At 45.9% G+C, this 230,686-nt stretch carries 218 protein-coding genes and 1 other annotated feature (1 of these 219 only partly in view); of the genes, 35 read left to right on the top strand and 183 right to left on the bottom strand.

Annotated features, from left to right (window positions below; all coding sequences use genetic code 11):
• Positions 1 to 50 precede the first annotated feature (50 nt).
• The gene (locus NSQ58_RS24130; RefSeq protein WP_023988263.1) at positions 51 to 371 is read right to left on the bottom strand and encodes a hypothetical protein; all 321 of its coding nucleotides are present in this window, start codon (positions 369 to 371) and stop codon (positions 51 to 53) included.
• 389 nt (positions 372 to 760) lie between these two features.
• On the opposite strand from NSQ58_RS24130, the gene NSQ58_RS24125 reads away from it, so the two are divergent.
• Positions 761 to 1,000: a hypothetical protein gene (locus NSQ58_RS24125; protein WP_013370782.1), complete on the top strand. Its 240-nt coding sequence runs from the start codon at positions 761 to 763 to the stop codon at positions 998 to 1,000.
• Between the two features lie 128 nt (positions 1,001 to 1,128).
• Here NSQ58_RS24125 and NSQ58_RS24120 read toward each other — a convergent pair whose 3' ends face one another.
• The gene (locus tag NSQ58_RS24120; protein WP_023988262.1) at positions 1,129 to 1,278 is read right to left on the bottom strand and encodes a hypothetical protein; all 150 of its coding nucleotides are present in this window, start codon (positions 1,276 to 1,278) and stop codon (positions 1,129 to 1,131) included.
• A 216-nt stretch (positions 1,279 to 1,494) separates the two neighbouring features.
• Between NSQ58_RS24120 and NSQ58_RS24115 the strand changes: the two genes are divergently transcribed.
• Positions 1,495 to 2,514, top strand: coding sequence for a hypothetical protein (locus NSQ58_RS24115; protein WP_028542692.1), 1,020 nt, complete (start codon positions 1,495 to 1,497; stop codon positions 2,512 to 2,514).
• 118 nt (positions 2,515 to 2,632) lie between these two features.
• Here NSQ58_RS24115 and NSQ58_RS24110 read toward each other — a convergent pair whose 3' ends face one another.
• From NSQ58_RS24110 to NSQ58_RS24100, 3 genes are all read right to left on the bottom strand, one after another.
• Positions 2,633 to 2,971, bottom strand: a complete 339-nt coding sequence (locus NSQ58_RS24110) for a L,D-transpeptidase (protein WP_023988260.1) — start codon at positions 2,969 to 2,971, stop codon at positions 2,633 to 2,635.
• Positions 2,972 to 3,053: 82 nt separating this feature from the next.
• The gene (rsgA, locus tag NSQ58_RS24105; protein WP_028542693.1) at positions 3,054 to 4,151 is read right to left on the bottom strand and encodes a ribosome small subunit-dependent GTPase A; all 1,098 of its coding nucleotides are present in this window, start codon (positions 4,149 to 4,151) and stop codon (positions 3,054 to 3,056) included.
• A gap of 484 nt (positions 4,152 to 4,635) precedes the next feature.
• Entirely contained in the window at positions 4,636 to 5,232 is a 597-nt protein-coding gene (locus NSQ58_RS24100) for a DUF2087 domain-containing protein (protein ID WP_023988258.1), read from the bottom strand.
• Positions 5,233 to 5,527: 295 nt separating this feature from the next.
• Between NSQ58_RS24100 and NSQ58_RS24095 the strand changes: the two genes are divergently transcribed.
• The 3 genes from NSQ58_RS24095 (at position 5,528) to NSQ58_RS24085 (ending at position 7,593) form a co-directional block, all read left to right on the top strand.
• Positions 5,528 to 6,499 (top strand): YpdA family putative bacillithiol disulfide reductase, encoded by a 972-nt coding sequence (locus NSQ58_RS24095; RefSeq protein WP_023988257.1) that lies wholly within the window; start codon positions 5,528 to 5,530, stop codon positions 6,497 to 6,499.
• Positions 6,500 to 6,521: 22 nt separating this feature from the next.
• Positions 6,522 to 6,965: a DUF441 domain-containing protein gene (locus NSQ58_RS24090; protein WP_013309978.1), complete on the top strand. Its 444-nt coding sequence runs from the start codon at positions 6,522 to 6,524 to the stop codon at positions 6,963 to 6,965.
• A 115-nt stretch (positions 6,966 to 7,080) separates the two neighbouring features.
• Positions 7,081 to 7,593, top strand: coding sequence for a hypothetical protein (locus tag NSQ58_RS24085; protein ID WP_023988256.1), 513 nt, complete (start codon positions 7,081 to 7,083; stop codon positions 7,591 to 7,593).
• A gap of 133 nt (positions 7,594 to 7,726) precedes the next feature.
• Here NSQ58_RS24085 and NSQ58_RS24080 read toward each other — a convergent pair whose 3' ends face one another.
• Both NSQ58_RS24080 and NSQ58_RS24075 read right to left on the bottom strand, forming a co-directional pair.
• Positions 7,727 to 8,029 (bottom strand): HesB/YadR/YfhF family protein, encoded by a 303-nt coding sequence (locus tag NSQ58_RS24080; RefSeq protein ID WP_068940673.1) that lies wholly within the window; start codon positions 8,027 to 8,029, stop codon positions 7,727 to 7,729.
• 348 nt (positions 8,030 to 8,377) lie between these two features.
• Positions 8,378 to 8,563: a hypothetical protein gene (locus NSQ58_RS24075; protein ID WP_226887697.1), complete on the bottom strand. Its 186-nt coding sequence runs from the start codon at positions 8,561 to 8,563 to the stop codon at positions 8,378 to 8,380.
• 50 nt (positions 8,564 to 8,613) lie between these two features.
• Here NSQ58_RS24075 and NSQ58_RS24070 point away from each other — a divergent pair, with 50 nt between their 5' ends.
• Together NSQ58_RS24070 and NSQ58_RS24065 are read left to right on the top strand one after the other, a co-directional pair.
• Positions 8,614 to 10,371 (top strand): ABC transporter ATP-binding protein, encoded by a 1,758-nt coding sequence (locus NSQ58_RS24070; RefSeq protein ID WP_023988255.1) that lies wholly within the window; start codon positions 8,614 to 8,616, stop codon positions 10,369 to 10,371.
• Positions 10,371 to 12,452 carry an ABC transporter ATP-binding protein gene (locus tag NSQ58_RS24065; protein WP_028542695.1) on the top strand — a complete coding sequence of 694 codons (2,082 nt, stop codon included), beginning with the start codon at positions 10,371 to 10,373 and terminating at the stop codon, positions 12,450 to 12,452. Before NSQ58_RS24070 ends, NSQ58_RS24065 begins: the two co-directional genes overlap by 1 nt.
• Before the next feature lie 125 nt (positions 12,453 to 12,577).
• Here NSQ58_RS24065 and NSQ58_RS24060 read toward each other — a convergent pair whose 3' ends face one another.
• The 3 genes from NSQ58_RS24060 to NSQ58_RS24050 all read right to left on the bottom strand — a co-directional run bounded on the left by NSQ58_RS24060 (position 12,578) and on the right by NSQ58_RS24050 (position 16,261).
• The gene (locus tag NSQ58_RS24060; RefSeq protein ID WP_053325275.1) at positions 12,578 to 13,546 is read right to left on the bottom strand and encodes an S-layer homology domain-containing protein; all 969 of its coding nucleotides are present in this window, start codon (positions 13,544 to 13,546) and stop codon (positions 12,578 to 12,580) included.
• 263 nt (positions 13,547 to 13,809) lie between these two features.
• Positions 13,810 to 15,537 carry an arginine--tRNA ligase gene (argS, locus tag NSQ58_RS24055; protein WP_076294872.1) on the bottom strand — a complete coding sequence of 576 codons (1,728 nt, stop codon included), beginning with the start codon at positions 15,535 to 15,537 and terminating at the stop codon, positions 13,810 to 13,812.
• Between the two features lie 58 nt (positions 15,538 to 15,595).
• Positions 15,596 to 15,854: a binding site (T-box leader), on the bottom strand.
• A 77-nt stretch (positions 15,855 to 15,931) separates the two neighbouring features.
• Positions 15,932 to 16,261, bottom strand: a complete 330-nt coding sequence (locus tag NSQ58_RS24050; RefSeq protein ID WP_023988251.1) for a four-helix bundle copper-binding protein — start codon at positions 16,259 to 16,261, stop codon at positions 15,932 to 15,934.
• Between the two features lie 264 nt (positions 16,262 to 16,525).
• On the opposite strand from NSQ58_RS24050, the gene NSQ58_RS24045 reads away from it, so the two are divergent.
• On the top strand, positions 16,526 to 17,041 hold the full coding sequence (locus tag NSQ58_RS24045) for a MogA/MoaB family molybdenum cofactor biosynthesis protein (protein WP_023988250.1): 516 nt from the start codon (positions 16,526 to 16,528) through the stop codon (positions 17,039 to 17,041).
• Between the two features lie 65 nt (positions 17,042 to 17,106).
• Here NSQ58_RS24045 and NSQ58_RS24040 read toward each other — a convergent pair whose 3' ends face one another.
• The 103 genes from NSQ58_RS24040 to NSQ58_RS23530 form a co-directional block, all read right to left on the bottom strand.
• Positions 17,107 to 18,570, bottom strand: coding sequence for a nicotinate phosphoribosyltransferase (locus NSQ58_RS24040; protein WP_028542698.1), 1,464 nt, complete (start codon positions 18,568 to 18,570; stop codon positions 17,107 to 17,109).
• Positions 18,571 to 18,690: 120 nt separating this feature from the next.
• Entirely contained in the window at positions 18,691 to 19,257 is a 567-nt protein-coding gene (locus NSQ58_RS24035; protein WP_028542699.1) for a cysteine hydrolase family protein, read from the bottom strand.
• Positions 19,258 to 19,324: 67 nt separating this feature from the next.
• The gene (locus NSQ58_RS24030) at positions 19,325 to 20,113 is read right to left on the bottom strand and encodes an NUDIX domain-containing protein (RefSeq protein WP_023988247.1); all 789 of its coding nucleotides are present in this window, start codon (positions 20,111 to 20,113) and stop codon (positions 19,325 to 19,327) included.
• A 65-nt stretch (positions 20,114 to 20,178) separates the two neighbouring features.
• Positions 20,179 to 20,601, bottom strand: coding sequence for a PaaI family thioesterase (locus NSQ58_RS24025; protein ID WP_023988246.1), 423 nt, complete (start codon positions 20,599 to 20,601; stop codon positions 20,179 to 20,181).
• A gap of 122 nt (positions 20,602 to 20,723) precedes the next feature.
• On the bottom strand, positions 20,724 to 21,176 hold the full coding sequence (locus NSQ58_RS24020) for a RicAFT regulatory complex protein RicA family protein (RefSeq protein ID WP_023988245.1): 453 nt from the start codon (positions 21,174 to 21,176) through the stop codon (positions 20,724 to 20,726).
• A gap of 82 nt (positions 21,177 to 21,258) precedes the next feature.
• Positions 21,259 to 22,812: a tRNA (N6-isopentenyl adenosine(37)-C2)-methylthiotransferase MiaB gene (gene miaB, locus NSQ58_RS24015; RefSeq protein WP_341058320.1), complete on the bottom strand. Its 1,554-nt coding sequence runs from the start codon at positions 22,810 to 22,812 to the stop codon at positions 21,259 to 21,261.
• 298 nt (positions 22,813 to 23,110) lie between these two features.
• The gene (pduL, locus tag NSQ58_RS24010; protein WP_023988243.1) at positions 23,111 to 23,683 is read right to left on the bottom strand and encodes a phosphate propanoyltransferase; all 573 of its coding nucleotides are present in this window, start codon (positions 23,681 to 23,683) and stop codon (positions 23,111 to 23,113) included.
• Positions 23,684 to 23,825: 142 nt separating this feature from the next.
• Positions 23,826 to 24,914 carry a low temperature requirement protein A gene (locus tag NSQ58_RS24005; protein ID WP_028542700.1) on the bottom strand — a complete coding sequence of 363 codons (1,089 nt, stop codon included), beginning with the start codon at positions 24,912 to 24,914 and terminating at the stop codon, positions 23,826 to 23,828.
• Between the two features lie 188 nt (positions 24,915 to 25,102).
• A complete protein-coding gene (locus NSQ58_RS24000) occupies positions 25,103 to 26,170 on the bottom strand; it encodes a dipeptidase (RefSeq protein WP_028542701.1) in 1,068 nt (355 codons plus the stop codon).
• A gap of 122 nt (positions 26,171 to 26,292) precedes the next feature.
• Complete coding sequence (locus NSQ58_RS23995) at positions 26,293 to 26,553, bottom strand: stage V sporulation protein S (RefSeq protein WP_007430104.1); 261 nt, start codon at positions 26,551 to 26,553, stop codon at positions 26,293 to 26,295.
• 129 nt (positions 26,554 to 26,682) lie between these two features.
• Positions 26,683 to 27,477: a TIGR00282 family metallophosphoesterase gene (locus NSQ58_RS23990; protein WP_013309959.1), complete on the bottom strand. Its 795-nt coding sequence runs from the start codon at positions 27,475 to 27,477 to the stop codon at positions 26,683 to 26,685.
• Positions 27,478 to 27,553: 76 nt separating this feature from the next.
• Complete coding sequence (gene rny / locus NSQ58_RS23985; protein ID WP_013309958.1) at positions 27,554 to 29,098, bottom strand: ribonuclease Y; 1,545 nt, start codon at positions 29,096 to 29,098, stop codon at positions 27,554 to 27,556.
• A gap of 373 nt (positions 29,099 to 29,471) precedes the next feature.
• Positions 29,472 to 30,221: a regulatory protein RecX gene (locus NSQ58_RS23980; protein WP_028542702.1), complete on the bottom strand. Its 750-nt coding sequence runs from the start codon at positions 30,219 to 30,221 to the stop codon at positions 29,472 to 29,474.
• 196 nt (positions 30,222 to 30,417) lie between these two features.
• Positions 30,418 to 31,479: a recombinase RecA gene (recA, locus tag NSQ58_RS23975; protein WP_023988239.1), complete on the bottom strand. Its 1,062-nt coding sequence runs from the start codon at positions 31,477 to 31,479 to the stop codon at positions 30,418 to 30,420.
• A 241-nt stretch (positions 31,480 to 31,720) separates the two neighbouring features.
• Positions 31,721 to 32,989 (bottom strand): competence/damage-inducible protein A, encoded by a 1,269-nt coding sequence (locus NSQ58_RS23970; protein WP_028542703.1) that lies wholly within the window; start codon positions 32,987 to 32,989, stop codon positions 31,721 to 31,723.
• 95 nt (positions 32,990 to 33,084) lie between these two features.
• Positions 33,085 to 33,672: a CDP-diacylglycerol--glycerol-3-phosphate 3-phosphatidyltransferase gene (gene pgsA, locus NSQ58_RS23965; protein ID WP_013309954.1), complete on the bottom strand. Its 588-nt coding sequence runs from the start codon at positions 33,670 to 33,672 to the stop codon at positions 33,085 to 33,087.
• A 210-nt stretch (positions 33,673 to 33,882) separates the two neighbouring features.
• Complete coding sequence (locus NSQ58_RS23960) at positions 33,883 to 34,374, bottom strand: YajQ family cyclic di-GMP-binding protein (RefSeq protein WP_013309953.1); 492 nt, start codon at positions 34,372 to 34,374, stop codon at positions 33,883 to 33,885.
• Between the two features lie 144 nt (positions 34,375 to 34,518).
• A complete protein-coding gene (locus NSQ58_RS23955) occupies positions 34,519 to 34,683 on the bottom strand; it encodes a hypothetical protein (protein ID WP_023988236.1) in 165 nt (54 codons plus the stop codon).
• An 84-nt stretch (positions 34,684 to 34,767) separates the two neighbouring features.
• Positions 34,768 to 35,856 (bottom strand): helix-turn-helix domain-containing protein, encoded by a 1,089-nt coding sequence (locus tag NSQ58_RS23950; protein WP_075154080.1) that lies wholly within the window; start codon positions 35,854 to 35,856, stop codon positions 34,768 to 34,770.
• A gap of 30 nt (positions 35,857 to 35,886) precedes the next feature.
• Complete coding sequence (locus NSQ58_RS23945) at positions 35,887 to 36,660, bottom strand: DUF3388 domain-containing protein (RefSeq protein WP_013370747.1); 774 nt, start codon at positions 36,658 to 36,660, stop codon at positions 35,887 to 35,889.
• A gap of 227 nt (positions 36,661 to 36,887) precedes the next feature.
• A complete protein-coding gene (locus NSQ58_RS23940; protein ID WP_013309950.1) occupies positions 36,888 to 37,142 on the bottom strand; it encodes a DUF3243 domain-containing protein in 255 nt (84 codons plus the stop codon).
• A 102-nt stretch (positions 37,143 to 37,244) separates the two neighbouring features.
• Positions 37,245 to 38,012: an elongation factor P 5-aminopentanone reductase gene (gene ymfI / locus NSQ58_RS23935; protein WP_023988234.1), complete on the bottom strand. Its 768-nt coding sequence runs from the start codon at positions 38,010 to 38,012 to the stop codon at positions 37,245 to 37,247.
• 20 nt (positions 38,013 to 38,032) lie between these two features.
• Positions 38,033 to 39,313: an EF-P 5-aminopentanol modification-associated protein YfmH gene (yfmH, locus tag NSQ58_RS23930; protein ID WP_023988233.1), complete on the bottom strand. Its 1,281-nt coding sequence runs from the start codon at positions 39,311 to 39,313 to the stop codon at positions 38,033 to 38,035.
• A gap of 2 nt (positions 39,314 to 39,315) precedes the next feature.
• Positions 39,316 to 40,596: an EF-P 5-aminopentanol modification-associated protein YfmF gene (gene yfmF, locus NSQ58_RS23925; protein ID WP_023988232.1), complete on the bottom strand. Its 1,281-nt coding sequence runs from the start codon at positions 40,594 to 40,596 to the stop codon at positions 39,316 to 39,318.
• Between the two features lie 160 nt (positions 40,597 to 40,756).
• Positions 40,757 to 41,608, bottom strand: a complete 852-nt coding sequence (gene sleB / locus NSQ58_RS23920) for a spore cortex-lytic enzyme (RefSeq protein ID WP_076294874.1) — start codon at positions 41,606 to 41,608, stop codon at positions 40,757 to 40,759.
• Between the two features lie 226 nt (positions 41,609 to 41,834).
• Entirely contained in the window at positions 41,835 to 44,501 is a 2,667-nt protein-coding gene (locus tag NSQ58_RS23915; RefSeq protein WP_076264236.1) for an FtsK/SpoIIIE family DNA translocase, read from the bottom strand.
• 103 nt (positions 44,502 to 44,604) lie between these two features.
• A complete protein-coding gene (locus NSQ58_RS23910) occupies positions 44,605 to 44,817 on the bottom strand; it encodes a YlzJ-like family protein (RefSeq protein ID WP_023988229.1) in 213 nt (70 codons plus the stop codon).
• Positions 44,814 to 45,662: a ClpP family protease gene (locus NSQ58_RS23905; RefSeq protein WP_023988228.1), complete on the bottom strand. Its 849-nt coding sequence runs from the start codon at positions 45,660 to 45,662 to the stop codon at positions 44,814 to 44,816. The genes NSQ58_RS23910 and NSQ58_RS23905 overlap by 4 nt, the downstream gene beginning before the upstream one ends.
• A 229-nt stretch (positions 45,663 to 45,891) precedes the next feature.
• A complete protein-coding gene (locus tag NSQ58_RS23900) occupies positions 45,892 to 47,571 on the bottom strand; it encodes a ribonuclease J (protein ID WP_013309942.1) in 1,680 nt (559 codons plus the stop codon).
• A 350-nt stretch (positions 47,572 to 47,921) separates the two neighbouring features.
• The gene (gene dapA, locus NSQ58_RS23895; RefSeq protein ID WP_028542708.1) at positions 47,922 to 48,803 is read right to left on the bottom strand and encodes a 4-hydroxy-tetrahydrodipicolinate synthase; all 882 of its coding nucleotides are present in this window, start codon (positions 48,801 to 48,803) and stop codon (positions 47,922 to 47,924) included.
• Between the two features lie 39 nt (positions 48,804 to 48,842).
• Complete coding sequence (dapG, locus tag NSQ58_RS23890; protein WP_013309940.1) at positions 48,843 to 50,060, bottom strand: aspartate kinase; 1,218 nt, start codon at positions 50,058 to 50,060, stop codon at positions 48,843 to 48,845.
• Positions 50,061 to 50,083: 23 nt separating this feature from the next.
• Positions 50,084 to 51,121 carry an aspartate-semialdehyde dehydrogenase gene (locus NSQ58_RS23885; protein WP_013309939.1) on the bottom strand — a complete coding sequence of 346 codons (1,038 nt, stop codon included), beginning with the start codon at positions 51,119 to 51,121 and terminating at the stop codon, positions 50,084 to 50,086.
• Between the two features lie 134 nt (positions 51,122 to 51,255).
• Positions 51,256 to 51,849 carry a dipicolinate synthase subunit B gene (locus NSQ58_RS23880; protein WP_023988226.1) on the bottom strand — a complete coding sequence of 198 codons (594 nt, stop codon included), beginning with the start codon at positions 51,847 to 51,849 and terminating at the stop codon, positions 51,256 to 51,258.
• Positions 51,846 to 52,745, bottom strand: a complete 900-nt coding sequence (dpsA, locus tag NSQ58_RS23875; protein ID WP_028542709.1) for a dipicolinate synthase subunit DpsA — start codon at positions 52,743 to 52,745, stop codon at positions 51,846 to 51,848. The genes NSQ58_RS23880 and dpsA overlap by 4 nt, the downstream gene beginning before the upstream one ends.
• A gap of 184 nt (positions 52,746 to 52,929) precedes the next feature.
• Positions 52,930 to 53,376 carry a dUTP diphosphatase gene (gene dut, locus NSQ58_RS23870; protein ID WP_023988224.1) on the bottom strand — a complete coding sequence of 149 codons (447 nt, stop codon included), beginning with the start codon at positions 53,374 to 53,376 and terminating at the stop codon, positions 52,930 to 52,932.
• Positions 53,354 to 54,619 (bottom strand): M16 family metallopeptidase, encoded by a 1,266-nt coding sequence (locus NSQ58_RS23865; protein WP_341058318.1) that lies wholly within the window; start codon positions 54,617 to 54,619, stop codon positions 53,354 to 53,356. The genes dut and NSQ58_RS23865 overlap by 23 nt, the downstream gene beginning before the upstream one ends.
• Before the next feature lie 66 nt (positions 54,620 to 54,685).
• The gene (locus NSQ58_RS23860) at positions 54,686 to 55,690 is read right to left on the bottom strand and encodes a polysaccharide deacetylase family protein (protein ID WP_179085422.1); all 1,005 of its coding nucleotides are present in this window, start codon (positions 55,688 to 55,690) and stop codon (positions 54,686 to 54,688) included.
• Between the two features lie 230 nt (positions 55,691 to 55,920).
• Positions 55,921 to 58,023, bottom strand: a complete 2,103-nt coding sequence (pnp, locus tag NSQ58_RS23855) for a polyribonucleotide nucleotidyltransferase (protein WP_023988221.1) — start codon at positions 58,021 to 58,023, stop codon at positions 55,921 to 55,923.
• Between the two features lie 214 nt (positions 58,024 to 58,237).
• A complete protein-coding gene (gene rpsO, locus NSQ58_RS23850; protein ID WP_007430074.1) occupies positions 58,238 to 58,507 on the bottom strand; it encodes a 30S ribosomal protein S15 in 270 nt (89 codons plus the stop codon).
• A 132-nt stretch (positions 58,508 to 58,639) separates the two neighbouring features.
• Complete coding sequence (locus NSQ58_RS23845) at positions 58,640 to 59,578, bottom strand: bifunctional riboflavin kinase/FAD synthetase (protein WP_023988220.1); 939 nt, start codon at positions 59,576 to 59,578, stop codon at positions 58,640 to 58,642.
• Between the two features lie 58 nt (positions 59,579 to 59,636).
• The gene (gene truB, locus NSQ58_RS23840) at positions 59,637 to 60,572 is read right to left on the bottom strand and encodes a tRNA pseudouridine(55) synthase TruB (RefSeq protein WP_341058317.1); all 936 of its coding nucleotides are present in this window, start codon (positions 60,570 to 60,572) and stop codon (positions 59,637 to 59,639) included.
• Positions 60,569 to 61,546: a DHH family phosphoesterase gene (locus NSQ58_RS23835; RefSeq protein ID WP_209941789.1), complete on the bottom strand. Its 978-nt coding sequence runs from the start codon at positions 61,544 to 61,546 to the stop codon at positions 60,569 to 60,571. Before NSQ58_RS23835 ends, truB begins: the two co-directional genes overlap by 4 nt.
• Positions 61,547 to 61,597: 51 nt before the next feature.
• The gene (rbfA, locus tag NSQ58_RS23830; RefSeq protein ID WP_010346342.1) at positions 61,598 to 61,948 is read right to left on the bottom strand and encodes a 30S ribosome-binding factor RbfA; all 351 of its coding nucleotides are present in this window, start codon (positions 61,946 to 61,948) and stop codon (positions 61,598 to 61,600) included.
• 20 nt (positions 61,949 to 61,968) lie between these two features.
• On the bottom strand, positions 61,969 to 64,524 hold the full coding sequence (gene infB, locus NSQ58_RS23825) for a translation initiation factor IF-2 (RefSeq protein ID WP_028542714.1): 2,556 nt from the start codon (positions 64,522 to 64,524) through the stop codon (positions 61,969 to 61,971).
• Complete coding sequence (locus NSQ58_RS23820; protein WP_013309928.1) at positions 64,517 to 64,840, bottom strand: L7Ae/L30e/S12e/Gadd45 family ribosomal protein; 324 nt, start codon at positions 64,838 to 64,840, stop codon at positions 64,517 to 64,519. Before NSQ58_RS23820 ends, infB begins: the two co-directional genes overlap by 8 nt.
• Positions 64,833 to 65,141 (bottom strand): RNase P modulator RnpM, encoded by a 309-nt coding sequence (gene rnpM, locus NSQ58_RS23815; RefSeq protein ID WP_007430067.1) that lies wholly within the window; start codon positions 65,139 to 65,141, stop codon positions 64,833 to 64,835. Before rnpM ends, NSQ58_RS23820 begins: the two co-directional genes overlap by 8 nt.
• Positions 65,142 to 65,164: 23 nt before the next feature.
• Entirely contained in the window at positions 65,165 to 66,262 is a 1,098-nt protein-coding gene (gene nusA / locus NSQ58_RS23810; protein ID WP_013309927.1) for a transcription termination factor NusA, read from the bottom strand.
• Between the two features lie 101 nt (positions 66,263 to 66,363).
• Positions 66,364 to 66,825, bottom strand: coding sequence for a ribosome maturation factor RimP (gene rimP / locus NSQ58_RS23805; RefSeq protein WP_013309926.1), 462 nt, complete (start codon positions 66,823 to 66,825; stop codon positions 66,364 to 66,366).
• 312 nt (positions 66,826 to 67,137) lie between these two features.
• Entirely contained in the window at positions 67,138 to 71,451 is a 4,314-nt protein-coding gene (locus NSQ58_RS23800) for a PolC-type DNA polymerase III (RefSeq protein WP_341058316.1), read from the bottom strand.
• Between the two features lie 202 nt (positions 71,452 to 71,653).
• Positions 71,654 to 73,102: a proline--tRNA ligase gene (gene proS / locus NSQ58_RS23795; protein WP_013309924.1), complete on the bottom strand. Its 1,449-nt coding sequence runs from the start codon at positions 73,100 to 73,102 to the stop codon at positions 71,654 to 71,656.
• Between the two features lie 51 nt (positions 73,103 to 73,153).
• Complete coding sequence (rseP, locus tag NSQ58_RS23790; RefSeq protein WP_264453880.1) at positions 73,154 to 74,425, bottom strand: RIP metalloprotease RseP; 1,272 nt, start codon at positions 74,423 to 74,425, stop codon at positions 73,154 to 73,156.
• Between the two features lie 107 nt (positions 74,426 to 74,532).
• Complete coding sequence (locus tag NSQ58_RS23785) at positions 74,533 to 75,672, bottom strand: 1-deoxy-D-xylulose-5-phosphate reductoisomerase (protein WP_023988212.1); 1,140 nt, start codon at positions 75,670 to 75,672, stop codon at positions 74,533 to 74,535.
• 145 nt (positions 75,673 to 75,817) lie between these two features.
• Positions 75,818 to 76,609, bottom strand: coding sequence for a phosphatidate cytidylyltransferase (locus NSQ58_RS23780; RefSeq protein ID WP_023988211.1), 792 nt, complete (start codon positions 76,607 to 76,609; stop codon positions 75,818 to 75,820).
• 17 nt (positions 76,610 to 76,626) lie between these two features.
• Positions 76,627 to 77,394: an isoprenyl transferase gene (locus NSQ58_RS23775; protein WP_023988210.1), complete on the bottom strand. Its 768-nt coding sequence runs from the start codon at positions 77,392 to 77,394 to the stop codon at positions 76,627 to 76,629.
• A gap of 84 nt (positions 77,395 to 77,478) precedes the next feature.
• Positions 77,479 to 78,033, bottom strand: a complete 555-nt coding sequence (frr, locus tag NSQ58_RS23770; RefSeq protein WP_023988209.1) for a ribosome recycling factor — start codon at positions 78,031 to 78,033, stop codon at positions 77,479 to 77,481.
• Positions 78,033 to 78,761 (bottom strand): UMP kinase, encoded by a 729-nt coding sequence (gene pyrH, locus NSQ58_RS23765; RefSeq protein ID WP_013309918.1) that lies wholly within the window; start codon positions 78,759 to 78,761, stop codon positions 78,033 to 78,035. Before pyrH ends, frr begins: the two co-directional genes overlap by 1 nt.
• Positions 78,762 to 78,882: 121 nt before the next feature.
• Complete coding sequence (tsf, locus tag NSQ58_RS23760) at positions 78,883 to 79,533, bottom strand: translation elongation factor Ts (protein WP_013309917.1); 651 nt, start codon at positions 79,531 to 79,533, stop codon at positions 78,883 to 78,885.
• A 131-nt stretch (positions 79,534 to 79,664) separates the two neighbouring features.
• Complete coding sequence (rpsB, locus tag NSQ58_RS23755) at positions 79,665 to 80,363, bottom strand: 30S ribosomal protein S2 (protein ID WP_013309916.1); 699 nt, start codon at positions 80,361 to 80,363, stop codon at positions 79,665 to 79,667.
• Positions 80,364 to 80,616: 253 nt separating this feature from the next.
• Positions 80,617 to 81,264, bottom strand: a complete 648-nt coding sequence (locus NSQ58_RS23750) for an endolytic transglycosylase MltG (RefSeq protein WP_053325264.1) — start codon at positions 81,262 to 81,264, stop codon at positions 80,617 to 80,619.
• The gene (locus tag NSQ58_RS23745) at positions 81,261 to 81,893 is read right to left on the bottom strand and encodes a hypothetical protein (protein WP_053325263.1); all 633 of its coding nucleotides are present in this window, start codon (positions 81,891 to 81,893) and stop codon (positions 81,261 to 81,263) included. The genes NSQ58_RS23750 and NSQ58_RS23745 overlap by 4 nt, the downstream gene beginning before the upstream one ends.
• A gap of 41 nt (positions 81,894 to 81,934) precedes the next feature.
• Positions 81,935 to 82,255, bottom strand: a complete 321-nt coding sequence (locus NSQ58_RS23740) for a hypothetical protein (protein WP_023988206.1) — start codon at positions 82,253 to 82,255, stop codon at positions 81,935 to 81,937.
• An 81-nt stretch (positions 82,256 to 82,336) separates the two neighbouring features.
• Positions 82,337 to 83,746 (bottom strand): DUF342 domain-containing protein, encoded by a 1,410-nt coding sequence (locus NSQ58_RS23735; RefSeq protein WP_023988205.1) that lies wholly within the window; start codon positions 83,744 to 83,746, stop codon positions 82,337 to 82,339.
• A gap of 44 nt (positions 83,747 to 83,790) precedes the next feature.
• Complete coding sequence (locus NSQ58_RS23730) at positions 83,791 to 84,579, bottom strand: FliA/WhiG family RNA polymerase sigma factor (protein ID WP_013309911.1); 789 nt, start codon at positions 84,577 to 84,579, stop codon at positions 83,791 to 83,793.
• Between the two features lie 14 nt (positions 84,580 to 84,593).
• Positions 84,594 to 85,007, bottom strand: coding sequence for a hypothetical protein (locus tag NSQ58_RS23725; RefSeq protein ID WP_013309910.1), 414 nt, complete (start codon positions 85,005 to 85,007; stop codon positions 84,594 to 84,596).
• 2 nt (positions 85,008 to 85,009) lie between these two features.
• Entirely contained in the window at positions 85,010 to 85,507 is a 498-nt protein-coding gene (locus NSQ58_RS23720) for a chemotaxis protein CheD (protein WP_010346358.1), read from the bottom strand.
• The gene (locus NSQ58_RS23715; RefSeq protein ID WP_023988204.1) at positions 85,500 to 86,126 is read right to left on the bottom strand and encodes a chemotaxis protein CheC; all 627 of its coding nucleotides are present in this window, start codon (positions 86,124 to 86,126) and stop codon (positions 85,500 to 85,502) included. The genes NSQ58_RS23720 and NSQ58_RS23715 overlap by 8 nt, the downstream gene beginning before the upstream one ends.
• 3 nt (positions 86,127 to 86,129) lie before the next feature.
• The gene (locus NSQ58_RS23710) at positions 86,130 to 86,591 is read right to left on the bottom strand and encodes a chemotaxis protein CheW (protein WP_007430046.1); all 462 of its coding nucleotides are present in this window, start codon (positions 86,589 to 86,591) and stop codon (positions 86,130 to 86,132) included.
• A gap of 62 nt (positions 86,592 to 86,653) precedes the next feature.
• The gene (locus NSQ58_RS23705; protein WP_023988203.1) at positions 86,654 to 88,750 is read right to left on the bottom strand and encodes a chemotaxis protein CheA; all 2,097 of its coding nucleotides are present in this window, start codon (positions 88,748 to 88,750) and stop codon (positions 86,654 to 86,656) included.
• A gap of 33 nt (positions 88,751 to 88,783) precedes the next feature.
• The gene (locus NSQ58_RS23700; protein ID WP_341058571.1) at positions 88,784 to 90,328 is read right to left on the bottom strand and encodes a chemotaxis protein CheB; all 1,545 of its coding nucleotides are present in this window, start codon (positions 90,326 to 90,328) and stop codon (positions 88,784 to 88,786) included.
• A gap of 30 nt (positions 90,329 to 90,358) precedes the next feature.
• Positions 90,359 to 91,246, bottom strand: a complete 888-nt coding sequence (locus NSQ58_RS23695) for a MinD/ParA family protein (RefSeq protein WP_209941760.1) — start codon at positions 91,244 to 91,246, stop codon at positions 90,359 to 90,361.
• Positions 91,243 to 92,685 (bottom strand): flagellar biosynthesis protein FlhF, encoded by a 1,443-nt coding sequence (gene flhF / locus NSQ58_RS23690; RefSeq protein ID WP_341058315.1) that lies wholly within the window; start codon positions 92,683 to 92,685, stop codon positions 91,243 to 91,245. Before flhF ends, NSQ58_RS23695 begins: the two co-directional genes overlap by 4 nt.
• Positions 92,682 to 94,715 (bottom strand): flagellar biosynthesis protein FlhA, encoded by a 2,034-nt coding sequence (gene flhA / locus NSQ58_RS23685; RefSeq protein WP_016820963.1) that lies wholly within the window; start codon positions 94,713 to 94,715, stop codon positions 92,682 to 92,684. Before flhA ends, flhF begins: the two co-directional genes overlap by 4 nt.
• A 23-nt stretch (positions 94,716 to 94,738) precedes the next feature.
• Entirely contained in the window at positions 94,739 to 95,851 is a 1,113-nt protein-coding gene (gene flhB, locus NSQ58_RS23680; RefSeq protein WP_023988199.1) for a flagellar biosynthesis protein FlhB, read from the bottom strand.
• On the bottom strand, positions 95,851 to 96,636 hold the full coding sequence (gene fliR / locus NSQ58_RS23675; protein ID WP_023988198.1) for a flagellar biosynthetic protein FliR: 786 nt from the start codon (positions 96,634 to 96,636) through the stop codon (positions 95,851 to 95,853). The genes flhB and fliR overlap by 1 nt, the downstream gene beginning before the upstream one ends.
• Before the next feature lie 10 nt (positions 96,637 to 96,646).
• The gene (gene fliQ / locus NSQ58_RS23670) at positions 96,647 to 96,916 is read right to left on the bottom strand and encodes a flagellar biosynthesis protein FliQ (protein WP_007430038.1); all 270 of its coding nucleotides are present in this window, start codon (positions 96,914 to 96,916) and stop codon (positions 96,647 to 96,649) included.
• A gap of 37 nt (positions 96,917 to 96,953) precedes the next feature.
• A complete protein-coding gene (gene fliP, locus NSQ58_RS23665) occupies positions 96,954 to 97,709 on the bottom strand; it encodes a flagellar type III secretion system pore protein FliP (protein ID WP_013309901.1) in 756 nt (251 codons plus the stop codon).
• Positions 97,706 to 98,239 carry a flagellar biosynthetic protein FliO gene (locus NSQ58_RS23660; RefSeq protein ID WP_023988197.1) on the bottom strand — a complete coding sequence of 178 codons (534 nt, stop codon included), beginning with the start codon at positions 98,237 to 98,239 and terminating at the stop codon, positions 97,706 to 97,708. The genes fliP and NSQ58_RS23660 overlap by 4 nt, the downstream gene beginning before the upstream one ends.
• 12 nt (positions 98,240 to 98,251) lie before the next feature.
• A complete protein-coding gene (locus tag NSQ58_RS23655; RefSeq protein ID WP_010346372.1) occupies positions 98,252 to 98,617 on the bottom strand; it encodes a response regulator in 366 nt (121 codons plus the stop codon).
• Between the two features lie 29 nt (positions 98,618 to 98,646).
• Entirely contained in the window at positions 98,647 to 99,957 is a 1,311-nt protein-coding gene (gene fliY, locus NSQ58_RS23650) for a flagellar motor switch phosphatase FliY (protein ID WP_053325261.1), read from the bottom strand.
• Positions 99,947 to 100,945, bottom strand: a complete 999-nt coding sequence (fliM, locus tag NSQ58_RS23645) for a flagellar motor switch protein FliM (protein WP_023988195.1) — start codon at positions 100,943 to 100,945, stop codon at positions 99,947 to 99,949. The genes fliY and fliM overlap by 11 nt, the downstream gene beginning before the upstream one ends.
• A gap of 43 nt (positions 100,946 to 100,988) precedes the next feature.
• A complete protein-coding gene (locus NSQ58_RS23640; protein WP_023988194.1) occupies positions 100,989 to 101,462 on the bottom strand; it encodes a flagellar basal body-associated FliL family protein in 474 nt (157 codons plus the stop codon).
• Positions 101,459 to 101,683 (bottom strand): flagellar FlbD family protein, encoded by a 225-nt coding sequence (locus NSQ58_RS23635; protein ID WP_013309896.1) that lies wholly within the window; start codon positions 101,681 to 101,683, stop codon positions 101,459 to 101,461. The genes NSQ58_RS23640 and NSQ58_RS23635 overlap by 4 nt, the downstream gene beginning before the upstream one ends.
• A gap of 60 nt (positions 101,684 to 101,743) precedes the next feature.
• Positions 101,744 to 102,553, bottom strand: coding sequence for a flagellar basal-body rod protein FlgF (gene flgF, locus NSQ58_RS23630; protein WP_023988193.1), 810 nt, complete (start codon positions 102,551 to 102,553; stop codon positions 101,744 to 101,746).
• Positions 102,554 to 102,657: 104 nt separating this feature from the next.
• A complete protein-coding gene (locus tag NSQ58_RS23625) occupies positions 102,658 to 103,038 on the bottom strand; it encodes a TIGR02530 family flagellar biosynthesis protein (RefSeq protein ID WP_023988192.1) in 381 nt (126 codons plus the stop codon).
• Positions 103,035 to 103,568 carry a flagellar hook capping FlgD N-terminal domain-containing protein gene (locus NSQ58_RS23620; RefSeq protein ID WP_023988191.1) on the bottom strand — a complete coding sequence of 178 codons (534 nt, stop codon included), beginning with the start codon at positions 103,566 to 103,568 and terminating at the stop codon, positions 103,035 to 103,037. The genes NSQ58_RS23625 and NSQ58_RS23620 overlap by 4 nt, the downstream gene beginning before the upstream one ends.
• A 19-nt stretch (positions 103,569 to 103,587) precedes the next feature.
• The gene (locus NSQ58_RS23615) at positions 103,588 to 105,045 is read right to left on the bottom strand and encodes a flagellar hook-length control protein FliK (protein ID WP_028542723.1); all 1,458 of its coding nucleotides are present in this window, start codon (positions 105,043 to 105,045) and stop codon (positions 103,588 to 103,590) included.
• A gap of 26 nt (positions 105,046 to 105,071) precedes the next feature.
• Positions 105,072 to 106,055: a magnesium transporter MgtE N-terminal domain-containing protein gene (locus NSQ58_RS23610; protein ID WP_028542724.1), complete on the bottom strand. Its 984-nt coding sequence runs from the start codon at positions 106,053 to 106,055 to the stop codon at positions 105,072 to 105,074.
• A gap of 47 nt (positions 106,056 to 106,102) precedes the next feature.
• Complete coding sequence (fliJ, locus tag NSQ58_RS23605) at positions 106,103 to 106,546, bottom strand: flagellar export protein FliJ (protein ID WP_013309890.1); 444 nt, start codon at positions 106,544 to 106,546, stop codon at positions 106,103 to 106,105.
• A 10-nt stretch (positions 106,547 to 106,556) separates the two neighbouring features.
• The gene (fliI, locus tag NSQ58_RS23600) at positions 106,557 to 107,876 is read right to left on the bottom strand and encodes a flagellar protein export ATPase FliI (protein WP_028542725.1); all 1,320 of its coding nucleotides are present in this window, start codon (positions 107,874 to 107,876) and stop codon (positions 106,557 to 106,559) included.
• Positions 107,863 to 108,699 (bottom strand): FliH/SctL family protein, encoded by an 837-nt coding sequence (locus tag NSQ58_RS23595; RefSeq protein WP_025723732.1) that lies wholly within the window; start codon positions 108,697 to 108,699, stop codon positions 107,863 to 107,865. Before NSQ58_RS23595 ends, fliI begins: the two co-directional genes overlap by 14 nt.
• Positions 108,692 to 109,708 (bottom strand): flagellar motor switch protein FliG, encoded by a 1,017-nt coding sequence (fliG, locus tag NSQ58_RS23590; protein ID WP_013370674.1) that lies wholly within the window; start codon positions 109,706 to 109,708, stop codon positions 108,692 to 108,694. The genes NSQ58_RS23595 and fliG overlap by 8 nt, the downstream gene beginning before the upstream one ends.
• A gap of 11 nt (positions 109,709 to 109,719) precedes the next feature.
• Complete coding sequence (fliF, locus tag NSQ58_RS23585; RefSeq protein WP_023988187.1) at positions 109,720 to 111,303, bottom strand: flagellar basal-body MS-ring/collar protein FliF; 1,584 nt, start codon at positions 111,301 to 111,303, stop codon at positions 109,720 to 109,722.
• 35 nt (positions 111,304 to 111,338) lie between these two features.
• Positions 111,339 to 111,653, bottom strand: coding sequence for a flagellar hook-basal body complex protein FliE (fliE, locus tag NSQ58_RS23580; RefSeq protein ID WP_007430020.1), 315 nt, complete (start codon positions 111,651 to 111,653; stop codon positions 111,339 to 111,341).
• Between the two features lie 39 nt (positions 111,654 to 111,692).
• On the bottom strand, positions 111,693 to 112,145 hold the full coding sequence (gene flgC / locus NSQ58_RS23575) for a flagellar basal body rod protein FlgC (RefSeq protein WP_028542726.1): 453 nt from the start codon (positions 112,143 to 112,145) through the stop codon (positions 111,693 to 111,695).
• A gap of 6 nt (positions 112,146 to 112,151) precedes the next feature.
• A complete protein-coding gene (gene flgB / locus NSQ58_RS23570; protein ID WP_013309883.1) occupies positions 112,152 to 112,559 on the bottom strand; it encodes a flagellar basal body rod protein FlgB in 408 nt (135 codons plus the stop codon).
• 408 nt (positions 112,560 to 112,967) lie between these two features.
• Complete coding sequence (hslU, locus tag NSQ58_RS23565) at positions 112,968 to 114,368, bottom strand: ATP-dependent protease ATPase subunit HslU (protein WP_023988186.1); 1,401 nt, start codon at positions 114,366 to 114,368, stop codon at positions 112,968 to 112,970.
• Positions 114,369 to 114,404: 36 nt separating this feature from the next.
• The gene (hslV, locus tag NSQ58_RS23560) at positions 114,405 to 114,947 is read right to left on the bottom strand and encodes an ATP-dependent protease subunit HslV (RefSeq protein WP_013309881.1); all 543 of its coding nucleotides are present in this window, start codon (positions 114,945 to 114,947) and stop codon (positions 114,405 to 114,407) included.
• Between the two features lie 26 nt (positions 114,948 to 114,973).
• On the bottom strand, positions 114,974 to 116,314 hold the full coding sequence (gene trmFO, locus NSQ58_RS23555; RefSeq protein WP_023988185.1) for an FADH(2)-oxidizing methylenetetrahydrofolate--tRNA-(uracil(54)-C(5))-methyltransferase TrmFO: 1,341 nt from the start codon (positions 116,312 to 116,314) through the stop codon (positions 114,974 to 114,976).
• A 27-nt stretch (positions 116,315 to 116,341) separates the two neighbouring features.
• The gene (gene topA, locus NSQ58_RS23550) at positions 116,342 to 118,444 is read right to left on the bottom strand and encodes a type I DNA topoisomerase (protein WP_023988184.1); all 2,103 of its coding nucleotides are present in this window, start codon (positions 118,442 to 118,444) and stop codon (positions 116,342 to 116,344) included.
• A gap of 286 nt (positions 118,445 to 118,730) precedes the next feature.
• A complete protein-coding gene (gene dprA / locus NSQ58_RS23545; RefSeq protein WP_023988183.1) occupies positions 118,731 to 119,849 on the bottom strand; it encodes a DNA-processing protein DprA in 1,119 nt (372 codons plus the stop codon).
• 227 nt (positions 119,850 to 120,076) lie between these two features.
• On the bottom strand, positions 120,077 to 121,006 hold the full coding sequence (sucD, locus tag NSQ58_RS23540; protein WP_341058312.1) for a succinate--CoA ligase subunit alpha: 930 nt from the start codon (positions 121,004 to 121,006) through the stop codon (positions 120,077 to 120,079).
• A 49-nt stretch (positions 121,007 to 121,055) separates the two neighbouring features.
• On the bottom strand, positions 121,056 to 122,216 hold the full coding sequence (sucC, locus tag NSQ58_RS23535) for an ADP-forming succinate--CoA ligase subunit beta (protein ID WP_053325253.1): 1,161 nt from the start codon (positions 122,214 to 122,216) through the stop codon (positions 121,056 to 121,058).
• A gap of 323 nt (positions 122,217 to 122,539) precedes the next feature.
• Positions 122,540 to 123,010, bottom strand: a complete 471-nt coding sequence (locus tag NSQ58_RS23530; RefSeq protein ID WP_023988180.1) for a MarR family winged helix-turn-helix transcriptional regulator — start codon at positions 123,008 to 123,010, stop codon at positions 122,540 to 122,542.
• A gap of 147 nt (positions 123,011 to 123,157) precedes the next feature.
• On the opposite strand from NSQ58_RS23530, the gene NSQ58_RS23525 reads away from it, so the two are divergent.
• Positions 123,158 to 123,586, top strand: coding sequence for an organic hydroperoxide resistance protein (locus NSQ58_RS23525; protein WP_025723282.1), 429 nt, complete (start codon positions 123,158 to 123,160; stop codon positions 123,584 to 123,586).
• A 372-nt stretch (positions 123,587 to 123,958) separates the two neighbouring features.
• On the opposite strand, the gene NSQ58_RS23520 is transcribed toward NSQ58_RS23525, so the two are convergent.
• From NSQ58_RS23520 to NSQ58_RS23385, 28 genes are all read right to left on the bottom strand, one after another.
• Positions 123,959 to 125,578 (bottom strand): YifB family Mg chelatase-like AAA ATPase, encoded by a 1,620-nt coding sequence (locus NSQ58_RS23520; RefSeq protein ID WP_076294880.1) that lies wholly within the window; start codon positions 125,576 to 125,578, stop codon positions 123,959 to 123,961.
• A 163-nt stretch (positions 125,579 to 125,741) separates the two neighbouring features.
• Complete coding sequence (locus NSQ58_RS23515) at positions 125,742 to 126,293, bottom strand: nitroreductase family protein (protein ID WP_025723284.1); 552 nt, start codon at positions 126,291 to 126,293, stop codon at positions 125,742 to 125,744.
• Between the two features lie 155 nt (positions 126,294 to 126,448).
• Positions 126,449 to 126,832, bottom strand: coding sequence for a YraN family protein (locus NSQ58_RS23510; protein ID WP_076264262.1), 384 nt, complete (start codon positions 126,830 to 126,832; stop codon positions 126,449 to 126,451).
• Positions 126,832 to 127,131, bottom strand: a complete 300-nt coding sequence (locus tag NSQ58_RS23505; RefSeq protein ID WP_023988176.1) for an EscU/YscU/HrcU family type III secretion system export apparatus switch protein — start codon at positions 127,129 to 127,131, stop codon at positions 126,832 to 126,834. Before NSQ58_RS23505 ends, NSQ58_RS23510 begins: the two co-directional genes overlap by 1 nt.
• The gene (locus NSQ58_RS23500; protein ID WP_028542734.1) at positions 127,128 to 129,233 is read right to left on the bottom strand and encodes a DNA ligase; all 2,106 of its coding nucleotides are present in this window, start codon (positions 129,231 to 129,233) and stop codon (positions 127,128 to 127,130) included. Before NSQ58_RS23500 ends, NSQ58_RS23505 begins: the two co-directional genes overlap by 4 nt.
• Positions 129,234 to 129,323: 90 nt before the next feature.
• Positions 129,324 to 129,971 carry a ribonuclease HII gene (locus NSQ58_RS23495; protein ID WP_076156892.1) on the bottom strand — a complete coding sequence of 216 codons (648 nt, stop codon included), beginning with the start codon at positions 129,969 to 129,971 and terminating at the stop codon, positions 129,324 to 129,326.
• Between the two features lie 210 nt (positions 129,972 to 130,181).
• Complete coding sequence (ylqF, locus tag NSQ58_RS23490) at positions 130,182 to 131,042, bottom strand: ribosome biogenesis GTPase YlqF (protein ID WP_023988173.1); 861 nt, start codon at positions 131,040 to 131,042, stop codon at positions 130,182 to 130,184.
• A gap of 86 nt (positions 131,043 to 131,128) precedes the next feature.
• A complete protein-coding gene (gene lepB, locus NSQ58_RS23485; RefSeq protein ID WP_013309866.1) occupies positions 131,129 to 131,755 on the bottom strand; it encodes a signal peptidase I in 627 nt (208 codons plus the stop codon).
• A gap of 101 nt (positions 131,756 to 131,856) precedes the next feature.
• Complete coding sequence (gene rplS, locus NSQ58_RS23480; protein ID WP_010346403.1) at positions 131,857 to 132,201, bottom strand: 50S ribosomal protein L19; 345 nt, start codon at positions 132,199 to 132,201, stop codon at positions 131,857 to 131,859.
• A 224-nt stretch (positions 132,202 to 132,425) separates the two neighbouring features.
• Positions 132,426 to 133,244 carry a tRNA (guanosine(37)-N1)-methyltransferase TrmD gene (trmD, locus tag NSQ58_RS23475; RefSeq protein ID WP_023988171.1) on the bottom strand — a complete coding sequence of 273 codons (819 nt, stop codon included), beginning with the start codon at positions 133,242 to 133,244 and terminating at the stop codon, positions 132,426 to 132,428.
• Complete coding sequence (rimM, locus tag NSQ58_RS23470) at positions 133,244 to 133,759, bottom strand: ribosome maturation factor RimM (RefSeq protein WP_013309864.1); 516 nt, start codon at positions 133,757 to 133,759, stop codon at positions 133,244 to 133,246. The genes trmD and rimM overlap by 1 nt, the downstream gene beginning before the upstream one ends.
• Before the next feature lie 97 nt (positions 133,760 to 133,856).
• Complete coding sequence (locus tag NSQ58_RS23465) at positions 133,857 to 134,087, bottom strand: KH domain-containing protein (protein ID WP_013309863.1); 231 nt, start codon at positions 134,085 to 134,087, stop codon at positions 133,857 to 133,859.
• 23 nt (positions 134,088 to 134,110) lie between these two features.
• Entirely contained in the window at positions 134,111 to 134,383 is a 273-nt protein-coding gene (rpsP, locus tag NSQ58_RS23460) for a 30S ribosomal protein S16 (protein WP_013309862.1), read from the bottom strand.
• A 67-nt stretch (positions 134,384 to 134,450) separates the two neighbouring features.
• Positions 134,451 to 135,827: a signal recognition particle protein gene (gene ffh, locus NSQ58_RS23455; RefSeq protein ID WP_023988170.1), complete on the bottom strand. Its 1,377-nt coding sequence runs from the start codon at positions 135,825 to 135,827 to the stop codon at positions 134,451 to 134,453.
• Between the two features lie 52 nt (positions 135,828 to 135,879).
• On the bottom strand, positions 135,880 to 136,248 hold the full coding sequence (locus NSQ58_RS23450; protein WP_220031129.1) for a putative DNA-binding protein: 369 nt from the start codon (positions 136,246 to 136,248) through the stop codon (positions 135,880 to 135,882).
• Between the two features lie 166 nt (positions 136,249 to 136,414).
• Positions 136,415 to 137,065 (bottom strand): PAQR family membrane homeostasis protein TrhA, encoded by a 651-nt coding sequence (gene trhA / locus NSQ58_RS23445; RefSeq protein WP_023988168.1) that lies wholly within the window; start codon positions 137,063 to 137,065, stop codon positions 136,415 to 136,417.
• Between the two features lie 162 nt (positions 137,066 to 137,227).
• Complete coding sequence (gene ftsY / locus NSQ58_RS23440; RefSeq protein ID WP_028542736.1) at positions 137,228 to 138,244, bottom strand: signal recognition particle-docking protein FtsY; 1,017 nt, start codon at positions 138,242 to 138,244, stop codon at positions 137,228 to 137,230.
• 38 nt (positions 138,245 to 138,282) lie between these two features.
• The gene (smc, locus tag NSQ58_RS23435) at positions 138,283 to 141,852 is read right to left on the bottom strand and encodes a chromosome segregation protein SMC (protein ID WP_028542737.1); all 3,570 of its coding nucleotides are present in this window, start codon (positions 141,850 to 141,852) and stop codon (positions 138,283 to 138,285) included.
• A 256-nt stretch (positions 141,853 to 142,108) separates the two neighbouring features.
• Entirely contained in the window at positions 142,109 to 142,807 is a 699-nt protein-coding gene (gene rnc / locus NSQ58_RS23430; protein WP_013309856.1) for a ribonuclease III, read from the bottom strand.
• A gap of 12 nt (positions 142,808 to 142,819) precedes the next feature.
• Entirely contained in the window at positions 142,820 to 144,058 is a 1,239-nt protein-coding gene (fabF, locus tag NSQ58_RS23425) for a beta-ketoacyl-ACP synthase II (protein WP_023988165.1), read from the bottom strand.
• Between the two features lie 228 nt (positions 144,059 to 144,286).
• Positions 144,287 to 144,520, bottom strand: a complete 234-nt coding sequence (locus NSQ58_RS23420) for an acyl carrier protein (protein WP_007429985.1) — start codon at positions 144,518 to 144,520, stop codon at positions 144,287 to 144,289.
• 108 nt (positions 144,521 to 144,628) lie between these two features.
• Complete coding sequence (gene fabG / locus NSQ58_RS23415; RefSeq protein ID WP_023988164.1) at positions 144,629 to 145,378, bottom strand: 3-oxoacyl-[acyl-carrier-protein] reductase; 750 nt, start codon at positions 145,376 to 145,378, stop codon at positions 144,629 to 144,631.
• Positions 145,379 to 145,428: 50 nt separating this feature from the next.
• Positions 145,429 to 146,373 carry an ACP S-malonyltransferase gene (fabD, locus tag NSQ58_RS23410; RefSeq protein WP_341058308.1) on the bottom strand — a complete coding sequence of 315 codons (945 nt, stop codon included), beginning with the start codon at positions 146,371 to 146,373 and terminating at the stop codon, positions 145,429 to 145,431.
• A gap of 81 nt (positions 146,374 to 146,454) precedes the next feature.
• On the bottom strand, positions 146,455 to 147,444 hold the full coding sequence (locus NSQ58_RS23405; protein ID WP_023988162.1) for a beta-ketoacyl-ACP synthase III: 990 nt from the start codon (positions 147,442 to 147,444) through the stop codon (positions 146,455 to 146,457).
• A gap of 8 nt (positions 147,445 to 147,452) precedes the next feature.
• The gene (plsX, locus tag NSQ58_RS23400; protein ID WP_023988161.1) at positions 147,453 to 148,445 is read right to left on the bottom strand and encodes a phosphate acyltransferase PlsX; all 993 of its coding nucleotides are present in this window, start codon (positions 148,443 to 148,445) and stop codon (positions 147,453 to 147,455) included.
• A complete protein-coding gene (gene fapR / locus NSQ58_RS23395; RefSeq protein ID WP_007429980.1) occupies positions 148,429 to 149,025 on the bottom strand; it encodes a transcription factor FapR in 597 nt (198 codons plus the stop codon). The genes plsX and fapR overlap by 17 nt, the downstream gene beginning before the upstream one ends.
• A gap of 282 nt (positions 149,026 to 149,307) precedes the next feature.
• A complete protein-coding gene (gene rpmF, locus NSQ58_RS23390) occupies positions 149,308 to 149,481 on the bottom strand; it encodes a 50S ribosomal protein L32 (RefSeq protein WP_007429979.1) in 174 nt (57 codons plus the stop codon).
• Between the two features lie 187 nt (positions 149,482 to 149,668).
• A complete protein-coding gene (locus NSQ58_RS23385) occupies positions 149,669 to 150,187 on the bottom strand; it encodes a YceD family protein (protein WP_023988160.1) in 519 nt (172 codons plus the stop codon).
• Positions 150,188 to 150,542: 355 nt separating this feature from the next.
• On the opposite strand from NSQ58_RS23385, the gene NSQ58_RS23380 reads away from it, so the two are divergent.
• The gene (locus NSQ58_RS23380) at positions 150,543 to 151,778 is read left to right on the top strand and encodes a nucleotidyltransferase (protein WP_341058306.1); all 1,236 of its coding nucleotides are present in this window, start codon (positions 150,543 to 150,545) and stop codon (positions 151,776 to 151,778) included.
• Here NSQ58_RS23380 and NSQ58_RS23375 read toward each other — a convergent pair.
• Positions 151,768 to 152,799, bottom strand: coding sequence for a YlbL family protein (locus NSQ58_RS23375; RefSeq protein WP_069080952.1), 1,032 nt, complete (start codon positions 152,797 to 152,799; stop codon positions 151,768 to 151,770). The two genes, NSQ58_RS23380 and NSQ58_RS23375, sit on opposite strands and share 11 nt — an antisense overlap.
• Before the next feature lie 197 nt (positions 152,800 to 152,996).
• Between NSQ58_RS23375 and NSQ58_RS23370 the strand changes: the two genes are divergently transcribed.
• Entirely contained in the window at positions 152,997 to 154,280 is a 1,284-nt protein-coding gene (locus NSQ58_RS23370; RefSeq protein ID WP_069080953.1) for a nucleoside recognition protein, read from the top strand.
• Here NSQ58_RS23370 and coaD read toward each other — a convergent pair.
• The 8 genes from coaD to NSQ58_RS23330 form a co-directional block, all read right to left on the bottom strand.
• Entirely contained in the window at positions 154,243 to 154,764 is a 522-nt protein-coding gene (gene coaD, locus NSQ58_RS23365; RefSeq protein WP_069080954.1) for a pantetheine-phosphate adenylyltransferase, read from the bottom strand. The genes NSQ58_RS23370 and coaD overlap by 38 nt on opposite strands.
• Positions 154,757 to 155,398, bottom strand: a complete 642-nt coding sequence (gene rsmD, locus NSQ58_RS23360; RefSeq protein ID WP_028542741.1) for a 16S rRNA (guanine(966)-N(2))-methyltransferase RsmD — start codon at positions 155,396 to 155,398, stop codon at positions 154,757 to 154,759. The genes coaD and rsmD overlap by 8 nt, the downstream gene beginning before the upstream one ends.
• 314 nt (positions 155,399 to 155,712) lie before the next feature.
• On the bottom strand, positions 155,713 to 155,835 hold the full coding sequence (locus NSQ58_RS23355; protein ID WP_023988155.1) for a cyclic lactone autoinducer peptide: 123 nt from the start codon (positions 155,833 to 155,835) through the stop codon (positions 155,713 to 155,715).
• 5 nt (positions 155,836 to 155,840) lie between these two features.
• On the bottom strand, positions 155,841 to 156,356 hold the full coding sequence (locus tag NSQ58_RS23350) for an accessory gene regulator ArgB-like protein (RefSeq protein WP_023988154.1): 516 nt from the start codon (positions 156,354 to 156,356) through the stop codon (positions 155,841 to 155,843).
• Positions 156,349 to 156,981, bottom strand: coding sequence for a hypothetical protein (locus NSQ58_RS23345; RefSeq protein ID WP_023988153.1), 633 nt, complete (start codon positions 156,979 to 156,981; stop codon positions 156,349 to 156,351). The genes NSQ58_RS23350 and NSQ58_RS23345 overlap by 8 nt, the downstream gene beginning before the upstream one ends.
• 171 nt (positions 156,982 to 157,152) lie before the next feature.
• On the bottom strand, positions 157,153 to 158,271 hold the full coding sequence (locus tag NSQ58_RS23340) for an acyltransferase family protein (RefSeq protein WP_069080955.1): 1,119 nt from the start codon (positions 158,269 to 158,271) through the stop codon (positions 157,153 to 157,155).
• Positions 158,272 to 158,583: 312 nt separating this feature from the next.
• Positions 158,584 to 160,401: an APC family permease gene (locus tag NSQ58_RS23335; protein WP_023988151.1), complete on the bottom strand. Its 1,818-nt coding sequence runs from the start codon at positions 160,399 to 160,401 to the stop codon at positions 158,584 to 158,586.
• Between the two features lie 193 nt (positions 160,402 to 160,594).
• A complete protein-coding gene (locus NSQ58_RS23330; RefSeq protein ID WP_023988150.1) occupies positions 160,595 to 161,431 on the bottom strand; it encodes an AraC family transcriptional regulator in 837 nt (278 codons plus the stop codon).
• A gap of 138 nt (positions 161,432 to 161,569) precedes the next feature.
• On the opposite strand from NSQ58_RS23330, the gene NSQ58_RS23325 reads away from it, so the two are divergent.
• From NSQ58_RS23325 to NSQ58_RS23315, 3 genes are all read left to right on the top strand, one after another.
• Positions 161,570 to 163,597, top strand: coding sequence for a beta-galactosidase (locus tag NSQ58_RS23325; protein ID WP_069080073.1), 2,028 nt, complete (start codon positions 161,570 to 161,572; stop codon positions 163,595 to 163,597).
• 69 nt (positions 163,598 to 163,666) lie between these two features.
• A complete protein-coding gene (locus NSQ58_RS23320) occupies positions 163,667 to 164,893 on the top strand; it encodes an MFS transporter (protein WP_028542745.1) in 1,227 nt (408 codons plus the stop codon).
• A 210-nt stretch (positions 164,894 to 165,103) separates the two neighbouring features.
• Positions 165,104 to 165,739 (top strand): hypothetical protein, encoded by a 636-nt coding sequence (locus NSQ58_RS23315; protein ID WP_069080038.1) that lies wholly within the window; start codon positions 165,104 to 165,106, stop codon positions 165,737 to 165,739.
• Between the two features lie 73 nt (positions 165,740 to 165,812).
• Here the strand turns inward: NSQ58_RS23315 and NSQ58_RS23310 are convergent, their stop codons facing one another.
• A complete protein-coding gene (locus NSQ58_RS23310; RefSeq protein WP_023988146.1) occupies positions 165,813 to 166,643 on the bottom strand; it encodes a DegV family protein in 831 nt (276 codons plus the stop codon).
• 21 nt (positions 166,644 to 166,664) lie between these two features.
• Entirely contained in the window at positions 166,665 to 167,102 is a 438-nt protein-coding gene (locus NSQ58_RS23305) for a MarR family winged helix-turn-helix transcriptional regulator (RefSeq protein ID WP_023988145.1), read from the bottom strand.
• A gap of 191 nt (positions 167,103 to 167,293) precedes the next feature.
• Here NSQ58_RS23305 and NSQ58_RS23300 point away from each other — a divergent pair, with 191 nt between their 5' ends.
• Positions 167,294 to 167,761, top strand: a complete 468-nt coding sequence (locus NSQ58_RS23300) for a GNAT family N-acetyltransferase (protein ID WP_023988144.1) — start codon at positions 167,294 to 167,296, stop codon at positions 167,759 to 167,761.
• A 187-nt stretch (positions 167,762 to 167,948) separates the two neighbouring features.
• Here the strand turns inward: NSQ58_RS23300 and NSQ58_RS23295 are convergent, their stop codons facing one another.
• The 3 genes from NSQ58_RS23295 to NSQ58_RS23285 form a co-directional block, all read right to left on the bottom strand.
• Entirely contained in the window at positions 167,949 to 168,530 is a 582-nt protein-coding gene (locus NSQ58_RS23295; RefSeq protein ID WP_028542747.1) for an NAD(P)H-dependent oxidoreductase, read from the bottom strand.
• Between the two features lie 76 nt (positions 168,531 to 168,606).
• Positions 168,607 to 169,029, bottom strand: coding sequence for a MarR family winged helix-turn-helix transcriptional regulator (locus NSQ58_RS23290; protein ID WP_069080039.1), 423 nt, complete (start codon positions 169,027 to 169,029; stop codon positions 168,607 to 168,609).
• 340 nt (positions 169,030 to 169,369) lie between these two features.
• Entirely contained in the window at positions 169,370 to 170,491 is a 1,122-nt protein-coding gene (locus tag NSQ58_RS23285) for an NADH:flavin oxidoreductase (protein WP_028542748.1), read from the bottom strand.
• A gap of 245 nt (positions 170,492 to 170,736) precedes the next feature.
• Between NSQ58_RS23285 and NSQ58_RS23280 the strand changes: the two genes are divergently transcribed.
• Positions 170,737 to 171,333 carry a TetR family transcriptional regulator gene (locus tag NSQ58_RS23280; RefSeq protein WP_023988140.1) on the top strand — a complete coding sequence of 199 codons (597 nt, stop codon included), beginning with the start codon at positions 170,737 to 170,739 and terminating at the stop codon, positions 171,331 to 171,333.
• Positions 171,334 to 171,428: 95 nt separating this feature from the next.
• On the opposite strand, the gene NSQ58_RS23275 is transcribed toward NSQ58_RS23280, so the two are convergent.
• Positions 171,429 to 172,580 (bottom strand): iron-containing alcohol dehydrogenase, encoded by a 1,152-nt coding sequence (locus NSQ58_RS23275; protein WP_025718549.1) that lies wholly within the window; start codon positions 172,578 to 172,580, stop codon positions 171,429 to 171,431.
• Between the two features lie 251 nt (positions 172,581 to 172,831).
• Between NSQ58_RS23275 and NSQ58_RS23270 the strand changes: the two genes are divergently transcribed.
• The 7 genes from NSQ58_RS23270 (at position 172,832) to NSQ58_RS23240 (ending at position 181,612) form a co-directional block, all read left to right on the top strand.
• Complete coding sequence (locus NSQ58_RS23270) at positions 172,832 to 173,866, top strand: C40 family peptidase (RefSeq protein ID WP_341058300.1); 1,035 nt, start codon at positions 172,832 to 172,834, stop codon at positions 173,864 to 173,866.
• A 239-nt stretch (positions 173,867 to 174,105) separates the two neighbouring features.
• Positions 174,106 to 174,636, top strand: coding sequence for a GNAT family N-acetyltransferase (locus NSQ58_RS23265; protein WP_076156913.1), 531 nt, complete (start codon positions 174,106 to 174,108; stop codon positions 174,634 to 174,636).
• Between the two features lie 160 nt (positions 174,637 to 174,796).
• Positions 174,797 to 175,168, top strand: a complete 372-nt coding sequence (locus NSQ58_RS23260; RefSeq protein WP_023988136.1) for an iron chaperone — start codon at positions 174,797 to 174,799, stop codon at positions 175,166 to 175,168.
• Positions 175,169 to 175,340: 172 nt separating this feature from the next.
• Positions 175,341 to 176,018: a tetratricopeptide repeat protein gene (locus NSQ58_RS23255; RefSeq protein ID WP_254349470.1), complete on the top strand. Its 678-nt coding sequence runs from the start codon at positions 175,341 to 175,343 to the stop codon at positions 176,016 to 176,018.
• Between the two features lie 226 nt (positions 176,019 to 176,244).
• A complete protein-coding gene (locus tag NSQ58_RS23250) occupies positions 176,245 to 177,657 on the top strand; it encodes an efflux RND transporter periplasmic adaptor subunit (RefSeq protein WP_445671681.1) in 1,413 nt (470 codons plus the stop codon).
• Positions 177,654 to 180,734, top strand: a complete 3,081-nt coding sequence (locus NSQ58_RS23245; RefSeq protein WP_160789435.1) for an efflux RND transporter permease subunit — start codon at positions 177,654 to 177,656, stop codon at positions 180,732 to 180,734. The genes NSQ58_RS23250 and NSQ58_RS23245 overlap by 4 nt, the downstream gene beginning before the upstream one ends.
• Entirely contained in the window at positions 180,731 to 181,612 is an 882-nt protein-coding gene (locus NSQ58_RS23240; RefSeq protein WP_023988132.1) for a TetR/AcrR family transcriptional regulator, read from the top strand. The genes NSQ58_RS23245 and NSQ58_RS23240 overlap by 4 nt, the downstream gene beginning before the upstream one ends.
• Before the next feature lie 103 nt (positions 181,613 to 181,715).
• Here NSQ58_RS23240 and NSQ58_RS23235 read toward each other — a convergent pair whose 3' ends face one another.
• From NSQ58_RS23235 to NSQ58_RS23190, 10 genes are all read right to left on the bottom strand, one after another.
• Positions 181,716 to 182,354: a GDSL-type esterase/lipase family protein gene (locus NSQ58_RS23235; RefSeq protein WP_023988131.1), complete on the bottom strand. Its 639-nt coding sequence runs from the start codon at positions 182,352 to 182,354 to the stop codon at positions 181,716 to 181,718.
• 71 nt (positions 182,355 to 182,425) lie between these two features.
• Entirely contained in the window at positions 182,426 to 182,848 is a 423-nt protein-coding gene (locus NSQ58_RS23230; RefSeq protein WP_023988130.1) for a GNAT family N-acetyltransferase, read from the bottom strand.
• Between the two features lie 42 nt (positions 182,849 to 182,890).
• Positions 182,891 to 183,445 carry a nucleotidyltransferase family protein gene (locus NSQ58_RS23225; RefSeq protein ID WP_023988129.1) on the bottom strand — a complete coding sequence of 185 codons (555 nt, stop codon included), beginning with the start codon at positions 183,443 to 183,445 and terminating at the stop codon, positions 182,891 to 182,893.
• 19 nt (positions 183,446 to 183,464) lie between these two features.
• Positions 183,465 to 184,718 carry an MDR family MFS transporter gene (locus NSQ58_RS23220; protein WP_341058295.1) on the bottom strand — a complete coding sequence of 418 codons (1,254 nt, stop codon included), beginning with the start codon at positions 184,716 to 184,718 and terminating at the stop codon, positions 183,465 to 183,467.
• A 54-nt stretch (positions 184,719 to 184,772) separates the two neighbouring features.
• Positions 184,773 to 186,488: an ATP-binding protein gene (locus tag NSQ58_RS23215; protein WP_053325213.1), complete on the bottom strand. Its 1,716-nt coding sequence runs from the start codon at positions 186,486 to 186,488 to the stop codon at positions 184,773 to 184,775.
• Between the two features lie 49 nt (positions 186,489 to 186,537).
• Positions 186,538 to 187,602, bottom strand: a complete 1,065-nt coding sequence (locus NSQ58_RS23210) for a cobalamin B12-binding domain-containing protein (protein WP_316243564.1) — start codon at positions 187,600 to 187,602, stop codon at positions 186,538 to 186,540.
• A 192-nt stretch (positions 187,603 to 187,794) separates the two neighbouring features.
• Positions 187,795 to 188,256 carry a MarR family winged helix-turn-helix transcriptional regulator gene (locus tag NSQ58_RS23205; RefSeq protein WP_341058293.1) on the bottom strand — a complete coding sequence of 154 codons (462 nt, stop codon included), beginning with the start codon at positions 188,254 to 188,256 and terminating at the stop codon, positions 187,795 to 187,797.
• 199 nt (positions 188,257 to 188,455) lie between these two features.
• On the bottom strand, positions 188,456 to 188,905 hold the full coding sequence (locus tag NSQ58_RS23200) for a VanZ family protein (protein WP_341058292.1): 450 nt from the start codon (positions 188,903 to 188,905) through the stop codon (positions 188,456 to 188,458).
• Positions 188,905 to 189,573 carry a ribose-5-phosphate isomerase RpiA gene (gene rpiA, locus NSQ58_RS23195; protein ID WP_025718577.1) on the bottom strand — a complete coding sequence of 223 codons (669 nt, stop codon included), beginning with the start codon at positions 189,571 to 189,573 and terminating at the stop codon, positions 188,905 to 188,907. Before rpiA ends, NSQ58_RS23200 begins: the two co-directional genes overlap by 1 nt.
• A 59-nt stretch (positions 189,574 to 189,632) precedes the next feature.
• The gene (locus NSQ58_RS23190; protein ID WP_028542760.1) at positions 189,633 to 190,103 is read right to left on the bottom strand and encodes a GNAT family N-acetyltransferase; all 471 of its coding nucleotides are present in this window, start codon (positions 190,101 to 190,103) and stop codon (positions 189,633 to 189,635) included.
• A 467-nt stretch (positions 190,104 to 190,570) separates the two neighbouring features.
• On the opposite strand from NSQ58_RS23190, the gene NSQ58_RS23185 reads away from it, so the two are divergent.
• The 3 genes from NSQ58_RS23185 to NSQ58_RS23175 all read left to right on the top strand — a co-directional run bounded on the left by NSQ58_RS23185 (position 190,571) and on the right by NSQ58_RS23175 (position 197,297).
• On the top strand, positions 190,571 to 192,340 hold the full coding sequence (locus NSQ58_RS23185) for a methyl-accepting chemotaxis protein (protein ID WP_023988122.1): 1,770 nt from the start codon (positions 190,571 to 190,573) through the stop codon (positions 192,338 to 192,340).
• A gap of 144 nt (positions 192,341 to 192,484) precedes the next feature.
• Positions 192,485 to 196,180, top strand: coding sequence for a non-ribosomal peptide synthetase family protein (locus NSQ58_RS23180; RefSeq protein ID WP_071558901.1), 3,696 nt, complete (start codon positions 192,485 to 192,487; stop codon positions 196,178 to 196,180).
• 118 nt (positions 196,181 to 196,298) lie between these two features.
• Entirely contained in the window at positions 196,299 to 197,297 is a 999-nt protein-coding gene (locus NSQ58_RS23175; RefSeq protein ID WP_068940615.1) for a polysaccharide deacetylase family protein, read from the top strand.
• Positions 197,298 to 197,387: 90 nt separating this feature from the next.
• Here the strand turns inward: NSQ58_RS23175 and NSQ58_RS23170 are convergent, their stop codons facing one another.
• Both NSQ58_RS23170 and NSQ58_RS23165 read right to left on the bottom strand, forming a co-directional pair.
• The gene (locus NSQ58_RS23170) at positions 197,388 to 198,008 is read right to left on the bottom strand and encodes a TraX family protein (RefSeq protein WP_316243560.1); all 621 of its coding nucleotides are present in this window, start codon (positions 198,006 to 198,008) and stop codon (positions 197,388 to 197,390) included.
• A gap of 22 nt (positions 198,009 to 198,030) precedes the next feature.
• Positions 198,031 to 198,741: a CBS domain-containing protein gene (locus tag NSQ58_RS23165; protein WP_028542764.1), complete on the bottom strand. Its 711-nt coding sequence runs from the start codon at positions 198,739 to 198,741 to the stop codon at positions 198,031 to 198,033.
• 185 nt (positions 198,742 to 198,926) lie between these two features.
• Between NSQ58_RS23165 and fsa the strand changes: the two genes are divergently transcribed.
• From fsa to NSQ58_RS23150, 3 genes are all read left to right on the top strand, one after another.
• A complete protein-coding gene (gene fsa / locus NSQ58_RS23160; protein ID WP_013309811.1) occupies positions 198,927 to 199,574 on the top strand; it encodes a fructose-6-phosphate aldolase in 648 nt (215 codons plus the stop codon).
• A gap of 202 nt (positions 199,575 to 199,776) precedes the next feature.
• On the top strand, positions 199,777 to 200,232 hold the full coding sequence (locus NSQ58_RS23155; protein WP_023988117.1) for a MarR family winged helix-turn-helix transcriptional regulator: 456 nt from the start codon (positions 199,777 to 199,779) through the stop codon (positions 200,230 to 200,232).
• 1 nt (position 200,233) lies between these two features.
• The gene (locus NSQ58_RS23150) at positions 200,234 to 201,433 is read left to right on the top strand and encodes an MFS transporter (protein WP_341058290.1); all 1,200 of its coding nucleotides are present in this window, start codon (positions 200,234 to 200,236) and stop codon (positions 201,431 to 201,433) included.
• A gap of 91 nt (positions 201,434 to 201,524) precedes the next feature.
• Here the strand turns inward: NSQ58_RS23150 and NSQ58_RS23145 are convergent, their stop codons facing one another.
• A complete protein-coding gene (locus NSQ58_RS23145) occupies positions 201,525 to 202,835 on the bottom strand; it encodes an MFS transporter (RefSeq protein WP_341058289.1) in 1,311 nt (436 codons plus the stop codon).
• A 90-nt stretch (positions 202,836 to 202,925) separates the two neighbouring features.
• On the bottom strand, positions 202,926 to 204,644 hold the full coding sequence (locus NSQ58_RS23140; RefSeq protein ID WP_341058288.1) for a methyl-accepting chemotaxis protein: 1,719 nt from the start codon (positions 204,642 to 204,644) through the stop codon (positions 202,926 to 202,928).
• A gap of 270 nt (positions 204,645 to 204,914) precedes the next feature.
• Between NSQ58_RS23140 and NSQ58_RS23135 the strand changes: the two genes are divergently transcribed.
• A complete protein-coding gene (locus NSQ58_RS23135) occupies positions 204,915 to 205,868 on the top strand; it encodes a serine hydrolase domain-containing protein (RefSeq protein ID WP_341058287.1) in 954 nt (317 codons plus the stop codon).
• A 143-nt stretch (positions 205,869 to 206,011) separates the two neighbouring features.
• On the opposite strand, the gene yicI is transcribed toward NSQ58_RS23135, so the two are convergent.
• Positions 206,012 to 208,336 carry an alpha-xylosidase gene (gene yicI / locus NSQ58_RS23130; RefSeq protein ID WP_341058282.1) on the bottom strand — a complete coding sequence of 775 codons (2,325 nt, stop codon included), beginning with the start codon at positions 208,334 to 208,336 and terminating at the stop codon, positions 206,012 to 206,014.
• Positions 208,337 to 208,517: 181 nt separating this feature from the next.
• Between yicI and NSQ58_RS23125 the strand changes: the two genes are divergently transcribed.
• A complete protein-coding gene (locus tag NSQ58_RS23125; RefSeq protein WP_028542770.1) occupies positions 208,518 to 209,438 on the top strand; it encodes an AraC family transcriptional regulator in 921 nt (306 codons plus the stop codon).
• Positions 209,439 to 209,453: 15 nt separating this feature from the next.
• Here NSQ58_RS23125 and brnQ read toward each other — a convergent pair whose 3' ends face one another.
• Positions 209,454 to 210,812, bottom strand: coding sequence for a branched-chain amino acid transport system II carrier protein (gene brnQ, locus NSQ58_RS23120; protein WP_341058280.1), 1,359 nt, complete (start codon positions 210,810 to 210,812; stop codon positions 209,454 to 209,456).
• Positions 210,813 to 211,683: 871 nt separating this feature from the next.
• Between brnQ and NSQ58_RS23115 the strand changes: the two genes are divergently transcribed.
• Positions 211,684 to 212,958 carry an oligosaccharide MFS transporter gene (locus NSQ58_RS23115; RefSeq protein ID WP_034095014.1) on the top strand — a complete coding sequence of 425 codons (1,275 nt, stop codon included), beginning with the start codon at positions 211,684 to 211,686 and terminating at the stop codon, positions 212,956 to 212,958.
• A gap of 96 nt (positions 212,959 to 213,054) precedes the next feature.
• Here the strand turns inward: NSQ58_RS23115 and NSQ58_RS23110 are convergent, their stop codons facing one another.
• Together NSQ58_RS23110 and NSQ58_RS23105 are read right to left on the bottom strand one after the other, a co-directional pair.
• Entirely contained in the window at positions 213,055 to 214,758 is a 1,704-nt protein-coding gene (locus NSQ58_RS23110) for a methyl-accepting chemotaxis protein (protein ID WP_075154055.1), read from the bottom strand.
• A gap of 33 nt (positions 214,759 to 214,791) precedes the next feature.
• On the bottom strand, positions 214,792 to 216,066 hold the full coding sequence (locus NSQ58_RS23105) for an ABC transporter substrate-binding protein (protein WP_341058570.1): 1,275 nt from the start codon (positions 216,064 to 216,066) through the stop codon (positions 214,792 to 214,794).
• A 242-nt stretch (positions 216,067 to 216,308) separates the two neighbouring features.
• On the opposite strand from NSQ58_RS23105, the gene NSQ58_RS23100 reads away from it, so the two are divergent.
• Positions 216,309 to 217,157, top strand: a complete 849-nt coding sequence (locus NSQ58_RS23100) for a copper amine oxidase N-terminal domain-containing protein (protein WP_341058279.1) — start codon at positions 216,309 to 216,311, stop codon at positions 217,155 to 217,157.
• A 289-nt stretch (positions 217,158 to 217,446) separates the two neighbouring features.
• On the opposite strand, the gene NSQ58_RS23095 is transcribed toward NSQ58_RS23100, so the two are convergent.
• The 3 genes from NSQ58_RS23095 to NSQ58_RS23085 form a co-directional block, all read right to left on the bottom strand.
• Positions 217,447 to 219,288 (bottom strand): adenine deaminase, encoded by a 1,842-nt coding sequence (locus NSQ58_RS23095; RefSeq protein WP_341058277.1) that lies wholly within the window; start codon positions 219,286 to 219,288, stop codon positions 217,447 to 217,449.
• Positions 219,289 to 219,441: 153 nt separating this feature from the next.
• Positions 219,442 to 221,820, bottom strand: a complete 2,379-nt coding sequence (helD, locus tag NSQ58_RS23090; protein WP_264453908.1) for an RNA polymerase recycling motor HelD — start codon at positions 221,818 to 221,820, stop codon at positions 219,442 to 219,444.
• Positions 221,821 to 222,176: 356 nt separating this feature from the next.
• Positions 222,177 to 223,208, bottom strand: coding sequence for an FUSC family protein (locus NSQ58_RS23085; RefSeq protein ID WP_175405266.1), 1,032 nt, complete (start codon positions 223,206 to 223,208; stop codon positions 222,177 to 222,179).
• A gap of 187 nt (positions 223,209 to 223,395) precedes the next feature.
• Between NSQ58_RS23085 and NSQ58_RS23080 the strand changes: the two genes are divergently transcribed.
• Together NSQ58_RS23080 and NSQ58_RS23075 are read left to right on the top strand one after the other, a co-directional pair.
• Positions 223,396 to 224,718 carry an MFS transporter gene (locus tag NSQ58_RS23080; protein WP_023988101.1) on the top strand — a complete coding sequence of 441 codons (1,323 nt, stop codon included), beginning with the start codon at positions 223,396 to 223,398 and terminating at the stop codon, positions 224,716 to 224,718.
• Positions 224,719 to 224,811: 93 nt separating this feature from the next.
• Positions 224,812 to 225,981: a glycosyltransferase family 4 protein gene (locus tag NSQ58_RS23075; RefSeq protein ID WP_341058276.1), complete on the top strand. Its 1,170-nt coding sequence runs from the start codon at positions 224,812 to 224,814 to the stop codon at positions 225,979 to 225,981.
• A 60-nt stretch (positions 225,982 to 226,041) separates the two neighbouring features.
• On the opposite strand, the gene NSQ58_RS23070 is transcribed toward NSQ58_RS23075, so the two are convergent.
• From NSQ58_RS23070 to NSQ58_RS23045, 6 genes are all read right to left on the bottom strand, one after another.
• Positions 226,042 to 226,671, bottom strand: a complete 630-nt coding sequence (locus NSQ58_RS23070; RefSeq protein WP_341058274.1) for a DUF2238 domain-containing protein — start codon at positions 226,669 to 226,671, stop codon at positions 226,042 to 226,044.
• 25 nt (positions 226,672 to 226,696) lie between these two features.
• Entirely contained in the window at positions 226,697 to 226,900 is a 204-nt protein-coding gene (locus tag NSQ58_RS23065; protein WP_013309792.1) for a YwbE family protein, read from the bottom strand.
• Positions 226,901 to 226,965: 65 nt separating this feature from the next.
• Positions 226,966 to 227,706: a DUF1361 domain-containing protein gene (locus NSQ58_RS23060; RefSeq protein WP_069080066.1), complete on the bottom strand. Its 741-nt coding sequence runs from the start codon at positions 227,704 to 227,706 to the stop codon at positions 226,966 to 226,968.
• A gap of 186 nt (positions 227,707 to 227,892) precedes the next feature.
• Positions 227,893 to 229,644 (bottom strand): hypothetical protein, encoded by a 1,752-nt coding sequence (locus NSQ58_RS23055; protein WP_341058272.1) that lies wholly within the window; start codon positions 229,642 to 229,644, stop codon positions 227,893 to 227,895.
• Between the two features lie 34 nt (positions 229,645 to 229,678).
• On the bottom strand, positions 229,679 to 230,641 hold the full coding sequence (locus tag NSQ58_RS23050; RefSeq protein ID WP_445671680.1) for a sugar phosphate isomerase/epimerase family protein: 963 nt from the start codon (positions 230,639 to 230,641) through the stop codon (positions 229,679 to 229,681).
• On the bottom strand, positions 230,638 to 230,686 hold the 3' portion of the coding sequence (locus tag NSQ58_RS23045; RefSeq protein ID WP_341058270.1) for a carbohydrate ABC transporter permease. The gene runs 824 nt beyond the window's last position; the window shows 49 of its 873 coding nt (coding positions 825–873); the start codon falls outside the window, past its right edge; the stop codon is at positions 230,638 to 230,640. Before NSQ58_RS23045 ends, NSQ58_RS23050 begins: the two co-directional genes overlap by 4 nt.

The raw sequence follows: 230,686 nt of genomic DNA, 5'->3' as shown, positions 1-230,686 counted from the left end.
TCGCTTACTATTTCATTTTACCAAGGTTTCATATAATTTCATGTGTGTATTTACCCATTTTTTTCACTTTGAAACAGAGAACGCCTTCCATACACAGGCGCTTCGTCCTGAGTTGTCGAAAAAGCGCGCTGAATACGCACAGTACAGCCTTCCCGTAAGCCTGATCCTGTGAGTAGCTGGTTATCCCCCACCCTGAACCAAAGCCCTTCCGGGAACTTTGCTTCCATAATATATTGCATGCCTTCCGCCGGAGGCTCGCCGAAAATGCGCACACCCAGCATCAGCTTTAAATGTTCCACCGAGTATTCATCAGCTACCTCGATGTCAAACCACTCTGTTTCCTGTCGTCCTGAAAGCACGGTCAGGATCATCTGTCATCCCTCCCGATCCTTAATATATAGCAAAGTTCACGCAAAAAGCCTATTTCAACGGAAATATGGCTATCGTAACTGTAGCATCCGACTATTAGACTGTCAATTTGTTACAAAATACCCACTCTAAAAATTAAACAGCGACTTTAGTCATATTCTCTCACATTAGTAGAGTCATTGGTATCAATAATATGTATTTAATCGTTTCTAATACGGCTATATACGTCATTTTGTCGATTAGTTAGAACTAAATTCGATTGTTCCCTAGATTGTTGTGAACACTTTGTAAATTTTTCAGACCTTTATGTTTTTATAAGGTGTTTTTAAGGTAATTTTAAGAAACGGGCACTACAATAAAGCCATGAAATAACTCAGGCGAGGTGATTTTTGTGAGAACATTAATTACATTTCAAAACAAACGTATTCCCGTATACTTCAATCAAGAAAATAAGCAACCGGTACAAAAAACTTTAAAACTTCTAAGTAACACTTTGGAGAATAAAATCTCCAGCGGCAAGCGTGCCCTTCAAAAATGTCTTAACTCTTTGATCAGTATAGAGATTGTCGGTTGTGAAGCCATCCTGCATAGCGTTAGTGAAAATGATTCATTGGCATTGTCCCTCTATTAAGAGGGACTTTTTTTTGTCCACATTAGACACAAAAAAGAGAGGGGCATTTCAGCACCCTCTCCATATCAGCAGCTTTGAAACATGATACATGTGACTTACCGCAGCTTATTCATTTGATCAGACTCTATTTAAAGTATTCTGCGATAACCTTTTTTACCGCCTCGTTCCTTATTCTGCGCCTTCTCAATCCGTATTCTAAACAGTTCTAGTAAATTAGCGCGTGTATGCTCTTCCCGGCAGTTGTCCAGCTTTTTTAAGATAAAACGGTCAATGGACATATGACTCAGGCTCCTTTACAGCAAGCTGCCCCTGCTTTTCAAGGGGATGATCAGGCTATCCATTTTTAACCATTCTGTACGTTGTTTAAACAGGTACGTTCCTTAAGGGATAAAGCAGGCGGGATTACATACCCTTTAATTAGGGTAAATACATAAAGTTTCGAAAATTTTATCACGTTAAGCCTGGAAGCTATGGACAAGGAGCGAGCAGAAACCATGAGTAAACACATGATTACCAAAATAGGCTGGAACCTTTTATGTGCATTCTTAATCCTAACGATGATGGCTGCATGCAGCAGGGAAAAAGCTTCAACCCGGAGTATGGCCCAACATGAAGCTGAAGCACGTGCCTACACCGTAACGGGCAATCCCAACCAAGGCGCATCATCGCTTGATGAACGAGCTGCCAATCATACACCTGTTCATCAGCAAGGCAGCAGCTATGTCGAAATATCAGGTGGCGTTAGCATTGATAAAAATACCGTGAAAGTTACAGGACATTCCAACCTCCCGGCCGGAGCACGGATCAAAGGGAATCTTGCGGTCAAAAACTCCCTGTTAACTGGGTACACGGATGAGACCACTATTCAAAAGGACGGAAGTTTTATACTCCGAGTGCAACGCCCTGGAATACAGGGCAGTATGGATCTGACTGTTCTGTTCCGTCCGGATGACCAAGACAATGAGATACGAAATCTGTATGGCAGCGGTGGCAACAAATTGGAAGGTCCTTATGTATATCAATACGAAGAAAACAAACAGCTTTTGCATGAAGTTCGGATTGGGGCTGAATTTGATCCTGAACAAGAACGCAATACCCCTTTAGTTAAGCCCGTCTGGAACAAACCTAAGGACTACGGTAGCCCTCAAGTGTGGATTAAGCCTGATGTGAAGCAAGAAGGTAACTATTATCATGTATATGCGCGCAGCAATTTGCTGGAAGGGTCAGACGTCAAACTCACGATTGATTTTCCGGGACGATGGCAGTTTGGCTACGATGATCAAACCAAAGTTATGCCTGACGGCTCCTTCAGCATGAGGGTCAAAAAGCCGAGCCTTGCCAACCGTTACACCATAGTCATAAGTTTCGAACCAAACGAAGATATGTGGACCAACGCCAAACAGGCGTATGGTACACAAGGAGAACGTCTTTCGGGACCGTTAGTCAAATCCGCAGACGACAAAGAGGGCTCCAAACAAATTGAAGCCCGTATCCCTATCCAACCCAAATCGTAACTAAACACAGCATCTAACTTAAAGTTACGGCCGTTCGCCATGAAATACGCTTCACAGATACAGCCTATGACGCGGTATCCACGTCTGAGTAGATACAGAATCTAGTGTCGTCTAGCCGCTACGGCTGTATCGTGACTGGCGTGCCTATACTTACCTTTTCCTGAAGCTCAAGCACATCCTTATTCTGCATTCGAATGCAGCCATGTGACACCATCTTGCCAATGGACCATGGCTCATTGGTGCCGTGAATGCCATAATGCGGCTTGGACAGCCCCATCCAGAACGCTCCGAAAGGGCCGCCGGGATTGGGCTGTTTGTTAATAATCGTAAATTGCCCATGCGGTGTCTGTGTAGCCAGCTTGCCAATACCGACTGGATAACTAAGAACAATCTGATCTCCATCTTTCAAATATAAACGACGATCCGATAAATCCACCACAATGCTGTAGTTCGGCATATATTCACCCCTTTATACCATATGCCGACTACAACATAGATTTTCTTATATTTTTACATTTGATGCTTCACTGCAGTTCGGCTTACCACTCCACATCACGTCGCCAGCCGCTTCGCTGATCCCTACGACCCGGGGTTGTGCTTGAACGGCTATCTTTCCTGCGCCGGTCTGCCTCCTTACGCGCCTGATATTCCAGTTCCCGCTGCATTTTGCGATAATTGTTCACTCTGGATTCCGACAATTCCCCTCTCTCTATAGCTTCCTCCACTGCACATCCAGCTTCGCCCTTATGCTTGCAATCTGCAAAACGGCATTGCTGCGCCGTTTCCATAATATCCGAAAAGGTATGAGCGACCCCCATGGAATCATCCCACAGATTTAACTCGCGCATACCAGGTGTATCCAGCAAAACGGCTTGCTTTGCGATGGGAAAAAGCTGTCGGTGAGTGGTGGTGTGCCTGCCTCGACTGTCTTCCTCCCTCACATCCTGTGTCAGTTGAACTTCAGATCCGGAGAGCCAGTTTACTATCGTGGATTTTCCACTACCGGAAGAGCCTGTCAAAGCAACTGTACAGCCAGGTTGAAGAAACGCCTCCAGTTGCTCTCTGCCTTCGTTCTGCAAAGCAGAAATAACGATAACAGGTACACCAGGGGCAACTCCCTCCGCTTCAGCAACCCGTTGTTCGACATCTTCACAAAGATCACTCTTACTCAAAACGACAACCGGGTTTACCCCGCTGTTCCAAGCCATAATTAAATACCGTTCCAGTCTGCGCATATTAAAATCATGATTCAGCGCATTAACAAGGAACAACGTATCCACATTGGTAGCGATTAGCTGCTCCTTCGTCTCAAAGCCCGCGGCCTGTCTAGATATTCGACTTTTCCGTGGCAAGACGGCATGGATGACTGCATCCGACACTTCATCTGGCGTAGTGATTGCTAGCCAGTCCCCTACAGCAGGCATTTCCGCCGGATCGACAATAGCATGTCGTAGCTTACCTGAAGCCGCTCCCCAGCGTTCTCCATCCATTGTGATAAGCTTCACCTTTTGTCCATAATCGGCAATCAAGCGGGCAGGACGTACCTGTGTATTTCCTACGCGTTCCTCAAAACTTTGCTTCCATTGGTCCCAAAAACCGTTCCAGTAATCAGACCAACCGTATTCATGTATACTCATTGTTTTCCTCCTGAAATCATTATTATTTTTTTGATCGTAGTGTTATTCGATCGATCGGTATACATTTTTCTCCCCGCATGCAAACAACGCAAAAAATCCGCAGGGGTTTCCCTGCGGAGGGTATACGATTCAGGCCGATGTGATCCGTTCGTTCACTTAAGCAAGCAGTCTTCACAGACCACTCCCCAGAACCAGCAACTGGATAACAAGATGCCTAACCATAAAAAATCCGCAGGGAATCACTCCCTGCGGATTTCGTTGGTTCTACTGCCAACCAACTGCTAAGCCAAGACTATAGATCTATACAGTCTTTAACCGTGCATCGTCCGTGCGGGAGACAAGTCATTCTGCTGCTGAACCCATCCATTCATGTTCGTACGCATATAACATCGCCTCCTCCTAAAATTTCCTTTATCATACAAGTCCATCAATTGTCTGTCAAGGCTGCCCACGAAACTTTTTTGAAATCTTTGTCAAGTTTCGTTTAGTGTACTTGATCCCAGCGCGTCCACATCTCACGCGGGTTCAATTCGTACATTTCCCGTTCCCTGTACATAAACTGATGCATAATCAGCTCACGCCGAATCGTTGCAAAATCCTCATGGTATTGCTTGATCCACTCGTTTAATTCACGTTCAGGATACATGCGGCCTGGCTCCAGCTTTTCTGCCAGCATCTGAAGGACGATTAATTTTTTCTTATACTGCGCAGGGATTTGGCGCAACTTGCCGTCCTTGGAAAAAAAATTGCGTAAGACCGACGCCTCCAGCGTTTCATTCAACTCTGACATCTCTTCCTCCCCCTCTCCTTTTTCGAAAATAAATCGCACCGTCGCCTCGGCATGCTGCCGGATCAGCTCTGGATTCAGTGTAAAATACACCATGTTTTTATCACGTCGTTCCTTAATCAGCCCAGCCTCACGGAGTTTGGAAGCATGATGTGTAACAGTCGGCTGGGACAAATTCAGCTTTTTCGCCAAAGCTTGACCATGCATCTCCCCACGGGACAAAAGAAGTAATATTCGCATACGCGTTGGATCAGCGAGTGCTTTATGATAATTGACCATTTTATCCAGTTGCATCGTTATTGCACCTCTTTTCACTAGTACATACTTGCTATGCAAGCGAATTCAATCACATAAAATAGATATATATCTAATTATATGTTTACTAAAAGTAGCTGTCAATCTTCACCTTCCATCATCACTTTCTGAAAACGGCTGGATATTGTGTTCGCATTGCGGTAGGATTATTATTTGAAAACTTCTCACATACTGAGCTATTTGCTTCAATCCTGAGATCCGTTTTTAATCGTCAAAATAATGTTAACCCTACAAAACAGGCGTAATAAACCAATACAACTGGAGGTTCATCCAAATGTACGACGTAATCATTATCGGTGGCGGACCCTGCGGACTATCCGCTGCAATCGAATGCAGCCGCAGAGGTTTGCAAACTGTCATTATTGAAAAAAGCAACATCGTTCACTCCATTTTTCTGTATCCGACCAACATGCAGTTTTTTAGCACCGCCGAACTACTGGAAATCGGTGATGTTCCATTCAGCACCCCTAATGATAAACCTTTTCGTCATGAAGCACTGGCGTACTATCGTAAGGTAGCCACTCATTATAACTTGAACATTCAGCATTATGAGGAGGCCCAGTCCATTCATCGCCAGGATGACGGTACATTTACCGTACATACCCTGAGCAAAGGGGAAATAACCAAAACGTATTCGTCACGCTATGTCGTTGTGGCTACAGGATATTTTGATCATCCGAACTATTTGGGCATTCCTGGGGAACAATTGGATAAAGTCACGCACTATTTCAGCGAAGCCCATCCCTATACAGGAACCCGGGTCGCAGTCATCGGTGGCAGTAACTCTGCGGTAGATGCTGCAATGGAATTGGTGCGGGTCGGAGCTACGATTGATATGGTATATCGTCGAAGCGAGTTGTCCCAATACATCAAGCCGTGGGTTCGTCCACTGTTTGACAGTATGGTACAAAAAGGGAAGATCACGCTGCACTTAGGCGCACGCATTACCGAAATTCATCCAGACCATGTCGTAGTCACTCCGCTGGACACTGAAGCATTCCGGCTCGAAAATGATTTTGTACTGGCACTGACTGGATTTCACCCGGAACGAAAACTACTGGAGTCTGTTGGCGTCCACATGGCTGAGGATCTGGACAAACCAGAATTTAATCCTGCCACGATGGAAACGAACATCCCAGGTATATATGTCGCTGGGGTCATCGCTTCAGGCAGCAATGCCAATGAAGTGTTTATTGAAACAGGCCGCTGGCACGGGCGACAAATCGCCGAACATATCCAAAGCTAAATAAACGAAGGAGAACATCTGTATGGATTACAGCTCACTTATCTTACTGGTATTGGCTGGTCTTGGGATTGTTAGTGGCAACTCTACCGTGACTATTGCCATGGTTGTATTACTGCTGCTGCGGGTAACCAGCTTTCATTCTGCTTTCCCCTGGCTTGAAAGGTATGGCCTGACAATCGGAATTATTATTTTGACGATTGGGGTCATGACCCCGCTAGCCAGCGGTAAAATCAGTATCAATCAGGTGATGGAGTCTTTCCTGCACTGGAAATCACTGCTCGCGATTGGTATCGGAATTTTGGTAGCCTATCTTGGCGGCCGCGGAGTAACTTTGATGTCTGGACAGCCCATTATTGTGACAGGTTTACTGATCGGGACCGTCATTGGCGTTGCCTTCTTTAAAGGAGTTCCTGTTGGACCTCTGATTGCTGCCGGATTGCTTTCCTTGTTAATCGGCCGCAGCTAAATTCGTACAACAAATATAGGAATAAATGATAGCAATCTGCATGTCGGGCTGAATTCAGTCCCGCTTTGTGGTATACTCATATCGCATAATTTGGTAAATGCAGGAGGCTTGACCGATGTCTCGACAATTTGTAACGGAAGCTGTAATGGTGGCTATATACGGCCAACTACTTACATCTCCCGCCCCTGTGGAATATATAGTGCCATACACATCACTGCTAGAGCTATACGAATTCCAGGATAGCACAGAGCCGCTCATGGATAATCCTATGGACGATCAACATGTGAAGCGGAAGGTAAGCGAGTTGATCAGTTATTTTGAGGAACCGTTGAATCAGAAGAAAATTCGGCGTGCCCTTCAGATGCCTTGGGCCAAGAGCTTGCCTATTCTATTCGATGCCAATACATCACTCATTATCATTAATGCTGTTGATACTGCGCATTACGGAGAATATTTTGATCCAATTGAGACTGAACTGGTGTTGACAGCTCAACGTGAATCATTACCTATTCTGACAGATCAATTGGACTGGATCCACCGCATTATCGAAGCTTCCGTACCTGTACATGTGTACGACATTGATGATTTTGATTTTGCACTCGATGGCCCGATACTTAACAACCCTTAACATACGACATACCCGCCTTAACCACAAAAAAGCGGCGGAGCATCATGTACAGGTTCATCTCCTGTAACACGATACTCCACCGCTTTTCTTGTCCAAGAACAACTATTTGCACGCTATGATTGACAGTAGAGCGCTAAGCTTGTCCATCCTCAACATAGGTGTAAATAATGTCATCATGTTCCTCCAAATACTTAACTTCCAGATGATGGCCCTTCAGATACCAGTAATCCTGGTCCTCCATATAAAACGTAATGCCAGCCGCTTCATGCTGTAATACGGGGTGCTGCGGAGGCTCTACGGCAATTCCCAGAGAAAAGCCTGGATGCAACCCGCCGCCAGAGCTATAGCGAACAAAAAAACGGATCGCATCTCCACGATTCAAACTAAGCTCCTTAATGTACCACTGTGCCGCAGGTTCAGTTACCTGTATGCTCATACGTTATGCTCATCTCCTTGTACAATGACGTCTGCCAACTATATCATAGCATCTTTTAGAATGACCACCAACCGTCCCAACCTAGCGAGATTCTTGGACAAGTCATATACATTTTTTTGAAAAAGGTTTGACAATTCGCAAAAAAGGGTGTTAAGATTCAACCATACGAGATCCATTTTGAAATTTATTACCAATTTGAACGATTACTCATGTTAGAATGAACCCATTTTGAGGAAGAAAGGAGTGTTACCGGTGCTAAAATTTCCTATTGCATTTTACCCACATCTACAAACACAACAACTTCATACCGGAGCATCTCCCCTGTCGCATCCTTCAGAATTGGGCCATTCACGTTGTATGGTTTAATACGAGTGGCTGCCTGCGTTTGAGCAGTTTTTCAGTGGTGAGTGTGCTGAAAATACCTGCGCGCCATATGATATTGAGATTTAGGGCATATCGTCTGCGGACGGTATGCCTTTTTTGCGCCTGTTGCCGGATCATATTTGTGGTAGCAAGTCGCTGTTGTTTCTTCAAAATGGTACACAACTCTCGAAAGAACTTGTCATGAAAGGATGGGATTCCTCTTGTTTTCGGTACTTAAAAATTTAAGCTGGTTTTTTAAAAGAGAACGAAGCCGATACTCCATTGGATTGTTTTTGCTGATAGCCGTTGGTGTGCTAGAGCTTGCTCCACCTCGGCTACTAGGTAGTGCCATTGATGAGATTGTGCGCGGTTCGATTTCCTGGTCCTCACTTTGGCGTTATATTTTGTACATCATAGGCATTCTAGCCGTCATCTACTACATTACGTACATATGGATGCACAAGCTGTTTGGTGGTGCCAATCTGGTGGAGCGCTTACTGCGCACACGCTTTATGAATCATCTACTGCGGATGACCCCTCCATTTTTTGAACGTAATCGTACTGGTGATCTGATGGCTCGTGCTACGAACGACCTTCGCTCCGTAGCAAGTACAGCGGGCTTCGGCATGCTGACACTGACAGACTCTACGGTCTATCTGAGCGTTGTATTAGTTGCCATGGGTACCCTAATCAGTTGGAAGTTGACACTGGCAGCTATCCTGCCCCTACCTTTTATTGCACTGGCTATGAGCATTTACGGTAAAGCCGTTCACGAGCGTTACACACTGGCACAAGATGCATTTGGTGATATGAACGATCAGGTGTTGGAATCCGTAGCAGGCATCCGAGTCATTCGCGCCTATGTGCAAGAGCGAATGGACGAAAAGCGTTTCGCTGATATTACCGACGATGTATTTCGTAAAAATCTGGCTGTCGCTCGGATGGATGCTCTCTTTGAACCAACGATTCGTTTATGTGTAGGACTTAGCTATGTCATTGGACTCGGTTATGGTATTTATCTGGTATTTCATAACGATATCACGCTAGGCGAATTGGTCTCCTTTAATATGTATCTAGGAATGATGATTTGGCCGATGTTTGCCATTGGAGAGCTGATTAACATTATGCAGCGCGGTAGCGCTTCCCTGGACCGGGTCAATGAAACTCTCGATGTCCAGCCAGACGTTCAGGATGCAGCTCAACCTGTTCCAGTGGACCGCCTCGAATCCATCAGGATGAAAGACGTTACCTTCCGTTACCCTACTTCTACTATTGACAATCTGTCACATGTGAGTCTGGAGCTCAAACGCGGAGAAACGCTAGGCGTCGTCGGTAGAACCGGCAGCGGGAAATCCACTCTCCTCAAACAGCTTCTGCATGAATATCCGACGGGTAGCGGTGATATTTTAATCTCCGGCATACGTCTGGAGGACATTGCAGTAGAACAACTACACAGCTGGATCGGCTACGTGCCGCAAGAGCAAATTTTGTTTTCCAAATCGGTGCGCGAGAACATTCAGTTCGGGAAACCTCGTGCAGATGATGACGACATTATGGAAGCTATCCGTACAGCTGCCTTCGACCAGGATTTAGGTACCTTGTCTGATGGGCTGGATACACTGGTCGGAGAAAAAGGTATCGCCCTGTCCGGCGGCCAGAAGCAGCGTGTTTCGCTGGCACGCGCCTTTATCGGTGATCCGGATATTCTATTGCTCGACGATGCACTATCTGCAGTAGATGCCCGGACGGAAGCAAGGATTATTGACAATATCCGACGTAAGCGCTCGGGTAAAACAACCTTGATCTCCACCCACCGCCTCTCTGCTGTAGAACATGCAGACCGGATCGTCGTGCTGGAGCAAGGACGCATTATTGAGGAAGGGACCCACAGCGAGCTGCTTCAGGCTGACGGATGGTACCGACAACAGTATGAACGGCAACAAGTGGAATCTGATCTGACCTCAGGGGAGGTATCCTAATGAAACCTAATATCGGCAAAAGGCTATTCCAGTACGCGCTGACGAGCAAAGCAGGCTTTATTGCCGCTCTCATCGCTTTGGCTATCGGAGTAGCCGCCGAGCTCGCTGGTCCCTTCATCGCCAAAACGATGATTGACGACCATATGCTCGCTATTGAAAAACCATTTTATGAAACAACTAGTGTGGACGGAACTGTAAGCTATGCTGGAACCCACTTTAAGCGTGAAGATCGCTTTGAGTCCGGGGAGACCAAAGGTCGCGAAGCGAGGATTTTACAAGTTGGGAAATCTTTCGTATTTATCGATGGCTCGGTTAAAGTGGCTGACGGTAACCGCTCCTTTACGAACGGAACGCTGACTGTGACACGCGGCTCCGACACCTTTCGCTATGAAGCTAAGGCTCTGACAGCTGATGAACTGTATAGCTTTTACAAACCGGAAATGCCCGGTATCTTTCAGCTGATTGGCTGGTATTGCTTCTTCCTGATTATTTCCATTTTTGCTGAATTCGGCAAAACATACTGGCTGCAATCCTCGGCGAACAAGGTCATTCAAAAGCTTCGGCTTGATCTCTACGCGCACATCCAGCGGTTGCCAGTTTACTTTTTTGATAACTTGCCCGCAGGCAAAGTCGTATCCCGTGTTACGAATGACACTGAGGCAGTCAAAGATTTGTTTGTGGCTGTGCTCTCAAATTTCACTTCAGGGATTGTAACGATGGCAGGAGTATATGTTGCACTCTTTTTGCTAGACTTCAGACTGGGTCTTATCTCTCTGTTTATTGTACCGTTATTGATCTTGTGGATTATATTGTATCGCAAGGTCGCCACCCGCTATAATACAATCATTCGGTCCAGACTCAGTGAAATTAATGCGATTATCAATGAATCGATTCAAGGGATGTCCATTATTCGCGTGTTCCGGCACCAGAAACAAACGCAGCAAGAGTTTGAAGAACTGAATGATGACTATATGAAGCATCAGAATAAAATGCTGAATTTGAACGCCTTCACTTCGCACAATTTAGTCAACGTGTTAAGAAATCTCGCCTTTGCCGTCGTGTTGTGGTATTTCGGATCTGAGGCGCTCGGAACTACAGGTAGTGCTGTTTCACTAGGCGTATTGTATGCCTTCGTCGATGTGCTGGGTCGACTGTTCCAACCTATGACGGGTATGGTCAACCAACTCGCCGTACTGGATACTTCCATCGTATCCTCAGGACGCGTATTTGAGTTGATGGACGAAACTGGAGAGCCGGTGACGGACGGCACGATGCCGCGCTACAAAGGCCAGGTAGAGTTTAACGACGTTTCCTTTGCCTACAAAAAGGATGATGTACTTAAACATATTTCCTTTACTGCACAGCCCGGGCAAACAGTTGCCCTTGTCGGACATACCGGATCAGGCAAAAGTTCGATTATTAACCTGCTATTCCGGTTCTATGATCCGCAAAAAGGAACGATCACCATTGACGGAACATCTGTCAAAGACATCCCTAAGCAATGGCTTCGCCATCATATGGGTATTGTTCTTCAAGATCCATATTTGTTTACAGGTACGGTAGCCTCTAATGTCAGTCTCGAAGACAGCCGAATCACGAGAGAACAGGTGAATAAAGCGCTGCATGACGTTGGAGCCGACAAATTGCTGGCCCATTTGCCGCAAGGATTCGATGAGCCTGTTATTGAAAAAGGTAGCACTTTATCAGCCGGGCAACGCCAGCTTATTTCCTTCGCTCGTGCACTAGCCTTTGATCCCGCAATTTTAATTCTGGATGAAGCTACTGCCAATATTGACACCGAAACGGAAGCGCTCATCCAATCCGCTCTTGAGGTACTCAAGAAGGGACGTACGACCTTTATCATTGCTCACCGTTTGTCCACCATTCGCAGTGCGGACCAAATTTTGGTGCTTCATCGGGGTGAAATTGTTGAACGGGGCAGCCATGACGAACTTATGGCTCAAGGCGGTCGTTACTTCCAAATGTATCAGCTCCAGTCGGGAACAGTTGCAACAGATTCGGCTTCATCCTCTGCACATGCTGCGCAAGATGACCTACTTGCAAGCAAAGTCAGCATTTAAAGCTTGAATAGCCCTATTGCTTAGGGCTAACGATTAACATTTGGTATGAAAAAAACCAGCAAGTCTCCCCTACAAATTGGAGGCTCGCTGGTTTTATTTATATCTATAACATAGGGCTCGTAATTTTATTTAGCTACAGACGTGCCTGTTCCTGTGGGCGGAAGCACTGTTCCATCTACTGCTTTAAGCGTAACCTTATACTTGCTGTCTACCAATGTGCTTGTGTGGGTATCCGTAATGACCTGAATATTCATTTCCCCTGGCTTTGGACTAGTCAGCTTGTAGTAAATTACTGCATTCGTATCATCTACGTAGTCGATGTGATCCACTTCAATGCCGTAACCTGGATTAGGTGCCTGCAGACGGGTGATTGTCACTTTGTTCTGCTCGTCATTTGCCTTTTCTATACTCATACTAATGTTATTTTGTTGAACCGGATCTACAGGCTCAGCCGGATTTTCAGGAGTAGCTTCAACCGTTTTATGACTTTGTACAAATTCGGATGCGTTATAGACCATTTCTGCTGCCTCCATCCGCGTTACTTTACGATCCGGGTTAAAGTTGCTCTGTTCGTCCAATTTTGCAATTTTGGTCAATAGCAGGAATTGAACGGCTGCATTTGATTCCTGGTCTAGTTTTTTGCCATCCGCTACATTAATTAACATACGGACAGTTGGATATTCACCCGTTGCACTCACTGCTTTATACAGAATATTCGCAAATTGTTCTCTTGTCATACGGGTGCTTGGATCAATATCTGGTGACAAAGGGATTTGGTGTTGGGCTGCAATCCGATAGGACTGGGCATACCATGCAGAAGCCGGAATGTTTGCAAAGGAACCCGTTGTGAAATCAGGCATTACCTGAAGATCCATTGCACGAACAACCAAGTGTACTCCTTGTGCATACGTGAGCGTTTGATCCGGTGCAAATTTATCCTTGGTTATTCCTTGAATAATTCCTTTGTCCTGAAGTGAGTTTACGATCTTCTCCTGTTCAGCTCCCTTTATATCACGAAAAGCAGAGGCCGACGTAGCTACTGCCAATGAGCAGATGACAAGCAGGGCAGCTGTCACGCTTTTGTTCTTTTTCATGAGATACACCTCCATGTTTACTTTGCTTCTACACTTACCGACGCAATAAAAGCATCAAATGTTTCAAATATGCACAAATTGGTTGCAAAACAGTGGAATACCTGCGTTTAGTGTACCCGTCTAACTCTTTTCTGCTCACAATCTTTATACATACCCAAAAGTGCCTGTAACCGATTTATTTTTTACAGTATTCCTTTGGAAGAGCCAGGTCTGGGTAGCAGTCATCCCGCCAGCAAAAACTCGCTCCCCTTTGTTCGCTTTGCTTACATCCGATTCGGTGCTTTCAGACCAAGAAGTTGCAGCGCGCATGCCAGAATATCGGCAGTTTGTTCCGCCAACTGAATACGCCACTGTCCACCATCGACAATCCTTTCCTTGGCGTAAAAACGGTTAAACGCCTGGGCCGTATCCAATGCAAATCTCGCAATTACCGAAGGCTCCAGTTGGCGAACCGCACGTATCAGTTGTCCGTGATAGCGATCCAACTGCTTAAGCAGCGCCCAACCTGTGTCACCCAACATTCCATCCGATACGTCATTCAAATCACGAGAATGGCTATCTTGGACAAGGGCGTTGTCGCTAGAATTGGTATTATCAACATCGACGCGAGCGTGAGCTTTCTCCAGAAGGCTGCGTATGCGCGCATGAGTATACTGCACATAAGGCCCGGTCTCGCCTTCAAAGGTCAGCGCCTCCTCCAACGAAAAATCCACTTCATTCAGCCGGTTGTTTTTTAAATCACCAAAAATAATCGCCCCGATACCAACGTCCTCAGCTACTGCCTGTTGTTCCTGCAAATCGGGGTTCTTCTGAGTAATGATGGCTTGAGCACGCGCTATAGCTTCATCCAGCACCTCCTCCAGTTTGACAACTTTTCCGCGTCTTGTGGACATTTTCTTACCCGCAAACCGCATTAATCCAAACGGCACATGCTCACATTGCTCCGCCCAAGCCTCCCCTGCATGCTTCAGCACCGCAAACACCTGCTGGAAATGCAACTTCTGTTCTCCACCAACGACGTACAGCAACCGATCAGCCTTCATCACTTCATGACGATAAATCGCTGTTGCCAGATCACGTGTCGGATAAATGGTGGTCCCATCCTTTTTTAGAATAAGACACGGAGGTAGTTCTTCATCTTCCAGACGAACCACGAGCGCGCCATCACTTTCCTCCAGCAATCCTTTTGCTCTTAATTGAGCAACAACTGCCTGCATCTTATCATTGTAAAAACTTTCTCCCAGCACACGGTCAAATGTAATGTTCAGACGCTGGTACATACGATCAAATTCACCCAGACTAACTTCAACAAAAAACTCCCATAGTTGTTGAGCCTCAGCATCCCCATGCTCCAAACGTCGGAACCACTCGCGGCCTTCATCCTCCAAAGTCGGATTATGCTCGGCCTCCTGATGAAAACGAACATATAGCTTCAGCGATTCACCAATCGGATCATGTTGTAGCTGCTCCTCATTTCCCCATCTTTTATAGGCCGCAATTTGCTTGCCAAACTGTGTTCCCCAATCCCCAAGATGATTCACACTAATTGGAACATATCCGGTTTCACCAAGAATACGATACAAGGCAGCACCGATAACAGTAGAGCGAAGATGACCGATACCAAACGGTTTGGCAATATTGGGCGAGGACATATCAATAACTACCCGCTGTCCGTGCCCGATATTGGGCCTGAGGAAATCGGCCTTGCTCAATTCAGCAAGCATAAGTGGAATATGAACAGATCGATCCAATGTTATATTTACATAGGCACCCGATGCTGAAGCAGTTAAACCTTCTTCATGATTCACTAGCTCCGCCAATTCTAGTGCAATGTGCTGTGGAGACTTTCGAAACTTTTTGGCCAGCACAAAACAGGGAAACGCCACATCTCCCCATTCAGGCTGCGGAGGCACCTCAAATAAAAATAAAATTTCTTTCTCCTCCAAGCCCGTATGGGCCAATATCGCTTGAGCAGCAATCCTCATCAACATGATCTCTCTCCTCTTTTTATAGAATCTAACAAAAAAAGCCCCCGCCTCTTGAAATAATTCAAGAGACGAGAACTTTAATATCCCCGCGGTACCACTCTTCGTAAATCGGTTGTGTAGTTACAGCTAACTTACACAAATCGCGATTTCACTCCAATGACTAATAACGGTGTCTGCCGGGCTGATCTACTAGAAGTTCTGCTCGTTGGATCAACCGTCTCCCGGGTGCGCTTCACATCGGACCTCATACCGGCTTACACCTCTTCCGGCTCGCTGTAATGATACGGCTCCGCTGCTACTCTCCCGTTCCATGACGTTAATTCCAATCATTATACAAACCTATTCAGTAGAAAGCAACCTATTATTTCCTCTTCAGGCACTAGTTCCATATATGTAATTACACTGCCACCAACTGGCGGCACGCCTGAACGCAACGACGGCAGGCTTCTGCACAATGCTTGCAGTGATCATGGGAATGCTTGCTGCATTCAGCAGCACATACCTCACAGGCCTTGGCGCACAGCTCACAGATTTGCTCGGCAAAATCCGTTCCACGCTGCAGCATTTGAGCAGCAAATCCGCATATTTCTGCACATTCCCTACTCACTCGAATACATTCACGCAGCATAGCTAAATCATATTCCTTCAAACTCGCTACGTAACATACATTGCAAGCGTTCATACATTCCAGGCAAGCATCCACGCATTGTTGGTATGAATGATTCATATTACATTACCTCCCAGTTGTTGACCCTGCTGTGTACTATTACCCGCTGACCCTTAAGATTAATCATTTGATGTGCGCGCTTTCAATAAAATAAAAACAAAGTAATCCCGACTTATGTAAGGAAGTGTACTATATTCCAGTGTGCAAGTGCAAGGATATTAATCACATGGATTTTTAGCCCCTGTTTCTGACTTGCATACACTCAGTCATTGCTCTATTGTAAAAAGTGTATGTCTAACCACCGATCAAGGAGTGAGCATTTCAATGAATATGTCTTCTGTAGAGGAGCATCGACAGGAATCCCCGCAACAGGTTAATTGCATGGTCGTGACTGTCTCGGACACCCGCACCGTGGAAACAGATACTGGGGGAAGACTGCTCATGGATCTACTAGAAACCAATGGATATAAGGTTGTTCGATATGTCATCGTCAAAGATGACTACGAAGGTATTCAGCAGTTAGTATCCGAAGCAGCGGCACAGGATGAAATCGAGGCTGTACTTTTGACAGGCGGTACCGGTATTTCTCCACGTGATACTACATATGAAGCCGTCTCCTCTCTACTGGATAAGGAACTACCTGGCTTTGGAGAAATCTTCCGTTATTTAAGCTTTGCTGAGGACATTGGTTCAGCAGCTATCTTAAGCCGGGCTGTAGCTGGCACTGTGGGCCAGACAGCTGTATTTTCTATGCCTGGCTCACGTGGAGCCGTTCGTTTGGCAATGGAACGCATTATTGTCCCTGAGCTACGACATGTGATGAGAGAAATTTATAAATAAGCTCCTATTTCCTACATGCCGCGACACAAAAAGGCACCCATATATTCATGAGGTGCCTCTTCCAACTATTCTTTTTCTTCAACTTCGGGCTGCATATAGCTATCGATCAGCTTTTGCTTCAGCTCCCATACCTTCTCGCTCAGATTTACACGATAAATTTCAGGGTTCAGCTTCCGCAAATATTCTGGCCAAAACAGTTTCAACTGTGAAGTATGGTAGGCACGAATTTCATCCAGCTCAGGAAGCTCATATACCTTCTGTCCATTTATAAAAATAGGCTCAAGCATTGGTACGGCTTCATAATTTTCTACATACTTCTTCATATACGGATGCAAAGGGTTAAACAGCTTCAGGCGCTTACCATTACGCGGACGCTCTTCATCCGGGAAAGAAATATAATCGGCCACAGCTCTCCCTTTTTTCTTATCCACAATGCGATATACATCCTTCTTGCCTGGTGTGGATACTTTTTCTGGGTTACCCGAGATCTTAATCGTCGGCAACATTTCGCCATCCACTTCACGCTCAACCAGCTTGTACACCCCGCCAAGCGAAGGTTGATCTGAAGCCGTAATAAGCTGTGTTCCTACACCCCATACATCAATACGTGCCCCTTGGGCTTTCAGGTTAAAAATCGTATTTTCGTCCAAATCATTGGAAGCTACGATTTGTACGTAATCTAAGCCTTCAGCATCGAGCATTTCCCGCGCCTGAATGGATAGATAAGCCAAGTCACCGCTATCCAGACGGATTGCATTCATACGCTTGCCCTGACTCTCCAGCATTTTTGCTGTCCGAATCGCATGAGGAACACCACTTTCCAGCGTGTCAAAGGTGTCTACCAACAGTGTAACCTGGTCTGGTAAAACCTTCGCATACACGTCAAACGCCTCCTGCTCCGTCATAAAGGTCTGCACCCATGAATGGGCATGTGTTCCCTTCGTCGGGATTCCAAAGTGCTCGCCTGCCAGCATATTAGAAGTCGCGTCAAAACCTGCCACATAAGCTGCTCGTGCTCCCCAAATCGCCGCATCTGCTTCCTGCGCACGCCGTGTTCCAAATTCGAGCAGTGTATCGTCACTTGCCACCTGCTTGATGCGCGATGCCTTTGTCGCAATGAGTGTCTGATAGTTCATAAAATTCAGTAATGCCGTCTCGACAAGCTGCGTTTCCATAATCGTTCCTTCGACACGTACCAGAGGCTCGTTTGGAAAAACAAGTGCCCCTTCTTTCATCGAATGGACTGTTCCACCAAACTTAAACTGGCGCAGCGCCTCCATGAACATGGGATCGTAATTCTCCTCCTGTTCAGACAGGTAGCGAATGTCCTCTTCTGTAAACCGCAAATTTGCAATATAATTCACAATGCGTTCCAGACCAGCGAACACGGCGTATCCATTACCAAAAGGGAGTTTACGGAAATACGCCTCGAACACAGCTTTACGCTGATGACTTCCGTTCACCCAATGGGCGTACATCATATTAATCTGATATTTATCTGTATGTAATGCGAGGCTCGTTGACTGCATCGTAATCATCCTCTCTGACTGTCCCCAGGTTTGTGGCAGCGTACCGCCTCATCTGCCCAGATTCAGCAATATCCGGCTCCATTTTGTTATCGGACATTGGTGCACAATCGTTAAGTTATTTTACTTCTTCTGACGTAAAACCGTATCCTCAGCCGACCGTACCGAAGCTCCAAGACTTCCCTCAAAATGACCCAAAGCCCAATCATGTCCAGCTTGATTAAAGCTCGCCACAGCGTCCTTGTATACAGTAATAGCAAAACCTTTGTTATAAGCATCTACAGCCGTATGCAGCACACATATATCTGTACACACACCAATTAGATGAACTTCCAGAACACCACGTTCACGCAGCCTGAGCTCCAGATCTGTGCCCGCAAAAGCACTGTACCGTGTTTTATCCAACCAGTAGATAAGATCACTTTGTTGCTCATAAAGGCTACGTAGCTTGCCATACAAATGTCGTCCGTTGGTTCCACGTATATTATGTGGAGGAAACAGCTTGCTCTCCGGATGATAAAGGTCGTTCTCCTCATGCAAATCCACAGCCATGACAACAAAGTCCCCTTGATCCACATATGCCTGCGTAATTGCTGCGATCCGTTCATCCAACTCAATCGCAGGTTGTCCTACAGGCAAACTACCGTCCACAAAATCTTTCGTGTAATCAATAACAATTAGTGCCTGCATCGTACGGTCAGCTCCTTATCCTCAAAGTGATATTGTACGTTCTATGCGTAACCTATTACATTAGGCGTTACGTGTAGATAGATAAACGCGGTACTCTGTCACTAAAACGGTACAACTGTGCCGGTCTTTGTGAATACTGGTTGGAACTGAGCGGTTTGCCATTCTCATCACGCACCTCTTCCAGTATTCCCTGCCTGCTACGAGTCGATGTTATTTTGCGAATAAAGTTTGGCTCTTCGAAATCCGGTACGACACTCTGAATCACCTGATATAATTCACCCAGTGTAAAATGTAGCGGTAAAAACTGCTTGGCTATCGTCGTCTGAAGCATCTGCAACTGAATTTTGCGATAAGCATCTACAATGATATCCCGGTGATCGAATGCCAGCTCCAATTCCTCCAACGCTTCGCGGATCGTGAATAGCCCAACCTCGGAAGCATCATCGGCCGCCTGACGCTGTTCCAACATCCATTCTTCTACTAGCGCAAAAAACGCATGCGATATGATCCACCCGCGCGGATCACGTCCCGGTCCACTATATACACCCAAATACTCCAGATGCCCGCCGTCCACACCCGTTTCCTCTAACAGCTCCCGCTTGGCAGCTCCATACATGGATTCATCTTCCTGACAAAACCCTCCAGGCAACGCCCAGCGTCCTGCAAAAGGCCAACTGCGGCGCTTGATGAGCATCACTTTCAGCTCACGAATCGGCAATGTCTTTGTTACCGTCTTGCGCTCCCGCTTCGTTAAGGTAAACATAACGATATCCGCCGGAGCTCCATCCGGGGTACGGTATTTCTTAATGTTGTACGACGCCTTTTGCGCCTCTTCGTTTATACGATTGCTATCCATTGGCATCACCATATTATATCGTTTTGATAAATTCATTATGACATAATAAAAATTTTTGTCAAGTGTCAGGCCTTACCTGAATCACTTGCTTGTGTACGTAATACTCGGAAGGTTGCTGTAGATGTAGAACCGAGTGTGCCTTCACTATCTCTTACTTCCGCCTCAGTGGTTATCGTGCGACCTCCTTGATGAAGAATTCGCGCCCTAACCTCCAGTCGTCCTTGCCTCATGGGTGACAAGAAATGAACATTCAGGTTCGTCGTTACACATGGATCCATATTTCGTGAAGCCATACTGACCATCCCCATCGCCTGATCCATCAATGAAGTAAGTACACCCCCATGGACAATACCCATCACATTGGTATGCTCTTGTTTGGCCTCCAAAGCGATCTGTACCTCGTTTGCATCAGCTGCAATCAGTTCACACCCTAAATACTCCCAAAAAGTATTATTCTCTCCCTCTAGCATCTTACCCAACTTATCCATTACCTTGCTTCCATCCCTTCTATGTTGTCCCATTTCTCTTGAAGTCCTATAACCATATACGTTGGCAAAATGCTTTCGAAAAAAAGGCGTGGAAGCTACGCCTCCACACCATAGATTTCATTCTAATCACTGCAATTCGACGAGGAAGTGCTTTTTCCCTCTTCTACGTTTACCTTCTCAGCAACGGTATCACGGATCGCCATAATCACCATTTGCAGTAGCTCATTAATTTCCACCTGACTCTGCTGAAACTCCGTTACAATTGGAATACCGTCAAGCTCTTCCTGTAGCTCCTGAAGTTCGGCCTCTATTTTGGCAATCATTTTTTGATTCTTCAAGGATTCAAATGCTACAATTTCCTTTTGCTTCTTTTTCATCGTTGCAATCAGTTGCTGGATGCGCCCATGATCCTGAATCTTTTCTTCTGCTTTTCGGAATACCTGTACTTCCTCACTGCTACCCAAAATACCTGCCAATTCTTTGGCTTTTGCCAATATCATTTCGCGATTGACCAAATGATCATGCTGGCGCGCCGCCGATTGAAGTTCTGTTTGTTGCAACCGCTCCTCTGTCATTGTCCATCGCTCCTTTTCTCACTTAGACGGCCTTGCACACAGCCCTTTACTCAGACCGCATGCAACCCGCTAGAATATTCTTTTATCCGTTAACTGCTACAGCCGTTTCAACCAGATCACCTTTGATGTAAAAGGTCATAGGTTCCGTAATTTTCACTTGAACAAAGGAACCAATCAGATCCTTAGAGCCCTCAAAATGTACAAGCTTATTGGAACGGGTCCGACCGGCAAGCACTTTGCTGTCATTTTTGCTCTCGCCTTCCACCAGCACTTCAACCACTTCGCCACGCAATCGACTATTAAAGCGAAGGCTGTTTTGGTTCACAGCAATGTTCAGACGCCGGAGACGCTCTTTTTTAACCGACATAGGCACATTATCTTCCATCGAAGCAGCTGGCGTACCTTCACGTGGTGAATAAATAAATGTGTAGGCAAAGTCATAGCCGACCTCGCGCACCAAAGATAGAGTATCTTCAAACTGCTCGTCTGTTTCGCCCGGGAAACCTACGATGATATCTGTTGTCAGAGAAACATGCGGAACAGCTGTTTTAATCTTCGCAGCCAGTTCCAGAACACGCTCACGGGTATATTTTCGGTTCATTTTCTTCAATATATCCGTATTACCGGATTGAACAGGCAGATGGATATGCTCCACCAAATTGCCACCCTTACCAAGCACTTCAACCAAATGGTCATCAAAATCACGTGGATGTGATGTCGTAAAACGTACACGCGGGATATTAATTTTGCGCATATCATCCATCAGATCCCCGAATCTGTAATTCAAATCTTTCAAATCCTTGCCATAAGCGTTAACATTTTGCCCCAGTAAGGTGATTTCTTTAAAGCCTTGACGTGCCAAATCCCGTACTTCAGCGATAACATCCTCTGGACGGCGGCTTCTTTCCTTACCACGTGTAAAGGGAACAATGCAATAGGTGCAAAATTTATCACAACCGTACATAATGTTCACCCAAGCCCGCATACCCTCGCGCTTCTTCGGCAGGTTTTCGATAATGTCGCCTTCCTTAGACCACACTTCGACCACCATTTCTTTGCTAAAGAGTGCTTCCTTGACGAGCTGAGGCAGACGATGAATATTGTGGGTACCAAAAATCATATCGACAAAACCGTGTTTTTGCATAATCCGGTTAACGACATTCTCTTCTTGTGACATGCAGCCACACACGCCGAGCAGCAGTCCTGGCTTTTCTGTTTTGAGATGCTTGAGGTGACCCAGCTCGCCAAACACTTTATCCTCCGCATTTTCACGGATAGCACAAGTGTTCAGTAAAATGATGTCTGCTTCATTCCGATCCTCGGTTGCCTGGTAGCCCATTTGCTCCAGCAAGCCTTTTATGGTTTCGGAATCATGCTCGTTCATTTGGCAACCGAATGTGTATACGATATAATGCTTTCCCTCACCGATATGCTTTAGCTCATCCGGGACTGCGTTATCATATAATACCTGTACATCCTCTTTACCGCGTTGCTTTTCTTTTCTATGGTTCGGCTCCGCCATAATGTTGATTTCACGTCCGCGAATACGGATCTTTTTGCTATGCTCATCTTCAGAAATAATCTTCGCATCCGAGAAATCAAAATATTTGGAGTAATCTTTTGTTTTCTTTTCCATTCCTTAGTCACTCCTTACACCATCTATTTCACGAGCTAATTTGTGATTTTACTGTATCTTTAGGCTTGGTAAATTTATTTTAGTTCTAAAAAACCTTTAAAAAAGGCATTACACTAAATTATAGCATGATTTATAGGCCATCGCCATAGATCAGCCGCAGATACCATTGAGTGCAATGTGAACTCATGTTCTTTTTGTACATTAGTGAAGTATTTGTGAATTATATAGTATGTAAAAAGCCCGATTCTTTTGCAAGAATCGGACTCTTTAAGCCTTCCGGCATTTAAATACGTGTATATTAGTCTACGATTTCAGCGTTGTCACCGTTTTTCACACCGGCTCCGTTCGCTTCATCTGTATCAATGTGCATATCCAAAGCAAAAGAATCGGACACACGTGCAAGAACATTTTCAAATACAAGGCCACGTTCGCCGCCGACACGTACTTTCAGCAACTGCTTGTCCTTAATGTCCCATTTAGCTGCATCAGATGTATGGAAATGAATATGGCGGGCTGCTACAATCACGCCTTCTTGCAGTTCCACTTCACCAGCGGGTCCTTTTACCGTGATTCCTGGTGTACCATCAATGCTACCAGATTCGCGTACAGGTGCTTTTACACCAATAGCAAAGGAATCAGTGCGAGAGATTTCCAATTGGGATGCGGGACGAGCAGGTCCCAAAATGCGAACCTTATCAAATTGACCCTTAGAACCAATTACAGCTACCGTTTCATTTGCGGCAAATTGTCCTGTTTGGGACAAAGGTTTAAATTCAGTTAATTGATAGCCTGCTCCGAACAAAATTTCAATATGCTCTTGAGTCAGGTGAATATGACGGGCTGAAACGCCGACAGGTACGATTTTACTCATCGTGTGGTCACTCCTTTTTCTCTATACAATACTTTACACATCCATGCTATTATACTCCTATTTTGCCAAGAAAGAAAAGGAGAGCGTATAAAGTTCCCTTTTTCGCCCTAATCAGCGTTAAATATCGTCCATAGAAATCGGATCAAACCGTCGTTTTAGCGAACAAGAGAAAGAAAAGCATGATTTCAGCTACGATGAGATGAGGGGGAACGACAACAAATATATTAAGAATAAACAGGACACAGAGTATTCCAGTTAAGAAAAAAATGACTCTGAGACGAGGTTTCAGATGACTTAATCTGTACTGATGAAATACCAGCAAAACCGACAAAAAGTAAATAAAAACAGAAGCAAAGGTAAAGCAAAGCACAAAGATATAGTCTACTTGTCCCAAAAACAAGAGCTGAATCGAAGCAGCTAGCATGCTAAGGGAAAGATAAATAAACAAATGACCATAAATAATAGTCTGTCCTGCTGATTGTTTTGATTTATCTACGCGCTTCTCCATATTCTCAAAATATTGCCACCAGATTGCGATGACTAATACAAAAGCCAAAGCAGCAAATACAATAGAAGAAACCGTAAAATGATCGGATTGTAAAACAGAAAGCATACTTATCACAGATTCGCCAAGCAAAATTAAGGTGAACTGTGCAAAGCGTTCTAAAAGATGCTCCGTATGGATAGGTGTGATCACCAACTTTTTACGGCCAATCAAAGGAACGAGGATATCAATAGCTATACCTGTATATAAAATCAAATATCGAACCCAAGAATCAAAGAAGAGGGAGAAACTAGAAATGACTATTCCAATCCAAAAATAAATTCCGAAAAAACGAGCTGTTTCCTGTTTATGAGCCGTTTCTTTGGGTGCCGAAAGTAAATATTGAACGACAGTCAAACCTCTTAACCCAATATAGCCAACAAAAAAAGATACATAATACGCATCAAAATCTATATTCAGGCTGGCGGTCATGATCAACACGAAAAACAATTGCAGGATCATAAAAATTCGATGTGTTATACTGTCTTGCCCAAAACGATTGTTGTAGACCGTTTGCCCCACCCAAGCCCACCATATTGGGATAAAAATCATAATAAACTTTTCCATATGTTCCCATGAGATACTACCATGCTCAACATGTAGCAAAACATGAGTGGCCTTGGAGACAGCAGCTACGAACAACAAGTCATAAAAGAGCTCAAGCCAGGTAACCTTTTTTATCAACATTATGTAATGGAGCCCCCTCTGATATGGCGGTGCAGCATGGTGACCCGTCAGTCTCGCTCCAACGTCTGCCGTATTTCTGCAAATGTTATTTTAGCACCATGCAATTCTAAGATGCTCCAATTATTTCGTAATCCTTCTCGCTTTGTCAAGAGTGTTCGCAGCTAAAAATTCCCTCTATAAATAGCTATTTAAGAAGAAATTTTGGAAGGCAGATTCGTTTGCAAGTATTCCAGCGCATGTCCTCCCAGCCATCCCTTGACCAGCTCCTCAGGGTAATGCTTCAGCAGCAGTTCTGCAAAAATCGGATATTTCCCCGAATGCTCCAGCCCTTGCACATGGTGCTCGATACCGTCAAAATCAGAGCCAAACATCAAATGCCTTTCGCCGCCTAATGAACAAATATGCTCAATGTGTGGTAGCAGATCCTCAGCAGTTACCATGCCCTGCTCTTTGAGAAACATTGTGACGAAGGTCAAACCAATCCGTCCGTTACGAGCGATCAGTGCACAAATCTGTTCATCCCGTAGATTTCGAGGATGAGCACACTTCGCAAAGGCATTCGAATGCGAAGCAATGGGCGGTAGAGTGGCCTCCTCTAGCACCTCCCAGAAGCCCTGTACCGACAAATGCGATACATCTAGCAGCAGTCCCAGGTCATTACAGCGATTGACCAAATCGCGCCCCTTGCTACTCAGCCCGCCACCTCTATGTTCCATAATGCCGTCAGCTGCCCAGTTCGCATAATTCCATGTCAGTCCAATCAATCGTATTCCCATGGCATAGCACAATTCTGCATAAAACGGGTTCCCTTCCAGCGCATCTACCCCCTCCAGTGAGAGCAAAGCCCAAGGTGCCCATGTATGATCCGTCCCATTACCATCCACATACGTTATCTTTTCCATGCGCTTCTCTTTTCCTGCCTGCTTTACTTGCTCCTCCTGATGCACTGCGGACGTATTTTTACACATTACCAAGTCTTCCTTCCACAGCAATGGTCTCAACCCACCTGAGATAGAGGTAACATGCTGCCTGAACAGCTCAATTTGACGAATCACATGCTCAAATCTTGGCGTGCCCAATACCTGAGAAATATATATAGCAAATGTTTGCAACCGCACGTTACCTTCTAGCAAACGTTCTTTTGTGACATCAAGCGATGGATGACTGAAATCGATCTGCGCATCGAGCTGCATTTTACATAACACATCACAATGAAAGTCAACAACTGGCCAATTCACTTTTAGCTTATCATTCATGCATCTTACCTCCATTTAGAGATTGAAGCATCACAAATTTATTTTAAAAATCATAGTAACAGACTCACAAAGCAAAAAAGCCCGTTTACAAATCGTAAACAGGCTCAGGCAACTTACATTTATTATCTTGGCTCTACAATCAATTTGATCGCAGTCCGATCTTCTCCATCAATAACAATGTCTGTAAAAGCAGGAATACAAATCAAATCCACTCCGCTTGGTGCGACAAATCCCCGGGCAATGGCTACCGCTTTAATGGCTTGGTTTAGTGCACCCGCTCCAATCGCCTGTAATTCTGCATTTCCGCGTTCACGCAGTACTCCTGCGAGTGCGCCTGCAACTGAATTGGGATTGGATTTTGCTGATACTTTTAATACATCCATAGTAAGTACCTCCCCTGGGAATGATGATGGTTTGATTCCACTATTAGATGTTATTCGAGGGTCAGCAAAAAATTCCTGCTTTTTGGTGACAGTTTTCCTTATTCTTTCCTTAAGTAGCTCACAAAAAGGTTAATCCATCCGCCATTCATCTTCTTTGAGTCTGATTTTCTGAATTTTGCGGGCTTTTCCATCGTTATCATTCAGCTCTACGCTGATGGCATGAAAATGCCATTTGCCCATGTCCACTTGAAAACGTACTGGAAGCTGGGTCTGGAATTTCTGTAACACAGCCTCTTTCTGCATCCCAAGCACTCCCTCATAAGGACCTACCATTCCCGCATCTGTCTGATACGCAGTTCCTTGTGGCAAAATCGTATCGTCATTGCTCTGTACATGTGTGTGCGTACCTACCACGATTGAAGCACGTCCATCCAAATGCCAACCCATAGCGATTTTTTCCGAGGTTGCTTCGGCGTGGAAATCAACTAGGATATGTTTATGTTTTTTGCGCAGCTCATCGACAATTTCATCTGCTGCACGGAATGGATCGTCAATAGCTGGCAAAAAAGTTCTACCTTGCAGATTAACAATAGCCAGCTCCTTACCTCCACCTTTTACAACGGTATAACCCCGTCCTGGTGTTCCTGGTGGAAAGTTAGCCGGGCGGATGATCCGCGGCTCATCATCTATAAAATCAAATATTTCCTTATTGTCCCAAGTATGATTTCCCATCGTAATCCCATGAACGCCCCAATCAAAAAACTCTCTGGCGATGGCTGGGGTAATTCCTCTTCCCGAAGCCGCATTTTCTCCGTTCACAATAATAACATGCGGGTTGTATTTTGATTTTAGCGAAGGGAGATTCTCCCTCAGTGCCTTTCTGCCTACACTGCCGACGATGTCTCCAATAAATAATACGTTGATAGAAAGCCCTCCCTAGTCTGCCTTACATAATGAAAAGTGGCCCTACAAGCAGCGGCCACTTTTCATTGAAATGCTTTTATTTTGCGTATTCTACCGCACGGGTCTCGCGTATGACGGTAACCTTGATATGTCCCGGATAGTCCAGTTCATTCTCAATCGTTTTCGTAATATCGCGGGCCAGTCGGAATGCTTCCGCATCATCAATTTTCTCTGGCTGTACCATGACACGAACTTCGCGTCCGGCTTGAATCGCGTATGATTTTTCAACGCCTTCAAAAGATTCGGAGATGCGTTCCAGCTTCTCAAGACGACGGATGTACGTCTCTAGCGTTTCACGCCGCGCTCCCGGTCTTGCTGCTGACAGGGCATCTGCCGCCCCAACCAGCATGGCGATCACTGAAGTCGCTTCGCAGTCGCCGTGATGTGAGGCAATGCTGTTGATGACGACCGGGTGTTCCTTGTACTTCTTCGCCAGCTCCACGCCAATTTCAACGTGCGATCCTTCCACTTCATGATCCAGCGCCTTCCCGATGTCATGCAGCAATCCTGCCCGTCTTGCCAGTACAACGTCTTCGCCCAGTTCCCCGGCCATCAGACCTGTCAAGTATGCAACTTCCATCGAGTGCTTCAATACGTTCTGTCCGTAACTTGTACGGAACTTGAGACGTCCCAAGATCTTGATCAAATCTGGATGCAAGCTATGCACGCCCACCTCAAAGGTGGCCTGTTCACCATACTCACGGATTCGTTCGTCCACCTCTTTACGGGATTTTTCCACCATCTCTTCAATACGAGCCGGATGTATCCGTCCGTCCGCTACGAGCTTTTCAAGCGCAGTACGCGCAATCTCTCTACGAATCGGATCAAATCCAGACAAAATAACAGCTTCCGGCGTATCATCAATAATGAGGTCAATTCCTGTAAGGGTTTCAAGTGCACGGATATTACGGCCTTCGCGCCCGATGATCCGGCCTTTCATTTCTTCGTTCGGCAATGTGACAACAGAAACCGTCGTTTCTGCTACATGATCTGCCGCACAGCGTTGGATGGCCAGTGTGATGATTTCACGAGACTTTTTGTCCGCTTCTTCTTTGGCCTGCTGTTCAATTTCTTTAATCATCTGAGCTGTTTCATGACGAACTTCCTGCTCTACGTTGGTCAGAATAATACTTCTTGCATCCTCCATCGTCAGATTGGAAATACGTTCCAACTCAGTTACCTGACTCTTGTAAATCAAATCAATTTGCTGCTGGGTTTCATCGATTCGTTTCTCTTTGTTGGCCACTTGTTCTTCTTTGCGTTCCAGCGATTCCAATTTTTTATCCAGCGATTCTTCTTTTTGCAGCAATCTTCGTTCCTGTCGTTGAATTTCATTGCGACGTTCACGAGTTTCTTTTTCAGCTTCGGCACGGATGCGGTGGATTTCATCTTTCGCTTCCAATACCGTTTCCTTCTTCAGCGCTTCTGCCTCTTTTTTCGCGTTCTCCACGATTTGCGCGGCAGCTTCTTCCGCACTGGAGATCTTAGCTTCTGCAATAGATTTGCGAATAAAATAACCAATCCCGAACCCAAAGAATAACGCGGCTACAGCAACGAGAACGAACCAGATCGCAGTCATCATACTGTTCACCTCCCCGTTGGTTCCTCCAAGGCATTCCTTGGGACTTTTTGCAATTGTCACATTTACTTTGATCGTCAAACTAAGACAACGACACAAGGTCGTTTCATTTCATATGCACATGCTTTCACATGTACAATTCCGCCTGGCATAGCGGCATCACTTGTTATTTGGCGATGAGAACTCACCGTGGATTCCGCTTTTTTGGAAGGAAAAAGGGCGTTCCACAAGTATCGTTTCATATATATTTTATTATTTGACAAATGGCATTGTCAAGGGAATGCAAACATTAGTAGACTACCATGCAGCTTTCCATGTAATAACTAGCTCATCCTATCCGTTCATACTAGCCAAAGGTTCAGCAGCCGTTTGGCAACTATTCCTCCCACTGCAACAATTCCTCGTCATCTGAAGCAGCGTCATGCTCGGTCGCAGTGAGATGATTGACTACACGGCGTGTCATATCCCCCGAATATCCGCGTCTCATGAGAAAAGGGTATGTTTTCCTTTTTTTCTCCATTATATCACCACGTACCTGATTCCATTTCTTACGTCCGACCGTCAAAGCGCTCTCCCACTCCTCATTATCGGTGATCTCACCTAACGCTTCGCCAATAGAGGCTTTAGAGATGCCCTTCTGACGAAGTTCTTGCCTAACCCACATCTTCCCCTTACGTTGGCTTGTTATGCGCTGCCTTGCCCATTGACGGGCGTATAAATCATCATCTACGAGTTGTTCCCTATGGAGTCGGACCATTACTTCGTCAATAACAGACTGATCCAGTTCTTTTTGCGCTAAACGCTGGGCAATTTCCTGACGTGTGCGAGGCTTTCGCCCCAAATAGCGAAGCGCAAGTACATAAGCCTGTTGCTTTTCATCTGCCAGAACGATATCTTCCAGTTCTTTTTTATCAAATGACGTTCCTTTGAACATATTGTACTTGATCATTACATCTTCTAATACAGACAGTGAATAAGGACCAAAATGTATGATATACCTTCCATGTTTGCGTCCCTGTCCCTGCTCTACCCTAGTAATCATCAATTCCTCATGATCCGGAAAAAGAGAAATCCCTTGTTGCTTATTTGCTTCCGAAGTGTATTCATCTTCATCGTCCAACTGCAATATATTTCCCTCACTTTGAAATTCACGAAAGCAGCCTTTGAACACCTGCTACGCAAAAGTTAGATTCCACTGACAAAGCAGACTCTAGTTGATGCAAAAATGCCCTGCACAACTGTGCAGGGCATCAGAATCATGCTATTCAAACGGACGGTGCCATAACCCTGGCCCCAGTTCACAAACCAGGATTCACCGAGCTTTATTCAAGCTCCAACAATTCCTGTTCTTCCTTCGCTTGCTGTGCCAACTCTTCTTCTGTAGGCGGAGCAACCGTCGTAATCAGATTGCTGGCCACCCGAATTTTTTGTTCGATCGTACTAGCAATATTCGGATTTTCCTTCAAAAATTGCTTAGCATTCTCACGTCCCTGACCAAGGCGCTCACCTTCGTAGGAATACCAGGCTCCGCTCTTGTCGACAATGTCATGCTCCGTACCGATATCGATCAGGCTACCTTCTTTGGAAATGCCCTCACCGTACATAATATCTACCTCAGCCTGACGGAAAGGAGGGGCAACTTTGTTCTTCACGACTTTAATACGTGTGCGGTTACCCACAATGTCGTTACCCATTTTCAAACTTTCAATACGACGAACATCCAAACGTACCGTAGAGTAAAACTTCAAGGCACGTCCACCTGGTGTTGTTTCAGGGTTACCGAACATAACACCTACTTTTTCACGTAGCTGGTTAATAAAAATAGCAATGGTTTTCGACTTATTAATGGCTCCAGAAAGCTTACGCAATGCCTGAGACATCAAACGTGCTTGAAGACCAACGTGGGAATCTCCCATTTCGCCTTCAATCTCTGCCTTGGGCACAAGTGCCGCTACGGAGTCAACAACTACAATGTCTACTGCTCCACTACGTACAAGAGCTTCGGCAATCTCAAGCGCCTGCTCTCCTGTATCTGGTTGCGATAGTAACAACTCATCAATATTGACACCCAGCTTGCTTGCATACGACGGATCAAGCGCATGCTCGGCGTCGATAAAGGCGGCTTGTCCGCCTGTTTTTTGCACCTCTGCGATAGCGTGAAGAGCTACTGTCGTTTTACCGGATGATTCCGGTCCGTATATTTCAATAACCCGGCCTCTTGGAAAGCCGCCCGTTCCTAACGCAATATCCAAAGCAATCGAACCACTGGGGATCGTTTCCACTTGCATGTGGGTAGACTCACCCAACTTCATAATGGAACCTTTACCAAATTGCTTTTCTATTTGACGGAGCGCCATATCCAGCGCAGCACGACGATCTGACAATAAACTCACATCCTTCATTGTTTGTACTTTAATAATACCTTGTTTTGACACGCTTGCCAAGCATTTTTTCGAACATACATTCGTTTTTTTGTTCACACAGCTCTCTTCTACAATTACACCTGTCTCTTAAAACAAAAAAAGAACCGCTGGCAAAAGGCTTTGCAACGGTTCTTCCGATAAGATGATTATATCATGAATATCTATCTAAAACAACTCTACGACCCACACTGTACATAGATGTTTAAGAGAGTTTCTCGTTCTCTACCAGCCTGCGCCACAATCTGTACAGGATTGCTTTGACTGATCGCAGTCGGATTGTTTCACGGTTACCACTCAGTCTCAGTTCATGTACTTCCGTTTCCTTGTCGCGTTCAGCAATGCCAATATACACCAAACCGACTGGCTTCCGTTCGGAATACCCAGGCCCGGCAACACCAGTAACTGAAAGTCCAAAATCGCTGTCCATGATCATTCTCGCCTGCTCTGCAAGCACAAGGGCTACTTCCTTACTCACTGCACCTGGCGCTTGATCCCCTTCCAAATAATCATAAGGCACGTTGAGTAATTTCATCTTCATTTCATTGGAATAGCACACGATGCCACCTTGAAACATAACAGCACTGCCAGGTATAGAAGTGATGTGTTCCATCAGCATTCCACCTGTACAGCTTTCTGCCGCACTCACAGTGAGCCCGCGTTTGGCCATTAGATCTACGATAACCTTCTCCAGCGTAACATCTTCACTTGCATACATATATTCCGAAAGACGCTGCTGAATTTCTACTTCCGTAGCCGTCAGCTTAATTAGTGCTTCACTTTCGCTGGCCGCCTTGGTGGATATACGGATCGTGACTTCCCCTTCCTTGGCATAAGGAGCAATCGTGGGGTCTGTCTGGGATTGGATCAGATCTAACAAATGGGTTTCAAGAGCTGACTCACCGATCCCTGCAAATTTTAGCATTTTTGAATAAATTGGCATTTCCTCACCGCTCAATGCCTGCTGAAGCAACCAAGGTTTCGCTTGGTTTGCAAACATGGGTTTGAGTTCCTTAGGCGGTCCAGGCAAAACTACATAAAATTTACCGTCCTGTGCAATTGCGTCGCCCACAGCTAGCCCTGTCTCATTTTCAAGCGGAGTAGCGCCTTCAATAGAAAGCGCCTGCCGGCGGTTATTCTCGGTCATTTCTACCCCACGGTTACGGAAAAACTGATCTAGCTTGTCCATTGCAAGACGATCTATGTGCAATTTTCGCCCCAATACAGACGCTATCGCATCTTTCGTCAAATCATCCTGAGTCGGTCCCAGACCACCGGAAAACAAAATAATATCCGCACGCTTCTGAGCAATTCTTATCGCTTCCTGAAGCCGATCTATGTTATCGCCAACTACAGTCTGAAAATATACATCGATTCCGATTGTAGCCAACTCTTGTGACAAATATTGAGCATTTGTATTCACTATTTGTCCGAGCAATAACTCTGTACCTACTGCAATTATTTCAGCTTTCATCAATTCTTCCTCCTGTACTGCGAATATTATGGGAATTATGTAAAGAAACAGCAATAAGTTTAGTCCCTATTGCTGTTTCCATAAAATTTATCCTGTTAAACTTTGGAGGAGCTCAGCAAGTGGATATTTTTCACAAAATAATCAATACCCGAATAAATGGTGATCAACACCGCTGCCCATATCGCTATTAAATCAAACGGGATACCAAGAAAAACAAACGGGAAATTATTAATGAGCAACGCTACAATAGCAACGATCTGGATGATCGTCTTCAATTTGCCCCAATTACTTGCAGCAACCACAGAACCATCCAGTAAGGCAATCTGACGCAGACCCGTAACCGCAAACTCACGGCTAACAATCACAACGACAATCCACGAATCGATTTTTCCCATTTCTACCAAGGAAACCAAAATGGCGGTTACCAAAAGCTTATCAGCAAGGGGGTCCAACAGCTTGCCCAAATTGGTGACCATATTATTTTTACGTGCCAAATATCCGTCAAGACCATCCGTGCTGGCTGCTACAAGGAAAATGATAGCCGCAATCAGCTGATTATACGGCAGCTTGAAAGCTCCGATCTCAATCGGCGGCGGATAAAAATCAAAGTCCACCAGCAAAGCCAGCATCATCACCGGAATAAGGCAAATCCGCGTTATTGTAATTCTGTTGGGTAAATTCACAACACACTCTCCCCTGATTATCGTACTTGATTACAAATGGCAGTTTTCGGATTAAATTCAATCCTATGTAAATCGCTATCGACGAGCGCTATACACCTGAATTGTCTGCATTTTCGTTACAAGTATAATATGGCACAAAACGCATGTCAAAATAACCTGCCGCACATCAAGCAACGTTTTTTCCTACAAAATGTATGAGGGAAAACGGCTTTATTTCATGTTTGTAAATTGAAGCTCCAATGGCAAATCAGCTTTACGCAGCAATTGAATGATCGCCTGTAAATCATCCCTGTTTTTTCCGGTCACTCGGATTTGATCACCTTGAATCTGACTTTTAACTTTTAGCTTGGAGTCCCGAATAAGAATGTTAATTTTCTTGGCATTATCCTGATCAATTCCCTGCTTAAGCGAAAGACGCTGACGCACTGAACCTAAAGAGGCGGGTTCCAATTTGCCATACTCCACATTTTTAAGGGACAGACCTCGTTTGGCCATTTTAGATTGCAAAATATCAATCACCGCATTCAGCTTGTATTCGTCTTCCGATGCAATCGTAAGAGCTTCTTTCTCAAGCTTAAGGCTACTTTTGCTATCCTTGAAATCAAATCGAGTTTCAATTTCACGCTCCGTCTGATGAACCGCATTTGTTAACTCCTGCATATCCATTTTGGAGACGATATCAAATGAATTTTCTGAAGCCATCGTTTCACTTTCCTTTCCACAACAAAGTTCAATATCTAATTATAGGCTAGTCATTTACAAAAATCCAATAATCCGTTGACTAAAAAGGCGTTCTTGCCAGTTTTCCTGACAAAAACGCCTTTATTTCATTTACGGTCAAAATATCTAATTATGGCTTCGTGTTGGAGTTCGGAACATATCCAAAAGTCCAAGCACAATGTGAGCAAGACCAAAGCCCAGTATGCCATAGCCCCATGCATTCGGTGTCAGATAATAGCCCAGTAAACTGACAATTATACCGAGCCCAGTCACAATCCAGCTGACGGTCATAACGTATACACCTCACTTTGCGGAAAATGAAATGACTGCCTTTCCAGGAATTACAGTCATTAGTATTTCCTCGCACCAAGGCGTTTATTCACCATCAGTAGTTGTAGAATCTGTACTACTTTGTGCTGAATCCGTACTGCTACCTGTCGTAGAATCTGCAGGTGAACCCGTCACCCCTGCACTCGTTCCGGTCGAAGAAGCTTCTCCTTGCTGGATCAGTACACGAGTAGTCGATTTATTATCTGTTATCGGTTGACCTGCTACGGAAATATCTGTGGCAGAAGACCGTCCTGATTTGATATATAAACCTTCTGGACCAATATCGAATGACATGGCATCTCCACTTTTAGTCATACCATAACTCAGCTTTTCTCCACGGGAATTTTCTCCCTTGTACACTTCAAGCCAGCTTTCGCCCGTCGCTTTAATATCAACCTTGACCGCAGCTCCCGTTGAACTGGAAACTTTAAAAATCGTCGTCTTGCCTTGCTTGCCGTCCTGTGCCACAGTTACACCTTGTTGTGGCGTAGTCGTATCCGGCTGCTGTCCAGTATCTGGAGTAGTAGCACCCGTACTCCCCGTACCACCTGGCTGAGTTTGGCCGGTTTGCCCCGCATCAGGAGTCTGCCCACCAGCACCATTTGGAGCCGTCGTTTGACCATTGTTCGGCTGTGTCGTAGTGGTATCAGGAGTAGACGTGCTTGGTGTGGTGCTTGGTGTTGTACTTGGTGTTGTACTTGGTGTTGTAATCGGCGTTGTGTTTTCTGCTGTTTTTGGAGTTGAATGGTTGTTGCTCACCCAATAAGCATAAATAACCCCAACAATGAGAACTAGAAAAAGCCACATTAACGCTGTAGGCAACCATTTAAGATTACCAATCGTGGCGGGACGGCTGGAGCGTTTCTGTGTAACAGGCTCCATGACTGCTTCCGGCTCAGGTTCAGGCACATTGCTTTGATGCCCTTCCAGAATCTCATCGGGGTTCAACCCGACCGTTTCAGCGTATGTTTTAATAAAAGCTCTGACATAAAAGCTTCCCGGCAGCACTTTGTAATCGCCCGTCTCAATGGCTTCCAGATAACGTTTGCGTATCTTCGTCATTTCCTGAACATCGTCAAGGCTCAATCCTTTTTGCAGCCGGGCCTCCTTTAATTGCTGACCCAGTTCTGACATGTCATCATCTCCTTGTGTAATTACGCTTATTTAAAGATCTTCTGTATAACTGGCTGTAAAGGTATCATAAATAATTTCCTCAGCCGGATTATTGCGAAGCTCAATAATGATATTGAAATCGTCAAAGCTGTATCCTGATTCACGTACAAATACATCAGGATGCTCAATCACTTTAGTACTTGGCATACTCATGATTTCCTGAAGCAGATGATAATGTCTTTCATTTGACCGAATTGTACTCACAATACCATCAATAATAAACACATTGTTCGGGTTCATTTCTTCTTCAGAGAGCTGACTGCGCACCGTCTGTCGTAGTAACGTTGAAGACACAAAAGTCCAACGCTTCATTGCGCATACACTACTGGCAATAATGGATTCCGTTTTGCCCACACGCGGCATCCCGCGAAGACCGATCACCTGATTGCCGTCCCTCTTTAATACTTCACCCAAAAAATCGACCAGCAACCCAAGCTCATCGCGTGTAAAGCGAAATGTTTTACGATCATCCGAATCCCGATCGATGTAACGGCCGTGTCTTACTGCCAATATATCAACCAGTCTCGGAGCACGTAAGGCCGTGACTGTAATGTTGCTCGCTTTTTTTAACGTGTCTCCGAGAATGCGTATCTTCTCGTCATCGTCCGTTTCAAGCAACATCCCCCGTCTTTCGCCTTCAACACCGTTGATCGTCAGTATATTAACCCCCAGAATACCAAGCATGGAAGCAATGTCTCCCAGCAGTCCGGGTCGATTTTTATGTATCTTGTACTCCATGTACCACTGTTTCGTTTCTTCCGTCACGTTAGCACCTCATTCACATTCAAACCGTCAACAACTCCAAATCAAAGCATTATTGTATCATAAAATAACATCTTTCGACAAAACCAATTATTGAAATTTGATAGGCTGCATTGTGTTGTAAGCCTCAATCACGTTTATGATATATAAATTACAATGGAATTACAAGAACAGCTCTGTAACCATTACAGAAAAGCCCCCAAAAGGGAGCTTTTCATGTTGGTTCCTACTTATGCGTTGCTCTTGGCCAATTTAACCATTAGCCGGGCGATGGTGTGACGCTCGTCCTCATCGGCAACTCCCCACAGTTCTTTCAGTGCGCGGTTGGAATGGTTGGCTGGATCGACCTTCTCATCCAGAAAATCACCAATTTCATAAGCAAGCTCAGAAATGGTATCTTGGCTGATTCCCAGCTTCTCCGCTTGCTCTACACGCTGACCAAGGAACTTTTTCCAAACATCAAAATTCTGAACAACTGTTGACATACTTAAATCCTCCTTAGATGATTCAGATTTAAAATCAACAGTTGTAATATGCTCTTCTCAGACGCTTACTATACTGGTGGATTCCTCCAAGCGCTATTTCCCTTAAGTCACCCATCCTCCGTTAGGACTTATGACCTGGCCATTAATATAACCTGACTCAGGAAGCGCAAGAAAATAAACTAGGGACGATATTTCATCAGGTCGAGCCAATCGTCCAGCAGGAATTTCTTCTTCCAAACTGGTAATTTCGCCTTCATCCAAATGATCCAGCATCGACGTATCCACTGCACCTGGAGCTACAGCATTCACTGTCACCCCGGAAGGTGCTACCTCTTGAGCCAGCGCTTTAGTGAAAGCGTTAATGCCTCCCTTGGTGGTGGAATACAACACCTCGCACGAAGCACCACATATCCCCCACACGGATGAAACATTCACAATGCGGCCATAGCGTTGGGAAATCATATGTGGCATAAAAACCTGCGTGCACAAAAAGGTTCCCTTAACATTGACAGCCATCACTTCGTCCCATTCCTCTTCCGAAACATCTGTTAACAGCCCATAATGAGATAGTCCGGCATTGTTCACAAGAATATCCGGCTTCATCCCGTGATTATCCAGCTTTTCACGCATGCGTTCGATCTGCTCCTTGCTCCGCAGATCCGCTGACACGGTCATTACCTTGCCTGAATAAGCCATGCAACGACGGGCAACTTCATTTGCTTTTTCATGGGACTTCATGTAGTGAATGACCACATTCATCCCTACAGCTGCAAAACGCTCAGCAATAGCCGCACCAATTCCGCCACTTGCTCCTGTAATCAGCACGGTTGTATCGCCAATCGCTTTTAGTTCTCCGCCCTCGGTGGTCATCGTTTCCCTCTCCCTGGACATTACGGACTCACCACTAGTGATATTGCGAGTTGATCCCACTGGATATGGTCTTTCAGACGGCGATTTACATCCTCAAGCGTGATACTTTCATAAATCGGAAGCAGTTGGAAAAAATCGCTGCCCCGGAAGCGATGTCTTGTAAATTCATGCGCAATATTTTCTGGTGAATTGAGTGTACGCAGATAACCACCGATTTTCTTTTTGCGTGCCCGTTCAAAATGTTCTGCTGCAAAGCCCTGCTTCTGGATGGACTCCACCTCTTCACGTATTCTCGCCAACAGCCGATCCGGGTCTTTGGTATCCCCACCGATTGCAGAGAATGCATATTGCTGCGTGCTATTGTACTCATGACCAAAACTGTCCGAAATCAGATCCTCATCGTAGAGCTTTTGATACAGTTGTGTACTGGAGCCAAACAGGAGATCTAGCATCAGCTTGGTTTCCAGATCATGACGGAGCAATTCTTCACCCGTTAGGCCTACTTCAGCCTCCTTAAATCCAAACAGTAGCTTTGGCAGAGAAACGGCCAGCTTTACCTCACGACGTGGTTCTGCAACTGTAGTGGGTTCATCGTCGAAAATCCGCTCGATCTCTCCCTGCGGCTTATAGTCCTTTTTAGCCTGATTGTTACGTACCAGTTCTATTACTTCAGCTGGATCCACTCCGCCCACTACAAAAAGAATCATATTGCTTGGATGGTAGAAAGCTTCATAGCAACTGTACAGCGTTTCCTTTGTAATCGTACTGATGGATTGAACAGTACCTGCGATATCAATATGCACCGGATGGACCTTGTACAACGCCTCGATCAGACCAAAGTAACTCCGCCAATCGGGATTATCTTCATACATATTGATTTCCTGGCCGATAATGCCTTTTTCCTTCTCTACATTTTCATCTGTAAAGTAAGGATGCTGCACAAAATTGACCAGCGTGGTCAAATTTTCTTGAATACGCTCGGTTGCCGAAAACAGATATACTGTTTGATCAAAGCTCGTAAATGCGTTCGCCGATGCCCCATTAGAGGAAAAGGTAGCAAAAATATCGCCTTCAGGCTCTTCAAACATTTTATGCTCCAAAAAATGGGCTATGCCATCCGGCACCTTTACGGGCTGTTGACCTTCTACGCGGAAATGATTATCAACCGAGCCGTATTTAGTCGCAAATGTAGCGTACGTTTTCTGAAAACCCGGTTTGGGCAACACATAAACGTGTAAACCGTTATCCATTACTTCATAGTACAACGTTTCCTGCAAATGCTCATATGGTATATGCTCCACCGCTATTCCCCCTTCTGGTCTCTCAAGAAATAAATAGTGTCCAGTCGGAACGTCCGGGCGGCATCCTGAACATCCTGCACCTTGACTGCCTCCACCTGACTCAGCAGCTCATCTACCGTCCGCTCTTTACCAGAAAGCTGTCTGTTAAAATCATAGGCGATCATTTCAAAAGCGGAATCCTGCATCTCCTTTAGCAAGTTGCGAATCATCGCCTGCGTTTGGGTCATTTCCAGCTCGGTAATCGCTCCATTTTGCGTATCTTCCAGTTGCTTGCGGATAATAGTAACCGCTTTTTCATAATTAGGAATTTCGATACCAGATTGAATCGTACCAATCCCTTTATGCCCGTCATACCGCGATGAAGCGTAATACGCCAAACTTTCCTTTTCCCTTACATTAACGAACAGCTTTGAATGCGGATACCCACCCAAAATGCCATTGTACATCAGAGCGGAAGCATAGCGATCGTCTCCATACGTAATAGGGGTGCGCAACCCCATGTTGAGCTTGCCCTGGTTCACATCAAGACGCTCTACAACGGTTTGAACCTCACGCTCTACCGATTTGGGCTGTTCTGGAACATACCCTGCTTCCGCTGAACGGTTCAATTGAAAATAGCGATCAACAAACTTCTCAACTTCTTCCAGCGTCGTATCTCCCACAACGTATAAATCCATGCTGGCATGATTCAGCCATTCTCCATAAGCCTGATACAAACTCTGTGCATCTATGCTGTCCAGATCGGATCGTTGACCAAGAGGGTGCAGACGATAAGGCTCATCTTTGCACATTTCCTCCATACAGCGCTCACCAGCATAACGTATTTTATCGTTAACTATAGATTCCAGCTTTTTACGCACATTTTCTCGTTCCTGCTGGACGTATCCCGTTTGAAATGCACCATTTTCCAATGCAGGCTTCGTCAGCACTTCTCCGAGAAAAGCAAACGAACGATCCAGCAAACTATCCGGACTGTTTACAAAGCTGTCATTAATCGTATCCATGCGAAATTGCACGATCTGATAATCTCCACGTTTGTATACATCGAATCCGAAACCCGCGCCATACAATTGTTCTAACTGTTCTCTGAATTGTGTAGTCTGCGGATACGATTCTGTACCCCGTCGCAGAACGAAAGGTACCAGCCCCACTCGGGTTACGGTTTCCTCACGTAGCGGAGTACCTACATACAACGATATGGCAAACGTCTTAAAGCGCTTGGTCGGCAGTACATGAATCCTCAGTTGTCTGCGTGTGCCACGCTCGAAACCTGTTTTGTTCAAGTCCAAAACTCCTTTGTGACGTCAATTTGCGTCTAGCCTTTGATTAGCATTAGCTGCTGTAAATCATCCTCCTGTAAAGAGGTAAAGTGTACCAATCTTTATTCTAACCATGCAAAAGCCAAGAAGCAACCGGAGACAAGCTCCCGGCTGCTTCGGCGTTTTACATGCAGAAAATATGCTCCCCAATGGTTTTCACCTGCGGACGGGACCAAATCCATTTGGAGGTGGCTGTTTTTGGGTTAAAATAATAAAGACATCCTCCGCTTGGATCCCAGCCGTTCAGTGCTTGGCGTACCGCCTTTTGTGCAGTCTCATTGGGTGTGAGCCAGATTTGGCCGTCTGCTACAGCTGTGAAAGCTCCTGGCTGAAAGATCACTCCAGATGGTGAGTTGGGAAAGCTGGGTGACTTAACCCTGTTCAAAATAACAGCCGCGACGGCAACTTGTCCTTCAAATGGCTCGCCGCGGGATTCACCGTAGACCGCGTTGGCCATAATTTTAAGATCATTTTCAGATAGTCCCATGGTGTTGGCCGATCCCATCGTTTCATCATTTTGATCCGCTTTATCGTTATTGTCCGCTGTCTGTCCCTGAGCGGAACCTTGATTGTTACGATGCATAGGAGTTTCCGTTGGCTTCCAGTTAGGAGTAGCATTCACCAGCTTTAATTTCGTCTTTGCTCCGACCAATCCATCGGGACGGATGCCAAATTCCTTTTGAAAACCCTTGACAGCTTTTAGTGTACTGCTGCCAAAATGGCTGTCCACTTTCCCGCCAAAAAAGCCCAGCAACTTCAAACGTGATTGCAACTCATATACATCCTGACCGTAAGATCCAAAATCAACCGCTCCCGAGCTGAATGTCGGCTGGGAAGGTTGCGCTGCTTGTACTTTCTGCTGTGTGCTCAGCGGCTCTGCTTGCTGCTGTGCAGAGTCATTTTTAAAAAGTCCTGTGTACGTAATAGCCGAGGCTGCGAGGATACCCGTGCAAATCCAGACCATTGTCTTTTTCATATGCTGCGCTCTACCTTTCTTTTGTGGGATTAACAGGATGGCTACGTTTATTATGACAAGCTCCGCTTAAAGCTATTCACCCTTTTAATCTTCTTTCAGCAGGTAGTCGCCACACCTCAAAAAAACATCACAAAAAAACGCTGTTTGTTCACTTGGAGTTGCCATAATAGAACAACCACCATGCGAACAAACAGCGTTTTAATGTAGTGCTGGATAGAGATAATGCTTAGGAACTAACTTTATTTTGCTGATATTGCTCCATTGAGATAAGGACCTCACGGGGCTTGCTGCCCTCGTAAGGGCCGATGACTCCGCGAGCTTCCATGGAGTCAATCAGTCGAGCAGCACGTGTATAACCGATCCGCATACGGCGCTGAAGGAGCGAAACGGAAGCTTGTTTAGCCTCTAAAATGATGTTGACAGCCTGATCGTACAGCTCATCCAGCATTTCATCTGCATCAGCCGATACCTCTTCCACCTCCGGCACTAGCGTTTCATCATACTGCGCTTCACCCTGTTCACGTACATAGTTAACAATATTTTCGACTTCTTGATCGCTCATGAACGCTCCCTGAACGCGGACTGGTTTGGAAGCACCCATCGGCATGAATAGCATATCACCACGTCCGAGTAGCTTCTCGGCTCCGCCCATATCCAATATGGTACGGGAGTCTACCTGCGAGGAAACGCCGAAGGCAATACGTGAAGGAATATTGGCTTTAATCACCCCGGTAATTACGTCAACCGAAGGTCTCTGGGTTGCAATGATAAGGTGGATGCCTGCTGCACGCGCCATTTGGGCAAGTCGTGCAATCGCATCCTCCACATCTCCCGCAGCTACCATCATTAAATCTGCCAACTCGTCCACAATAACGACGATGTAAGGCAGAAATGCATCCGGGTTATCTTTCATCAGATTATTATAGCCCTCAATATTACGGGTTCCTGATTTGGAAAATAACTCATATCTTTTTTCCATTTCAACTACAATTTTCTTCAATGCAAGTGAGGCACGCTTTGGATCAGTCACGACCGGAGCCAACAAATGCGGGATTCCGTTGTACACGTTCAACTCCACCATTTTAGGATCGACCATCAAAAATTTGACCTCATCCGGCTTTGCTTTGTACAAAATACTCGTGATGATCCCATTGATACACACTGATTTACCCGAACCTGTTGCCCCAGCTACAAGCAGATGGGGCATCTTGGCCAAATTACCAACAATCGTCTGTCCTGCAATATCACGTCCGAATGCAATGGATAAATTGGAAGTTGACTCCTGGAAAACGGTTGTCTCCATTACCTCACGCATCGTGACAATGGAAACTTCATTATTCGGAACCTCAATTCCGATAGCAGATTTGCCAGGAATCGGAGCCTCCATACGGATATCTTTGGCAGCAAGCGCAAGCGCAATGTCATCCGTCAGACTCACAATGCGGCTGACCTTTACTCCAATGTCCGGCTGAATTTCATAACGCGTTACGGCAGGGCCACGGACAACCTCCAGCACCTTCGCCCGCACACCAAAGCTTTCCAGCGTTGCTTCCAGCTTGCGTGCCGTTTGCATGTAATCCTTTTGTCCCATACCTTTGCCTACGTTTTGTGGTTTAGCAAGCAAACGAAACGATGGGAGCTTGTACGGTTTAGGCGGCGGCGGAGCCGGAATAGCTGTATGGGTACCTTCAGCCTCTTCGCCTGCAACCCCAGTTGCAATCGTCTGAGCTTGTCCCTGAGCACCTTCTAATGTCCCCTGGATCGTTGTCGAATCATTCGCATTGGCATCCACAAAGTCATCATCCAGGGATTCATCAATAATGGAAGTTGTCTGCTCTGCCCCTGTAAGGGACTCTCCAAATTCAGCTTCCGGTCTTCTTTCCTCATGCTTTACTTGTTCGAAGAAATCCCTAATAATGGGCGACCTCTTTACCGGAATTGCAGCTTCCTGCTCAGCGTGTTCGACTACGTCAGACAGCTCTTCACTCTGGTTATCGTTTATCCACTGGGCCTGCGCGTCCTCAGCTTCATATGGAAGATCATGATCATCCTCATCCGTATCGACGGAATGCTTCTCCTTGTCCGCTTTATCTGAATTTTTGAGACCAAACAACTGAAAGAAAATCGGTTGTTTGCGTGCAGGAGGCTGCATTTCGTCAAAGTCATCATCCATGTCTTCCTCATAGGCAGGAATCGGCTCAGACTTGATTTTTCTATTTCCACTACCTTTGCTAGATGCCGAAAGCGGAGTAGCTTTACCAGTCCATTTTTTACGCACGCTTCCCCCGACTGTCAGCAGCTTGGTCTTTACAATCCGTACCAAATCCACATAGGACAGTTGGGTCATCAGCATGAAACAAATGACGAACATAACAATCATGATCAGTTTAGCTCCTGTGAGACCAAACAGCCACAACAGAACAGTAAGCTGCAATGCGCCTACGTACCCCCCGCTGATATCCTTGTTCAGCATTGAGGTATGGCCCTGCTGGTCAGGCGACAGCAACTGCTCACGCATATCTATATGTATCTGGGTCATCACTCCGCCCGGCTGAAGCGCGTTGATCGGCCCCAAACGCTGCTCCATAGATGAAATAGAACTCATAAGTGTAAAGGCAAATACCAACAGGAGCAAACCCGTTTTACGCGAGTTCCACTGGTTCGGCCACTTGCGGTGAATCATCACCATCAGACCATAATAAATGCCAATGAGAGGGATAACAAAATAGAATTTCCCCAGTACGAGCCCAAACATCTTGGATAGCGACCGACCAACTGCCGCTTCACCCGACAACGCAATGACCGCTAATGTAATCAGCACAATGCCGTAAATTTCAAATTTTAGAACTCCGCCAAATGCGGCTTTCTTTTTTCTTTTTCTTCTTCTGGACATACAAGGTCACCCCCCAGAAGAATATTATACCACGTCACCCGGTATCCGCACATATGTTCTTTTTCAGCAGTAAATGACCTATTTCTATACTATTCGACACCTTCTACGACCACTCGATAACTTGACCTGGTCCATAACGCGGATTCAGGTAGGCTTCCAGCGGACAGTCCAACAACCGTACAATGATCCCCCGACGACTTTCAAGCGGCTGTACCTGCATAAGTAGACCGTCTACCCGAACCTCTGCAAGCTCCTCAGCCTCTTTCCACATCCCTTGCCATACCATTTCCATTGGCATCACAGTATATAGTGTCATTGAGGTAGCTCCCTGCTTTGCTCCCCTGACAGTGTCTCTGTAGGAGTTCCTGTGGGACTGGGAGAAAAAGGAGCATACGGAGCCTGCTGTTGAATCCCAGCGATCCCGTTTTGCTGACGCCGCGTTTCAATAATGGTGTTCAGCTGTTTTAAAGCCTCTCCGATGCCTCCAACCGCGTCCATCAATCCATACTTCACTGCATCCGCTCCCCCAACCGCTGTACCAATATCGCGGTTTAACTCACCGGTTTTAAACATCAGTTCCTTAAACTGCTCTTCTGTAATACGAGAATGAGAAACGACGAAGCGTACAACACGTTCCTGCATTTTTTCCATGTATTCAAAAGTTTGTGGTACTCCAATGACCAGACCGTTCATCCGAATGGGATGAATGGTCATCGTCGCACTCTCCGCAATGTAGGAATAAGTGGAAGACACAGCAATCGGCACACCGATGCTATGCCCCCCACCTATGACAATAGTCACCGTTGGTTTACTCATCGATGCGATCATTTCAGCAATAGCCAGTCCTGCCTCTACATCACCACCAACTGTATTCAGCAAAATCATTAATCCTTCGATACGAGGATTTTGTTCTGCCGCTACCAACTGGGGAATAATGTGCTCATATTTTGTCGTTTTGTTTTGAGGCGGTAAAATGAGATGCCCTTCAATCTGACCGATAATCGTCATGCAAAAAATATTGGACTCGCCTCCAGGCATGGAAGTTTGACCCAGCTGCTGCAAAGCCTCCATAGCAGGTAAAGCGGGTCTTTGCCCAATTTCTGGTTGATCTGGCGCTTCCGTTTCCTCGTTGCCAGATGTTAGATTGCTGTATTGTTCCATATGGGTGATCTTCCTTTCGCTTTACGCATCTATATGACCCGTATTCACCCTATAGTATGGGATGGAAATGGAATATTTTATACCCGACCCCATGCTTTTCCTTGTCCCGCAAAATCAAAAAAGCCTCTCCTCCCGCGGAAACCGTCCAATATTTCCTGCGGGAAGAGAGGCGACTGTGTGCCTGTGACTTAAGTTTTTAATTCAGGTTTTTGAACAAATTTCAATTGAATCACACTTCCATTATAATTGGCAGGATCATCGGTCTGCGACGAGTTTGCTCATACAAGAAGCGACCTAGTGCATCCTTGACATTTGTCTTGAGGGAAGCCCATTCATTTACATTTTCACTCATGAGCTTATGCAGTGTACTTGAGACAATACGATTTGCTTCATCCAGTAGACCTTCCGATTCACGGACATATACGAAACCGCGGGAAATGATATCTGGGCCTGATTTAATCGTTCCGTCTTGCTTGCTCAGCGTGACAACCACCACCAAAATACCGTCCTGTGACAGCAATTTGCGGTCGCGCAATACGATATTTCCTACATCCCCTACGCCTAGTCCATCGATCAGTACGTTGCCTGCTGTAACTTTACCAGCTCTGCGTGCTCCGCCATTCTGAATTTCAATGACTTCACCGATATCCGTGATGAAGATATTTTCAGGCTCTATACCTACGCCTTCAGCAAGAAGAGCGTGACGACGTTGCATTCTAAACTCACCATGAATTGGCAAGAAGAACTTTGGTTTCATCAGATTCAGCATCAGCTTGAGTTCTTCCTGGCTTCCGTGTCCAGAAACGTGGATACCTGGATTAGCTGCGCTGTAATATACATTGGCACCCAGACGGAACAGTTCATCAATTGTGCGTCCAACGTATTTTTCATTACCCGGTACCGGAGTAGCTGCGATGATGACTGAATCCCCTGGAAGAATGTCAACCTTTCGATGTGTGGAACGAGCCATTCTTGTCAAAGCGGACATCGGTTCACCCTGACTGCCTGTGCAGAGAATAACTACACGATCCGCTGACATTTTGCCAACTTCTTCAGGCTCAATCAGCATTCCATCTGGAATTTCCAAATAGCCCAAGTCCGAAGCAATACCTACGACATTAACCATGCTTCGACCAATAACTGTTACTTTACGTCCCGTAGCTTCAGCAGCATTAATTACCTGCTGAATACGATGTACGTTAGAAGCAAAAGTGGCTACGACCACACGCTGTCTCGACTTGCGGAAAATGTCTTCCAGGACAATACCAACGCTCTTTTCCGAAGGTGTAAAGCCCGGTTTCTCGGCATTTGTACTGTCTGACAAAAGAGCCAGTACACCACGTGTGCCAATTTCAGCCATACGCTGCAAATCTGCATATTGTCCGTTCACCGGAGTATGGTCAAATTTGAAGTCACCTGTATGAACAACAGCGCCTTCAGGAGTATCAATACATACACCTACAGAATCCGGAATACTATGGTTGGTTCTGAAGAAAGTTGCTTTTAGTGTGGAACCCAGCTTGATTTCGGAATCAGCATTGATCAAAATACGTTTGGTTTCACCAAGCAGATTCGCTTCCTTCAGCTTGTTTTCCACCAATCCCAGCGTCAATTTGGTACCATATACTGGTACATTCAAATGTTTCAACACGTAAGGCAAACCGCCGATATGGTCCTCGTGACCATGAGTCAGCACAATGCCTCTTACTTTGTCGCGGTTCTCTGTAAGGTAGGAAATATCAGGAATAACGATATCAATGCCCAGCATGTCCTCTTCCGGGAATTTCAGACCGGAATCCACCACGACAATGTCATTGCCGTATTGAACGACATACATATTTTTCCCGATTTCACCGACGCCGCCCAAAGCGAAAATCATCAATTTATCGTTGTTTGTTTTTTTAGACAAATGAATCTAAACCTCCTATGGTAGTTGGACGTCGTACCTTGATTTGTTTATTTAATTTTCAAAAAAATACCGCACCCAGTCACTTGACCCCATTATACATGATTAAAATAAGAAAAAACAAGTCATCCTGTTCGTTACGCTAGGTTTCCCATTGCCGTCTGAAACCATTAGTATCTGTCATTTTATCTACATACATGGTTGAAAGCACAGCAAAAAGGACGTCCTATAAGAACGCCCTTCACGCTGGAGAACCTTGTCAGACAATAAACTCTATCGGTTTTGTACCTACCGACTGCCCTTAACAAGGATACTCCTTAGTATTAATTAACAGCTTACATTCCTATTTCTCTTTAGCGGGTAAATAATTTCTTAATAAATTCCGCTTCATCCTCAGTTGGAGGAATGAGTGGCAACCGAACCGAACCTACCTTAATCCCCCGTAATTCCAATGCATATTTTACTGCCACCGGATTAGGCAGAGGATGAGGACAGCCAAACAAACCCTTGAAAATCGGGAACAACTGCTGATGCAACTTGGCTGCCTCCTGCGAGTGTCCTCCTACAAGTGAATCGATCATCTGCTTCATTTCAGCACCTACCACATGACTCGCTACGCTGATAATACCATAAGCACCTACAGCCATAGCAGGCAACCCAGAAGCATCATCCCCGGAATAAACCAGAAAACCTTCTGGCGCTGACGCTGCAATCTGTGTGACCTGCGCAAGTGATGCACATTCTTTGGTTCCCACAATGTTCGGAATTTGTGCAAGACGCAGCGTTGTTTCAGCTGTTAGACTCGCTCCAGTACGGCTTGGAACATTATACAGTATAGCTGGAAGGGATGTGGAGTTTGCAATACTTTCGAAATGCTGATACATCCCTTCCTGATTCGGTTTATTATAATATGGTACTACCAGTAGAACACCATCTGCTCCTGCCTGCTCCGCGGCACGGGTTAGATGAATAGAGTGACGCGTATTGTTGCTTCCAGTCCCGGCAATAATTTTACATCGTCCAGCTGCTTTTTCTACAACAAATGCAAACAACTTGATTTTTTCATCATCGCTCAGGGTAGGAGACTCCCCTGTTGTTCCAGATACAACAAGTGACTCTGAGTGCTGTTCTTCTATTAAGTAATCAATCAACGAGGACAATGCAGTCCAGTCAATCTCTCCTTGCTGATCAAAAGGTGTCACCATTGCGGTAATCAATCTGCCGAAGTTCACCATGCTGCCTCCTTTTTGCAAGTCCGAGCACGGACAATGCACCTATTGATGGAGTTCAAATTTATTATGCAATGCGCGTACAGCCTGCACCATATCTTCTTTTTTAACAAGTACCCAGATCGTCGTGTTTGAATCTGCGGATTGAAGGATCTGTACGTCTGATTCTGCCAATGCCTCCACAATCGTCGCCATAATGCCCGGTACCCCGTTGATACCACCGCCTATGACAGAAACTTTAGCACACCCGGCCAGTATCTTAGGTTCTAGACCCAAACCGTTCAATACTTCAACCGCTTTGCTTCCATCATGATCGAACACAGTATAAACTGCCCCCGATGGAGTTACGTTAATAAAGTCAACGCTGATTCCATGTTCAGCCATAGATTTGAATACTTGTAATTGCAAGTGCTCCAAACCCGGCTTTAATTCAACATTAATCTGAGTGACATTGCCGACATACGCAATACCGGTCACGAAACGGTCTACGATGTCTGCCTGCACGTCTTTAAAGCCTTCCGGGTGGGTAACTAACGTACCTTCTCCTTCGGAGAAGGTAGAGCGAACACGGACCGGGATATTAGCCTGCATGGCGATTTCAACAGCACGAGGATGGATAACCTTTGCTCCCTGATGAGCCATATTGCAAATCTCCGTATAGCTAACATGTGTAAGTGGCTTTGCATTTTCCACAATGCGCGGATCGGCGGTTAATATACCATTCACATCCGTATAAATATCGACCATATCCGCATGTAGAGCAGCACCCAGAGCAGTAGCTGACGTATCGCTGCCGCCCCGACCCAAGGTGGTCATATCACCGTCTGCTGTTTGTCCCTGAAAACCTGTCACAATGACAACTCTGCCTTGGTTCAACTCTTCAACAACACGGTCTGGCTTTATATCCAAAATACGAGCATTGCCGTATTGATCATCCGTAATAAAGCCCGCCTGTGCCCCAGTTAGCACCGTAGCAGGAATACCTTCCTTCTCCATCAGGCTGCATAATGTAGCAGCAGAAATGATTTCACCACAGCACAGCAGTAAATCCCGCTCGCGCTTCGGAAGACTGTCGCCGTTAGACGCCGCCCAATCCAGCAGCGTGTCGGTGGCATAAGGCTCTCCTTTTCTCCCCATGGCCGACACAACAACAACCAATTGAAGATTTTGCTCCAGCTCCCGCTTCACATGTGCCAGCACAAGTTGACGTGCTTCAGGTGTGGACAGCGAGGTTCCCCCAAATTTTTGCACCAAAATACCCATTATTCTTCCCCCATATCGGAACGTTACTCCGCGTTTGCAGCAATAATTTCCGCGATTTGCACCGCGTTCCATGCCGCTCCTTTGAGCAGATTATCGGATACAACCCACAAATTCAATCCACGGCTATTGCCCAAATCACGGCGTACACGCCCCACAAATACGTCAGGTTTTCCAGCAGCTTCGGATGCCAGTGGATAAAGCTGAGCAGCAGGATCGTCCACTAGCGTTACTCCCGGTGCCGAAGCCAGCAGATTGCGGATTTCTTCTAAATCATAATCTTTTTTAAGTTCTACATATACAGATTCCGAGTGACCGTATACAACAGGAATACGTACACACGTTGCTGTTACGTCCACAGATTCGTCACCCAGTATTTTTTTCGTTTCACGTACCATTTTCATTTCTTCCAGTGTATAACCATTGTCCTGGAATTTATCGATTTGCGGGATAGCATTGAAAGCAATCTGATGCTTTACTGGCAACGAGCCTACTGGCAACAGATCAGGCTGAACTTCATCACCGTTAAGAATCGCTGCGCTTTGACGATTCAATTCATCAATAGCTCGGCTTCCAGCCCCGGAAACGGCCTGGTATGTGGATACTATGATACGAGAAATGCCATACTGATCATATAATGGTTTCAAAGCAGCTACCATCTGAATGGTGGAGCAGTTCGGGTTCGCAATAATTCCTTGATGCTCGGCAATTTTGTCGCTATTCACCTCAGGCACTACAAGAGGAGCTGTCGGATCCATTCGGAATGCATTGGTGTTGTCAATGCAAACCGCCCCATGACGAACAGCATGCGGCGCCAATTCCTTACTTACGTCTCCACCTGCACTAAACAAAGCAATGTCGATTCCTTCAAAGCTGTCGGGGGTAGCAATCTCTACTGGAATTTGCTGACCTTTAAAGCTAATTAACGTGCCGGCAGAACGAGGCGAAGAAAGAAATTTGATTTTGTCCACAGGAAAATCCCGTTTTTCCAGCAGATTTACGATCTGTTCTCCTACAGCGCCTGTTGCTCCAACGACAGCTACATTAAACTTTCTATTGCTCATCTGGTGTATCTCCCCTTCTCGACTAAAAAACCATTTTTTATTCTGAAAGCATCCACCGCCAACAAGAAATTAGACTCGATACAATATCGAATCATCTTCTAGGCGAGGGATGCTCAGCAGTTAACTATAGTACTTCATGGGGTCTTGCGTTCCACAATCATCGGCTGAAGCTGTTTACCTTGCAATGCTTCATAAGCAGCCTCGGGAATCAACTCCATGTTAGCTACAAGCGAGTTCGGCTTTTTAACTGGATTGTCCTGTCCGAACGGCACAAAAAAGATATTTTTGGCTACGAGTAATTTGGCGATATTGGCAGCATTTAGACCCAGTCCATCATTAGTAGATATGGCTAAAAGAAGTGGACGACCGTTGCGCAATTGCGCCTTGGCAGCCATCAAAACCGGACTGTCTGTCATCGCATTCGCTAACTTACTCATTGAATTCCCCGTCAAAGGTGCAATCACCAGCACATCGAGTATTTGGGAGGGACCCAGTGGCTCAGCCTCCACAATTGTAGAAATGATATCATTCCCTGTTATATCTTTCAACTGTTTTTGCCAACTTTGCGAAGTACCAAAGCGAGTATCCGTTGTTAGTACTGTATTGGATATAATAGGAATGACCTTCGCACCCTCATCAACAAAGCGCTGTATAACAGGCATTACCTCTTCAAATGTGCAATGTGAGCCTGTAATTGCATAACCTACTGTTTTCCCTTGCCAACTCATTGTGCATCCCCCCGATCAGGATTATCTTCCATTAACAACTGCACCAGCGTATTCGCTATAATGGCACCAGCAGTTTTGGGAGCAACAATACCGGGAAGACCAGGGGCAAGCATAGCCTTGATTCCACGCTTTTCCGCATAACGGAAATCACATCCGCCCGGGGCGGAAGCAAGATCTATAATCACGGTGCTCAATGGCAATTTAGACAGGATTTGCGCTGTGATAATCATAGAGGGTATCGTATTAAAAATCAAGTCAACTCCCTTTGTCTCTTGCGCTAAATCCCTTGTCATAAAAGGCTTCCAACCCATTTCCACGGCTCTCGCTGCATCCTCTGCCCGCCGTACTCCAACCTTCACTCTGGCTCCCAACCCCTGTAGTGCCCTTGCCATGGTAAATCCAGTCCGTCCCATGCCTAGAACCATACAATCTGCACCGTGAATCGTAAAATCGGTATGCTGAATGGCCATCATCAGTGCGCCTTCGGCCGTAGGTATAGAGTTGTATATGGCCACATCATCTCTCTCCAGCAGCTCTACCAGCTTTAACTCATGTCTGGTACAAATTTCTTTTAAGTACGTCCGCGCCATCCCTGTATATACAACACAATGCGGTGGAAGAGCAGCAGCATGCTCATTCAGAAACTGGAGCTTCTGTGCTCCAAAAAGTGCATTTACGTTGCCTTCCTCATCGCATCCCACCACCGGCAAAATCAGTGCGTCTGACGATTCCAGCAGCTTGACAGACATTGGTTCTAGTGTCACTCCTTTGAGTGGTACTTCAAGCTTGTCAAAACCGACCACACTGACGGTAGCATCCATGTCCACACATTTGCGGATTACCTCAAGCTGCCTCGCATCGCCACCCAAAACAACGACGCGTATTCCTGTTAGCATCCGGATCACTCCTTTCCGAGACACGATATGCTTTTAGTCTATGCGAGTGCCCGGAGAGGGGTGAAAAAACACAAAAAAAAGCCGCCCCTTTATGAGGCGACCTTTATTTGCATGCTTACTCTTAAGCAAGAAATTTGAAGATTTTACAAAATAGACATTCGTATATCGCAAACCAACCATAACCTCAGCGTCCTGTATGGCCAAAGCCTCCAGCACCACGCACTGTTTCAGATAAATGGTCTACTTGTTTCAGCTCTACCTCAGGTACAACCTGAAATACCATTTGTGCAATTCGCTCATTGCGCGTAATCGTGAACGATTCCTCGCCCAAATTAATAAGAAGTACCTTAATCTCCCCACGATAATCCGCATCAATCGTTCCCGGTGTATTGAGACAAGTAATACCATGCTTAAGAGCCAGTCCACTTCGCGGACGGATCTGTGCCTCCAATCCCGCTGGCATAGCTATTGCAAATCCAGTTGGAACGAGGCAACGTTTGCCGGGTTCCAGTACCAGATTTTCCTGTACTGCTGCATACAAGTCAAACCCTGATGCAAGCTCTGACATTTTGCGGGGCAGCTCAATATCTTCATTGCCCGCGAGTCTGTTAATTTCCACGTAAGTTAACAAAATAGTCCCTCCTCATATCCTTTACCGCTGAATCACTCGCTCCCACCATCGACAGGGCAAACGGCTCCGAGAACATCCGATCCAGCACTTTATTCACATCATTTGCCGTCACTTGCTCGATATGCTCGATCATTTGATCCAGCGTATAATGCTGACCAAGCATCAATTCATTTTTTCCAAGCCGATTCATCCGGCTACCTGTACTTTCAAGGCTTAAAATCAAACTTCCTTTTAATTGCTCCTTACCTTTACGAAGCTCATTAGCGTCCAAACCGTTGACAGCCACATCTCGTAAAAGCTCCAGCGTCAAATCCAGCACGTCCTTTGTTTGCTTAGGAGCCGTACCTGCATAGATCGTGAACATACCACTGTCCGCATGGGAGCTATGATAGGAATAGACCGAATAAGCCAGTCCACGCTTTTCCCGAATTTCTTGAAACAAACGTGAACTCATGCCGCCGCCGATCGCGTTATTCAGCAAAACCATAGCATACTGGAGTTCGTCACCCGTTGCAAATCCAGGCAGGGATAAACAAATATGATTTTGCTCCGTTGCTTTCTCATGATACAACAGCTCACCTTTAAACGCAGGTACTGTCAGCGGCGAAACGGTTCCATGATTATCAAAATGTCCAAAATGTCGCTCCAACAATTCTACCAAGCGATCATCAACATTACCAGCCACACTGATAACTGTATTGTCGATTGTATAATGCTCCCTCATATAATGGCTAAGATGTGAGCTATCCATAGCAAGCAGGTGATCTTCGGTTCCGAGAATCGGATAAGCCAGTGGATGTTCACCATAGGCCGCGCGAGATACAAGATCATGCACCATATCATCCGGTGTATCCTCGTACATGGAGATTTCCTCCAAAATCACATTCTTCTCTTTTGCCAATTCTTCCTGATCTAGTTTGGAATTAAAAAACATATCAGACAGCACATCAACTGCGATCGGTAGATGCTCATCCAACACCTTGGCATAATAGCATGTATATTCCTTCGAAGTGAAAGCATTAACATTTCCTCCGATGGCATCGAATTGCTCAGCGATTTCCTTAGCGTTAAAACGCTCTGTTCCTTTGAAAAGCATGTGTTCGATAAAATGAGAAATACCGCTATTGTCCGGCGTTTCATTTCGGGAGCCGGTTTTAACCCAGATACCGAAAGAAACAGAACGCACGGTTGGAATTTTTTCAATGACCACTCTTAGGCCGTTTTTGAGTTGAATTCTTTCCACGATTGGCCCTCCTAAACTGAATTGCATACTTAGCCATAATGTTCAATCCTAACAGAAAAAAGACGTTCACTCAACCAGAGCAGGTAGCTGTCGATCAGGGGAAAGTGTCTGACTGACAGTTCCGAGCACAAGTCCCTTACTACGAATGGCATGGATCATGCCTTTGAGAGCAGCCGCTGAGGAATCTGTTGGGTGCATTAATATCAGTGTGCCTGATTCAACCTTACTACTGATTTTGTTAATCACCGATTCCGGTGACGGATGTTTCCAATCTACAGTGTCCAATGTCCACAACACTGTTTTGAGCCCACGTTCTGCTGCTATATCCACCGTTTGCTGATTAAAATCGCCCGATGGAGGGGCAAACCAGTTATTTTTGACGCCCAAAGTTTCTTGAAGAAGCTCTTGTGTCTTTTCAATTTCTTGTGTGGCTCTGGCCCGACTCAGACGGCTCATATTCGGATGAGAGTAAGCATGATTCGAAAGCTCATGTCCTCTTTTTTGAATCTCCTTGGCGAGTTCAGGATTTTTTTTCAGCCAACTTCCATCAAGAAAAAATGTAGCCTTGACCTTTTCCTGATCCAGCGTGTTCAGTATTGGCAGGATAAATTCATTCCCCCATGCTACATTGATCATGAAGGATACCATTGGCTTTTCGGGATTCCCCTTGTAAATTGGAACATTACCAAGCTGATTTAAATGTATTTTAGGTGCCAATTGCCGATATACATATTGAATGGGTCGATCCGGAGATGCAATCGCTTTGCGATAGGTAGCATCCAAATCCACCTCCAGTCCGTTATAGCCTGGAATAGCCTTCCATACCCTGTCGATCTTGGCATCAACTGGTTCCCGCCGCTGACGGGCTGCTTCTGTTCTTAGTCGCTGCATAAGCGCATTATCGGGTAAAGCCGCCATCGCCATCGTTGTTTCAGCTTTAGGCTCCCCAACTCCTGTAGCGTCTCCATTGCGTAATTGATTAGCGAAGTCACGAACCCCGCTAAACTGTCCGATTACCAGTGTGATGGCTAAACTGGCTACCACCCACACTGCTCTTTTTGCCCTACTCATGATTCCTTCATCCTCCCGCCCGTTTGTCCACATTGTATGCGGGGAGGACAAGAACTATGACGCAGTAGCCTCTAGAAGCCTACTTTGGCGAAGCTTGTGCATATGTATGAAAAAAGAGCCAGAAACGTAGCTCTGCCTCTTTCCAAAAGTTTAAACAATGCTATTCAAATCCCTTGTACTATTAATACGAAAAGCTACTCCTGCCTTTCTAGTCTGCAACATGCAGGTACCTAGGATTTTGCAGGTGCTTCTGCAGTCAGAACAGCCTTACGGGACAGATTGACACGACCTTGTTGATCAATTTCGGTTACTTTCACCGTAATTGTATCCCCAATAGCAATTACATCTTCAACCTTGGCTACACGTTCAGTAGACAGTTGAGAAATATGAACCAGACCATCTTTGCCCGGTAAAATTTCAACAAATGCACCGAATTTCTCAATCCGTTTTACTGTACCGATGTAAATCTCACCGACCACGACTTCCTTTACGATACCCTCAATAATGGAACGTGCTTTTTCATTCATCTCTTGATTTGTGGAAGCGATGAACACACGACCATCTTGTTCAATATCGATTTTCACGCCGGTTTCTTCGATGATTTTGTTGATGATTTTACCACCAGCTCCAATAACATCACGGATTTTGTCCGGGTTAATGTGCATCGTCATAATTTTTGGAGCATACTGAGACAACTGCTCACGTGGCTTCTGGATCGCTTCCATCATTTTGCTAAGAATGAACAAGCGTCCTTCTTTAGCTTGCTTGAGCGCATCCTGTAAAATCTGGCGGTCAATACCGTTAATTTTAATATCCATTTGAATGGCAGTTACGCCTTCCGCGGTACCAGCAACTTTAAAGTCCATATCGCCCAGGTGGTCTTCCATCCCTTGGATATCAGTCAATACGGAAACATGGTCTCCATCCTTGATCAATCCCATCGCTACACCTGCAACCGGAGCTTTAATCGGTACACCTGCATCCATCATAGCCAGTGTACTTGCACAAATACTAGCTTGTGAAGTCGAACCATTTGATTCCAGTACCTCGGAAACCAAACGGATGGTGTATGGAAATTCAGTTTCGGAAGGAATTACTTTGGAAAGTGCACGTTCACCAAGAGCACCATGTCCGATTTCACGACGGCCTGGCGCACGCAAAGGACGAGCCTCACCTACGCTGAATGGCGGGAAATTGTAATGATGCATGAAGCGTTTTGTTTCTTCCAGATCAATACCGTCCAAAATTTGTACATCACCCAATGCACCAAGTGTACAAATGCTAAGTGCTTGCGTTTGACCGCGTGTAAATAAGCCCGAACCATGAGTACGCGGCAAAATGCTAGTGTCGCTTTCAATCGGACGAATTTCGTCAAGCTTACGACCATCAGGACGCACTTTATCATGCGTGATCAGACGACGTACTTCTTCCTTGACGATATCATAGAGAACTTCGCTCACGTCGCTCAAAAGCTCAGGTGTCTCTATGTATTGTGATTCAAAATGGGCAACTGTCTCTTCGTTGACTGCATCAATCGCCTCTTGACGGGCGTGTTTTTCTGCAATTTTAACAGCTTCCATTAAACGTTCAGCTGCATAAGCACGTACTTCACTGTTCACTTTTTCATCAACAGCATGCAGTTTAACCTGCATTTTTTCTTTACCTGCTACTTGCACCAATTGTTCAATGACTGCCACAATGTTCTTAATCTCATCATGACCGAACATAATAGCTTCCAGCATAACTTCCTCTGGAATCTCATTGCCCTCGGCTTCTACCATCATGATGGCATCTTTCGTTCCGGCTACAACCAGGTACAGATCGCTTGCATTCTGCTGTGCAATATCCGGGTTAATCACAAATTGCCCGTCTACACGTCCTACAGCGACTCCACCGATTGGCCCATTAAAAGGTACATCCGAAATGCTAAGTGCTGCCGAGGTTCCGATCATTGCTGCAATTTCAGGTTCGCAATCCTGATCGACACTCATAACCAGGTTCAACACCTGTACATCATTCCGGAAACCTTCCGGGAACAATGGGCGAATTGGACGGTCTGTCAAACGGCTGGACAAAATTGCTTTTTGACTCGGACGTCCTTCACGTTTAATAAATCCGCCAGGAATTTTCCCTACAGCATACAATCTTTCCTCATAGTTTACGGTCAGGGGAAAAAAGTCCAAATCTTTCGGTTCACGGGAAGCGGTCACGGTACAAAGCACAACTGTTTCTCCGTAGCTCACTTTAACTGCCGCATTGGCTTGTTTCGCAAGACGTCCTGTTTCCAGCACCAGCTTTCTTCCGCCGAGCTGCATTTCTACGCGTTGCTCCATGGTATCCCTCCATTTCATTTCATTGTAAAAGTTCTATACATATCCAGTATTTCCTGCGCAGGGCTTATTCATAAGAAGCTAGCAGACAAATCAGGATATGTAATTCAAAAAAAGATTCCTCATTTCAAAAAAGAACCCGGCTGCTGTCCGCCGTCGCCTTAGCAGGGACAAGCGGTGAACAACCAGGCTTCTTTTCTCATTACATGTCTGAAAATTAACGACGCAGTCCGAGACGCTCGATCAACGCACTGTAACGTTTAACATCAGTCTTCTTCAGGTAAGCCAAAAGTTTACGACGCTGACCGACCATTTTCAACAACCCGCGGCGGGAGTGATGGTCTTTCTTGTGCGAACGAAAGTGACTTTGCAAGTTGACGATGTTTTCAGTAAGGATAGCGATTTGTACCTCTGGTGATCCTGTATCGGATTCATGAGTTTTGTACTCCTCGATCAATTGCTGTTTACGCTCTTGAGTCAATGCCATCCTGTTCACCTCCTTCATTATAATCGCCATTAGCCTCGTAGCCGCCGGTGAAAGCGGACAACCAAGCTAAGGTTCATCGTTGTTTACACAACATAAGTCAGTATAACACAGCGCCTGTCTTATGTAAATAAATTAGCCTAACAGCTTTTTAGCCGTTTGTGCGTCATTGCCAATTTGGCTGATCAGCTCATCCACCGAAGAGAATTTGCGTTCAGGGCGGATGTAATGGTGAAGCTCCACAAGCACAGAATTCCCATAAATTTGCTGATTAAAATCAAATAGGTGTACCTCAAACGACGGATTCAGCACACCTTCATGAAAAGTAGGCTTAACCCCTACATTCATTACACCATTTATCCAACGATCGCCTACAAGCGCCCGTACAGCGTATACACCCTTGATCGGAATCACGTAGGTATCATCCAGTTTGAGATTAGCGGTCGGAAAACCGATCGTACGTCCGCGCTTCTCTCCATCCATTACAGTACCTTGGATACGATAAGGACGTCCCAACCAGCGAGAGGCATGTGCTATATCCCCGTTCTGTAAAGCACGGCGAATGCCAGAACTGCTCACCTTGTCCCCATCCAGTTCGAACGGTGATACGGTGTGTACAGACATCAGCTCTCCTCCCAGCTTACGGAGGGTATCCTCATGCCCGGCTCCCCGGTGGCCAAACCGAAAATCAAAGCCTACTACCGCTGTTCGAATTTGCAACGGAAGCAGCACATCGCTTATAAACGCCTCAGGGCTGACCTTAGAAAATTCTTCGTTAAAACTCAAAATATAAAGTACGTCCACACCCATATCAGCCAGAATAGTCTGCTTGTCCGCAAGCGGTGTTAAATAACCTTCATAATCGCCTTTTTTCATGACTTCCTTTGGGTGAGGATGAAATGTCATGACAGATACCGGCACTTGCTGTTCACGAGCCAGCGCAACGGCCTTACGTATCACGCTTGCGTGTCCCAGATGAAGACCATCAAACTGACCGATCGCCGTGACCTGTGGACGTCCCCATTGCTGCAAAAGCTCATCACTCAATGGATAAGATAACGATACGGTAATCATTATTAATTCACCTGCATTTCACATCATTTGACTAACTTCGTCAAAATTATAGCACAATTCAAGGTAAAAAAACTTTAACTGGAGCGATCGCGTCTGATTCATCCCGACCATATATGCCTAAAAACGTTTTATCCTCTTTATACAAACGGAAGGGCTGGTTGTCCGTCACAGGTGGTGAAATCATATTCAGCGACAGACGTTGGCCTTGCAGAGCCGCAGTTACCTTGGCTTCAGCCACTATATGCTCAGGCATATAGTCAATCGCCTGATCCGTTGTAATAAGTCGCTCTCCAAGACTACCATCCGCTACGAAACGCTCTATCTCTTCGAAAGTCAGACAACGTTCCGCAGGAATTCCCGCAGACATGGTTCGCTCCAGCTTAACCATCGTTGAAGGATATCCTAATTCACGGCCAATATCAACACATAGTGTACGGATATAAGTACCTTTGGAGCATAAGGCACGAAAAGAAATATCCACATACGCCCCCGTCTCCGCGAATCCCGTCATTTCCAACTCGTAAATGCTCACTTCACGACTTTTGCGTTCCACGGTTTTGCCTTCTCGAGCCAGTTCATATAGACGTTTGCCATCCACTTTTAGCGCGGAGAACATTGGAGGCACTTGGGAAATCGTACCAACAAAACGTTTCAAAACCGCTTTGACTTCCACTTCCGTCACCTCTACTGGACATTCACTCTCTTCCGTGATTTTCCCAGTCAGGTCTTCGGTATCCGTAGCAATTCCTAATCGCAGTGTAGCCCGATATTCCTTGGGCCGCTCTTGCATGTATTCCACCACACGGGTGGCACGTCCCAGACACAAGGGCAAAACACCGGTTACTTGCGGATCAAGCGTTCCAGTGTGTCCGATTCGCTTCATACCTAATAAACGGCGAGCCTTGGCCACCACATCATGAGAGGTAAATCCGGCAGGTTTATAGACAGGTAGAACGCCTTCCCAAGTTGTCTGTTCCTTCTTTATCGGGTTCATAGCTCAGACTTCACCCGCCCTACAACTGTCTCGATGATATCTCCCAGCTTACCCTCGAGACGGCAGCCAGCTGCACGTACATGTCCACCGCCCCCAAATGATTGAGCCAGCGCAGCTACATCAACATTTCCTGCCGACCTCAAGCTGGCCTTGACCGCTTGATCATTAATAACCTTAAAGAAAATGCCTACCTCAACTCCACGAATATTTCTTGGATAATTCACAATGCCTTCCAAGTCCTCATTTACAGCGCCACATTCCGTCATGTCGTCAGGTGATACTACGACCCAAGCAACTTTTCCATCCTCCGACATCGTGAGCGTTTGCAATGCTTTTGTCAGCACCTTCATTTGTGGAAAAGTCATTTCCTCAAGCAATTTCTCGGATAAAGATGGACCATCTACACCGTAAGCAAGTAGCTGTGACACAGTAGACATCACTTTCGGTGAAGTGTTGGAGTAACGGAAACCTCCTGTATCCGTTAGCAACCCTGTATATAGAGCCGTAGCTATTTCGACATCCCAGGTTACTGCAAACTTTTTCAGTAGGTCAAAAAGAATTTCTGCTGTTGCCGCAGCATCCGACTTAATCACATTAACTGTACCATACGCATCATTCGTTGGATGATGATCAATATTCAGGATAATGGCATCTTCCGTAAAAAACTGCTCTGTCAAACCAACACGACGGTAATCCGCACAATCTACACAAATGATCCGGTTGTATTTCCGTTCTGGCGGTTGCTGGCTCATATCCATAATCTCATCGGCATGCCATAAAAAATCCATACGCTTGGGAATAGGTCCCTCATTTAGCATGGTAAATTTCTTCCCCAGACATGAGAGAAGCCAGCCCACCGTTACGGTGGAGCTGACTGCGTCTCCGTCCGGCTGTACATGCGATACGATCAGGTAATCATCATGCTCCAGAATAAATTCCTTCGCTTGTTGAAGCGCCTGTTCATAGGTATGCATTGCCTTCTCCTTTACATTCAGTTCATGGTTCCTTCAGACAAACTAAAAGTTTTATTTTTCATCCTTGTCGATATCACTCAGCAGTTTTTCAATTCGACTACCGTAAGCAATAGATTCGTCAATTTTGAAAATCAACTCAGGAATATGGCGCAGCCGTATCCGTTTGCCGAGTTCAGAACGAAGATAACCGTTCGCTTTGTCCAATGCCTTCAGGGAAGAATTTTTTTGTTCTTCATCCCCGAGCACGCTCAAGTATATTTTCGCTTGGGACAAATCATTTGTAAGATCGACACCCGTTACCGTGATAAAACCGATGCGGGGGTCTTTTAATTCAGTTTGTATGAGTTGGCTTAGCTCCTTCTTGATCTGCTCGCCAACCCGACCTGTACGTATTTTAGCCATGGATGCTCACCTCTCTGCCGTTAGCGCTCCACTGTTTCCATGACGAACGCTTCAATAATGTCGAGTTCCTTAACATCATTATAGCCATCAAGGGTAATACCACATTCGTAACCTTGGGCAACTTCTTTTGCGTCGTCCTTAAAGCGTTTCAGTGAGTCGATTTTACCTTCAAAAATGACGATACCATCACGAATCAGGCGTGCTTCTGCTGAACGGGTAATTTTACCAGATGTAACCATACAACCAGCGATCGTACCGACTTTAGTAACTTTGAATACGTTACGTACTTCAGCATGCCCAATCACATTTTCTTTATATTCAGGATCCAGCATGCCCTTCATGGCTTGCTCTATTTCTTCAATGACATTGTAAATGACACGGTGTAGACGAATATCCACTTTTTCAGCTTCCGCTGTAGATTTCGCCTGGTTATCCGGACGAACATTAAAACCAATGACAATAGCATTGGAAGCTGCTGCCAAAATAATATCGGATTCGGTGATTGCTCCTGCACCACTGTGAAGAATTTTAACGCGCACACCTTCGACTTCAATCTTGTTCAAGGAACCTTTCAACGCTTCGACGGAACCTTGTACGTCACCTTTAATAATGACGTTCAGATCCTTCATTTCGCCATCCTTGATGTGTTGGAACAGGTCATCCAGTGTTACACGGGTATTACTGCCCAGATCAGATTGGCGTTGCGTGATCGCACGTCTGTCAGCAATAGCACGAGCTTTGCGCTCATCCTCAAACACCATGAATGGATCGCCAGCAAGTGGAACTTCTGTCAAACCAGTAATTTCAACTGGAGTGGAAGGACCTGCTTCCTTAAGACGACGACCTTTATCGTTGACCATGGCACGCACACGTCCGAAGCAGTTACCCGCTACGAAAGCATCGCCGACTTTCAGTGTACCGTTCTGAACGAGGATACGGGCTACAGAACCGCGACCTTTATCCAGTTCTGCCTCGATGATGGTACCACGTGCCCGTTTGTTCGGGTTCGCTTTGTACTCATTCACTTCAGCTACGAGCAGAATCATCTCGAGCAGGTCTTCCAGACCCATTCTTTGTTTCGCGGAAACGTTGACGAAAATTGTATCGCCGCCCCACTCTTCAGGTACCAATTCATATTCAGTGAGTTCTTGCTTCACTTTATCCGGGTTGGCATCCGGTTTGTCGATCTTGTTCACAGCTACGATAATGGGCAGACCTGCCGCCTTCGCATGGTTAATAGCTTCGACCGTCTGTGGCATAACACCGTCGTCAGCTGCAACCACGATAATCGTCATATCTGTCACTTGGGCACCACGTGCACGCATAGCAGTAAAGGCTTCGTGACCCGGTGTATCCAGGAAAGTGATTTTTTTGCTGTTAATTTCAACTTGGTATGCACCAATATGCTGTGTAATACCGCCAGCTTCGCCACCGGTTACATTAGTCGAGCGAATGGCATCCAGCAAAGTTGTTTTACCATGATCGACGTGACCCATAATCGTTACAACCGGTGGACGTGTTTTGAGATCCGCAGGATCATCATTTTCTTCCACGGTTTCAAAACGATCTTCTTCGACAGGAATTTTCACTTCTACCTCGACACCAAAGTCTCCGGCAAGCAAGAGGATGGTATCCATATCCAGTTCCTGGTTGATGGTCGCCATTGTTCCGAGCACAATCAGCTTTTTGATGACTTCTGACGCATCCTTATGAAGAAGCTTGGCTGTTTCGCCTACGGTCATCTCACCACGCACAATAATTTTCTTAGGCGTGTTGTCGATTTTCTCGCGACGCTCCTGTTGTTGACCTTTACCACGATTGTTAAATTTCCCGCCACGATTGCTGCCGCCGCGATTATTGCCTCCACGACCACCGTTACCACCGCGTCCGCCGCCTTGACGGTTATCGTCAAAACGTCCTTGACCGGAACGGTTACCACCGTTGCTGGAGTTACTACCTGTACGGTTGCCACCACTACGGTTCGCATTGTTGCTACCTGTGGAGGATGATGTTCTTACAGCCGTACCACCCTGACTACTTCCCTGAGGGCGTGAGTTAGTGCTTTGGTTACCTTGAGGACGCGAACCTGTGTTACCGCCGGGACGCTGTTGTCCTCCCTGTTGTTGACCATTACTGCGGTTCTGTGTACTTTGCTGACCAGTGGGTCTGCTAGTACTTTGTTGACTGCGGTTTTGACCGCCCTGCTGACTGCTTTGCGCTTTTGGAGCGCTACTTCGGTTACTGTTTTGGTTGTTGTTTGTCCTATTCATACTTACCTGCTTTTCCTGTTGATTTTTGGTTTGCTCAGTTGAATGATTACTATTCTGGCTTGAACCGGCCTGATTCGAGCTTACTTGCGCCGTACCTGCCCCGCCTTGCTTGGCCGCAGCATTGGATTTAATATTCTTAAAAAAACTTTCCACTTTACCTACGGCATCATGTTCCATGACGCTCATATGGTTGTTCACGGGAATATCCAGCCGTTTAAGAATGGTGATAATTTCTTTGCTGCTCATGTTCAACGATTTGGCGTATTCGTATACCCGCACTTTGTCTTTGCTTTCTTGTTTACTCAATATACTCCACCTCCGACATTATCCCCGCATGTTTCTTGATCAATTTCGCGAATCCTTGATCCGTCACAGCCAGCACAACCCGTTCAGGTTTGCCGATACTGCTTCCCAAGCTTTCCCGGTCAAATCCTATCAATAAGGGGATTTTGTACGTCCCGCATTTGTCGCGGAATTTCTTTTGAGTATTCATTGAAGCATCTTTCGCAAGAATGACCAGCTTGGCTTCTGAAGACCTGATCGCTTTATAAACGATCTCATCACCTGTTAGCAGCTTGCCAGCTCTCATGGCAAGACCCAATCCAGACAGCGCCTTATTCATCCTGCACGCTGCCTTGTGCCGCCAGGAATTCTTCCTCGACGGCAGCAAAATCACGACTTAGCTGCTCATAAATATCAGGATGAACCGAGTGCTTCAATGCTCGATCCAGTGCCTTGCTCTTTTGAGCCAGCTTGAAGCAGGCGGCTTTGCCGCACAAGTAAGCGCCGCGTCCCGACTTTTTGCCAGTCAAGTCAATCAACACTTCGTCTTCAGGGGTTTTGACGACACGGATCAACTGCTTCTTTGGCATCATTTCATGACAGGCCACACATTTGCGCAAAGGTATCTTTCTCTGTTTCATGCATTAACCCCCCTACACTCCGCTTAATCTACAGAAACGGAATCCTGATGCATTTCATCGGTGGATGTTCTCGGTCTGCCGAGTTCTTCCTCCGCCTGTGTTTCACTCTTAATATCAATTTTCCAGCCCGTAAGCTTAGCAGCAAGGCGAGCATTTTGCCCTTTGATACCAATAGCAAGAGAAAGCTGATAATCAGGCACAATAACACGCGCCATTTTCTCTTCTTCAAATACTTGCACTTCGAGCACCTTGGATGGACTCAGCGCATTAGCCACGTATTCATCAACATTATCGGAATAACGTACAATGTCAATTTTTTCGCCACGCAGCTCATTTACAATGGTCTGTACACGTGTACCTCTAGGACCCACACAAGAGCCGACCGGATCAACCTCGGCGTTACGGGAATGAACCGCGATTTTAGAACGGAAGCCTGCTTCACGCGCTACGGAACGAATCTCTACAACACCATCAAAAATTTCAGGCACTTCGAGTTCGAACAAACGCTTAAGCAGACCCGGATGTGATCGGGACAGCATAATTTGCGGTCCTTTGGTTGTGTTTTCTACCTTGGTGATATAAGCCTTAATTCGATCCAGATGGCTAAATTTCTCATTAGGCATCAGTTCGCCCAACGGAAGAACCGCTTCCACCTTACCAAGATCAATATAAATATTACGTGGGTCTTGGCGCTGTACAGTTCCTGTTACAATATCTTCTTCCTTGTCCACAAACTTGTTGTAGATCAGTCCCCGTTCCGCTTCGCGGATACGCTGGGTCACGACCTGCTTCGCAGTTTGTGCAGCAATCCGTCCAAAATCACGTGGTGTGACTTCAATTTCAGCGATATCTTCCAACTGAAAATGCGGGTTAATCTCACGGGCTGCAGGCAACGAAATCTCGGTGCGAGGATCCAATACCTCCTCAACGATCAGCTTGCGGGCATATACCTTAATGACTCCCGAGTTGCGGTTCATATCAACACGCACGTTTTGTGCGGTGTTGAAATTCCGTTTGTAACTGGAAATCAAGGCTGCTTCAATGGCCTCAAACAGCACATCCTTGCTGATCCCCTTTTCTCTTTCCAACTCGTTCATTGCTTCAATAAAATCCATACTCATGGATTACTGCTCCCCCTTTCAAATGATGCACCTGCGTACTGGTCGGCACACGAGGTAAAAAAACATGTAGTACATGTCAAACAGCAACAGTCAAATCTGAATTAAAATATGATCGCGAGCCTTGCACCAGCTACCTTGTCATAAGGTATAACATGCTTCTTTTGTCCGCTTTGAACGGTGAGTTCCCCATCTTCAAAAGAAAGCAAACGACCTTCGAATTCCTTCAGGCCGTTGATCGGCTCGTATGTAGTAACGAATACGTTTTTGCCTACCGCTTTAGTAACGTCCTCCGCTTTTTTTAGCGGTCTTTCGGCGCCTGGTGAAGACACTTCCAGAAAATATGCTGTAGAAACAGGGTCATTTTCATCCAACTTTTGCCCCAGATATTCACTGATCATACTGCAGTCGTCCAGATCAATTCCTCCGTCTTTGTCTACAAAAACGCGAAGAAACCAATTGCTGCCCTCTTTGACATACTCGACATCGACCAGTTCAAAACCATGCTCATCGAGGTAAGGTTGGGCCATTTCTTCTACTACTGATTTGATCTTTGGTGTGCTCAAAGATTATAACCTCCAAAAGTGAACTTTCCTGTGGTGAAAAAAAGACGCCCTATTGCCATGGACAATGCTTCTCCATCACCGGCATTTTCATTTTCATTTGATGTAATGTTCATTTCGGGCTCACTGCAAATAAACCGGCGTACCGGTTTCGTGCCCAAAAATAACCTTTTCACGTTGTAACTGTATATCAAACAGTAAAGAGTGGGTTTCCCCACTCTTTTAGCAACGGTTTTATCTCCATGATTACCAAAAAAATTATAACATAACCATAGTTATGTGACAAGTGCCAGAGCTTGACTACTGTAGTTCGGATTAAAACAGAGACAGCTGATTACTCTCTGGCAGACCTCGAAAGCATCCCAACTGGGATAGCATTTCGACAATGGTTTTACTTGCCTTCGATTTTTGTTGAAAATCCTCGACAGACAAAAATTCACCCTGTTCACGGGAGGCTGCGATGTTACGTGCTGCATTGTCTCCAATTCCCTGAAGAGCTCCGAATGGCGGAATGAGTGAATCTCCATCGACCTTGAAGCGTGTAGCTTCGGAACGGTACAAATCAATGGATTTAAAACTAAACCCGCGAGCCGTCATTTCCAGAGCCATTTCTAGGATCGGAAGCATCCCTTTTTCTTTGGGCGGTGCCTGAAAGCCGAGTTGCTCAATTTCGACAATCTTCCGCGCGATTGCATCATATCCCTGACAGCACAGCTCAATATCAAAATCGGCTGCACGTACTGAAAAGTAAGTCGCATAATATTCAATCGGATGATACAGCTTAAAGTACGCTGTGCGCACTGCTGAAATAACATAGGCTGCAGCATGCGCCTTCGGAAACATGTACTGGATTTTCAGACAGGAATCAATGTACCACTGTGGCACCTTGCATTTTTTCATTTCCTCAATCCATTCGGCACTAAGCCCCTTACCTTTACGTACGCTCTCCGTAATTTTAAAGGCCAGACCTGCGTCCATCCCTGCCTTGTAAATCAGAAACAACATGATATCATCACGGCAACCAATTACAGTCTTGATGTTGCAGGTATTATTCTTAATCAGTTCCTGTGCATTCCCCAGCCATACGCCCGTGCCGTGAGACAGTCCGGATATTTGCAGTAAATCAGCAAAAGAACTTGGCTGCGACTCTACTAGCATTTGGCGTACAAACTTCGTTCCCATCTCCGGTACACCATAGGTTGCTACAGGCGTGCGGATTTGCTGGGGGGTTACACCGAGCGCCTCCGTGGAGTTGAACATGCTCATCACTTTAGGATCATTCATTGGAATGGTCGTAGGATCGACACCGGTCAAATCCTGAAGCATTCTCATCATAGTCGGATCATCATGACCCAGAATATCGAGTTTGAGTAAATTCGCATCAAAAGCGTGATAATCAAAATGCGTTGTTTTCCATTCCGAGCTTGTATCATCGGCGGGATACTGTACCGGCGTAATATCCTCGACCTCAATATAATCGGGAACAACGACAATTCCGCCTGGATGTTGCCCTGTACTACGTTTGACCCCTGTACAGCCCGAAGCCAGCCTGTTCAGCTCAGCCCCACGCCATTTTTTATGATGCGCCTCTTCATATTTCTTTGCAAAGCCAAAAGCAGTTTTTTCGGCAACTGTACCTATGGTTCCAGCACGAAATACACTTTTCTCACCAAACAATACTTTCGTATAGTTATGTGCGACAGGCTGATATTCGCCAGAGAAGTTCAAGTCAATATCGGGAACTTTATCTCCCTTAAACCCAAGAAACGTTTCAAACGGAATATCCTGTCCCTCACCCTTCAATTTGCCACCACAGTTCGGACAGTTTTTGTCTGGCAAGTCAAATCCGCTCGGCACACTACCGTCCAAAATCCATTCGCTATGTCTGCATTCTGGATTACCACAAATATAATGTGCAGGCAGTGGATTAACCTCGGAAATTCCGAGAAAGGTAGCGACCACAGAAGATCCAACAGAACCCCGTGAACCTACCAGATATCCATCCTTATTAGACTTTTTAACCAGACGCTCGGAAATGAGATAATTGGCAGAGAAACCGTATTTAATAATCGGCTCCAGTTCTTTTTCAAGGCGGGCTACAACCACCTCGGGCAATTCCTCACCATAGATGGATTTAGCCGTCTCGTAGCAAGTGTTGCGGATTTCCTCGTCCGCCCCATCCAGCAAAGGTGTAAACAGCTTGTCAGGGAACAGCTCCAGCTCCTCAAACCGATCCGCCAGCTCAATGGTATTCTTCACAACGACTTCATAGGCTTTCTCCTCGCCCAAAAACTCGAATTCTGCCAGCATTTCGTCTGTGGTGCGTAAATGCGCATCTGGCTTACGAATATCTTTTAGCGGGCTAAATCCCGTAATGCCGTGTATCGTAATATCACGGTACAGCTTATCGCGAGTTTCCAAATAGTGAACATTACCTGTGGCAATTACGGGCTTATCAAGTCGCCGACCAATTTCGCATACTTTGCGTATCGCCGTTTTCAGAGCATCAGGCCCACTTACCAATTGCTTTTCCACTAGATGCATATACATTGTCAAAGGCTGAATCTCCAACACATCATAAAACTGTGCAATTTCCTCGGCCTCTTCCTCGGACTTGTTCAACACAGCCTCGAAGAACTCTCCTTTTTCGCAGCCAGAAATAATAAGCAATCCGTCTCTCATTTCTGACAATTTTGATTTAGGAATACAAGGCACACGCTTGAAATATTCGGTATGAGACATCGAAACCAGCTTGTACAGATTTTTTTTACCAATCGGGTTGAGGGCATAAATACAGCAGTGAAAAGGACGAACGGTAGATAAATCCTTACCCACATAATCATTCAGACGATCGAGCATTTTTAAACCCTTAATTTGTTCCGCATCATTCAGCAAGCCATTCAGCACTTCAGTCAGTGCGACTGTATCGTCAATGGCCCGGTGATGGCTTTCGAGCGCCACTTTATATTTGGTCGTCAGCGTATTCAGACGGTGGTTTTTCATCGTTGGAAACAGTAAACGAGCCAGTTCGAGCGTATCCAGTACCGGATTGGTCATTTCAGGCAAGTCCATATTTCGAAGGGTGGCCTGGATAAAGCCGACATCAAATCGCGCATTATGGGCAACCAATACAGCATCGCCAGCAAAAGCTACAAACTCCTTCATAACAGGTTCTACATCCGGCGCATCCTTGACCATTTCATCGTTAATGTTGGTCAGTTGTTGGATATTGTAGGGTATACGCTCATGCGGATTGACAAAGGTAGCATAACGATCAACTTCTTTGCCATCATGCATTTTTACAGCCGCAATCTCAATAATTTTATTCTGTGTAACCGATAAACCGGTGGTTTCAATATCAAAAACGACATAAGTCGCTGTTTTCAAATTTAATGGTTGTGCCTGCATTACAACCTCAACGGCATCATTAACCACGTTAGCCTCAATACCGTAGATCATTTTAATTCCGTTTTTCTTTGCTGCTTTTGCTGCATCAGGATAGCATTGCACACCACCGTGATCGGTGACCGCAATCGCTTTGTGCCCCCATTTGGCGGCTGTTTTGACGTATTGATCAATCGAGGCGACAGCATCCATTGCACTCATCTTTGTGTGTAGATGGAACTCAACCCGTTTTTCCTCTGCCTTATCCTTACGTGTGGGTGGAGCCTGTACTTCAACTAGATCGGAAGGAATCATAACCAGCTCGGGAATTTGCATAAAACGATCATATTCAACTCGCCCCCGCACTTTGACCCATTTCCCGTTAGCCAACAAACTGAGGATCTTCAGATCTTCTTTAGTTTTAGCAAACATTTTCATTTGCAGGGAATCACTAAAGTCGGTCAAATAATACGTAAACAACGTACTGCCATTGCGCAATTCTTTACTATCCAAACCGAAGATTGTCCCCTGTAAGGTGACTTTCTTTTCTTCGTCCTGAATATCTTGCATCGGAACAGCCGGTTCTTTGATGTCATAACCAAATTGAAGCCGCACGTCTCCTTCTTCTTCGTCCAAAGGCGGCATTTCGGATTCCATACTTTCCATCATCTGCTGAATAACTTCGCGTTCTTCCTGCATCTTCTTCTCTTGGAATTGCTGTAATGCCTCCTGGTTACTTTCACCCACCTGGACTTTAATGCGCATAGAGAGCCCAAAATATTTATTGTAAAATTTGATGATAGCTTGATCTATCTGCTTTTTACGCGCCAGTTCCAATGACATACTGTCGCTCATCGTTAGCAATAATAGACCGTCTTCCCACTCATGCACAGCCCGATTCAACCAACCGTTAACAGAAGGAATCTCACGATGTACCCACTCTAGAAAAAGTTTCCAGTATTCACTAATGATATCACCCGGCTGAATCTCACTATACTGAAAACGGAACGTAATTTTTGCGATGTGACTCATTTTTTCCTGTACTTGAATACAGAACGTACGATACACCTGAGCGGGGACCAGTGTCTCCTTGGCAATAGTGATATTCCAATCCTTATTGGTACGGCTAATCTCCACTTGATCAATCCAACCGTCCAAAAAATAAGGTTCAACCACTCCCGTCGGCATCACAACCTGCTTCATCAGCAGTTCCAGCCGCTTTCTCTTTTCTTCAGCTCCGCCCATGGCTCTCCCCCCAATTTCAAATCTACCATTCTGAAAACATGAAAAGCTTCTGCGTCAAAAACATCTCCGACCGCAAAAGCTTTTCGTAACCCTCTTTAATCCTCCTCACAACGACATAGATCCTTCGGAACATTGTCCGGTAACAGCTACCCTGTCGGCGAAGAGAATGAAGTGAGTATAGTGGTATTGCCCTACTTCTATATTAGTACGCCCGTGCGAACACTACTGTATGCTTGGCAGGTTTGCCACAGCACAAACATGTGGACTTTTGCTCGGTTGTTTTAAACGGTATATTACGGCTTGTAGCACCTGTCACTTCTTTAACTTTGTCTTCACATTCTTCAGATCCGCACCAACCTGCCAAAGTAAAACCGCGTTTTTCCTCCATGAGAGTCTTCATTTCGTCCAACGTATCGACAGAATAGAAATTTTCTTCCATGAAATTTTTCGCACGATCAAACATCTCCTGCTGTACCTGTGCGAGCATCGCGTGTACTTCCTCAACCAGATTATCCTGCTGCACGATTTTTTTCTCACCGCTGATACGGGATACGAGCACACAGACGCCGTTTTCCATATCACGAGGCCCGATTTCCATACGAACCGGCACACCGCGCATTTCATATTCATTAAATTTCCAGCCTGGGCTTACATCACTGCGGTCGTCCATTTTAACACGCACTCCCGCTTGTTTCAACTCAGCAAATAGTTCATCTGCACGAGCGATAACGGCATCACGCTTCTTAGGTGGTCCAATTGGAACCATAATAACCTGCGTAGGCGCAACTTTAGGAGGCAATGCCAGACCACGGTCATCTCCATGGACCATAATCAGTGCGCCGATCAAACGTGTACTTGTTCCCCATGAAGTCGTATGCGCGAATTCCAGATTGTTTTCACGACTCAAATATTTAATATCAAATGCAACGGCAAAATTAGTCCCCATGTAGTGGGAAGTCCCAGCTTGTACCGCCCGTCCATCCTTCATCATCGCTTCTAGTGAAAATGTATCCTTCGCACCTGCAAACTTTTCAGAAGGTGTTTTCTGTCCAGTAATAACCGGAATAGCTAGAACTTCCTCAATAACCTCACGGTATACTTCCAGCATTTTCATCGTTTCTTCACGTGCTTCTTCTTCTGTTTCATGGGCCGTGTGACCTTCTTGCCACAAAAATTCACTTGTACGCAAGAAAGGCAACGTGCGTTTTTCCCAACGCACTACGTTAGCCCATTGGTTAATAAGCACCGGCAGATCACGATAGGATTGAATCCATTTGGAGTACATATGACCTATCATGGTTTCCGAAGTCGGACGTATTGCAAGACGCTCTTCCAGCTTTTCTCCACCAGCCTCGGTTACCCAAGGTAGTTCAGGATTAAACCCTTCGACATGCTCTTTTTCCTTTTGAAAAAAGCTTTCGGGAATGAACATTGGAAAATAGGCATTACGGTGGCCTGTTTCTCTGAAGCGCACGTCCATGGCTTCCTTGATATGCTCCCAAATTTCAAAACCATCGGGTCGGAATACAATACATCCGCGAACAGGGGAATAATCCATCAGTTCTGCTTTTTTAATAACATCAATATACCATCGGGAAAAATCTTCGCTCTGCGGCGTAATTTCCTCGACAAACTGTTTATCATTCGACATAGAAATGCATGTCCTCCCATACTGACCGTTTTTATATAGGTCCGTCTCTAATTAACCATTAATTAAGCGTAAAATATCGTTATACGTGACCGCAATCATAAGCAGGAATAGCATAGCAAAACCAACGAAATGGACCATTCCTTCCCTGCTCGGATCAACGGGACGTCCTCTTACAGCCTCCACACCAAGGAAAACAAGTCTGCTTCCATCCAGCGCCGGAATAGGCAATAAATTAAATATCCCCAGATAAAGACTCATTATAGCAGTCCAATACGTCAACTGCTCAATCCCCTGCTTGGCAATTTGCCCCGTCACTTCAAAAGTACGTACCGGGCCTCCCAGGTCGTTGATAGAAAAACGTTGAATGAGCTGGCTAAATCCTTGGAAAATAATATCGGTCGTTCTGACCATGGATTGTCCGGCAAATTTGAACGTTTCACCCACACCTGCTTGGCGTTTTGGAAGTTCAGGCACAATGCCCACCTTGCCACCCTTTTGTCCTTCCATTGCACGAGGTGTAATAGTAAGATCAAAGGTCTTATTATCACGGCGAATCGTCCACTTCATCGGCTTGTCTTGAGAATCCGCAATCAGTTTGATCATGTTTTCAACATTTGCACCAATGGCTATTCCATTCACCGATTCAATGATATCTCCCTTATGCAAATCAGCTTCAGCAGCGGGCATACCTGCTGTAATTTCACTAATTTGGACATAAGTCGGGTTGTCCACTTGTATGCCGACCATCTGAATATGAAGACCAAACAGAATAAAGGCAAGTATAAAATTCATCAGTGGTCCAGCAAAAATAGCCATCGCACGCTGTCCTACTGTTTTACTCCCATACTGCCGATCCTTTGGTGCAATCTGAATGGATTGTCCTTTGGTTACCATCATCGCTTGCGGGTGTACAGTGTATTGCTGATCTTCGCCATCTACATCCAATTTTAAAGTTAACGACTGTTCCAGATCAATATCCAACACTTCGCCGCGTACCACATTCTTGCGATTATCCAGTTGATCTAGATAGATGGTTTTAACGACGTCATCCGTTACGCGTACAGCAATCGTTTGTCCGGTCTCAATTTCATTGATCTCCGGATCCTCTCCCGCCATGCGGGCAAAGCCACCGAACGGCAACAAACGCAGCGTAAATCGCGTCTCGTTTCTTTTATAAGAAAACAGTTTCGGACCGAAACCGATCGCAAACTCCCGTACCAGAATCCCGGCGCGCTTGGCAAAATAATAATGCCCCCATTCATGCACTGTCACTATGACGAAAAACATGAGCACCGTCATCAACACTATTTGAATCGTTTCCAATCGTTTCCGTTCCCCTTTCAATGAGATCGAGTTTGTCTTCCTAGATTATCATTATTCTCCAATCCCGCACAAGAGAATCACATTTCGTTTCTTAACCCAGCATTAGCCTACAACCCCGCAGCTATGCTACGAGTCTCTCCGTCACAGGCTTCAATCGCAGAAAGATCAGGATTAGCCACATTGACATGCCGCTCCAGCACACGTTCAATAATAGCTTCAATATGCAGAAAAGAAATTTCTCCACGCAGGAAACGGGCAACAGCAATCTCATTAGCTGCATTAAAGGCGGTCGGTGCTGTACCACCCATTTTACCACATTCGAAGGCAAGCCTTAAACAAGGAAAACGATTATAATCCATTTCCTTAAAATGGAGTCTACCCACTTCAGCCAGTGACAACGGCTTCGCCGGGGACTTCATACGCTCAGGGTAAGTCAACGCATATTGAATGGGTACTCTCATGTCCGGATTCCCAAGTTGAGCAACAATGCTTGTATCCTGAAACTCAACATAGGAATGAATAATGCTTTCCGGATGAAGCAACACATGAATCTGCTCATAATCAAGTCCGAATAGCCAATGCGCCTCAATGACTTCCAGCCCCTTGTTTACCATCGTTGCTGAATCAATCGTAATTTTGGCCCCCATTGACCAATTGGGATGCTTGAGTGCATCTTCCACTGTAACTTCAAGCAACTGTTCTCTTGTCAAATCTCGAAAAGAACCCCCTGATGCTGTGAGGGTAATATGTGCCACATCTTTCATACGCTCACCATTCAAGCATTGGAAAATAGCTGAATGCTCACTGTCAATCGGCAGCAACGGCACTCCTTTCGCCCGAGCCCGCGCTGTGACCAGATGACCAGCAGTAACCAGTGTTTCCTTATTGGCCAAACCGATCTGTTTTCCAGCCTCAATCGCGGCCAGCGTGGAGTGCAATCCGACACTGCCCATTACAGCCGTCACAACCATATCCGCCTCTGTGTTCGCAGCAAGCTCAACGAGTCCTTCATTTCCCCAATACAGTTCCATTCCAGAAGGCAGTAAAGGACGAATTTCATCCGCCAACTGCCGAGTACCCACAGACACTTTTTTGGGTTTATAGAGATGCGCCTGCTCAGCAAGTAACTTTATATTAGAACCACCTGCTAAAGCCTCAACAGTAAACTGATCCGGGTGCATGGACACTACATCCAGCGTTTGAGTTCCAATAGATCCGGTTGAACCAAGTACCGTAATTCTTTTCATGATGCACCTTCCTATCCTGAAAATCACTTTTAGCCAGGAGCTCATTGTTTGTTATTCAGGCAGCTATGCTACTGGTTCCATCCTTTTAGTAGCGCAGAGTGACAGCATAGAGATTAAGCCTGAGCATAAACTGTAATCAACAGACTCATGGAAGCAGCATCAGCATATGTACAAATGGAAAAACGACAATCCAGCTGTCGCAGCGGTCTAGTATACCACCGTGCCCTGGCAGCAGATTACCGGAATCTTTAATGCCGTACACTCGTTTGTATGCAGATTGTACCAAATCGCCCAGTTGTCCCACAACTGCACATGACAAACCGATGCCGATGGCTTTGCCCCATGGCAGCAGTCCACCTGACAATCCAGCGAATACTAGAGCTATAACCAACGCTAAAACAATGCCGCCAATGGATCCTTCGACCGTTTTGTTTGGACTAATCGCAGGCCATAGTTTTGTCTTCCCTGCCATTTTGCCTACAAAATATGCCCCTGCATCACTTGCCCAAATACAAGCCAACAATAAAAAAGTCCATAACAGTCCATGTTCCATATGACGTGATTCCGCTATATACGAAAATCCAAACCCTATATAAACGGTACCAAGGAATAGTATAGCTACCGTTTGAATTGGGATTTTATTTTTCGTTCCTACCGTGATGATCATAAAAGCTATCATTACCAGCCAAAGCATACTGGCAATGGGTAAGGGTGAGTGCAAACCAAAAGGTTCATATGGAAATACAAAAGCTAATATGCTTACGTATCCGAGTATTGCTGTACCTCCAAAAGGAGATACCTGCGTCATTCGTGCGAACTCATAAAATCCGATTAGGGCCATCGCCAATATAAGCAAATGGTAGGCCAAGCCGCCCCACAGGACCATCGCCAAAAAGAATATGCCTGCCAGAATACCGGTAATTAATCTCTGTCTCAACGGCTTTCATCCTCCATTTACTTCAGTCCGCCATACCGCCGTGTTCTTTGCTGATATTCGATCACTGCTTCGTATAAGTGTTCTTTCTTAAACTCAGGCCAATAAATATCAGTAAACCACAACTCACTGTAGGCAAGCTGCCAGAGCATAAAATTACTAAGTCTAAGCTCACCGCTTGTTCGAATCAGTAAATCAGGGTCTGGCATACCACTAGAAAGCAACGTATTACCGATCAGCTCAGATGTTATATCTTCTGTTTTAAGCTTCCCATCCGCAATTTGACGCCCCAATGTTTGCATGCATTCTGTGATTTCCAACCGACTTCCATAATTTAATGCGAAATTAAGAACAAGTCCGGTATTATTTTCAGTTCGTCGAGTCGCTTCAGTCAGCGCCTCAACGGTATGGGAAGGTAAATGTTCCTTGTTTCCCATCATACGCACTTGCACATTTTTTTCAATCAGCTCATCTAGCTCAATAGCCAGAAATTCCTGCGGTAAGCGCATTAGAAAATCAACTTCGTCCTTTGGACGCGTCCAATTTTCAGTTGAAAATGCAAACAAAGTCAAATACTTAATACCCAGTTCATCCGCCGCAATTGCTGTGCGTTTCACTGCCTTCATTCCATTTTGGTGCCCTACAATCCGCGGCATTCCAATCCGTTTGGCCCATCTGCCGTTCCCATCCATGATGACAGCAACATGCTGCGGAATATTGTCTTTTGAAATGGCCGGTGTTTGCTGTTTTTGTTCCCCGTTCCACCAAGACCGAACCCGTTTGATCATTCCAGTTCCTCCAGCATTCTCTGAAAATGTGCCTCAGGCTTGAAAAGAGACAAACCCCACCGTAAGGGAGGGGCTGCCAATCTTTTAAACTTCCATAATTTCTTTTTCTTTTGCAGCTAAAACTTTATCCACTTCAGCAATAAATTTATCAGTTGTTTTCTGGATATCTTCCTGATATTTACGAGATTCGTCCTCGGAAATATCACTTTTCTCCATTTTTTTGATGTCATCATTTGCATCACGACGAATGTTACGAATAGCGACCTTCGCTTCTTCACCGTTCTTTTTCGTCAACTTCACCAAGTCAGTTCTGCGCTCCTCCGTCAAAGCAGGAATGCTCAGACGAATGGTGTTGCCATCATTCGAAGGTGTCAAACCTAAATCGGATTTTTGTATAGCGCGCTCGATATCGGCCAAGGAAGATTTGTCCCAAGGCTGAATCATCAAGGTCCGGCTGTCAGGTGTATTGACATTCGCCAGCTGGTTGACTGGAGTCATTGCACCATAATACTCTACCTGCACACGGTCCAGTAAAGCTGGTGTCGCCCGTCCTGCACGCAAAGATGCAAGATCACGTTGCAATGCTTGGATTGCTTTTTGCATGCGCTCCTCAGCACTCTTTTTCACAGATTGTGGCATTAATTTACACTCCCTTTGACGATCGTACCAATTTTCTCACCCAGCACGACACGTTTAATGTTACCTTGCTCTGTAATAGCAAAGACAATCAACGGAATATTGTTATCCATGCACAACGAGGAAGCAGTAGAATCCATGACACCGAGATTTTTGTTGAGCACATCCAAATACGTAAGCTGCTCATATTTCTCAGCTGTGCTATCTTTAAACGGATCAGCAGAATATACGCCATCCACTTTATTTTTAGCCATCAGAATCACTTCCGCTTCAATCTCAGCGGCACGCAGTGCAGCTGTAGTATCAGTCGAGAAGAACGGATTACCTGTACCTGCTGCAAAAATTACAACCCGACCTTTTTCCAAATGACGGATAGCTCTACGGCGGATGTATGGTTCTGCAATCTGTTGCATCGCAATGGATGTTTGTACACGCGTAGGTACTTCAATCTGTTCCAAAGCATCCTGTAAGGCCAGTGAGTTCATCACTGTTGCCAGCATACCCATGTAATCTGCCGTGGCCCGGTCAATTCCGTTGGCACTTCCAGCAATACCACGCCAGATGTTACCGCCACCACACACGATAGCAACTTCTACTCCCAGTTCCACCACATCTTTGACTTGTTCAGCAATGGACGCAATCGTATCCGCATCAATACCGTAACCGTTAGGGCCTGACAGCGATTCACCACTAACTTTCAGGACAACACGCTTAAACACAGGTTTTTCCAAATGATCACCCTCCAATATCATTTATACTTTATGTAACAGGATAGGTGTCCTGTTGCAAGAAAAGGAACACTGATGTGTTCCATTTCCGTTTTTTCCATATGCAATTACCGTTCGTTGGTAATTATTGTTTCACTTGAGACATAACTTCTTCGTAGAAGTTGTCTTCTTTTTTCTCCAGACCTTCACCCAGTTCAAAACGAACAAAGCGACGCAAGGAGATGTTTTCGCCAATTGTACTGATTTTTTCGTTGATAAGCGTGGAGATTGTTTTGTCCGGATCTTTGATGAAAGATTGCTCCAACAAACAGAACTCTTCATAGAACTTACCAATGCGGCCTTCAACCATTTTCTCAACGATTTTCTCTGGTTTACCTTCATTCAGAGCTTGTGCTTTCAGGATTTCTTTTTCTTTTTCGATTTCTTCCTGTGGCACTTCTTCACGACGAACATAACGAGGGTTCGATGCAGCGATATGCATTGCAATGTCGCGTACAAAATCTCTGAACTGGTCTGTTTTAGCTACGAAGTCTGTTTCGCAGTTTACTTCTACCAGTACGCCGATACGGCCGCCAGCATGAATGTAGGATTCAACAACACCTTCAGTAGCAATACGACCTGCTTTGTTGGCTGCAGCTGCAAGTCCTTTTTCGCGCAGAACTTCAACCGCTTTTGTCAAATCACCGTTTGCTTCTTCAAGCGCTTTTTTACAATCCAGCATTCCTGCGCCTGTTTTTTCACGAAGCTCTTTTACTGCGCTAGCATTAACTGCCATATTATTTCCCTCCAAATTTGATTTTCAGTGGTATACCGTGCTTTATTCCTTAAAAAAAGGGTAGTGAGAGGTTATACACCTGCCAACCACCCTTTTCATTTAATTCATATAGGTATTTCCTAATGGAAATATTATGCTGTAGTTTCTTCGCCTTGGTTTGCTTCCATAACTGCATCAGCCATTTTACCTGTCAGCAATTTAACAGCGCGGATTGCGTCGTCATTACCTGGGATAACATAGTCGATTTCGTCTGGATCGCAGTTTGTATCAACGATACCAACGATTGGGATACCCAATTTGCGAGCTTCAGCAACCGCGATACGTTCTTTACGTGGATCAATGATGAACAGAGCACTTGGAAGGCCCTTCATGTTTTTGATACCGCCCAAGAATTTTTCAAGACGATCTTTTTCTTTGCGAAGAATGATAACTTCTTTTTTAGGAAGAACTGCGAATGTACCGTCTTCTTCCCAAGCTTCCAGTTGTTTCAAACGGTCAATACGTTTTTGAATCGTTTGGAAGTTAGTCAGCGTACCACCCAACCAACGTTGGTTAATGTAGAATTGACCAGCGCGTGCTGCTTCTTCTTTAACGGAATCTTGTGCTTGTTTCTTCGTGCCTACGAACAGAATTGTACCATTCTCAGCTGCAATGCTTTTTACGAAGTTGTAAGCTTCCTCAACCTTTTTCACTGTCTTTTGCAAGTCAATGATGTAAATACCGTTTCTTTCAGTGAAGATATAACGATCCATTTTCGGGTTCCAGCGACGTGTTTGGTGACCAAAGTGAACCCCAGCTTCCAAAAGCTGTTTCATGGAGATTACTGCCATCTTCACGCACCTCCTAAGTTTGGTTTTTTGTGTGTCCTCCGCCGACATCATTTTTCATAAAGACTTTCCATTAGAAAGCACCCTTTATAAAATTAACCGACGTGCGTTTTTAACACCGTCAATTAATATACCATAACACTTGCATCGTTGCAACCAACTTTTCGACAATAGTTGGAACAACGCAAAATGTGACGTTTTACGCCTCTCATCGAACTTGTCAGCAAGAATAAAAGCCGCCCACTTCCCAGTCTGGTCAGTTGGACGGCTTTTTCGTAATTTTAGTAATGATAGAACTGAAATCCTCACCCTTAGCAAACTGATAGGTACCAGTACGAATTTTGGTATTGATTTTTTGAGCCTTAGCTGCTGCCTCAAATGCACTAGCATCAGATACGACCCCTGCCCGTTGCAATCCTGATGCCACACTTCTCAAATTGCTTCCCGATGCAATGCTATACTGCACTTGTGGGGTGGCAGGCTGCTTGGGGATATTGGGAGTCGGTGTAGTGCCGGATCTTTGAGTTTGCGGCTTATTCGGACTTTGTGGAACCGATGTGCTAGTCGAAGGTTTAGACGCAGTCGAGGATGTGCTGTTTGCAGGTGCCTTTGGTGTTGCCGGCGTTTGAGCTGGTTTAGCCTTTTGGGGTGCAACCGGATTTTTGTTGCCTTCCTTAATCACCTTATTACGCCATTCCTCTTCTGTCATCTTCGGATCAGAACTGTCATTAATCTGAAGATTTAATTCGGCTGCTGCCTTTTCTAACTGCTCTCGCGTCATGTTTTTCGGGTCTATTGAAGATTGCTGCGATTGTCCCTGACCGATCATTGCCAGTTGCAACAGCAATGCCCCCGTTATCAGACCAGTACCCATGCCTAGCATAAATGAACGGTTTTTGATCACGTTACATCCTCCCGCTCCGCGAGTTGCAATATGAGCTGTACTTCACCCCGTTGAATGCCTGATTGCTTGGCTATATAGTCCACTGACTTGCCTTGCTCATGCAGCGCAAACAACTCTTGATAACGATCACGGATGGAATCTGCTTCCTGCTCAGTTTCAGGGTCTTGTAACACCGTCTGCTCCTCCATAGTTATGAGGGGAGCTTCTGAACCAGAGTAGCCTTCCTGCACAGACATTCCAGGTTGCGGACTTTGAAATTGACCATATGCAACCGCTGCCTGATGAGAAGTAGCCGTATGTTGTATTTCCTTAGATACAGGCTCGGTTTGCATAGAGACAGTAGCAAACATAGCCTGGTGCTCAAGCTCCACGATACGGCTCCGAAGCTCAGCTACTTGCTCCTGTAATGCCGCCTGTTTAACTGTATGCTCCTGCTTCATACCCGAAACGAGCTCAATCAACTCGTCATTATCGTTTTCAATATCGGCCATATATTGCTCCAATGTGGCCTCGACCTTTTGGACGACGGCCTCTTCTGTTCCCCGGCTTGGCTGACGCTTAGGCAGAAGCCAGGCGTAGACAACAGCTGCGGCGCCCAGCAGAACAATATAAATCCATGGTTGATCCACTGCCCATCGTCTCCTTTAATAACGCTTCTCCACCTGTCGGATCAGAGCGAAAAATCAATATGGTGTCCCTTGAACGGATGCTCTGCCGGATGCTCCTTAGGTAGCTCAGACTCATCTGAGCGAGAGCGGCTCTGCTGGGAAGAATCTCTGCTCTGCCCTCCTGTTTGCCGCTCACCGACGAATGTTTCCGCAGACTGGTCTACGGCACTGCTTCGCTGACGCATGTTTTCCGTCTCCAACGCGGCCTTTTGTCCAAGCAATGCTTGATCATTCATCGGCCGCTGCTGGGACTCACTTTGGTATTTTCCTGCTTCGCTGGTGCGAGGTACGGCAATTTGCAATTCAACAGCCTTCAAGCTCATTGGACCACACCCTTTCCGATTGGGCATCCGTTCTGTCTTCCAAGGAATACAATGTTGAATGTTGTTTTTCAGTGTGCCGAATTACACGTAGGAGGACATGCTGATGTCTCCTTCGTGATAATAAAACGCCATTCTTTCCACTGAATCTTTAATGAATTTTGTATATCTGCCGATAACTATTTTAGAGCCACCGTAAATTACATTTTTCACTTCTACCCGTGCGCGGCTTGTATCCTCTAATGTTCGTTCAATTTCAAGCATTCTGGACTTGGTTTCCAAAAGCTCCTGTTCATTAGACTTTTTAGTAGATGTCAGCTTGATTCGCATAGCCATTCTTTCAGGTGCAAGCTGTCCGGCGGCGGCAAGCTGATCCAATATGGTAAGAGCCTTATTCGTTTTATCCTGACTGTCTGTCTGCTGCTTCAAACGTGCGCGGAGTTCTGTCAGTTCATCGCGCAGTTCGGGAAGCACACCAACTTCGATAACAGTAGCTGTGGACATCGTATTACCGATGGTACGAGCCACTACCTTTTTACCAGCTTGTACACTGCCACCTACGATAAGCCCTTTGGTCCCCTCACAGAGTACATTTACACTCGCTTTAATCTGGGAATGCATGATGCTCTGGGATACAAGTATATCGCCTCCGGCAATCACGTTACCATCTTGTATGAATGAGCATTTGACATTTTGTGCAGCTTTCACGAACCCCTTATGGTATCCGATAATACCGCCACTGATTTCCACTGAACCTTCCGCCTCAATTTCAGCGCCTTCCACACCACCGATGACACGAATGTCGCCAGCCGCCCGAACACGAAAACCAGTCAAGACATTCCCACGAATGACGACGGTTCCAACAAAATCAATGTTACCGACACTATAATCGACGTCCCCGTTCACTTCATATACAGGGAATACATTAAGTTTGCCCTTTTCAGTCGTAGTCACCAGTCCGTCAATAGCCGCATACATCGCAACACCTTCTGGATGGATCACTACATTTTTTCCGACTTTAAAACGCGCCTCTTTACCTGGAAGAAAAGGAATTTCCTCTCCGGTTACAGCAATCCCCGGTACACCAGGCACAGGATCAACCCGTTCGGCAATCAGTTGACCACGTTTTACATTTCTTAAACGAGTTAATTCTTTATAATCCACCCGTCCATCCACGGTTTCAAGCGGCTTATGTGCATCTTCGCCAGTCACAATATCAGCCAGATTAATTTTTCCGTCTGTGCCATGGATCGGCTGCTTTCCCTGAGCAATCAGTAATTTTCCGAAGAAATGATCTTCCGGACTTGCCGCAAATACACGAATTGCATCGGTCATTAAACCGTAGGATATTTTTTGGTTGCTTAGAAAACGCTCTAATTCTTCCACAGAACAGGCAAAGCCTTCTTCACGTTTGGCAAACTCCAAGTAGGCGGTTTGTTTGTCAGGTGAGACAACCACTTTTAAAAACTGGTCCAAAGCATATTGCTTCTCCACAAGGGTGCTCCTTCCGTCTAACTGTTACTGTAACCTCCCGTACGTTAATCTTTACGCATTAGCAAATCCCGTTGTTTGTCCAATGTCGCTCTCAGACGTAATATTGCTTTGGAATGCAACTGTGAAATTCGCGATGGAGATAGCGACATGACCTCAGCGATTTCACTGAGTGACAAATCCTCGTAATACAATAAAGAAACAACGATACGTTCTTTTTCAGTCAATTTATCAATGCCTTGTGCAAGGGCATCACGAAGTGTAAATTCATTGACCTTATGATCCGGATTTTTCGCCTTCTCGTCCACCAAAAGGGAAAGCCGTGTTTCCGATTCCTCTTCGCGGATCGGGTCCTCCAGTGAGACAATCGACATAACGGCGACCTCCTGGATCATATTTTGAAACTCTTTCTCAGAAACGTCCAAATAATGACTCATCTCTTCGTCGCTTACCGTGCGTAGATATCTTTGTTCCAAATGTTGGTAGGCATCCTCGATTTTTTTCGCTTTTTCCCTAACTGAACGAGGAACCCAATCCCCTTGACGAAGACCATCCAAAATCGCTCCACGAACACGCCAAGAAGCATAGGTCTCAAACTGCAAACCACGCTCATAGTCAAATTTCTCTAAAGCGTCAATCAAACCCATAACGCCATTACTCGCCAGATCATCCTTGGATACATTTTTAGGCAAGCCTACTGCAAGACGGCCTGACACATATTCCACAATATGGAGATACTTTTCAATTAACTGTTTTTTTGCTTCCTTGTCACCGTGTTCTTTCCATTGTTCCCATAGTTCGGAATGGTTTAAATGAGCGGCTTTTCGCTCGTTCATCGGCTTCACCCTCCTTATTTGTCTGTCAGGTGACGAACGGCCTTGGCCAATTCTTCAGGGTCCTTGTTGGAAACCAGCTTAGGTGGGTTTAAAGGTGCGAAACCATTATTCCCCTCGTCCGTCTGCTCTGGTTTCGGTTTCAGCAATTCATTCAGGTCTTCATTTTCGTCTGGTGTCGTCAGGTCCAGGTTCCCCCCTACGCCATCTACCTGAGAGCTTGCCCGGCTTTGGGCATTCCCCAGATCTGGCCGCGCCACAACACCTAGTGTCCAGCGCAGCACAAATGCAAGTAGGAACCAAAAAACGAAGGCGATCAAGCCACGAATTAAGCTCGTGGTCAGCAGATTGCTGCCAACGGACAACACAAAAGTCAGAATAAATCCGACTACTCCAGACCAAAGATTAATGCGTAAGCTGCCAAATAACATGTTTATAATTCCTTTACACCTTTTTGTACGCTTCGAATATTCAAAACGCCAGTTTCAGAGTCCAACTCAATCGTTCGTCCATAATTGCCACCTGTGTCCTCCGCAATCAAAGGAATGCCGAGATCTACGAGCATTTCCTTGCATGATTCTACATTACGTGGACCAATCCGCATGGTGTCTCCACTACCAGCAAAGGCGAACATCTGCGCTCCCCCTGCCATTTTGGCAATCAGCCTGCGTCGTTCAGCACCCAATTTCAGCATCCGCTCAAATAACTCGGGCAGCGCCGTATCGGCGTATTTAGCAATATTCAGTTGCCCTTCACGTGCAATATCCGAGGATGGTAGCATCACATGTGCCATACCTGCCAATTTCAAATGAGGATCGTAGAGAGTCAATCCGACGCAGGAGCCAAGTCCTGTCGTGCGAATCGAGTTCGGGTTACTGGTAACATTTAAGTCAGCCATACCGACTTTAATGATGCTTTTATCCTCAATCATCGTTCATCGGGACTCCTAACGACCTAAAGATTTTCCCGAACGATTCTGGATCAGGAATCAGGAAAAATTGACCCTCTATCTGATTCTGCCCTTCCAGAAACGATGTGTCAATCAATAATGCAGCATCCCCCATCTGCCCAAACTGCAGCAGTCCATAGCTGAGAATTGCTCCTGCCATGTCTAACGCCAGCGCAGGGACTGTTGGATACATAGATAAACGCGTAAAGTCTGCCAGCGAAGACAGGTATGAGCCCGCTAAAATGTTTCCGATCTCCGACAGGGCTGAGTGCTCCATTTCGTTAAAACTGTCCTCGTCATCTGAAGGAATATTCGCCAAACGGGAAAGTAAGCTTTTTGCCGCCTGAGGCTGCAATATGAAGAATAGATTCCCGGGGGCTTCCCCTTCTACCCTAAAAAATATTGCAACAACAAGTTGCTCATAGCCGCCGACTTTCTCGGCAATTTCCTCAAAGGGCAGCATTTGTACTTTGGGGACACCCATATCGACCGGTTTATTGAGAAGCCGGGAGAGCGCTGTAGCAGCGTTCCCCGAGCCAATGTTGCCGACTTCTTTCAACACATCCAACTTGAAGTCTTCAAGATTTCCGAGATTTTCCATATGTTAATCCTCTAAGCCTTCCAGTTGGTTCATCTCGCTACGATTCAGGACTTCGGACAAGTTCAGCATAATCAACAAGCGCTCTTCACCAATTTTAGCAACTCCGCGAAGGTATTTAGCCTTAACTCCGCCAATCACTTCCGGTGGTGTCTCGATATTGTCAGTATTCAGGTCAATAACGTCATTCGCTGAGTCAACGATAAAGCCGACTTGCATTTCACCCACTGCAACGATAATGATGCGAGTTTGATCGGTATATTCAGCTTCAGGCAATCCAAATCGGCCACGAAGATCAATAACCGGAATGACTACGCCTCTCATGTTGAATACGCCTTTAACAAAATCGTAGGTTCTTGGAACCCGTGTAATCGGCACCATGCGTTCAATAGATTGGACTTTTTCTACTTCAACACCGTATTCCTCTTCACCAAGCTTAAATACGATAACTTTAATTTCTTCTCCCATGTCTAAAAACCCTCCTTATTGATGTCAGCAACTTCACATTTCTTTCATTTCTGATGAAGACATTATTTAATGAAAACATTCGGGTCAATGATCAAAGCTACCTGACCGTCACCCAGAATCGTGGCGCCTGAAATTCCTTGGATGTTTGGAAGGTATTTGCCCAGATTTTTAAGGACAATTTCACTTTGCCCCAAAAAGTCCTGTACGGAAAGAGCTGCCAGACGGTCTCCCTTGCGGATGACCACGACCTCTGTCTCTTCTTCTTCATCTTCATTGAAGTCCGGTACCTCAAACAGCTGACTCAAGGAGATGAGCGGGATATGAGAATCGCGGAAAGCAATCATTTTATTGCCATGTACAGAACGAATTTGTGTCCGTTTGACGATCGCAGTTTCCACAATGGAGGACAATGGAATCGCATATTTTTCAGAACCGATCTGTATCATCATGGCTGCAATAATGGATAGGGTCAGCGGCAATTGCACAGAGAAATTAGTGCCTTGGCCCAGTGTAGAGTGAACCGTAACATTGCCACCCAAAGCGGTGATTTTGGATTTAACAACGTCCAAACCGACACCGCGTCCTGATACATCTGAAATGACTGCAGCTGTGCTAAAGCCCGGAGCAAACAATACCTGATAGGCTTCCTCGTCGGTCATGACCGCTGCCTGCTCTGCCGTCAAAATCCCTTTGGAAATAGCACTGTTTAGTACCTTATCGCGATTAATACCATTTCCGTCATCTTCAATCTCGATGAATACGTTATTTCCGCTATGGAAAGCACGCAAGTTAACCGTTCCTGTCTCAGGTTTACCAGCTGCTATCCGATCGGCTACCGACTCAATGCCATGATCCACGGAGTTACGAAGCAAATGCACCAGAGGATCGCCAATTTCGTCGATAACAGTGCGGTCCATTTCAGTCTCTGCTCCAGTAATAACCAAATCAAGTTTTTTATCCAGCGATTTGGCCAGATCGCGCACCATACGCGGGAAACGATTGAAAACAGTATCTACTGGTACCATCCGCAATTTAAGAACGACGTTTTGCAAATCGCTGCTCACACGACTCATGTGCTCTACGGTTTCTGTCAGTGCTGGATTGGAAGCTTCACTTGCCAACTGCTCTAAGCGCACACGGTCAATAAGCAACTCGCTAAATAAGTTCATAAGTACATCCAGACGTTCAATATCTACACGAATCGTACGGTTATGCGTAGGCGCAGCTGCCTTAGCTGCTGGCGCCTTACCTGCAGCTGGCTTAGCCACAGAGGCCGCAGCTGGAGACTGCGGCTGGGAAGGAGCAGGTGGTTGCACGGCAACAGGAGCTTCCTGTACCGCAGCAGTCTCAGCCAGTCCAGCAGTAACTTCGCTCATTTGTTTAAGTGATTCCTGATCTAGTTGTACCACTGAGACAGTCTCAATTTCAGAGATACCCGCGATTTCCTTTTCCAGCTCCCCAACTTCTTTCTGCGTTATGTAATATAACGAGAAGCTTTGCTCGAATTTCTCCTGCTCAATATCCTGTACCGACGGATAGGCCTTGACGATTTCACCAGAGTTTTCCAGCGTATTGAACACCATAAAAGCACGTGCCGCCTTCAACTGGCTCTCTGAGCTGATTGTTACCTGTATATAGTGAACACGATGTCCTTCAGAAATAGATTGCTCCAGTACAGAATACTGGAACTGATCCAAGACAAGCCCAGCACTATCGTTTTTGTCCACTTTTTTAGATGGAGACTCCTCAGTGGCAGCATTTGCGCCAGACTTTTGGAAATCCCCGCTCACGATGGATTGTAGTGAAGATACAATAGAGGAGACATCCGCTTTTCCGTCGCCTCCCTCTGTAATGTGCTGCACCATGGACTCCAAAGCATCCAATCCTTTAAATAAGGTATCGAATATAAATTCATGCATCGCCAACTTGTTGTTACGTACCAGATCAAGAACGTTTTCCATTTGGTGAGTGAGCGATGCTAGGTCTTCAAACCCCATCGTAGCAGCCATTCCCTTGAGGGTATGCGCAGAACGGAAAATCACCTGAACGATGCCTAGATCGGTTGGATTGCTTTCCAGTTGAAGCATTTTTTCGTTAAGAGATTGCAGATGATCATTCGACTCATCAATAAACATGTTTAAATATTGGTTCATGTCCATTGTGAGACACCTCCTCCATGAGTTACACTCCGATTATTTCACAACTTGTACAAGCTTGGGGGCGATCTCCTGCATTGGCAGAAGGTGACGCACACATTTTAACTCTACTGCTGAGCGGGGCATTCCGTACACTACACAAGTTTCCTCATTTTCAGCAAATGTGGATTGTACCCCAGCATCATAAAGCTTTTTCATCATTTTGGCCCCGTCGCTCCCCATTCCAGTGAGCAATACTAGATGCCGCTCCAACGAGGTTAACGAGAGCAACGATTCAAACATCGTATCTACGGAAGGACGGTGACCATTGCGAGCTTCCTCCATCTTCAGTGACACAGTGTATTTACCACCGGCTCCTGGCACAATTCTTAGTTGATATCCCCCTGGGGCAATGTAGGCCGTTCCAGTCTCCAGCGTCATTCCCTGCTCAGCCTCCACAACTCGGAGTGGACTTAACGTGTTTAAGCGTTGTGCCAGCGAACGAGTGAAGTTTGGCGGCATATGCTGAACGATAACGATTGGAGCAGGAAAATCACCAGGAATGCGTTCCAACAGCGTCTTGAGCGCCCGCGGACCGCCCGTAGAACATCCCACCGCCACCAGTTTGCGAAAGCTGGACGTGTGCACACCTTTTTTAAGAGAAAATCCCTTAGGTGTGGCAGGAACTGTAGGTGCCGTTACTGGAGGCGTAGCAGCCGCAGGAGTAGGCGTAGCTGATGAAATCACCGTCTTACGGGGCTCCGGCTTAACCAGCCCTGCTTTATCCTTACCATGCAGCGATTTGCCAGCGGCCGTATTAGAACTGTTTAGTTGCCCTGGTGTTCGTCCCATCCCCTTGGACAAGTCTTCCTTCTTCTGAACAGTAGGTGCTTGGACTGACTTGCTTGGCTGAGCAGCTGGCTGTTCTATGCGCCCCGCTGTAACTGATGTTCCAGACTGTTGTCGTTTAGTTTCCTGCTTGGCTGTTGCCGGGACGGACTTGCCAGCATCACGCTTCGGCTGAGCTGATACAGCAGGTGAAGGAGCAAGCGGAACAACAGGAGGCTTGTCTGTCGAAGCTTGACTGCCTTTTCGTTTCTCAGTCACAGCCTGTCCTGGAGGCTTTTCCTGTGGCGTTTTCTCCGCTTGTTCCAATGCAGCTTTGCGCTCATTAGCTTCCTTGCGTTCCAGGCGGCTCCGCACTGCTTGCATAGCAGTGTGCATCTGTTCCAGCAGCGCCTTGCTCACTTGCTCAATATCTTGCGCATGAGCAATGGAAGGCTTTCTTATAAAATCGAAAGCTCCTGCCTCCAGAGCCATGATGGTCTCCTTCATACCTTGTTCATTAATGCCTGACAGCATAATAACAGGTAGCGGATGGGCTGCCATAATCAATGGTAATGCTTCAAGACCATTCATTTCAGGCATCTCGACATCCATGGTGACCAAATCGGGCTGCAATTCCTTCACTTTCTCTACAGCCTCTTTGCCATTGGCGGCTGTACCTACGATGTTGAACGACTCATCCCTTACAATTAAATCTGTAATAATTTTGCGCATAAAGGCCGAATCATCTACAACCAGCACCTGGTAAGCACACATGTTAAACACCTCTGTTTCCTCTCATCAAAATCAATGTACAGAACGCCGCAACCATTTTTGCATAAACCCTTTAATTCCACTCAATGCACCTGATTGCGGAATCTGTGGCATTGCTGCAAAACGGTGTGCCAGATTCAATACATCTCTTGAAGCCGCACATCCCGGAAAAGCAACCATAAAAGGTACTTGCCTTTTGACTGCTTGCATGACATGAGTATCATCACTGATATGTCCAAGCAACGGGATTTCGATCTCCAAAAAGCGTTTCGCAACCAGTGCGATCTTATCGGCAACTTGACGGGCCTCATTATCGTTATCGGCACGATTGACTATAATTTTGAATGCCGTATCCTTTTGCAACCCGCTGACGACTTTAATTAGCGCATACGCATCTGTTAAGGACGTCGGTTCCGGTGTGGTTACGACCAGGCATTCGTCAGCTGAAGTGATGAATTTAAGGTTTTCTTTAGATAAACCTGCACCTGTATCAAATAAAATGTAATCCATATCTGCCGCCATTTTCTCTACTTCTTCGGCAAAATAATTCAGATCGTTATCCGATAACGTAAACAATTCGCTCAAGCCCGATCCTCCAGCTATATAGGGCAAACCACCTACACCCGTTTGAATAATTTCATCAATTGATTTCTCACGTTTTAGCAGGTGAAGAAGATTGTATTGTGAATTGGCTCCCATTAATACATCAATATTGGCCATACCTATATCAGCATCAAACACAAGTACCTTTCGACCAAGGGATTGCAGAGCCAGAGCAAAGTTCAGCGTGAAATTGGATTTGCCCACCCCGCCTTTACCACTGGTGATCGTTATAATTTTTGCTTGACGATTACGTGGGGGCAATCGATATTTATCCAATGAAGAAGCCATTTGTCTAAGTGATTGGGCTTGGTCACTCATATGGAATCTCCGTTAACTCCTGTTGATGCTTTGGGTCCAAGCAGCATGCTTGTCACCATTTCTGCATCGGGATGAAGCAGGTCGTCAGGAACATTTTGTCCATTGGTAATATAAGCCAGCTGCATCGGAAAATGATGCAAAAGGTTAAACATCCCACCACAGCTACCTGTCTCGTCCATCTTAGTAAATACAACCTTACCAAGACCAAACTTACTGAAATGTCCAGTTATATTGAGCATATCTTTACTTTTGGATGTCAGACTGAGTACCAGATACGTCTCACTTTCATTAATAGGCGAAAGCAGACTTTGCAGTTCCGAAACAAGTAATTCATTACGATAATTTCGTCCTGCGGTATCCATGAGGATCAGGTCACAATGTTCCAGACGTTGAATGGCTCTGTGGACGTCACCAGGAGATTGCACAACTTCAAGCGGTACATTCAAAATCGTAGCATATGTACGCAGTTGCTCGACGGCTGAAATCCGGTACGTGTCAGAAGTAATAAATCCAACTTTGCGATGATGCTTAAACAACTGCTCTGCTGCTAACTTGGCAATGGTTGTCGTTTTCCCTACTCCGGTAGGACCTGCCACATACACAATTTTGGTATCTTTAGAGATCCCTTTGTCCAGTCTTGTCTGAATAAAACTGGCCACTTCCTCACGAAAGGCTTGTTCCCAATCAAAAGTTTCAGGCGCAAAAGGGTGCTCACTCCGACGCACATATATCTGTTCGAGCCAATACTCCAGTAAATCACGTTCCACTTCCTGCTCCAGTACACGCTCACAAATCTCTTGCAACGGCTCCGGCCAAGTACTTTCCAATGAAGAATTTCGGGAAAACCGAGTCATCATGGCTTTCATTTCCCGCAATTCATTAAGCAGAGCCTGATTTTCTTCTACTCCGCTCTTATCTGGAGCACTTACTTCAATGGGCTGTTTAAACAGTTCACTGGATGATTTCATGTTCGAAAGCAATGCTTCATGATCAAGTGCTTGAGATATAGTCTCCAGATTATTTGCAGACCTAGATGACAAATGCTCAGTTGCTGAAGCAGCTTGTTCTTCATTAATCGTTAATTCAGCTTGTTCTTCTTTGGAACCACCCGTCATCTGCGTTACCCGTCGATAAGCTTCTGGAGCAGCTTGTCTGGGAACCACAGACATAAATGATTTTTCTGGCTGTTCAGGAGCGTTCATTAGAGGTGAAGCCGCCTGGGCAAGTTCTTGTGAAGAGGGCCCAAACCGTCGTGGCTTTTGAGGTTGCTTCTCCTCTACCGCAGCAACCACTTCGATTTTCTTTTTACTGAACATTCCCATGAAACCGCCGACCTTCATTTCTTTTGTACTTAAAATGACGGCGTCTGTTCCTAAGTCACCCCTGATTTGCAGCATAGCTTCTGGCATGGTATCCACTACATATCGTTTCACTCTCATAAGTTCACCACCCCGACACTTTGAATTTCAACGTTCGGCTCCAGCTCACTGTACGACAGCACCGGGACATCCTGCATCGTCCGCTCCATCACTTGCCGCAAATACATACGAATTGTCGGTGACGTTAACACAATAGGCTGCTGTCCAGATTGAATAAGGCGGTTGATTTGCTCCATCATTCTTTGATACACCGTTTGCGTAGACACTGGATCAAGAGCCAAGTAGCTACCTTGCTCCGACTGTTGCACGCTTTCAGCAATTTTCTTCTCCAATCCTGGTCCCACTGTAATAACGCGTAACGTCTCCCCTTGTTGGGCAAATTGCTGCGTAATCTGGCGGGACAACGCCTGACGGACATATTCAGTCAGCACGTCGGGATCTTTTGTATAAGTGCCGTAGTCAGCTAATGTTTCGAAAATAGTCACCATATCGCGAATGGAGATTTTTTCTTTCAACAGCTTGGCCAGCACTTTTTGTACATCCCCAATCGCAAGCACAGAAGGAATAAGGTCGTCCACCAGCACTGGATAATTCTCTTTGAGATTGTCGACCAGCGACCGTGTTTCCTGTCTGCCAAGCAACTCATGAGCATGTTTCTTGATCGTCTCCGTAAGATGAGTAGCTACAACTGAAGGTGGATCAACTACGGTATAACCCGATAGTTCCGCAACATCCTTGGTGTTCTCATCAATCCAGAGCGCAGGCAATCCGAAGGCTGGTTCCGTCGTTTCGATTCCTGTAATAGAATCATCGTCGTATCCTGGACTCATAGCCAGGTAATGATTTAACAGAAGCTCTCCGCCGCCCACGGTATTACCTTTAATTTTAATTACATACTCGTTAGGCTTGAGCTGAATGTTGTCCCGAATACGAATGACCGGCACAACCAAACCCAGCTCCAAAGCACATTGACGACGGATCATAATAATCCGATCTAATAAATCCCCGCCCTGCTGTGTATCCGCCAGCGGAATTAACCCGTATCCAAATTCAAATTCAATTGGATCTACTTGAAGCAGATTAATGACACTTTCCGGACTACGGACTTCTTCAATTTGTTGCTCCTCTTCCAGCTGTTCATCGGCTATCTGCTTGCGCTCCATATTGCCCTGCATTCTTCGAGCCGCGAAAAACAGCAGTATCGCCAGTGGAAGAGTTGTAATGATATGAATAGGTGTGAAAAGTCCCAATAATGCAATTGTGGCTGCCACAATGTAGATCAGTTTTGGATAAGAAAAGAGCTGTCCAGTTAAATCCTCCGCCAAGTTGCCATCCGACGTAGCCCGCGTAACAATCAAGCCTGACGCCGTGGATATGAGCAGTGCGGGAATCTGGCTGACCAGTCCGTCACCGATGGTGAGGACAGAATAAGTCGACAGCGCCTCTTGAAATCCTTTTCCCTGAACGGCCATACCGATAATAAAGCCACCGACCAAGTTAATGATCAAAATGATAATACTAGCAATGGCATCACCTTTAACGAATTTACTCGCACCATCCATCGCTCCGTAAAAATCTGCTTCCCGTTCGATTTTACTGCGTCGTTCACGGGCTTGCTGCTCATTGATCAAACCTGCATTCAGATCAGCATCAATACTCATTTGTTTACCCGGCATCGCATCCAACGTAAACCGTGCGCCTACCTCAGCAACCCGCTCAGATCCCTTGGTGATAACAATGAACTGTACGACCACGAGAATGAGAAAGACAACAAAACCGACGGCAATTTGCCCTCCTGCAATCCAACTACCAAACGTAGCAACTACTTCCCCTGCATGGCCCTCACCTAAAATAAGTTTGGTTGTAGAAATATTAAGTGCCAATCGAAACAACGTGGTAATGAGCAACAATGAAGGGAAAATAGAGAACTGTAATGCTTCCTTCGTGTTCATAGAAACGAGTAGAATCATCAAAGCAATAGAAATATTAATGACGAGTAGGATATCCAGCAGCCATGATGGGATCGGGAGAATCATCATAAGAACGATACCGATGACGCCTGCAAGGACAGTTATTTCTTTTATTTTCACGGGTCTCTAGCCCTCCGATCCCTTTATTTCACTTTACCTTTTAATTTATATACATACGCCAGCACTTCGGCAACGGCCTGGAACAGATCAGCTGGTATCGCATCCCCGATTTCGGCTCGTTGAAACAGCGCCCGCGCCAGCGGCTTGTTTTCCATCGTTATTACGCCGTTTTGCTTGGCAATTTCTTTAATTCGGAGTGCAACGTAATCTTGCCCTTTCGCAATAATCTGCGGCGCTTCCATCTCCGAACCGTCATATTTCAAAGCCACAGCAAAGTGCGTAGGGTTGGTGATGATGACATCTGCATTAGGAACCTCCTGCATCATACGCTGCATAGCCATACGGCGCTGACGCTCGCGAATTTTCCCCTTGATCAGCGGGTCACCCTCCATTTTCTTGTATTCATCCTTAATGTCCTGCTTGGACATTTTCAGGTTTTTCTCATGCTCGTAACGTTGATACATATAATCCAACACCGCTAAAACGAACAGCACCACACCAATTTTGAGTCCCAGTTCCATTGTTAATGAAGCTGTAAAGCTCAACATCTGATCGCCGGACATTTCAGCTAGTTTGGGTAGGTCAGCCTTTGTTTTCCAGAGTACGCTGTACACCAGATAACCAATTACGGTCATCTTTAAAACAGATTTCAGGAATTCAACCAATGACCTCATGGAAAAAATATTTTTGAATCCTTTAATCGGATCAATCTTGCTAAACTTGGGCGTAATGCCCTCTCCGGTTAATAAAAAACCGATCTGCATGTAATTTGCTACTATCCCGATGACAATAGCCCCAATAAAAATAGGTGCCAGCATAATCAAGATTTGCACGCCGTACTCACCCATCATCAGCAGCGTTGTGTTCGGCGTTACCTCCATAGAGAGCCGATTCACAAAAATATCTCGAAATAGTCGAACTGCATGATCCTTAAAATACCCGCCGAAAATCATGAGGCAAAAAAACGTAACCAGCAGGACACCAGCGGCGGGCAACTCCATGCTTTTGGCAACCTGCCCTTTTTGTCTTGCATCCTGTTTCTTTTTGGGTGTAGCTTTTTCCGTTTTTTCCCCTGAGAACAACTGCAGGTTCATAGCATATTTAAATGACAAACTACGTTCCTCCAGACCAGACATTAAGGACGATTACCCATAATATCCAACAAGTTGCGCATGGATTCGAACATCACAGAAAACAATCTTTCGAATATAAAAGCAAAACTTGGCATGAGAAGCAGTAACATGAACAGTCCCACAATAATTTTAAGAGGTACACCAATAACAAAAATGTTGAATTGTGGCGCTGTTTTAGCTAAAAAACCGAGTCCCACATCTGTTAAAAAGGTAGCCACTACAATGGGAGCAGCAATTTGAAAAGCAAGCATAAATGATTCCGCAAAAGAACGTACCAGGAATTCAGTTACACTGCCACCATACAGCTTTACAAAAAAATCATTTGTCAACGGTACCCAATCATAGCTGTATAAGATAGCATTTAGCAGATGATGGTGCCCATTTATACTTAAAAAGAACAATACAGCTATGGCAAACTTGAAATTCCCCGTTAAAGGCGTCGAAGCCCCTGTCATGGGATCAAACACACTCGCCATTCCGAAACCCACCTGTAGGTCTATAAAAGAACCTGCGGTTTGGATCGCTGTCATGAACAGATATGCAGTAAACCCCAATAACAACCCAATCAGCACTTCACGGCCCACTAAGAGCACATACGCTACATCAGTCGGTACCTGTTGATGCGTACCATATGTAAGATACACGACCAAAGCTAGAAATCCTGAAATTCCGACCTTAAAGATATTAGGTACCCCTCGGGTTGAAAAAATAGGCGCTACTACAAAAAATGAGGTAATCCGACAAAAAATCAGCAAAAAAACAGGAAAACTCTGTAACAATATGTTCATAACATTCAGCCTAACCTATATATTTGTACAAATTGTCCAGAATGTTATACGTAAAGTCCACTAATGTGGTCAATATCCAGGGCCCGAACAAAAGCAATGCCAGCAATACGGCGACAATCTTCGGAACAAAGGCCAGTGTTTGCTCCTGAATTTGGGTTGTCGCCTGAAAAATGCTGATAATCAAACCCACGACTAGCCCCAAAATCAGCATCGGAGCGCTCACCTTGAGTACAATGTACACCGCTTGCCCAGCCAGGGAAATAATAAACTCCGAAGTCATTGCCGTCCTCCTTGATTGCTGTCCTTGCATGAAGTATTCATGTGTTAAAACTCAGAAGCAATGATTTGACAACCAAATACCAACCATCTACAAGTACGAAAAGCAGTATCTTAAAAGGAAGTGAAATCATTACTGGTGGTAGCATCATCATCCCCATAGCCATGAGTGTACTCGACACCACAATGTCTATAACTAAAAACGGTATGAAAATCATAAAGCCCATCTGAAATGCCGTCTTCAACTCACTGATTGCATAAGCCGGAACCATCACCGTTAGTGGAATATCCTGATAATTCTTTGGTTTTTCCATCTTGGTGTATTTCATAAAGAGCAGTAGATCCTTCTCACGTGTATGAGAGAACATAAAGGTCTTGATCGGTACCGATGCCTTATCCAGCGCCTGAGACTGTGTTATATCCCCCTTGAGATACGGCTGAAGTGCAGTTTCATTCATAGCTGAGAACGTCGGTGCCATAATGAATAAAGTGAGAAACAAAGCCAGCCCGACAAGCACCTGATTAGGCGGCATCTGCTGGGTTCCCAGCGAAGTTCGCACAAAGCCAAGCACAATCACAATTCGCGTAAAACTTGTCATAAGTACAAGCAACGCCGGCGCTACACTAATGACAGTAATAAGTAAAATAATAGACAGCGAGGTGGCACCGGGCTGTCCTTTGTCCGAATTGCCGACTTGAATATCAATGTTCGGAATCGGTTCCGCAGAGGCCGCCGTCACCGAAATGAAGCTGAACAAGACAAGCAGCAAACATGCAAGTATAATCTTTTTTCTCATGAATCTCCCGACCGATCTGTAGTATTCTCCTCATTGCGCAGCTTTTCAAGTTTATCCTTGCGATTCGGCATTTGCCGAAGCTTGGATTCAAACATCTCGTGAAAAGATGTCTCCTCTTCAGGCTGCTGCTGTGCCGCGTTGTTCCGGCGAAGCTTATCCGCAATTTTAGCGAATAGCGGGGCAATCGGGCCGCGCTGCAGAGAAGCTTCTTGCTCCAGTGCGGCCAAAATTTGCTCCACTTCTTCAGGATCGGATACTTTGTCAACAAGCCGGATATCTTCTCCCACACCAATGAGGTACACACTGCTACCAACTTCAACAAGCTGAAGGGATTTATTGGGACCAAGTCCCACGCCTCCCAGTATGCGAACGGAGCGGTTGCTGAACCAGCTCTGATTTCTTTTACTCAAAAACCGTATCAAGTACACGATCAGTACGATGATAAAGATTAGCACGAAAAGGACCCAGGCAATGTTGCCTATATTGCTGGATGTACTCAATGCGTCAGAGGCACCCTGTTGTGTATCCATACTGGGTGCGCCTTACACACCCAGTGTTTTGTTGATGGCTTCGATAACCCGATCCGATTGGAAAGGCTTAACGATAAAATCTTTTGCGCCAGCTTGAATGGCATCAATAACCATTGCTTGCTGACCCATCGCGGAACACATGATAACCTTTGCGTTCGCGTCAATTTGTTTGATTTCCTTCAGAGCGGCAATGCCGTCCATTTCAGGCATCGTGATATCCATCGTAATCAGGTCCGGACGAAGCTCCTTGAATTTTTCAATGGCCTGTGATCCGTCCTGGGCCTCTCCTACTACTTCAAATCCATTTTTGGACAGGATGTCCCGAATCATCATTCTCATAAATGCAGCATCGTCCACGATCAAAATACGGTTTGCCATCTGAAATAAATCCTCCCTAAATTATGCTTTTATTGTAATTTTTGAATACGGTCCCATTGGCTTACAATATCTGTTACACGCACGCCAAAGTTCTCGTCGATTACGACAACCTCGCCCTTGGCAATCAGTTTGTTGTTAACCAAAATGTCCACCGGCTCCCCGGCAAGCTTGTCCAGTTCAATAATTGAACCTTGTGAGAGCTCCAGAATATCTTTAATTTGCTTTTGGGTCCTTCCTAATTCTACGGTGACTCTAAGGGGAATGTCCATCAATAAATTTAAATTGTTTTCATCCACTTGCGCAAATGCACCGGACTGCAAGTTAGAAAATTGTACAGGTTGTACATTTACATTACGTCCCGGTACTGCGCCGTAGTGATGAGGCGTTCCGTAAGGAGCTTGCGGCGGTACACCAGCTGGCATTCCATAACCCGGTGTTCCATAGCCTGGAGCGCCCTGCTGCCCATATCCCGGGTCTTGAGGATACATTGGCGGTTGTTGCCCATAGCCTGCGTCTTGTGGCGCCTGCGCGGCTGCAGGCTGCTGCTGATAGGCTGGTGCAGGCGGTTGCTGCGGAACGCTAGCTTGTTGCGGCGCTTCAGGAGCTGCTGTTGCAGCTACCTGCTGTGCGGACGCTTGCGGTTGTTCCTCATCCTCTCCGCCATTCATTAGGATGCTCACCATTTTTTTGGCGAAATTAACAGGTAACAGTTGCATCAGCGTAGAGTCAATAAGATCCCCGATCAATAAACGGAAGGATACTGTAATGAGCGTCTCTTCATCCGGCAGACTGGATACTCCATCACCGTGCATAGGATCCAAAATATCAATCCCCGGTGGAGAGATATTAACAAAACGATTAAACATGGTAGACATAGAGGTCGCCGACGACCCCATCATCTGGTTCATCGCTTCCTGCACGGCACTGATGTGGATTTCATTCAATTCTTCATCTACTGGGTTTCCTTCACCACCAAGCATTAAGTCAGCTATCACTTGTGCATCACGCTTTTTGATTACGAGTGAGTTAATACCCTCGAATCCATCAACATAATTTACATGTACAGCTACGTGTGGCTTTGGAAATGCAGTTTCAAATTCAGAACGGGTAATAATTGAAACTTTAGGTGTCGTAATATCCACCTTTTGACCGAGCAGTGTGGAAAGAGCCGTAGCTGCGCTGCCGAACGTTATATTACCGATTTCCCCGAGAGCATCCTGCTCCAGAGGAGTCAGAAAATCGTCAACGGTCTTGTTGGCGGGAGTAGAATCCGTCCCCGCTTCAGACTGTTTCAGCAAGGCATCGATTTCCTCCTGGGACAAATAGTCTTTACTCGTCAATTTCTTCAACTCCTTCGTTGACAATTTCATCAATTTGTACGGCAACACGATCTCTTACCATGCCGGGACTTCCCATAAACTTCAATTTCTCTCCTACCCGGATGGATAGTCCTTCTTTGACAGGCTTGTTCAATGAAATGACATCCCCTACCGAAAGACCCAGAAACTCGGCTACATTTATTCGGGATTCACCCAACTCCGCAATAATAGGGAGCTCTGCTTTGGTGACCCGTAATCTCAAGGCGTCGATCTCTTCGGGCGCCCTTGATTTCTTTTCGGATGTAAACCACTGGTGCGTGGACAGTCTGGCCATAATGGGTTCCAATACCACGTGCGGGATACAGAGGTTAATCATCCCTGTGGTATCACCAATTTTGGTGCTAAGCGAAATCAGAGCAATCGTTTCATTCGGCGAAACAATCTGCATGAACTGCGGATTTGTTTCCATCGCCTCTAGGCGCGGTTCAATGTCCAGTACCGTTTTCCAAGCCTCTTGCAGGCTATCAAAGGTACGACTGAAAATCCGCTCCATGATCGTCGTCTCGATTTCGGTCAACGCAGCAACCTTTGACGGTGCCGAACCTGTTCCTCCGAGAAGCCTGTCCAACATGGCATAAGCAACGTTCGGGTGAACCTCAAGCACCATACGGCCTTCCAGCGGTTCAGCTTCAAAAATGTTTAGAATGGTCATTTTCGGAATGGAGCGAATGAATTCATCATAAGGAAGCTGCTCCACCTGAACGACATTAATTTGGACAAAAGTACGAAGCTGCGCTGAAAAATATGTGGTCAGATACCGTGCAAAGTTCTCGTGTATCCGCGTCAGACTCCGTATATGATCCTTGGAAAACCTCAGCGCTCTTTTAAAATCATAAGCGCGAACTTTCTTTTGGGTATCTTCCTTTTTAAGTTCTTCCGCATCCATTTCACCGGACGAAAGAGCTGCTAAAAGGGCATCAATTTCCCCTTGTGACAGTACATCCACCAATGTTATTCACCCCCTTACGTGTTCCTGACAAGTTCACCTGGAATCAAATGGCTGCCAGCAAAAAGTCTGTAATTTTGGCGTTCCCCAGGTGACCTTCAGGGAGCGACTTGTTGATGAGATCCGTCAGCTTGTCACTGAACTGGTCCCGGCCTTTAGCCGTTCTGAGCTCATCAGGTTTGGTGTCTGCAAGTAATTGAATAACGATGGGCTTAATACTGATATCTTTGATTTTTTCAAAAGATTCTTTTGCTTTGGCATCGTTCAATTGAAAAGATAGGTTCATCTGGACAATGTAATCTGCGTCTGCCAAATTCGTTTTGATACCGGTAATTTCAGAGCTCACTTCCACCAATTCATCTGCTGACAATCTTGGAAGTTGTTCTGCTTGAGCAGCTTGCGCATTCGGTATGACTTCCGACTTCTTCCCGCTAAGCGCTGGTATAAGTACAAAGGCCGCGCCTGCAATCAAAGTAATCGCGAGTAAAATTGTAATGAGCCATGGCAGCATCTTCTTCATTCGTCTTCCTCCATTTGTTGCACTTTTATCGTGGCGGCATGCATGCCGATTTCACGGCTGTAACCCTTGATCAAGGAGACGACATCTGCCGCTTTTTCCAATACAATCAACCGTTTCCCCGTCACCAAAGTGACGTATGTATCCGGTGTTTCCTCCACAGTCTCAATGAGCAGCGCATTAAGCCACATAGGCGAGCCGTTCAGCCGCGTTAACGGGATCATCGTAACACCAACCTCCTGATAGGTGCGGAGGAGCCTCTACTCCTCCGCGTTTAAATGAGATTATCGTTTCAAGTTTACAACTTCCTGAAGCACTTCATCCGAGGTCGTAATGATACGCGAGTTCGCTTGGAATCCGCGCTGAGCTACGATCATTTCGGTAAATTCGCCTGTCAGATCAACGTTGGACATTTCCAGCTGACCCGCGATGATAGCTCCACGCCCCTCTGAGTTGGCTGCTCCAGGCTCAATTGCATCAATATTTGAGTTGACCGTAGTACGGTACAAGCTCCCACCGATTTTTTCTAAACCTTCTGGATTCGTGACTCTGGCTAATCCAATTTGTGTACCATTATCAACTGTTCCGTCATCCAATTGTTGTACAATTGTACCGTCCTGTGAGATAGAGACTGCCGTAACATTGTCAGCAAGTGTGATTGGATCTCCACCCAAATCTCCCACAAAAAATCCATCGGAAGTAACCAGATTCCGGTTTGCATCTATGTGGAAATCACCCGCACGAGTCAGATAAGGAACTTCCTGTGCATCATTCATTTTGACCAGGAAAAATCCGTCACCGTTAATACGTAAATCCGTTGGGTTGTTCGTAGTCATTGCACTACCTGGAAGATGCAGTGTATCAATTGAGCTGACCGATACCCCCAAACCTACCTGCTTGGCATTCTGCCCGGCGGTTGTTGTTCCGTCTGGTGCACTTGCGCCTGAACTCGTTTGGCTCAAGATATCCTTGAACATTACTCGGCTGGACTTGAAGCCTGTAGTATTTACGTTTGCAATGTTGTTACCGATAACGTCCAGCTTCGTTTGAAAGCCCTTCATGCCCGATACACCTGAATACATTGATCTCAACATTGAGTATAAATCCTCCTCTGATTGGTTGCTTAGTTGACCGCATCAGTCGATCCGCGGCTTTTTCATGGCTTTCCTATTCGGGCCAGCCACTTCGTATACATTTTTCATGAAATAATTACAGCACTATCTATCTGCGTAAATACGTTATCCTCCATGGATTTCTTATCCATCGCGGTAACAACTGTTCGATTAGGTACACTTACAATCAAAGCCATATCCTGCATTAAAATCAATGATTCTTTGGCGCCTTTGGCAGCTGCTTTATCCACAGCAGAGTTGATTTTCGCCATTTGGTCACTTCTCAACTCTATTCCCCGCTGCTCCAGACGCTTGGCTGCATGGTTGCTCAGCTTGAGCACCTGATCCTGCAACACCTGACCGAACGGTCTGGCATCCTTGGATACCGAATTCACTCGGTTTTGTGTGATTGCTGCCGGGGGCACGTTGGCGGGAAAAAGGCGTCCGACCGTTATCCTGTCATTCATGAGTTCTCACCGCTTCCAGTAGAGGAAGAAGATGAAGTATCCGATGTACCTGTAGCGGGAGTCGTTGTGTTAGCTTGGCTCACTGATGTTACATCTTTTAATGCCACCTCAGCCGCTCCCATTTTGGCATACTGCACACCGTCGCGAATAACGATGGAATCTACGATTCCACTTTTTACTGTACCCGCACCTGTTTCACCTGTAATGGAGTCTTTTTTACCTGCCTCAATCCAGCTGACTTCTTTTCCTATCAAACCGGAAGCCGTACCTAAAGACTGTCCCAATGCATTCAACTGCGTAGAAATGTTCATTAGTTGTTCTACCGAGGAAAACTGGGCCATTTGAGCGATAAATTCTTTATCCTCCAAAGGCTGCATCGGATCCTGATTTTGTAGCTGGGTGATCAAAATTTTCAGAAATTGATCTTTACCCATCGTTTTAGTATCCTTGGCACTTGCTGTTTTGACATTATTCACATTGTAATTCGGCCAGACGTTACTGGTGGATACATTGTTGTCTGTAGTCGTCATTGTGTTCTCACCTCCATCATTACGCTTGTGCTGTAAAGGAGCCTGTCCGATTCATATCATCTGCGCGTTGTTCTGCTGTCCAGTTACGAAGCTCTTCTGCCATTTCAGCTACCTTCATAGCATCCTCGCTCTCTTCTCTACCACGAGCTTTGGAACGTTGGTTGGATTGCTGCTGCTGATTAGCTCCAGATCCGCGTCCATCCTGATACATATGGGAGGAAAGCGACTCATTGTGCGTTACTTCTACCTTATCTACCTGGATACCTTGGCTCTGCAGGCTCGAACGCAGCTGCGACATTTGCTGTTCCAGCAAATCCTTCGCTCCGCTATGCTCAGTCATGAACTGGGCAACCAGATGACCATTTTGCATCGTCAGCTTAACCTCCAGCTGGCCCAGATGATCTGGACGAAGCATGATGGTCGCTTCCGTCAAACCAGTGCGTTTTACAATGTCAAGTTTCTGAACTACAAATTCGGTCATCTCCTTGGCAAATTGCCGTACATGTACGACTGGTTGAGCTGGAGCCGAAGGTGTTGTTCCTTGCGTTTGTACCGAAAGCTGTCCCGCAGTTGTGATCACTGGAGTCTGATTGTCAGTTGCTGTCGGATCCGCTTGCTCAGTTGCATCTACGAATGCACTCGCTTCATCCGCTCCAGTCGTCTTAACTGTAGACTGAACGAGAATATTAGTTGATGAACGTTGCCCTTCTGAACCTTGCTGATTAGTTTCGCCCTGACTTGCTTGCTGCTGAGAAACAACAACCTGTTTGTCTGTAGTAGCTGTAGCTACGGTCTGAGTACCATTTGCTCGATTTGCAGAAGGCTGAACCGCTTGTGAGTCCCCACCATCAGCAAGTTCCACAGCTTTCATTACACCATTCCACTGCTCATCGGAAATAGCTCCCGTCCCTGCCGTTGCGCTTTGGAGCGATTGTAGCAACTGTGCCACCTGGGACTTTTGGTCTCCAGAAGCCTGCTCTGCTACATTGGCAAGTTGTGACAAAGCGTCCTGCAATGCAAATCGAAGAGTAGCCGGGTTGGCTGCCAAGGCTGTTAAGCCTGTCGCCTCTGACGTTTCTCCACCGTTTAACTGTTGATTTGTTCCGTCGCCTTGCAAAAACTGTTGTACTTGCTGAATCCACGCTTGCAGAGAAGCAAGCAGAGCAGGATCGGCAGCTACCTGATCATCCAGCTTTTCGAGATTTTGCAGCAAAGGAGCCAGTGTTTCGACCAGCGGCTCGGTTGGAGCTTCCGTGGATTCTCCGGTTGCAATCAGCGGAAGTACCATAACTAATGGAGAACCGTTCGCATCTGTGCCTGCTGAGTCCGTTTGCCCGCCTGTCATCATTTGCGTAAGTGTTTGATTAAAAGCACCCGTGGTTGCTCCGGCAGCCGTGGCTGTACTCGTTGTTGAGGCTGTCGTACTGCTAGCTGTTTGACTGGAGCTGAGCGATACACTTTGAGAAATAAGGGTCATTTATTTTTCACCTCCCTTCATTTAAATTACTTACTGCCCATCAGTTTGTTCAAAATTTTTGCAGTCTGAGCCGCATCCTTGGCAGACATATTTTGTAGTAAAGAACCACGTGTCGAATCATCTACTGTATTTAATATGTTTAATGCCTTGTCTGGACTGATTTTGTAAGTTTGTAAAATAAGTTCGGCACCGCTCTTCTTGTCCATGGAAGCAAATGTGCTACTGATTTGAGTGCTTTGCAAACTCTTACTCGTCGTGCCAGCTGTGGTACCTTGATCCTTTTTCAGACGAGACTGCAACGCAGCAACTGACAAATCCGTAGATGGCGTTACGTTTTTCAGAGCCATAGTAATATCGGCTGCTTTTTTAGCGTCCATCTTTTGCAAAATCTTTGCACTGTTGGCAGGGTCCATGTAGCTTAGCAGCTGCACAGTCTCTTCCGTAGTCAGATTCTCCATAATCGGTGCCGCTTTACTAGCTGTCATTCCTTCATACATGCTAGCAAGATCTCTGGCCTGTTTTACATAAGGATCTTCATTTGTTGTTCCACCTGTAGTTTGCGTACCAGCCTGTCCCTGCTGACTGGCCTGTGGCTGCTGTTCCTGTTGCGTTTGCAGCGTATTGACCTGATTCTGCAGTTCAGTAACCTTTTTATCTTGTGTCGTCTTAGCAGCGGTAGCCTTTTTAAGCTCCTCCGTCTGCTTGGCTAAATCTGACTTTAACTGCTGAATGGTTGCTTCAGAACTTTCAGACTGTGCCTTCTGATCTGCCTCTTTCGTCTGGGTAGCCTTATCTTTCGGTTCAGGCACCCAATTTTTAACAACTGGTATTTTGTTCCCTAATGAAATCATTTCGCTTCTGAAGTCCATATTGAACAATGTAAGCAGGACCCCGACCAGAACGATTGTGAACACAATCGGAATCAGGAAAAACATAAACCGTTCAAATCCCCCGCCTGATTCTTTTCCTAAATCCATATCCAGTTCATTTTCTGCTAACTTCTGTGCCATCGTCTTCCTCCTCAGGCAGCTGATATGCGTATCCTATGACTTTCCGCTTACCGGGCTTTCATGGCAAATCGCACGGAAGCCATTTCATCCAGCTCGTTCTGCTCGCGCAGGAGCATTTCCTGTTGGAATTTCACGTTGGCCTTCTCTCTCGCTTTCAGCCAAACCTGTTCATCCAGCATTTTATCGGTCAAAACGGTTTGTTTGCTTTGCACATTTTGCTGCGCATATTGAACATCCCTATGCTTGCGTGTAATACATTGGTCCAGATGATTAACATAAGCCTGTAATTCCTGAATGGTAGAGAGTGGCGCGCAATCCTCGGCAGCCTTTTGAATGGCTGATATGACCCGATTCCTTTCGCCTACAAGCTGTGTTAATGTCTGCTCCTCAGCCTGCAATTGTCCAACAGCACTGGAAAGCAACCATTCGGCCTGTGACTTTTCGTTGGTTTTCAAGTCTACAACTTTCTGAAAGGAATACTGAAATCTCATCGTTCAACCTTCATCTCCTCATAAATTCAGAAATCAAACGCTCCCTTACCTCGTCCAGCTCAGCCTTTTCATCTGTTCTTTGTCTTGTAAAATCCCATATATCCCGTATACGCTCCATGGATTCGTCAATTTCTGCATTTGAACCCTGCTGATAGGCCCCGATATTAATCAGGTCCTCCGAATCTTTGTAAACGGCCATCAAGCGCTTAATGTTCTCGGCAGCGTCTATCTGATCTCGTGGTGCGATATCCTTCATAACCCGGCTAATACTCGCTAACACATCAATTGCGGGAAAATGTCCTTTGTTCGCAATCCCACGATTCAAGACAATGTGTCCATCCAAAATCCCGCGCACCGCATCCGCGATGGGCTCGTTCATATCATCACCATCGACCAGCACCGTATAAAAAGCGGTTATGGAGCCAGTAGGACCTGTCCCTGCACGTTCTAGAAGCTTAGGTAGACTAGCAAACACGGAAGGTGTGTACCCTCTCATTGCTGGCGGCTCCCCTACGGCTAGTCCCACTTCACGTTGGGCCATCGCATACCGGGTAACTGAATCCATCATCAGCATGACATTTAACCCGCGATCCCGAAAATATTCCGCGATCGTCGTTGCAATAAGTGCACCCTTAATACGGATTAACGCAGGCTGGTCGGAAGTTGCCACAATGACCACGGAACGTTCTAGTCCCTCCGGACCTAAATCCCGTTCAATAAAGTCCAGCACCTCGCGTCCACGTTCCCCGATCAAGGCAATTACATTCACATCAGCTTCCGTATTACGAGCAATCATTCCCATCAAGGTACTTTTACCTACACCCGAACCTGCAAAAATACCAACCCGTTGTCCTTTACCGATAGTAAGCAACCCGTCGATAGCGCGCACCCCGATACTGATTGGTTCCTGCACACGCGGACGATTCAGCGGATTGGACGGAATATTGAAGGTTGAATATCTCGCCATTCGAGAGGGAATCAATGAGCCATCCAGAGGCTGACCCAATCCGTCCAGCACTTTGCCTAACAGCTCCGACCCGACCTGCACATTCAACGGTTTCCCTGTTCCTACAACATCACAACCGGGACCAATGGATTGCAGTTCTCCAAGTGGCATCAGAAGCACTTTATTGTCCCTGAAGCCTACGACCTCCGCTTGCAAGGGCTTTGCCGTTTTACCCGGATAAATGTAACAAACATCCCCGATACTGGCGTCTGGACCTTCCGATTCAACCATCAAGCCGATAACCTGCGTAACCTTGCCATTTACCCGAACCGGGTCCAGCTGGCGCAAATGATCCATGTAGCGCTGCGCATTAAGCCCCTTCATGTCTTCGCTCCTCATTCTCATGTGCCAGACGCAATAATTCCTTTTTGATCTCAGCTAATTGTGTATCAATCCGCGCATCCACACTTCCAAAGGAAGAACGGATAACACAACCGCGATCTTTCACAGTACCATCAGGAATAATTTGCAGTTCTGCCTGCGAATCGACAGTTAATGACAATTCTTCTCGCGCACCTTGCACAAATGCGAAATGCTGAGGCGACACACACAATGTAATGGTTCCTTTTTCCCGCTTACGAGCCAAATTTTTACGAATTAATTCAATCGTGTATTCAGGCTCAAGGCTAAGCTGTTTCTCAATGACCTTCTCAGCAATAGCACTACTCAGTTCAACCAGGAAAGGCTCAGCTTCCTGAATCAGTTGTTCCTTGATCTCATAGGCCTGACGCAGAATATCCTGTGCTTCTTCCATCATCTGCTCTGATTTCGTCTGGAGCTCGGCCTCAGCCAGCTTCTGACCTTCTTCATATCCTTGCTGAAACCCATCAGCTTTTAACGACTGAGTTAACTGCTCGTCATGCTCGCGTCGTTCCTGCCACCAGGCTTCAATCTGCTGCTGTGCCTCCTGAAGCATCCGTTCCGCTTCTTCAGCTGCCTCGCGAACCTGACGTTCGGCAAAATCCTTAGCATCATTCAGCATTTCATCCCGTAGCCGTTCAGCCTCGTGATCTCGCTGAGGCTCCGGCTCCGTATATTCAGTTGTGATTTCTTCATCCGTCGTTTCTGGCGCATACGTATGTGCCACATCAATTGTTTTCAAAGCCTCTACAGGAACATATTGGAAAGATTTGATCAAGTTAGACAATGATGTCATCTCCTCCGCCGCGTGCGATTATAATCTCACCGGCCTCTTCCAATCTGCGGATTGTCGATACGATACGTGTCTGTGCTTCTTCCACATCACGCAACCGCACCGGTCCCATGTACTCCATTTCCTCTTTGAAGGTTTCTGCCATACGTTTCGACATATTTCGGAAAATCACATCGCGTACTTCTTCACTGGACACTTTAAGCGCCAATTGCAAATCTGCATTGTCGATATCGCGGATAATGCGCTGAATGGAACGGTTGTCCACATTGACGATATCCTCGAACACGAACATTCTTTTCTTGATTTCCTCAGCCAGTTCTGGATCTTGAATTTCAAGCGAGTCGAGAATCGTACGTTCGGTTCCGCGGTCTACGCCATTCAAAATCTGAACAATGGACTCGATACCACCCGCATTTGTATAATCCTGCGTTGCGGTTGCAGATAGCTTTTGCTCTAACACTCGTTCCACCTGGGAAATAACTTCCGGAGATGTACTGTCCATGACAGCGACACGCCGGGCCACATCTGCCTGTTTTTCCTGTGGCAGAGACGACAGAATTGCAGCCGCCTGCTCGAATTGCAAGTACGAAAGCACGAGAGCAATCGTTTGCGGATTCTCATTCTGTATAAAATTCAATATCTGGTTTGGATCAGCCTTGCGGGCAAAATCGAAGGGTCTTACCTGTAACGTCGCTGTTAGACGGTTAATGACCTCAACTGCTTTTTGCGACCCGAGTGCTTTTTCCAATATTTCTTTAGCGTAATTAATACCGCCTTGGGAAATGTACTCCTGAGCCAAACAAATTTGATGAAACTCGGCCATGATGGAGTCTTTCTCAATGGCATCGACCTTCCGCACATTGGCAATTTCCAATGTAAGTTGCTCGATCTCCTCATCACGCAAATGCTTGAATATTTGAGCAGATACCTCTGGTCCCATTGTGATGAGAAGTATAGCCGCCTTCTGTCTTCCCGTTAAACCTTGACTGCTTGCCTTTGCCAATGAACTCACCTCTATTCGTCAGCCAGCCATGTACGAAGCAGATTGACGAATTCGTCGGGTTTCTTTTTCGCCAGACTTTCAAGCTGTTTACGCACTTGACTTTCATTTGTCACACTTTCCATGGTAATAGACGGGAACTCCGTCGGCGTTGGCATGAGTTGCAATTCTTCATCCAACTCTTCTTCCTGATTACGACGACCGCGTACGATGAGGAAGATTACACCCGCCAGCAGCGCCAGAACAGCAGCTCCGATGCCCCATAGCCAAGGGTTGGAAGCTGAGAAGAATGTATTCGTGCTCGCAGGCGCCGGAACAGCTTGTGAGAACACTGAAACCTTCTTAGCCAAATCAGCGTCTGTAATAGTAGTACCAGAATTCGCTAACGACGCTCTTACAATATTAACCAAAATATTTTGAATTGCTGTCTGAGTTGCAGTATCCAACGTTTGCTGACCTGTTGGTGGTTCAACTGCTACATTAATGGTTAAATCTTTTACAGTGTACGGACTTTGGATAATATCCCTTGCAATTCGGTTAACTTCGTAGTTAATCGTACTTGAGCTCTTATCTGAGCTGGTATTGCCGGAATTAGCTCCTCCAGGGTAGCCTGGAACATCCTGTGTTCCTGTTCCTGCAACTCCTCCGGTTTGTCCACTACTGCCCGTATAGCTTTCCTGAATTTGTTGGGCGCTAATTTCAATACCCTTCATTTTCGTTTGATCAACAGGTGTGACCATTTGTTCCTTTGATGTTACTTTGTCGAAATTTAGCTGGGACATAACCAGCACATTTACCTTGTCGTCTCCAACAATTTTCGACAAAAATTGTTGAACATTATTCCTTACATCGCTCTCAAACTTCTTCTGTAGAGCCATGTTTTCCTGAACACCACTAGTGAGCCCACCTTGGCCGCCCTTGGCCGTTGGAATCAACTCATATTCCTTATTGGTGATCGTAATGTTTTCCACTGGCAGATTCGGTACGGCCGTTTTTACCAGATTAAAATATCCGTCGATCGCTTGCTGATTTGGAGTAAAGCCAGGCTCGAATTCCATTTGAATCGAAGCGGAGGCTTTGTCCTTTTCTTCAAGTCCGGCAAAAATGTTTTCCTTTGGCATATTAATGACAGCTTTGGAGCTTTGGACACCATCCATCCGTTCCAACAGTTGCTGTATTTCGCCGTTCAATGCATTATTGTACTTCACATTGAACTCGTTCTCCGTCATACCAATGGCAGAGGAGGACTGGTCAAAAGCACTCATGCCGATTGAACCCTTCTGAATCAGGCCTTGAGACCCAACATCTACCTTCGCCTTATCCGCATTAGCGGTTGGAACTGAGATTTGTGTCCCACCAGCATTAAGTTGATACGGTATACCCGCAGAATCGAGATATTTAATGACTCCGGCTGCATCGTTAGCATTTAAATCTCGGAAAGCCACTTCATACTCGGTTTTAGTAAACTGCATCGTTAGCACTACAACGGCGATAATGATGAATGCTAATGTCGAAACAAGTAATATCTTCTGTTTTTTGCTGAAATTATTCCAATACCCGGAAATCTTATCCCGATATTGGGCGATTCTCTCGTTCACTCCGTCACCCCATCCGAAACTTTGCTAAACCCTCTTTACATCTGTGTACGCATGATCTCCTGATAGGCTTCGATCGCTTTGTTTCGGACCTGTGTAGTAAGCTGCAGGGAAAGCAGCGCTTGTTGGGAAGTGATCATGACCTGATCTACATCAACTTTGCCTGCCATGAATTGGTCGGACATCTGGTGCGTAGCGGCTTCCTGCTGCCCTACTTCATTGAGAGCATCCTTTAGGAAGGAACCAAAATCCTTCAAGGATTCGGAAGGCGTCGCTTTCGTCAACTCATTGTTAGGCGATTGAATCTGCTGTATTACCGGTGTCTGTACATTAAACATGGCGTTCTGAATCATGTTTTACTCTCCCTATTAAGTAGTTAGTAGTCCTAGAACTTAGCGACCGATTTCAAGCGCTTTGGAAACCATAGCCTTTGATGCATTCAGAGCTGTTACATTGGCTTCGTATGAGCGTGTTGCGGAAATCATGTCGACCATTTCTTTCATAATGTCTACATTAGGCATATATACATAGCCATCTTTATCAGCGTCCGGGTGACCCGGATTGTACACAGGCTTCAAAGGTGACTGATCTTCCTGAATTTGCGAAACCTTAACGCCAGCAGCGTTTGTGCTACTACCTTCCATTTGAGCCTTTAAAACATCGGCAAAGCCAGATTGGTTCGGCTCCAAAACAACCGTTTTTCTCCGATATGGAACTGCTTGTCCATTCTCTACTTTCGCCCGAGTTGTCTCTGCGTTGGCAATGTTGCTAGATATAACGTCCATCCGCAACCGTTGGGCCGTAAGAGCAGATGCACTAATATCAAAGCCGTTGTTAATCTTCACCTAGTCCTATCTCCCTTCTACCGCTGTTCTCATCATTTTGATGCGCTCATTAATTTCTTGGATGTAGGTATTATATCTTAGTTGATTTTCAGCCATAAGACTCATTTCTCTGTCGATATCTACGTTGTTCATATTGTTATTCATGACTGAGTACCCATCTTTGGTGACCGTGGCATCTGGAATGGAGTTCACAGGTCCTATTTGAAAATGTCTTGAATTGGTTACTTTTCCACGTAGTGGTGTGACATCACCGTCCATTTGCTGCTGAAGCAGTTCTTCAAATGAAACCTCCGAACGCTTAAAATACGGGGTATCCGCATTGGATATATTGTCCGCCATCACACGTTGTCTCGTATTTGCCGCCTGTACACCTGCCTGAAGCTTTTGAAAGCTCATATCACCCAGCAGATTCATTTAGCTCCTCCCTCCCAGCGTCTACTCCAAAGTAAGATTCAATAAAACAAGATTTTTCACTTTTTTTCGACAATAAAATTTCATAATTATACATTTCTTTTAGGTCTTAAGTAGAAAATAATAACTTTCTGTCATATATTCTAAGTTTCGTAGAGTTGGGACCTAATTACAATAAGAAAAAAGCCCTATCTTTTTTAAAAAAGAGGGCTTTAGATGCATAAAATGTTAAATTTTTCAGGTTTATTTCAAGAAAATGAATGTTTTCTTAGCACTTTACACCTGTAAAAGATTATACGTCCTACTTTTGGAATAGACAGAAAAATCATCAACTTGACCATTATCTAGGTCTAAACGACGGTGCAAGATAGTGTTATTCTGGACCACACACCCTATTTTTAGAAACCCTATTCATAAAATATACTGACTAAGGTCCCTGTTTTGGGCAATATCTCCCAGCTTCTCACGTACATATTCCGGGGTAATGATCATACGATCCAATGTAAGCTCTGGTGCTTCAAACGACAGATCCTCCAGCAGCTTTTCTAGAATGGTATGCAAACGACGTGCGCCAATATTTTCGGTGTTGCGATTTACAGACTCAGCAATGCTGGCAATCTCACGGATCGCTTCCGCAGAAAATTCGACTTCAATCTCCTCAGTACGGAGTAGATCAGTGTATTGCTTGGTCAGCGCATTTTTAGGCTCCGTCAGTATCGACACAAACTCATCCAAAGTCAGGCTACTTAATTCCACACGGATTGGAAAACGGCCCTGAAGCTCAGGGATCAGGTCAGATGGTTTTGCAACATGAAAAGCTCCTGCAGCAATAAACAGAATGTAATCTGTTCTTACCGGACCGTATTTGGTCATGATGGTAGATCCCTCGACAATAGGTAAAATATCGCGCTGGACGCCTTCTCTCGACACATCGGGGCCGCTCCCCTTACCCTGGCTGGCAATCTTATCTATTTCATCAATAAAAATAATACCGGATTGCTCAGCACGCTTCACAGACTCCTGAATCACATCATCCATATCGATCAATTTGGCAGCTTCATCTTGAATTAGCACCTTGCGAGCTTCCTTGACTGGTAGCTTGCGCTTCTTCGTCCGCTTGGGCAGAAAACTTCCGAACATCTCCTGCATATTCATACCCATTTGTTCATTCCCTTGCCCAGCAAACATATCGAGCATATTGGGTGCAGTATCCTCCACATCAATCTCTATAACATCATCCTCAAGCTTACCAGACAACAGATCGAATTTAACCTTACGGCGCTTTTCTGCCAAAGATCCATCCTGTTGTGGTGGTTCTTCTTCTACCGAAGTTCCCGTGTTATTGCCAAATAGCATTTCAAAGGGATTACGTTGCGATTTGTTTGACTTTTCTGCAGGTACAAGGATGCTGACAATCCGTTCATTTGCCATGTCTTCCGCTTTGTCCTTCACATTCTCTGTTCGTTCCGTCTTAACGATGCGAATAGAGGTTTCCATCAGATCACGCACCATGGATTCCACATCACGACCGACGTAACCCACTTCTGTAAATTTGGTCGCCTCTACCTTGACAAAAGGAGCCCCCACGAGCCGTGCAAGTCTACGTGCAATTTCAGTTTTACCCACACCTGTTGGTCCGATCATCAAAATATTTTTAGGCACAATTTCATCCCGGATATCATCCGGTAGCTTACTACGCCGATAACGGTTACGCAAGGCAACAGCAACAGATTTTTTAGCTTCCTTTTGTCCGACAATATACTTATCCAGCTCGGATACCACTTGTCTGGGCGTCAACGATTGATTATTCATTTTGCACTCCTCCACCCTTGAATACTCAGAGCCGATTTACAGTTCTTCCACGATAATCTGATTGTTCGTATACACACATATTTCCGAAGCAACCTCTAGCGCTTCCCGTGCCATGTCCTTTGCTTCCATGCCAGAGCCATGGCGTTTGAATGCACGGGCAGCCGCCAATGCAAAATTACCACCTGAGCCAATCGCAAGCACATCATCATCCGGCTCGATAATTTCGCCGCCTCCAGAAATGAGCAGCATTCCGGATGAGTCCATCACAATCATGAGCGCTTCCAGCTTGCGCAGAATACGATCCTGACGCCAGTCCTTGGCCAGTTCCACGGCTGCTCTTTGAAGATTTCCGTGGTGTTCCTCTAGCTTATTTTCGAACTTTTCAAATAACGTGATAGCATCTGCCACCGAACCCGCAAATCCCGCAACGACCTGACCACGATACAATCTGCGCACTTTTTTTGCCGTCTGCTTCATTACAACACTGTTGCCGAACGTTACCTGTCCATCACCCGCAATAGCTCCTTTGCCATTGTGGCGTACAGCGCAGATGGTGGTAGCATGAAAGGACATATCCATAACGCGCTCCTCCTTTTCCTTCATCCTTATGCCTGTACTTCAGCTGACATAACTCCCGTTTCGTTGATATAACCATGCAAACTTTCCAGCGCGCGATTAGCGAGAGCTTCATTTTTTTCCTTTTTGTTACGAATCCGTTTCTCCAACTTTGGAAGCAAACCAAAATTTGCATTCATCGGTTGAAAATGCTTAAAATCAGCGGTCGTAATATACCGCGCCATGCTGCCTAATGTCGTTTCTGCAGGAAATACAAACATTTCCTGTCCACGCGCTGCTCGTGCCGCATTCATCCCGGCCAGCAGACCAGAAGCCGCCGACTCCACATATCCCTCTACACCGGTCATTTGTCCGGCGAAGAATAGATTACTTCTTCCCTTGAACTGATAGGTTGGATGAAGTTGCTGCGGAGAATTAATAAAGGTATTGCGATGCATCACACCGTAACGAACAAACTCTGCCTCTTCAAGACCCGGAATCATTGAAAATACACGCTTTTGCTCCCCCCATTTGAGGTGAGTCTGGAAACCAACCAGATTATACAGCGTTCCTGCGGCGTTATCCTGCCGAAGCTGAACAACTGCGTGGGGCAGTTCACCTGTATGTGGATTTACGAGACCCACAGGTTTCATCGGTCCGAACAATGCCGTTTGTTTCCCACGTTGCATCATCACTTCGATGGGCATACAGCCTTCGAAATAAATTTCTTTTTCGAATTCCTTGACTTGCGCTACCTCAGCCGTAATCAGAGCCTCATAAAAAGCATCAAATTCCGCTTCGTTCATCGGACAATTCAAGTACGCTGCTTCTCCCTTATCATAACGGGAAGCCAGATAAACCTTGCTCATGTCGATAGAGTCCTTTTCTACAATCGGGGCTGCCGCATCGTAAAAATAAAAATACTCCTCTCCCATCAGCGATTTAATCTGTTCCGACAAAGCTGGAGAAGTTAAAGGCCCCGTCGCAATGACCACAATACCGTCCTGTGGGATTTCCTGAAGCTCTTCATTAACAACCTCGATCAAAGGGTGTTGATGAAGCGTATCAGTAATATGACCGGAAAATCCGTCACGATCCACTGCCAATGCACCGCCAGCCGGAACAGCATGACGATCTGCTGCACTCAGAATCAAGGAGTTCAGTATTCTCATCTCTTCCTTCAGTACGCCTACTGCATTCGTTAGGCCGTTTGCCCGCAAGGAATTACTGCATACCAGTTCGGCAAATTTATCTGTATGATGTGCTGGTGTTTTTACAACCGGCCTCATTTCATATAACTTAACTGGCACTCCACGGCTTGCAATTTGCCAGGCAGCTTCGCTGCCCGCCAAACCTGCTCCGATGACCGTTACCTTTTGTAGTTCACTCACGTTTAAATCCCCCTGCTATTGTTGTTCTTAAGAAGTCTCTACGCTCTCATCGCTCTCTTCCAGCATTTCGCTGTGATCGCAGACAGTACAGTTGAGCTTCGTTCCTTGTTTTGTACGTTTTTCGACCATTAGGCTACTGCAACTTGGGCAAGGCTTAATGGACGGTTTATCCCAGGAAACAAAATCACATTCCGGGTAGCGGTCACATCCATAGAAGACACGTCCCTTTTTACTCCGTCGTTCGACGACATGACCCTCACCGCATGTAGGACAATTAATCCCGATATCCTTAACAATTGGCTTTGTGTTACGGCAATCTGGAAAAGCAGAACAGGCCAGGAATTTACCAAATCGGCCAAGCTTATACACCATTTGGCTGCCACACTTATCACAAATGACATCGGATACTTCATCTTTTATTTCAATTTCTTTCATTTCTTCTTCAGCCACTTCAAGTCGCTTCTCGAATGACTCGTAAAAGTCACTCAACACCTTGACCCAATTACCTTCGCCTTCTTCGACGTGGTCAAGATCACCTTCCATATTAGCTGTAAACTCCACATTCAGAATCTCTGGGAAGAACTCCTCCATCTGTTCGATGACCAATTCGCCCAGCTCTGTAGGGAAAAACTTCTTCTCTTCAATAGCAACGTAACCACGTTTCTGAATGGTTTCCAGCGTTGGTGCATACGTACTTGGACGTCCTATACCCAGTTCTTCCAGCGTCTTCACCAGTCGCGCTTCCGTATAACGGGGAGGCGGTTGTGTAAAATGCTGCTTCGGCTCAACCGCTTCTTTTTTTAATTTATCGCCTGGTTGAAGTGGTGGCAGCAGTTTATCTTCTTCGGTTTTACCGTCGTCATTTCCCTCTACATACACTTTCATGAAACCTGGAAAACGAACCTTAGAACCTGCTGCCCGGAATATCGTCTCACCCGCTTCAATATCTACGGACAAAGTATCCATAATAGCAGAAGCCATCTGGCTGGCCATGAAACGTTCCCATACCAATTTGTACAAACGGAACTGATCCCGACTCATAAACGGCTTAACTGTTTCCGGATCGCGTAACGCAGAGGTTGGACGAATCGCTTCATGCGCATCCTGGGCGTTGGCCGCTTTTTTTGAATATTGACGAGGAGTTTCAGGTACAAAAGCTTCGCCATATTTTTGAATAATTAATTCTTTCGCTTCCTCTTGAGCTGAAGCGGCGATCCGTGTGGAATCCGTACGCATATACGTAATCAGACCCACGGTCCCTTCTTTACCTAAATCCACACCCTCATATAGTTGCTGAGCTACAGACATCGTTTTAGATGCACGGAAGTTGAGCTTCCGAGCCGCCTCCTGCTGCAAGGAACTTGTTGTGAATGGAGGAGAAGGATTGCGTAAACGCTCTTTCTCTTTAACATCGCGTACCTTGTAGGACGATTTTCCGATAGCTTCTAACACTTCTTGTACATCCGCTTCGCTAGAGAGTTCTTTCTTTTCACCGCGTAGCTTATGAAATTTCGCTTCAAAGGTACTGTCTTTAATAGCTAGTTTAGCTGTAATCGTCCAGTATTCTTCCGGTACAAACTCACTGATCTCGTTTTCCCGGTCCAAAATAATTTTCACCGCAACCGACTGCACACGCCCAGCGGATAGGCCCTTTTTTACCTTTTTCCAGAGCAACGGGCTGATTTTGTAGCCAACAAGTCGATCCAGTATCCGTCGTGCCTGCTGAGCATTGACCAAATCCATATTGATTTTACGGGGTGTTTTAAAAGCATCTTTGACAGCCTGCTTCGTAATTTCATTAAATACAACACGGCAATCTGCTGTATCGTCCAGTTCCAGCGCATGCGCCAGATGCCAGGCAATAGCTTCACCTTCGCGATCCGGGTCAGCCGCCAGATATACTTTTTTTACTTTTTTTCGGGCATCCTTTAATTCTTTTAGAATTGAGCCTTTACCTCGAATGGTAATGTATTTGGGATTAAAATCATTTTCGACCTCTACGCCGATCTGACTCTTCGGTAAATCCCTGATATGACCCATGGAAGCCTTGACGATATATTTGCTGCCTAAGTATTTGCCGATCGTCTTCGCCTTGGAAGGCGATTCCACGATGACGAGTGAATCCGCCATAGGCTCTTCCTCCTCTCAATTACACACATGAATATGATAGACTTCCTGAAATGTGGTGAGTTATGACGCGATAGAGAGCTTCACAGATTGGTCATTCTTCCGGATCGCTGAGATTCTTCAGAAAAATTCCATCTGCTCCGCTGCTGCGAGTCATAATGTCAACACATTTCAGGAAGTGGGGAAGGAGTAGGAATCCGCGACGCGGATGAATGCCATACTGCCCTCCACCTGATGTTTAAAATTGAATTTGTGCATTTACTAACTAAGGACTTTGCAAAAACAACTACTAAATAAGCTTGTATTTTGTGCCCGCTAGCTGGGCGATCCTTTTTTTTATGATTAACGATAACAGAACTGCGTGTAAAAGTCCAAAATCCCATGCCGTAGCATCAAGCAGTTCATCCAGTGTCATGGTTCCCTGTTCAAGCAACAGTATGACACGGTTTTCCTCAGAAGTCTCACTTTCTGGCACTTTGGAGACCTCCTTCAGATTAAGACTCTGCTCTCTATTGTATGAAGAAACCTCCCTTGTACGCAAATCTGCTTCATACTCCTCAATAATATCCGAAGCTTCAGTGACCGTTTTTGCCCCTTGCTTAATCAAGCTCAGCGTACCTCTACTCTTCGGTGACGTAATGGGTCCGGGAACAGCAAACACATCTCGATTTGCCTCCAGTGCAGCATCAGCGGTAATCAAGGAGCCGCTTCTTGCATCTGCTTCGACAACAAGCGTTCCCTTCGTTAGACCGGCTATAATCCGATTACGTTGTGGAAACATTCCTGGATGCGACCTTGTGCCTGGAGGATACTCTGATAAGATCAAGCCATTGCTAGCCATCTCTGCAAATAAAGACGCATTTTGGGGAGGATAAATTTGATCAATCGCTGTTCCCAGTACACCAATCGTGTTTCCTCCCCGACGCAGGGCTGTTTCGTGACAAATACTGTCAATCCCTCTCGCCAATCCGCTAACGATTGTAATCCCTGCATTACATAATCCCTCTGTTAGTATCTCCGCTGCTCTACGTCCATAAGCGGTGGGAACGCGGGTTCCTACCATGGCTATAGAACATGTATGCAAAAGTGATTTATCCCCTTTTGTATACATTACCCAAGGTGGGTCAACTGTTTCCTTCATTAATAGGGGATAATCCTCGTCCACATAAGTTACCGTTCCAATATCACCGGATTGAACTCGCTGATATCGTTCATGCACCCATTCTTCATCATAACACTGAGCCGCAATGCGTGCCTGAGCAGGGCTTAACCCTATCTCGATCCACTTCTGTTCGCTAAAATGCAGTAGCTCATGCAATTGATAGTCACTCGACCAAATACGCTGAATTGTTTTTCTTCCGATTCCCTCTAACTCATGTAAGCCTAACAAAAGCCATCTTTCTTCCAAACTATGGTTCCCCCATTCACGGAAGAGTGAACCCTCCCTTATTTTGTGGCACAATGAATCATTTTGCAAGCGTTTCCCTGACAAGCCTGTCTTAACGCAAAAAAAGCAACCTTTTCATCCCCTGTTTCAGAAGATAAAAAGGTTGCTTACCTTTCTTTCATTATACACTAGCCTGCGGCAAATTTCGATGCAGTTTTATGGCCTGTATATTAATGAAGAAACACGATTTAATGTGTCGTACACAAATTCAAAATACCACGTGCTTCCAGCACACTTACCAGTGTCGAGCCCATTTCGGAAGGAGTCGGTGCCACCTTGATCCCACAGGCTTCAAGCGTGGAAATTTTCTCTTTGGCCGTTCCTTTTCCACCAGAAATAATGGCACCTGCATGCCCCATCCGTTTGCCTGGAGGCGCAGTCACACCGCCGATAAAACCAACCACTGGCTTCGTCATATTGTCCCTGATCCACTCGGCAGCCTCTTCCTCGGCTGTACCACCAATTTCTCCGATCATAATGACAGCATGAGTGTTGGGGTCCTCATTGAAGCGTTGCAAAATATCAATGAATTCTGAACCTTTAACGGGGTCACCGCCAATACCAACCGCAGAAGATTGTCCTATACCTCGGGTCGTTAACTGATGCACTGCTTCATAGGTCAAAGTACCACTACGTGACACAACGCCTACATGACCTGGTAGATGAATGTAACCTGGCATAATACCGATTTTACATTCTCCTGGCGTAATAACGCCCGGGCAGTTAGGGCCAATCAGAACGGTCTTTTTACCTTCCATAAAACGTTTGACCCTGATCATATCAAGCACCGGAATGCCCTCCGTGATACAAATCACGAGATCTAATTCCGCATCTACAGCCTCCAAAATGGAATCTGCGGCAAAAGCTGGTGGCACGTAAATCACGCTCGCTGTTGCGCTAGTAGCTTCCTTGGCTTCGCTCACTGTATTAAACACCGGCAATTTGACCTGTTGTCCGTTCTCCAGTGTAATTTCTACCTCGGTGCCTCCCTTACCTGGAGAGGTGCCACCTACCATTTGTGTACCGTAATCAAGTGCACCCTTGGCATGAAACAACGCCGTTTTTCCCGTAATCCCCTGTGTAATCACCTTTGTATGCTTATCGACCAAAATACTCACGATCTTCACATCCCCTATCGTTTATTCGGCATATCGGAATGCAAACAGGCTATTGAACAAGTTCGACGATTTTTTGGGCGCCATCCGCCATGGAATCGGCTGCCACGATATTCAAACCGGATTCCGCTAAAATCTGTTTGCCGAGCTCAACATTCGTACCTTCAAGACGGACAACAAGCGGACGAGTCAGCCCCAACTGTTTGGCAGCCTCCACGACGCCGTTCGCAATGATGTCACACTGCATAATTCCGCCGAAAATGTTCACGAAAATACCTTCTACCTTCGGATCGGACAAAATGATTTTGAACGCTTCGGTTACCTTTTCCGTCGTCGCACCGCCCCCTACGTCTAGGAAGTTGGCCGGATCGCCACCGTAATATTTAATAATATCCATGGTTGCCATCGCCAAACCCGCACCATTGACCATACAGCCAATATTTCCGTCCAGAGCGATATAGCTTAGATCGTATTTAGATGCCTCAATTTCCTTCTCATCCTCTTCATCCAAATCACGCAATTCCAAAATATCCTTATGACGGAACAACGCATTAGAATCAAAATTCAGTTTGGCATCCAACGCCAGTACATTCCCATCACCCGTAACGACTAAGGGATTGATTTCTGCAATCGAACAATCCTTGTCCACAAAAGCTTCGTATAGCGCCAGCATAAACTTGACTGCTTTGTTTACCAGTTCATTAGGAATATTAATGTCATATGCCAACTTACGCGCCTGATACACCTGAAGCCCAATCGCTGGATCAACAACCGCTTTAAAAATTTTCTCCGGAGTGGCTGCAGCCACCTCTTCGATTTCCGTACCGCCTTCTTCTGAGGCCATCATTACGATACGTCCAGTCGCACGATCTACGACAACGCCGACGTAATATTCTTTACGAATATCGCAGCCTTCCTCAACCAAAAGGCGTTTGACCTCTTTACCTTCAGGTCCGGTCTGATGCGTCACCAGCACCTTACCCAAAATTTCAGAAGCAAAAGTCCGCACCTCATCCAAACCTTTGGCAACTTTCACGCCACCCGCTTTACCGCGTCCACCAGCATGAATTTGTGCTTTTACCACCGTAACAGCGCTTCCAAGCGATTCTGCCGCAGCAACGGCTTCCTCCACCGTATAGGCAACCTTACCGTTCGGTACAGCCACTCCGTACTGCTTTAATACTTCTTTACCCTGATATTCATGGATATTCATTCTGGAATCCTCCTATCAACATGACTGCAACAAGGGCGGTTCACAAGGAAATCTATACTAAACCTACATCATTGTAACATGTTTTTAAAACGCTTTCCTTATAATTTAACCTCATGAATTACAGTATTTTGATATCATTATCATTCCCAAAATCGAATGCTTGGATATTATTGGATATTACCATTAATACAAATTCACACAAAAAAAGCACCTCTGCAAATGGGATTACCCAGCAATGAGAGGCACTTTATTTCTTCAAGCATTATTACTTTCAGCTGAGAACAACTCATGCCATAAGATTCGCAAGAGCAACTGAAAATACCTTATGATTTTTCAATTTGTACATTCGCTTGATGAACACGATCAAGCAGATCATTGAACTGGAGCAGAAGCGACCCAAATTGATCATGAGTCATACTTGTTTTTTCCTGGATACATCCTGGTACAGATAGAGCTTTTTCCCGTAATGCGCTTCCCTCTGTCGTCAAAGAAATCAGCACCTTACGCTCATCCTGAGTGGAACGCTTTCGATCGATCAGCCCGGCGTTCTGCAATCTCTTCAATAGCGGAGTTAGTGTGCCGGAGTCCAAATATAGTGCCTCACCCAATTCCTTCACTGTACACTCTTCACGCTCCCAGAGCACGATAAGTACCAAATATTGCGAGTACGTCACACCGAGCTTTTCCAGATAAGGCTGGTATAGCTTCGTTATCTCTCTGGAGCATGCATATATGGCAAAGCATAACTGATTATCAAGTTTTAACGCTGTACCTTCATTAGGGTTGTTTTCCATGCTGTCTGATCACCTACTTTCGTCATTATTTTAGCACATTATATAATAAAATACATGCTAATTGCACAAAATACTTTACAAACGATAATTATTTTGATAAATTAAATTGTGTAAAATATAAATTGAGCGAGAGGCAGTGATTGGATTATGATGACCATTCAACAAAAAATGTATGAAACAACAGTAAAAGCGGTTGGTGGACGTAACGGTTATATCGAGTCTTCTTCCCCTGAACTTCGTTTAGATATTGATACCCCAAAAGAAATGGGCGGCGCAGGCGGTGCAGGTACGAATCCAGAGCAATTGTTCGCAGCAGGCTATTCCGCTTGCTTTGATAGTGCTTTAAATATGGTTGCTCGCATGCAACGTGTTAAGCATGAAGGTACTGAAGTAACAGCTACGGTCCATTTCGGCAAAGTGGAAGACGGCGGCTTCGGAATTGGAGTAAACCTCGATGTATTGGTAAAAGGCGTCGATCATGAAACTGCATTAAAACTGGTGGAAGGCGCACACGAACAATGTCCATACTCCCGTGCTACCCGCGGTAATATTGAAGTGAAACTGAACGTTTTGTAACTTAAATTTTCTTTAGCACATGTAGGGGGAATCTCCATCTCTCTTCATGGATTCAATAGTTTCGTTAGAATGAATTTCACAACAAGCCCCTCAATCGTTTTTTGTCGAGGGGCTTATTATCCTTTCAGCTATCCCTTCGTTAAAGACTGTTTATTTTTTTCCATCAAGTAACATGGGAGATGCTGCATAATCGTATATACGAAACTGATATACTCATAGTATAATCACTATTGTCATAATCTTATTTTTCTTCTCCAGATCTTTATTGTCTGGAGCTTTTTTTGTCCTTTTTTCCATTTTCTATTGTACATACCCTTTGGAAAAACTCTTTTATAAAAATGATCGTGTTATAACTACTAGTTTTATTGCTTTTTAACTTTCGGGAAAACTGGCATTTGCTCTATCCATATGGCGGTATTGAATAGCTTCAGCCACATGTGAAGTCAAAATTTTCTCTGAGTCATGTAAGTCTGCAATGGTACGCGAAAGCTTGAGAATTCGATCATACGCACGCATGCTTAAACCGAGTGCGTCCATTGTCTGATCAAGCAAGTCCGCTGCATTTTTTTCTAATATGGCATATTTACGAAGCATCTGACCGGACAGCTCACTATTCCATGAAAAGGGAAGCTTGCTATATCTGTGGATTTGTATCGCTTGAGCAGCCAGCACCTGCCTTCGCATTTCAGCGGATGACAATGATTCTTTTTCCTCCCGCCAATCCTTCGGCTGCGATACTTCAAGCTGAAGATCAATCCGATCCAGCAGTGGACCGGAAATACGTGAACGGTAGCGAGCTACTGCTGCAGGTGAACAGGTACAGCGCTGATGTTCCGTATCATTTCCGAAAAAGCCACAGTGACACGGATTTAAAGAGGCAGCAAGTAAAAAATGCGCCGGATACTTAAAAACAGCACGTGAACGACTGATCGTAACATTGTGGTCTTCCAATGGTTGGCGCAGCACTTCTAGTACATGACGGCTAAACTCAGGCAACTCATCCAGAAATAAAATCCCCCGGTGTGCAAGACTGATTTCTCCTGGTTTGGGTATACCTCCCCCACCCACCAAACCAGCAGCAGAGATCGTATGATGAGGCGAACGGAAGGGACGAATATTCATCAGATGAGGCGATGACTCCTTCCACTTCCCGGCAGCGCTGTATACTTTGGTGACTTCAAGCGCCTCCTTTTCAGTCAAAGGCGGAAGGATAGATGGCAACCTGCGGATGAGCATGGTTTTCCCAGCCCCCGGCGGTCCCATAAGCAGGATATTATGCATTCCGGCTGCAGCGATGACTAACGCACGCTTGGCGTGCAGCTGACCCAGCACATCGCTGTAATCCTCCATGTTGCTAGTTATCTCTTCTTTCTCACACAACGGTAAATGCTCTGCCTGAGGTAAATGGTCATAGGAACAGATCATGACTTGTTTACTGGCAGTACAACTCTGATTTGTCGCTTGCCTATCAACAGTCCCTTGTGCACGATCTTCAATCGGGATAATATCTGATAGATGACGTATAGCGTAAATACGTATACCCGTAATCAGACGAGCCTCGCTTGCGTTTTCCTGGGGAAGCAGCACGGAGTTGAATCCTTCTCGCTTGGCCAGATCAACCATGGACAGCACCCCATTTACAGGGCGAATACTGCCATCCAGCGCCAGCTCGCCAATAAACAGCGTCCGTTCTCCCACGGGTAAAACGACCTGTTCACTGGTTGTCAGCAACCCTAAAGCGATAGCAAGGTCAAAAGATGAACCTTCCTTACGCAAATCAGCAGGAGCTAAATTAATCGTGACACGCTGGGACGGATATTTAAAGCCACAGTTTTTAATTGCTGCTCTGACACGCTCCACTGCCTCTCGAATCGCCGAATCCGGCAATCCTATAATCGCTGTCTGAGGCAAGCCATTGGACAAATCAGTCTCAACTTCAATCAGAACGCCATCTATTCCATACAGACAAGCTCCGTGTAATTTTCCATACATATCAAAAAGCACCTCTCCTCATATTGGAATGCTCCCTCTCGGGAATCATTGCATATATGAAAAAAGGTGCTTCCAAATTTTCATTCTTTGCAAATGTGATGTTCGAAATTTTAGCTCCGAACTATGCTTTCAAAATTCTTGACTAAGTTTATCTGACGACAGATTATTTGTCAAACAAGGTCAGCTTATCGGCTGCGGGAGTACGTGGTCTTGATTCCGGGATAACGTCAGGATAGCCTGCATATATCATTCCTATTACCTTCTCACCTGGTTGAATTCCCAAGTGCTCACGGAACTTAGGCGAATACAAAAATGGCTTTGTCACCCAAAACGTTCCGATTCCTTTGCTCCATGCGGCAAGCATAAAGTTTTGTACAAGCGCGCTGACCGCTGCAAAATCCTCATCCCAAACCGCTTGACGCGGGTCTTCTTCCAGCACTACTAAAAGCTGGATCGGGTTGTGCAAAATGCCGCTCTCAAACTTGTTGTCCTTACCGATATCGGCTGCAATTGCTTTTGCAAGCTTTTTCCGTCCTTCACCAGCAAACAACAGAAAACGCCACGGTTCACGCATTTTATGATTAGGAGCCCACACAGCGACGTCCAGCAGTTCTTTGATCGTATCTACCGGAATGGAGTCGGATTTAAATCGTTTAATCGTCCGGCGTTCCTGAATTACATCTATGACATGTTCACTAAAGGTATGCTTTGTCACGTAAATCCTCCTTTACAGGTACAACTGCTCGATATTCATTTCCAGATGAAAATGATAACTATTCTCAATAAAATATACCTGTAGCTTTCCTTCCTGTCAACCTGCACATATGAATTCAGTCACGCACTCTTACCTTCGAAAAAGCTCTTACTCTTTTAAAATGCGCCTATTAAATGGTTTGTAACAACTGCCTTTTCGTCAGTTAATTGTACAGAAATCATGTCAAAGCGGATTGGAGCATCTCCAATCCCGTTCATATGCAAATATACAGCGGCTGTTTGGCGAACTTGGGCTATTTTACGCGCAGTAACTGATTCTGCTGGCGTTCCATATTTGGAGCTACTTCGACTACGTACCTCAATAAACACGAGTGTATGCTCCTGCTTGGCAATCAGATCTATTTCACCACTGCGGCATCGCCAATTACGCTCTATGATTCGGTAACCCAAGTTTTTTAAAAACAAAGCCGCTGCCTCTTCGCCCATCGCTCCTTTAGCTTTCCGTTGATCCTTGCCTCCAGCCTTCATTTCATTCCACATCACCAGTCATCCCTTGAAGCAAGCCGATCCATTTGATATATATAGGTAAGCACCTCTGCCACCAACTGATAGAGCTCAGCAGGGATTTGTTCGTCCAAATCAAGTTTGGATAGTACTTCAACCAGCGCAGCATCCTCCTGAACGGGAACACCATGTTCTTTGGCCTTTTCTAAAATGCTATCCGCAATACGGCCGCTCCCCTTGGCAACGACAATCGGTGCTTCGCTCTCACCAGGCGTATATTTAAGGGCGACCGCCTTCTTTATGGAAGGAGAAGGAGGTTCCAACGGCTCTTTCATATTTTAAGATCGACTCCTTTATACGGCTGAGGCACATAGCTTTGTACTTCAGAAGAGGCGAGGCTGTTCTGTTCAGTCCTTATGGGCATGGGCTCGGTACGAAGCGATAGAAGCTGGTATCCTAGTGACTCCAACGCTGTGTGAATGGACTCACGCCCACTGGTTAACAACGAAGCCGCCCATTCATGATCATTATGGAGCTTGACACTTACAATCCGATCTACAACCTGGACATCTACCAGGGTCGGTCCAAGTCCCTTCATGTCCAAATCAAACCAAAGACGACAGTTGGAGGCGTCCAGCTCTCCCCGTTTGCCGCGGCGGGACTGAATCTGGATCGTAGCTGTTTCGCGACCGTCCGGTCCAACGAATGGTATAAACATGTGTACTTGGGCAAAAGGCGCCGTTCGGTCTGTATTGAGCAGCAACTGCTGACCTGTCAGGTGCTGTACAACCTGCTGAGCCGCCTCTTTCAAAGCGGGCGGCAGGTCGTCACTGCTCATCAGCTGGAGCAGTGCCCCTTTTACGGTGTCTGCGTCTGCTGACACCGTGTCCCCAGACGCAGCCGCTAATCCCGGCAGCGTCTGGGGCATTCCCTCTGGCGGCTCCATACGTGCCGCCGCCCCTTGCGCGACCTGTGTAGTCGCGCGGTGCACTTGCTGCTCGTGCTCTGCACCGAGCAGCTTCAGTACGCGGCCTACCCACGGGTCTTCCGTGGGGGTGAGCTGCGGGCTGGACGCCACAGGCTGCGATGCAGCGGCGTCTGCGGCCCGCGAGGCGCCAGCCGCCCGCTGCGCCACTTCCGCTGCGGGCTGCTCTGGGGCAGCCGTGCTCAGTGCGGGCGGCACCGCCGCGCGTAGCTCTTGCAACAGCGTGCGCAGCCGCTGGAGCGGCACCTCTGGCGCAGCAGTGTTGCCTGCTGTGGATTGCGGCACAGGGGCACCAGCCTGCTGTGCCGAGAGACGGTCAGCCGTGGCTGAGGTTAAGGCGGGCTTGGCCCCCGCAGGCTCTGCCGTGGCAGCCGCTGGAGCGCCATCCGCATCCTTAAGCTGTGTGCTTGCCGCTGGAGCTTGCTGTGACTGTGACTGCTCCACTCTGGTGCGGGGACCATTTAATGCATCAGCACTCGATTCTGGCGCATTTACGCCAGCTTCCGATGCCACTGTCGCTCCGCGTCCATTGGCTGCCTCCGATTCTCCTGGAGCAGTCCCTTTGGCTGCAGATGTAGCCCCCGTCGCAGTATCTGAATCTGTTGCCAAAGCACTCGCTGCTGCAGCAAGGTTGGCTGCTTGAGTCCCTTTTAACAATTCCTTGCCGCCTGTGGTTTGTCCAGCTTCTGCCTGCTTTGCAGCGGTAGAAACATCCTTGGACAATAGAGGTGCTTGGCCTTCCTGCCCATCTACCACCACAGAAGAAGCACCTGTTGGACTAGCAGACATTCGGTCAGCGTTCTTTATAGCTGTCGATTCCCCCACTGAACGGTCAGTGGATATTCCCTGTGCTTGCTGTTTTAATACCGTTTCAAGCTCTTGCTCCAGCGAAGACAACAGATCATTTAAAGGAGGCCCAAACATCGCTTGACGCAATCCATTTATGCTTTCTGTCGTCAATGGAAGTCCACGCTGAAAGGCAACTGCCGCCGCCTGCACAAACGTTCCCAATTGTACATTGCCGCTTTGCTTCGCCATAGCTTCTCGCAAAGAAGCCGCATTTTCCGACGTCAACGGCACACCATTCTTTTGCATTGCCTGTATAAGCTCCCTGTTCTGAGCTGTATCCGGCAGTCCCACCGATTCCAATACATCTGTCAGCGCTACGGTTTGCTGTGGTGTATTGGCCACATCGTTCAGAGGCTTAAGCACCGTCATTCCGCTGGGGGAAGCCGGTTGAACCTGAAACGTTGTAGTCTGTCCAGGTTGAAGAGGGGTCTCCAGCTTTGCCCTGACCTGAGAACCTTGTATTTGCAACACAGCCTCACCGCCGTCCTCAGACACCTTTAGCACGACTCCTCGTACGACCTGACCTGGCTGCATATCAAGTTTTTTAGCCTCTCCAGCCTTCACATCTCCAAGTAATCCACGAAATACAGATCCGATGTTCATATCGCCCCTCCTCTCACTCTCCCCCATTCAAAGGGGCTTATGGTATTAGTTATACTTTATATCGGCATTGTCCCGATTCATAATAAGTAACTACAGATCAAACAGTGTCGGTTGCTCTGTCAACAAATTGCCCAGAAAGCTGCGTCTATGCATCTTTGTAGGTCCTAGCGCCAAAATTTGTTCCCTGTGCAACTTGGTAGCGTAACCTTTATGTATACCGATCCCATATTCCGGATACTTCGCATCCCATTCACCTTTACACAGCCGATCACGGGTTACCTTGGCGATGATAGAGGCCGCCGCAATGGACTGACTGTTCGCATCTCCTTTAATAATAGAGAGCTGAGGAATAGGCACATCTACCTTTTCTGCATCCACCAGTAAATAATCAGGAGATACATGTAAAGCCTCAATAGCCTGCTTCATAGCCAAACGAGCTGCCTGCTTAATATTGATATCATCAATCGTGTGCGCGTCTACATAGCCAACTCCTACAGCAATGGCCTTCTCCATAATCAGCTCGTAGTATGTTTCTCTCTTCTTATCCGTCAATTTTTTGGAATCATCCACACCTTCCAGTAACTCACCCACTGGTAAAATGACTGCTGCGGCCACAACATCACCAAACAGGCACCCACGACCTACCTCGTCAATACCTGCAATCCGCTCACAAGACTGCTCCCAGCATTTTTTTTCATAATGTAGCATGTCCTTTGCTACAATCTCTTTATTTTCCATATTCAATACCTGCCCATCTATATGTAGTTTAACGCGTCATTCATGCCGTAGCTCTAGCGATTGAATTCAGCTTACCACAGACCTTCACCGTCCAAAACCCTTTTCTAACTGCCTTCAAATACCAAAAAAAACCTTCCTCCTCTCCGGAGAGATGGGGAAGGTTCTTCCTTGCCACAAAATGCTATGTTCTGCATCGGTGTACCAGTAAAATCAGTAAGGAGCTTCCAAACTGAATCGTCCCAGCTTCCCTGCACGCAGCTCACGCAAAATGATTTTTGACGCCTTTTCGAGATCTACACGTCCGCCGCTAACAATACAGCCACGTTTACGTCCGATCGCTTCCATAACGTTGACAATTTCATCAGGATTTTCTGTATCTTCAGGACGTTCGGTGAGCTCAAAGCGCTCTGCCAGTGCATCCCAATAGTACTGAACTAAATATTTAGTCGCAAAAAAGGCAATATCCTCGACATTCAGAATTTCTTCCTTGATCGCACCTGTAACTGCCAGACGATAGCCTACATTCTGATCCTCAAATTTAGGCCATAGAATACCTGGTGTATCCAGCAATTCAATTTCTCCGATCTTGATCCACTGCTGTGCCTTCGTTACCCCTGGACGGTCACCCGTAGCTGCAATATTACGTCCCGCCATTCGGTTGATCAGTGTCGATTTACCAACATTCGGAATACCAACAATCAACCCACGCATAGGACGCGGGTTCATTCCCTTCCTAATCTGCCGATCTATCTTTTCCTTAAGCAGCAGCTTAGCCTGAATCGGAATTTCTTTTAGTCCCGTCCCAGTTGTGGCATCCACCGGAAGGGCCACATGCCCCTGCTCCTTAAAATAAGCAATCCATTGCTGTGATACTACCGGGTCCGCCAAATCTGCTTTATTCAAAATAATCATCCGCGGCTTGCCTTGCAAAATATCATCAATCATTGGATTTCGGCTGGAGAGCGGCAATCGAGCATCAATCAGCTCAATGACCAAATCAATTAACTTTAATTTTGCTTCAATTTGGCGGCGCGCTCTGGTCATATGACCAGGAAACCATTGAATCGTCACCGTCATCACCCCATTGATCGTAACTCCTACTTTTACCCTTAGGCTCTTAGTTAGGATTACGGCAGCTATGCTGCTTATTAGTTATTCTAGTGGTTAATCCACTGCATATCTTTTGCCGGCCAGAAAATAACGTCAGCCCGACCTACGACTTCCTTCAAATCAATATATCCAATCATCCGACTGTCTGTACTATTGGAACGGTTATCTCCCATTACAAAAATATGCCCTGCCGGAACTTTTCCATCCTTAAACTTCTCATTTGGAAAATTTGTAAACTTGTTGTAAAGCTCGCCATTCTGATGGGCTTCTTCTAAAGGAGCTTTCAAATAAGCTTCCTGAATCGGCTTACCATTTACTGTAATCGTGTCACCTTCTACCTTGACCGTATCTCCTTCAACGGCAATGACGCGTTTGATAAAGTCTCTTCCTTCCTCCGGCACATGAAACACGATCACTTCGCCTGGTTTAGGGGCACGGAAATCATACAAAATCTCATTTACAATGACGCGTTCTCCGGTATGAAAGTTAGGCTGCATCGACGGGCCATCCACAATAAACGGCTTAAAGAGAAGCCAGCGGATTAAAAAGACAAGCACTAACGCAATAATGATGGCCTTGAGCCACTCAAAAATCTCATTTTTTGGTTTACGCTTGGGCGTACCATCCTGATCAGTTGGCTGCTGTACAGCTCCTTGTCCTACTTCTTGCTCCATAGCTCACTGTCCTCTCTTTACGGTCAATAATCCACAGTTCCCTATGTACGTAGAAAAAACGAAAGGAGCTTGTAACCAAGCCCCTTTCGTTATTCGTTGTATTAACGACGAATTTCTTTAATTCTCGCTGCTTTACCGCGCAGTTCACGAAGATAATAAAGCTTCGCACGACGCACTTTACCACGGCGAGCCACGTCGATTTTATCGATTTTCGGGGAATGAAGCGGGAAAGTTCTTTCCACACCTACACCGTAAGAAATTTTACGAACTGTAAAAGTCTCACTGATTCCACCACCACGGCGTTTAATTACAACACCTTCAAACAACTGGATACGCTCACGAGTTCCCTCAATAACTTTCACGTGCACTTTCAAAGTGTCACCAGGACGAAAGTTAGGCAAATCTTTACGCAGTTGTTCTTCAGTGATCGCTTGGACGATATTCATCTATGACTCCCTCCTTCCGTACAGGTGTTCATGCTTCTTCTGGAAACACAACCGTTTCCTTCATCATCCACAGAGGACCACCGTATTACACACAACAGATGTATTGTATCATGGAGGATACCGCATTGCAACAACAAAAAGGGATTTGACCAAACATTATTTAATTGACTCCATTATAAAACAGGTCACCGCCTGCTTTCAAATCCACTCATGTCTAAGGCGCTTTATTGCTTATCCCCCAAACAGTCAGATTTGCGCTGCTCCTCAATCCACATGCGCTCCTTGCCTGTCAGTTCAGCCTGTTCCAACAGGTCTGGTCGGCGTTCCATCGTGCGACGTAACGCCTCTTGGCGTCTCCAAGAATCAATATTGACGTGATGCCCTGACAGGAGTACATCGGGTACTTTCCAGCCCCGAAACTCCGCAGGCCGGGTATAATGGGGGTACTCCAGCAGCCCCGTACTAAACGAGTCCGTTACCGCACTCGTTTCGTTCCCCAGCACTCCTGGTAGCAACCGTGTCACACTGTCAATGACGGTCATGGCTGGAAGCTCACCACCAGTCAATACATAATCTCCGATAGAAAGCTCATCCGTCACCAAATACTCTCGAATACGCTCATCATAACCCTCATAATGCCCACATATAAAAATAAGATGGTCCTCTTTGGCCAGCTCTTCCGCTTTCTTTTGCGTAAAAGTCTCGCCTTGTGGACACATCAAAATGATACGCGGAGATTTTATGTCTGTGTTACGTTCTACCCCTTCATGTTGGATAACTTCATCGGCTGTCTCTAATGTTGGTTGCTCTGATTTATCCAACAGCGCTTCCACAGCAGCAAAAATAGGGTCAGGCTTCAAAACCATGCCGCCCCCACCGCCATAGGGCGTATCATCCACTTGTCCATGCTTGTTGCCAGCATACTGACGAAAATTAACCGCTTGCAGTGATACAATTCCCTTATCCCTTGCTTTTCCCAGAATGCTTGCATTAAATACTCCATCAAACATCTCTGGAAACAGGGTCAGCACATCCACCCTCATTACAGCAGACCTTCCATTAACCGTACCGTAACCCGTTTTTCACGCACGTTTACATCCAAAATAACATCCTCTATATACGGCAATAGCAGTTCCTTGCCTTTAGGCATTTTGACTACCCATACATCATTGGCTCCCGGAGTCAAAATTTCTTTGACCACGCCGAGCTCATTTCCGTCTTCGGTCACCACTTCCATGCCGACTACTTCATGAAAATAGAATTCGTTTTCTTCCAATTCGCCTAACCGCTCAGCAGATACCTTCAACAATGTACCTTTATATTTTTCGACTTCATTAATATTGTGATATTCCTTAAATTTAGCGACAACCATATTTTTTTGAAAACGCGCTGTTTCAACAGTTACGGGGATCGGTGCTTTACCTTCCGCCGGAACAATCAAAAGCTCACTACCTTTAGCAAAACGATCTTCTGGGAAATCTGTCGTCGTTAATATTTTAAGCTCCCCACGGATTCCATGGGTGTTCACAATTTTTCCGACATTAAACAATTGTTGCATCGTGTTCCTCCTGCTTGTAATCGGTCCCGCTCCATATCATCTTCATCATGTACGAAAAAGGGTTAGGACATACATCCTAACCCACTTTCGTATATCTTTAAGATATGATGTCTACGGTAACCCGTTTATCCATCTTAACGGCTGCTGATGCAACCACAGTGCGAAGCGCCTTGGCGATACGACCCTGCTTACCAATGATTTTGCCTACATCCTCAGGATGCACACTAAGCTCATATACAACAAGCCGATCCTTCTCCAAGGTCTTCACGGTTACATCTTCCGGATGATCGACTAAAGCCTTAGCAATGATTATCACTAATTCTTCCATGGTTGACCCTCCGTATCAGCACCTTATTTCTGTAGTTTAGATTCATGAAACTTTTTCATTACGCCCGCTTTGCTAAGCAAGTTACGGACTGTGTCGGATGCTTGTGCACCATCTTGCAACCATTTCAGCGCTTTATCTTCATCAATTTTTACAACCGCTGGTACTGTGATTGGGTTGTAGTAACCGATTTCTTCGATAAAACGACCGTCACGCGGGGAACGAGAATCAGATACCACGACGCGATAGAAAGGAGCTTTATGTGCACCCATACGTTTCAGACGAATACGAACTGCCACGAAAATTCACCTCCTTCAAAAAGTAGACTGTATATTGTTATCCCATAATTCCAAGGGCCTAACGGCCTTAGCGGAAAGGAAACTTCATACCTTTACCCATACTCTTCAGCTGCTTCATAGCCTTGTTTTTGCCACCCTTAGGTCCCATCATATCTGAGAACTGCTTCATCATGCGACGCATTTCGTCAAATTGCTTTATCAGACGATTTACCTCAGCCAGTGATGTTCCACTGCCTACAGAAATACGTTTGCGTCGGCTATGATTAATCATGTCTGGGTTTTGCTTTTCCTGTGTGGTCATAGAATGAACGATAGCCTCAATCCGGCCCATCTGTTTGTCATCCACTTTGATATCTTTCATTTGCTTCATGTTGCCCATACCGGGAATCATATCAAGAATCTGGTCGATTGGGCCAAGCTTCTTAACTTGATCCATTTGCTCCAGAAAATCTTCAAAAGTAAACTCGGCATTACGCATTTTACGTTCCATTTCCTTCGCCTTATCGGCGTCGATATTGGACTGCGCTTTTTCAATCAGGGACAACATGTCACCCATGCCTAAAATCCGTGAAGCCATCCGTTCAGGATGAAACGGCTCCATCGCATCCAGCTTTTCACCCAATGTAGCAAACTTGATCGGGCATCCCGTCACAGCCTTAACTGATAATGCTGCACCACCACGAGTGTCACCATCCAGCTTCGTCAGTACAACTCCCGTCAATTCCAAGCTACTATTAAAGTGCTCTGCAACGTTAACCGCGTCCTGCCCCGTCATGCTATCTACAACCAGTAGAACTTCATCCGGGTTGACGTTGGTATGAATCTGGCGTAACTCTTCCATGAGTTCTTCATCAACATGAAGACGACCCGCAGTATCTATAATAACGTAGTCATTACCATTATCCTTAGCATGCTGCAAACCCTGTTTCGCAATTTCTACCGGGCTTGTCTGATCTCCCAGTGTAAATACAGGAGTATTAATCTGCTCCCCAAGAACCTGAAGTTGCTTGATCGCGGCTGGTCTATAAATATCACCAGCTACAAGCAATGGACGATGATTTTGCTTTTGCAACAATTTCGCCAGTTTACCAGACGTCGTCGTCTTACCTGCGCCCTGGAGACCCACCATCATAATGACCGTAGGCGGTTTGTTTGCTTTGGCAAGCTTGGCCTGACTGCCACCCATCAACTCGGTCAGTTCCTTGTTCACGATGTCGATGATGACCATGCCTGGCGTAAAGCTGTCCATCACTTCCTTACCAACGGATTTCTCCTTTACCTTGGCAATAAAGTCCTTTACAACCTTGAAGTTAACGTCCGCCTCAAGCAAAGCTAATCGTACTTCACGCATCGCCTGAGCTACATCATCCTCAGACACTTTTCCTTTACCGCGCAGTTTACTGAATACATTTTGCAAGCGAGTCGATAATCCTTCAAATGCCATACTTTCGCACCTCCTTGTCTACCAGGGTTGTTTGTTCTTATATCTATGTGTCCTACAATTCCTGCAGGCGATTTACAATTTGATGGACATGTTGCAGAGTGCCTTCATCGGACTCACCGATTTTACCGAATGCCTCATACAACGTCTTATTTAATTCTTCGAGATCTTTGATTCTACGCTCATACTTACTTAGCAAACCAAGCTTTTCCTCGTACATTTCCAATACCTGTTCAGCACGTTTAATATGTTCATACACTGCCTGACGGCTAATTTGAAATTCCGATGCAATTTCCCCTAAAGAAAAATCATCATGGAAGTAATATTTTAAAAACATCTGTTGCTTCTCTGTAAGCAGAGGTTCATAGAAGTCAAACAGTCGGTTAATCCGGTTTGTCTTTTCCAGCCGATTCTCCTGACTCATCTTGCATACCTCCATCGTCAAGGAAAAACACTTTACAGTTCTTTTCAACGTTCCTTATGATACATAAAAGAAAAGAAGATGTCAAGCGTTATCCCTTGTCATACAAAAAAAAGCCGATCCACTGCCCTTAAACGGAAGTACGGATCGGCTTTTTGCCCACTGTTACTTAAACCCTTACTGGAGTAAGATACAGCAGAACAGCCAGAAAGTGAAGTATGCTGCCTGCCAAAACAAACAGATGCCAGATCGCATGGTGATATGGAAATGCCCGCCACACATAGAAAATCGTGCCCAACGTATACATAAGACCACCTACGAACAATAACGTCATCCCTCCGGCGGGAACAGTCGCAACCAGAGGATTCCAGGCAATGGTGATGAGCCAGCCCATCACAATGTAAAACACGGTAGACATAAACAGAAAGCGCTTGGTGAAAAACGCCTTGAACAACACACCAAACAGTGCAATCCCCCAAATCACTCCAAACAGCGTCCACCCCATAGTACCTCGCAGTGCAACGAGCATAAACGGGGTGTAGCTACCTGCAATGAACAGGTAAATGCAAGAATGATCGAATATTTCGAACAAATCTTTCATTTTCCCTTCACGCAGGCTATGAAGCAACGTTGAATTGGTGTACAACAGCAACATCGTAATCCCGTAAATCGTAAAGCTGACGACATGCCAAGTGGTTCCTTTCATGCTAGCAAAAACAATGAGCAACACAAGCGCTGCTACGCTTAAAACGGCTCCAATTCCATGTGTAATGGCGTTGGCTACTTCTTCCCGTCGGGAGTAGGTATAGGTGTTTGCCATCGGTTTTTCACCCGGCTTCCTGATTTATATTTTACATACAAGATACATTACATATACGGCATCGACAGACTTCTTGCTTTCATTATACATCTGGGCGAACTTGAGCAGCAACAGGATGGCTACTTAGTCCCAAACGTAGCATGAAAGCCTACTTTAAACGTATCAGTTCTGTTCTTCCTCACCTGTAGCAGTTGCTTCGACCGTCTCTTCCTGAATCAACCCCGCAAACAACGCATGAACGAATTGCTCGGAATCAAACGGTTGAAGATCATTCACTTTTTCACCTAAGCCCACCAGCTTAACAGGCAAATTCAGCTCCTGACGGATGGCCACAACAATTCCGCCCTTCGCTGTACCATCCAACTTCGTTAGTACCAGCCCGGTTACACCGCTTTTCTCACCAAACAGCTTGGCTTGGTTAAGTGCATTTTGTCCAGTCGTCGCATCAAGTACCAACAACACTTCATGTGGAGCATCTGGAATTTCGCGTTGAATCACACGGAAAATTTTGTTCAGTTCCTCCATTAGATTGCTTTTATTCTGAAGACGTCCTGCGGTATCACACAACAAAACATCCACTTGACGCTGCTTGGCAGCCTGTACGGCATCAAACATAACCGCAGCCGGATCGGAACCGGATTGCTGCTTAATAACCTCTACACCTGCCCGTTCGCCCCATACCTCCAACTGTTCAATCGCACCCGCGCGGAACGTATCCCCAGCAGCCAACAATACTTTTTTGCCCTCTTGTTTAAAACGGTGAGCTAACTTGCCAATGGTTGTTGTTTTGCCGACGCCATTGACTCCCACGAATAAAATGACTGTAATCCCGTCAGGATTCATTTTGAGCTGACTATTGTCATTACCCCGCAGCAACTCAGACAGCTTTTCTGACAATACAGGCTGTAACTCGGATGCGTCCTCGATTTTGCGCTTTTTCACTTCTTCTCGCAGGTCTTCAATGAGGTTCATAACCGTGTTGACGCCTACGTCCGCTCCGATCAGAATTTCTTCCAGTTCCTCATAAAATTCCTCATCAATCTTTTTACGGCGAATCATCAAGTCTGTTACTTTTTCAACAAAACCTTTACGTGTTTTTTCCAAACCATCTTTGAACTGTTTTGTGACAGATTCAGTTTTGTTTGCAATGCTTTCCTTCAATTTCCTAAAGAAACTCATGGATTCCCTCCGTTGGTCTGAAAGTATGTTATTTAATGTCAGGCAATCTCAGCTTCATCGTTGTCCAGCTTGACAGATACGAGTTTGGAAACCCCGCCTTCCTCCATCGTAACCCCGTATAGCACATCTGATTCTTCCATTGTGCCCTTGCGGTGTGTGACTACAATGAACTGTGTCTGCTCCGAGAATTCTCGTAAATACTGGGCAAAACGCACCACGTTTGCTTCGTCCAATGCAGCCTCTACTTCATCGAGTACACAGAATGGAACAGGTTTAACGTGTAAAATGGCAAATAGTAACGCCATCGCTGTTAACGCACGCTCACCGCCCGACAGTAGCTGCAAGTTTTGCAGTTTTTTGCCCGGTGGTTGAGCTACGATGTCGATTCCCGTCTCCAGCAAGCGTTCCGGGTCAAGCAGCACGAGATCAGCACGTCCGCCTCCGAACAGCTTGGAGAATACCGTTCCAAATTCGCGCCGAATAGCATCGAATGTAGTCTTAAAGCGTTTGGACATTTCTTCATCCATTTCACGAATAACCTGATAAAGCGTTGTCTTGGCCTCCACCAAATCAGACTTTTGCTCATCAAGAAACGTATAACGCTCATGCACACGCTGGTATTCCTCAATGGCACCTAGATTCACCTCACCTAACGCGGAAATACCACGTTTGAGCCTTTCTACCTCACTCTGCGTACCTTCAATATCTTCAGGTATAGGGTAACGCTGCTTGGCTAACTCATAGCTGAGTTCATAATCATCACTTAATTTTTTCAGAACATTTTCCAGTTCCACATCAAGTCGATTTACTCCAATTTCCGTTTGACGAAGCAACTCCTCCACTGACTTGAGCTGAATTCGTTGTTCTTTCGTGTCGTTCTCAGCCACTTCCAGCTTTTTGGACAAGCTGCTGCGTGCAGCCCGCTTGAATTCCAGTTGCTGTGCGGCTTCTTCCTTTTTCAAACGGTATTGATTGAGATTTTCAATCTGTTTCACGGTCTCCTGCTCATTGGTCAGCAAATCTGCTTCGATGGAAGCAAGCAAGGTCTTGTTTTGTCTCGAATCCTTACCAAGAGTATCATAATCCCCACGCAATCTGCGCAGCTGCTCTTCCAATGAAAAGCGCTCCTGGTCCAGCTTTCCTTCTCTTACCTTGAGATTCGTGAGCTCTCCCTGCAGCTGCTCTTTGGCAGATTCGTTGGCTTTACGGGCGAATTCGGCAGCGTGAATGGCCTGATGCGTTTTCTTCTCTTCTTCCTCCAGCGCAGCCAACTTTATCAACGCTTCTTCACGGGAAGTTTCCAGCTCCTTGATTTCCTGATCAAAGCCCTTTTTCTCCTGACCAGACGCAGCGACCTGCTCCAGAACATGACGAAGTTCATGCTCCAGTTGCTTGAGCTCCATTGCCATCTGCTGCTCTTCACCGCGCTTCACATCGCCGCCCTGACGCAACTCGTCCAGACGGGTCTGTGTCTCCTCCAGCTGGCGTTTGGTATCTATTGCACTCTGGCGCAACCTTGCAATTTGCTGCTCCGTATCTACAATGTCTTGATCCAACTGATCCAGCTGACGCTTACGTCCAAGCAGATTAGCATTTTTCTTGAACTGGCTTCCCCCAGTCATGGAACCCCCTGCATTGACAACATCGCCTTCCAAAGTGACCACGCGGTATCTATATTGGCAACGGGCCGCAATACGGTTTGCATCTTCCAACGTACGGGCAATGACCACATTCCCCAAGAGACTGCCTACAATTCCGGCATATCGATCATCATACTGAACAAGATCTGCACCGATCCCGACAAAGCCTTCAGCGCCTTCTGCAATTTGGCGTTCTCCTGCGCTGATTTGACGCGGGCGGATAACATCCATAGGCAAAAATGTCGCTCTGCCCAGTTGACGTTGCTTTAGAAAACTGATCGCCTGTCTGGATACGGATTCATTTTCCATCACGATATGCTGAACTGAAGCACCCAAAGCGGTTTCCATCGCCTGCTCTAAATGCTCAGGCACCCGAATCAGCTCCGCTACCGCTCCATGCACACCGTGCAAAGTTTCTTTTCGTGCAGCCTTCAATACCTCTTTAACTCCAAGCATGAAGCCGTCAAAGTCATCCTGCATTTCCTTCATTGTATCTCGCCGTGAAATTTGAGCCTCACGCTTTTGTTCCCATTTACGAACCGTACCCTGGTTTTCTTCCAGTAGTTTTTGCAGGGCCTGGTACTTTTCACTTCCCTGAATATAGCCACTACGCAAACTACTGATTTCCTGCCCCAGCTTCTGAACCGCAGCTTCCAATCCCTTTTTGCGCTGTTCAAGTTGTACTTTCTGGGCTTCCCATTTGCCGGATTCGTCACTTACGCGAGTCACACGCCGTTCCAATGCTTCCTTCTGTTGGTCTGTATAACGAATTTCGTTACGCGCCTGCGCCATCTGATTCATCAGCTCCAGCAGACCACCCTTTAGGCTTTCTTCCTGCTCCTGGCTGATTCCGCCTGTAACACCAATCAGTTTGGCCTCTTCGTCAGACAGCCGCCCACGCAACTCGTCAAGCTCTACATTCAGTGCAGACAGCTTTTCGTTCAGTTGATCCAGTTCACTCCTGCGCTCGGAATGCCGTGATTCGCTTGTGCTAAGTGATAAGATCAATTGTTCCCGATTAGCCTCCAGATTGCGTGTGCGCTCTTTGAGCAATTCGCCGTAGCCTTCACTTTTCTCCGTCGCTTCACTGTATTGCAGCAGATCCCTTTGCAACCGCTCTACTTGCTCCTCCAGCTGGCGTAATTCGTTGCGGTCGCTTTCCAGCATCGCATCGTGGCTGGACACCACCGTAGACAACTGAAGTTGCTCCTGCTGCAGCAAAGCTAGTTTGGAAGTCGCATCGCTCCACGAAGTATGAATTTGTTCAATTTGATGGACGTACATTGAAATTTCTTTGGATTTCAATTCACCGCGTAGCTCTTTAAAATGAATCGCCTTTTCAGACTGCTCCTTAAGCGGTCCAATCTGATCCTCCAGTTCACTAACCAAATCGTGAATACGCAGTAAATTTTGCTCCGTTTCATCCAGCTTGCGAACCGCATCTTTTTTACGCGATTTATATTTTACGATACCCGAAGCTTCCTCAAAAATACCTCGACGATCCTCAGATCGGGTACTCAGAATTTCTTCAATGCGTCCCTGTCCAATAATTGAATAAGCTTCTTTACCAATCCCTGTATCCATAAACAGCTCTGTAATATCTCGGAGTCTGCATGATTGCCGATTAATGAAATATTCACTATCTCCACTTCGATGTACACGTCGTGTTACCGTGACTTCACCAAAATCCAGAGGCAACGCCTGATCTTCATTATCCAACGTAAGCGATACTTCACCGTAATTAACAGCCTTACGAGCATCACTACCCGCAAAAATAATGTCCTCCATTTTGCCGCCACGCAGTGATTTGGCACTCTGTTCGCCAAGCACCCAACGAATCCCGTCGGAAATATTACTTTTTCCGCTTCCGTTGGGTCCGACGACTGCCGTAATGCCGCGGACAAATTCCATTTCCGTTTTATCTGCAAACGATTTGAAGCCCGCCAGCTCAATGCGCTTTAAAAACATGCTCAATCTCACCTCTAACATTTCAAATATGCTTGTACAACACCGTACACCTGATTGATATGAATTATCCCTATTGTAGCATAAACTAGCTTGTATAAAGCACAGTACCGACACTCACATTACACCAGCAAAGCCACGAAAAAAGAGCAAAACGCAGTCCATTCGCCATTACGGGCCGGGACTCCCCGCGGACTGCCCTTTGCTCTTACTTTGTGTCCCCTGCTTGCGTAACCCGTCCGGGCTGCTCAGGTACCGATTACGATTCTGCCAGCTTCAAACGGTTTAAAGCTACTGCCGCCGCTTGCTGCTCAGCTTCTTTTTTGGAGCGTCCCGTACCTGCCCCTAGCCGTTCGCTGTCCATATATACCTCAGCTACAAACTCGCGCTCATGGGCTGGTCCGCGCTCCTCTACAATCTTGTATTCAAGCATCCCCATGTTATGATGCTGCGTCAGTTCCTGAAGCTCTGTTTTGAAATCACTCATCTGAAGCTTACCGTTTAATACAATTTGAGGAAAAATATAACGTTCCAGAAACGACCGGACGGCCTCCAGACCCTGATCCAAATAAAGCGCACCTACGAACGCTTCGAATACATCAGCCAACAGAGCCGGACGAGTACGTCCACCTGTCAACTCTTCACCTTTTCCAAGCAGTACATATTGCCCAAACTCAAGCCCGACAGCAAACTTCACCAGAGAAGGCTCACAGACAATAGCTGCACGTAGCTTGGTGAGTTCGCCTTCGGGTCGATTAGGGTACTGATTGTACAATTGCTCGGACACCGTCAGTTCCAGAACAGCGTCACCTAAAAATTCAAGACGCTCATTGTCTGCATGCTGACTGAACCGATGTTCGTTTACGTAGGAAGCGTGCGTAAAGGCCTGCTTCAGAAGCTGCCGATTGTTGAATTGAATATGAAGTTTCTGCTGTAATTGCTTCAAGTCTCCACTCAACGAACTGACCCCTTATGCTTCATATTTTTTTAGAATAACCGTAGCATTGTGACCGCCAAAACCAAAGGAATTGGACATAACCACATTCAGTTCCGCTTTTCTCGGCTTATTAGGTACATAATCAAGATCGCATGCCGGGTCTTGATTATCCAAATTAATCGTTGGCGGAATCGTCTGATGCTGAAGGGCGAGACCACAGATCACGGCTTCAACGCCGCCCGCTGCACCCAATAAATGCCCTGTCATCGACTTAGTTGAGCTGATCGCTACCTTATAGGCATGCTCTCCCAGCGTTTTCTTGACTGCTTCCGTTTCGGATTTATCACCGACTGGCGTAGATGTACCATGTGCATTGATATAATCAATCTCTTCAGGATTCAATCCAGCATCACGGATCGCCATTCTAATGCAGCGTGCTGCTCCCTCTGGATCAGGCTCCGTCATATGATGGGCATCGCCAGAAAGACCGTAGCCAATCACTTCACCGTAAATACGCGCACCACGCTTCAAAGCATGATCCAACGATTCTAGAATAAGAACACCAGAGCCTTCGCCCATAACAAACCCGTCTCTTTCGGTATCAAAAGGACGGCTTGCCTTTTCAGGCTCGTCGTTACGCGTGGACATTGCTCGCATGGAACAAAATCCAGCCATACCAATCGGACGAATAGTCGCCTCAGCTCCTCCGCAAATCATGGCGTCTGCGTCACCACGCTGAATCATGCGGAAGGAATCACCAATAGCATGACTGCCCGTGGCACAAGCCGTAACCGGTGATGTATTGGGGCCTTTAGCACCGAGTGAAATTGACACTTGACCGGAACCCATATTAGCAATCATCATCGGGATGAAGAAAGGGCTTACGCGTTTAGGTCCTTTTTCAATCAGTGCGTTGTGCTGATCCTCCCAAGTTCCCAATCCACCAATACCGGAACCGACAGATACACCAACACGCTCAGCATCCGCATTTTCTCCGATTACAAGTCCGCTGTCCTCAAGCGCCAATTTACTAGCAGCAACCGCAAACTGCACAAAGCGGTCCATTTTACGCGCATCCTTACGTTCAATATAATCCTCTGGATTAAAATCTTTAATGGAAGCGGCTATTTTCGTAGTGTACTCACTTGTATCGAAAGCTTCGATTTCACTGACGCCGGATTTTCCAGCCATCAGATTATCCCATAGTGTGTTCAAATCCTGTCCCAGCGAAGTGATTACACCCATTCCTGTTATGACAACACGTTGTTTCAAAGATAATCACCTCTATGTCTACTGCATATTGTATTTTAAGACCGCACTCTCTTGTGCGTAAAAATAATATAGAATCAACTAAAGTTAGTAATGCCGCATACTCCTCAGCCTTTGACTAAGTGAAGCTGAGCCAGACTCAAAAACACGCGGCAATTCCGTCTTTAGTTCAATCTGTATAATTAGGAGAAAGTCCCGCCTGTAACAGAACGGGACTTTTGATGACATGAATTAGGTATGAGATTGTATGTACTTCACAACTTCACCTACAGTTGTAATTTTCTCTGCATCTTCATCAGAGATTTCCATATCAAACTCATCTTCCAATTCCATTACCAATTCAACTACATCGAGAGAATCAGCGCCTAAATCATCTTTAAAAGATGCTTCAAGTGTAACTTCGGCTTCGTCGGCTCCCAAACGGTCAACGACAATGCGTTTTACGCGCTCCAATACATCGGACATCCGGCTCACCTCCTCTTAGGTATTATACGAAAATTACAATTAAAATGCCATAGAAGAGAGTTTTCATTGACAACTCTTCATCGGGGCATGCGGATTGGCAACATGCTACTACATATACATGCCGCCATCCACATGCAAAGTCTGGCCCGTCATATATGAGGAAGCATCCGAGGCCAAGAACAGCACCACGTCAGCAATTTCCTCAGGCCGTCCAAGACGGGCCAGCGGAATACCGCTCAGCATATTGTCACGCAAATCATCAGCCAGCACCTGCGTCATCTCAGTATCGATGAATCCAGGAGCCACACAGTTCACTGTAATACCTCTCGAAGCAAGCTCTCGAGCAGAGGATTTGGTAAGACCAATTACCCCTGCTTTAGCAGCAACGTAGTTGGCTTGTCCTGCGTTGCCAAGTACACCAACCACGGAGGAGATATTGATAATTCGGCCAGAACGCTGCTTCATCATTGGACGTGTTGCCGACTTAAGACAATTAAACACACCCTTCAGATTCGTTTCGATCACCTGATCGAATTCCTCTTCCTTCATGCGCATGATTAAATTATCTCTTGTTATGCCGGCATTATTCACCAGGATGTCAATCTTGCCCCAAGCGCCAATCACATCCTTGATCAACTGATCTGCTTCGTCAGCGCGACCGACATTTGCCTGAACTGTAATAGCCTCTACACCTTTGGCACGAATCTGCTCTGCTACCTCAGTCGCAGCCGCTTCACTACCAGCATAGTTTACCGCCACATTAGCACCTGCTTCAGCCAGCGCCAGCGCAATACTACGGCCAATTCCGCGCGACGCTCCCGTAACGAGCGCCGTTTTTCCACTCAATGGCTTAGACATCATAGTCCCCCCTTGCAAGTATATAACCCGTTAAGGCAATGATTATACTTTTAACGGGCCTCCAAGGCTTCCGTTACAGAAGCAAACGACTCCAGGCTGCTTATATTATACAGCTTAACCGTTTTGTCGATTTTTTTAACCAGTCCAGTCAATACACTTCCCGGTCCAAACTCAACAAAGGTGTCAACACCTTGTTCTAGTAGCCATGCTACACTGTCTTCCCACAGTACCGGAGAATAGACCTGATCCACCAACAGTTGGCGAATTTCGCTCCCCTCACGTACAGGTTTAGCTGTTACATTAGCAACAACCGGAACCTGAGCTTTGGAGAAAGTTACAGCCTCCAACTTGCCGGAGAGCTTGGTCGCTGCTTCCTTCATCAATGACGAGTGGAAAGGACCGCTAACCTCCAGAGTAATAGCGCGCTTGCCTCCTGCTTCCTTCACACGTTCAGCGACAGCAGCTACGCCCTCCTTCGTACCAGATACAACAATTTGTCCAGGACAATTGATGTTGGCTAGTTCGACCAGTTGACCAGACTCCGTAATATCACGGCACAATGCTGCCAATGCTTCACGATCAGCTCCCAACACAGCAGCCATCCCGCCTTGCCCATCAGGAATGGCCTGCTCCATGAACTCGCCACGTGTACGAACGATTTCAACCGCATCCTCAAATGCGAGAACACCGGAAGCGACTAGCGCGCTGTATTCTCCTAGACTGTGTCCAGCCACATAATCGGGATGAATGCCCATTTCTTCCTTGAACGCTTCATACAACGCAATGCTCGCCGTTAACAGTGCAGGCTGCGTATTGGATGTTTGCTTCAAAGCTGTGTCCGGCCCTTCAAAAATCAGTGTGCTTAGTGCGAACCCTAACCGTTCGTCCGCTTGGCGAAATACTTCTGTTGCAGCTGGAACTGCTTCATAAGCATCTTTAGCCATACCTACAGCTTGTGAACCCTGACCGGGAAATATAAATGCCGTTTTGCCCATCGTGTATGCACCTCTCTGTATCCAATGCTTGTCCTGTAAAACACTACACAAATTCAATATTATATCAAAACTTCCATCTTATTACCAGACAAGAACCGACGCTCCCCAGGTCAAGCCACCGCCAAAGCCCACCATTAATACACGGTCGCCTTCCTTCATGCGGCCTTCCTCAGCTGCTTCCACAAGAGCGAGAGGGATTGATGCTGCCGATGTATTCGCATATTTATGAACATTAACAACTACCTTTTCCTCTGGTAAATCCAGACGTTGCATCGCCGATTGGATGATGCGAACATTGGCTTGATGCGGAACGAACAGATCAATATCATCTTTGGACAGCCCTGCTTTTTCCAACACATCGACCGTTGCCGTTCCCATAACACGAACCGCGAACTTGAACACTTCGCGTCCGTTCATGTAAATATAGTGCTGTTTATTTTCCAGTGTGTCTGCACTCGCAGGCAAACGCGAGCCTCCTGCTTCCAACTTGAGTAAGCTGCCTCCGGCACCCTCAGCCCCGAGATCAAAGGATTGGAATCCTCTACCTTCAGGCACTTCGCCAATCACTACAGCTCCTGCACCATCTCCGAATAGAACACAGGTATTGCGGTCGGTATAATCTGTAATCCGAGAAAGACAGTCTGCCCCAATGATTAATGCATTATTATAGATACCTGTCTTAATGAAGCTTGTTGCCGTAGCCAGTCCGTATACAAAACCCGAGCATGCCGCAGACAAATCGAAAGCTGCTGCGCCTTTGGCTCCCAATTTGTCCTGAAGAATGCAGGCAGTTGACGGAAACGCCATATCCGGTGTAACCGTAGCTACAATAATTAAATCCAGATCCTGTGCCGTCATACCCGCGGACTCCAACGCCTTAATTGCTGCTTCATAAGCTAAATCAGATGTAGCCTGCTCTGGAGCCGCAATATGGCGCTCCTGAATCCCTGTACGGCTGACAATCCATTCATCACTTGTTTCTACGATTGCTTCCAAATCTTTATTGGTCAGAATTTTCTCAGGTACGTATTTCCCTGTTCCGATAACACCAACCGGCCGTAATTTATTCATATCGTCACTCACTTCCTGCTGATTTCCTTGGATATACTTTCTACCAATCGGTTTTGCAAGGCCGTACGAGCCTGCCTTACCGCATTTTTGACGGCAACGCCGTCAGACGAACCGTGACTTTTCAGGACGAGTCCACTCAAACCCAGCAAAGGAGCCCCGCCATGCTCTTTATAATCCAATTTACCTTTCAGACTGCGAAGCTCAGGCATAATCAAGGCTGCCGCAAGCTTGGTCTTCAAGGATTTGGTGAATTGCTCTTTTAAGAGAGAAAATATGGCTCCGGCTGTACCCTCTAGCGATTTTAGCATGATATTTCCAGCAAATCCATCGCACACCAGTACATCGCAATTCCCGGTTAACACATCTCTCGATTCAACATTACCCACAAAATTGACAGGTAACTGCTCAATAAGTGGATATGCCAACTTCGTCAGTTCATTGCCCTTCCCAGCTTCGGTCCCCACATTCAGCAGACCCACCCTTGGAGAAGACACACCGTGAACTTTCTGACGATACAAGCTCCCCATCAGTGCATACTGGGCAAGATGCTCAGGCTTGGCATCCATATTGGCTCCCAGGTCCAGCGCTAGAATACCCTGATCATCTATCGTTGGTATCATCGGCGCGAGAGCCGGACGTTCAATGCCCTCCATTCTTCCAACCACCAGCAACCCTGTGGTCATTAGCGCGCCTGTATTACCTGCGGATATCATGGCATCCGCTTCGCCTTCTCTGACCATTCGACCAGCTACGACCATCGAGGCATCCTTTTTACGGCGCACTGCCTTTACAGGCTCGTCCTGCGCATCTATCATTTCGGATGCATGGCGAATGCTGAGGTTCGTCGGCAACGCCCTACCGTTCAGAACCGATTCAATTCGTTCCAGGTCACCAACCAGCGTAATGTCCGTATCCTTCCATTCCGCTGCCGCAGATAGCGCGCCCTCTACTGTCGCCTCAGGAGCATTATCTCCCCCCATGGCATCAATGGCGATCCGCATGCTGACTTCCTCCTTCGCTATACTCTTCCTCCGTGGAGCGATAAATGACAAAGTTGCCTTGGAACACCATTTCTTCTCCTACGTAGGCAAAGACTTCCACTTTAGCCTTCCCTTTTTGTTCTGGATTTGAGCGTACATATGCCTTGGCAATGCACTTCTCACCTAAATGAACCGGGCGGACAAAGCGTATATCCGCTGATGCAGTCAATGCTATCTCATCATTAATCACGGCAACGGCCAATGAATTGGCCTGAGCAAATACATAATGCCCCCGCGCAATGCCAGTACGCGAAAAAATATGTTCCTCTTTAATCTCAAAAATCGAAATACCGCTTCGATCCAACTGTAGATCAACGATATCCCCGATCACTTCATGCAAAGGCAAGGAACGAACCTGGTCGTAGGAGCGCTCAGCCATCAGCTTTAGCCGTTCCCGCAATTCTGGGATTCCCAGTTCCATCCGGTCCAGCCGAATAGTCTGAATACTTACCTTCAGCTGTCTTGTCAATTCCTGATCCGTTACGAACGGATTATCATCAATTAATTGAGTCAGCCGCTGCTGTCTCTGTCTCTTCGGCAAACGTTCGATGTCAGTGACGCCTCCTTTCCCTACAATAAACTGTCGTTCAGACGACAGTTCGGGTTACTTTACTTCACTTTCTAACGGCGAAACTTCAAGCCGATTTGTCTTCTTGTATGTATAAAGGAACCTCTTCGGCCCTTCTTTCTTAGAACCTGGTACTAAAACAGTATATAGCATGCTGACGTAAAAAGGAAGCATGCAGACAAAAAAAAGTAGCGCCTCACTGAAGTGAAGCGCTACTCTTCCTGCGAAGATTCCAAAGAATCCGCTTATCGGACATTATTGAGAGATGATCTCTCTAGCTTTGTACGTTCCGCAAACTTTGCACACATGGTGAGCAAGTTTCAATTCGCCGCATTCGGAGCATTTCACCATACCTGGTACTGCCAGTTTAAAGTGAGTACGACGTTTGTCGCGACGAGTTTTGGATGTTCTCCGTTGAGGTACTGCCATTATTCCCACCTCCTTAACCAGATCACCCCCGCATAGCGGGTATGACTTCTTATCTCATTCAAGACTGAAAGAAAATGCCAGAAGCAATTATCTTACAGCCGGTGAATCAAGCCTGCAACATCCACGCATCGGTTCAGTAACTCTCCGGCACAAGCGGATGATGATTTTTCAGAATTGAACTCAATTCTCATTTAAAAAAATCCTTAAGCCCTGCCAGACGCGGATCAATCTTTTCCGTATCGCCATCGTTACTGTCATCGGAGCCAATACTCCAGTTTTGTCCGGTCTTTGGTGCGATTCCCTGACAATCCTCACTGCACAAAGGCGCAAACGGCACATGCAGTACAAACAGTTCTTCACAATACGGTGCAATGTCGAAGGAGTCCTCCGTCACTGCGATAAAATCGCCATCTTCATCCTCCTCTTCAACACTCGAAGAGGTTTGCTTGAACCGTTCACGGAATTCAATCTTTAAATCCTCGTGCATCGGGCTTAAACAGCGTGAGCATAGCATGTCCAGACCTGCGGTCAACGTGCCTTCTACGCTCATCAAGCCTTGACCCAGACTAACGGCGACCAAGTCGGTCTCCAGCGGGGAAACGGCCGTAACATCAGCACGATCATCCACCAATTCACTCACATTAAGAGATTCACGGATAGGAAAAGGACCGTCACTTGTTGCTACTTTGCGAAAAAATAGTTGCATCACTATCACTCCAAACAAACAAAAATTATTATACCGACTGATCGAGTCGTTTGTCAACACCTTTCACTTTACACCACTCACAAATCCACCGGTTTTCCAATGGTTCGACAAGTTTTATGCAGAAGCAAAAATGCATTGTGCTAAACATGTACCGATGAGTATTCGTACCCCCGCCACTCTTCGTGTACAATAATGCGAGTATAAAGCTTTTTCGTCCAGGTCTCAATGGTCTTGTTCATGCCGACGATGAAAAACAGTATAGCTGCCCTGAAAACAATCATTCACGGGTACTTAACCATTATTATCAAAATAGTTACCCAATAAGTTACTTTAAGAAAGGAGCCGACATACGGTCTTGAAAACACTCGGTATGATTGTAGAGTACAATCCTCTGCATAACGGACATGTCCATCACTGGGAGGAGTCTCTTCGCATCACTGGTGCACAGCGCACAGTGGCTGTGATGAGTGGCCCTTTCCTTCAGCGGGGTGAACCCGCGATTACAGACAAATGGTCCCGCACCGAAATGGCACTCGCCATGGGTGTGGACCTGGTTCTGGAGCTGCCTGTGGCCTATGCCGTCCAGCCTGCAGAATGGTTTGCCCGCGGAGCGGTCGCCCTGCTCCATGCGACGGGCATCGTCGATGCGCTCTGCTTCGGTAGCGAGAGCGGAGACATCACCCCGCTGCGCGCGCTGGCCCGCGTGCTGGCGGCAGAGTCGGCCGAGCTCAAGGCCGGCATCGCGCAGCGCCTAAGCAGCGGCGCGAGCTATCCCGCTGCCTACGCGGGAGCCGCAGCCGCGCTGGCGGCCGAAGGAGAGGACGGCGCTGCGCTCGCCGCCCTCATGCAGCAGCCCAACAATACGTTGGGGCTGCATTACTTGATTGCGCTGGAAAGGCTGGGCAGCACAATCAAGCCCTTCACGGTAGCCCGCACGGGATCGGGCTACCATGAAGCCGCGGCCCCTACGGACGGAGTCATCGCCAGCGCCACGGCCATCCGCCGTCTGCTGCTGAACGGCGGGCCTGAGGCCGCGTCGCCGTACATACCTGCGGCGACACTGGAGATTTTGCGGCGCGAGTGGCAAGCCGAACGCGCGCCGCTGCATTGGGAAGCGTTCAGCCAGCCGCTGCTGAACGCTCTGATCACACGTAGCCCGCAGCAGCTGGCGGAGCTGCACGAGGTCACCGAAGGGCTGGAGCATCGTCTGCGGCAATCGCTGTACACGTTGCCCCAGCCTTCTGTGGAGGCCCTGCTCGCCGCTATCAAGACAAGGCGCTATACTCGTACGAAGCTTCAGCGGATGTTTACACATATTTTGCTGAATCATGCCAAAACCGATATGACTCCTGCTGAGCTGGCGAAAGGTCCGGGCTATATCCGCGTGCTCGGCTTTAACAGGGCTGGACGCGAGCTGCTGGCACGCATGAAGCAGACAGCCACCCTTCCGGTATGGGTCAAGCTGTCTGCCGGATCACATCCTCAGCTGGACTGGGATACAGCCGCAGCCACCATACACGCAGCCGGGATGCCACGTCCCGCCATCCGCGACATGTATGCTGATTACTTGCGACCGCCCATTATGGTTTGATGGGCAGCTTTTCCATATAATTCAGCGCATCGCCAAGCTTGCGAACCGGAACAAGCTTCATCCGGGTTCCAATTTGCTCAGCTTTGGCCTTCGCCTCTTTATAATTATCTGCAGGGACGAAAAACAAATCCGCATCCTGACGGTCAGCAGCAACTATTTTATACTTTGCACCACCAATCGCTCCAACCTGACCGTCCTTATCAATAGTACCCGTACCGGCTGCACGATATCCCTTACTCAGATCACCTGGTGTCAGTTGGTTATAGATTTCCATGGTAAACATCAAACCTGCCGAAGGACCGCCAACATCCGTAGATGTAAAATGAATCGTTTTACGTCCATCCTTCGGCTGTACCTTCTGTACCGTGGCAATACTGACGCCAAATCCAGAACGTTGCTTGCCCGTCTCACTGTCCATGATGGTCGTTAAGGGAGCTTGCACGGTCAGCAACTTTCCATCACGCTTTAGCTTCACTTTAGCCATTGTTCCCGGTTTTTCGTCCTCCAAAGCCTTCCGAATGAAACGATTATCGGTCACCCTCACTCCGTTCAGCTCCAATATTTCATCTCCAGGCTTGAACACGCTGTTCGAGCCCGGGACCTTAAATACATACACGTAATCTGGCACAATCCGATAGGGGACATGGGCACGGGTGTATGCAGCCTCCATTGCGGAAGATTGGGAATCCCCCATATACCATACCTGCTCTGCCGCATATTCGTCTTCACTTCTTCCATGCAGACGATCCTCTTTGCGTTGAATCTCCGAATTGCGGTCCAACTTGGACAGGCCCAACATGATAACATTGGCATAACGCGCCGATACCGTCGTCATCATAAAAGTCCCCCGTTCGATGCTGTCACCCTCCTGGACTCTAACCATCGGTTTGATCTCGTTTGCCCCACCTGGTCCATAGATCAGATAAGGGGTTGGCATATAGACCAGCACATAGACCATTGCAGCCAGCGTTAAGACATAACCGGTTGTAAAAAAAGCTCTTTTCCGGTTTATTCGTTTCATTGCTTCTCCCCCTTGCAGCCTAACTTCTCCTATCTTACCCAAGTGCCTCTACGCCACCTGTTCTCAAGCCTTCCGAAAAAGCATACATTGTTTACGACAACGTATACGAACAACCTATCCCAAGACAACGAACGTGAATAAACGCTGGAGACAGCATCCTACTCTCCTTAGTATATTTATGAGAGGTGAATTCTTTGATGCAAAAGGAATCCCATTCCGCTCCTTATTGGACAACCGTACTGCTTGGCCTTGGAGCCATTTTACTTGTACTGGCTGTTGTCGCTTCACCAGAAAAAGTATTTCAAGCCTCTACTCAAGGCCTTAAGCTATGGTGGAGTATTATTTTCCCGGCCATGTTGCCTTTTTTGATGCTGTCCGAAATGCTCATCGCCTTTGGTCTAGTACATGGACTAGGTGTCCTGCTGGAGCCGTTTATGCGATTCTGGTTCCGTCTACCCGGGCGAAGCGGCTGGGTGTTGGCCCTCGGCCTGACCGCAGGATTCCCGGCTGCTGCGGAAGCAGTGCGCCAATGGGCACAACAGGAGGATATGACCGCGTTTCAGCTTCGACGTCTAACCGCTATCGCTCATTTCTGCAATCCGATTACCATCCTGCTCGTCATCGGGACAGGGCTACTGCACAATGCTGCCGCAGGTGTGATGTTACTTGCCGTTCACTGGATTTCCGGGCTGCTGGCAGGCTGGATCACAGCCAGACTACCTGTACCGTCCAAAGAATTGCAAAAACGGGAAACACCAGCTGCCCTCCGGCGCACCTCAGTTTCCCGTACTTCTCCCTCCCTGATCCGATCCGCATGGGAAGCTACCCGCTCTGCCAGAGAACGGGACGGCCGCAGTTTCGGAAAACTGTTGGGCGAAACCGTATCCCATGCTGTACAGACGCTGATGGTGACAGGTGGATTCATTATTTTCTTTTCCGTACTGATTCGACTGCTGTCCATATATACAGGCCAAGGATCGCTTTCTTTCATATGGCCTGCCTGGATGGAAATCCATCTGGGTTCCTATGAAATCAGCCGTCTGCCCTTTGATCTCCGTACACAAGCAGCCCTGATCAGTGCTGTGTTGGGCTGGGGTGGCCTGTGCGGCTGGCTTCAAATTACCGCCGTCACCAGGCCTTCCGACAAGGGCATCACCTTCACCCTGTCACGAGTGCTCCATGGGATCATTGCTTTTGGACTTACCTTGGCGACATGGGTCCCGCTTAGCCGCATCTTCAGCAATACAACTCCCGCTTACGTCAGTCGCAGTTCTGTGTCTTCTTTTGCGGAAAGCGTAAATGAATCCGCCACGCATCCTGTCATGGCCGGAGCCAGCGGCTTATTAACACAAATTGAAGGAACATCTATGTACCCCTGGCAACTAACCGTACTGTCCATTGCACTGCTAGGTACAATTATAGTTACCCTGTTGGCCTTTTCCTTTATGACTTCATGGTGGAGCCGCCACGATTCGCGTTGACCTTCGCACGCAGTGCGTCTTCCACCTCCGGTGCCACCAGATCTACAACCTTGCCATCAAAATGCGCAATTTCCTTCACCATACTGGAACTCAGATATGAATAAGCTGGATTGGTCATCATAAAGATCGTTTCCGCATCCGGGTTCAGCTTATGATTTGTAGAGGCTAATTGTAGCTCATATTCAAAATCAGTCACCGACCGAATTCCTCTGACAATAACCTGGGCCCCTTTTTGACGTACATAATTAGCTGTCAGATCACGGAAGCTGTCCACTTCAACGTTCGGGATATCGCGAGTTACCATTCGCAGTAACTCCATTCGTTCCTCAAGTGAAAACAGCGGATTTTTACTAATATTGTTAAGAACCGCGACAATCAATAGATCAAACTGTCTGGCTGCTCTTTGGATAATATCCTGATGCCCCATCGTCACGGGATCAAAAGTTCCCGGATATACAGCAATACGTGGTTTGTGCTCAATCATGATGGTCCTCCCCGTCTGATTCGCTGATGCCGAATTTGACCCCTCCGGCTTCTGTATGTTCTACGACATCCGACAAAACATCGGCTGCAAAATGATAAATAGATAACGCCGTTTCACCATAAACTGCTTTTCTGACCTGTTCGAACGGCCCGAAGCTTTCCGGATATTCATGTCCCGATTCATACTCCAGCACGATGATTGCATCTGAACGAAGCAAGTTCAACTCAGCCATACGGCTCATTAATTCATCTCCGTGTTTGAGACGATAGGGTGGGTCCAGAAAAACAGCATCAAAAAGAGCTCCACGTTTTGCCAGCACCTTGAGCGCTCGTCCGGCATCATTGCGGAACACTTCAGCCTGTCCTTCCAATCCAGTTTTTCGCAAATTTTCTTTAATGACATCAATGCTTTTGGATTCCATATCAATAAAAACAGCCTTGTCCATTCCCCGGCTAAGCGCCTCTATACCCAGGCCACCACTGCCAGCAAACAGATCAAGTGCGACTCCCCCATCAAAATAAGGACCTATCATGCTAAATAGCGCTTCCTTGACCTTATCCGTGGTCGGCCGCGTCCCTGTGCCGGGAACTGCCTTTAACGGCCTTCCTTTGGCACTACCCGATACCACTCTCACGCTGAAACTCACCTATTTTCTATATGTGTTCATAACCATATAAGATTATGACGCTATCGTACCACATGCACCGCCGTTTGAAAAACTTAGGATGAGGCAGGTATAAAAAACCATTCCCTGGGCATCCTTAGGATATCGGCATTCAACCAATGTCGTAGACAACCGCGGAGAAGACTTACGTTTCCCCATAAGCTCTTCGTCCGGTTTCTCCTCTCCCATTCGGGCGCTCTTTAATGGAGCGCCTGATTTTTTTGCATAAAAAGAAGCTGCTTAATAGCAGCTCTATGTATCATTTTTCTATTTCGGCATTTTGTTTATTTCAGCAGTTCCTCGGGTGTATCCCCTTGATAAACATACACGTAACTCGCCACTGATACAGCAAATGTTGCAAACATAGACAACGATGTAGCTAATCCATATACCATTTTCCTCATCATTCCACTCACCTCCTTCCCCGGATCAATGTTAGGCTCTGGACCAAAAAAGCAATAGCCACTACAGAGGAACCGATTACAAAATTAGTACATACAAGCAAGGAGGATAACAGTCGCAAGAGGGGATAAAATTGTACTGGAATGCGCGACTGCTTTTCAATTCTGGACGGGGCAAAACATAAAACGAGAATGAGAGCTATTCCGGTAAACAGGTTTGTCCACCAACTATTTAAGGCCATGCAGGATATGTAAGTAAAAGCTGCTGAGGTCACCAACACACATGCCATGCCCGTTTTCAAATGAATGCCTCCTGATATTTGGCGCAGCAGGGCGAAAGCGACGAGAATCATTACAGCCTCTACCATCCGCCCCGTGAAGATTGAGGCGAATAGTGTTAACACGATGATCATGGACGCATTCAGAATGAGAGCAAGTGCGTATTTAAGTACCGCGACAGAGGCCGGATGATCAGGCACAGTACGTTTGATCTGGTTAGCAAGTTTGAAAGCCATCGCTTCAATCATCCCGGTATTCCTTTCCGATTGCATAATAGATGAAAAATCCCGAAACCAGTGCAAAAAATATCATATTTAACCATACCTCGTTATAGTAGAGCACAATAGAAGTTGAAATGAGCGACAGGATAATCAGCGTGATGACAATTCCATATTCCTCTTTGAACTTTAGCTTCTTGAAATTAGGGGAAAAGCCGATCCCTTTTCGATACAACATCAATGAAATAAGCAGTCCTACTGCCGCGCTTACCACTTGTAGCAGATAGCCCTTCAAGGACCCATCCTGCAGCTCAGAAACCGGAAGGTTGCCGAACATGACTTTTAGGAATACCGACTGAACAACGGCATATGCAAAATAACCTGTAACCGTCATAATACCGGACCACACAATCGGAATCTTCACGACCGTAGCAAGTAAAAAAATAAAAAGCAGCATATTTACGACAGGCACCAAATACGAAAAGGAAAACTCCTCTCGGAGCATATAACTTTGCAAATTCATAATCAGGTTAACAAAAATGGCCTGCCATAGATAAGGGGTCATTTTAACTTTAAAAATACTCAAAATCAGCGCAAAAACAGCTACTCCCTCAAGCGTGGAGAAAAGCAAAAAGCCGATTGGCTTCAAAAGCATGCGTGCATCTCCTTTACAATTCCAACAAACCTCATCGGTGTATTCAAAAACTTGGATGTACATCGAATATAAAGGGCTGGGAGCTACTTTTCAAGAGGTCTTTTCAATTATTTCATAGATTTATTCAAGCACTTCAACCAAATGTTATCGGATGCTGTTTCAAGTTGCAGCTTAGGCAACACTTTCTTTGACCGAATCTCCCTGCTTGAGCACAGGCTTCATACGTGATATAAGCTTTTTCCCCCAACGGATGCCGGGCTGTTCAATCCACGAGTAGGTAAACCAGGATAGTCCGATGGTGAATAGCAACGTCATGATAAACATAAGTGTGAGGCTGACTAGGGGAGCAAAAGGTAGTTTAACCTGTACGATTAGTCCCAGAACCAGCATATGCGTCAAATACATGCTGTAGCTAAGGCGGCCGATCCATGACCACACCCGATTAAGTAGCCAGATCGGCTGCCAGTGATACAAAGCATACGCTCCCAGCAGCAACCCGACACCTATGAGATAATCGGTCATGCCTCCAAAAAACGCAAATAGCACAGAAACCAGCAGCCAACCTCCACTGACCCGGTCTATACTTTTCCAATGCCGCTCGTCTTTCCAAATGAAAAACAACAATATACCTAGCCCAAAGACAGGCAATTGATTCGGAAACCATAAATACAGATAGTGCCCCCATAAAGAGTGATCATTAATCCATGGATATTGAACAAATACCGTATTTAGCCCGAAGCTTACCACAAGTGCCATCACAACAAACCAGGTCGCATGGCGGACTGATCGGATCAGCTTAAATAATAGGGGGATAAACAGATAAAACATACATTCCACCGCAATGGACCATTCCACACCAATAATGCTGTTGATCCAGTACGGATTCAGACCATTCAAAAACAGGAAATGAGCAGTGATATTGGTGGCAGTGACTCCCTCCTGATCTCCAAGCCAAAATCGTGGACCTGTCCCGTTCACAACCAAATAGATTCCTAACATCACGTAATACAAAGGAGCAATTCGAAAAAAACGACGCAACAGGTAAGCTGAAGTTCTTTCCCTCTTGTCACCTGAACGTCTGCTCAAGGACAGAAATAGTGTAAAAGCGCTGGCCATATAAAATAAAGCGACTCCTTTAGCTCCTATACTCAAGCCTTTTTGCAACCATCCGTTTAATCCGTCTACATGCTGGCTGACATGCACAAGTAAAACTCCAATAATAGCCAGCGCCCTCAGCGTATCTACAAATTGCAGCTTGTCATCTTCCATTTTCCCCTTGGCTTCGGGCATCGTATCCCTCCATAACAGTTTCGAATGATACATTTCGTATCTATAATACACAAAATGTATCACCAAAGTAAATATCTCCGTTATGCAAAAAAACACCCTCCGACCGCAAAGAAATGCGGCCAAAAGATGTTCATTTTGTCCTTGCTATAGTCAGCTCACGCAAATGAGTATGGGCTAATTGGCAGTGACTTTATTTCAGGATTTTGCAAAATTCGATTCCAGTCGCTCCGAAGTGCAAGATATAGACGAACTAAAGCATTTCGATCTATATCCTGTTCATCGGAAGTCGCTTATGGGATTTTTGCAAAATCCTCATTTGTTTAAATGAAAAGGTACGGTCGTTACGATCACGTCTTTGTAATTAATCAAATAAGCTCTCATCAGTAAGCTGGTCTGATTGTGTAGAATATTTTCCCACCAGTGCTTGGTGATGAATTGTGGAATGAGAACAGTGATATGGTCCTCGTCTGCTTTTTTCCACTCTACTGTATCGATGAACTTGCGGAGCGGATTAATGATGCTGCGATAACGGGATCTCAGCACTACTAAACGTATGCCCACGTCCCACTCTTCCCACTTCTGTTCCATTTTTTGAATCGCCTCATCATCCACACCCACATATACGGCAACCACATTATCCGACAAGGTTTTGGCATAGCTGATCGTATTCATAACGACTCGCGTAATACCTGCCACCGGAATAATAATCGTATTGCCTTTCACCATAGGTTTATCCTTGGTAATATCAATGCGCAGTTGTTCAGCCGTATTTTTGTAATGCCTGTTGATCTTCATAAAGAAATACAGAACCAAAGGCAGAAAGATAAAGATTACCCACACCTGGCTAAATTTGGTGAAAATAAAGATGAGCGTAATCGACAGCGTGGTCAGCATCCCAACCGTATTAATAGCAAGTTTGACGATCCAGCCTGGCGGTTTGAGCTTGATCCAGCGAATCATCATGCCAAGTTGCGAGAGCGTGAACGGAATAAATACCCCTACGGCATAAAGCGGGATCAGATTTTCTGTGTTTCCGCCAAATACGATAACCAGCAATGCCGAGAAGATACTCAGAAACAGAATACCATTAGAGTATCCAAGCCGATCTCCACGAACCATGAACATGTGCGGCATGTATTTGTCCTTCGCGAGCATAAAAGCAAGCAATGGAAAGGCCGAATAGGCTGTATTCGCCGCCAAAAACAAGATGAGCGCCGTTACGCCCTGAATGATGTAATACATCACACCGCGCCCGAAAGTGGCGTTCGCAATTTGCGAAATGACCGTTTCATGCGGATTAGGACGAACACCGTACCAATAAGCCAGCAAACTAATTCCGATAAACATACACCCGAGAATCAAACCCATCATCATTAGTGTAGTTGCTGCATTTTTGGCAGCTGGCTTGCGGAAGTTCGGAATGGCATTCGAGACAGCCTCTACCCCAGTTAACGCCGAGCAACCCGAGCTGAACGCCTTCAGTAGCAGGAACAGGCTGACGTTGGATACCGTAGCTCCAAATTGCGGTGCTGCAGCATGAGCCCCCCCTGCCACGTAATGAATGATACCGCTAATAATCAAAACAAAAATAGCAACAACAAATAAGTAAATCGGTACAGCCAGCACCGAGGCAGATTCTGTCACCCCGCGCAAGTTCATAATAGTCAAAAAGATAATCATAATCAGAGCAATGGCGATCCGATGATCATGTAACGACGGGAACGCAGATGTAATGGCATCTGTACCTGCTGATGAGCTAACTGCTACCGTCAGAATATAATCGACCAGCAAAGAACCACCTGCAATCAGACTCGGACTCTTTCCCAAATTGTCCTGTGCAACAATGTACGCTCCGCCACCACCAGGATAGGAAAATATGGTCTGTCTATAGGACAGGATCAGAATGATCAGCAAACCCAATACCGCAATGGATATAGGAATGGAATACCATAGGGCAGCGAAGCCAGCTGTAATTAAAACCAGCAGAATTTGCTCCGTTCCGTAAGCTACAGAGGACAAGGCATCTGAGGACAGAATGGCCAGTGCCTTGAGCTTATTCAGTTTCTCATCTTCAAGGGCCGTCGACTTTCGCGGACGACCGATTAATAATCTTTTGACTTTACTCAGCATTTCGTTGACTCCTTCTTTGGATGAGGGTTTTGCAAAAGAACTATGGATCTTATGTTTATTATGTCACCTGCACATCAGTTTGATGAAACAAATGAACTATTATTTTATACTCCCTCATCCTGAAAAAAACAATAAGGAATGCTCCCTAAAAAGAGCATTCCCGAGTAAGAAAGAGTATTTCGATAAAATACCCTTATGTATACAGTAATTTGAACCTTTCCGGGGTAATTCCTTCAGCTCGGCGGAAAGTTGCCACAAAATGACTGGCATCTCGGAATCCTACTCGCTCCGAAATCTCCTTTACTGTTAATTGCGGATATTCCGTCATCATTTCCTTGGCCTTCCGCAGCCGAATTACAATCAGATAAGCATAAGAAGTCACACCAAACGCTTGCTTAAATAATGTATTTAAATGACGGGAGCTGACATTCATCATAACTGCCATATCACCTAGGCCCACATCTGGACTGGCATAATTTTGCTCCATAAAGGCCAGTACAGGGGTTAAACGTTCCACATTATGGGATAGGGAAGGCATCGAGCTATGTTGTCCATGTTTACGCAGTAGAGTCAGAAAACGATACATATTGGCCGAAGCATCTAATCCAGACAAATCACGTTCACTAACCATGGAATGGAGCATAGTTTCCCCAAAGCTGTGCAGCTCGCTATCCGGGTCCCAATGATACCCACGCGTATGCTTCAATCCCAGTGCAGTCAATACAGCAGCGGCGATGGGGCCGTCAAATGTAATGTATAACGTTCGCCAAACCTTGGTCGCCCGTCTGTATGCATGGGATTCCCCGGGCAGCAGCAGAACCCCGGACTGCTCTCCCAGACGGAAGGTCCCCCCTTTAAATGTAAACATCCCTTCACCAGACACCGTCTGAATCCAGTGAAAGCACGGATAACCCTCTGGACGGGACACATCCTCCTGCCTGCTGTTAAATCCGATACTTTCAATAAAAAGGGGTAAAGAGTGCTCACGCGTAGTCAGGAAAAATCTTAAATGATGGGGAGTTAAAATCATAAAAAGCACCTCCGGCGTATGCGGGTATATATTCTTCATGTAGATCCATATTGTTATATACACGTTCATTTTATTATATTTAAAAGCAGTTATTTGTATTATAAGATAGAATTATTCTTATATACAGAGGTGATTGGCATGATAAGCAGCAAACTTCCTAAAGTATTTTACGGTGGAGATTATAATCCTGAGCAATGGGATGAGGCCACGCATCAGGAAGATTTACGGATGTTCAGGCAAGCAGGGATTGATATCGCCACGGTCAACGTATTCTCATGGGCCAAAATTCAGTCCGACGAAATCACATATCATTTTGAATGGCTGGATCAATTGATTGACAGTCTTTATGAAAGCGATATCTTCGTTTGTCTAGCTACTAGCACGGCAGCGCACCCTGCTTGGATGGCTACCCGCTACCCCGACGTTCTCCGGGTAGACGCTGACGGACGGAAGCGGAAATTCGGTGGCCGCCACAACTCCTGTCCGAACAGTCCAACGTATCGAAAATACGCGGAGCAGATGGCTGACCGAATTGCAGAACGATACAAAAACCATCCCGCGATCCTCGTGTGGCACGTGTCCAATGAGTACGGCGGGGATTGCTATTGTGATAACTGCGCGGCCGCATTCCGGGTGTGGCTCAAGCAAAAATACGGATCACTGGAAGAGCTAAACCGGGTGTGGAATACTTCCTTCTGGGGTCACACCTTCTATGATTGGGATGAAATTGTACCGCCAAATAATCTGAGCGAGCATTGGGGAGAAAATCACTCCTGCTTTCAGGGCATATCCCTCGATTATGCGCGCTTCAATTCAGACAGTATGCTGGATTGCTACCTATTGGAATATAACGCGATTAAAAAACATGTTCCCGATGCCGTGGTAACAACCAATCTGATGGGCTTTTTTAAGCAACTGGACTATTTTAAATGGGCTAAGTACATGGATATTGTATCTTGGGACAGCTATCCCGGGGCCAATACTCCGATAAGCTATACGGCGATGGCGCACGATCTGATGCGCGGCTTGAAGGACGGGCAACCCTTTATGCTGATGGAGCAAACACCGAGCCAGCAGAACTGGCAGGCGTATAATTCGCTTAAACGGCCCGGCGTTATGCGGTTATGGAGTTATCAGGCAGTCGCGCATGGCGCGGACACGGTCATGTTCTTCCAGCTTCGCCGCTCGATCGGCGCTTGTGAGAAATTCCACGGGGCCGTCATTGAGCATGCCGGGCATGAGAACACACGTGTATTTCGCGAGGTGGCACAGCTTGGCAGTGAGCTTGGCGCATTAGGCAACACACTACTTGACGCGACCGTTAATGCCAAAGTAGCCATTTTATTCGATTGGGATAATTGGTGGGCTTTGGAAAAATCAAGCGGCCCTTCTGTCGCCTTGAAATATATGGATCAGGTACACAAGTATTATGCTCCCCTCTTCCGGCGGAATGTACAGGTAGACCTGGTTTCTGTTGATGCAGATTTCCAGAAATATGATCTCATTATCGCGCCTGTACTCTACATGGTCAAGCCGGGTACCGCCGAGAAGCTGGAACAATTCACAGAGCATGGCGGCACCTTCGTAACGACCTTTTTCAGTGGCATTGTGAATGAAAACGATCTGGTCACAACCGGAGGATATCCTGGTAAACTGCGTAACTTGCTCGGGATCTGGGTGGAAGAAATTGACGCGCTTCTGCCGGAATCACACAATCGCATTGTATTGAAAGAAAAGGTGGGCGTATTACAAGGTGAATATAAATGCGGTCTACTCTGTGACTTGTTGCATAGCGAAGGCGCCGAAGTACTGGCCGAATACGGCGATGATTTCTATCAGGGCATGCCAGTGCTGACACGCAATGGTTTCGGTCAAGGTGAGGCATGGTACGTTGCTTCAGACCCTGAAGAAGCTTTCCTTGATGGCCTGCTGGGCTACATTTGTGAGCAAAAAGGGATTCCATCCCTGCTGCGCGCTCCTGCGGGTGTAGAAGCCACTGTACGGACCAAAAATGGAAAATCATATCTATTCGTTCTGAACCATAACGCCCAGACGCAGCAATATCATCTGGATGATCAGAAAGGGAATGAGCTGATCAGCGGTAAATACCTGGAAGGAGAAATTTCTATTGAAGGCTACGGCTTTCATGTACTGGAGCTATCATAATCACTCAGATTTGACTCATGCAGTTTAGCTTGCCGCATGAGTCAAATCTAGGTATCAAAGGAGTTCATCATGAAACGACTGCTATGGATCGGCAGCTTATCTTATTTTTTAATCGGCCTGGCACACGTGGTTGTAGGCTCCCTACTGCCTGTGTTGTTAGAGCATTACGGTAGAAACTATACGGATGGCGGAAGTCTAATCTTCGCTCAATTTTCCGGTTTTCTGGCTGGAGTCCTGCTGTCGCCGTGGCTTGCCCGGAGTTTCGGCAAACGCCGAAGTCTGGTATTCGCCCTGCTCCTGCTATGCGCGGCGGAAGTGCTGTACTCATTGCTGCCGCCTTGGGGTTGGCTATATGCCGTCGGGGCAGCAGCCGGGTTTGGCTTCGGCATGGTAGAAACACTCATTGGCACTATTATTATCAGCGGTATTACTCAAGGAACGGGCGCGGCGATGAGCCGTCTGGAAGTCTTCTTTGGGATCGGCGCTTTGGCTATGCCCGCTATCGCCAGCCAGCTCATTGCACTCGGTTGGTGGCGATTGGCCTTTCCCATCATTTCCATGTTTGCAGCCGTCACCATTATAGCTTGGCTGCGCGGGTCCTTCGGCACGCTGGACGCTGTATTAGACCAACAGGAACACCAAGGTGACAACCATACGCGTTCCACTAACTCACCCAAATCCCCCACGGTGGAGGCTTCTAAGGGTAGCCCTATAGGCAATTGGAAGCTACTTGCACTATTTATCGTCTTTTTCTTTATCTATGTAGGGACAGAGATGAGCCTGGCTAATTTCCTGCCCTCCATGTTCATCGAACGGCTGGGTCTCACACAAGCCGAAGCAGCACTTAGTGTCACCTGCTTCTGGTTAGCAATGGCTACCGGCCGGTTATTCACAGGCTACATTGCCGATCGATACGGCTACGGTGTCTTTGTCGCCCTGAGCTCACTGGCAGCGACCGTGCTGCTGTGCGTGTTCCCGCTGATCAAAGGGACTGAAGGCGCCTTTATCCTTATTGTACTGCTGGGGCTGGGCATGTCCGGCATCTTCTCCATCGCACTTGTTTTTGCCAGCAAAATGATGCCGGGTACAGAAGAATCTACCACTAGCCTGCTTATCGGCGCAGGTGGAGTTGGGGGAGCTCTGCTGCCTTTATGGCTTGGAAATAGCATGGATCGTGGTGGAGCAGTCTCTTCGGCGTGGTTGCTGGCAGGCTTCGCCTGTATCCTGTGCCTGCTTGGGGGCATCTTGTACGCCCTATATGTGCGCAAAAAACGGCTTCAAACCGCTTCATCCTGAGACACGTCTCTACTGGCGCCTTTGTCTGTTCCTTGGTTGTCATCCAAGTGCACATTCAAAGGTGCTTTTTTACATACTAGACGAATGCACCTTGTACAGCAGCCCGTTTTTAGTCAAAATAGATCGTTTCCTATGAATCACAGGACAGATATCCATGCCTCCTCTAGATGAATGGAGTAGTATACAACAAACCATATGGAGGTGTTTGTATTGGGTCATCCTGAATTAAAACGAAAAAAAGGCCGTAAAAAAAATGTTTTTGTCCGTGCCTGGTTTGATAAGTTAGAAAAAAAGTTTGAGGAGAAGCCCCCAAAGAGAAAAGTCCGCTCGAAACGGAAAGGGGTTGGAAAAGATATCATCGTCAAAAAGCAACTTGTAAATGTGAATATTAATCATGGCACTTTAGGGCCTGATGGGGATCCTGGAACCATAGGTGATTTAGCGCAGTTCGGTTATATTTATAATGTGAAGCCCCAAGTTGTTCCGATTGAAGGGGATGTCATTTTGGATACGAACGGTATACTTACACCTGGAATTGCTCATGTTCCAGGAACTACACAGATTGCTGTATCCGATGCTGGAAAATATGAAGTTCACTTTTCGGTGTCCGGTATGGAACCTAACCAATTCGCCATCTTTATTAATGGCGCACTGGCTGTGGGAACTGTATACGGCTCAGGAGCCGGGACACAACAGAACACAGGGCAAGCTATCCTCGCTCTGGCATGCGGTGACGTCCTTACTCTGCGAAACCATAGCTCTACTACTGCTGTTACCCTGCAAACACAAGCCGGAGGAACTCAAGCCAGTATAAACGCTTCTGTCCTCATTAAAAAATTGAGATAGGCTTGAACTCCCGCAAAGTCTCAGTGTACTAAAAAGGGTTTATCCATACAGCGAGGATAAACCCTGAATATTTTTAAAAAGCCATAATGATCCCTTTGTCATTGGCATACATTGAACTAATCCCTCTGGTGGACACAATATGAATATCTTTAAATTGATAGCGTTTCTTCAGCGCATTCATTAATTTTTCCGCCAGCCCAGGATTATTGCAGTGAGTAATGACGATGCTTTCTCCTTCGGTAGCCCGGCCACTTTTTTCAATAGTATCTGCCAGCTTTTCGATAATTTGATTCTGACCGCGTGCTTGAGTAAAAAATGCGATATTCCCGTCACCATCCGAGCCTAAAATAGGCCTGATATGCAAGAGTGAAAGTATCTTTCCTGTGATTTTATTCATCCGTCCGTTTTTAACCAAATTATCCAGATTTTCCAAAACAAAGTACGTTTTCATCTTGCTGATAAAGCTCTCCAAGGAAGAAATAATTTCGCTTTTATGATAGCCCTCGTCGATTAGCTTGCGTAGTTTTAGAGCTAACAAGAGCTGTCCAGCCGAAGCGCTTTTCGAATCAAATACATGAACATCCGCCCCCTCTTCTTCCGCCATATCTTTTCCTACCAATGCACTGGAATAAGAACTGGACAGGTTGCTGGATAATGTAATGGCAAAAGAAGTATGCGTACCTTGAAAGGCTTCCTTATACAGCATAGGTGACGGTGATGCGGATCCAATTTTGGTTGTACAGGCTTTCATTTCTTCCATAAACTGAGGCAAGTCCAATGTGTCATCATCTACGAAGCATTTATCTCCCAGCGTCATATTTAACGGAATTGTAGTAACTTGCATCTCTTCTCTAAGCTCTCTCGTTAAATCACAGCAGCTGTCTGCTATTATTTTATATCTCACCCGGTACACCCTCACATTATGTTATTTTTCAATAGAACCCGCATTCATAATACTCAAAGAAAGCTCAATTAACCGTATAAAATCCTTCACATTCTTCTCACCCAAACCTACTACAAGCGCTTCAAAATAACCCTCAATTCTCTGTTGCTTCTGTTTGATCAACGATTCACCATCTACTGTGAGCCTTACACACATTCGTCGTCTGTCATGCTCAGACATTTCCATAGTCACATAGCCTTTTTTCCTTAATCCCGTAAGCGCTGCCGTAATTCTTGATCTGGATACATGCAGATGATCGCTGAGCAAGGAAGGATTAATTTCATCATCCCGATGCTGAACTAAATATTGAAGCACATGGTTTTCCCCCTGAACAAGCTCCGTCAGGCTACTGAATAATTCCATGTCATAAATCCGGTTAACGGATTCTCTCAATTCGTCCCTTAGTTCATAATCTTTCATAGTGAACCTCCGCAAAACACATAATACATACAGTTAACTATTAATACTATGTACTATAATGAATTGCCCACGATAATAACAATGAAATATTTGTGAATTTTAATACAAGGGTTAATGAGCTCAGCGTCGAATAAGAAAAAATACGCTTGATCACCTCTTGCCAGTTTACGGTAAAGGAGTTGTTACATAAGATGAAACGGTTTACTCTTCGCCAATCCCACAATTCGGATATTGAAAGCATTGCTAATTTACGGGCGATTGTACTGCGGAACGATTTAACCAGATTAGGAAGGTTTGATGAAGAGAAAGTTCGTCAACGCTTTCGTGATGCATTCGATTCTGTCCATACCTGGATCATTGAGGAAGACTCTTCTTTTGTGGGCTGCATAGCTTTTAAACCGAGATTAGACGGTTATTTATTGGAGCATTTTTATATTCATCCCAGTTACCAAGGTAAAGGAGTCGGCAGTCAAATATTAAAAAATCTGCTAGAACAAAATCATGTAAAAGGAAAACATGTAACCTTAAATGTTCTGCAAGGAAGCTCAGCCAGACGTCTTTATGAACGGTTTGGTTTTAAAATTGAACGTGAGGACCCTATTGACGTTTACATGTACTTAATCGTAGAGGGACATTCCAAAACCGTCGAAAGATCATAGAGTCATGCTTCAACCACCCTTGAATGTCCAGTTATATCTGCCCCAAGATGCTATTACAAATTCAAAAGATCTATGAACCGGGATGTTGGAGATATATAAGCACTATAAGAAAAGGCCAACCACTAAATACGGGTTGACCTCATCATTTAAAGAATGTCTTACGTTTCTAAGAGAACATAAACTGACTTTACAGCACCGTTTTAACCGTGTCTTGGACTTGCTTCAGCAGTCCTTTATAACCATCTTCATCAAGGTAACCAATACTTCCAAGCAGCAAGTGACCGACGGATTCAATTCCAACGAAATCAAAAATTCCCGTATCTGATGTGATCTTCAATCCTGCGGTCATACCGATTTCATCGTAGATCGCGTTGGGAGTACCATGTGTATTCACGATAAAACCTTTTTTACCTGTAAGCAGCTTATTAATCCCTTCCGCACCAGCCGTATATGCAAATCCGTATGCAAATACACGGTCAACGTAACCTTTCAGGATGGCAGGAAGACCTGTCCACCAGATGGGAGAAATAAAAGTAATTGTATCCGATTGTGAGATGTATTCCTGCTCCACTTTGATATCAGCCGGAGTTTGCCCTGCTCTCATAGCGGCAGTATCCTCAGGTTTTAATACAGGTTGAAAATCAAGGGCATATAGATCACGTACAACGACTTCGTCACCTTTTTCTTTCAGAGTATTTACAACCGTTTCGAGTATCGCGTGATTAAAGCTTTCAGCGTTAGAGTGAGCATAGATGATAAGATGTTTCATTTAAATAACCTCCAGAAGTTTTATTGTTATTTTGATATTAATATAGATATCTATGCATTTATTCAAAAAAAAAAAATTATAATCTGTTTTTTACATGCTCTAACAGATATTCCAGTTGTTCTTTTTCCTCGTCTTTCAGACCACCATAGATGGTTTCTTTTAATCTATTGGAGATCATCTCAAATACAGGCTCTATCTCTCTTCCCTTATCGGTCAGAAATATCAAGGTAACCCGACTATCCTCCCTTTCTTTTTTTCTTTCGACATACCCCAACTTCACTAGCTTGTCGATCAAAACAGTGACAGTGGGTTGCTGACGAGAAATTTTTTGCGTCAATTCCTTAATGGAAAGCCCGTCCTTTTGATAAAGGAACATTAGAATTCCACCATGAGTAGGAACAATTCCTTCAATTCCATTTGATTCGAGCTCAGACACAATCAATTTATTGATCGAGTCTCTAATGGTTCCTATCAGTGCAGCTGCATTATTTTTTAACATACAAGCATTATTACATAGACATCTATATATATCAAGTGTTTATGTCAGTCTGATTTGGTTTTAACGTATGAAATGCTTCAAAGAATTAAGAATAAGTTTGTTATAATGGGATCTAAAATAGATAGGAGCTTATTAAATGGAGCAGCTTTTAAAGAAAATTAAATACTTGAGTACCCAAGAAAAGAAAACTTTAAAGCAAATATGACTTAATCTAAAATGGTTCATGGTGACTACTGTCGCAGACGCATTAAAAAGCCAAAATACCCGAAGTTCCTTACCTGACTTTGAGTATTTTGGCTTACACTGTTTATTTAAAGAGGTATTCGAAGTATAAGATGTTTTAGTTGAGCGTTTGAAGTACCTCAGGTGTAAAGGTTTGAAGATCATGAATTCGGCCTTCACGTATTTTTGTAGCCCATGCAGGATCACCCAGAAGCGCACGCCCAACAGCTACCAGATCAAATTCATTGTTGTCCAGCCGTTCCAGAAGTTCATTAATATCTTGGTGTCCTGCCCCTTTCCCTTCCGTATAACTTACAAAATCCTCATCCAGACCTACAGAGCCAACCGTAATCGTGGTTTTTCCAGTCAGCTTCTTCACCCATCCGGCAAAGCTCAAATCGGAGCCTTCAAATTCAGGTACCCAAAAGCGACGTGTCGAGCAATGGAAGATGTCCACGCCCGCTTGTACTAACACATTCAGGAGCTGCCCCAGTTTATCCGGTGTATCGAACGGCTTTGCGTTGTAATCATTCATTTTCCATTGGGATAGGCGCATGGCAATAGGGTAATCAGGGCCAACCTCAGCACGAATAGCTTCCACAAGCTCAATGGCGAATTGTGCACGTTTTATGATATCGCCACCATAGCGATCCGTACGTTGGTTCGTTCTCTCCCAAAAGAATTGATCAACCAGATAGCCGTGCGCTCCGTGAATTTCAACGCCGTCAAAGCCCAATCGTTTTGCATTCGCAGCTGCATCGACATAGGCCCCAATGACCTTGACGATTTCTTCTTCTGTCATCGGCTCGGTCACTTTTTTTCCTTCCAGATCCAGCCCTGATGGACCAATCGACAGCGCTTCTGGGTTCGGCTGAGATCCCAAAGGGCGAGCCATCCCCATATGCCAAAGCTGTGGAAAAATTTTACTACCGGCTTCATGAACCTGTCTGACCACTTCAGCCCAACCGTTTAAAGCCGCTTCTCCATAAAAATTAGGTATCCTCGGCTCACTTGTTCCAGCAGGATGGTCAATTACTGCACCTTCAGTAATAATAAGACCTACACCATTCTCTGCGCGACGGCGATAATAAGCGGCTACATCCGGTCCTGGCACACCATTTGGTGAAAAAGCGCGGCCCATTGCCGGCATTACAATACGAGTCTGTAGGGTCAGATTATGAATGGTATAAGGTTGAAATAAAGCTTCTGTTGAATGGACATTTTGCGGTTGATTACTCAAGGATTGTACCTCCCCATTTTCTTTTATCGTTTTTAGCGATATATAAAAAGCTCGTGCACCATCAAACGGGGTGCAAGTGAAATGTTAGCAATGTTTAATTTATCATTCAACCGACAAAATGTTCATTCTGTTGCTTAACCAAAAGGGTTATAAAATTGTTGTATATCTAAACTCACTTGTTGACAAAACAACACATGTTTATAATGGGGGAATCATTTAATTTACCTGAAAGGAGTGTCTTGAGGATGCCTGGTGTAACCTCACCCAACCCAAACGATCCGCGCGTCATTCGAACACGTAGATTAATTCTCGACGCATTCGTTGACCAATTAAATAAGAAAGACTTCTACACGATTACGATCAATGACATTACCCAAAAAGCCACCATTAACCGTGCCACGTTCTATGCACATTTTCAAGATAAATATGCACTGCTTGAAACCCTTTTGTCAGACGCATTTTTGGAGTATGTTATCAAGAGGATTGATGCTGAGGCACGTTTGTCGGAGGAGATCATTCAGAAACTTATTCTTTCGTTATGTGACTATCACGACTCAAGTAACCAATGCGTTCATAAATATAATTCAGTGGCACCGATCCTGGAAGAACATATTAAGAATCAATTAGAGCAATTCATACTTCAACTCATAACAAGAGAAGCCAATAATACAGACCAAAGAACGTTAGAACTTGCCGCGACCATTTTAAGCTGGTCCATTTATGGTGTAACCTTTCGCTGGAATGTGGAAGGAAAAAAAGAGTCTCCTACAGATTTAGCCGAGAGAGCTGTGCCTTTAATCTTCAATGGGGTTGTCTTATCTCTAGTCTCACAAATCTCTTAGCAGAAAATGCGAATAAAAAGGGCCGTTCCCAGTATACTTCGATCAGTTCCTGGGACAGCCCTTATAGTATTTAGTAAAATAATTGCATCTTTTATTTAAAGAATTTTCTTAAACATCTCGATAACTTGTTCTTTGCTAGGTATGAACGGATTGCCCGGAGCGCAAGCATCCTTCATTGAGTTCTCGGCAAGCAGATCCAAATCCACTTCATTTACACCCAGTTCAGAAAGTTTGGAAGGAATCCCCACTTCCTTCGACAGGTCTTTGATTCTTTGGATTACATAGTCAGCGCATTCCTTATCCGTTTTCCCCTTATCTTCAAAACCGATGACCTTAGCGATGGCACGAAACTTCTCTGGTACATGCTTGGCGTTCTCCTCTTCCACAATCGGCAGCAGCATGGCATTGCAAACACCATGAGGCAAATCGTATACGCCGCCAAGCTGATGCGCCATCGCATGAACGTAACCCAATCCGGCATTATTAAATGCAAGTCCTCCCAAGAAAATAGCGTATACCATTTGCTCACGTGCTTCTATATCATGACCGTTGCTCACTGTACGAGCCAAATGATTAAAAATAATCTCTACTGCTGCCAACGCAGTGGCATCCGTTACAGGATAGGAACCTGGTGTAACCAAAGCTTCAATAGCATGGGTCAGAGCATCTAGCCCTGTAGCTGCCGTTAATGCGGCGGGTTTGTCTACCATCAGCTCAGGGTCGTTGACCGAAATCGTAGCTACACTATTCTTATCAACCATAACCATCTTGACCTTGCGCTCTTCGTCCGTAATGACATAATTGATCGTGATTTCAGCCGATGTTCCTGCTGTGGTATTAATAGCCACAATAGGAAGCGATTTGTGCTTGGATTTATGAACGCCCTCATACTCGGTTATATGTCCCCCGTTGGTAGCAATAATGCCGATTCCCTTAGCCGTATCCTGTGGTGATCCTCCGCCAATCGAAATTAAAAAGTCACATCCGTTTTCTTGCAGAAACTGAACACCATCATGTACATTTTTACAGGTCGGATTTGGTTTTACTTCATCGTATACCGCATAGTTCAATCCAATATCATCCAGCAAAGATGTAACCTTGCCTGCAATGCCACTCTTCATCAAAAATTTATCCGTAACGACTAGAGCTTTGTTTAAATTCAGTTCTTTTATATACGGCCCAACTTCATGCAAACAGCCTGTTCCCATAAGATTGATAGATGGTACAAAAAATACATGTGCACTCATATAAAATCGGCCTCCTAAAGAATTCACTTCTTGTTGCCTCGCTAAATATAGAATTATTCTCTAAAGTGAAATATTTCACATTTATAATTTTATCTTTATTTTATTTTGATGTCAATAATGAAACACAGATATTTATTGGTTTTATTTTTGTTTGTTTTGTTTTTTAAACGAATCCAATATTTGGTACACAACTAATCGGAGGAAGCCTCGTACAACTTAGATGAACACATTAACAACGAGGTGATGACAGCATGACAATCAACAAGGGAGTATTGCTGGCTCTGCTGGCAGTATCGCTGCTCCAAGCAAACCCGTCTTATGCGAAGTCGGTACCGCTGACTCCGGTGACGACCGTTTATGTGGATGACCACCCGCTTCAGCTTGCCGCCGAGCCGCTGCTGCTAGACGGGACAACGCTCGTCCCCATGCGTCAGTTGTTTGAGGCGCAAGGAGCTGTGCTTTCCTGGAACGGATTCAGCAAAACCGTAACAGCAACCAAAACCGACACGGTGCTGACCTACCACATCGGGGAACTCGTTGCTACCCTAAACGGCAAAACGCTGTCCCTGAATGTTCCGGGACAGATCGTTGAGGGCAACACGATGATTCCACTGCGTTTTGTGAGCGAAGCACTTGGGAGCACAGTGAAGTGGGATGCCCTTACCCGGACAATCCGGATTGCCTCCAGGGACGATTTTTTCACAACAGTTCTTTCCAGGGTCAACCTGCGCAGCGAACCGGATTCATCGGGAGCTTCCCCTTCCCTGCGGCTTATTCCAGCCAGCGAAAAGGTTCACGTCATCCGCGAGGTCAATGCTCTCTGGCTGGAAGTGCGCACTAAAGACAACCTGACCGGATACATATCGGCAAAACCAAAATACAGCGACTATTCCAGCCCATCCCTGGCGGAACGGCAGGGAGATGAACTCATCGCCTACGGAGAGAAATTTCTCGGTATCCCTTATGAATTCGGCGCAGCAACCGGACAGACATCGACCTTTGATTGTTCTTCTTTTGTGGGGGAAGTGTTCCAGCATACGCTCTCTATCGACCTCCCCCGTGTCTCTTATGATCAGGCTAAAGAAGGGCGGGAGGTCGGGCTGAACGAGCTGCGCAAAGGCGACCTGCTGTTCTTCAGCGCACGCGGGCTAGAGATCGGCCATGTGGCTATCTATGCAGGGAACAACAAATTGCTGCATACATTTTCCAAAGAACGCGGCGTTCATTTTGACACGCTTGACGATAAATGGCAGAAACGTTTCGTCACAGCGCGCAGGCTGTTGTAGGACGAACCAGATAGCCAGTAACAGTAGGCTATTCCAGTCCACATTCATTATCTTCTAATTGCCTTTTGCCGGACGCTCCCTTGCGGATTGCGTTCAGGCGGCAAAAGGTCTGGATTCATTGTAAAATGGAGGTCATAACGTTTAAAGACTACGTTCGCTTAAAAAATTGGATTGAGGTATTAATCGTTTTGAAATACTAGGTAGAGTCTTTTGACTATAGACAGGAGGAATAAATAATTATGCAGTTTGAGACAAACCGGCTCATCATTCGTGATATTTTCAGATCTGATTGGGAAAGTATACATACGTACACGTCATTGCCTGAAGTTACTAGATATACAGCCTGGGGACCGAATACAGAAGAAGATACAAAGGCATATATAGAACAAGTTTTAGCTTCGCAGCAGGAACAGCCACGACAAGACTACGAACTAGCCGTTTGTCTGAAAAATAATGGAATCCTGATCGGCGGTATGGGTATTCATGTCAAAGATACTAGTGCAGAATTGGGTTACGTTTTGAATCCAGATTATCAAGGGAAGGGTTATGCAGCAGAGGCAGCACGAGCGTTACTAGACTTTGGATTTAGCACACTTGCTGTCCACCGTATTTATGCAACATGTCGTCCAGAAAACAAGGCTTCTGAGAAGGTTATGCAACAGATCGGAATGCAACGTGAAGGTTTGATGCGTGAACACTGGTACTATAAAGGCGAGTTTCATGATTCATGTTTGTACTCTATTCTTGCTGAGGAATATAACAGGACATAAACGGTGTTTTTTATATCTAAATATATTTTTGATTATTCAACAGACAATTACTCCTTGAGAAACATGTTACTGCGATAAAATGATATTTAAACCATTTAATGAGAAATAAGTTTGAGGAACTTTTCTGCACGATATAATTTTTAATTAAGGAGGGAACAACATGGAAGCTTTTGCAGAATATTTAGAGCATATTGATAACCCCCAACATCGGGCCCGAACGCAAGAGGTTTTGGCTTGGGTAACCAAGAAGTTTCCAAATTTAATGGCAAAAATTGCGTGGAATCAACCTATGTTTACGGATCACGGCACATTTATTATTGGCTTTAGCGTAGCCAAACATCATTTGGCCGTTGCCCCTGAAAAGGCAGGGATTAATCATTTTTCGGAGTTAATTGTGCAGGCTGGCTATGATCACACCAAGCAGTTGGTACGTATCCAGTGGGATAGTCCAGTTGATTTCTCATTACTTGAGAAAATGATCGAGTTTAATATTTTGGATAAGGCAGACTGTTCAACCTTTTGGCGGGAATAAAAAAAGGTTCCTTTTCTCGTAAAACTATACATCGAGCATCACAAATAAGTATTTTTCTTCTCGCCCCCTCTACCATCCTTCCAAATCTCATCATGCTAATCACCCTTAAAGTGACCCTATGCTATAATGTGGAAAGTATGGATTGTTACATGCACAGGAGGATTGGAGCAGAATGATTGGGAAATTTTTAATTTTCTCTCTACTATGGAGTTTGCTTGGCAACCCGTTTTTGGCAATGCTCGTACTCCTAATCGTGATCTATATATTAGATCGCAGCTTTGTCGGTGTATTGCCCAGCATCAGCAAACCATGGAAAAGAAGACGCAATGCCGCTCGATTGCGCCAACAGATTACGCTAAACGCCAACGATGTGGCTGCCAAGTTCGATTTGGCTCGTATCTGGATCGAAAGCAAGAAATATCCTCAGGCTTTGGAGCTGTTATTGGAAATTCAATCCCGTTATGAAGAATCAGCAGACTATTGGAACGCACGGGGAACGGCTGAAGTTCACACAAACCATCTGGAGGATGGAGAACAGGATTTACTGAAAGCACTGGACATTAACCCGCGGGTGCAATACGGTGAGCCTTATTTGCATTTAGCCGCTGCTTTCAAAGAACGTGACGTAAATAAGTCACTTCATTATCTGCAGCAATTTCAGGAGATTCAGTCTTCTTCCAGTGAGGGCTATTATCTGACAGGCTTGATGTACCGTATGCTGGGACGCAAGGATGAAGCCATTGTAGCCTTTAACCAGTCCATTGCCGTCTATCGCTCTCTGCCCAAATACCGCAAACGAAGTGAGCGCAAGTGGGCTGTACGTAGCTTATTCCGTAAATTAATCGGCTAAACAGCTATATTTATTTTCTTAACGACCTTTCTCTTCTTTTGAGAAAGGTCGTTTTTACGTTTGTCTACCATGTACTTCCACGGACCTGAATCGGCTCCCTTTCGCATCCTGAATTTGAGGCATTTTTTTGTAATCAGTCGTTGACATGCCACAAATCAGGTCATATAATCCGTTTACGAACTGATGAGTTTATATATAAACTTTAAAGTACAAAAAGACAGAAAGGATGATCATCTTGTTAAAACCCAGTCTCTACATATCTGCTATATTCATTCTTCTGTTCACCTCAGCTTGCTCATCTACAGGATCGAGTAATAATGAAGCAGCAGAACAACAAAAGCAAAAGGTGGAAGCGATGGTTGTTAAAAAAGAACCGCTGTCTGCTTCTTTTGACCTTTCAGGCACACTACAGCCCTATGAGGATGCCTCCGTATCTTTTGAGTTATCCGGACTGATTCGCGACACAGTAGTCAATGTGGGAGACTCCGTATCCCAGGGGCAGATCTTGACGATGCTTGATTCATCCAGCTACCAGCTACAACTGGAGCAGGCTAGTACAGCTATTCTTGAAGCACAGGCAGGTATCAAAAATGCTACAGCTGCCATTTCAAGTGCAGATGCCTCCATTCAATCCGCCGACGCGCAAAAGGCAGCAGCTCAAGCTGGAGTTAACAAAGTGAACAAGGGTGCCCGTGAGCAGGAAAGGGCACAGGTCCGTACCAAAGTGCAAAGAGCACAGTCCGCTTTGACTAAAGCACAGGCTACCGCTGAACGCACCAAGCTTTTATATGATCAGGGAGCTGCAACCAAAAACGATTATGAAAATGCGCAGCTCGCTTTGACCAATGCCACCAAGGACCTGGAGGATACACAAGAAGCCCTCTCCTTAATCCAGGAGGGAGCAACATTGGAAGATCGGCAATCGGCAGAATCCAGCCTACAGCAAGCCCAAGCCGGGAAAGAAGCTGCTATCGCTGCGAAGGAACAGGCAGAAGCCTCTCGAGATAACTCAACTGCGGCATATCAACAGGCGGTCATTGCCAAAAAGCAAGCCGAACTTTCCCTCTCCAAGACAGCTTTAAAAGCCCCCATTTCCGGCGTTATTCTGGAGAAAAAGGCAACGGTGGGACAATTGGCGAGCACTGGACAGCCGATATATCGTATCGGACAAATCGACAAGCTCAAGGTGCTGCTCCCTGTTCCCGATCATGAAATCACGAACTGGAAGCAAGGTCAGACAGTCCAACTTCAACTGTACGATGAGAACAGAGAAGGAACGGTCAGCAAAATTTATCCGGCCACCAACACCAATACGGGCAGTATCAACGTAGAAGTGATTGTTCCTAACCCCCAGCATGATTGGGCCCCGGGACAAGTCATAAAGGCAGGCCGCCAACTGACTCAGAGTGAGCAAATTTTGCTCCCAGCCAAAGCTGTCATTAATAACGGTACAGATACTTTTGTCTATAAAGTGGTGAACAACAAAGCGGTCAAGACGGTCGTGAATGTCGGTCAGATGTCCAACAATAAGCTCGAAATTACCAAGGGACTGAATGTCGGGGATCGTATCGTTACCACCGGAGTAAACCTGATCTACGATGGGCTGCTCGTTCAGATCATGGGGGGAACGAGCAAATGATTGCATATTTTATCAAAAAGAAAAAACTGACCCTCTTTATTTTTATCATGGCGATTGTTGCCGGGCTATATAGTGTCTCTCAACTTCCCCGGCAGGAAACGCCGGATATTATCAAGAAAACCGCTGTGGTCACGACCCTCTACCCTGGAGCTACACCCCAAAAGGTAGAACAAACGGTCACGAAGCCTCTGGAACAAAAAATGAAAGAAATCAATCATATTAAAAAGATTTCTTCTACATCCGAAAATGGACTTTCGACGATTATCATTGAGACAGAAGGCAACGCCAATGCCGCAGAAGTCTGGGATACATTACGCAAAAAAATGAACGATGCCCAATTTTTTCTGCCCACAGATGCTCAAAAGCCTGTCGTTAACGATGATTTGAATAAAGTATTTATCCATTCCTACGCCATCACGGGGGACTCTGTGGAGCAATTGTATCAACTAAATGATATGGTGATATCATGGAAGGATCAATTAAAAACCATTCCCGGTGTATCGGAAGTAACAATCAAGGGATTACCGGATCAAGAGGTTCAGATTCAGATTGATGCTCAAAAGCTCCAGCAGTACCATATCAGTTGGGAACAGCTCATGAGTGCAGTGCAGAAGGAAAATGAGCAATATCCGATAGGCAATCTGGATTACAATGAACGTACCTACCGAATGAATGTGACGCAGTCCAAGAATGCTCAGGATTTGAGTAAAGTCATTATTTCCAAAACTGAAAGTGGCGCTCCTGTGTATCTCAGTGATGTGGGCACCGTATTGCTTACACATAACACCAGCAGCTATATGGCCTTTTTTAACGGTAAACCAGCTATTACGCTGACGATTAACGGTAATACCGGCTCTGACGTAGACACGATTTATAGCAAAGTAAATAAAGAAATGCAGTTGTTAAAACCAGATCTGCCTAATACGTTTCAACTGAATACGTTATTTTCACAGACCGAGCGGATTGATCATATTTTTCATGGCTTGACCCGTGAATTGCTGTTTGCCATTGCGGCGGTTGTGATCGTATGTACATTGGGCTTGAATCTGATTACATCCTCTTTTGTGGCACTGGCTATTCCTATTTCAATCGCCATAGGTCTCATTATTCTCCCTATGCTCGGAATAACATTGAATCAGGTTACGGTCATTGGCTTAATTATTGTAATGGGGATTCTAGTCGATGATGCTGTGGTGGTTAATGATAATATTGAACGCAGAATGATGACCTTGGGCGAGAGTCCCAAGATAGCAGCATTAAATGGAACGAAAGAAGTTTCCATTTCCATTTTGACCGCAACCCTGGCAACTGTAGCCTCCTTTGCCCCGCTGTTCTTTTTATCAGGCGATGCAGGCTCCCTTATCAAACCATTACCGTTTGCTGTTATCTTTACGTTATTGGCTTCCATGCTCATGTCCTTTACCGTCATCCCAATCTTTAGAGAATGGTATGGACAACGAAATCAAAAAACGCCCAACTCCACCATGAAGCCGTCGGGACTGCTGGGAAAACAAATTGATGCTCTTCGTAACGTATATACCAGCAAGCTGATTCCGAGAGTCATTAAGCAACCTGGATTATATGCTGCATTAGGATTATTGATCAGTACCACGCTGTACGGCATACTTGCTCTGATTCCGATCGACCTGTTCCCCAGAACCAACGATCCGGAATTAAGCATTAATGTGCGTATGCCTACAGGTACTTCTATAGAAGAAACCAAGCGGGTCACCGAGGATATTGCCAAATGGGTGAAGCAGCAACCTCATGTGGAAACGATCAGTTATGCGGCTGGCGGCGACGCTCCCCGGTTGTTTAAAGATATGACCGCTGACGCCAAAACAGGCACAACCGTGGGTCAAATTGCTATTATTGGGGAAGAAGGTGCATTTGATCCCGATGAAATGGCAGACAAATGGCCCTCCATCTTAAAGGATCGTTATCCGGGTCAATCCATTTCCTTGAAAATAGCTAAAGTGGGGGTGCCTCTCGGTAAGCCGATCTCCATTCGGATTTTAGGCAATGATGTAGATCAGTTGCGTTCGTTGTCACAGCAGTTAAAAGAAGGCATTATGGCTACCAGAGGAACACAGGACATACAAGATAATATGGAAAATGAAGGATATACGTTGGATTTCCAAATCAACAAACAAGCGATGGATCAATATCAGGTAAGCAATAATGATCTGACACGTACACTCTTGTTAATGGGTAATGGCGTGAGCTTTAGCCGATTTGATACGGGGAAAGATTTGATCAATATTAAGCTGAAGCTAAGCCAAACCGATCAAAATCCTGAAATTTTGTTTCAGCAATTGAATGTGACCAATGCCAATGGTATACAAATCCCTTTATCTCAATTGGCTGAGTTGAAACCATCCTTTGCAACACAAAAAATTAACCATTATAATTTAAAACGTTCGATTACTGTTGAAGCTGAAGTTCACGGGCGTACAGCTTCCGAAGTCATGAAGGATGTCAAGCTTAAATTGCAGGATATTAAATTTCCTCCAGGCTACACTTGGGAAATTGGGGGCGAGATTTCAGGACAAGATGACATTTTATCAGAAATAGGATGGTTATATGTTGTCGTCATACTATTAATCTTCATGCTGATCTTTTTGCAATTTTATTCTTTCTCGACTCCACTCATCATATTGACTACCGTGTATATGGCAGCAGCAGGCGGATTTCTTGGCTTGTTCATTCTAAATACGCCGGTTAGTTTTATGGGCGTGTTGGGCTTAATGACCTTGGCAGGTATTGTCGTACGTAACGGCATTGTGCTGATTGAGTTTATTGAGGATGCAAGACGTGAAGGGATCGAACTGAAGGAGGCGGTTATTGCAGCGACCAAAGCGCGTTTCCGTCCCATATTGCTTACTTCACTGACAGCCATTGTCGGTCTGATTCCGATTGCGCTTATTGGAGAGCTTATGTTTAGACCGCTGGCGTATACCATTATGTTTGGATTGATGTACTCGACCATTCTTACGATGTTTGTGGTTCCGTCCCTGTATATGGTTATTGCCCGCTGGAAATTAAAGAGACAGAGCAAAAAATTGGGGGTACAATGAAAAAAATAACGAGTGAAGATATTATCTATGCCGCCCTTTCCCTGTTTTCTGAAAAAGGGTACGATGCCACCTCGGTGGATGAAATTGCCCGCAAAAGCGGGATGGTCAAGGCTTCCTTTTATAAATACTTTCAAAGTAAAGAAGAGTTGCTGCTGGGGACAATCGTCCTGATTGAAAAACTTCTTGATGCAGATATTAAAGAACTTTATTTGAAGCATCAGCTACCTTCCCGTGAAAAGTTGAGACAACTGTATTTGATTGCGCTGGGCCGGATTTATAAGAATAAAGTTCATTTGCTGGTATACTCCGTCCCTTTAATCGGTTCTAAGGAAGAAAAAATCGCACAAGCCATTGATCGTGTTGAACATTATTTGTCTAACGTGATGGTTGATTTCTTAATTGATGCTTATGGACAATCTATACGTGACTATGCGCACGATATCAATTTTGTCATCAAAAGTATCATTATTAATTCCTTCCGAATGAGCGATTCAGAACTGTCCTCAACGGAGCATCAAACACTGGCTGAATTTATTGTCAGCATTACGGATATACTGGCACAAGGAATGTTGAGCCCTGATGTTCAACATCAAATCATGTGGGGCCGCGATTCCGTATTCTATGAAGATTCTGATCAAATCTGGACCAAAGGAAAACAAATCTCCTATGCACTGCAACGTATAGATACGGTTCTGAAACAAACTAAATTAAATGAAGCTACCCGGAATGAATATGTGCAAATCCTAAGCAGATTACAGCGTGAGCTCTCGGAAGAAAACGTGGAAATAGCTCACGTGAAAGCCCTCCTTCTATTTTTGGGACAGCTGCCCGAGTTGCTGGAAGACTGTACCAAGCTGAAGGCTGTATTGGAGATTTAGCACGCCGAAATGCATAAAAAGAGGTTCATGATAGTCAGATCTACTGCCATCATGAACCTCTTTCTTTAATATACTTTGTCCGATCCCAAGCATCCTCTCACGCTCAGCGTAACGGCGCATAACCAAGCCGATTCAGCTCTTCCGCAATCACACGATAACCACGACTGTTCGGATGCACCCGGTCTAACGAAAGCAGTGCCCGTTCATAGCCCTCAAATGCGGGATAAATGTTCGCCACCCGGTAATTGGGTCCGCCCAATGTGTAGAGAAACGAGTTGTACTGGCGCACATATACTCCCGCCTCCCTTACCCCTGGAAAAGGATTATATAATCCCACCATTCGGATGATAAATGGCTCACGCTGACCGGACTTTATCTGATACAGGGCATGTACAATTTGGCGCACATGTTCTTTTGTGTGATTCAGGGCTTGCGGAATGGAGGAACCCGACAAGCCGGAATCTCCAGCAAGGGCGCTGATGTATGGGCGCAGATCATTCCCGCCGATCGTTACCGTTATAAGTTCAGCCCGGCTGAGCGCCGACCGAAAAAGCGGATTGTTGCGGACCATTGACAGCAACTCCTGCGATGTCAGCCCGTTGATTCCCAGATTCTCGTAACTGACTGGCGTACGGAGATGTCTTTCTGCCATTCGCCGATAGATAGGTACAAATCCGCCGCTCAGCAACGTCCCCGCACCTGTTGTTAAAGAATCTCCAATCGCTGTATAGTGGTACGCCAATGAAACCCACCTCCCTTTTTCTACATAACATATCTTATGTAGAAAGAGGAACGCGGGACCCGGAGATTCGCTTATTCTTCGTCTATTTCATATACACAATGGAATTGCCCACCATCCGGCAAATCCTCTGATCCATATACGGCAAAGCCCACATTGCGGAAGAAATCTGCCCCCTCCGCATCCGTGTCCACAGTAAGCCGTTTCGGATTACGCTCCTGGATAAGCGTAAGCAGCATGCCTCTGGCATATCCTCTATGACGGTTTTCAGGCAACACGGCCAGATGGCGAATTACGGTTGTTCCATCCTCCTGCTCCTCAAAGCCAACAATACCTACAATAAGTCCTTCATCTTCTACACCGAACAGCTTCCAGTCATCCGAGGCTTGATAGGTACGTAAAGCTGCTTCTCCGCGTTCAGGATGATCCAGCACAGCGTAGGTTAACAGCTCCAGAACCTCCTCACGATCTGAATCTGTTTTTATATTTTTAAACATTGTATGTCGTCTCTCCTTAATATCCTGAAATTAGGATTACCTCTAATTCTCCATAATAAGCAACGGCCAGTTATCAAGCCACTGCTTCTCAAATACACGCTGACGAAAAGCCGTTGTGTGACGAAACAAAGGACTTTGCCGTACCCGCATATCCAGCAGATCTTCCAATCCATGCGGACAAATGACCTCTATTTGATCCTTGTCATTCAATCTAACCGCCACAGCCGTTGCCGTCTCTGGCCAGCGGCTCATCGCATCCTCTATCGAGGAATAAGGAGCCTCTCCGTTGCGAATATGCATCCGAGCCTGATTTTTGACAGACCAGTTACGTCCAGCCTGCTTACGGTTCAAGGACAATTCTAGATACTCATCTCGTTCCTCTAGCGTATTTTTCGGGTCAAAGTAAATAACATCAATATCGTTTAAAGGTGTAGCAGTTGTATAGCCATGGAGCTTGTCCCAAACCCGGTTACGTACATAGCCTGCGGCAATACATCCTTGCGGCAACTTCAGCTCTCGCACATATCGCAAGTCTTGCAGTACCTGCGGATCATTCATATATTGTATGATTCGTAGCACATTTTCTTCCGACTTCATCCTGCACTCAACTCCCTTTTTATGATGACAGTTGCTGCACCGATTCTCCTCCTTGAGCCGCGATCCGTGCTGTACGCTGCGCCAGACGGCGGCGTGCGACCAGAAGAAACGGAATGCCAATCACAACCGACAGGGCAACCGGAACAAAAACGGCAAGCGGCGCCGTTTGACCATAGATATCCAGCAACCAGCCACCAAATAAAGGAGCCAGCACGCTTCCCAAATTATTAAAGCCGATTGTACCGAAGTAGGTCCCTTTATATTGAGCATCTGCAATTTGGTCAATCAGTACGTCCAACATCGTGAACAATAACACTTCACCAACCGTAAACAGCACCATATCCAGTATAAACATCCAGCCTGAGTTTAGCATACCGCACAGCAACAGGCTGACCGCAATACATATATTCCCTGCAATCAAGGAATTCACCGGGGAAAATCGACTTGCCAATCGCACCAGCGGATATTGAAATGCCAATACACAAACCGCGTTGACCGTCAGCATGTATGTAAACCATCGGGTTCCTTCTGCGAAGGATAAGGACAAGAATTGAGGCATTGTGGAATTGGAATGAGCATAGCCCATCACACAAAATACCGTTCCCAGCAAAATCGGCATAAACACCGGATCACGGCTGGCTGTACGGAATGCCTCGCCCATCCGCAGTGGAGCCTCTTCCGCCGTTGTACCTATATGCAGATCCGATGCATACCGGGCAAATTGGATCAACAACAGTACCCCGTACAATGCGTACACACCAGCAGCTACCATAAACGGCGTACCCGTGGATGCAGATCCTAACATTAAACCAAGCAACGGCCCTGCCACCACACCAACATTAATGGCCGCATATCTCATATTGTAGATAAGCAGTCTTTTCTCCTTCGGGGTTACATCTGATAACAGTGCCCGTGAGGTTGGCTCGAACAAGGATCTGCACAGCCCATTCAGAGCATTAATCACAAAAAAGGCCCAGGCTGCTTCCGCCAACGCAAAAGCAACGAATACAAGCGCCCAGCTCGCAATGGACACCAGCATCACCTTACGCCGTCCGATTCGATCTGAAATATATCCACCGTAAAAGCTGGCAAAAATGCCGACCAACGAGCTGACCGAAACGATCACCCCCGTATGAAAGGGTGACACCCCTAGACGGGTGGTAAGGTAAATAGACAAAAATGGGATACTCATGGATGTCGCCATCCGTCCAAAAATTGTACCGACAATAATCGTCCAGGCCAGCGGGTGAATGGAACGTAACTGTTCTTTCATATATGTCTCTTACGTCCTCCTTCCGTATGCAAGTCTAACAAGGGGGAAACCTGTCTAGCACTGGTGAATATAGCGTTCCAGCTCTAAACACGTTGCTTGATAGACAGATTGGAGCGCAGACAACTTCGCTTTCGCATTCTCAAGTCGGTTCTCCCGTGCAAGCTGTTCAATATCGGACAGCAACGAGGACAAACGCCCGACACCCAGACTCACGCTGCCTGATTTCAACTCATGAGCAGCCTCTACTACTTTTGTGGCTTCGCCCGCAGCAGCCAGTTCTCTTAACCTATTGATTTTGGCAGGTGTATCACTAGTATACATTTCGACCAATGACTCCAGTAGTCCCGTGCTGCCATCCTCGTCCAGCATCATAATTTCACGTATAACTTCCTCATCCAAAATCGGCTTGGTTTCAGGCTTTGGAAGCCATTTGACAAGCTTTTCAGAGAGCCTTTCAATCGTTACTGGCTTCATCAAGTAATCGTTCACTCCAACCTCCTGGCCCCGTGCCTGATCCTCCTCGGACACATTTCCGGTCAAAGAAATGATTGGCACAGGTGGTTGCTGGTTTTCTGCTTCCCGCTGGCGGATCGCTTTCGCCGCATCATGACCATTCAGCAGAGGCATATGATGATCCATTAGAATACAAGCGTAGGATCGTTCGGAGGCCGCTCTTACAGCAGCTTGTCCATCCTCAGCAAAATCAATATGCTGGAATCCCAAGTGGTTAAGCTGTAATTGCACCACCTGACGATTTACCCGATTATCCTCAGCCACCAAAATAGTTTGAGAATGACTGTGCTCACGCAGCAACTCGCTAAACACCTTCAAATCACCAGTTTCATGCTTCTCCATTTCGTCTGCCTGCTCCGATCCTTTCATGAAGGGAATTTCAAACCAGAACGTAGAGCCTTGGCCTTCTTCACTGACGACCCCAATTTCTCCCTGCATGAGTTCCACAAATGAACTGCATATCCATAGCCCCAGACCCGTTCCTCCATATTGGGAGGCGCTTCCTTCACCGGCCTGTACATAGGGCTGAAACAGCTTATTCTGATCCTCCGGTGAAATCCCAATACCCGAATCCTGCACCTCAAACCGAACACGTTGGGAATCTTTTGTTTCCTCCACTAATTTTGTTCGAACGATGAGCAATCCTTCACTCGTAAATTTATTCGCATTGTTCAACAGATTGAGCAAGATCTGCATGATCCTTGCCGAATCTCCCTCCAGATGCTCTGCCACACTGGTATCGGTCTCTATACTCAACCGGTTACCCATCTGATAGATTTGCGGCTCCAACAACTGGGCAACGTGACTCATAATCGCCTGAACTCTGACATTTCCGATCTCCAGTTCCATCTGTCCTGCTTCCACTTTGGATATATCAAGCAGATTATTAATCATGTTCAACAACAGGGAGGCTGACTCACGTATCACACCGATGGCCTGCCGTTGATCTGGGGAAAGTTTGGATGAACCTAACATTTCGATCATTCCAAGTATTCCATTCATTGGCGTTCTGAATTCATGACTAACCACAGCCAGAAAAGTGCTCTTTAGGTCATTAGCCCGTACGGCTTCTTCCTTCGTCCGTGTTAATTCCGCATTACTTTTGGCAAGCTGACGCTGCAGATTGACCAGTTCGTTGTTCATTGATGAAAATTCATTCAGCAGCTTTTCTTCCTCAGCCTTGCTTTTCACAATCTCATCCGTTAATTGTTCGACCGTTTTCCGCAGGACAGCCATTTCTGCTGTCGGTTCCTTCATATTAAAAGGCCCCCTTTACAAAATGACTAACAGGTTCACAAAACTAACCTTATTTCCTGAGCGAAAGTAAGTCACCTGCAACCTCCAGTGCTTCCTCCGCACCTGGTGCGTATCCGTCCGCCCCTACTTCCTGCCACAAGTGGGAATCGAGATTAAAAGGCAAGCCTCCGACCATAATTTTCACATGGCTAGTAGTTGGGTCTTGCCGAATGAGAGCAATCAACTCTTTCACTAGATGGACATGGTAAGCCATGGTAGCTGAGATAGCCACCACATCCGCCTTGTAACTCACAATGGCCTGAAGCAGACTCCGGTTAGGTACATTGGCACCTAAATAATACGTATCCCAACCATCCATTTCAAATATATCAGCCAGCATACGCAGACCAAATTCATGCTGCTCGCTGCCTACACACGCCGCCACGAGGCAGCGTTCCTTACTTCCACTTCCCATCCATCTGGGGTACAGGCTGGAAATAATAAATTGAGTCGCGGCAGTGCAAAAATGCTCTTGACCGACGGTGATTTTGCCTTCATGCCATAGACGCCCTATTTCATATTGCGAAATTTGAAAAATATATTTATACGTATGTTGAATAGAGATACCCTCATCCAGCAAACGGACGATCCAATCCAAAGCCTGTCTGCGATTACCTGAAAGTAAATATTCCAAATATTGAGCCACGTTAGCAGCATAAGGATTATCATCTGTAATAAAAGAGGCATACTCCTCTTTCTTTCCAATTTGCTGTATCCCCAAATCCAGATGCTCCAGCACCATGGTTTTATCCGTATGATCGAAGTGCTCTACCAACGTCTCCTGGATTAATCTGAAATTGATGCTCAAATCTTCTTGGGTTATGCCGAAACCCTCCAGAAGCTTTTTTAACCAGGAAACATACTGTGTAAATAAAATAGGGCTGTTCATGATTACACTTTCAGCTAAATAGTTCAAACTATATATAGAATCCTGTTTTGTCTTTATTTTACCGTTATCCCCAAAACGTTGCAAAAGATCGGGCTGTAATTCGTATTGCTTATGGGTAACTAATTCAGCCAAAGCTCCTGCTTGCATCAATAGCGATTCACCTGCGGTATATTGCTGTATACTCATGTACAGCTCCTTCCCCGACAAGGTATTGTATTCGAAACAGATACTGGGGATTTGTTCCAGACGTGACTATTAGACAATTATACCTGATTTGCGTCTCTACATTAACCCTACTCCCCAAAATACGACAAAAAAATAAAATACCGAGAAGTCGGTATTTTATCTAAAAGCAGATTTAACCTGCACATGCACAATTTATGATCCGTTACTCTTCTGCCCCTCAGCCGTTAGTCCAAGCTTTTTTAACAGTTGAATAGCCTGCTCTTTCTCTTCCACAGATAAGCCATCTACGGTCTCCATAATGACACGATGATGCTGCGGGAATATTTGCTCAAAGAAATGACGTCCATCATCAGTCAATTCTGCATAAATCACACGCCGATCATCTTGTGATGCACGACGGGTAAGCAAGTTTTTTTTCTGAAGTTTATCTACCACGTACGTAATATTCCCACTAGAGATTAGTACCTTTTCACCAATCTTCTGCAAAGGCTGTGGTCCCCGATAATACAGCAGATCAAGCACTCCAAATTCTGTTGTATTTAATCCATGACTATGAATGTCCCGATTCGTACGGGACGTGACCGAATTATAAGCACGAGCCAGAACAACGAACAAATTAAGTGCTAAGTCCTGATCATCTGGTTTTACAGACATATTAACAGCCTCCGTTACTCATATCTTTATTCCAAGATATCTTAATTGTGCACTTTTGTCAAGTTTAAGCGTTCCTTTCCCTGCTCTTACGGCCTATAAATGGAGGAATTACCGTCTATTATGAGAAGGTTACAGTTCATTATGTAAAAAAAGCCCGCTCTCAGCCAGTCTTAAAGCACTGATCCAGAGAGCGGGACGATTATGTTGTTATCCCTAACTTCTTACGTACAAATACGTAGGCAACACGGCCGCATAATACTCCCAGAACATTCAGTATGATGTCATCTACATCCATTGTACCTGCGCCCAGTAGCATTTGGGACACCTCAAGAATGACCAGTGCGATCACTATCGTTAACAACAGACTGCCTATACTTCGCATGGACACCCCAATGATAGGCACAAGGATACCGAAGGGAATAAATACGCCAATATTACCGAGCAAATTAACACCCCATACCCGAAAAGGAAACGACTCCATTGCCCGCAAGTATTGCCTAATCGTATCAAACGGAACAATATTATACGAATACGGGGGTCCTGGTCGTAATGTACGACCAAAACCGAGAAACATCCAATATAATAGAAGCCCTGTATATAAAATCAATAACATCAATGCCACATGATGAAGCAGGCGGGTCCTAGACATTACTTGTTACGGACGTCGATCTGTCCATTGGCCCGTGCGATAATAACCTGGTCCGCCATATTAATGAACAGTCCGTTATCGACTACACCCGGAATTTGATTCAAGCGGATTTCCAATTCCTGCGGATTCTCGATCGTACCATAGCGACAATCGGCAATATAATTACCATTATCCGTAAGGAAGCGCTCGCCGTCTTTCATACGCCATTCTGCTTTACAGCCCGTCCCCCGCAAAGCCTCCAACGTCCACTCACTGGCAAAGGGTACGACCTCAACGGGTAAAGGAAATGCACCCAGCACCTTCACATCCTTGGACTCATCGACAATAATGATTAATCGGTCGCTATTGCTTTCCACAATTTTCTCTCTCAGCAGGGCTCCGCCTCCACCTTTCACCAGTACCAGTTGCTCGTTCACTTCATCTGCACCGTCGATGGTAACGTCAAGCCTTCCAATCTGATCAAACGGAATGATGGGAATTCCCAGCTCCCTGGCCTGATCCTCCGAGGCTTGGGATGTAGCTACAGCCTGTATATGTAATCCTTGTGCTACACGCTCACCGATTTTTTGAATAGCCCAAAAGGCTGTCGAGCCTGTACCAAGTCCTACTTTCATACCGTCCTGAATCGCTTCAACTGCTTTTTCGGCCGCTTTTTGCTTCAAATTCATTATCATCTCTCCCGCTATATAGGCTAGTATTATCATCATCCATTTTATAAGAGAACGCTTTATAATAACAGAGACAGCTTTTTACCATAACAAAGGCTGTTTTCATCGTGTTCATACTCCCCAAACCGTTCAATAGGTTCGTATCCCCGCTTGGTATAGAGAGCAATCGCTTCAGGTTGAGCCGCTCCGGTCTCCAGTTTAATTCTTACAACTCCTCGTTTGCTGGCCTCCTCTTCCAAAAAAGATAATAGACTCACCGCAATTCCTTGTCTGCGATAAGAGGAATCGACATAAAACCTTTTGAGCTCCATTTCTTCCGCATCTATAGGCCTAAGCCCTCCACAAGCCACCGGTTTTTCGTCCACATACACAACAGCGAAAACCATTTTTTTAACTTTCGGATTGGAAAAATCGACCAAGTAAATTTCGTCGGCAGGATACCTTTCCAGCAAGTCCTCATCCAGCCTTTGAATCAACTTATGCAGATCCTCATGATTACTCTCAACCTTTAAAATCGTAAGCTTGGACATTCTTCTTATCCCTCTTCTCTTTACATGGATATAAGGACTCATTTCGCAAACAATTCACAAAAACCGCGCTAAATCAAGCATTTCCAACGTCAAATATGAAAAATGTCCCAAATTGATAAGTGCATTTGACTCTATTATAAAGTATGATGGTTTCTGTTGAATAGTTGCTTATGGACTGTAATGAAGTCGAATTTCAAGTAGAAGTATAAATTGGAATATACTGAAACACAGACAGCGTTTACCTATTAAAAATTAATTTTTTATTGTGTAAGGTATTCATTTCAAGGGCTTTTCGTACGACATATATATAGGGATATCATACTTGTCTATAAAAGGACTTAAGACCTATTACTTAAAATTCAAGAGTCTATGATCTCGATTAATATGTTTGTAAGGGGGACTTGATTATCTCATTCGATAAGCGGTTCAACACCATATACAAAAATACAACCAGGGAGTGGAACATTTTGAAAAAGTGGAGTAGCTTATCATTCTTCACCAAAAACTTATTATTATCCTTCTTCAACATCGTATTGATTGGGCTAGTCCTTATTGTGTCCAGTTATTTGATCCAACGTACGATTTTGATAGACCAATTGCATGGGCAAGTGGAAAAAATCACATTGAAGTGGGCCCAGGGCATTAATTCCGATGAAGTAACCCAAGCGGTTCAAGAGAAAAATTATGATGGACCCGTTCAAACCAAACTCCGCGCGTATCTAGATAACATCATGGCGACGAATCCAAATATCTCTCATGCTTATATTTTCGGGACGGAGCTCGAAAATGGCAATCTAACATCTATTGTGGCGATGCCAACGGATCTCAGAGAAGCATTTGAAAAAGATAAGCTGCTCGTTGGCTCCATGTACGAGCAACCCAATGTCGTAGCAGTAGGCGTAACCGGTATGCTGGACAGTGGCAAACCAACATTCACCAGCTTCTACGATGATTCTTTTGGTACATGGACGACTTTGATGACTCCGATTAAAGATCCAAGTGGCAAAATCTTTGCATATTTTGCAGTTGATGCAGATGCCGGTGCCGTACCTGCAGGATTGACCAAGCTGCTCATTAGCGGCGCTACCATTTTAGTGATTTTCCTACTGATCTGCCTGGCGCTTCAATATTGGGTTGTGAAACGCACGCTGTCCCCGATTAAGCAACTGATGTACGGTATCAGTGAAGTAAGCAGAGGAAATCTGGATGTTCAAATTCATGCAGGTCATGATGATTTGGGGCTCGTGAATCAGAACTTCAACAATATGGTAAGTCATATTAACAGCATTATGACCAAAGTGAAGCAGACAACGGATGAAGTCAATGAATCTGCCAAGGAATTACTCGCAATCTGCGAGCAAAACGGAATCAATTCCAACATCATCAATCAAAACATCAGTGAAATCACGGAGAATATCCGTTCGCAGGAAAAAGCAACAGGTGATAGTGCACGTGCCATGGCTGAAATGGCTTCGGTAATTCAAAATATTGCCACTAGTTCTTCCAATGTTGCGGAGGAAGCCAATTCGGTAGAGAAACGTTCTAATGAAGGCAACGAGATTGTAGGTAAGGTATCATCCCAAATGCACTTGATTACCGATACAGTAACCAATACTTCCCGTATCATCAAGTTGCTGGACAGTCGTTCGCAGGAAATTGGCAATATCATCAGTACCATTTCAGGCATCTCCAGTCAAACCAACCTGCTCGCTCTGAACGCTTCTATTGAAGCTGCGCGCGTTGGCGAAGAAGGTAAAGGCTTTGCCGTTGTTGCCAGTGAAGTACGTAAGCTGGCAGAACAATCTGCGGATGCAACCAAACAAATTACGTCCCTGATTGAAGAAATTCAAAGTGAAATCGGACAAGCTGTGAAGTCAATGGAGCAAGGAAACGTTGAAGTTCAAAACGGAATCGTCGTTGCCGGACAAGCAGGCGTGCTGTTCAATGATATTCTTCAAGCAACTAAAAATGTAGCATGGCAAATCCAAGAAGTATCCAGTGCTACTGAGCAAATATCTGCGGGTACACAGGAAATGACAGCGACTGCAGACGATCTTTCTTCCACCGTAACCAAAACAGCCAATAACAGTGTTCACATTGTGCGAACGGTGGAGGAACAAAAAGCTTCTTTGGATTCGATCATTGATTCATCCCATAAATTGACATCCATGTCTGAAGAGCTTCAAGAAATTACATCTTATTTCAAAATTGCAGACACCAACCGTACCAAATCATAATAACCATTTATCGACTCCAAAATTTATTTCATAAGTAAATCATTCGGTAATGCCTCCCTCCTGTTCATGCATTTGAAGGGATCGGAGGCATTTACTGAGTTTATCATTTATATTAAGACATCATACATTCAGGAGGTTAGCGTAATGGCTTCATTACTACAAAACAGCACACAGACAATCCCATCCCCATTCCTAGTTCCCTTGGATTGTGCACGTATACAACGCAAGCATACATCCTCTACTTATCAAGTAGAGTTAGAAGCGTCCATCTCGGAACAATTAAATCAGCAAAAAACTGCGGAAGACAAGCAAGCGTTGCTCTTATCAGCATATACTGCATGGGTATATCGCCTATCCGCAGAAGAAGAAGTTTCTTTTTCTACATTTGTGCCACAAACCGGTCTGCTTACAGCTTCGCTGACAGTCGAAAAGGAAACGACTTTTCACGAACTAGCAGACTTATTTCAGGACATGCTCCGTGAGCCTAATGCATACCTTGCGGAACCACAAGCCGATACTTCATTTTCGGCAAATCTGCCTACGGACAGCGGTGTAGAATCCCGTATTATGGACTGGGCTGTTAGTGAACACAATGGCGCTTATCAAATACAGATACGTTATGATCAATCACTCTTGCTGGAAACAACGGTTGTCCGATACGCAGAATACTTTGAAACCCTTTTGCGTGGCGCGCTAACCAACAGCCATGCACTTGTGAATTCCATTGATATATTATCGGATGCGGATCGAGCTGCTCACGAAGCTTTAAATAATACAGTTGTGAAATATCCTGAGCACCAAACTATTCATGGAATGTTTGAGGAGGCGGCTTCACAATACCCTGATCGTCCGGCTATTGCTTCACACACTGGAGAGTACACGTACCGTGAGTTGAACGAACGTGCTAACCAAGTCGCACGTGTCTTGTTATCCAAAGGTCTTACCAAAGGTGAATTCGTGACTATCTTCATGGAACGGAGCTTAGAGACCGTCATTTCACTGCTTGGTATCCTGAAAGCCGGAGGCGTATATGTACCTGTTGATCCCGCCCACCCCGCTGACCGGAGTAGCTACATTGTCGAAGACACGCGTTCTCCTTTTGTCTTAACAACTTCCGCACTCATGGAACAAGCGACTGAACTGTGCGGTTCCATTGAGACGGTAAAAGAAATTTTAGCGATTAACGGGCCACTGGCAGGCTATGCTGCAAGCAATCCGAACGTTAATGTAAGTCCGGATGATCTAGCTTATGTCATCTATACATCCGGCTCTACAGGCAAACCGAAAGGTGCCCTGATCGCTCACCGCGGTGTCGTTAACCTAGGAGCTGTCGTGCAACGCGATTGCGACATTACACCTCAGGATGTATTGACCCAATTTGCGACCTACAGCTTCGATGCATCCGTTTGGGATACAATTGGAGCCTTGTTTTACGGTGCAAAATTGTACTTGCTGTCTTCCGAAGAACGTGTATCTGTTGAAGAATTCGCTGAAGCCATTGCACGTACAGGCACGACGATTATTACCATTTTGCCGACCGTATTCTTTAATCAGCTATCTACGTACTTGTCAGACGAAGGCTATCGCAAACTCGCTAAGGTACGGATTGTTACCGTGGCAGGAGAAGCGCTGTACGGCTCACAAGTTCGAGCGTTCCAAAGCAAATTCGGTACAGATACCGACATCGTAAACGTATATGGACCGACAGAATGCACCGTAGCAACGACGACCCATCGGGTCCGTGGTGCCGTGCCTGAGCATGTCGTCAATATTCCGATCGGCAAGCCTATTTACAATTACAAAGTGTATATCGTTAACGATGATAACAAGCTTTGCCCTGTCAATATTCCGGGTGAAGTATGCATTGCTACTCCTGCATTGGCCCATGGCTATCTCCATCAGCCAGAACGTACAGCCCAATCATTCGTGGACAATCCTTTTGTTCCGGGTGAAAAAATGTACCGCTCGGGTGATATCGCCAAGCTGCTGCCAGATGGTACGATTGAATACGTAAGCCGCAAGGATTCACAACTCAAAATTCGGGGGAATCGGATTGAAATTGGAGAAATTGAAGACCATTTTTCCAAACATCCAGGTGTTCAGGACGTCGCTGTAGTAGCCGTCAAAGATCACACAGATCAGAACATGCTAGTTGGCTATTTTACCACTTCGGATGGACAATCCATTCCACAAGACGTTATTCAGTCTTATATTGGGGGCAAGCTGCCTTCTTATTTTGTACCAAGCCATGTCGTTCATCTGGAAGCCATGCCAATTTCACCAACTGGCAAGATCGATCGCAAAAAGCTGGCCCTGCGGCCACTACCGGAAGCGTCTGATCTTTCATTTGGCGGGGAACCTCTCCGAGAAGGAACCGAAACACTTATTGCCGAAGCATGGACTCAAGTGCTTGGTAAAAATAACATTGGCGCTACCGATGATTTCTTCCTGATTGGGGGCGATTCGCTTCGTGTCATTCATGTGCTGGCTATTCTAAAGCCGCGCTATGGCGCGCTGCGCATCGGAGATTTTTTCCGCTACAAAACCGTTCGCGAGCTTGCTGAATATGTGGAACAATTAGGTACGGAACAAACGCCGCAACGCAAGCCACTTGCGATTTCTCAAGAAAAAATGGACTTGAATGAGCATCCTATTGAGTTGTCTGGTGCTTCTGACTTAGCTGAAGTCCGCGACTTGCGCGTGATTTTGTTGACCGGTGCTACAGGCTATCTGGGCTCGCACATTCTGTATGACCTGCTTCAACGGACAGAAGCCAAAGTATACGCGATGGTACGCCCTTCTCAGGACGGTCCATCCGGTATCGAGCGTATTCAGTCCGTATTGATGGGATATTTTGGACAAGATATCTCCAGCTTGATCGAAGGACGGGTAAAAGCTGTCTATGGGGATCTGGAGCAAGCTGATCTTGGTCTCTCTTCCGTCGACCGCCATATGCTGGAGCACCAAATCGACGGCATCATTCACAGCGCCGCTGACGTTCGCCATTTTGGTGATTCGGCAGCTTTCGATCGCACGAATGTGACCGGTACACTGGAACTGCTGAAAATCGCCCAAGCCAAGCCGGGAGTATCGTTCCATCATGTCTCCACTATGGGGATACCGGAGGATCTTGCAAACGAAGGAAAATGGGAGTCGGCATTGGAGCTTTCTGCCTTCCCAGACGAATTGAACGTGGACAACCTGTACACGAACAGTAAACTCGCAGCAGAGAAGCTATTGTTCCAAGCAGCTCAAGCGGGTACGCCTGTCTCGATCTATCGTGCGGGTAATTTGACAGCCCATTCGGCCAACGGACGCTTCCAGCGAAATATCGACAGCAATGCTTATTATCGCATGATGAAGGCGATGCTGCTGCTGGGCAAAGCGCCACAAGCCGATTGGCATACGGACTTCACACCGATTGATTACGCCAGCCGTGCTATCGTAGAGCTGTCCGTTCATCAAAAAAGCGCAAACCGCATTTTCCATATCTGCAATCCGAACCCATTGCCATATGATGAACTGATCGCTATGGTAAACCAACTCGGTTACGCAGTAGAAACCCTGCCTTTTGACGATTACAGCGCCTGGCTGCTGAATCCGTCTTCCGGCATTCAGGAGGATGCACTTCACCTTGCTATGGGACAACTGGAAGGTGACGGAGCCAAGGATTCAGCTTACCGTTACGGATGCTCTGTAACCGCAGCTCTGCTGGAACAAGCTGGCGTTCAATGCCCGGCAACCGACCTGAACTTTATTCGGAACATGATCCAGCATGCCGTCGAGATCGGTTACTTCCCGACCTCTTCATCGGTATCTGTAAAAGCAACACAGAGGTAACAAAGTTGTGATATTTCTCCCGCATGTTTTCGGTATGATAGACTAGATTTTGCTAGTTTCATATTTAGTATAAACCTCTATACTTTCAGAATTTTTTGCATGCGGGGGATGTCATTCAATGAAACACACTTTTTTTAAAAGAACATTGCTAATCATAAGTTTGTTGGCTATTTTAGGGATTTTGGTGTATGAAGCACGTAGCATATACCACACACCTACAGTTAAAGGGACTCATCGTACACGTACAGCTCATGCAGATCGACTGGTACGCCATTTATTCTCACTGACGCCTACACCAGATAAAGTATATTACCAAAACAAAGTCATTGTCCTGATGTATCATGAGGTGACCAAGACTCCACCTGATCCCGGCGCTCTCAAGCTTAGTAATTTAACGAGGCAGTTGGACGAAATGAAAGCTAACGGCTTCCACTGGATCACGATGAAAGAGTATACCGACTTTATTTTACATAAAGCCAAGGTTCCTGATAATGCGGTACTCATGACATTCGACGATGGCTATGAGTCCTTTTATACGGACACCTTTCCCGTGTTGAAAAAGTATCAGGTTCCGGCAACCAATTTTCTCATTACGTCCACGATCAGCAATCCCAAACACATTGGTATTCCAAAGCTGACATGGGATCAAATTCATCAGATGCATGCCGAAGGCATTGATTTTTACAATCATACCAATGACCAGCATGCTTACGGGTACTCCAACACAGCACGCACCAAACAAAAGCCGCTTCTGATGGGGCCTGTGTATTCGAAAAAGCTGGGGCGAATGGAAACCGAGGATGAGTTCAAACAGCGGGTTTATACCGATTTGGGCATGGCTGACAAGAAGCTGTTCAAGCATCTACACAATGATCAGAATGTACTTGCTTTCCCATATGGTGGGTATACCAAGGAAACGCTGGAAATTTGCCGTTCCTTGGGAATTGATGTTACGTTCACGGTGAAACGTGGGATTAACTCGCCAGGGCAAACGAACGGCTATCGCGTCAATGCAGGTGGAATACACAATATTCCGGAAGTATTGGTGCAATACATGAAGGAAGGTGCTCCCCTTCGCCCACTTCCTTTTGCCCAAGGTCCTAACAAGGTATCCTAAACGTTAGCTAGCTTATTCAAGGATAAAAAAGAACCTTTAAAACCATTTATGTCGTGGTTTTAAAGGTTCTTTTGTTGTATGAGATGTAGATTAGGGCCAGATGCGAATTGTCGCGATAACAGCCAGATGTACCGGGTAAAAGCTACGCCACAACCAGCGCGGTACCCGACTATAAAATCCGCTTTCTCCAGTTGCAAAACATACGATCAGTATGCTGGACAGCAGACTAAAGTGTTGGAGATTCGCGTGATGCACCATATCATACACTACGTTCAAAACAAAATGGGCTGCAATCATCATGTATGAACCGGTGTATCGATAAATGAGAACCAACAGCAGTCCATAGGCTCCGTAATCCATCTGGCTGAGCTCCATAACCAGAGCTGAAAGGACGTACAGACCCGTTACAGCCGCCCAATGCTTCAAGCGGGATGCAGCAGCCAGCGCGAGCAACGAGGCCAGTAGCGTCCAGATTACATTCGGTCTGTATACATCAAACGCCAGCATATAGGGCACCTGAGAAATCAGAGCCAGCCCGAGTAGACGGAGCATATAGCTCCGCATATCTCGGGTACGGGTATACCCCATATACAGCGCGTAGGCATAGATTGGAAAAGCAAGTCTGCCGGCAATTCTCCAAGCCGGATCCGTCGGAAAAAACACAAGTCCGACATGGTCAATCAGCATCGTCAGCATGGCCAACCAATACATACAAGGCCCCCTTATTCATCTTTTACGTTTTTTCTTCTGTCAAGCTCAGAATGGCGTTCATGATGTCCGTTTTCGTAACCCGCCCTACCAACCCTTGAATTGGAGTTGAGGAGCTACATTGCTCGTCCAAAACTGGAAGACAATTGACCTGATGCCGAATCAGTCTCGATATCGCTTCCAGTAAAGAGTCTTCTGGAGCAAGCGTCGTCATTTGGGCCCGGCGCGTCATTGCCATGGTCACCGGGACGGTGTGAAGATCGGTATGCCCCAGCATGACCTTCAGCAAATCCTTGCGCGTAACAATTCCAATGAGCTCCTGCTCCTCCCCTGTGACCATCAGCGTGCCTGTATTTTGCTGAAACAGCATCAGCACCGCATCATAGGCGGTCGTTTCACCGGAAATCAAAATCGGATCACTAAGTATATCCGCCACAGTCAGCTTTTTGAGCATGTTGCCGATATGACTATCATATTTGGGGTAACGTCCTGGCAAGTAGCCTACCTTCGGCTTGGCATCTACCAGCCCGAGCATAACGAGCAGAGCAAGATCAGAACGGAGAGTCGGACGCGTCAGTCCCAGTGTTTCAGCAATTTTATCCCCTGTTACAGGTGCCAGACGCTGGACAATATCAACAATTTCCCGCTGTCTTTCAGACAGTTGAATAATGATTACCTCCTTATGAAGTGGGGTAGTATATATTATAAATGAGCATAGATCGGTAAATTTCAGCATCTTCCGACAATTCATCAAATTTTAATCATAGACAGCTTGTTTTCAAATTTAAAATGTGTCACAATTAAGGATGTAATACATACTAATTATAAGTTTAACGTGTGCAATATGCTACATTTAAATGAGCTAGTGTACATCGCATGTGATATGTATTATGAATTATATAAACCTGAGGAGGAAATCAAATGAAATTTTTCTTGGATACTGGTAACATTGAAGAAATCAAACGTATTGAACGTTTGGGTCTGGTTGATGGTGTAACAACGAACCCTTCACTGATCGCTAAAGAAGGTCGAGTGTTCAAGGAAGTCATTCAGGAGATTTGCAGTATCGTTGAAGGTCCCGTAAGTGCTGAGGTTATTGGCCTGAAGGCTGAAGATATGCTCAAAGAAGCTTATGATATCGCCAAGTGGGCACCGAACGTGGTTATCAAGCTTCCTATGACCGAAGACGGCTTGTACGCTTGTAACGAGCTGACCAAGAACGGAATCAAAACGAATGTAACACTGATTTTCTCCGCGGCTCAAGGTTTGATGGCAGCCAAAGCTGGCGCTACTTTTATCAGCCCATTCGTAGGACGTCTGGATGATATCGCTGTTGATGGTATGAAGCTGATTCGCGAACTAAGACAAATTTTGGACATCCATGGTCTGAAATCCGAAATCATCGCGGCATCCATCCGCAACATTAAGCATGTAGAAGATGCTGCTCTGTCTGGTGCACATATTGCCACCATTCCAGGTTCCTTGCTCCCTTCTCTGTGGAAACACCCGCTGACAGACAGTGGTATCGAACGCTTCCTGAAGGACTGGGAAACTGTACCTAAAGCTTAATTCGCCAGTCATGGCAAACGATATTATATCAACCTAAACAGCCCGTATTTTATGGGCTGTTTTTTTGTTTTGTTTTGTGATGGCAGAAATAAAAACGCCGAACAACTTTTTTTTGACAAAATAACTTGTTGTTCATATAATTGTTATAACAACTAATTGATTTCAAAGTAATTTATGTACGGGAAACAGAAAGGAGTACCTTATGAATAACTTGCCTCCCGATTGTTCCATTGGGATGTTGCTCGGGATTACTCACCGCAAAATGAGTCAGCAGCTCTTGCAGCGTCTCAAGCCTTATGATATTTCCCCAGAGCAATGGTCGGTTCTGTACCAAATCTATCAGGCTGAGGGTTTAAATCAGAAAGAAATTGCAGCTAAGGCCGTGAAGGACCAGCCGACCACGACTCGAATTATTGATTTATTAGACAAGAAGGGCTGGGTACGGCGTGTGAATAGCCCTCAGGATCGTCGAGCCTATTTACTTCATTTGACTGAAGCAGGCCGACAGCTTGTAAAAGAGATTCTTCCTATTGAATATGATGCCAATCACGATTTTGTAAGAAGAATTTCCTCAGCCGATCTGGAGCAATTCCGCCAGACTCTTTTACAAATTCACGCCAACATGACCGAATCAGAAAAACAAGGAGATAACGATTAATATGCAACAAAGCAAGCAACCTCTTTGGACCAAGGAATTTATTGTTCTTACGGTTTCCAATTTATTTTTGTTTTTGGAATTACAGATGATTCTATCCTCTATTCCTTCTTATGTGAAAAATACATTCCACGCTAGTTCCGTTCAGGTTAGTCTCGTTACCACTTTATTTGCTTTAAGTGCGATTGCGGCACGGCTCTTTTCCGCCCGTATGCTGGAAAAAGGGCATCGCAGCACTCTGATCTTCGTGGGGCTGCTGTTTGCATTGGCAGGAACGCTGGGGTACAGTGTTTCGCCGACGATTACAGTGCTTCTGCTCATGCGGATGTTATTCGGGATCGGCTTCGGTATGAGCAGTACGGCTTTTCCAACGATGGCCTCTGACGTCATCCCGTCCAAGCGCCTTGGTGAAGGAATGGGGTATTTTAGTTTATCCACCAGTCTAGCGATGTCGATTGGGCCGACCATTGGCATCTCAATGCTGCAATACGGGAGCTTTAACCTGCTCGCCTATACGACAGCAGCTGTCATTATTGTTATATTCCCTTTGGCTCACTGGCTCATTCGTACATTACCTAAGGGGCACATCGAACCCCCTATGATTCCTTTGGAAGAGGGGCGAAAACCGGCATTTAACCGTAAACTGTGGATTCCCGCCTTACTGAACATGCTGATGTCTATTACATATGGCGGATTACTCAGCTTTATGGCGCTTTACGGAAATGAAGCAAATCTGGCGCACCCGGCCTATTTTTTCCTGTTTAATGCGGTTTCCGTGCTGATTGTGCGTCCCTTCTCGGGCCGTATTTATGACAAAAAAGGAGCAAAAGCACTGCTCATCCCCGGCTCCCTCTTTTTAATTGGCGGTCTGCTCCTGCTTTCCTACGCGCACAGTGATGATTTCATGTATGTGTCGGCTCTTTGCTACGGTATCGGGTTTGGTGTCATGCAGCCAACCCTGCAGACCTGGATGATTCAGATTGTATCTCCTAAACAAAGAGGCATGGCAAATGGTATGTTTCTCAATTCCCTCGATTTCGGGGTTGCAGCCGGTGCGCTTATACTTGGCATTATTGCCAAAGCAAGTGATTATGCGTGGATGTACCGCCTTTCCTCGCTGTTTGTTGTACTGTTTTTGCTGATCTATGTTATACAAATCATCGCAAGCCGTAAGCCTAAATCGCATGTTTCTCTCAATGGGTAAAGCTATTGTTTTCAAATACATTTAGTTTATAACTGCTTATAATCAAAAGCACCCGTTGCCATAGTTTCATGGACAACGGGTGCCTTTTCATTTATTTCGCAGGAGTTTTGCGTTTTAGCTTGGAAGAAAGAGGCTTTTCTCGGGCCACCCCTGTTAGCTCCTCATTTACACTCATACGGTCACTGGATTTGTCATCTGTTGGTTCATCCTGCTTGGGTTTGACCGCAAATAGCATCAGCAGAGCTGCAATGCCTCCCACTGCGGCCATCACGCCAAAGAGCAGACCATGTCCACTGCGACCCAGCAGCAAGGAAACAACCGGAGGGCCTAGCGATACCCCGACAAAGCGCATGCTGCTGTACAACGAAGTAATGGTTCCGCGCTCCTCTTTTTCAATTCCCTTCGTAATCAGGGCATCCAAACAAGGCAATGCGAGCCCAATTCCGCCTCCCCCTAACGTAAACAACCCAATCACCGCATAAATATGTTGAAAAAATCCGAGAATGGCAAAGCTGATCGTCAATATGGCCAAACCGCTGAAACCGATCCATTTCATGCGCTTTTTGTGTTTGCCGATAATCTTGCCTCCTACATAAGAGCACAGACAGAGGGAAATAAGCGGAATGGCCAGCACAAAACCTTTCCAGACTCCACGGAGGTTGTAACGACTTTCTAGTATGTCGGATAAATAGAACAAGACGCCAAAAATGACAAACATACAAATACCGCCCATAGCGAAAATAGCATAGAGCCAGCGTCCTTTTTCAGCAAGCACCCGCTTCACATTTCCCACAAACTCTCGAAAAATAATCGGTTGGTTCTTACGTTTGGGCACATGGATCAGCCAAAGCACCAAAATGAGCGAAATCAGACAGAGACCTGGAATTACTGCCAATGGCAAAAACCATAGAACTGCTCCCAACGCGGCACCGAGGATCGGACTTAACACTTTACCGAATGTGTTGTAGGTCTCGACGACGCCCAGGTTCTTGCTGGCCTCATCCTCGTTCTCGTACAGATCACCTACAAGCGGAATGACTATAGGAAAAGCCCCTGCCGCTCCCGCACCCTGAAGTAGACGGCCTCCAATAATGGTCCAGTATGCTGCCGAATCGTGAAGCAGCCATGCTCCCGCCGCAGAAATCCCCCCTCCAATCACAGTCAGAATCAGACAGGGAACAATCACCGCCTTACGGCCAAATCGGTCGGAGAGATAGCCCGCAATCGGTATCAGTAAAATGGCCACTACCGCATATACTGTAATCAACATGCTAATCCGAAAAGAACTTACATGTAGCTTACGTCCGATTTCCGGTAAAACAGGAATCAGCATGGAATTACCCAGCGTCATCATCAGCGGGATGGAACCTAACGCAAGCAGATTCCCTTTATTTCGTTGCATCCCGTTACCACCTTTGCAAAAGTAATAACACAGCTGTTCTGATTCGTTCAACAGATGTTATTGTGTTTACATTGGTGGGGATTTATGCGGTTACACTTTAAATCCACCGACCCTTGCATTCAGCAGTTGCGACATATCCGCCAATGTATGAATAGATGATGCAATTTCCTCCATGGAAGCCAGCTGCTCTTCAGCTGCCGCACTGACACTCTGGGTTCCCCCTGCCGACTGCTCTGCTACTTCACGAATACGTTCTACTGCTTCCACCATTCGCTCGGAACCGCCGGACATCTGTTCTACAGACCGATTTACACTGTGAATCTGTTCGCTGACCAGTTGAATGGAACTTCCAATCTGACGAAATGCGGTTTCTGCGGATTGCATAACCTTTACGCCAGACTGCACTTCAACCGTCCCTGTCTGCATACTGGAAGCGACATTTCCAACATGCTCCTGAATATTTTGCACAAATTGTGTGATTTCTGCTGCTGAAACCGATACCTGCTCGGCCAATCTTCTTACCTCAGAGGCTACAACTGCAAATCCTTTGCCCTGCTCTCCGGCTCTTGCCGCTTCAATCGACGCGTTGAGCGCCAGCATTCCTGTCTGTTTGGCTATCCCGGTAATAACAGCTCCGATCATGCCAATCTGTTCGGCCTGTTCACTAAGTGAACGTACAGCACGTGCAGAGCTGTCTACACTTTCGCTTACCTTCTCCATCTGAAGCATAGCCTGACCTATAGATTGTTCTCCTGCTTCTGCATCTTTAGCGGCTGTATCAGACAACTCATACACCTGCTGGCTCGTAGCTGCAATATGCTCCAGTTCGTGGGCTAGCTCTTTTACGGTATCTGTAGTTTGTGTAATATCATCGACCTGATGCTCCATACCAGCCGCTAGCTCTTCCATTACACCGGAAGTATGACGATTGGCCTGATTCATTTCCTCTGTACTTACGCTAACCCGCTCTGCGGTTACGGTTAATGTACGCGCCGTATCCTGAGCATCCACTATAATACTGCGGAACCCCTCAATAAGCTTGTTGTAGGAGCTTGCAATCATACCGATTTCGTCTTTGGACGTAATATCCAGTCGGCTACGCAAATCTCCCCCACCTTCAGACATTTCCAACAGCTGCTCATTCATATGGTGTAATGGACGAATTGAACGAATCAAAACGATGGATTGAACAATACTGTAAATGATAACTAGAAGTCCTACAATACTCATAATCAAGGATGTATTCGTCATCGTTTGGTGCGCTTGCTGTACTTTCACCGTTACCATATCTTCTTGAGCTTTGACAAAGGCTACTACCTTGGTATCAAGTTGCTTACGCAACACCCGTTCGTTTTCAAAATCATCGAGCAAATCAGAAAATGGCGGGAAAGCATCGTCTCTTGTACTCTGATACCCCGCTGTAGTCAGTAAACGATGAACTTGATTCATGTAAGTATTAATCCCCGTCTTGAGATCAGTCATTTTTTTCTTAGAATCCTCATTACCTGTATTAAGCAGAGCTTCTGTCTCCTGTAGCAACTTTGCAACTTCACTTTGCTTGTTTCCGATCTCTCGCCCGTACTGTTCATCACGAGTTAGCAAATATGCCCGCTCATCATTAGATATGCCGTTTAACAAAAATTGAAGAGACTTCGAGTTATACGCAATAGCCTCTTCACGATTCATAATATCCTTGTACTCATTCTCACTATGTACGCTTAAAATGTAATTGGTCAGCAGCATAGCTGCAATCACACTCGGAATCAGTATCGCGCTAAGAATCATTTTGGCCTTAATTGTTAAATTCATGAATCGGTCCCCCAGTTATTTCTGAATAAAATGTCCAACTTACTATATATCGTTTTATTCGATTGTTTTTTTGAATGAAACAGAAAAAGTGTATAGATTTTTAAATATACTTGTGTCTATTCAGTGAACATATATATCTTTTTTAATATCAAAGAACAAAAAAATTCAAAATTAGTAAATGAACTGTTTTCAGTTTGTACTCTTCGAATTTCGGACTATTAAAATGATATACTATGTATTGCTATGCCATAAGCCTCAAGGAGGATCTGCATGAAAAGTCTGGAACTAAAACCGCTTATTCACGTGCTTAACGAATTGGAAACCCGCAGCTGCCTTATTGAGCAGCAGGGTAACATGATCATGAATTACTATCGTGAACCTCAAATTGCTAATGAACTCTATAAAATAAATTCCTGTACCAAAAGCGTGATTTCCGCATTAGTTAGTATCGCTATGGACCAGCAACGGGGAGCGAAACCGGAGACGCCGATCCTCGAATTCTTTCCCCAGTTGGCCACAGATAGTGATTCTCGTAAGCGTGATATTACGATTGAACATCTGCTGACGATGTCCGCAGGCTTTAACTGGACGGAATTTGGCGGACAAAATTCTTTTCCTACCATGAGCAAAACGTCAGACTGGGTGCAATTTGTGCTTTCACAGCCATTATCGGATGTGCCAGGTAAGCGAATGGAATACAGTTCTGGCTGTTCTCAACTTTTGGCCACCATACTACGTAATGTTTCTGGACAAACAGTTGCTGAATTTGCCGAGCAGCAATTATTCCAACCGCTCAGTATCGAAAGCTATCATTGGGAAACCGATCCTCAGGGTACTCATACGGGTGGATTCGGACTGCATCTCAGGCCGATGGACATGCTCAAATTCGGGCGGCTTTATCTGAACCAAGGAGGCTGGGAAGGACGGCAGATCATCCAAACAGAGACAGTCCGATATTCAACCCGTCCGTTTCTTCCTGCTGCCAAACCACAAAAGGCATTTTACGGCTGGCACTGGTGGACTTCTTCCTTTTCAGATGAAACAGAGATAGGAACTGAAACGGACTATTTTTACGCTCTCGGCTTTGGTGGGCAATATATTGTTGTCGTCCCGTCGTATGACATGGTTGTTGTCGTTACCGCTGATAGATTTAAAAAGAAAAGGACTCCTGTAGATATTTTCCGGCAGTATATTGTACCGCTGCTACTCCAGCAGAATAAATAGAAATAAACACCAAAGCTAAAAGTTGCAACTGGTCTCTATCAAAAATCTGCATCAAAAAAGGCTTGCCTATTGGATCAGGCAAGCCCTTTTTTGCATATAATCGCTACATTATGACATACTTCATCCACTTTCTAGCGCCTTACCTAGCCCAAGTGAATAGTAAGCTCTTGCTGTCCGCTGGAAGCTGGTGTAATGGTTACACCCTGTTCTCCCGACTGGCTACTGCCTTCCTCCACTTGAACAGCCTCGTGGATACCGCGCAGGACTATCGACCATGGTTTAACAGCACCTTCTGCCTTCACCGTAATGACAGAATTCTTGCGGCTAGCAGTAACCGTTAGCTCTTCTTCACCTGACGTATTCACGATAATCGTTCGAGCCTGTTGCCCCTCACCAAGTTCAAACAAATGAAGCGCCACTTGATCAGCATAATCATAATCCGGACGACTGTTCTCATGACCGATTGCCAAAAGTGTGTTCGGCTTCACGAGCACAGGCAAAGTTGTAAAATCATGATGCTCGTTAACCCAACAACCACCTGACACGCTCTCATTCGTAAGTAAATTTGTCCACTTACCCTCTGGTACATAATACTGCACATTGCCTTCTTTATTAAAGATCGGGGCTACCAAAATGGAATCCCCCAGCATGTATTGCAGATCCAGCGTTGCACAGGTTGGGTCCTGCGGGAATTCCAATACCATAGCCCGCATCATCGGCAGTCCCTTTACTGAGGATTCCACAGCAGAAGGATACAGGTATGGCATTAGCGAGCATTTGAGTTTTGTAAAGCTGCGCACCACGTCGACTGATTCTTCATCAAACAGCCAAGGCACGCGATAGGATTCGTTTCCGTGCAGACGGCTATGAGAGGACAGAAGCCCGAATTGTACCCACCGTTTGTACACGTCCGGCGCAGCCGTTAACTCAAAGCCGCTAATATCATGGCTCCAGAAGCCGAAGCCGCTCAAACCAAGCGACAAACCGCCTCGCAAGGATTCCGCCATCGACTCATACGTCGACGAGCAGTCTCCGCCCCAGTGAACCGGGAACTGTTGCCCCCCGGCTGTAGCGGAACGCGCAAATAACGCGGCTTCATTTTTACCCAGCTTTTCCTCCAGCACATCAAATACAGCCTTGTTGTACAAATGCGTATAATAATTATGCATCTTCATTGGATCAGAGCCGTCATGATATACCACATGGGTAGGGATGCGCTCGCCAAAATCAGTTTTAAAGCAATCCACCCCCTGATCTACCAACACCTTGAGCTTATCCTGGTACCAGGCGACTGCAGCCGGATTCGTGAAGTCAACCAGCCCCATCCCCGCCTGCCACATATCCCATTGCCACACGCTGCCATCGGCGGTTTTGACCAGATAACCATTCTCCATACCTTCATCGAACAAAATGGATTTTTCCGCAATATACGGATTGATCCATGCACAAATTTTGAGACCCTTTGCCTTCAATCTCTGCAGCATGCCTTCCGGATCCGGGAACATGTCTTGATCCCACTGGAAATCGCACCATTGGTATTCCTTCATCCAGAAGCAGTCAAAATGGAATACCGAGAGTGGCAGATCCCGCTCAGCCATCCCGTCGACAAAATGGTTCACTGTCGCTTCATCATAATCTGTTGTGAACGAAGTGGTCAGCCACAAACCAAAGGTCCAGGCTGGTGGTAATGCAGGCTTACCCGTCAGCTTGGTGTAATTGTCCAGTACTTCTTTAGGGTTAGCTCCACCAATAATAAAATACTCTAACGATTCGCCGGAGACGCTAAACTGAACCTTTGATACATTTTCCGATGCAATCTCATAGGATACCTTTTCTGGATGGTTGACGAACACACCATACCCTTTATTAGATAGATAGAATGGAATGTTTTTATATGCCTGCTCACTGCTAGTCCCGCCATCTTCATTCCAGATATCAACTACCTGGCCATTTTTTACGAATGGAGTGAAACGCTCTCCAAGTCCGTATACGTACTCACCGATGCCCAGCTCCAGCTGTTCCCGGAAAAAAGGCAGATCCTGCGGGTCTGTAATATAGCCTGGTCCCCGATGTCCGCTGCCTGTGACTTTGCGATCTTCGACATAAAAGCCTACATCCCAGCTCTTCCCACGGCCGACTCGCACACTCAGATCGCCGCTTTTCAGTACCGCTACGTCCTCATCCACCGTAATGTCTACCTCTGTTGGCAAGGTGTGAATTTCAAAATTCGGTCCCTGATGCACCCGTCCCTTATGGTGGTTCAGACGCACCTGAATGACATTCGGCATAGGCGAGCTGTAGGTCGCTTTCAGCAACGCTCCGTTCAGCGTATCTCCTTTATGCTCGATCCGGTGGGTCGCTGCATATACCGTCATGGAAGCATCGTCCGTCACAATATCACGGATTTCAGCAGGATTTTGTATTTCATAGCCCTTGCGAACCATCCAATAGCCATCAGTAAATTTCATCTGTTTCTTCCTCCGCTTCAATCTTTATTTTCTTAATCCCAAATCGCTTGTTGGATTTTTTCGAAATCCTTACTATAATAATATTGATTTATGTAAGGGTTTACTTCTTTTATTTTGACGTATTGTATCAATATTTTGATGTTTTATATATAAATCAGTTTGCGGAAAAGGAGTCATAGAAATGCAAAGAGAAATGTTGCGGGAAAATCGAATTCACGGCAATCCCATGTATCCGGTCAGCGTATATCCGAGCGTAGAGCAGCTAAATGGAAATAGTGTACTGGAGTCCCATTGGCATGAGGAGATGGAGTTTATCGTAGTGGAACAGGGGAGCGCCATATTTCAGACGGATATGGTCTATACGGAGGTGAACGAAGGTGAAGCTCTTTTTGTCAACAGCGGCGAGCTTCATGCAGGTTATTTACAAAAAAGCGCTCGTTGCGTATTTTCTGCGGTGGTGTTTCACCCCGACATGCTGCACAGCCGCACGCAGGATACGGTGCAAACGCAGTTTATTGACCCATTTATCAGTAAAAAGCTTGTCCCTCCCCCTCACATTCGCGGCGTGCAGCCCTGGGAGCAAGAGGTGCTGGCTGCATTGCGACACATTATCACCAGCCATGAGCAGAATGCGCCTGCCCGTGAACTGGCGACCAAGGCGCAGCTCTATAGCATGATCGCCTGTCTGTACCCACACATGACCCCCGCTAACGGAGAGGATGTGATTATGGCAGGGCAACGCAATAAAGTTGAACGGATCAAAAAAGCGCTGGTGTATATTAACAGTCATGCTCATGAGCCTATACGTTTACGGGAGATCGCAGATGAGATTGGAATGAGTGAGGGGCATTTTTGCCGTTTTTTTAAGCAGATGGTTCAGAAAAGCCCGGTAGAATATATTAACTATCATCGGATTCAAAAGGCTTGCAGGTTGCTGGAGCAAAGTGATCGCAAAGTGGTTGATATTGCGCTGGATGTTGGTTTTGACAATCTAAGCTATTTTATTGCGACCTTTAAAAAATGGAACGGCCTGACCCCTTCGCAGTACCGTAAGCAGCACGAAGCAGATCAGGCGCTTGCTGTCCCTTATATAACAGACTAATATGCATAGGATAAATCATTTATTTTTTTTGGGCTTCATAAGTACTAAAATTATTTTTCTTCCTCTTAACTTAGTAAATATGTAGCCAGCTACGCCTCCTAAAACAGAGGGAATTAACCACCCTAACCCTACATTATATAATGGAAGAAGATGAGTGAAAAAATCATTAATTACATTAATTTTTATTCCAGCAGCATTCAAGCCATCAAATAAACTAATGATAAAGGTTAATATCAAACTGCCTTGATATACTTCTGACCTTCCTTTAAATACGGGATGTAAAAAAGTTAAAAATATTAGAGAAATAGCAATAGGATATATTGCCATTAATACTGGCGTTGAAACCTTAATGAGCTGAGTTAAACCTATGTTAGCTACAAGGGTACTAAATATAGATAACATGAGAGCAACTCTTTTATAAGAGACTTTTGGAAATAATCCATGAAAAAAGGAAGAGCAGGAAGTGATAAGCCCCACACTTGTCGTTAAACACGCTACTGTAATCATTAAGCCTAATAGAATAGAACCATAAGATCCAAAATAATAGGAGGAAACCTTAGCTAACACCTCAGCCCCATTTCCTAAAACACCCAATTTTTCAACGCTAGAAGCTCCCATGTATGAAAGAGACGTATAGATAAAAGCTAAGAGTATAACCGCAATTGCTATCGCTTTGGCACAAATGATCATCAACTCTTTTTTGGAAGTAACTCCTCTATCCTTAATTGCATTCACAATGATAATTCCAAAAATAAAGGCTACAAGAGCGTCCAATGTTAAATACCCCTCTTGAAAGCCTTTGAAAAAGACATTCGATGTATAACCCTCCGCAGGTTCTTGGAACTTTCCTATTGGGTGAATAATAGCTACAATCACAAGTAATCCAATGAATGTCAATTTAATGGGTGTTAAAAACTTTCCGATTACATCAATAATTTTTGTAGGATTAAGTGATAACAAACATGCAACTGCAAAAAAAAGGATAGTAAATACAAAAAGTGCGACAGGATGATCTGCATTGTTTGAAAAAAAAGGTTTTACTCCAATTTCAAATGACACACTACCGGTTCTAGGAATTGCATATAAAGGCCCGATGGCTAGATAAAGAATAGTTGTAAAGACAATGCCGAATACAGGATGTACACGACTCGCTAAAGTTTGCAAATTGCTTTTGCCCGAAAAAACAAAGGCTGTGACGGCTAGTAATGGTAAGCCAACTCCAGTAACCAAGAAACCTGCATTGGCTATCCATACATTCTTTCCAGCCATTTGCCCAAGCATAGGTGGAAAGATTAGATTCCCTGCACCAAAAAATAAGGCAAATAGCATTGATCCTATAATGATAATAAAGGACGCAGAAACACTTTTCGACATAATAAATCCTCCAACTACGAATTCACAACATTTTGTTTTTATTCGTTTTCTCTTTAATTTGTATAATATATGTTAATAGGGACGTAGCCCATGTTGCATCCAAAGAACGGTATCTGATTGCCTAGAGTATGTAATCTGGTGCTTTTCACAAATAATGCTCAGTTCGATCTAAATGCCATCACCAATCAGGGACAGCCATCCGCTCCCCCCTTCTGACTAGTGTAGGGTGATAACCTGTCCCTTAGGGTGAGTGGGTTTCGTCATAACTCATCGTTACACAATACTTTATATACGATCACTGTTTCAAGTAACTTTGTACTTGCAAAATAAATCACTTCATCCCCTTGCTTTTACAATTATGATGCCCCCCTATGTTTCTCCTCCTACTTAGTGAGCTTAATGAACTATAAGGGAATTTTACACTTAGGACTTATTTCTTACAAGACGTAGATGTAGTTACACACACCTGGTAGGTCTCGTAAAAGTTTTTAATTAGTTCAAACACCCATGTAACAGCATATTCTCATGTTATCGTCATATCGCTTACATCAAGAGCTGCCTGGTTGCTTTTGGATAAAGAAAGTGAGTTAACTCTCAAGCGTTCGCTATGTTAGATTTCTTTAAAATCATACGCATTCTTCATCTCTGTTCGAAAGAGTAATACATAATCTGTTTTGTATATTTTACCATATTTAATCCATATCAGGATCGGCTGTTTTATTCGAATTATCAACTGATTGTAATAAGTACAGGAAATCTTGGGAAAATGCCCTATGGAAGCATCTGAATAATCCTTACAATTAATAGTACAGACAATGCATTTGACGTTGTATACAATTTGAGCCGCTACAATTTAAAGGGGTGCTTAAACATGATGAATTTGGCAAAACGCAACTATTGGTCTTTGAGTATTTTTAACTTCGCTTATCTGTTTACATGGTCTGCCGCCATGTCTTTTTTTGTCATTTGGCTGGGACAAAGCCTGGGAATTTCACAAACCTACACGGGATTTCTATACGCGGCTAATTCAATCGTCGCCTTGATCATGCAGCCCCTGTTCGGTTACTTATCTGACAAGCTGGGCTTGAGAAAACATCTGCTGTACATACTCTTTACAATCCTTTTGCTCGTCGGACCCTTTTTTATCTATGTGTACGGTCCATTGCTTCAAACGCAGTTCGTCATTGGTGCCATTGTTGGTGCGCTATTTATCGGCCTGGTGTTTAATGCAGGTAACGGTGTCGTCGATTCGTATATGGACAAAGTTTCGCGTAAATATGGCTTTGAATACGGACGGGTTCGTATGTGGGGTTCGCTCGGATGGGCGGCGGCTACTTTTGTTGCTGGACGGGTCATCAATATCAATGTAAATCTGACCTTCTGGATCGCCTCGGTATCTGCCATTGTTGCCATGATCTGCATCTTCCTGACCAAAGTCGAAATTTCCGGACAGGAGCAGCAGAAAACAGAATCGTTGAAGCTAATTGATGTACTGCATCTCGTACGTACCAAAAAGTTCTGGTTTCTTATGCTATTCATGGTTGGCGTGACCCAAATTTATGAGGTATATGACCAACAGTTTGCCACATACTTCGTATCGCAGTTCAGTTCCAAAGCGGAAGGAAATCAATTCCTTGGCGATTTGAGCGCTGTGCAAGTTTTCCTGGAATTTGTGTTCCTTTTCGTTACTCCTTGGTTTGTGAACAAAACGACCGCCAAATGGGCATTAATTATTGCCGGGTCGATTATGTCTTTGCGTATTATCGGCTCTTCGTTGCCATTCGGTTCCATATGGGTCGCTGCAATGAAAATGATTCACTCCCTGGAGAAACCGCTTATTTTGGTAGCCATCTTCAAATACATTACCGTTAACTTTGACCAGCGCTTGTCCTCCACTATGTACCTGCTGTACTTGTTTATGGGCTCCCTGGTGGTTTCCATTTTCTCACCCATTGTTGGGCATATGTATGAAGTATTAAATTTCCCGATTACTTATGTAATTCTGGGTTCCATTGCAGGCCTGTTCACCATCATATCCTGCTTTACACTGACAGCAGACAAGAAGAATGGGGAACGGTATCTGGAGGAACGCCGTAAACAAGATTTGAAAAGAGCAAACAAAAAAGCTGAAGCAGTTCATTCGTAATCTAATGGTTTGAGCTTAACAGAACAGCGGCAGTCTAGGACTTGTTTTTCTCGTCCAAGGCTGCCGCTCTTAACTCCAGTTAATTTGAAGCTTATTTTAAATCTTGAATACCGACACCGTTTGATTCATCTCTTCCGCCCGCTTGGCAAGCATGTTAGCACCTGCAGACACTTCCTGCATGGAAGCGGTAGTTTCCTCGACCACGCTTGCGACTGTTTGAGTAGAATCGGCTGCACGTTCGGAGATTTCAGCAATTTTTCTCATCGATTCCACCATAGAAACGGTTCCTTCATTTACAGATCTTGCTTCTACAGCCGCAGTGTCCACCTCACCGCTCACTTCTTCAACGGCACCTACAATCTCAGAAAAGACGTTACCGACACCTTCGACAAGCATCATACCTTCATTTAGAGATTGAACACCTTCGTTCATTGAAAGCACGACTTCGTTTGTTCTTAAGGTAATTTCGTTGACCAGAGAAGAGATCTTGCCTGTTGCTTCACTTGCTTGTGCCGACAAATTGCGTACTTCAAAAGCAACAACCGCAAACCCTTTCCCCTGCTCTCCCGCTCTTGCAGCTTCTATACTCGCATTTAGTGAAAGCAAGTTGGTTCGGGCTGCTATATCACTGATCATAGCTGTGATCTGTTTAATCTCCGCCGACTTTTCGCCTAGAATATTTACCACTTCAGCGGATTGAGTTACCTTGGTATGCACATCTCTTATTTGGGAGACAGTCGAAGACATTCGGGTTTTCCCGTTGTTTGCTTTTTCTTGTGCTTGGGTTGTGAGATTAGCCACATGAACAAAGCGATTGGTGATGTTGTCTACACTTTTAGAAACGTCTACCGTGTAATTCAGCGTTTCAGCTATATCTGCAAGCTGTGTCTGAGATCCCTCTGCGACTTGAGTGGCACTTATAGCTATCTGCTCGGTAGCGATGCTTGTCTGTTCGGCACTGGCCGTTAACTGTTCTGCTGTAGAGGCAACCAGTAAGGAATTATCCACAACTTCCTTTAAAAGGTTGCGCAGTGAATCGCACATTTCATTAAAATCGGATGCCAGTTCCCCGACCTCATCTTTTGATCGGATACTAAGGGGTTCCACTTGCAGGTCCCCCCTCGTTACCAGCTTTATCTGTTCCGCTATCTTTAATATGGGCTTAGTGAACGATTGAGCCAGTAAAAAAGAACCAATGATTCCAAGTATCGTACATATGATCGTTAGAGAAATCATTAAAATTCTACCTGAATGGTAAGATTGACTCGATTGATTAGCGGCATCAGTAGCGTACTGCTCATTAAGTAGCTTCAGTTTATTTACATCGTCTAATGCTGCCTTATAAATAGAAGAATTTCCATGAATGATCATGTAGGCCATCACTTTGTCGTTTTCTTCCATGGCAGCGGAAACCACTTTGAGATGGCGAAGATACATTGCCCACTGACCATAAAAGTTGGTGAACAGTTCTTTTTCCTCTGCCGTAGAGGCTAAACTTTGATATTCATTTACACTCTTATCCATTGAAGCAGTAGCTTTGGTTAGTTCTTCTTGATAAGTGCTGCGAACAGCCGCATCCTCTTCAAGTATCAATCGAACGGTGAGTCTATCGATTTCTGTAATCTGCTTATCCATACCCTGAAGAAGAATAACCGCGGGTAAAGACCTGTTATTTACCTTGTCAGAAGCCTCACCCATTTCCGACATCTTAATGACGCCTATAACACTTGAAAGGGACAGTACGATAACCAGTATGAGTGCTGCACTAATTATTTTTTTCTTTAACGTTAATTTAATCATCTTTATCTTCCTCCCGTAACTGGTCTCGTATCATCACTGCTGAGCTTTCCAGTATATGCGTATTTGGCGCAACAGCTCAGCCTTATCTATCTTTCCACTGATGTAGCTTTGGATAGATGCTCCTGTGATGGCTGCATGATCAGGTGGAAGGGTTGACATAAACGGCAGCGTCTTTCCGCTCGAGATATACGACTTGATTGATCTTCCCAAAGGATCGGCAGGCTCTAAATCAATATTTTTGAACGCGGGTACCGTATTAGCCTTGTTTACAAGAAAATCTTGTCCGGACTTGTCGTATACCAGCCAGTTCAGAAACTTCTTTGCTTCCTCTTGCTCCTGAGGTGTGGTAGCTGTGGAGTCAATGAAAATATACTTTGTTACACCGACTGTAATCTTAGCATTGTTAGGGTCATCCGTATTATCGCTTAACGGAAGGGGCAAAAAACCGTATTCCTCATTTGCTGTATCATTGCTCTTAATCCCCGCCCAAGCCCAGTTGCCCATAAACCAAAGCCCCACTTTTCCCTCTCCTAATGCTTTAGCTCCATCGTCATACGTGCTGTCCAAAGGCGAATTCTTATTGATGCTGTTATCCTTGAGTAGGTCTAAAGTTTGTACCCATCCAGACATCACACTGTTTTGGGACATGTCTATGGAGTTATCCTGCATACCTTTAACAAACTCCGGAAAACCCCCAGGCTGAACAGAATAAGACAAAGCTAAAAGATGAGAGCCGAGAGACCAGTCCATTGGTGAAAGCATGACCGGTGCTACTCCCGTCTTCTGAATCTTAGCCATTAATGAGTTCAGGTTGCTTCTACTTTTTACCGAGGAAGCATCAAAAGCCCCACCTGTTGCTTTGTCCAGCACTTTCTTATTGTAAATTAATCCGTAGCCTTCCACTGCAAATGGAAACCCCAGCACAGCATCACTTTTCTTAACGGCGTCAAGTCCATTTTCTATCGTATCAGCTACCCACTTTTCTTTGCTTAAATCAACGGCTTTATCCAGAAATTGCTGAGCATCCCCAGGATCCAGCATCGACATGGTAGCGGGACTTCCTGAGCCGTACATCGACATCAGCTTTTGATATGCAGACGTCCCCTCAGGAGCGGTAATAATCTCCAAAGATACTTCAGAGTGCTCTTGATTGTATTGTTTTGCTACTTCTTCTAACTGAGTTTTTATTTCACTTTTGGAATTCAAAAGTGTAATCTTGGTCGTCTGCTGTGATACTGGTGAGGCTGAGCAACCTATAAACATCATTAAACATGCTAGAGAAATCGCAACTTTTAGCTGTATTCTCATTAACTTTCCCCCTAAGGATTTACTTTGATAAATTTTATGAATAATATTCAATGTTATCGACATAATTCCCCAGGAAGATTAGAAGTTTAAAGTTGGTAAATGTCGGAAGTTAATTAAATAGTACAAACTGGTTGTTACGTTAAGTTAACAGACAGGACAGCGCAACGATCTTTATCCAGTTGCGTCTTAATATTGGGTAAAATTGCTCGCAACAAATTAAACCAAGAAAGGAGCAATCATTTATGAAAAAAGCTTTCTTTGGGGCTTTTCTTACAATTTTTTTATTTATTTCATCGTCCACTACTTATGCAGCAGAAAATCAAATCAAAGTTGACGGTGTGACTACTACATCCGATGTGAAGCCCGAAATGAAGAACAAACGCACAATGGTACCTCTACGTGTTATTAGTGAAAGTTTGGGGGCTAGCGTCGAGTGGTCCAATTCCGAGGTTATTCTCGCTAAAAGCGATATGAAAGTGAAATTAGCAATAAATAGAAACACCGCGGAAAAAAACGGAGAAAAGATACTGCTTGATGTAAAACCATACACGAAAAATAATCGCATATATGTTCCACTTCGTTTTATTGCAGAGACGTTTGGCTGTAATGTCAATTACAACAACTTTGCAGTGACTGTTGATACTAAACCATTGTTCATAGACGGTGTACAAGTAAAAGCATTGCAATATGAATACCATATGTTTATGGGCGGCGTAGTTCAGCAAATTAATGTAAATGCATTTAATGAAACCATTTATAATATTTTTGCAAAAAACATAGGTGAAAAGGTTGAAGCACCTGCAAACTACTCTTGGAGCTTCACTATTGACACATTTGGGTCTTATTATAAAAATGCACAATATGATTTCTTAGACCAAAAAGGGAAAAGCTTAGTTCGTTTTGATATTTATTCTTTAATTAGTCCTGTTCCATCTGAACTTTCAACAGAATATCCAGAGATTTTAGTTCATGACGTATCGAAAGATGAGTGGTATTTGTTTAACGATACCGCAAGAAAATCCATTAATCAGTTAATGTTTACCGCTGGGAAGAACGGTTTTCTGAAGATTATAAGTAACACAACTGTATAATGTGATTTTTTCTAATTACACTTTTTTCGTCTCCAAAAGATAAAAGGCGAATTCCCTGCTGAATATGCTTCACATGGGTTTGCTCTACAAACCTGTTCCAATCCTGCTCTATAATCGAGGCATGATGAGCCATCTTTTCTAATGAACGATAATAGGGATGCATCTGCTCACCTCTCCTTGACTTTTATAAAGGAATCGAAGATAACTTTTTTGGCTTCGTATATGAAAAACAGGGGTTATCCCTCAGGTCTGGTCAGACCTGCAGGACAACCCCCAGCGACGTGTTCTATCAGACTTCCGCAGCATCCTCTTCCACGAAAAGAGATACCTTGCGGATGCCATCCGCTCCGATCACGACAAGCCCCTGATCCGACAGACGGATTTCAGGGATAACGACCAGTGCGAGCAGTGACAGTGTCATCAGCGCGTTGTTCAGCATGCAGCCGGATTGCTGAAGCGCCCGGCTGATACTTTCGGACTGCGCAGCCACCTCTGCAAACGGAGCTGGGGACATCAGCCCGGCGATAGGCAGCGGGAAGCGCGTCTCACCCGAGGCGGATACGACGACCACGCCACCACGCAGGGCAACAGCCTGCTTCGCCGCCTGGGTCATGAGCCCGTCATCATTACCAATGACGAGCAAGTTGTGGCTATCATGCGCGACGGTCATGGCAATCGCAGCCGGCTCGGTGAAGCCTACACCTGTTACAAGTGCAACCGCGTGACTGCCACTGGCATGATGGCGCTCGAAAACGGCTATTTTGCACAAATCCTGTGCAGGATCTGCCGTGACTTCTCCATTACGGACCTGAACGGTCATCCGCACTTCCTTCGTGTCCACGTGATTTTCCGTAACACGAATCACTCGTACAGGTACATCCCCCTCCTGTACTGGAGCCGCAATGCGGAAATCTGCAGCACTCAGCTCTCGCCCCAGATGGACGGTGTCCATCACTTCCGCAGGATAAACGAAGCCGTCCCAATCGGCGACCATTTGACCGTGCTCGGCCACCAGCTGGCCCGCTGCGATGGTAGCCGTCACATTCACTTCGGCCAATCGGCCATCAAGCAAAATAATGTCGGCAATCGCACCCGGAATGATCGCTCCGATATCCCGTGCCACGCCGAAGCGCTCTGCCGTATTCAGCGTGGCCATCTGAAACGCGGTTACGGGCTTGACGCCCTGTGCAATGGCATGACGCACGACGAAATCCATCTGTCCTTCATGGAGCAAGGATTCTGCGCTGCGGTCATCCGTTACCAGCATCATGCGGCGCGTGTCGAGACCCATTTCCGTGCTGGCTCGGATCGTCTCGGCCACATCATGCCATGCGGAGCCTTGCCGCATCTTGGCATACATGCCGAGCCGGATACGCTCGGCTACATCCTCGGGCGTGACACACTCGTGGTCGCCCGTAATTCCCGCGGCTGCATAGACCGGCAGACGCCAATCATCGGAGGCCCATGTAAAATGGCCATCCGCCACCTTGCCCGCGCGCAGCGTGGCCTGAATTTCCCCGATCATCACATCGTCTCCATAGACGACACCAGGGAAATTCATGACTTCGCCCAGCCCGATCATATCCGGGCCCCAGCTTAACGCCTCTGCGACTTCCGCCGGGCCGAAGGAGGCACCCGTCGTTTCCAGCTCCGGACCTGTGGACGGCACGCAAGAAGCCACCTGCATGTAAGCAGCAAGCGGTGTCGTACGTGCTTCGTCCAGCATCAGACGAAGCCCTTTTAGACCCAGTACATTGGAAATTTCATGCGGGTCAAAAAAACCACCCGTCACTCCCAGCGGCAGTACAGCCTTAGCGAACTCAGTTACGGTCAGCTGTGTGCTTTCGATGTGACAATGTCCGTCCAGTAACCCCGGTGCCATATAGCGGCCTTCGGCTTCAATGATTATGGTGTCTTCTCCAATCGTATGACTGACGTCCCTACCGACGTAAGCGATACGAGAACCTTGCACAGCAATAGACATGCCTGGCAGCAATTCGCCCGATACCACATTGACCAGCGTTCCTCCGCGGATCACCAGCGATGCCTTGCGCTCCCCTCTAGCTGTAGCCACCAGCTCGGGTACACAGTCCGCCAGCGGCGGGCGTTGAAATACACTCTTCATGTCCATTACGTTTGTAACCTCCGTTTATGCTTCTTACCTGTTTTTCTTATTTGCTTATGTTACTGGAATACGCTCCATAATGCCAGCCAACTCTACATCTATTCAAGCATCGCATGGGTTTCTAAGGTATTTGCCCCCAGCTGATTGCCAATGTCCTCTCTATAGAACACGATCACTTTCTTCCACTTTGCGAGTATACGTATCCGAATCCCGTAAACTCACGAATGGCGTAATCTCCCCTATGCTATAAATATGCAGCAGATGCATCGCTCGCGTACAGGCGGTGTAGAATAACTTACGCTCACTCTCACGCTGGTATTGTTTCGCTGATCCGTCATAAATCAGGACCGCATCGAATTCCACGCCTTTTGCCAGGTAGGCCGGAATGATATGAATCCCCTTTTCAAAAGCGGGAGTTGTTTTCTTAATTAATTTTGGCTTCACTGACAGCTTTCCTTCCAGCGCTTCGTAGGCTGCCGCGCTTTCGTCAGCATTTTTACAAATCACCGCAATGGATTCATACCCTTCTGCCAACAATTCTGTGACATTCCCAGCTATCTGTTGATGCAACTTTTCACGCGAATGCACCTCGGTTACAAGAGGCTTCTCACCCTTACGATTAAACGGCACAATGTGCTCTCCCCCAGCGACCATTTCCCGGGTAAATTCCACAATCTCCTGTGTTGAGCGATAGCTTCGTGTCAGGGAAATCATTTCGGTCTGATCTGCACCATACAAGTCATACAATGGCTCTGCATCCTGAAGCACCGAGGCATGGGCATAGATAGCCTGATTAAAATCACCCAGTGCCGTCATTTTAGCCTGTGGAAATAAGCGCTTGAAGAAAGCCAGTTGGAATGGGGAATAGTCCTGTGCCTCATCAATAAACACGTGACGGATGTTGCTATTAGAACGGAAACCCAGCATCAACTCACGCAAATATAAAAAGGGTGTCACATCCTCATACGCTAACTCCCCAGCCTGAATTCGTTCCAGGGTTTGTCGACTAATTTCACCCCAGCTGACGGGCAGCTCTGCATGATTCGCCAGTTGGCTCAGCAGCGTCTCGTTCATAAACAGCTCGCTGTAGAGCCGGGTCGTATCTACGAAGCGAAGCGCCTTAATCCATTTGCGCAGGGGCTTTAAGCGGTCACTGACCACCATACGCGCCAATATTTCTCTTTCACGCGTAAAATCGTCGAAGGTATCGCCCTTATTCTTGGATTTACGGCGCATGCGGTTATAGGCACGCTGATAATCCTCCGGCTCCATCAGATCCATCTGTTGATCCACCCATGGGGCGGAGCATTCTTCCTTACCAAAGCGGGCCAGCTCTTTGAGCATCCAATCCCGCAGCAGTTCCAATCGGTTCGCCAGCCGCACCGTAGAGTCGAATTCATAAAACTTGCGTGCCATTTGCTCTACTGAAACCACCTCACGTCCCTGAAAGCGGATGGGTTTAAAACGCATTCCCTCCTTTTCCAAATACGTCTTGTAGCCTGTAATCACATGTAAGAATGTCTTGGACGACTTAAAGCGGATACCCTCCATCCTAGCTTCATACCCAGGCTGTAACGACGCTGAAAGCACATATTCCAGCTGTTCAAATGGATCTTCTAACTGAAACTCCCGGCCCAAACGCCGCTCCAAATATTCCTGAAACGTGGCCTGAAGCATATTTTCCTCACCCAATTCAGGCAATACTGTCGATACGTAACTGTTGAACATCGGGTTAGGCGAAAATAACACGACCTGATCCGCTCGTAAGCGATCCCGGTACTTATACAGTAAATACGCTACTCTCTGAAGCGCAGCAGAGGTTTTGCCACTTCCCGCCGCCCCCTGAACAATGAGCATCCGACTTCGATCATCACGGATGATGCGATTCTGCTCCTTTTGGATGGTAGCGACAATACTTTTCATTTGAGCATCCGAGCTGCGGCTCAATACTGCTTGAAGAAGTTCGTCTCCAATCGTCACCCCTGTATCGAACATAAAACGGATCTGTCCATCACGGATCGAGAATTGGCGCTTAAGCGTGAGTTCCCCTTCCATCTCCCCTGCCGGGGTCTTATATGAAGCGGGCCCCGGCATGTTATCGTAATAAAGATTGGAAATAGGCGCGCGCCAGTCGTATATCAGAAACTCCTCATCTTGATTATCCAGCAGGGAGGCAATCCCCAGATAAACACGTTCCGCAGTCTGCCCTTCCTCAGCAAAATCAATGCGTGCAAAATACGGTGAATCAAGTAACTTTTTCAAACGACCTAACGCCTCTGTAGAATGCTTGTGTCTTCGTTCCCGCTCAGACAAAATCTCAGACTGCTGACGCAAACTGGTGGACGTCTCGCCCACATCATCCGCCTCACTGAAATTGATCGTTACCTCATCCCAGAAGTCTTTACGCATATCGACGACATCTCCGCGCACAGAACCAACCTCTGTCTCTAGCTTCCGAATACGCCCGCTAATTACTGCGGTCACATCTTCTACTCTTCGTTGTTCTTCATTCCATTGCTGTTCAGTAGTCACTGACATCGCTCCTGTTCCGTTTCCTCCTGCTCCACGCAGGGCTCCCTTGCGTACAAACTATGCTCTATTATGGACCCGGGCATACTCGCGGCATCCCCCTGATCCGGGAAAATTGACTAATCCTTTGAAGCATGCTATAATATAACAAGAAGTGTAATTCACAACTTATGCATATGGTTTTACCATAAAACAGAGCATCCTCTATTGTAGCAAGTTCGGTCCCTGTTCGCAACCAGTGGGCTTTTTTTGTGCGTTCTGGCAACCTTCTATTAACCTGTTCTTACATAATTGAATTCATTACATAAAAAAGCGACCAGCCATCTGATTGATGAATGCGGTCGCTTTTCTTTTAGGAAATTCGCCTATCTGCTCTCTTCCACAGGATGAATATGATCGGCCAGTCTGCTCAGCCTCTCCAACTGATGACCATAGTCGTACATCGCCGCAGCTACAATGGAAAGCCGCAGCATTCCCTCCTGACAATGGTCAAAACGTGTAATCGCATGCTTCATAAATTCGCCGTTGGCTTGCTGAAACAATTCACTTTCGTCCTCATTCGGTTTTAGCTTATTTTCGAATTTCAGTAGAGCATGCTCGTGAAAACGAATCAGTAGCTCCAGATGACTGTCAAAAAAAGCATCCGTTCCCTTTGGCCGTAGAGACTGGAAGTAGTGTCTTTCCACTGCATCCAGTACCTCATATCCTTTGTGCAAACTTCCGAGCATTTGTTTGTATACTACCATTTGTCTCGTTTGACTAAACTTAGAGCGCTTGAGCTTCTTCTGCTCTTCCTCGAACAAATGATATTTGTCCGACAGCGATTTAATTGCTCCCTCCAGATTTCCTTTTTCCTCTTTAAAGACAGACTCCTTAATCTCATCGGAAATGGCAGTACGCAGCAACAAAGACATGCTGTTAAATACATTTTGAATCTGATTAATAAACTGCCTTTTCGGTTTCGGGGGAAAAACGCTAACATTGATGACAAAAGCAGATACAATCCCAATCAAAGTGAGTGCAAAGCGGGTCACCGCAAATTTCCAGTCCCCTGAGGCTTCCATTACAGAAACAACGGTCACAAGTGTCAATCCAACCGTATCAGCCATATTTATTTTCAGACATATCATAAGTACCAATACACATACCAGCCCGACTGCAATCGGCTCATTCGAAAATACCATTCCGCCCAGCAACGCCATGATTGCACCTAGTGTGCTTGTTTGGAGTTGATCCAGAAAATAACGCCACGACCTATATATCGACGGTTGCATGGCAAAAATAGCGGCTATCGCTGCCCCCACAGGCGAATGGGTGTTCAAAAGCGTGCTCAGAAAAAGGGCGAGCGTCACTGCGATTCCCGTTTTTAACACCCGTGCTCCAAAAGCCAAAGCCATCCCTCCTGCTTACCTTTCAAATTTATTCATACCGAATTACTATAATGAAAATTCAATGTAAAGTCCATGCTTTATTATTACCCAAAACAATCGGAGATCAGGAATATTTATGAAATGTACAGTTCCTGATAGAATACATATCAACAGAATTAACTTATTTGCAACAACGTCACAGGAGGAACTCATCGTGTCATGGATTAGCAAAATGTTAGAAGAGCCCCGAAAGTGGCCGCGTAATATCCGATTGTTTTTCATGGCCAATCTGCTGTACCAGATGGGTACGGGAATGTTTTCTGTGCTGTACAACCTGTATATCCAAAAGCTTGGCTTTGACGATGATATGAACGGCCAAGTGGTCAGCATGCAGGCGCTAGCGACGGCGTTGCTGTTCATTCCGGTCGGATTTTGGGGCGATCGGACGAGCCGCAAAAATATGCTGCTCATCGGCGCGTTATTCAGCGGCCTGGCCTTTCTCGCCCGTACCTTTACAGATACCAGTGGAAGCATGTTGGTATTTGCCGTAATCTCAGGTGTATTCGCCGCCTTTATTCAGGTGCTGGCTGTGCCTTTCTTAGCGGAAAGCATAAGTAAAGCCCAACGCTTAAAAATATTCAGCTATTACTCAGCTCTTGTACTGGCAGCCCAAGTCCTAGGCAGCTTCGGGGGTGGTGTACTCGCAGATGGGCTGCAGACGTGGGGAATCACACCGCTATCCAGTCTGCGGGTTGCTCTGTTCCTTGGAGGAATGGCAACATTGACCGCTTTTATTCCTCTATTATTCATCACAAAAACTACGGCAACCTTAGAAGCACCAGCTCCTGCCGAATCTTCACCTCAAACAGAACAAGTACATACGCCGCACAGTACATCCGATATACCTGACTCGGAGACGCCTGCTGCTGCTTCTGATCGCCGGGTTATTGGACAATTTGTTCTGGCCCAGTTTTTTCTTGGGTTAGGTTCAGGTCTGGTCATCCCGTATCTTAATTTGTATTTTACGAACCGCTTCTCCGTATCACTCAGCGCAATGAGTTTACTGATTGCACTCGGCCAGCTCATGACCATCCTCTCCATGTTGATCGGACCTACCCTCGGTAGCCGAATAGGACTGGTCAGAGCTGTAGTTGGCTTCCAAATGCTTTCGCTACCGTTCCTTCTCATTACAGGCTTTACGAACGTGCTATGGATCGCTTCCATCAGCTTTCTATTCAGGCAAGCGCTAATGAATGCAGCCAATCCGCTGCAAACCGCCATTCTCGTCGAACGTGTGTCAGATAAAAATCGTGGCATTGCCAACTCCATTCTCCAGACGACCTGGATGCTAGGCACCGCAGGTATGGGACCTGTACAAGCCTATTTGGTTACAACTTATGGCAACTACTGGGGCTATGCCATCACATTTAGCATGACAGGTGTTTTCTATATTTTGTCTTCCCTCGTCTATTACAGAATGTTCCGAGAAAAGCGCCCGTCCGCGGGCCAGCTTTTACAAAACCCGGCAAGCCCGTAAACAAAATCATGACACAATAAAAGCCGGAGCCTCCAAGCGGACTCCCCTGGAACGTCATAGGATAAATGAGAATGGCGGAGGAGGAATGAAGGCATGCTTCGAGGTGCATTATTTACGGACACGTATACGCCTGACGTGAATGGCGCTGCTCTGACCCTGGAACGATGGATTGGCTATCTGGAGACACATGGAGTATCTACGCTCGTCTTCGCACCGGAGGCAGACCATCATCTGCCCTCTGGGCCGGGTGTGGAGCGATTTCGGAGTATTCCCTTTTTATTGTACCGGGAATGCAGACTTGCGATCCCCAACGCCAAACAGATCAACGAGCGTCTGTCAGCCTTTTCCCCGCATTTGATTCATGTCGCTACTCCGTTTAACCTTGGCCTGTATGGAACAAGCTACGCAGCCAAACACCATATTCCACTCGTCGCCTCATATCACACCCACTTTGATAAATACCTCGAATATTACAAGCTTCGCTGGCTTGAACCTGCGTTATGGAAATACATGCTCTGGTTTCACAGACATTGCGAAAGGGTGTATGTCCCTTCTCAATCAACCATGGAATTGTTGCGCAATAAAGGAATGGGGCAGCTCGAAATCTGGAGTAGAGGCATTGATACTGACCGATTTCAACCAAAGGTGGACCGTAATGCAGTATGGAGGAAATGGGGCGTTCATGCAGATGCATTTGTTATTTTGTATGTGGGCAGGCTTGCACCGGAAAAGGGGATAGACACGTTACTGGATTCCTATCTCCAGTTACCCGACGACGTCCGCGCAGCCTCTGTGCTGGTCATTGCAGGAGATGGTCCATTGTATAAGGTCAAAACTACAGCGGATATAGGGGTGCCGGAGCATGCAGTCCACTGGCTTGGTTTTGTGAAAGGGCCGGAATTAGCTGAACTCTACGCCGCAGCCGACGTATTTCTCTTCCCTTCCACCACGGAAACCTTCGGCAACGTTGTACTGGAGGCTATGGCGAGCGGTACACCTGTGGTCGGTGCCAATGAAGGCGGGGTAAAAGATAATCTAATCCATGGAAAAACAGGGCTATTGTGTCCTGCTGGGGACGCCCCTGCCTTTGCCAAAGCTGTACACCTGTTGTACGAGGATGCCTCACTTCGCGATTCGATGTCCAGAGCGGGTAGAGCCTACAGCCTGGAGCAGACGTGGGACCGTATTTTTGAACGGCTACTGGACAGCTACATGGACGCAGCAACCCTACACCTCGACAGCCGTCCCATGACGCGAATGTAGCCTTCAAAAACAGCGAAATTCCAGATAGCATGATAAAAACGAGGTAAATAAATTCTGCTACTACCTTAATTGTTTCAGCAGCTTGTTATGTACCCCACTCAACAAAATCACTGCGGTCAAGGCACCGATGAACGCAAGAAGCATATCCCATTGGGTATCCCATACATCTCCTTGTGTGCCCAAAAAGGCTTCTGCTGCCGTTCCGGTTGCCTTGGCTACAGCAAACTCAATCAGCTCGTAGACAGCGCTGATCGCAAGACACACACTAACCGTGAGGAAAGTGAGCCAGCTCCCGCTTCCCAAGGCCGTTTTACGCAACAGCACTTCCCTGACAATGAGTGCAGGTACAAAACCTTGTACAAAATGCCCAAGTCGATCATAATAATTGCGCTCCAGTCCGAACGTATCCCGGATCCAGTTGAACAGTGGCATTTCGGCATAGGTATAATGTCCACCGACAATCAAGATCAATGCGTGCAGCCAGATTAGGGTGTATACCAGATTGGTAAACCGAAATCTACGGTACAAAGCCGTCAGCAGCACAGCTCCCAAAACCGCGGGTAGAACTTCCAGTACCCATGTAAAATAATCCACCGGGCGAATCAAGGACCAAATGAGGGCAAGCGCCAGCAATACAAGTAAAACAAGCAGGTAGCGATCATTTTTAGACCATGCCGTTGCCTGGTTCATCTTCATTCCTCCTCAGCCCAAAGCTCTAGCCTTCGTTCGTTACGATATGTTTGACACGCCCAACCTGTCCGTCTGCCAAACGCACTTTGATTCCATGCGGATGACGCGGGGAATTGGTCAAAATATCTTTCACCGTTCCTCGCGTCAGCTTACCGGTAGGCTGATCCTTTTTAAGTACAATATCTACCTGAAGACCAGCGCGGATATCGGATCGATTCTGTCCGTTCATTGTAGCTATTCCTCCTTTGTTTTTACAATTTTTTGATGATATCCAGCCACTCAGCTGCAATCAAATCACCAGCGACGCCATTCGTCCTGGCGGTTGTTCCCCATCCAGACTACGCACATCGTGGATACATAGCTGACGAGCAAAATGACGAATACCATCCCACTAAACTCCACAAAATGAGTACGTTGCAAGGAGTCTGCCCATATGGAAGATACCTGTGCATACAGTTGAGAGGGCGCAGAAACAATATCCCATGTGTTCCCTCGAAAGAAACGGCCAATGTAAATACCCAGGCTGCTCAACAAGAGTACCGCCAGCATAAACAGCCAACTAACAAGCCCACCACGTGCACGCTGTACCAATTGTCGTACGGATTCGAGCGATACAAAACCCATTGTCAGGCCAAGTACGGCTACCAGCAGCATTCCCAGTACATGATTCCAAAAGTACGGATTTCCCCAGAAACGTTGCTCCCCGAGAAATGGATATCTGGCGAATACATGCAGCAAATCTGTGATCAAATAGGGTGTATTGGGATAAAAGAAAAGCCATGCCGCCCCCGTAACCCAGAGTAAAAATGTCCTCGTTCCCCGCCTCCACGAGCTGTACATTACATCAAGCAGTAGCGTCAACAGCATAGGAATCCAGGCCAACATCATATTCCACCAAATAAAAAGATAAGGGCGGCCCCCTGAGGGCAGTCGCACGTTAATGATCCACAATGTACTGATTACGGAGCATAAGGCCAGTGCTAAAAAAACATAGAGTTTTAGTGGATAATTTAACGATCTTAAACGGGCATACATATGTGTCTTTCCTCCTTGTAACCGTCCTGCCTTCCTGACGTTCCAATTTACACCTGTTCTGGACAGTGTACACCACAATGGCTTCAAGCTCAATGGAAGCGCTCTACCTCTACATAAATGAACATAAAAAAACATCTGTTCTCCGGGAATTGACCTCATCCCCGAAAAATAGATGCTTACTGTGTTTTAGACTTCACTCACAGGTAAAGGCGACATACGAATGTGGATCGTCTGATCAAACGGAGTCATCCAGTTGACCAGCAATGTATGGCAATCCATGGGGAGAGTGGCTCCCCTTACGGAATTAGCCATATGCTCTACGGTTGTTCCCATCAGCTCAAACCACGCATTCCCAGATTCATAGCGCGCCATACCGCCAGTCCAACATTGAACCGTTTCGTTAACCAGCCGGTATTCCCCGCAAGTGAAGCGTCCTTCGCGCCCAAAAATAAATCGAATCTGTGTCATGCAATCTACTGGACCCTCTGAGCGAAAACGAAGCGTCCACATATCGCTCTGACGATCCACATCGACCCGAATTTCATGCTTTTGTTCATGGGTTAATGGCCGTTTGTGATGCGGAAGCAAGTACCACGGACTGACTTCCTCCTGCGAGGTAGGCGGCAGATCTAAGGTCGCTACAGGGCCATAATAACCTTTGGACTGTATGCCCGATAGCGTCCAACCGTGTTCATGAGCTGTCAGCTTCTGCATGGGTACAAAACCAGGCGAGAAATATGATGCAGCCTGAACCGCCAATAATCGTGCATCTCCGTGCCGCAACGATAGGAACGATGAAGCCTCGGTCATCAGCGTGGCACTGGTATCCTCCTGCCGATATCGAACGACTGGCGCTCCAAAGTCCGTATGCAGTCGGCTATGATAAATCTGCTGGTGATGGCCTGCCTCATCCATTCGACTCAGATAGTCAGCCCTTGGGAAGTCTCCGTTCAGTAGTTGGTTATAGGTGACAGGTAATGTAGCTGGCGATACTTTACGAGTTTGCAAACGCGGATCTAGTAAAAAGCGCACAGCCGCATTGATAGGAGCACCGCCAGGATGATCCATGACTTGAATAGCGGCGACAGCCATCGCTTCAAATATAGCGTCCTCATCCTCTGTAGCCAGCATGGCATATGGTAGAAGATAAGAAGATAAGTTCAGGATCACCCCAAAATCCTGTCTCCCTGAATACTCTGTGACCACTTCGCCATCAGGATGGACAAGGTACACCATCATGCGTAAATTACGGCGCACCGACTCTAGTAGCTCCGGCTGTTTTAATAATCGGGCAGCATGAATCAGCATAATATCGCTAACGGCATTATAAATTCCGTTGCTGCGCTCCGTCCATTCGCCATCTGGTGTCCCGTCCAGCCCTTCGGCTAGCCAAGCCTCGGCCCGCACGAGTGCCTCGGGTAGATTAAACAGCTCATGTAGAAATCCCAGCGCAGCACACAATACCCAACGGTGATTTGGCGTATGGCAACCTCCGGTCAGCATGACCGGAATCGTCCGCTCCAGAAACAAGCGGATCGCATCAATCACCCGACGCAGCTCCAGCCAGTCGTCACCAACCAGCAGCTGATAGACCTGGGCGTAGCCTACCACCACGAACGCTGTATCCGGTGGCGAGTGAAAATTGGTCCAGCCCGGTGAAATAGAACCGTCCTCATGCTGCACACGTAGCATGTACTGCACAGCCAGCTCCAGTCGGATGAGTACATCCTCATTCCGATAATATGCAGAATCCGGATTGACAAGCGCTGCCGCCCAGATCGCCATTGCGGCAGGAGTACCGACCGAATGATTAGGCCAGGCGATTCCATTCTCATCATCAGTCACTCCGCCGTAATAACGGCTGTCAGCATCCAGCACCTGATGGTCCATACCTGGTTTTACCCAGGCATCGTTGATCGCTACGATTTTACTATACATTCCTCTCAACCCCTGTAATATGCATAATCGTTTATCATCCTTGCGGCTGAAGCTTCGCTATCTTACTTGTCAGCAACTCATGGCTACGTTCAATATCCTCCGGCTGACAAGCTGCTTTCAGCTCATAAACCTTAATAGGGGCCTGCCGGATAATATTCACGAAACGATCAAAGAACTCCAGATCACCGCTATGAATATAAGGGCACCAGTGATCAGATAATCCAATGGTTTCATGAATATGAACACCAAGAATATAGTCGATCATTTCATTGGCTTCCTTGGCGTTGTCGTACAGTCCCATTCGGTCCATAATCATACCGTGTCCAATGTCATACCACAGATAGACAGGTGCACCCTTCAAACGATCTATAATCGTCTTTGCCTCCTGCAACGTAGGCATCTGATAGCAGCGTGAACGCGTTTCAATGCCAATGGCTACATCATATCCCTTGGATGCGATGCGGTCACACACCTCTTCCAGACTATCACGGATGCGTTGTACATAGTGCCCACTCAGTGAATTCCGACGCTCCAGCATTTGGCCCCACAACGTTTGATAAGCAGCAGAATCCCTGCCCTGCTCATTGAAAATATCCTCTAGTTCCTCACTGATATCATATGGAAATGGAACCTCTCCGGGATGCACAACTACCGCTTTTGCACCATAACGATGCGCATATTCCGCAGATTGCACCAACAGCTCTATCGCACGTTGTCGCTTGCTTTCATCGTCAAACCCGAGCAGAACGGAATCCGTGCCGTAATCCGGGTCTGGTGTATGAGGAAATGTATTATGCACACTCGATATGCCGATTTCTCCCCGCTCAATCATAGGCTCAATCGTCGTCAGCATTTCCCGGGTAATGTTATAGTTCAGCTCCACCCTGCTAAAGCCCAACTGACGGATTTCCTCTACAAGTTCTCGGCCGACCGTATGCTTTTTAATATTCCAACAGGTGGAAAAGGAATATCCCCCCTTCGCCTTCATTATCATCACCCTTTCACCGCTCCCACCATCACGCCGCTGACAAAATATCTTTGC

Origin of the sequence: Paenibacillus sp. FSL M7-0134 (assembly GCF_038007865.1) — a bacterium.
Lineage (GTDB): Bacteria > Bacillota > Bacilli > Paenibacillales > Paenibacillaceae > Paenibacillus > Paenibacillus polymyxa_B.
The sequence above is the reverse complement of the archived record's forward strand: the minus strand, read 5'-3'. Positions and strand labels throughout refer to the sequence as shown.

Bases quoted from the DNA above. Each gene is read 5' to 3' on its own strand.
- fabG (WP_023988164.1), bottom strand. From the start codon at position 145,378: ATGTCTAAGCCATTGAGTGGAAAAACGGCGCTCGTTACGGGAGCGTCG.
- NSQ58_RS23180 (WP_071558901.1), top strand. From the start codon at position 192,485: ATGGCTTCATTACTACAAAACAGCACACAGACAATCCCATCCCCATTC.
- NSQ58_RS23200 (WP_341058292.1), bottom strand. From the start codon at position 188,905: ATGTCTAGGACCCGCCTGCTTCATCATGTGGCATTGATGTTATTGATT.
- NSQ58_RS23450 (WP_220031129.1), bottom strand. From the start codon at position 136,248: ATGAGTCAGGAGAATCGGCTGGAAAAGACAAACCGGATTAACCGACTG.
- NSQ58_RS23785 (WP_023988212.1), bottom strand. From the start codon at position 75,672: ATGAAAAGAATTACGGTACTTGGTTCAACCGGATCTATTGGAACTCAA.
- coaD (WP_069080954.1), bottom strand. From the start codon at position 154,764: ATGATTGAGCACAAACCACGTATTGCTGTATATCCGGGAACTTTTGAT.
- rplS (WP_010346403.1), bottom strand. From the start codon at position 132,201: ATGAATATCGTCCAAGCGATCACTGAAGAACAACTGCGTAAAGATTTG.
- NSQ58_RS24090 (WP_013309978.1), top strand. From the start codon at position 6,522: ATGGATTACAGCTCACTTATCTTACTGGTATTGGCTGGTCTTGGGATT.
- NSQ58_RS23060 (WP_069080066.1), bottom strand. From the start codon at position 227,706: ATGTATGCCCGTTTAAGATCGTTAAATTATCCACTAAAACTCTATGTT.
- frr (WP_023988209.1), bottom strand. From the start codon at position 78,033: ATGCCACAATCTGTGAAAAAGAGTGCTGAGGAGCGCATGCAAAAAGCA.
- NSQ58_RS23085 (WP_175405266.1), bottom strand. From the start codon at position 223,208: ATGGCTTTGGCTTTTGGAGCACGGGTGTTAAAAACGGGAATCGCAGTG.
- yicI (WP_341058282.1), bottom strand. From the start codon at position 208,336: ATGAAATTTACTGATGGCTATTGGATGGTTCGCAAGGGCTATGAAATA.
- NSQ58_RS24000 (WP_028542701.1), bottom strand. From the start codon at position 26,170: ATGAATGATAAGCTAAAAGTGAATTGGCCAGTTGTTGACTTTCATTGT.
- rsgA (WP_028542693.1), bottom strand. From the start codon at position 4,151: ATGAGTATACATGAATACGGTTGGTCTGATTACTGGAACGGTTTTTGG.
- flgF (WP_023988193.1), bottom strand. From the start codon at position 102,553: ATGTTGAGATCAATGTATTCAGGTGTATCGGGCATGAAGGGCTTTCAA.
- flgB (WP_013309883.1), bottom strand. From the start codon at position 112,559: ATGAATCTGCTGGGTGATATGAGCTTTCAAAAGCTTCAGGCAGGTGTA.
- dapA (WP_028542708.1), bottom strand. From the start codon at position 48,803: ATGGTGAACTTCGGCAGATTGATTACCGCAATGGTGACACCTTTTGAT.
- fliQ (WP_007430038.1), bottom strand. From the start codon at position 96,916: ATGACTTCGGAGTTTATTATTTCCCTGGCTGGGCAAGCGGTGTACATT.
- rimM (WP_013309864.1), bottom strand. From the start codon at position 133,759: ATGCAACAATTGTTTAATGTCGGAAAAATTGTGAACACCCATGGAATC.
- NSQ58_RS23970 (WP_028542703.1), bottom strand. From the start codon at position 32,989: ATGAAAGCTGAAATAATTGCAGTAGGTACAGAGTTATTGCTCGGACAA.
- NSQ58_RS23350 (WP_023988154.1), bottom strand. From the start codon at position 156,356: ATGATTGAAGCGATGGCTTTCAAACTTGCTAACCAGATCAAACGTACT.
- NSQ58_RS23345 (WP_023988153.1), bottom strand. From the start codon at position 156,981: ATGCTTTTGAAGCCAATCGGCTTTTTGCTTTTCTCCACGCTTGAGGGA.
- NSQ58_RS23320 (WP_028542745.1), top strand. From the start codon at position 163,667: ATGAAACGACTGCTATGGATCGGCAGCTTATCTTATTTTTTAATCGGC.
- rny (WP_013309958.1), bottom strand. From the start codon at position 29,098: ATGATGACTGCGATCTGGTTCGTTCTCGTTGCTGTAGCCGCGTTATTC.
- NSQ58_RS23635 (WP_013309896.1), bottom strand. From the start codon at position 101,683: ATGATCCCGTTAACGCGGCTGAACGGCTCGCCTATGTGGCTTAATGCG.
- flhB (WP_023988199.1), bottom strand. From the start codon at position 95,851: ATGTCTGGTCTGGAGGAACGTAGTTTGTCATTTAAATATGCTATGAAC.
- NSQ58_RS23325 (WP_069080073.1), top strand. From the start codon at position 161,570: ATGATAAGCAGCAAACTTCCTAAAGTATTTTACGGTGGAGATTATAAT.
- NSQ58_RS23105 (WP_341058570.1), bottom strand. From the start codon at position 216,066: ATGAGAATACAGCTAAAAGTTGCGATTTCTCTAGCATGTTTAATGATG.
- NSQ58_RS23495 (WP_076156892.1), bottom strand. From the start codon at position 129,971: ATGGAAAATAAAGAGATTGTAGCAAAGGACATGCTACATTATGAAAAA.
- NSQ58_RS23845 (WP_023988220.1), bottom strand. From the start codon at position 59,578: ATGATTACCGTATCGTTATCTTATCCATTGAGTGATGAGCTTTTGCAG.
- NSQ58_RS24120 (WP_023988262.1), bottom strand. From the start codon at position 1,278: ATGTCCATTGACCGTTTTATCTTAAAAAAGCTGGACAACTGCCGGGAA.
- NSQ58_RS23095 (WP_341058277.1), bottom strand. From the start codon at position 219,288: ATGGACATGAAGAGTGTATTTCAACGCCCGCCGCTGGCGGACTGTGTA.
- topA (WP_023988184.1), bottom strand. From the start codon at position 118,444: ATGGCGGATTCACTCGTCATCGTGGAATCGCCTTCCAAGGCGAAGACG.
- fliR (WP_023988198.1), bottom strand. From the start codon at position 96,636: ATGAACATATTGTTACAGAGTTTTCCTGTTTTTTTGCTGATTTTTTGT.
- NSQ58_RS23405 (WP_023988162.1), bottom strand. From the start codon at position 147,444: ATGAATAAATTACGGCCGGTTGGTGTTATCGGAACAGGGAAATACGTA.
- NSQ58_RS23115 (WP_034095014.1), top strand. From the start codon at position 211,684: ATGATGAATTTGGCAAAACGCAACTATTGGTCTTTGAGTATTTTTAAC.
- NSQ58_RS24020 (WP_023988245.1), bottom strand. From the start codon at position 21,176: ATGACAGAGGAGCGGTTGCAACAAACAGAACTTCAATCGGCGGCGCGC.
- sucC (WP_053325253.1), bottom strand. From the start codon at position 122,216: ATGAATATCCATGAATATCAGGGTAAAGAAGTATTAAAGCAGTACGGA.
- nusA (WP_013309927.1), bottom strand. From the start codon at position 66,262: ATGAGTATGGATTTTATTGAAGCAATGAACGAGTTGGAAAGAGAAAAG.
- fliI (WP_028542725.1), bottom strand. From the start codon at position 107,876: ATGAAGGGGCTTAATGCGCAGCGCTACATGGATCATTTGCGCCAGCTG.
- rpsB (WP_013309916.1), bottom strand. From the start codon at position 80,363: ATGGCAGTAATCTCCATGAAACAGCTTTTGGAAGCTGGGGTTCACTTT.
- NSQ58_RS23145 (WP_341058289.1), bottom strand. From the start codon at position 202,835: ATGCAACGAAATAAAGGGAATCTGCTTGCGTTAGGTTCCATCCCGCTG.
- NSQ58_RS23860 (WP_179085422.1), bottom strand. From the start codon at position 55,690: ATGAGTAGGGCAAAAAGAGCAGTGTGGGTGGTAGCCAGTTTAGCCATC.
- NSQ58_RS23660 (WP_023988197.1), bottom strand. From the start codon at position 98,239: ATGGATACACAACAGGGTGCCTCTGACGCATTGAGTACATCCAGCAAT.
- NSQ58_RS23655 (WP_010346372.1), bottom strand. From the start codon at position 98,617: ATGGCAAACCGTATTTTGATCGTGGACGATGCTGCATTTATGAGAATG.
- NSQ58_RS23190 (WP_028542760.1), bottom strand. From the start codon at position 190,103: ATGTCCAAGCTTACGATTTTAAAGGTTGAGAGTAATCATGAGGATCTG.
- NSQ58_RS23305 (WP_023988145.1), bottom strand. From the start codon at position 167,102: ATGAAAGATTATGAACTAAGGGACGAATTGAGAGAATCCGTTAACCGG.
- NSQ58_RS23300 (WP_023988144.1), top strand. From the start codon at position 167,294: ATGAAACGGTTTACTCTTCGCCAATCCCACAATTCGGATATTGAAAGC.
- dapG (WP_013309940.1), bottom strand. From the start codon at position 50,060: ATGGGTATTTTGGTGCAAAAATTTGGGGGAACCTCGCTGTCCACACCT.
- NSQ58_RS23220 (WP_341058295.1), bottom strand. From the start codon at position 184,718: ATGAAAGAACAGTTACGTTCCATTCACCCGCTGGCCTGGACGATTATT.
- NSQ58_RS24100 (WP_023988258.1), bottom strand. From the start codon at position 5,232: ATGCAACTGGATAAAATGGTCAATTATCATAAAGCACTCGCTGATCCA.
- tsf (WP_013309917.1), bottom strand. From the start codon at position 79,533: ATGGCAGTTAATGCTAGCGCAGTAAAAGAGCTTCGTGAAAAAACAGGC.
- NSQ58_RS23170 (WP_316243560.1), bottom strand. From the start codon at position 198,008: ATGTATTGGTTGGCCATGCTGACGATGCTGATTGACCATGTCGGACTT.
- NSQ58_RS23620 (WP_023988191.1), bottom strand. From the start codon at position 103,568: ATGACGACTACAGACAACAATGTATCCACCAGTAACGTCTGGCCGAAT.
- NSQ58_RS23215 (WP_053325213.1), bottom strand. From the start codon at position 186,488: ATGAAGGAACCGACAGCAGAAATGGCTGTCCTGCGGAAAACGGTCGAA.
- plsX (WP_023988161.1), bottom strand. From the start codon at position 148,445: ATGCGGATCGCCATTGATGCCATGGGGGGAGATAATGCTCCTGAGGCG.
- NSQ58_RS23385 (WP_023988160.1), bottom strand. From the start codon at position 150,187: ATGCAACTATTTTTTCGCAAAGTAGCAACAAGTGACGGTCCTTTTCCT.
- NSQ58_RS23465 (WP_013309863.1), bottom strand. From the start codon at position 134,087: ATGGAAGAATTAGTGATAATCATTGCTAAGGCTTTAGTCGATCATCCG.
- NSQ58_RS24080 (WP_068940673.1), bottom strand. From the start codon at position 8,029: ATGAGCATACAGGTAACTGAACCTGCGGCACAGTGGTACATTAAGGAG.
- NSQ58_RS23330 (WP_023988150.1), bottom strand. From the start codon at position 161,431: ATGATTTTAACTCCCCATCATTTAAGATTTTTCCTGACTACGCGTGAG.
- NSQ58_RS23500 (WP_028542734.1), bottom strand. From the start codon at position 129,233: ATGAACATCGGATCTGTATTTCGTGGATTACTTGGAGATGTGAAGGCT.
- NSQ58_RS23940 (WP_013309950.1), bottom strand. From the start codon at position 37,142: ATGTCAACAGTTGTTCAGAATTTTGATGTTTGGAAAAAGTTCCTTGGT.
- NSQ58_RS23075 (WP_341058276.1), top strand. From the start codon at position 224,812: ATGCTTCGAGGTGCATTATTTACGGACACGTATACGCCTGACGTGAAT.
- NSQ58_RS24050 (WP_023988251.1), bottom strand. From the start codon at position 16,261: ATGAATCATTCATACCAACAATGCGTGGATGCTTGCCTGGAATGTATG.
- NSQ58_RS24085 (WP_023988256.1), top strand. From the start codon at position 7,081: ATGTCTCGACAATTTGTAACGGAAGCTGTAATGGTGGCTATATACGGC.
- NSQ58_RS23625 (WP_023988192.1), bottom strand. From the start codon at position 103,038: ATGAATGACAGGATAACGGTCGGACGCCTTTTTCCCGCCAACGTGCCC.
- NSQ58_RS23140 (WP_341058288.1), bottom strand. From the start codon at position 204,644: ATGAATTTAACAATTAAGGCCAAAATGATTCTTAGCGCGATACTGATT.
- NSQ58_RS23960 (WP_013309953.1), bottom strand. From the start codon at position 34,374: ATGGCTTCAGAAAATTCATTTGATATCGTCTCCAAAATGGATATGCAG.
- flhF (WP_341058315.1), bottom strand. From the start codon at position 92,685: ATGAGAGTGAAACGATATGTAGTGGATACCATGCCAGAAGCTATGCTG.
- NSQ58_RS23905 (WP_023988228.1), bottom strand. From the start codon at position 45,662: ATGGAACAATACAGCAATCTAACATCTGGCAACGAGGAAACGGAAGCG.
- NSQ58_RS23880 (WP_023988226.1), bottom strand. From the start codon at position 51,849: ATGAGTTGGCAAGGGAAAACAGTAGGTTATGCAATTACAGGCTCACAT.
- NSQ58_RS23610 (WP_028542724.1), bottom strand. From the start codon at position 106,055: ATGGCACAGAAGTTAGCAGAAAATGAACTGGATATGGATTTAGGAAAA.
- NSQ58_RS23375 (WP_069080952.1), bottom strand. From the start codon at position 152,799: ATGAAACGAATAAACCGGAAAAGAGCTTTTTTTACAACCGGTTATGTC.
- NSQ58_RS23210 (WP_316243564.1), bottom strand. From the start codon at position 187,602: ATGAGTATACAGCAATATACCGCAGGTGAATCGCTATTGATGCAAGCA.
- rbfA (WP_010346342.1), bottom strand. From the start codon at position 61,948: ATGGCTAAAATACGTACAGGTCGGGTTGGCGAGCAGATCAAGAAGGAG.
- NSQ58_RS23225 (WP_023988129.1), bottom strand. From the start codon at position 183,445: ATGAAGTCGGAAGAAAATGTGCTACGAATCATACAATATATGAATGAT.
- NSQ58_RS23355 (WP_023988155.1), bottom strand. From the start codon at position 155,835: ATGATGAGGAAAATGGTATATGGATTAGCTACATCGTTGTCTATGTTT.
- NSQ58_RS23505 (WP_023988176.1), bottom strand. From the start codon at position 127,131: ATGAAAGAGCCGTTGGAACCTCCTTCTCCTTCCATAAAGAAGGCGGTC.
- NSQ58_RS23730 (WP_013309911.1), bottom strand. From the start codon at position 84,579: ATGAACGAGCGAAAAGCCGCTCATTTAAACCATTCCGAACTATGGGAA.
- NSQ58_RS23270 (WP_341058300.1), top strand. From the start codon at position 172,832: ATGACAATCAACAAGGGAGTATTGCTGGCTCTGCTGGCAGTATCGCTG.
- NSQ58_RS23295 (WP_028542747.1), bottom strand. From the start codon at position 168,530: ATGAAACATCTTATCATCTATGCTCACTCTAACGCTGAAAGCTTTAAT.
- pduL (WP_023988243.1), bottom strand. From the start codon at position 23,683: ATGAGTAAAATCGTACCTGTCGGCGTTTCAGCCCGTCATATTCACCTG.
- NSQ58_RS23740 (WP_023988206.1), bottom strand. From the start codon at position 82,255: ATGAGCTTGAAGGCTGTTGAATTGCAAATTGCCGTACCTCGCACCAGC.
- NSQ58_RS23700 (WP_341058571.1), bottom strand. From the start codon at position 90,328: ATGTGTGCTTACCAGGTGCTGGTTGTAGATGATTCGGCCTTTATGCGC.
- NSQ58_RS23205 (WP_341058293.1), bottom strand. From the start codon at position 188,256: ATGTCTGTAAAACCAGATGATCAGGACTTAGCACTTAATTTGTTCGTT.
- NSQ58_RS24065 (WP_028542695.1), top strand. From the start codon at position 10,371: ATGAAACCTAATATCGGCAAAAGGCTATTCCAGTACGCGCTGACGAGC.
- NSQ58_RS23720 (WP_010346358.1), bottom strand. From the start codon at position 85,507: ATGATTGAGGATAAAAGCATCATTAAAGTCGGTATGGCTGACTTAAAT.
- NSQ58_RS23995 (WP_007430104.1), bottom strand. From the start codon at position 26,553: ATGGATGTATTAAAAGTATCAGCAAAATCCAATCCCAATTCAGTTGCA.
- ymfI (WP_023988234.1), bottom strand. From the start codon at position 38,012: ATGACCACCGAGGGCGGAGAACTAAAAGCGATTGGCGATACAACCGTG.
- NSQ58_RS24095 (WP_023988257.1), top strand. From the start codon at position 5,528: ATGTACGACGTAATCATTATCGGTGGCGGACCCTGCGGACTATCCGCT.
- NSQ58_RS24035 (WP_028542699.1), bottom strand. From the start codon at position 19,257: ATGCAGGCACTAATTGTTATTGATTACACGAAAGATTTTGTGGACGGT.
- fliE (WP_007430020.1), bottom strand. From the start codon at position 111,653: ATGATTCAGAACGCCATGTTTAATGTACAGACACCGGTAATACAGCAG.
- NSQ58_RS23915 (WP_076264236.1), bottom strand. From the start codon at position 44,501: ATGTCCAGAAGAAGAAAAAGAAAAAAGAAAGCCGCATTTGGCGGAGTT.
- proS (WP_013309924.1), bottom strand. From the start codon at position 73,102: ATGTCGAATGATAAACAGTTTGTCGAGGAAATTACGCCGCAGAGCGAA.
- NSQ58_RS23290 (WP_069080039.1), bottom strand. From the start codon at position 169,029: ATGTTAAAAAATAATGCAGCTGCACTGATAGGAACCATTAGAGACTCG.
- fabD (WP_341058308.1), bottom strand. From the start codon at position 146,373: ATGGGCAAAACGGCATTTATATTTCCCGGTCAGGGTTCACAAGCTGTA.
- NSQ58_RS24005 (WP_028542700.1), bottom strand. From the start codon at position 24,914: ATGTTGATAAAAAAGGTTACCTGGCTTGAGCTCTTTTATGACTTGTTG.
- NSQ58_RS24110 (WP_023988260.1), bottom strand. From the start codon at position 2,971: ATGCCGAACTACAGCATTGTGGTGGATTTATCGGATCGTCGTTTATAT.
- NSQ58_RS23705 (WP_023988203.1), bottom strand. From the start codon at position 88,750: ATGGACATGAACCAATATTTAAACATGTTTATTGATGAGTCGAATGAT.
- NSQ58_RS23525 (WP_025723282.1), top strand. From the start codon at position 123,158: ATGATGACCATTCAACAAAAAATGTATGAAACAACAGTAAAAGCGGTT.
- NSQ58_RS23175 (WP_068940615.1), top strand. From the start codon at position 196,299: ATGAAACACACTTTTTTTAAAAGAACATTGCTAATCATAAGTTTGTTG.
- NSQ58_RS23155 (WP_023988117.1), top strand. From the start codon at position 199,777: ATGAATAACTTGCCTCCCGATTGTTCCATTGGGATGTTGCTCGGGATT.
- NSQ58_RS23135 (WP_341058287.1), top strand. From the start codon at position 204,915: ATGAAAAGTCTGGAACTAAAACCGCTTATTCACGTGCTTAACGAATTG.
- NSQ58_RS23775 (WP_023988210.1), bottom strand. From the start codon at position 77,394: ATGATCAAACGGGTTCGGTCTTGGTGGAACGGGGAACAAAAACAGCAA.
- NSQ58_RS23055 (WP_341058272.1), bottom strand. From the start codon at position 229,644: ATGTATAGTAAAATCGTAGCGATCAACGATGCCTGGGTAAAACCAGGT.
- brnQ (WP_341058280.1), bottom strand. From the start codon at position 210,812: ATGTCGAAAAGTGTTTCTGCGTCCTTTATTATCATTATAGGATCAATG.
- NSQ58_RS24025 (WP_023988246.1), bottom strand. From the start codon at position 20,601: ATGGATAAGTTGGGTAAGATGCTAGAGGGAGAGAATAATACTTTTTGG.
- ftsY (WP_028542736.1), bottom strand. From the start codon at position 138,244: ATGAGTTTCTTTAGGAAATTGAAGGAAAGCATTGCAAACAAAACTGAA.
- NSQ58_RS23280 (WP_023988140.1), top strand. From the start codon at position 170,737: ATGCCTGGTGTAACCTCACCCAACCCAAACGATCCGCGCGTCATTCGA.
- argS (WP_076294872.1), bottom strand. From the start codon at position 15,537: ATGTTGATGAGGATTGCTGCTCAAGCGATATTGGCCCATACGGGCTTG.
- lepB (WP_013309866.1), bottom strand. From the start codon at position 131,755: ATGGAGCAAGAAGTAGGACAAGGAGCTGTACAGCAGCCAACTGATCAG.
- NSQ58_RS23340 (WP_069080955.1), bottom strand. From the start codon at position 158,271: ATGCCCGAAGCCAAGGGGAAAATGGAAGATGACAAGCTGCAATTTGTA.
- NSQ58_RS23715 (WP_023988204.1), bottom strand. From the start codon at position 86,126: ATGGAAAATCTCGGAAATCTTGAAGACTTCAAGTTGGATGTGTTGAAA.
- fliJ (WP_013309890.1), bottom strand. From the start codon at position 106,546: ATGAGATTTCAGTATTCCTTTCAGAAAGTTGTAGACTTGAAAACCAAC.
- NSQ58_RS23335 (WP_023988151.1), bottom strand. From the start codon at position 160,401: ATGCTGAGTAAAGTCAAAAGATTATTAATCGGTCGTCCGCGAAAGTCG.
- NSQ58_RS23260 (WP_023988136.1), top strand. From the start codon at position 174,797: ATGGAAGCTTTTGCAGAATATTTAGAGCATATTGATAACCCCCAACAT.
- NSQ58_RS23695 (WP_209941760.1), bottom strand. From the start codon at position 91,246: ATGAGTGACCAAGCCCAATCACTTAGACAAATGGCTTCTTCATTGGAT.
- fsa (WP_013309811.1), top strand. From the start codon at position 198,927: ATGAAATTTTTCTTGGATACTGGTAACATTGAAGAAATCAAACGTATT.
- NSQ58_RS23510 (WP_076264262.1), bottom strand. From the start codon at position 126,832: ATGTGGAATGAAATGAAGGCTGGAGGCAAGGATCAACGGAAAGCTAAA.
- NSQ58_RS24130 (WP_023988263.1), bottom strand. From the start codon at position 371: ATGATCCTGACCGTGCTTTCAGGACGACAGGAAACAGAGTGGTTTGAC.
- trmD (WP_023988171.1), bottom strand. From the start codon at position 133,244: ATGAGGGTGGATGTGCTGACCCTGTTTCCAGAGATGTTTGATGGAGTA.
- NSQ58_RS23370 (WP_069080953.1), top strand. From the start codon at position 152,997: ATGCAAAAGGAATCCCATTCCGCTCCTTATTGGACAACCGTACTGCTT.
- NSQ58_RS23065 (WP_013309792.1), bottom strand. From the start codon at position 226,900: ATGAACGGACAGAATCGATCCGATATCCGCGCTGGTCTTCAGGTAGAT.
- smc (WP_028542737.1), bottom strand. From the start codon at position 141,852: ATGTTTTTAAAGCGCATTGAGCTGGCGGGCTTCAAATCGTTTGCAGAT.
- NSQ58_RS23725 (WP_013309910.1), bottom strand. From the start codon at position 85,007: ATGTTATTTGGCAGCTTACGCATTAATCTTTGGTCTGGAGTAGTCGGA.
- NSQ58_RS24045 (WP_023988250.1), top strand. From the start codon at position 16,526: ATGAATATGTCTTCTGTAGAGGAGCATCGACAGGAATCCCCGCAACAG.
- NSQ58_RS23255 (WP_254349470.1), top strand. From the start codon at position 175,341: ATGATTGGGAAATTTTTAATTTTCTCTCTACTATGGAGTTTGCTTGGC.
- NSQ58_RS24030 (WP_023988247.1), bottom strand. From the start codon at position 20,113: ATGGATAGCAATCGTATAAACGAAGAGGCGCAAAAGGCGTCGTACAAC.
- NSQ58_RS23530 (WP_023988180.1), bottom strand. From the start codon at position 123,010: ATGGAAAACAACCCTAATGAAGGTACAGCGTTAAAACTTGATAATCAG.
- truB (WP_341058317.1), bottom strand. From the start codon at position 60,572: ATGAACCCGATAAAGAAGGAACAGACAACTTGGGAAGGCGTTCTACCT.
- NSQ58_RS23835 (WP_209941789.1), bottom strand. From the start codon at position 61,546: ATGCATACCTATGAACAGGCGCTTCAACAAGCGAAGGAATTTATTCTG.
- NSQ58_RS23100 (WP_341058279.1), top strand. From the start codon at position 216,309: ATGAAAAAAGCTTTCTTTGGGGCTTTTCTTACAATTTTTTTATTTATT.
- dpsA (WP_028542709.1), bottom strand. From the start codon at position 52,745: ATGCTAACAGGAATACGCGTCGTTGTTTTGGGTGGCGATGCGAGGCAG.
- hslV (WP_013309881.1), bottom strand. From the start codon at position 114,947: ATGGATATGTCCTTTCATGCTACCACCATCTGCGCTGTACGCCACAAT.
- NSQ58_RS23820 (WP_013309928.1), bottom strand. From the start codon at position 64,840: ATGAATAAGGCGCTGTCTGGATTGGGTCTTGCCATGAGAGCTGGCAAG.
- NSQ58_RS23640 (WP_023988194.1), bottom strand. From the start codon at position 101,462: ATGAAGAAGATGCTGCCATGGCTCATTACAATTTTACTCGCGATTACT.
- rpmF (WP_007429979.1), bottom strand. From the start codon at position 149,481: ATGGCAGTACCTCAACGGAGAACATCCAAAACTCGTCGCGACAAACGT.
- NSQ58_RS23110 (WP_075154055.1), bottom strand. From the start codon at position 214,758: ATGATTAAATTAACGTTAAAGAAAAAAATAATTAGTGCAGCACTCATA.
- NSQ58_RS23245 (WP_160789435.1), top strand. From the start codon at position 177,654: ATGATTGCATATTTTATCAAAAAGAAAAAACTGACCCTCTTTATTTTT.
- helD (WP_264453908.1), bottom strand. From the start codon at position 221,820: ATGTCAGTGACTACTGAACAGCAATGGAATGAAGAACAACGAAGAGTA.
- NSQ58_RS23420 (WP_007429985.1), bottom strand. From the start codon at position 144,520: ATGTCCGATGTATTGGAGCGCGTAAAACGCATTGTCGTTGACCGTTTG.
- rpsO (WP_007430074.1), bottom strand. From the start codon at position 58,507: ATGGCATTGACTCAAGAGCGTAAACAGCAATTGATCGAGGAGTACAAA.
- hslU (WP_023988186.1), bottom strand. From the start codon at position 114,368: ATGAATAATCAATCGTTGACGCCCAGACAAGTGGTATCCGAGCTGGAT.
- NSQ58_RS23230 (WP_023988130.1), bottom strand. From the start codon at position 182,848: ATGTTTAAAAATATAAAAACAGATTCAGATCGTGAGGAGGTTCTGGAG.
- NSQ58_RS23950 (WP_075154080.1), bottom strand. From the start codon at position 35,856: ATGTCAGAACTGGGTCAGCAATTAAAGGAGGCCCGGCTGCAAAAAGGA.
- sleB (WP_076294874.1), bottom strand. From the start codon at position 41,608: ATGAAAAAGACAATGGTCTGGATTTGCACGGGTATCCTCGCAGCCTCG.
- NSQ58_RS23150 (WP_341058290.1), top strand. From the start codon at position 200,234: ATGCAACAAAGCAAGCAACCTCTTTGGACCAAGGAATTTATTGTTCTT.
- NSQ58_RS23615 (WP_028542723.1), bottom strand. From the start codon at position 105,045: ATGACCCTTATTTCTCAAAGTGTATCGCTCAGCTCCAGTCAAACAGCT.
- NSQ58_RS23910 (WP_023988229.1), bottom strand. From the start codon at position 44,817: ATGACACTATATACTGTGATGCCAATGGAAATGGTATGGCAAGGGATG.
- NSQ58_RS23955 (WP_023988236.1), bottom strand. From the start codon at position 34,683: ATGACCGTCAGCTGGATTGTGACTGGGCTCGGTATAATTGTCAGTTTA.
- NSQ58_RS24040 (WP_028542698.1), bottom strand. From the start codon at position 18,570: ATGCAGTCAACGAGCCTCGCATTACATACAGATAAATATCAGATTAAT.
- NSQ58_RS23265 (WP_076156913.1), top strand. From the start codon at position 174,106: ATGCAGTTTGAGACAAACCGGCTCATCATTCGTGATATTTTCAGATCT.
- NSQ58_RS23800 (WP_341058316.1), bottom strand. From the start codon at position 71,451: ATGGGCGGAGCTGAAGAAAAGAGAAAGCGGCTGGAACTGCTGATGAAG.
- ffh (WP_023988170.1), bottom strand. From the start codon at position 135,827: ATGGCATTTGAAGGATTATCGACTCGCTTGCAAAATGTATTCAGTAAA.
- NSQ58_RS23070 (WP_341058274.1), bottom strand. From the start codon at position 226,671: ATGAACCAGGCAACGGCATGGTCTAAAAATGATCGCTACCTGCTTGTT.
- rpiA (WP_025718577.1), bottom strand. From the start codon at position 189,573: ATGAATTTGAAGCAAAAAGCGGCCGAAAAAGCAGTTGAAGCGATTCAG.
- NSQ58_RS23275 (WP_025718549.1), bottom strand. From the start codon at position 172,580: ATGAGTGCACATGTATTTTTTGTACCATCTATCAATCTTATGGGAACA.
- miaB (WP_341058320.1), bottom strand. From the start codon at position 22,812: ATGGAAAAGAAAACAAAAGATTACTCCAAATATTTTGATTTCTCGGAT.
- NSQ58_RS24115 (WP_028542692.1), top strand. From the start codon at position 1,495: ATGAGTAAACACATGATTACCAAAATAGGCTGGAACCTTTTATGTGCA.
- NSQ58_RS23240 (WP_023988132.1), top strand. From the start codon at position 180,731: ATGAAAAAAATAACGAGTGAAGATATTATCTATGCCGCCCTTTCCCTG.
- pnp (WP_023988221.1), bottom strand. From the start codon at position 58,023: ATGGAGCAACGCGTAGAAATGCAGCTCGGCGGAAGAAAGCTGGTGCTG.
- NSQ58_RS23885 (WP_013309939.1), bottom strand. From the start codon at position 51,121: ATGAGCAATAGAAAGTTTAATGTAGCTGTCGTTGGAGCAACAGGCGCT.
- fliP (WP_013309901.1), bottom strand. From the start codon at position 97,709: ATGAGAAAAAAGATTATACTTGCATGTTTGCTGCTTGTCTTGTTCAGC.
- NSQ58_RS23250 (WP_445671681.1), top strand. From the start codon at position 176,245: ATGATCATCTTGTTAAAACCCAGTCTCTACATATCTGCTATATTCATT.
- NSQ58_RS23520 (WP_076294880.1), bottom strand. From the start codon at position 125,578: ATGTATGGAAAATTACACGGAGCTTGTCTGTATGGAATAGATGGCGTT.
- rnpM (WP_007430067.1), bottom strand. From the start codon at position 65,141: ATGAAACAGAGAAAGATACCTTTGCGCAAATGTGTGGCCTGTCATGAA.
- NSQ58_RS23125 (WP_028542770.1), top strand. From the start codon at position 208,518: ATGCAAAGAGAAATGTTGCGGGAAAATCGAATTCACGGCAATCCCATG.
- NSQ58_RS23710 (WP_007430046.1), bottom strand. From the start codon at position 86,591: ATGGGAGAAGAAATTAAAGTTATCGTATTTAAGCTTGGTGAAGAGGAA.
- NSQ58_RS24060 (WP_053325275.1), bottom strand. From the start codon at position 13,546: ATGAAAAAGAACAAAAGCGTGACAGCTGCCCTGCTTGTCATCTGCTCA.
- trhA (WP_023988168.1), bottom strand. From the start codon at position 137,065: ATGGCAAACACCTATACCTACTCCCGACGGGAAGAAGTAGCCAACGCC.
- NSQ58_RS23165 (WP_028542764.1), bottom strand. From the start codon at position 198,741: ATGCTGAAATTTACCGATCTATGCTCATTTATAATATATACTACCCCA.